Origin of the sequence: Cupriavidus phytohabitans (assembly GCF_000426345.1) — a bacterium.
In the GTDB taxonomy this organism is placed as follows: domain Bacteria; phylum Pseudomonadota; class Gammaproteobacteria; order Burkholderiales; family Burkholderiaceae; genus Cupriavidus.
The window spans coordinates 57,672-227,462 of record NZ_AUFE01000004.1 but is presented as its reverse complement, the minus strand read 5'-3'; the positions used below and the strand labels follow the sequence as shown (position 1 = coordinate 227,462).

Annotated in this window: 165 protein-coding genes and 3 pseudogenes (1 of these 168 cut by a window edge); 103 read left to right on the top strand and 65 right to left on the bottom strand. The window is 68.4% G+C overall.

What is annotated here, in order from left to right; genetic code table 11:
* Positions 1-851 precede the first annotated feature (851 nt).
* The 4 genes from K309_RS0105065 (at position 852) to K309_RS0105050 (ending at position 4,999) form a co-directional block, all read left to right on the top strand.
* On the top strand, positions 852-1,055 hold the full coding sequence (locus tag K309_RS0105065; protein ID WP_029045406.1) for a cold-shock protein: 204 nt from the start codon (positions 852-854) through the stop codon (positions 1,053-1,055).
* A 262-nt stretch (positions 1,056-1,317) separates the two neighbouring features.
* Positions 1,318-2,190 carry a presqualene diphosphate synthase HpnD gene (gene hpnD, locus K309_RS0105060; RefSeq protein WP_029045405.1) on the top strand — a complete coding sequence of 291 codons (873 nt, stop codon included), beginning with the start codon at positions 1,318-1,320 and terminating at the stop codon, positions 2,188-2,190.
* Positions 2,191-2,279: 89 nt separating this feature from the next.
* A complete protein-coding gene (gene shc / locus K309_RS0105055; RefSeq protein WP_029045404.1) occupies positions 2,280-4,313 on the top strand; it encodes a squalene--hopene cyclase in 2,034 nt (677 codons plus the stop codon).
* 23 nt (positions 4,314-4,336) lie between these two features.
* A complete protein-coding gene (locus tag K309_RS0105050) occupies positions 4,337-4,999 on the top strand; it encodes a phosphorylase (protein ID WP_084402356.1) in 663 nt (220 codons plus the stop codon).
* Positions 5,000-5,017: 18 nt separating this feature from the next.
* Here K309_RS0105050 and K309_RS0105045 read toward each other — a convergent pair whose 3' ends face one another.
* Entirely contained in the window at positions 5,018-6,274 is a 1,257-nt protein-coding gene (locus tag K309_RS0105045) for an Hsp70 family protein (RefSeq protein ID WP_029045402.1), read from the bottom strand.
* A gap of 130 nt (positions 6,275-6,404) precedes the next feature.
* Positions 6,405-7,643, bottom strand: a complete 1,239-nt coding sequence (locus tag K309_RS0105040) for a GGDEF domain-containing protein (RefSeq protein WP_029045401.1) — start codon at positions 7,641-7,643, stop codon at positions 6,405-6,407.
* A gap of 498 nt (positions 7,644-8,141) precedes the next feature.
* Here K309_RS0105040 and K309_RS0105035 point away from each other — a divergent pair, with 498 nt between their 5' ends.
* On the top strand, positions 8,142-8,375 hold the full coding sequence (locus K309_RS0105035; RefSeq protein WP_232232311.1) for an IclR family transcriptional regulator: 234 nt from the start codon (positions 8,142-8,144) through the stop codon (positions 8,373-8,375).
* 202 nt (positions 8,376-8,577) lie between these two features.
* Complete coding sequence (locus K309_RS0105030) at positions 8,578-8,940, top strand: helix-turn-helix domain-containing protein (protein ID WP_029045399.1); 363 nt, start codon at positions 8,578-8,580, stop codon at positions 8,938-8,940.
* Positions 8,941-8,951: 11 nt separating this feature from the next.
* Here the strand turns inward: K309_RS0105030 and K309_RS0105025 are convergent, their stop codons facing one another.
* From K309_RS0105025 to K309_RS41565, 3 genes and pseudogenes are all read right to left on the bottom strand, one after another.
* The gene (locus K309_RS0105025) at positions 8,952-9,722 is read right to left on the bottom strand and encodes a class I SAM-dependent methyltransferase (protein WP_029045398.1); all 771 of its coding nucleotides are present in this window, start codon (positions 9,720-9,722) and stop codon (positions 8,952-8,954) included.
* Between the two features lie 59 nt (positions 9,723-9,781).
* Positions 9,782-9,871 (bottom strand): annotated as a pseudogene (locus K309_RS42375) (ABC transporter permease); the annotation flags it as partial.
* A 14-nt stretch (positions 9,872-9,885) separates the two neighbouring features.
* Positions 9,886-9,993: pseudogene (locus K309_RS41565) on the bottom strand (ABC transporter substrate-binding protein); the annotation flags it as partial.
* A 328-nt stretch (positions 9,994-10,321) separates the two neighbouring features.
* Between K309_RS41565 and K309_RS0105010 the strand changes: the two are divergent.
* Complete coding sequence (locus K309_RS0105010) at positions 10,322-11,596, top strand: O-acetylhomoserine aminocarboxypropyltransferase/cysteine synthase family protein (RefSeq protein WP_029045397.1); 1,275 nt, start codon at positions 10,322-10,324, stop codon at positions 11,594-11,596.
* Positions 11,597-11,640: 44 nt separating this feature from the next.
* Here K309_RS0105010 and K309_RS0105005 read toward each other — a convergent pair whose 3' ends face one another.
* The 3 genes from K309_RS0105005 to K309_RS0104995 all read right to left on the bottom strand — a co-directional run bounded on the left by K309_RS0105005 (position 11,641) and on the right by K309_RS0104995 (position 14,253).
* Positions 11,641-12,630, bottom strand: coding sequence for a lysylphosphatidylglycerol synthase domain-containing protein (locus K309_RS0105005; RefSeq protein WP_035876818.1), 990 nt, complete (start codon positions 12,628-12,630; stop codon positions 11,641-11,643).
* Positions 12,630-13,847: a cardiolipin synthase ClsB gene (clsB, locus tag K309_RS0105000; RefSeq protein ID WP_029045395.1), complete on the bottom strand. Its 1,218-nt coding sequence runs from the start codon at positions 13,845-13,847 to the stop codon at positions 12,630-12,632. The genes K309_RS0105005 and clsB overlap by 1 nt, the downstream gene beginning before the upstream one ends.
* A 64-nt stretch (positions 13,848-13,911) precedes the next feature.
* Positions 13,912-14,253 (bottom strand): hypothetical protein, encoded by a 342-nt coding sequence (locus tag K309_RS0104995; protein WP_029045394.1) that lies wholly within the window; start codon positions 14,251-14,253, stop codon positions 13,912-13,914.
* 194 nt (positions 14,254-14,447) lie between these two features.
* Here K309_RS0104995 and K309_RS36000 point away from each other — a divergent pair.
* From K309_RS36000 to K309_RS0104970, 5 genes and pseudogenes are all read left to right on the top strand, one after another.
* Positions 14,448-14,893, top strand: a pseudogene (locus K309_RS36000) (MetQ/NlpA family ABC transporter substrate-binding protein); the annotation flags it as partial.
* 217 nt (positions 14,894-15,110) lie between these two features.
* Positions 15,111-16,196: a pyruvate dehydrogenase (acetyl-transferring) E1 component subunit alpha gene (gene pdhA, locus K309_RS0104985; RefSeq protein ID WP_029045393.1), complete on the top strand. Its 1,086-nt coding sequence runs from the start codon at positions 15,111-15,113 to the stop codon at positions 16,194-16,196.
* A 45-nt stretch (positions 16,197-16,241) separates the two neighbouring features.
* The gene (locus tag K309_RS0104980) at positions 16,242-17,219 is read left to right on the top strand and encodes an alpha-ketoacid dehydrogenase subunit beta (RefSeq protein WP_029045392.1); all 978 of its coding nucleotides are present in this window, start codon (positions 16,242-16,244) and stop codon (positions 17,217-17,219) included.
* Positions 17,220-17,264: 45 nt separating this feature from the next.
* Positions 17,265-18,383: a dihydrolipoamide acetyltransferase family protein gene (locus K309_RS0104975; protein WP_029045391.1), complete on the top strand. Its 1,119-nt coding sequence runs from the start codon at positions 17,265-17,267 to the stop codon at positions 18,381-18,383.
* Between the two features lie 131 nt (positions 18,384-18,514).
* Positions 18,515-18,709, top strand: coding sequence for a ribbon-helix-helix protein (locus K309_RS0104970; RefSeq protein WP_029045390.1), 195 nt, complete (start codon positions 18,515-18,517; stop codon positions 18,707-18,709).
* A 1-nt stretch (position 18,710) separates the two neighbouring features.
* On the opposite strand, the gene K309_RS0104965 is transcribed toward K309_RS0104970, so the two are convergent.
* Positions 18,711-20,420 (bottom strand): SulP family inorganic anion transporter, encoded by a 1,710-nt coding sequence (locus K309_RS0104965; RefSeq protein ID WP_029045389.1) that lies wholly within the window; start codon positions 20,418-20,420, stop codon positions 18,711-18,713.
* A 318-nt stretch (positions 20,421-20,738) separates the two neighbouring features.
* Between K309_RS0104965 and K309_RS0104960 the strand changes: the two genes are divergently transcribed.
* The gene (locus K309_RS0104960) at positions 20,739-21,176 is read left to right on the top strand and encodes a universal stress protein (protein ID WP_029045388.1); all 438 of its coding nucleotides are present in this window, start codon (positions 20,739-20,741) and stop codon (positions 21,174-21,176) included.
* An 82-nt stretch (positions 21,177-21,258) separates the two neighbouring features.
* Positions 21,259-21,915 (top strand): peroxiredoxin, encoded by a 657-nt coding sequence (locus K309_RS0104955; protein ID WP_029045387.1) that lies wholly within the window; start codon positions 21,259-21,261, stop codon positions 21,913-21,915.
* Positions 21,916-22,267: 352 nt separating this feature from the next.
* On the opposite strand, the gene K309_RS0104950 is transcribed toward K309_RS0104955, so the two are convergent.
* The 3 genes from K309_RS0104950 to K309_RS0104940 form a co-directional block, all read right to left on the bottom strand.
* Positions 22,268-23,224, bottom strand: a complete 957-nt coding sequence (locus K309_RS0104950; protein WP_029045386.1) for a chemotaxis protein — start codon at positions 23,222-23,224, stop codon at positions 22,268-22,270.
* Positions 23,225-23,412: 188 nt separating this feature from the next.
* Entirely contained in the window at positions 23,413-23,673 is a 261-nt protein-coding gene (locus K309_RS0104945) for a MoaD/ThiS family protein (protein WP_029045385.1), read from the bottom strand.
* Positions 23,674-23,687: 14 nt separating this feature from the next.
* Positions 23,688-24,833 (bottom strand): beta propeller repeat protein, encoded by a 1,146-nt coding sequence (locus K309_RS0104940; RefSeq protein WP_029045384.1) that lies wholly within the window; start codon positions 24,831-24,833, stop codon positions 23,688-23,690.
* Between the two features lie 222 nt (positions 24,834-25,055).
* On the opposite strand from K309_RS0104940, the gene K309_RS0104935 reads away from it, so the two are divergent.
* Both K309_RS0104935 and K309_RS0104925 read left to right on the top strand, forming a co-directional pair.
* Complete coding sequence (locus K309_RS0104935) at positions 25,056-25,235, top strand: hypothetical protein (RefSeq protein ID WP_029045383.1); 180 nt, start codon at positions 25,056-25,058, stop codon at positions 25,233-25,235.
* A 157-nt stretch (positions 25,236-25,392) separates the two neighbouring features.
* Positions 25,393-26,013, top strand: coding sequence for a hypothetical protein (locus K309_RS0104925; protein WP_035876815.1), 621 nt, complete (start codon positions 25,393-25,395; stop codon positions 26,011-26,013).
* Positions 26,014-26,037: 24 nt separating this feature from the next.
* On the opposite strand, the gene K309_RS0104920 is transcribed toward K309_RS0104925, so the two are convergent.
* Positions 26,038-26,271 (bottom strand): hypothetical protein, encoded by a 234-nt coding sequence (locus tag K309_RS0104920; RefSeq protein WP_029045381.1) that lies wholly within the window; start codon positions 26,269-26,271, stop codon positions 26,038-26,040.
* Positions 26,272-26,750: 479 nt separating this feature from the next.
* Here K309_RS0104920 and K309_RS0104915 point away from each other — a divergent pair, with 479 nt between their 5' ends.
* Positions 26,751-28,145 carry an NCS2 family permease gene (locus K309_RS0104915; protein WP_029045380.1) on the top strand — a complete coding sequence of 465 codons (1,395 nt, stop codon included), beginning with the start codon at positions 26,751-26,753 and terminating at the stop codon, positions 28,143-28,145.
* A 127-nt stretch (positions 28,146-28,272) separates the two neighbouring features.
* Here the strand turns inward: K309_RS0104915 and K309_RS0104910 are convergent, their stop codons facing one another.
* Together K309_RS0104910 and K309_RS41560 are read right to left on the bottom strand one after the other, a co-directional pair.
* Complete coding sequence (locus tag K309_RS0104910) at positions 28,273-28,683, bottom strand: VOC family protein (RefSeq protein WP_029045379.1); 411 nt, start codon at positions 28,681-28,683, stop codon at positions 28,273-28,275.
* On the bottom strand, positions 28,680-28,946 hold the full coding sequence (locus K309_RS41560; protein ID WP_156914300.1) for a hypothetical protein: 267 nt from the start codon (positions 28,944-28,946) through the stop codon (positions 28,680-28,682). The genes K309_RS0104910 and K309_RS41560 overlap by 4 nt, the downstream gene beginning before the upstream one ends.
* Here K309_RS41560 and K309_RS0104905 point away from each other — a divergent pair.
* Positions 28,933-29,247, top strand: coding sequence for an H-NS histone family protein (locus K309_RS0104905; protein WP_029045378.1), 315 nt, complete (start codon positions 28,933-28,935; stop codon positions 29,245-29,247). The genes K309_RS41560 and K309_RS0104905 overlap by 14 nt on opposite strands.
* Positions 29,248-29,312: 65 nt before the next feature.
* Here the strand turns inward: K309_RS0104905 and K309_RS0104900 are convergent, their stop codons facing one another.
* Positions 29,313-29,987 (bottom strand): hypothetical protein, encoded by a 675-nt coding sequence (locus K309_RS0104900; RefSeq protein ID WP_232232310.1) that lies wholly within the window; start codon positions 29,985-29,987, stop codon positions 29,313-29,315.
* 444 nt (positions 29,988-30,431) lie between these two features.
* On the opposite strand from K309_RS0104900, the gene K309_RS0104895 reads away from it, so the two are divergent.
* Positions 30,432-31,442: an AraC family transcriptional regulator gene (locus K309_RS0104895; RefSeq protein WP_051320334.1), complete on the top strand. Its 1,011-nt coding sequence runs from the start codon at positions 30,432-30,434 to the stop codon at positions 31,440-31,442.
* Positions 31,443-31,451: 9 nt separating this feature from the next.
* On the opposite strand, the gene K309_RS0104890 is transcribed toward K309_RS0104895, so the two are convergent.
* A complete protein-coding gene (locus K309_RS0104890) occupies positions 31,452-32,675 on the bottom strand; it encodes an NnrS family protein (protein ID WP_029045375.1) in 1,224 nt (407 codons plus the stop codon).
* A 281-nt stretch (positions 32,676-32,956) separates the two neighbouring features.
* Here K309_RS0104890 and K309_RS0104885 point away from each other — a divergent pair, with 281 nt between their 5' ends.
* The 23 genes from K309_RS0104885 to K309_RS35990 all read left to right on the top strand — a co-directional run bounded on the left by K309_RS0104885 (position 32,957) and on the right by K309_RS35990 (position 59,123).
* Complete coding sequence (locus tag K309_RS0104885) at positions 32,957-34,240, top strand: MFS transporter (protein ID WP_029045374.1); 1,284 nt, start codon at positions 32,957-32,959, stop codon at positions 34,238-34,240.
* A 52-nt stretch (positions 34,241-34,292) separates the two neighbouring features.
* Positions 34,293-35,678 (top strand): NarK family nitrate/nitrite MFS transporter, encoded by a 1,386-nt coding sequence (locus tag K309_RS0104880; RefSeq protein ID WP_029045373.1) that lies wholly within the window; start codon positions 34,293-34,295, stop codon positions 35,676-35,678.
* Positions 35,679-35,865: 187 nt separating this feature from the next.
* The gene (locus K309_RS0104875; protein ID WP_029045372.1) at positions 35,866-39,612 is read left to right on the top strand and encodes a nitrate reductase subunit alpha; all 3,747 of its coding nucleotides are present in this window, start codon (positions 35,866-35,868) and stop codon (positions 39,610-39,612) included.
* Positions 39,609-41,159, top strand: a complete 1,551-nt coding sequence (gene narH / locus K309_RS0104870; protein ID WP_029045371.1) for a nitrate reductase subunit beta — start codon at positions 39,609-39,611, stop codon at positions 41,157-41,159. The genes K309_RS0104875 and narH overlap by 4 nt, the downstream gene beginning before the upstream one ends.
* Positions 41,160-41,186: 27 nt before the next feature.
* Positions 41,187-41,852 (top strand): nitrate reductase molybdenum cofactor assembly chaperone, encoded by a 666-nt coding sequence (gene narJ, locus K309_RS0104865; RefSeq protein WP_029045370.1) that lies wholly within the window; start codon positions 41,187-41,189, stop codon positions 41,850-41,852.
* A gap of 45 nt (positions 41,853-41,897) precedes the next feature.
* Positions 41,898-42,581, top strand: a complete 684-nt coding sequence (gene narI, locus K309_RS0104860; RefSeq protein ID WP_029045369.1) for a respiratory nitrate reductase subunit gamma — start codon at positions 41,898-41,900, stop codon at positions 42,579-42,581.
* Positions 42,582-42,607: 26 nt separating this feature from the next.
* Positions 42,608-43,360, top strand: a complete 753-nt coding sequence (locus tag K309_RS0104855) for a peptidylprolyl isomerase (RefSeq protein ID WP_029045368.1) — start codon at positions 42,608-42,610, stop codon at positions 43,358-43,360.
* Between the two features lie 28 nt (positions 43,361-43,388).
* The gene (locus K309_RS0104850; RefSeq protein ID WP_029045367.1) at positions 43,389-44,096 is read left to right on the top strand and encodes a carbonic anhydrase; all 708 of its coding nucleotides are present in this window, start codon (positions 43,389-43,391) and stop codon (positions 44,094-44,096) included.
* Positions 44,093-44,650, top strand: a complete 558-nt coding sequence (mobB, locus tag K309_RS35995; RefSeq protein ID WP_051320333.1) for a molybdopterin-guanine dinucleotide biosynthesis protein B — start codon at positions 44,093-44,095, stop codon at positions 44,648-44,650. Before K309_RS0104850 ends, mobB begins: the two co-directional genes overlap by 4 nt.
* Before the next feature lie 205 nt (positions 44,651-44,855).
* Complete coding sequence (locus tag K309_RS0104840; RefSeq protein WP_029045366.1) at positions 44,856-47,744, top strand: AMP-binding protein; 2,889 nt, start codon at positions 44,856-44,858, stop codon at positions 47,742-47,744.
* A gap of 51 nt (positions 47,745-47,795) precedes the next feature.
* Positions 47,796-48,812, top strand: coding sequence for a TerC family protein (locus K309_RS0104835; protein WP_029045365.1), 1,017 nt, complete (start codon positions 47,796-47,798; stop codon positions 48,810-48,812).
* 10 nt (positions 48,813-48,822) lie between these two features.
* The gene (locus tag K309_RS0104830) at positions 48,823-49,248 is read left to right on the top strand and encodes a universal stress protein (protein ID WP_029045364.1); all 426 of its coding nucleotides are present in this window, start codon (positions 48,823-48,825) and stop codon (positions 49,246-49,248) included.
* A gap of 272 nt (positions 49,249-49,520) precedes the next feature.
* Complete coding sequence (locus tag K309_RS0104825) at positions 49,521-51,206, top strand: nitrite reductase (protein WP_029045363.1); 1,686 nt, start codon at positions 49,521-49,523, stop codon at positions 51,204-51,206.
* A 68-nt stretch (positions 51,207-51,274) separates the two neighbouring features.
* Positions 51,275-51,616, top strand: coding sequence for a c-type cytochrome (locus K309_RS0104820; RefSeq protein ID WP_035876810.1), 342 nt, complete (start codon positions 51,275-51,277; stop codon positions 51,614-51,616).
* On the top strand, positions 51,598-51,987 hold the full coding sequence (locus tag K309_RS0104815) for a c-type cytochrome (protein WP_035876808.1): 390 nt from the start codon (positions 51,598-51,600) through the stop codon (positions 51,985-51,987). The genes K309_RS0104820 and K309_RS0104815 overlap by 19 nt, the downstream gene beginning before the upstream one ends.
* Positions 51,915-53,156 carry a cytochrome D1 domain-containing protein gene (locus K309_RS0104810; protein ID WP_029045360.1) on the top strand — a complete coding sequence of 414 codons (1,242 nt, stop codon included), beginning with the start codon at positions 51,915-51,917 and terminating at the stop codon, positions 53,154-53,156. The genes K309_RS0104815 and K309_RS0104810 overlap by 73 nt, the downstream gene beginning before the upstream one ends.
* 9 nt (positions 53,157-53,165) lie before the next feature.
* The gene (gene ahbB, locus K309_RS0104805; RefSeq protein ID WP_029045359.1) at positions 53,166-54,143 is read left to right on the top strand and encodes a siroheme decarboxylase subunit beta; all 978 of its coding nucleotides are present in this window, start codon (positions 53,166-53,168) and stop codon (positions 54,141-54,143) included.
* 2 nt (positions 54,144-54,145) lie between these two features.
* Entirely contained in the window at positions 54,146-54,637 is a 492-nt protein-coding gene (locus K309_RS0104800; RefSeq protein WP_232232314.1) for an Lrp/AsnC family transcriptional regulator, read from the top strand.
* Entirely contained in the window at positions 54,637-55,152 is a 516-nt protein-coding gene (gene ahbB / locus K309_RS0104795) for a siroheme decarboxylase subunit beta (RefSeq protein ID WP_029045357.1), read from the top strand. Before K309_RS0104800 ends, ahbB (K309_RS0104795) begins: the two co-directional genes overlap by 1 nt.
* Positions 55,152-56,315 (top strand): heme d1 biosynthesis radical SAM protein NirJ, encoded by a 1,164-nt coding sequence (gene nirJ, locus K309_RS0104790; protein ID WP_029045356.1) that lies wholly within the window; start codon positions 55,152-55,154, stop codon positions 56,313-56,315. Before ahbB (K309_RS0104795) ends, nirJ begins: the two co-directional genes overlap by 1 nt.
* Positions 56,312-57,811 carry a nitrite reductase gene (locus tag K309_RS0104785; RefSeq protein WP_029045355.1) on the top strand — a complete coding sequence of 500 codons (1,500 nt, stop codon included), beginning with the start codon at positions 56,312-56,314 and terminating at the stop codon, positions 57,809-57,811. The genes nirJ and K309_RS0104785 overlap by 4 nt, the downstream gene beginning before the upstream one ends.
* A 32-nt stretch (positions 57,812-57,843) precedes the next feature.
* Positions 57,844-58,611 (top strand): uroporphyrinogen-III C-methyltransferase, encoded by a 768-nt coding sequence (gene cobA, locus K309_RS0104780; protein WP_029045354.1) that lies wholly within the window; start codon positions 57,844-57,846, stop codon positions 58,609-58,611.
* A 50-nt stretch (positions 58,612-58,661) separates the two neighbouring features.
* The gene (locus K309_RS35990) at positions 58,662-59,123 is read left to right on the top strand and encodes a potassium channel family protein (RefSeq protein ID WP_051320331.1); all 462 of its coding nucleotides are present in this window, start codon (positions 58,662-58,664) and stop codon (positions 59,121-59,123) included.
* Between the two features lie 49 nt (positions 59,124-59,172).
* Here K309_RS35990 and K309_RS0104770 read toward each other — a convergent pair whose 3' ends face one another.
* From K309_RS0104770 to K309_RS0104750, 5 genes are all read right to left on the bottom strand, one after another.
* On the bottom strand, positions 59,173-59,937 hold the full coding sequence (locus K309_RS0104770) for a DUF4410 domain-containing protein (RefSeq protein ID WP_029045353.1): 765 nt from the start codon (positions 59,935-59,937) through the stop codon (positions 59,173-59,175).
* 233 nt (positions 59,938-60,170) lie between these two features.
* Positions 60,171-61,502: an ATP-binding protein gene (locus K309_RS0104765; protein ID WP_029045352.1), complete on the bottom strand. Its 1,332-nt coding sequence runs from the start codon at positions 61,500-61,502 to the stop codon at positions 60,171-60,173.
* Positions 61,503-61,516: 14 nt separating this feature from the next.
* Positions 61,517-62,230, bottom strand: a complete 714-nt coding sequence (locus K309_RS0104760; RefSeq protein ID WP_029045351.1) for a response regulator — start codon at positions 62,228-62,230, stop codon at positions 61,517-61,519.
* Between the two features lie 88 nt (positions 62,231-62,318).
* The gene (locus tag K309_RS0104755) at positions 62,319-62,621 is read right to left on the bottom strand and encodes an EF-hand domain-containing protein (protein ID WP_029045350.1); all 303 of its coding nucleotides are present in this window, start codon (positions 62,619-62,621) and stop codon (positions 62,319-62,321) included.
* An 87-nt stretch (positions 62,622-62,708) separates the two neighbouring features.
* Complete coding sequence (locus tag K309_RS0104750; protein WP_084402353.1) at positions 62,709-63,737, bottom strand: hypothetical protein; 1,029 nt, start codon at positions 63,735-63,737, stop codon at positions 62,709-62,711.
* Positions 63,738-63,991: 254 nt separating this feature from the next.
* Here K309_RS0104750 and K309_RS0104745 point away from each other — a divergent pair, with 254 nt between their 5' ends.
* A complete protein-coding gene (locus tag K309_RS0104745) occupies positions 63,992-64,906 on the top strand; it encodes a sterol desaturase family protein (RefSeq protein ID WP_029045348.1) in 915 nt (304 codons plus the stop codon).
* 101 nt (positions 64,907-65,007) lie between these two features.
* On the opposite strand, the gene K309_RS0104740 is transcribed toward K309_RS0104745, so the two are convergent.
* Positions 65,008-66,585, bottom strand: coding sequence for an AMP-binding protein (locus tag K309_RS0104740; protein ID WP_029045347.1), 1,578 nt, complete (start codon positions 66,583-66,585; stop codon positions 65,008-65,010).
* 188 nt (positions 66,586-66,773) lie between these two features.
* On the opposite strand from K309_RS0104740, the gene K309_RS0104735 reads away from it, so the two are divergent.
* The gene (locus tag K309_RS0104735; protein ID WP_029045346.1) at positions 66,774-66,983 is read left to right on the top strand and encodes a DUF2905 domain-containing protein; all 210 of its coding nucleotides are present in this window, start codon (positions 66,774-66,776) and stop codon (positions 66,981-66,983) included.
* A 16-nt stretch (positions 66,984-66,999) separates the two neighbouring features.
* Here K309_RS0104735 and K309_RS42810 read toward each other — a convergent pair whose 3' ends face one another.
* Positions 67,000-67,968, bottom strand: coding sequence for a methyl-accepting chemotaxis protein (locus K309_RS42810; protein WP_232232309.1), 969 nt, complete (start codon positions 67,966-67,968; stop codon positions 67,000-67,002).
* 202 nt (positions 67,969-68,170) lie between these two features.
* Here K309_RS42810 and K309_RS42805 point away from each other — a divergent pair, with 202 nt between their 5' ends.
* Entirely contained in the window at positions 68,171-68,404 is a 234-nt protein-coding gene (locus tag K309_RS42805) for a hypothetical protein (RefSeq protein WP_035876802.1), read from the top strand.
* Positions 68,405-69,132: 728 nt separating this feature from the next.
* Here K309_RS42805 and K309_RS35970 read toward each other — a convergent pair.
* Entirely contained in the window at positions 69,133-70,173 is a 1,041-nt protein-coding gene (locus K309_RS35970) for a LysR family transcriptional regulator (RefSeq protein WP_051320330.1), read from the bottom strand.
* A 151-nt stretch (positions 70,174-70,324) separates the two neighbouring features.
* On the opposite strand from K309_RS35970, the gene K309_RS0104720 reads away from it, so the two are divergent.
* Together K309_RS0104720 and K309_RS0104715 are read left to right on the top strand one after the other, a co-directional pair.
* Positions 70,325-71,563 (top strand): MFS transporter, encoded by a 1,239-nt coding sequence (locus K309_RS0104720; protein WP_035876799.1) that lies wholly within the window; start codon positions 70,325-70,327, stop codon positions 71,561-71,563.
* Positions 71,564-71,690: 127 nt separating this feature from the next.
* The gene (locus tag K309_RS0104715) at positions 71,691-72,302 is read left to right on the top strand and encodes an OB-fold protein (RefSeq protein ID WP_029045344.1); all 612 of its coding nucleotides are present in this window, start codon (positions 71,691-71,693) and stop codon (positions 72,300-72,302) included.
* Positions 72,303-72,388: 86 nt separating this feature from the next.
* Here K309_RS0104715 and K309_RS0104710 read toward each other — a convergent pair whose 3' ends face one another.
* Positions 72,389-74,293 (bottom strand): sensor histidine kinase, encoded by a 1,905-nt coding sequence (locus tag K309_RS0104710; protein ID WP_232232308.1) that lies wholly within the window; start codon positions 74,291-74,293, stop codon positions 72,389-72,391.
* Between the two features lie 26 nt (positions 74,294-74,319).
* Entirely contained in the window at positions 74,320-74,994 is a 675-nt protein-coding gene (locus tag K309_RS0104705; RefSeq protein WP_029045342.1) for a response regulator, read from the bottom strand.
* A 350-nt stretch (positions 74,995-75,344) separates the two neighbouring features.
* On the opposite strand from K309_RS0104705, the gene K309_RS0104700 reads away from it, so the two are divergent.
* From K309_RS0104700 to xth, 4 genes are all read left to right on the top strand, one after another.
* On the top strand, positions 75,345-75,830 hold the full coding sequence (locus K309_RS0104700; RefSeq protein WP_029045341.1) for a hypothetical protein: 486 nt from the start codon (positions 75,345-75,347) through the stop codon (positions 75,828-75,830).
* Positions 75,827-76,222 (top strand): hypothetical protein, encoded by a 396-nt coding sequence (locus K309_RS0104695; RefSeq protein WP_029045340.1) that lies wholly within the window; start codon positions 75,827-75,829, stop codon positions 76,220-76,222. The genes K309_RS0104700 and K309_RS0104695 overlap by 4 nt, the downstream gene beginning before the upstream one ends.
* A 226-nt stretch (positions 76,223-76,448) precedes the next feature.
* Positions 76,449-77,603 carry a BON domain-containing protein gene (locus K309_RS0104690; RefSeq protein WP_029045339.1) on the top strand — a complete coding sequence of 385 codons (1,155 nt, stop codon included), beginning with the start codon at positions 76,449-76,451 and terminating at the stop codon, positions 77,601-77,603.
* 99 nt (positions 77,604-77,702) lie between these two features.
* Positions 77,703-78,512, top strand: a complete 810-nt coding sequence (gene xth, locus K309_RS0104685) for an exodeoxyribonuclease III (RefSeq protein ID WP_029045338.1) — start codon at positions 77,703-77,705, stop codon at positions 78,510-78,512.
* A 13-nt stretch (positions 78,513-78,525) separates the two neighbouring features.
* On the opposite strand, the gene K309_RS0104680 is transcribed toward xth, so the two are convergent.
* Positions 78,526-79,449, bottom strand: a complete 924-nt coding sequence (locus tag K309_RS0104680) for a LysR substrate-binding domain-containing protein (RefSeq protein ID WP_029045337.1) — start codon at positions 79,447-79,449, stop codon at positions 78,526-78,528.
* Positions 79,450-79,602: 153 nt separating this feature from the next.
* Between K309_RS0104680 and K309_RS0104675 the strand changes: the two genes are divergently transcribed.
* Both K309_RS0104675 and K309_RS0104670 read left to right on the top strand, forming a co-directional pair.
* The gene (locus K309_RS0104675; protein WP_029045336.1) at positions 79,603-81,102 is read left to right on the top strand and encodes an amidase; all 1,500 of its coding nucleotides are present in this window, start codon (positions 79,603-79,605) and stop codon (positions 81,100-81,102) included.
* A gap of 103 nt (positions 81,103-81,205) precedes the next feature.
* Complete coding sequence (locus K309_RS0104670; protein ID WP_029045335.1) at positions 81,206-82,192, top strand: Bug family tripartite tricarboxylate transporter substrate binding protein; 987 nt, start codon at positions 81,206-81,208, stop codon at positions 82,190-82,192.
* A gap of 37 nt (positions 82,193-82,229) precedes the next feature.
* On the opposite strand, the gene K309_RS0104665 is transcribed toward K309_RS0104670, so the two are convergent.
* On the bottom strand, positions 82,230-83,006 hold the full coding sequence (locus tag K309_RS0104665) for an NAD(P)H-dependent oxidoreductase (RefSeq protein WP_029045334.1): 777 nt from the start codon (positions 83,004-83,006) through the stop codon (positions 82,230-82,232).
* 98 nt (positions 83,007-83,104) lie between these two features.
* On the opposite strand from K309_RS0104665, the gene K309_RS0104660 reads away from it, so the two are divergent.
* A complete protein-coding gene (locus K309_RS0104660) occupies positions 83,105-83,998 on the top strand; it encodes a LysR family transcriptional regulator (protein ID WP_029045333.1) in 894 nt (297 codons plus the stop codon).
* Positions 83,999-84,118: 120 nt separating this feature from the next.
* A complete protein-coding gene (locus K309_RS0104655; RefSeq protein ID WP_029045332.1) occupies positions 84,119-84,514 on the top strand; it encodes a nuclear transport factor 2 family protein in 396 nt (131 codons plus the stop codon).
* Between the two features lie 25 nt (positions 84,515-84,539).
* Here K309_RS0104655 and K309_RS0104650 read toward each other — a convergent pair whose 3' ends face one another.
* A complete protein-coding gene (locus K309_RS0104650; RefSeq protein WP_051320341.1) occupies positions 84,540-84,968 on the bottom strand; it encodes a RidA family protein in 429 nt (142 codons plus the stop codon).
* A 126-nt stretch (positions 84,969-85,094) separates the two neighbouring features.
* Between K309_RS0104650 and soxR the strand changes: the two genes are divergently transcribed.
* A complete protein-coding gene (gene soxR, locus K309_RS35965) occupies positions 85,095-85,625 on the top strand; it encodes a redox-sensitive transcriptional activator SoxR (RefSeq protein ID WP_035876793.1) in 531 nt (176 codons plus the stop codon).
* A gap of 9 nt (positions 85,626-85,634) precedes the next feature.
* Here the strand turns inward: soxR and K309_RS0104640 are convergent, their stop codons facing one another.
* Positions 85,635-86,036 (bottom strand): c-type cytochrome, encoded by a 402-nt coding sequence (locus tag K309_RS0104640; protein WP_029045330.1) that lies wholly within the window; start codon positions 86,034-86,036, stop codon positions 85,635-85,637.
* A 186-nt stretch (positions 86,037-86,222) separates the two neighbouring features.
* On the opposite strand from K309_RS0104640, the gene K309_RS41555 reads away from it, so the two are divergent.
* Together K309_RS41555 and K309_RS0104630 are read left to right on the top strand one after the other, a co-directional pair.
* Complete coding sequence (locus K309_RS41555; protein WP_029045329.1) at positions 86,223-86,618, top strand: hypothetical protein; 396 nt, start codon at positions 86,223-86,225, stop codon at positions 86,616-86,618.
* Between the two features lie 121 nt (positions 86,619-86,739).
* Complete coding sequence (locus K309_RS0104630; RefSeq protein WP_029045328.1) at positions 86,740-87,402, top strand: DsbA family oxidoreductase; 663 nt, start codon at positions 86,740-86,742, stop codon at positions 87,400-87,402.
* Positions 87,403-87,432: 30 nt separating this feature from the next.
* Here K309_RS0104630 and K309_RS0104625 read toward each other — a convergent pair whose 3' ends face one another.
* Entirely contained in the window at positions 87,433-88,575 is a 1,143-nt protein-coding gene (locus K309_RS0104625) for a 3-deoxy-7-phosphoheptulonate synthase (RefSeq protein WP_029045327.1), read from the bottom strand.
* 520 nt (positions 88,576-89,095) lie between these two features.
* Between K309_RS0104625 and K309_RS0104620 the strand changes: the two genes are divergently transcribed.
* From K309_RS0104620 to K309_RS0104600, 4 genes are all read left to right on the top strand, one after another.
* Positions 89,096-89,827 (top strand): MBL fold metallo-hydrolase, encoded by a 732-nt coding sequence (locus K309_RS0104620; protein ID WP_029045326.1) that lies wholly within the window; start codon positions 89,096-89,098, stop codon positions 89,825-89,827.
* A 70-nt stretch (positions 89,828-89,897) separates the two neighbouring features.
* Positions 89,898-90,746: a class I SAM-dependent methyltransferase gene (locus K309_RS0104615; RefSeq protein ID WP_029045325.1), complete on the top strand. Its 849-nt coding sequence runs from the start codon at positions 89,898-89,900 to the stop codon at positions 90,744-90,746.
* A 278-nt stretch (positions 90,747-91,024) separates the two neighbouring features.
* Entirely contained in the window at positions 91,025-91,954 is a 930-nt protein-coding gene (locus K309_RS35960; RefSeq protein ID WP_051320340.1) for a LysR family transcriptional regulator, read from the top strand.
* Positions 91,955-92,286: 332 nt separating this feature from the next.
* Positions 92,287-93,132 (top strand): cytochrome c, encoded by an 846-nt coding sequence (locus K309_RS0104600; RefSeq protein WP_029045324.1) that lies wholly within the window; start codon positions 92,287-92,289, stop codon positions 93,130-93,132.
* A gap of 33 nt (positions 93,133-93,165) precedes the next feature.
* Here K309_RS0104600 and K309_RS0104595 read toward each other — a convergent pair whose 3' ends face one another.
* The gene (locus K309_RS0104595) at positions 93,166-94,032 is read right to left on the bottom strand and encodes a LysR family transcriptional regulator (protein ID WP_029045323.1); all 867 of its coding nucleotides are present in this window, start codon (positions 94,030-94,032) and stop codon (positions 93,166-93,168) included.
* Between the two features lie 151 nt (positions 94,033-94,183).
* Between K309_RS0104595 and K309_RS0104590 the strand changes: the two genes are divergently transcribed.
* Positions 94,184-95,497, top strand: a complete 1,314-nt coding sequence (locus tag K309_RS0104590) for a DUF3422 family protein (RefSeq protein WP_029045322.1) — start codon at positions 94,184-94,186, stop codon at positions 95,495-95,497.
* Positions 95,498-95,831: 334 nt separating this feature from the next.
* On the opposite strand, the gene K309_RS0104585 is transcribed toward K309_RS0104590, so the two are convergent.
* Together K309_RS0104585 and ytfE are read right to left on the bottom strand one after the other, a co-directional pair.
* Positions 95,832-98,120 (bottom strand): nitric-oxide reductase large subunit, encoded by a 2,289-nt coding sequence (locus K309_RS0104585; RefSeq protein ID WP_029045321.1) that lies wholly within the window; start codon positions 98,118-98,120, stop codon positions 95,832-95,834.
* 37 nt (positions 98,121-98,157) lie between these two features.
* Positions 98,158-98,874, bottom strand: a complete 717-nt coding sequence (ytfE, locus tag K309_RS0104580) for an iron-sulfur cluster repair protein YtfE (protein ID WP_029045320.1) — start codon at positions 98,872-98,874, stop codon at positions 98,158-98,160.
* Between the two features lie 153 nt (positions 98,875-99,027).
* Here ytfE and norR point away from each other — a divergent pair, with 153 nt between their 5' ends.
* The 3 genes from norR (at position 99,028) to K309_RS0104565 (ending at position 102,959) form a co-directional block, all read left to right on the top strand.
* Positions 99,028-100,593 carry a nitric oxide reductase transcriptional regulator NorR gene (gene norR / locus K309_RS0104575; RefSeq protein WP_029045319.1) on the top strand — a complete coding sequence of 522 codons (1,566 nt, stop codon included), beginning with the start codon at positions 99,028-99,030 and terminating at the stop codon, positions 100,591-100,593.
* 141 nt (positions 100,594-100,734) lie between these two features.
* Entirely contained in the window at positions 100,735-101,166 is a 432-nt protein-coding gene (locus K309_RS0104570) for a hypothetical protein (protein WP_029045318.1), read from the top strand.
* Between the two features lie 179 nt (positions 101,167-101,345).
* Positions 101,346-102,959 (top strand): histidine kinase N-terminal 7TM domain-containing protein, encoded by a 1,614-nt coding sequence (locus K309_RS0104565; protein WP_029045317.1) that lies wholly within the window; start codon positions 101,346-101,348, stop codon positions 102,957-102,959.
* A 27-nt stretch (positions 102,960-102,986) separates the two neighbouring features.
* On the opposite strand, the gene ubiT is transcribed toward K309_RS0104565, so the two are convergent.
* From ubiT to ubiU, 3 genes are all read right to left on the bottom strand, one after another.
* Positions 102,987-103,457, bottom strand: coding sequence for a ubiquinone anaerobic biosynthesis accessory factor UbiT (gene ubiT, locus K309_RS0104560; RefSeq protein WP_029045316.1), 471 nt, complete (start codon positions 103,455-103,457; stop codon positions 102,987-102,989).
* Positions 103,454-104,395 carry a U32 family peptidase gene (locus K309_RS0104555; RefSeq protein WP_029045315.1) on the bottom strand — a complete coding sequence of 314 codons (942 nt, stop codon included), beginning with the start codon at positions 104,393-104,395 and terminating at the stop codon, positions 103,454-103,456. Before K309_RS0104555 ends, ubiT begins: the two co-directional genes overlap by 4 nt.
* Positions 104,396-104,466: 71 nt before the next feature.
* The gene (ubiU, locus tag K309_RS0104550; RefSeq protein ID WP_029045314.1) at positions 104,467-105,525 is read right to left on the bottom strand and encodes a ubiquinone anaerobic biosynthesis protein UbiU; all 1,059 of its coding nucleotides are present in this window, start codon (positions 105,523-105,525) and stop codon (positions 104,467-104,469) included.
* Between the two features lie 273 nt (positions 105,526-105,798).
* Between ubiU and K309_RS0104545 the strand changes: the two genes are divergently transcribed.
* The gene (locus tag K309_RS0104545) at positions 105,799-106,974 is read left to right on the top strand and encodes an NAD(P)H-dependent flavin oxidoreductase (RefSeq protein WP_029045313.1); all 1,176 of its coding nucleotides are present in this window, start codon (positions 105,799-105,801) and stop codon (positions 106,972-106,974) included.
* A 57-nt stretch (positions 106,975-107,031) separates the two neighbouring features.
* Here the strand turns inward: K309_RS0104545 and K309_RS35955 are convergent, their stop codons facing one another.
* Genes K309_RS35955 through K309_RS0104530 form a run of 3 tightly spaced genes read right to left on the bottom strand, consistent with a single transcriptional unit; the run spans position 107,032 to position 109,510 of the window.
* Positions 107,032-107,745 (bottom strand): Crp/Fnr family transcriptional regulator, encoded by a 714-nt coding sequence (locus K309_RS35955; protein ID WP_051320328.1) that lies wholly within the window; start codon positions 107,743-107,745, stop codon positions 107,032-107,034.
* Positions 107,717-109,060: a hypothetical protein gene (locus K309_RS35950; RefSeq protein ID WP_051320327.1), complete on the bottom strand. Its 1,344-nt coding sequence runs from the start codon at positions 109,058-109,060 to the stop codon at positions 107,717-107,719. The genes K309_RS35955 and K309_RS35950 overlap by 29 nt, the downstream gene beginning before the upstream one ends.
* 24 nt (positions 109,061-109,084) lie before the next feature.
* Positions 109,085-109,510: a hemerythrin domain-containing protein gene (locus tag K309_RS0104530; protein ID WP_029045312.1), complete on the bottom strand. Its 426-nt coding sequence runs from the start codon at positions 109,508-109,510 to the stop codon at positions 109,085-109,087.
* A 337-nt stretch (positions 109,511-109,847) separates the two neighbouring features.
* Here K309_RS0104530 and K309_RS0104525 point away from each other — a divergent pair, with 337 nt between their 5' ends.
* The 4 genes from K309_RS0104525 (at position 109,848) to K309_RS0104510 (ending at position 113,210) form a co-directional block, all read left to right on the top strand.
* Positions 109,848-111,833: a type IV pili methyl-accepting chemotaxis transducer N-terminal domain-containing protein gene (locus K309_RS0104525; RefSeq protein WP_051320326.1), complete on the top strand. Its 1,986-nt coding sequence runs from the start codon at positions 109,848-109,850 to the stop codon at positions 111,831-111,833.
* On the top strand, positions 111,830-112,486 hold the full coding sequence (locus K309_RS0104520; protein WP_029045310.1) for a response regulator: 657 nt from the start codon (positions 111,830-111,832) through the stop codon (positions 112,484-112,486). Before K309_RS0104525 ends, K309_RS0104520 begins: the two co-directional genes overlap by 4 nt.
* Before the next feature lie 229 nt (positions 112,487-112,715).
* The gene (locus K309_RS39735; protein ID WP_084254457.1) at positions 112,716-112,874 is read left to right on the top strand and encodes a DUF3309 family protein; all 159 of its coding nucleotides are present in this window, start codon (positions 112,716-112,718) and stop codon (positions 112,872-112,874) included.
* A 147-nt stretch (positions 112,875-113,021) separates the two neighbouring features.
* Positions 113,022-113,210: a DUF3008 family protein gene (locus K309_RS0104510; RefSeq protein ID WP_029045309.1), complete on the top strand. Its 189-nt coding sequence runs from the start codon at positions 113,022-113,024 to the stop codon at positions 113,208-113,210.
* Between the two features lie 90 nt (positions 113,211-113,300).
* On the opposite strand, the gene K309_RS0104505 is transcribed toward K309_RS0104510, so the two are convergent.
* The 3 genes from K309_RS0104505 to K309_RS0104495 all read right to left on the bottom strand — a co-directional run bounded on the left by K309_RS0104505 (position 113,301) and on the right by K309_RS0104495 (position 115,479).
* Positions 113,301-113,966, bottom strand: a complete 666-nt coding sequence (locus tag K309_RS0104505) for a ParB-like protein (protein WP_051320325.1) — start codon at positions 113,964-113,966, stop codon at positions 113,301-113,303.
* Positions 113,950-114,423, bottom strand: coding sequence for a hypothetical protein (locus K309_RS0104500; protein WP_029045307.1), 474 nt, complete (start codon positions 114,421-114,423; stop codon positions 113,950-113,952). The genes K309_RS0104505 and K309_RS0104500 overlap by 17 nt, the downstream gene beginning before the upstream one ends.
* A gap of 198 nt (positions 114,424-114,621) precedes the next feature.
* On the bottom strand, positions 114,622-115,479 hold the full coding sequence (locus K309_RS0104495) for an SDR family oxidoreductase (RefSeq protein WP_029045306.1): 858 nt from the start codon (positions 115,477-115,479) through the stop codon (positions 114,622-114,624).
* A gap of 306 nt (positions 115,480-115,785) precedes the next feature.
* On the opposite strand from K309_RS0104495, the gene K309_RS0104490 reads away from it, so the two are divergent.
* Together K309_RS0104490 and K309_RS0104485 are read left to right on the top strand one after the other, a co-directional pair.
* Positions 115,786-116,784 carry a BON domain-containing protein gene (locus tag K309_RS0104490; RefSeq protein WP_029045305.1) on the top strand — a complete coding sequence of 333 codons (999 nt, stop codon included), beginning with the start codon at positions 115,786-115,788 and terminating at the stop codon, positions 116,782-116,784.
* A 55-nt stretch (positions 116,785-116,839) separates the two neighbouring features.
* A complete protein-coding gene (locus K309_RS0104485; protein WP_029045304.1) occupies positions 116,840-117,475 on the top strand; it encodes a ParB-like protein in 636 nt (211 codons plus the stop codon).
* An 83-nt stretch (positions 117,476-117,558) separates the two neighbouring features.
* On the opposite strand, the gene K309_RS0104480 is transcribed toward K309_RS0104485, so the two are convergent.
* The 4 genes from K309_RS0104480 to K309_RS0104465 form a co-directional block, all read right to left on the bottom strand.
* A complete protein-coding gene (locus K309_RS0104480) occupies positions 117,559-118,608 on the bottom strand; it encodes a DNA topoisomerase IB (RefSeq protein WP_051320339.1) in 1,050 nt (349 codons plus the stop codon).
* A 35-nt stretch (positions 118,609-118,643) separates the two neighbouring features.
* Positions 118,644-119,525: an alpha/beta hydrolase family protein gene (locus K309_RS35945; RefSeq protein ID WP_035876786.1), complete on the bottom strand. Its 882-nt coding sequence runs from the start codon at positions 119,523-119,525 to the stop codon at positions 118,644-118,646.
* The gene (locus K309_RS0104470; RefSeq protein ID WP_029045302.1) at positions 119,512-120,693 is read right to left on the bottom strand and encodes a DUF3182 family protein; all 1,182 of its coding nucleotides are present in this window, start codon (positions 120,691-120,693) and stop codon (positions 119,512-119,514) included. Before K309_RS0104470 ends, K309_RS35945 begins: the two co-directional genes overlap by 14 nt.
* Positions 120,694-120,776: 83 nt before the next feature.
* Positions 120,777-121,349 carry a low affinity iron permease family protein gene (locus K309_RS0104465; protein WP_029045301.1) on the bottom strand — a complete coding sequence of 191 codons (573 nt, stop codon included), beginning with the start codon at positions 121,347-121,349 and terminating at the stop codon, positions 120,777-120,779.
* 245 nt (positions 121,350-121,594) lie between these two features.
* On the opposite strand from K309_RS0104465, the gene K309_RS0104460 reads away from it, so the two are divergent.
* Positions 121,595-121,930 carry a BON domain-containing protein gene (locus K309_RS0104460; protein WP_029045300.1) on the top strand — a complete coding sequence of 112 codons (336 nt, stop codon included), beginning with the start codon at positions 121,595-121,597 and terminating at the stop codon, positions 121,928-121,930.
* A gap of 98 nt (positions 121,931-122,028) precedes the next feature.
* Here the strand turns inward: K309_RS0104460 and K309_RS0104455 are convergent, their stop codons facing one another.
* The 5 genes from K309_RS0104455 to K309_RS0104430 form a co-directional block, all read right to left on the bottom strand.
* A complete protein-coding gene (locus K309_RS0104455; protein ID WP_029045299.1) occupies positions 122,029-122,487 on the bottom strand; it encodes a PRC-barrel domain-containing protein in 459 nt (152 codons plus the stop codon).
* 39 nt (positions 122,488-122,526) lie between these two features.
* Positions 122,527-123,132, bottom strand: a complete 606-nt coding sequence (locus K309_RS0104450; protein ID WP_029045298.1) for a hypothetical protein — start codon at positions 123,130-123,132, stop codon at positions 122,527-122,529.
* A 43-nt stretch (positions 123,133-123,175) separates the two neighbouring features.
* Positions 123,176-123,808: a hypothetical protein gene (locus K309_RS42370; protein ID WP_198030785.1), complete on the bottom strand. Its 633-nt coding sequence runs from the start codon at positions 123,806-123,808 to the stop codon at positions 123,176-123,178.
* Positions 123,809-124,007: 199 nt separating this feature from the next.
* Positions 124,008-124,841, bottom strand: a complete 834-nt coding sequence (locus K309_RS35930) for a sensor histidine kinase (protein WP_035876783.1) — start codon at positions 124,839-124,841, stop codon at positions 124,008-124,010.
* A 104-nt stretch (positions 124,842-124,945) separates the two neighbouring features.
* Complete coding sequence (locus tag K309_RS0104430; protein ID WP_029045297.1) at positions 124,946-126,346, bottom strand: sigma-54-dependent transcriptional regulator; 1,401 nt, start codon at positions 126,344-126,346, stop codon at positions 124,946-124,948.
* 356 nt (positions 126,347-126,702) lie between these two features.
* Here K309_RS0104430 and K309_RS0104425 point away from each other — a divergent pair, with 356 nt between their 5' ends.
* Positions 126,703-127,755: a sigma-54 interaction domain-containing protein gene (locus K309_RS0104425; protein ID WP_029045296.1), complete on the top strand. Its 1,053-nt coding sequence runs from the start codon at positions 126,703-126,705 to the stop codon at positions 127,753-127,755.
* Here K309_RS0104425 and K309_RS0104420 read toward each other — a convergent pair.
* Entirely contained in the window at positions 127,740-129,683 is a 1,944-nt protein-coding gene (locus tag K309_RS0104420; RefSeq protein WP_029045295.1) for a hybrid sensor histidine kinase/response regulator, read from the bottom strand. The two genes, K309_RS0104425 and K309_RS0104420, sit on opposite strands and share 16 nt — an antisense overlap.
* 212 nt (positions 129,684-129,895) lie before the next feature.
* Positions 129,896-130,903: an SDR family oxidoreductase gene (locus tag K309_RS0104415; RefSeq protein ID WP_029045294.1), complete on the bottom strand. Its 1,008-nt coding sequence runs from the start codon at positions 130,901-130,903 to the stop codon at positions 129,896-129,898.
* 321 nt (positions 130,904-131,224) lie between these two features.
* Here K309_RS0104415 and ligD point away from each other — a divergent pair, with 321 nt between their 5' ends.
* The 4 genes from ligD to ku all read left to right on the top strand — a co-directional run bounded on the left by ligD (position 131,225) and on the right by ku (position 138,172).
* Entirely contained in the window at positions 131,225-134,005 is a 2,781-nt protein-coding gene (gene ligD, locus K309_RS0104410) for a DNA ligase D (RefSeq protein WP_029045293.1), read from the top strand.
* Positions 134,006-134,098: 93 nt separating this feature from the next.
* A complete protein-coding gene (locus tag K309_RS0104405; protein WP_029045292.1) occupies positions 134,099-134,506 on the top strand; it encodes a hypothetical protein in 408 nt (135 codons plus the stop codon).
* 275 nt (positions 134,507-134,781) lie between these two features.
* Positions 134,782-136,827, top strand: a complete 2,046-nt coding sequence (locus K309_RS0104400) for a hybrid sensor histidine kinase/response regulator (RefSeq protein ID WP_029045291.1) — start codon at positions 134,782-134,784, stop codon at positions 136,825-136,827.
* Positions 136,828-137,050: 223 nt separating this feature from the next.
* On the top strand, positions 137,051-138,172 hold the full coding sequence (ku, locus tag K309_RS0104395; RefSeq protein WP_029045290.1) for a non-homologous end joining protein Ku: 1,122 nt from the start codon (positions 137,051-137,053) through the stop codon (positions 138,170-138,172).
* Between the two features lie 93 nt (positions 138,173-138,265).
* Here the strand turns inward: ku and K309_RS0104390 are convergent, their stop codons facing one another.
* The gene (locus tag K309_RS0104390) at positions 138,266-138,718 is read right to left on the bottom strand and encodes a BON domain-containing protein (protein ID WP_029045289.1); all 453 of its coding nucleotides are present in this window, start codon (positions 138,716-138,718) and stop codon (positions 138,266-138,268) included.
* Between the two features lie 293 nt (positions 138,719-139,011).
* Here K309_RS0104390 and K309_RS41545 point away from each other — a divergent pair, with 293 nt between their 5' ends.
* Both K309_RS41545 and K309_RS0104380 read left to right on the top strand, forming a co-directional pair.
* Positions 139,012-139,311: a hypothetical protein gene (locus K309_RS41545; protein ID WP_156914298.1), complete on the top strand. Its 300-nt coding sequence runs from the start codon at positions 139,012-139,014 to the stop codon at positions 139,309-139,311.
* 233 nt (positions 139,312-139,544) lie between these two features.
* Positions 139,545-140,513, top strand: coding sequence for an oxygenase MpaB family protein (locus tag K309_RS0104380; protein WP_029045288.1), 969 nt, complete (start codon positions 139,545-139,547; stop codon positions 140,511-140,513).
* 27 nt (positions 140,514-140,540) lie between these two features.
* Here the strand turns inward: K309_RS0104380 and K309_RS0104375 are convergent, their stop codons facing one another.
* Positions 140,541-142,136 carry an MFS transporter gene (locus K309_RS0104375; RefSeq protein WP_029045287.1) on the bottom strand — a complete coding sequence of 532 codons (1,596 nt, stop codon included), beginning with the start codon at positions 142,134-142,136 and terminating at the stop codon, positions 140,541-140,543.
* Between the two features lie 442 nt (positions 142,137-142,578).
* Positions 142,579-142,716: a hypothetical protein gene (locus K309_RS41540; RefSeq protein ID WP_156914297.1), complete on the bottom strand. Its 138-nt coding sequence runs from the start codon at positions 142,714-142,716 to the stop codon at positions 142,579-142,581.
* A 352-nt stretch (positions 142,717-143,068) separates the two neighbouring features.
* Here K309_RS41540 and K309_RS0104370 point away from each other — a divergent pair, with 352 nt between their 5' ends.
* The 8 genes from K309_RS0104370 to K309_RS0104335 all read left to right on the top strand — a co-directional run bounded on the left by K309_RS0104370 (position 143,069) and on the right by K309_RS0104335 (position 149,321).
* Positions 143,069-143,386, top strand: coding sequence for an RNA chaperone Hfq (locus K309_RS0104370; RefSeq protein WP_029045286.1), 318 nt, complete (start codon positions 143,069-143,071; stop codon positions 143,384-143,386).
* 224 nt (positions 143,387-143,610) lie between these two features.
* Positions 143,611-144,900: a flagellin FliC gene (locus K309_RS0104365; protein WP_029045285.1), complete on the top strand. Its 1,290-nt coding sequence runs from the start codon at positions 143,611-143,613 to the stop codon at positions 144,898-144,900.
* Positions 144,901-145,060: 160 nt separating this feature from the next.
* Complete coding sequence (locus tag K309_RS0104360) at positions 145,061-145,423, top strand: flagellar protein FlaG (protein ID WP_029045284.1); 363 nt, start codon at positions 145,061-145,063, stop codon at positions 145,421-145,423.
* Positions 145,424-145,456: 33 nt separating this feature from the next.
* Complete coding sequence (gene fliD / locus K309_RS0104355) at positions 145,457-146,863, top strand: flagellar filament capping protein FliD (RefSeq protein ID WP_029045283.1); 1,407 nt, start codon at positions 145,457-145,459, stop codon at positions 146,861-146,863.
* An 18-nt stretch (positions 146,864-146,881) separates the two neighbouring features.
* Positions 146,882-147,289, top strand: coding sequence for a flagellar export chaperone FliS (gene fliS, locus K309_RS0104350; RefSeq protein ID WP_029045282.1), 408 nt, complete (start codon positions 146,882-146,884; stop codon positions 147,287-147,289).
* 1 nt (position 147,290) lies between these two features.
* A complete protein-coding gene (locus K309_RS0104345) occupies positions 147,291-147,623 on the top strand; it encodes a flagellar protein FliT (protein ID WP_029045281.1) in 333 nt (110 codons plus the stop codon).
* A 106-nt stretch (positions 147,624-147,729) separates the two neighbouring features.
* A complete protein-coding gene (gene fliK, locus K309_RS0104340; protein ID WP_029045280.1) occupies positions 147,730-149,037 on the top strand; it encodes a flagellar hook-length control protein FliK in 1,308 nt (435 codons plus the stop codon).
* Entirely contained in the window at positions 149,034-149,321 is a 288-nt protein-coding gene (locus K309_RS0104335) for an EscU/YscU/HrcU family type III secretion system export apparatus switch protein (RefSeq protein WP_029045279.1), read from the top strand. The genes fliK and K309_RS0104335 overlap by 4 nt, the downstream gene beginning before the upstream one ends.
* A gap of 217 nt (positions 149,322-149,538) precedes the next feature.
* On the opposite strand, the gene fliE is transcribed toward K309_RS0104335, so the two are convergent.
* Entirely contained in the window at positions 149,539-149,862 is a 324-nt protein-coding gene (fliE, locus tag K309_RS0104330; RefSeq protein WP_029045278.1) for a flagellar hook-basal body complex protein FliE, read from the bottom strand.
* A 423-nt stretch (positions 149,863-150,285) separates the two neighbouring features.
* Here fliE and fliF point away from each other — a divergent pair, with 423 nt between their 5' ends.
* From fliF to K309_RS0104300, 6 genes are read left to right on the top strand one after another with little or no spacing between them, the layout of a single operon-like run.
* Positions 150,286-152,004, top strand: coding sequence for a flagellar basal-body MS-ring/collar protein FliF (fliF, locus tag K309_RS0104325; RefSeq protein WP_035876826.1), 1,719 nt, complete (start codon positions 150,286-150,288; stop codon positions 152,002-152,004).
* Positions 151,991-153,013: a flagellar motor switch protein FliG gene (gene fliG, locus K309_RS0104320; protein WP_029045276.1), complete on the top strand. Its 1,023-nt coding sequence runs from the start codon at positions 151,991-151,993 to the stop codon at positions 153,011-153,013. Before fliF ends, fliG begins: the two co-directional genes overlap by 14 nt.
* Positions 153,000-153,824 carry a flagellar assembly protein FliH gene (gene fliH / locus K309_RS0104315; protein WP_029045275.1) on the top strand — a complete coding sequence of 275 codons (825 nt, stop codon included), beginning with the start codon at positions 153,000-153,002 and terminating at the stop codon, positions 153,822-153,824. Before fliG ends, fliH begins: the two co-directional genes overlap by 14 nt.
* On the top strand, positions 153,817-155,337 hold the full coding sequence (gene fliI, locus K309_RS35920) for a flagellar protein export ATPase FliI (RefSeq protein ID WP_198030784.1): 1,521 nt from the start codon (positions 153,817-153,819) through the stop codon (positions 155,335-155,337). The genes fliH and fliI overlap by 8 nt, the downstream gene beginning before the upstream one ends.
* On the top strand, positions 155,315-155,767 hold the full coding sequence (gene fliJ, locus K309_RS0104305; RefSeq protein ID WP_029045274.1) for a flagellar export protein FliJ: 453 nt from the start codon (positions 155,315-155,317) through the stop codon (positions 155,765-155,767). The genes fliI and fliJ overlap by 23 nt, the downstream gene beginning before the upstream one ends.
* A 36-nt stretch (positions 155,768-155,803) precedes the next feature.
* Positions 155,804-157,246 (top strand): flagellar hook-length control protein FliK, encoded by a 1,443-nt coding sequence (locus K309_RS0104300; RefSeq protein ID WP_029045273.1) that lies wholly within the window; start codon positions 155,804-155,806, stop codon positions 157,244-157,246.
* A gap of 139 nt (positions 157,247-157,385) precedes the next feature.
* On the opposite strand, the gene K309_RS0104295 is transcribed toward K309_RS0104300, so the two are convergent.
* Positions 157,386-158,042 (bottom strand): GntR family transcriptional regulator, encoded by a 657-nt coding sequence (locus K309_RS0104295; RefSeq protein ID WP_051320324.1) that lies wholly within the window; start codon positions 158,040-158,042, stop codon positions 157,386-157,388.
* A gap of 80 nt (positions 158,043-158,122) precedes the next feature.
* Here K309_RS0104295 and K309_RS0104290 point away from each other — a divergent pair, with 80 nt between their 5' ends.
* The 3 genes from K309_RS0104290 to K309_RS0104280 are packed head-to-tail and all read left to right on the top strand — an operon-like array spanning position 158,123 to position 161,063.
* Positions 158,123-158,884, top strand: a complete 762-nt coding sequence (locus K309_RS0104290) for an enoyl-CoA hydratase/isomerase family protein (RefSeq protein WP_029045271.1) — start codon at positions 158,123-158,125, stop codon at positions 158,882-158,884.
* Between the two features lie 26 nt (positions 158,885-158,910).
* Positions 158,911-159,885 (top strand): tripartite tricarboxylate transporter substrate binding protein, encoded by a 975-nt coding sequence (locus tag K309_RS0104285; protein ID WP_029045270.1) that lies wholly within the window; start codon positions 158,911-158,913, stop codon positions 159,883-159,885.
* Between the two features lie 17 nt (positions 159,886-159,902).
* On the top strand, positions 159,903-161,063 hold the full coding sequence (locus K309_RS0104280) for a CaiB/BaiF CoA transferase family protein (RefSeq protein ID WP_029045269.1): 1,161 nt from the start codon (positions 159,903-159,905) through the stop codon (positions 161,061-161,063).
* Between the two features lie 119 nt (positions 161,064-161,182).
* Here the strand turns inward: K309_RS0104280 and K309_RS0104275 are convergent, their stop codons facing one another.
* Positions 161,183-162,166, bottom strand: coding sequence for a tripartite tricarboxylate transporter substrate binding protein (locus K309_RS0104275; protein WP_029045268.1), 984 nt, complete (start codon positions 162,164-162,166; stop codon positions 161,183-161,185).
* 233 nt (positions 162,167-162,399) lie between these two features.
* Between K309_RS0104275 and alkB the strand changes: the two genes are divergently transcribed.
* Together alkB and K309_RS0104265 are read left to right on the top strand one after the other, a co-directional pair.
* Positions 162,400-163,071: a DNA oxidative demethylase AlkB gene (alkB, locus tag K309_RS0104270; RefSeq protein ID WP_029045267.1), complete on the top strand. Its 672-nt coding sequence runs from the start codon at positions 162,400-162,402 to the stop codon at positions 163,069-163,071.
* A 105-nt stretch (positions 163,072-163,176) separates the two neighbouring features.
* A complete protein-coding gene (locus K309_RS0104265) occupies positions 163,177-163,665 on the top strand; it encodes a GFA family protein (RefSeq protein WP_029045266.1) in 489 nt (162 codons plus the stop codon).
* Positions 163,666-163,716: 51 nt separating this feature from the next.
* Here K309_RS0104265 and cysK read toward each other — a convergent pair whose 3' ends face one another.
* Positions 163,717-164,634 carry a cysteine synthase A gene (cysK, locus tag K309_RS0104260; RefSeq protein ID WP_029045265.1) on the bottom strand — a complete coding sequence of 306 codons (918 nt, stop codon included), beginning with the start codon at positions 164,632-164,634 and terminating at the stop codon, positions 163,717-163,719.
* A 230-nt stretch (positions 164,635-164,864) separates the two neighbouring features.
* Here cysK and K309_RS0104255 point away from each other — a divergent pair, with 230 nt between their 5' ends.
* Positions 164,865-165,629 (top strand): sulfite exporter TauE/SafE family protein, encoded by a 765-nt coding sequence (locus K309_RS0104255; protein WP_029045264.1) that lies wholly within the window; start codon positions 164,865-164,867, stop codon positions 165,627-165,629.
* An 18-nt stretch (positions 165,630-165,647) separates the two neighbouring features.
* Here the strand turns inward: K309_RS0104255 and K309_RS0104250 are convergent, their stop codons facing one another.
* Positions 165,648-166,265, bottom strand: a complete 618-nt coding sequence (locus K309_RS0104250) for a DUF938 domain-containing protein (protein WP_029045263.1) — start codon at positions 166,263-166,265, stop codon at positions 165,648-165,650.
* A gap of 126 nt (positions 166,266-166,391) precedes the next feature.
* Positions 166,392-168,380, bottom strand: a complete 1,989-nt coding sequence (locus tag K309_RS0104245; protein WP_029045262.1) for a PhoX family protein — start codon at positions 168,378-168,380, stop codon at positions 166,392-166,394.
* 263 nt (positions 168,381-168,643) lie between these two features.
* Between K309_RS0104245 and K309_RS0104240 the strand changes: the two genes are divergently transcribed.
* Together K309_RS0104240 and K309_RS0104235 are read left to right on the top strand one after the other, a co-directional pair.
* Positions 168,644-169,261, top strand: a complete 618-nt coding sequence (locus K309_RS0104240) for an IMPACT family protein (protein WP_029045261.1) — start codon at positions 168,644-168,646, stop codon at positions 169,259-169,261.
* The gene (locus tag K309_RS0104235; RefSeq protein ID WP_035876778.1) at positions 169,254-169,568 is read left to right on the top strand and encodes a 2Fe-2S iron-sulfur cluster-binding protein; all 315 of its coding nucleotides are present in this window, start codon (positions 169,254-169,256) and stop codon (positions 169,566-169,568) included. Before K309_RS0104240 ends, K309_RS0104235 begins: the two co-directional genes overlap by 8 nt.
* A gap of 6 nt (positions 169,569-169,574) precedes the next feature.
* Here K309_RS0104235 and K309_RS0104230 read toward each other — a convergent pair whose 3' ends face one another.
* A protein-coding gene (locus tag K309_RS0104230; protein WP_029045259.1) for an extracellular catalytic domain type 1 short-chain-length polyhydroxyalkanoate depolymerase crosses the window boundary here: on the bottom strand, positions 169,575-169,791 show its 3' portion. It continues 884 nt past the right edge of the window; the window shows 217 of its 1,101 coding nt (coding positions 885-1,101); its start codon lies beyond the right edge, outside the window; it ends in the stop codon at positions 169,575-169,577.

Genomic DNA, 169,791 nt, shown 5'->3' with positions numbered 1-169,791 from the left:
GCTTATAAGGCTTGTTGATGCTTACAGTAACTTGGGTGGATTGACGGCGTACCCCCTCCATGCGGCGATCCACGCCATCAAAATTCAGGGGACGGGAAGCTAACGCGCCAATGGGCCTTCCGGACGACAGGAGCCAGGAAATTTCGCCATGCGGAAGGTGGCGAGATCTCAATGGGCTCCAGCGTGGGCATCCAGCGCAATCGGCGGCCCCGGCCGACAATCGGGACTTACCCTGCCGGAACAACCACCCCACGGCTTTCCAGCTCCGCTGCCGAAGCATTATTAGGGGTTCACCCTATATACGTAACGCGAGAATCGTTCCGCGAAATGGAGGGCTGCGGCATTTCTACCCGCCGGATTTGCCCTGAACCGATGCCGGCCGCCCCTGAATGGTTAAAACATCCCCCGAATGCGGTAATGCAGTTTGAAACAAAACGAAACAATGCACCGAAACGCGAGCCTTCTGCACTAGGAACCGGCATTCGCCGCGCATTCAAGGTGCATCCGTCTGAAACTCAGTCGAAACCGCACAGGCAGCCGGACTCAGGGAATTCACTGAATCGAATGCGAAGTAGAAGACGTTAATATCTCCTATCGGAACCTCTCATCATGATTAGGCGCTTCGCCTGATTGACACATCGGGAAAATTCGGCAGAATGATTCCCACTTGTGCAGCGCCCTTTGGGGTGTGTCATTTGGTGTGTTGTTCCGTGATGTTTTCGGTTGTCACGACAGCGACATATCGAGGTGATATGGATGCAGCAGCGGAACTCAAGAAACCGTTGCCTGCGTTGCGCACGGTGTATAACGAGCGTCTTTCGCTCATTTTGAAATCCAAGGTTGAGATAGATATGGAAACCGGTACCGTTAAGTGGTTCAACGACGCCAAGGGCTTCGGCTTCATCACGCCGGATGCAGGCGGCAACGATCTGTTCGCGCACTTCTCCGCAATCGAAGGCTCGGGCTTCAAGTCGTTGAAGGAAGGCCAGAAGGTGCGCTACGTCAAGGCCATGGGCCAGAAGGGCGAGCAAGCCACCAAGATTCAGGCCGTCTGATACCGGTTTGAAGACCGGGCCGGTCCCGCGGCGTCTCGCGACGCTGGGCCGCCCAGCAAGCCCCGCAGCTCCGGCGCGGGGCTTTTCTTTTGCGCGCCGGCAAGGCGCCGCCCCCTCCCCGTTCCCGCCAATTTGCAGCACGCGATGTGCGGAGTGATGTTGCTATAATCGCCCGACCCACAACCACCACCCGCGCGTGGGCGCACATACCATTGCATTGCGTGCGCCGCGCGGGAAGGTACGCAGCGTGTCGAGGAGTTACGTGGCCGTTACTCAGATCGCAACGCAAGACACCACCGCCGCCGTGGCCGGCTCCAGCACAGGAGCTGCGGCCTCGGCCGGCAGTTCCTTCCATGCCGCGCTGCGCATCCTGCCGGCGCACCAACGCCAGGCCATGTTCGAGATCTACGCGTTCTGCCGCGCGGTCGACGACATCGCCGATGGCAACGCCCCGCACGCCGAGCGCCTGGCCGGGCTCGATGCCTGGCGGCGCGATATCGCCGCCTGCTACGCCGGCAGCCCGCCCGCGGCCCTGCAGACGCTGGCCGCGCAGATCCACGCCTTCGACCTGCAGCAGCAGGACTTCCTCTCCGTCATCGACGGCATGACCATGGACGTGGTGCAGGACATCCGCGCCCCCGACGCCGCCACCCTCGACCTGTATTGCGACCGGGTGGCAAGCGCGGTGGGCCGGCTGGCGGTGCGCGTGTTTGGCCTGGAAACGTCGTGCGGCATCGCGCTGGCCCACCACCTGGGGCGCGCGCTGCAGCTGACCAACATCCTTCGCGACATCGACGAGGATGCCGCCATCGGCCGCCTCTACCTGCCCGCCGAGGCGCTGGCAGCCGCCGGCATCGATGCCGCGCGCGCCACGCCGCAGGCGGTGGTCGCGCATGCGGCAATCGGCCAGGCCTGCGCGGCAGTGGCCCAGGAAGCGCAGGCGCACTACGACCAGGCCAACGCCATCATGGCGCGCTGCCCGGCACGGCTGGTGCGCTCGCCGCGCATCATGGCCGACGTCTACCACCGCATCCTCGCGCGCCTGCGCATCCAGGGCTGGCGGGCGCCGCGCCAACGCGTGCGCCTGCCGCGCGCGCAGTTGCTCTGGATCATGCTGCGCCACGCCATTGGCTGAGCGCCGCACGCCATCGCCAGTGATGTAAGCCGATGCAAGCCGAGGCCCGGGCGCGGATCATCCCACCCGCGCCGGCACAAGGAGTCCGCATGTCGATGAACGAGACCGCCTTCGCCACGACAGCCCCGCCTATCCGGACCGCCACCGATCCGTCGTTCACCGCGTTCGGCCAGCAATCTGCCGCCAAGGAACTCGACCACGGCATCGGCGTTGCGGTCGATGCGCTGCTGCACCAGCAGCGCCCTGATGGCCACTGGGTCTATGAGCTGGAAGCCGACGCCACCATCCCGGCCGAATACGTGCTGATGGTCCACTACCTTGGCGAGGTGCCCGACCTGGCGCTCGAAGCGCGCATCGCGCGCTACCTGCGCCGCATCCAGAACACCGACGGCGGCTGGCCGCTGTTCCATGACGGGCGGGCGGACATCAGCGCCAGCGTGAAGGCGTACTTCGCGCTGAAGATGGCGGGCGACGATCCGCAGGCGCCGCACATGGCGCGCGCGCGCCATGCCATTCATGCCATGGGCGGCGCCGAGGCCAGCAATGTGTTCACGCGCACGCTGCTGGCGCTGTACGGCGTGATGCCGTGGTCGGCGGTGCCGATGATGCCGGTGGAGATCATGCTGCTGCCGCGCTGGTTTCCGTTCCACCTGTCCAAGGTCTCTTACTGGGCGCGCACGGTGATCGTGCCGCTGCTGGTGCTGAACAGCCTGCGCCCGCGCGCGCGCAATCCGCGCGGGGTCGGCATCGACGAGCTTTTCTCCAGCCCGCGCCGCAGCGTCGGCCTGGCGCCGCGCGCGCCGCACCAGCATGCGGGCTGGTACAACCTGTTCCGCGGGCTCGATGCGCTGCTGCGCGTGGCCGAGCCGGTGTTCCCGCGCCTGCTGCGCCGGCGCGCCATTGCCGCGGCGCAAAGGTTCGTGCGCGAGCGGCTGAACGGCGAGGACGGGCTCGGCGCGATCTTCCCGGCGATGGCCAACAGCGTGATGATGTTTGACGTGCTGGGCGTGCCGGCCGACGATCCCGCGCGCGCGGTGGCGCGGCGCTCGCTCGAGCGGCTGCTGGTCGAGCATGGCGACGAGGCCTACTGCCAGCCCTGCCTGTCGCCGGTGTGGGACACCGCGCTGGCCGCGCATGCGCTGCTCGAGACTGGCGAGGCGCGCGCGGCCGCGGCGGTGGGGCACGCGCTGGACTGGCTCAAGCCGCTGCAGGTGCTGGACGTGCGCGGCGACTGGAGCGTGCGCCGCCCGCGGGTGCGTCCGGGTGGATGGGCCTTCCAGTACGCCAACGCCCATTACCCGGATGTCGACGACACCGCCGTGGTGGCGGCGGCGATGGACCGCTACATGCGCGAACACGCCGCGCCGGGCCGCTACGACGAAGCGGCGGCGCGCGCGGCCGAATGGATCGTCGGCATGCAGAGCGGCAACGGCGGCTGGGGCGCGTTCGAACCCGAAAACACGCACCTGTACCTGAACAACATCCCCTTCGCCGACCACGGCGCGCTGCTCGACCCGCCCACCGCGGACGTCTCGGCGCGCTGCCTGTCGATGCTGTGCCAGACCGGCGCCACGCCCGCCAGCAGCGAGCCCGCCGCGCGCGCGCTGCGCTATCTGCTGGCCGAGCAGACGCCGGATGGCAGCTGGTTCGGCCGCTGGGGCACCAACTACATCTACGGCACCTGGAGCGCGCTGTGCGCGCTGAACGCCGCCGGGCTGGGGCCCGATGCGCCCGCGGTGCGGCGCGCCGCCGACTGGCTGGCGGGCATCCAGAACGACGACGGCGGCTGGGGCGAAGACGGCGCCAGCTACCGGCTCGACTACCGTGGCTATGAGGCCGCGCCCAGCGTGGCATCGCAGACTGCCTGGGCCTTGCTGGCGCTGATGGCGGCCGGCGCGGTGCAGCACCCGGCGGTCGCGCGCGGCATCGGCTACCTGCTGCGCACGCAGCGCCCGCCGCAGGAAGGCGGGCTCTGGCACGAGCCTCGCTTCACCGCCGTGGGTTTCCCGCGCGTGTTCTACCTGCGCTACCACGGCTACGCGCGCTATTTCCCGCTGTGGGCGCTGGCGCGCTACCGCAACCTGCAGCGCGGCAGTGTCGGCCGTGTGGCGTGGGGCCTGTGAACGCGCCCTTCGCGCCCTTCGTCATGGTCGTCACCGGCATGGATTTCGAGGCCGGCATCGCCGCCGGCCCGCATTGCCGCGTGGTGCACGGGCTGCGCGGCATCGCGCTGGAGCAGGAAGTGTCGGCCATGGCGAGCCGCGAGTGTCGGGGCATCGTCAGCTTCGGCGTCGCCGGCGGGCTGGATCCGGCGCTGGCGCCGGGCGACCTGGTCATTGCCAACGAAATCCGCGCGCCCGGCGAACGCTACGACACCGCTCCGGACTGGACCCACGCGCTGCACGCCGCGCTGCCGCATGCCAGGGTCGGCCCCATCGCCGGCGCGGACGATCCGGTGCTCGACGTCACCGCAAAGCAGGCGCTGCGGCAGGCCAGCGGGGCGCTGTGCGTCGACATGGAATCGCATCTCGCCGCGCGCATGGCCGCGGCCTGCCGGCTGCCGTTCGCGGCTTGCCGCGTGGTCATCGACCCGGCGAGCCGCGCCGTGCCGGCCGCCGCGGCGGCGGGAATGGGGGAAGGCGGCAAGACCGACGTGTCGGCGGTGCTGGGCGGGCTGCTGCGCGCGCCGTGGCAATTGCCGGCGCTGCTGCGGCTGGCGGGCGATGCCTCCGCGGCGCGCGGCGCGCTGCGGGCGGCCAGGCTGGCCGTGGGCGACGGCTTTGCTTTGCGCGACGTGCTGCAACAGTAGGCGCGCTGCCGAACTTCCTTAGCCGAACTTCCTCGCCGCATCCAGCGCCAGCCCGCTGCCGATGCTGCCGAAACGGTCGCCTTCGACGCAGCGCGCCTGCGGCAGCAACGCCGCCAGCCGCTGACGCAGCAACGGCACGCTGCTGGAACCGCCGGTGAAAAAGATGGTGTCGACACCATTGCCGTCCACGCCCGCATCGACAAGCAGTTGCTGCACCGTCTTCTCGGTCCTGGCAACCAGCTTGTCGATCGACGCATCGAACTCGTCGCGCGTGATCGTCAGCGTCAGCCCCTGCTCCAGCCGGTGCAGGTCGAGCTCGGTGCTGGCCGCATCCGACAGTGCGATCTTGGCGCCTTCCACCTGGATCGCCAGCCAGTGGCCGGCGCGCTCGCGGATCAGCCGCACCAGCCGGTCGAGGCTGGCGGTGTCGGCGGCGTCGCGGTAGTTGTCCATCACCACCGACCAGGCCTTGCGGGTATAGACATAGTTGATGGTGTGCCAGCTGGCCAGGTCGAAATACTGGCTCGACGGCATCGCCTTGCCGTTGCGCAGCTGGCTGCCCAGCCCGAGCAGCGGCATGGCGCGCGCCAGGCTGAGCGCGCGGTCGAAGTCAGTGCCACCAATATGCACGCCGCCGTTGGCGAGGATGTCCTCCCTGCGGTCGCTCTTGCGCGCGCGTTCGGGCGACAGGCGCACCAGCGAGAAGTCCGAGGTGCCGCCGCCGATATCGGCCACCAGCACCAGTTCCTCGCGCGCGATGCCGGCTTCGTAGTCGAAGGCCGCGGCGATCGGCTCGTACTGGAACGCAATCTCGGCAAAGCCGGCATCGCGCGCGATCTCGGCCAGCGTCTCTTCGGCAAGCCGGTCGGCGGCCGGGTCTTCGTCGATGAAGAACACCGGGCGGCCCAGCACCGCGTGCGAAAAGGTGGTGCCGCCGGCCTGCTCGGCACGGGCCTTCAGTTCGCGGATGAAATGCGCCAGCAGCTTGCGGAACGGCATCGCCTGCCCCATCACCTCGGTGCTGTCGTCCATCATCGAGGTGCCGAGCAGGCTCTTGAGCGAGCGCATCAGCCGCCCTTCATAGCCGGCCAGGTAGTCGCCGAGCGCGGCACGGCCATAGCTGACCAGCGGATCCTCGGCGTGGAAGAAGATCACCGACGGCAGCGTAGGCTTGCCGTCTTCCAGCGGCAGCAGCGCCGCGGGGCGGTCGGGGCGGCTCCAGCCGACGGTTGAGTTGGACGTGCCGAAGTCCAGGCCGCATGCGTTTGACATCATTGATTCCAAGTTTTCCTGCAAGACACCACATCACACCACATCAGTTCCCGCTGGCCGTGGGTCGCGCTGGTGGGGCGCCAGCCCGGGCGGGGGCGACATTGTATGGCAGTCGCGCGGCGGCCCGCCGATTTCAGGCGACGGAGTCGGCGGCAGCTTCCAGCATCGCCGTGGCGTGGCCCGGCACCGGTGCGGCCATCGACGACGCCAGCACATAGCGGTCGCGCCCGTGCTCCTTGGCGCAGTACAGCGCGCGGTCGGCATCGGCGAACAGCGCGCGCCACAGGCCTTCCTTGCTGCCCGGCCCGCCGCGCAGCTGCGCCACGCCGATGCTGACGCTGGCAAAGCCCTGCGCGCCGGGCAGCCCGATCGCGCGCACCTTGCGCAGGATGCGGTTGGCCAGTGCCGTCGCCTGCTGCTCGTCGGTGTGCGGGCACAGGATGCAGAACTCCTCGCCGCCATAGCGCCCGGCCACGTCGGAGGCGCGGCGCGAGTTGTCCAGCGCATGCGCCACTTCTCGCAGCACCGCATCGCCGGCATGGTGGCCGAAGGTGTCGTTGACCTGCTTGAAGTAGTCGATGTCGATCACCAGGCAAGACAGCGGCAGCCCGTCGCGCTGCCAGCGCGCCACCAGCTGCAGCGCCGACATCTCCAGCGCGCCGCGGTTGAGCAGGCCGGTCAGCGCATCGACGCGCGCGCCGCTCTCGTTGTGCGCGACGATCTGCTCCATTGCCATCACGGTGAAGCCGAACAGGCCCAGCAGCGTCGCGATCAGCGGCGCCAGCATCCAGGCGGAACCGGCGGGGCCGGCGAAGAACAGGATCATGGGCGCGGCATCGGCACCTGCAAGCTGCATGGCATGGTCAAGTCCGGCCAGCTGCGTGGCCAGCTGCACCAGGCTGGCGACCAGCACCAGCGGGGCACCGATGCTGCGCCGCCCGCGCCCGGCGCGCGCCAGCGTGGCAAAGGTGGCCAGCGACACCAGCGCCAGCACGCCGTAGGCCACGCGCAGCACCAGCTGAGGCCCGCCGGGCAGGCCGCCGACGGCCACCAGGGTGGCCAGCACGATGGTGGCGGCACTGGCCAGCGCGCCCGGGTACGCCGGTACGCCGTAATAGACGCGCACGCCGCGGTAGATCAGCAGCCAGCCAATGACGAAGGCACCCGCCCCTGGCGTGCCGAGTTGGGGCGTGCCGGTGGCCGCGCTCAGCGCCAGCGCCAGGCCCGCGCCGGATGCCAGCACGTGCCCCGATGCCCACAGGCGCCCGGCCTCGCTCGCGCGCAGCGCGAACACCAGCCCCGCCGCGATCACCAGCGTGCTGCAGAAAAACACCATCATCACGACCGCAATGGTCTGCTGGTCCAGGTGCACGGGAATCCTCAAGGAGGGGGTCCGCCTTGCCGTCAATCCGATGGGCGGAACTGGGGCCAAGGGACGGTCGCGACACGCCGGGACAGGCCGCCGGCGCTCGGCAAACGCGCATGATAGCCCGCGCGCGCTGGCCGGTGGCACCCCCGTCTAGCCGGGGGCGTGCGGGACGGGCCAGTTGTGGTTCCGACGCCGCTGCCTCACTCTGACGGACTGGCGTTTTTATGCAACACCCGGCTCGCGCTGAAGGATGCCTCTAACGGCAACCGCCCGCGTGCAAGCGGCTTGCGCGCCCCACTAGCCCCAGCATGCGCCACATTGCCACGGCGCAATCGCCACTCGCCGGCATGCAAGCGGAATTGCGGCCAAAGTCGGTCGCATTTTGGTTAAGCAGGCACTGCATCGGCTGGATAGAATCATGCGTTGCTTACCGCGCCGACCGCGCAAGAAACTCGCGCCCATACTGCTTCAATGTCCCGCCCTGCTATTCCCGACCCTGGTATGACCGTTCCCGCCCTTTCGCTTGGCGACATCCTGGATGACCTGCGCAGCGCGCCGCGCCCGCTGACGTCCGCGGAGTATGCATATCTGGCGCACCTGCGGCAGCGCATCGTCACCGGCGCTGCCGACCTGTGGACCACGCTGGAGACTGCAGGCGTGCCGTGCCGCGAACGCCGCCTGTCGCCCGAGGTGATGCAGGCGCTGACAGCGATCGGCCATTTGCCGATGCACTGAGCCGCGCCCGCATCGCCATCTGATCGAGAGCATTCCCCTACATCACTCGGAAGCTTCCTCGCCCTGCCCCCGTGCGCGCGCCGCTACGATCGATTCACTTCGATCCGCCGGCAACAGGCCGCGCACCCGGGGTGCATCGCCTCCCCCGCCGTGCAACGGTGCCCAGCGCACCGCCAGTGTCCGTCCCGGCAAGGGCACACCCATGGCATACCTTGTCAACAACAGGCGCGTCAGCTTCCTGTCGTTGCGCGCCTTCGTCGCACTGATGCAGCACCGCGACACCGCCCGCGCCGCGCATGCGCTGGGCATCCAGCCCCAGAGACTCCATTACCAGATCCGCGGCCTCGAGGCCGTACTCGGCACGCCGCTGTTCAGCGTAGGCGGCCCCAACTGGCTGCCCACGCCTGCTGGCGTCAAGGCCTTGCCCAAGGTCATGGCGATGCTGCGCATCTGGGAACAGATTGCGCCGCGCCCATGCGCCGGCCGCAACGGCCTGCCGCCGCCGGACTTCAGCGACGCCGCGCGTCCCGGCCCGGCGTTCTGGGTCCGGCACGCGACGATGTAGCGCGGCTGGACTCAGTCCAGGCGTTCGCAGCTGTAGGCTTCGGTGCGATAGGGAAAGGAGACTTCCTGCCGTCCGGCGAGCGCCGGATGGCCGTCAATGACGGCCTGCAGCGCGGCGCGCACGCGCTCCTGCTCCGTGCCGGGCAGCGAGGCAATGAAGCTCACCGACATCATCCGGTCGACAATCACCTGCTGCGGCGGGCCCACATGCGTGTATGGCAGGCTGTGCAGCGCCAGGTGGCCGAAACCCTCGGCGGGAAAGACCCGCTTCCAGTCGCCCTTGTAGAAGCGCGGCGCGTCGCCCTCGTACGGCGTCATGATGGCGGTCAGCCGCGCGACCCAGTCCACGCTTTCGTCGCGCACGTTCCAGACCAGCCCTAGCCGGCCGCGCGGCCGCAGCACACGGCGGATCTCGGCGATGGCGCGGTCATTGGCAAACCAGTGGAACGCCTGCGCGCAGACCACGGCGTCTGCGCTGGCATCGGGCAAGGGAATCGATTCGGCGCTGCCCGCGAGCGCCTGCACGGCTGGCAGGGCAACGGCGAGCTGCGCGCGCATCTGCGCCACCGGCTCAACCGCGATCACAGCCGCGCCGGTTCCGGCCAGCCGGCGCGTAAACTTGCCGGTACCGGCGCCCAGGTCGAGCACCGTGCGGCCCGGGCCCAGGCCGAGCGTCGTGCGCAGCCAGGCATCGATGGCTTCGGGATAATCGGGGCGTCCGCGCGCGTAGGTATCGGCCTGGCTGGCGAATCCCTGCGCGGCGGCATGGTGGATGTCGGTCATGGCGGCTCCGGTTGCTTGCCGGTGCCGTAGGCTACGCTTGAAGCCCGCGCGGGGCAAGGCTAGTGCTGCATGCCCCAGCGGCGCACGGTCAGCCGCTCCAGCGTGGTGAAGCCCAGCCCTTCCACCAGCAGGCCGATCAGGATCAGGCTGTGCGTGGCCATGGTCAGGTCCCCTGCGCGGTGACCGGGTCCTGGAAGAAATAATCCTGCCAGGACTTCGGCTGGTTGCGGATCGCGCCGACGCGGTGCATGAACGAGGCCAGCGCAAAGGTAAGCCTGCGCGGCAGCGGATGCCGCATGCGAGCCTGCAATGCAGAGATCCGTCACAAGCACGGTCAACGAATCTGATCGCTGGCGCTTATCCGCTTATCGCATACCCATGCCTGCACATTTCGCGGGGCGTGCGCATTCACGGCATGACGCGGCCGCATATCCAAATGCAACAAGCTTCCTTGCCTCGCTGCGATGCCGTCCGTGACCATAGCCCCCGAAACCGCCTCGGCGGTGCGCCGCCGGCTGGTACCATCGTTCGGCCCGTCGGCGCGCATTTGCATGGCGCCGCGTCGCCAGGCATGTCCGGTACACAACCCAGAGAAAAACATGAGACTCGAAACCCTGGCCGTCCATGGCGGCTACTCGCCCGATCCGACTACCCGCGCGGTGGCGGTGCCCATCTACCAGACGGTGGCCTACGCCTTCGACAATGCGCAGCACGGCGCCGACCTGTTCGACCTGAAGGTTGCGGGCAACATCTACAGCCGCATCATGAACCCGACCAACGATGTGCTCGAGCAGCGCCTGGCCGCGCTCGAGGGCGGCGTTGGCGCGCTGGCGCTGGCATCGGGCATGGCCGCGATTACCTACGCGATCCAGACCATCGCGGAGGCCGGCGACAACATCGTTTCGTCGAGCCAGCTGTATGGCGGCACCTACAACCTGCTGGCGCACACGCTGCCGCAATCCGGCATCGAGACCCGCTTCGCCGATGGCCGCAACCCGTCTGGCTTCGGCGACCTGATCGACGAACGCACCAAGGCCGTGTTCGTCGAGTCGGTGGGCAACCCGCTCGGCAACGTGGTCGACATCGAGGCGATCGCGCGCGTGGCGCACAACCACGGCGTGCCGCTGATCGTCGACAACACCGTGCCCTCGCCCTACCTGTGCCGGCCGTTCGAGCATGGCGCCGACATCGTCGTGCATTCGCTGACCAAGTACCTGGGCGGCCATGGCAACAGCGTCGGCGGCGCCATCATCGACAGCGGCAAGTTCCCGTGGGCGCAGCAAAAGGCCCGCTTCAGGCGCCTGAATGAGCCGGACGTGTCGTACCACGGCGTGGTCTATACCGAGGCGCTGGGACCGGCTGCCTATATCGGCCGCGCGCGCGTGGTGCCGCTGCGCAATACCGGCGCGGCGCTGTCGCCGTTCAACGCGTTCCTGATCCTGCAAGGCATCGAGACGCTGGCGCTGCGGCTGGACCGCATCACCGAGAACGCGCTGGCGATCGCGCGCCACCTGCAGCAGCACCCGAAGGTGGAATGGGTCAACTTTGCCGGCCTGCCCGATCATGCGGACCATGCGCTGGTGCAGAAGTACCTCGGCGGCCGCGGTCCCGGCATCCTGTCGTTCGGCCTGAAGCAAGGCGGCCGCGAAGGCGGGGCGCGTTTCCTGGATGCGTTGCAGCTGTTCACGCGGCTGGTCAATATCGGCGATGCCAAGTCGCTGGCCACGCATCCGGCATCGACCACGCATCGCCAGCTCAATGCCGCGGAACTGAAGGCGGCTGGCGTCAGCGAGGATATGGTGCGGCTGTCGGTGGGCATCGAGCACATCGATGACCTGATCGAGGACCTGGATCGCGCGCTGGCGGCAGCGTAAGCGCAGGTTTGCTCCCCGCTCCTGCCCGCGGGAGAGGGGAGCGTTCACGGCCGGCGTTGCTTTCCTTCCAGCGCCGTTCCCTGCGCCAGCTTCTTCCCCCGCGCCTCCAGCAGGAAGTACCCCACCGTCCCCACCGCCAGCGGTATCAGGTAATACAACGCCCGGTACGCGATCAACGCCGCCAGCAACAACCCGTGCGGCACCTGTCCGCCGAGCATCGTCAGGAACACCGTCTCGACGACTCCCAGCGCGCCCGGCACGCGGATCACCACGCCGGCCAGCCCGGAGGCGAGGTACACGCCCAGCACCGTGTAATAGTCCGCATGCGCATGCAGGAAGGCATGCAGGATGGCCGCCACCGCCGCCCAGTTGCCCGCCGACACCAGGATCTGCAACAGCGCGAAGCGCGGTGACGGCACGTAGATGTCATGGCCGCGCACCGTACGGTGCCGTCCCTGCCATGCCGCGCATGCGGCCAGGTAGCCGGCCGGCGCGGCCAGCATCGCCACGCCGATCAGGCGCATCGCCGCCGGCGGGATACTCCACTCGGGCGGCAGCGCCACCAGGCGCCCGGCCAGGATGATGCCCGCCAGCAGCGCGTAGCCAAGCCAGTTGCTGGTGACCGCCACCGCGAACACGCTCCAGATCTGCGGCGGGCTCAGGCCGGCGTGTGAATACAGCCGGTAACGCACGCCGGCGCCGCCGAGCGTCGCGCCCAGGTTCAGGCTCATCGTGTAGCTGACATAGGCGATCGCCATCACCCGATGCGCCGGCAGCGGGTGGCCGGCATAGCGGCACCCCAGCACGTCGAACTGGCTGTACAGCAAACCCGTCAGCACCGCGAACCCCGCGGCGGGCAACAGCGTGCGGCGGTCGAAGCCGCGCAGCGCGGCCAGCACCGCGTCCCAGTCGATGGTGCCGAGCTTGCGCGCGATCAGCGCAAGCACTGCCGCGATGAAGAGGATCCCGATCGCGCGCCGCCACATCGGCCAGCGCACGTGGTGCCGAATTGCCGAAAGCGCATGGGCGACCATCACTCGGCCTCCCGTTCCAGCACGAATACACGGCGGCGCCCGCGCGAATCGCCGGCCTGCGGCGTCACCAGCCGCGGCGTATGCGCCGGCAGCCAGCCGGCCCATGCCGGGAAGCGGCGCAGGAAGTGGAACATCAGCGTGGCGCCGGCCGCGTCCAGCAGCGAGCGCTCATGCCGGCGCGGCGGGACCTCGCGGCAGCGTTCGGCGATCAATGCCTGCAACCGGCCGCGCAGCCGCTGCGCGAAGGCGGTGTCGCGGATCACCAGGTTGGCTTCGAGATTCAGCGACAGGCTGAGCGGGTCGAGGTTGCTAGAGCCCACCGTGGCCCATTGTTCGTCGATGACGGCGACCTTGCCGTGGAACGGCCGCTCGACGTACTCGAGGATTTGTACCCCGGCATCCTGCAGGTGGCAATACAGCAGGCCACCGGCACGCGCCACCCAAGGCATGTCGGGCTTGCCCTGCAGCAGCAGGCGCACCTGTACGCCGCGCGCGGCGGCTTCGCAGAGCGCGTGCAGCAGCCGGTAGCCCGGCAGGAAATAAGCGTTGGCGATGACCACCTCGTGCCGCGCGGCGCGGATCGCATCGAGGTAGGCAAACTCGATGTCGTTGCGATGGCGATGGTTGTCGCGCGTGACCAGCCGCACCGGGCCCGGCGGCCCCGTGGTGGGGTCCAGCGGCGGTGGCGCCAGCCCGCCCTGCAGGCACGCCCCGGGAATGGCCCGCGCCAGGAAGTCATGTACCTGCCGCGCCGCGGAGCCGGCGATCTCGACGGCGTAGTCCTGCTTGGCCCGTGGCCCGTAGCCGTACAAATGCTGCGCCGAAAAATTGATGCCGCCGGCAAAGGCCACCTCGCCGTCGATCGCGACCAGCTTGCGGTGCATGCGCCGGAAGATATTCGTGCGCACGCCAAGCAGGCGGCGGCGCGGCGAGAATGTGCAGAAGTGCACGCCCGCCTTGACCAGCTCTGTAATGAATGCAGAGGGCAGGTCGTGCGAGCCGAAGCCGTCCACGGTGACGGCCACGCGCACGCCACGCCGCGCTGCGGCCAGCAAGGCGGCGTGCAATTTCTTCCCTGCCTCGTCATCGAACAGGATAAAAGTTTCCAGTAGCACGCTTTCGCGCGCTCGCGCGATCGCCTCGAATACGCGCGGGAAGTACTCTTCTCCGTTCTCCAGCAGGCGGATGCTGTCGGGGGCGGACGGCAACGGTGTCATGGCCCGGGATTGCGCCGCAAACACCATGCCAGCGCCACGGGTTTCGCCAGGGCCCCTGGGCCGCTCAGCCAGGTCCGCGCCGCCGGCGGACCACCAGGGCCGTCAGCAGCACGCCCGCCAGCAGGCCCGCAGTGCCCACGCCGGCCAGTGTCAGCGGCGGCATGCCGGGATTGGGCGGCGGGCCCGCCTGCTGGGCCAGCGCGCGCCAGTCGGCGGCCGTGATCTGCGTCATGGTGACAGCATTGTCCAGTCCGTACACGCAGACTTCGCCGCCGGGCAGCTTGCAGAAGCGCTCGCGCGGGCAGGCCTTGAGGATTTCCTGCGGCGCGCCCTCGCCGCAGCGGGCGCCGGCGCTGCGCAGGACCTGCAGCGTGACATCGGGATGCCGGGTCAGTTGTTCGGGCATGGCGGCCTCCGTGCAAGGATGGGCGTGGCGTCCTTCAGCGTAGTGCACCGCGCTGCGGGCATCCGGTCTATATGCGCTTCGGGCATATCGGCATGATCAAGAACTCGTTCGCCTCATGACTTGGCTTCCACACAATGGGCTCTCCAACGGACGAACAACGAACAACGAACAACAGGGAGCGTTTTGATGCGATACGGGAAAACAAGACACTGGCAGAGGTGAACCCGGGCAACACCGTATCGCTGCCGAACGGCCCCACCAACCTGGCGCGGGCCATTGCCATCCTGCAGCAGGTGGGCTGGGTCACGCTCAAGCCGGGCACCGACCCGATCCGCGCCAGCGAGCGCGACATCGACGCCAACCCGCACAAGCTCAAGCTGATCCAGCTGGAGGCCGCGCAACTGCCGCGTTCGCTCGACGATGTCGACTATGCCTTCGTCAACGGCAACTTCGCGCTGGCCGCCGGGCTGAAGCTGACCACCGCGCTGGCGCTGGAGAAGATTCCCGACTACTGCATGAACCTGTTGGCGGTGAAGACGCCGACGTCAGCAAGCCGTTCGTCAAGGACATCAAAGAAGCCTACCAGTCGGCCGAGTTCAAGTCGGTGACGCAGCAGCGCTTCGCTGGCTTCGTGCCGCCGCGTACCAGCGCTGATCCGTCCGGATCATTGGCGAAGGGGCTCCCGCATGGGAGCTTTTTTTCGCTGGTCGTGCCTGGAACCACTCCCCCCTTGTGCACAGCAAGACAATTGCCGCCGCCATTGCGCCGCAAATACCCTACACTCGACTACACATGCCGCGCGCGCCCACAAAGCACGCCCGGGATCACAACACGACACGCGCATCGAGAGACCTGCCATGTCCATGGTTGCGAGCTTCGAGATCGGCTATACGCGTTATCTCGCCCCGCCGGGCGAACCCCCTTCCCCCACTTCCCCGCCCCCTCCCTTCGCCAGCGACCCTGAGGCGCTGCTGCCGCTGTACCAGGCCATGGTGCTGACGCGCCAGTTTGACCTGAAGGCGATCGCGCTGCAGCGCACCGGCAAGATCGGCACCTTTGCCTCGGCGCTAGGGCAGGAAGCCATCGGCGTCGGCGTGGCCTTCGCGATGCGGCCTGAGGACGTGCTCGTGCCCTCTTACCGCGATCATGCGGCGCAGTTTGTGCGGGGCGTCACGATGACCGAGAGCCTGCTGTACTGGGGCGGCGACGAGCGCGGCAGCGGTTTTGCGGCGGCGCCGCATGATTTTGCCAACTGCGTGCCGATCGGCACGCAGGTGTGCCATGCCGCGGGCGCGGCTTATGCCTTCCAGCTGCGCAGCGAGCCAAGGGTAGCGGTGTGCCTGCTCGGCGACGGCGGCACCTCCAAGGGCGATTTCTATGAAGGCATGAACATGGCCGGCGCGTGGCGCGCGCCGATGGTGATCGTGATCAACAACAACCAGTGGGCGATCTCGATGCCGCGCAGCGGCCAGACCGCGGCGCAGACGCTGGCGCAGAAGGCGATCGCCGCGGGCATACCTGGCGAGCAGGTCGACGGCAACGACGTGGTCGCGGTGCGCCATCGCGTGGGCGAGGCCATCGAGCGGGCCCGCTCGGGCGGCGGCCCCGCGCTGATCGAGGCCATCACCTACCGCTTGGGCGACCACACCACCGCCGACGATGCCTCGCGCTACCGCGACGAGGCCAGCGTCAAGGCGCACTGGCAGGAAGAGCCACTGCTGCGCCTGCGCACGCATCTGCTGTCGCTGAACGCCTGGGACGCCGCGCGCGAAGAGGCGCTGGTCAAGGCTTGCTCGCAGCAGGTGGCGCAGGCAGTGGAAGCCTACCTGGCGCTGCCGCCGCCGGATCCCGCGGCGATGTTCGATTGCCTGTACGCCACCATGCCGCCGGCACTGCAGGCGCAACTGGAGACGGCGCGGCGCTATCCCGCACAGCACGGCTGACGCTTTCATCGTCCCTCGGCCTTCAACGACCAAAGCGAGCGAACCATGGCGGAAATCAATCTGGTCGAAGCAGTCAACCTGGCACTGGGCCATGCGCTGGAGAGCGATCCCGACGTGCTGCTGCTGGGCGAGGACATTGGCGTCAACGGTGGCGTGTTCCGCGCCACCGCGGGACTGCAGGCGCGCTTCGGCGCGGCGCGGGTCATGGATACGCCGCTGGCCGAGGGCGGCATCGTCGGCGCGGCGATCGGCATGGCGGCAATGGGGCTCAAGCCCGTGGCCGAAATCCAGTTCACCGGCTTTATCTACCCGGCCATCGACCACATCATCAATCACGCCGCGCGCATGCGGCACCGCACGCGCGGGCGGTTGAGCTGCCCGCTGGTGGTGCGCTCGCCATGCGGCGCGGGGATCCACGCGCCCGAGCATCATTCGGAAAGCCCGGAAGCGATGTTCGCCCATATGCCGGGGCTGCGCGTGGTGTTGCCGTCTTCGCCCGCGCGCGCGTACGGGCTGCTGCTGGCCGCGATCGCCGATCCCGACCCGGTGATCTTCCTCGAGCCCACGCGGCTGTACCGCCTGTTCCGCCAGGAGGTCGCCGATGACGGCGCGGCGCTGCCGCTCGATACCTGCTTCACGCTGCGCGAAGGCAGCGACATCACGCTGGTGACCTGGGGCGCGATGGTGCAGGAGACGCTGAGTGCCGCCGACGAGCTTGCCGCCGAGGGCGTGAGCGCGACCGTGATCGACGTGGCCACGCTCAAGCCGCTCGACATGCCGACCATCCTCGAAGCGGTGGCGCGCACCGGGCGCTGCGTGATCGTGCACGAGGCGCCGCGCACCGCCGGCTTCGGCGCCGAGATCGCGGCGGAGCTGGCCGATGCCGGGCTGTATTCGCTGGCGGCGCCGGTGCAGCGCGTGGCCGGCTTCGATACCGTGGTGCCGCTGGCCCGGCTGGAATACACCTACCTGCCGAGCGTGGCGCGCATCGCCGACGCGGCACGCAAGGCCATGGCCGCCTGAGCGACACCAAGCGACACCCAGCGACACCAAGCCGAGGAAGCGCCGATGAGAGTCTTCAAGCTGCCCGACCTGGGCGAAGGCCTGCAAGAGGCCGAGATCGTGAGCTGGCATGTCAAGGTGGGCGATGCGGTCGCCGCCGACCAGCCGCTGCTGTCGGTGGAGACCGCCAAGGCCATCGTCGAGATCCCCTCGCCCTATGCGGGCACCATCGCCAAGCTGCATGCGCAGCCAGGCGATATCGTCCACCTGGGTGCGCCGCTGGTCGGCTTCGAGGGCGCGGGCGAGGACGCCGATGCCGGCACGGTGGTCGGGTCCGTGCAGGTCGGCACGCGGGTGGCCAGCGAAGCGGCGCCACCGGGCGCGGCCGCACCGGCCGCCGGCATGGCCGCTCGGGTCAAGGCCACGCCCGCGGTGCGCGCGCTGGCGCGGCGCCTCGGCGTCGACCTGGCAATGGCCACCGCGTCGGGGCCGGAGGGCACCGTCATCGCCGCAGACGTCGAACGCGTGGCCGCCACGCTGGCCGAACTGGGCGCGCCCGAGGAACTGCGCGGCGTACGCCGCGCGATGGCGCAGAACATGGCGCGCGCGCAGAACGAGGTCGCCGCGGCCACGGTGATGGACGATGCCGATATCCACGCCTGGCAGGCGGGCGCCGACGTCACCATCCGCCTGGTGCGCGCGCTGGTGGCCGGCTGCCGCGCGGAGCCGGGCCTGAACGCCTGGTACGAGGGGCAGACCGGGCGCCGCCACGTGCTGAAGAAGATCGACGTCGGCATTGCCGCCGACCTGCCCGAAGGGCTGTTCGTGCCGGTACTGCGCGACGTCGGCAACCGCGACGCGGCCGACCTGCGCCATGGGCTCGACCGCATGCGCGCAGACATCCGGGCGCGCACCATCGCGCCGGAAGAGATGCGCGGCAATACCATCACGCTGTCCAACTTCGGCATGATCGCGGGGCGCTATGCGGCACCGATCGTGGTGCCGCCGACGGTGGCGATCCTTGGCGCGGGACGGGTGCGCGACGAGGTGGTCGCCGCCGGCGGCGTGCCGGCGGTGCATCGGGTGATGCCGCTGAGCCTGACGTTCGACCATCGGGTGGTGACCGGGGGCGAGGCGGCGCGTTTCCTGGCGGCGGTGATTGCGGATCTGGAACAGCCCTCCTAGGGCATCGCCCGGGAAGACGCAAGCAAGCCGTGCCGCCCGTCGTGCCGGGAGAGGGGAGCACCATTGGGTTCGGCGAAGTCCACGCTGTATATAATGCGATCGATTCAGCCGGACCGCCCGACACATCCCTCATGGAATCCAAGACCGCCCGCCTCACCATCCTGATCGACCCGGTCAAGAAGAAGGCCTTCGAAACCCTGTGCGCCGCGCAGGATCTGACGCCGTCGCAGGTGGTGCGCCAGCTGATCCGCGATTACCTGGCCCAGCACGGCGTGGAATACGCCACCAAGGCACGGCCTGCCGGCAGCGGTCGGCAAAAGAAATAGATCAGTGCGGGGTGCGCGTGTCCTCGCGCCCCCGTTCCGCAGCACCTTCTCCCGCCAGCACGCCGCAGCGCCGCACCGACTGCGCCAGCGCATCCGCGTAGTTTTCCTGCCCCAGCGCCGCCAGCACCCCGGCCCGCTCCAGCTTTTGCCGCACGCGCGCATTGGCCTCGGCCAGCACCACCGCCACGCCGCGCCGGCGCAGCGTGCGGATCACGGCTTCCAGCGTCTGCAAGCCGGTCATGTCGATGAACGGCACCCGGCCCAGCCGGATCAGCAGCACGCGCGGCTCGGTATGGGTGTGCACCAGCGCCTGCTCACAGGCTTCGACTGCGCCGAAAAAGAACGGGCCGTCAATGGCGTAGACCAGGACGCCGGGCGGCATCCGCTCCGGCAGGGAATCGGCCGCACGCGGCTCGACGCTTAGCTCGCGCTCGATGCCCGTCACGTCCTGGCGCGTCACTTCCACCGAAGCCGACATGCGCCGCAGGAACTGCAGCATTGCCAGGATCACGCCGACATTGACCGCGACCACGAGGTCGGTCAGCACGGTCAGCGAAAAGGTGATCAGCAGGATTGCCACGTCGGCGCGCGGCGCGCGGCGCACCATGCGCGCAAACTGGCGCGCCTCGCTCATGTTCCATGCCACCACGAACAGGATCGCGGCCAGCGTCGCCAGCGGCACGCTCGCGGCCAGCGGGGCCAGGAACAGCAGCACCAGCACCAGTGTCAGCGCATGGGTGATGCCGGCCAGCGGGCTGCTGCCGCCGTTGCGGATATTGGTGGCGGTGCGGGCAATGGCGCCGGTGGCGGCAAACCCGCCGAACAGCGGCGCCAGGATATTGGCGATGCCTTGCCCCACCAGCTCCTGGTTGGCATCGTGCCGGGTGCCGGCCATGCCGTCGGCCACCACCGCGGACAGCAGCGATTCGATCGCGCCCAGCATGGCGATGGTGAAGGCCGGTCCGGCAAGCTCGATCATGCGCGCCAGCGAGATCTCCGGCAGCGACGGTGCCGGCAGCCCGCGCGGCAGGCCACCGAAGGCGCTGCCGATGGTGGCCACGCCGTCGAAGCGGAACAGCGCCTGCACCGCGGTGGCCACCACCAGCGCCACCAGCGGGCCGGGAACGCGGTGCAGCCAACGGACCCGCGGCGCGCCCAGCACCAGCAGCAGGCTCCCTAGCGCCAGCGCGGTCGTGGCTGCGTGCCACTGCGGCAGCGCCTGCAGCAGGTGCCACAGCTTTTCATGGAAGTAGGTGCCTGCTACCGGCGGCAGCCCGAAGAAGTCGCGCCATTGCCCCACGAAGATGATCACGCCGATGCCGGCGGTAAAGCCCACGATCACCGGGGCGGGAATGTAGCGGATCACGCCGCCCAGCCTCGCCAGGCCCAGCGCCAACAGGATCAGCCCGGCCATCAGCGTGGCCAGCTGCAGCCCGCCGATCCCATGGCGCGCGGTGATGGCGGACAGCACCACGATGAACGCGCCGGTGGGCCCGGCGATCTGCAAGCGGCTGCCGCCGAACATCGACACCGCCAGCCCGGCGACGATGGCCGTGTACAGCCCTTGCTCCGGCTTCGCGCCGGATGCGATCGCGAACGCCATCGCCAGCGGCAGCGCCACCACCCCCACGATCACGCCCGACACCAGGTTGGGCAGCCATTTGGCGCGGCGGAACAGCCCGGCCTGCCATGCTTCGCGCAGCGCGATCATGCGGAGATTCCTTGCGGTGGGTCTACGTTGGTGGGTGGGAGCGGGTGCATGAAATGATAACAACATGCTAATGAACGTGGCATGCGGCGCCGCCATATGCCACTGCTTGCGGCTGCTTGCCGCTGCTTGCCCCTTTCTTCCACCGCGCGACATCGCGTCGGCAAGGGCAGCCCGCAAAGGGCGGTGCCACGGCGTTGCAAAGCCAGCACGCGACCTGTCGCTATCACCGGCCAATTCCTATACTGGAGTGGCTCGTCCGGACGGTTCCGGGCGGAACGGCCCGGCGGACACGGCAACTCACTGCAATCGGAGGCCATCATGTTCAAGCACCTCCTTGTCCCCACCGACGGCTCCGCACGCGCCGAAGCGACAGTGGCCCGCGCCATGACCTTCGCCAGCCGCATCGGGGCCCGCGCGACCGGCCTGCATGTGATTCCCGAGTACCACGTAATGACGTACCGGCTGACCGGCCTGCAGGACACCAAGGACTCGTTCGCGGCCGAGGCTGCGCACCATGCCGATACCTTCCTGGCCGCGGTCACGCGTGCTGCCAGCCAGGCCGGCGTGCCGTGCGACACCGTCACCGCCACCGACGACCACCCGTGGCAGGCCATCATCCAGTGCGCGGAGCAGCGCGGCTGCGACCTGATCGTGATGTCGTCGCACGGGCGGCGCGGGTTGCAGGCGTTGCTGATCGGCAGTGAAACGCAAAAGGTCCTGACACACAGCACGATCCCGGTGCTGGTCCTGCGCTAGGCCAGGCAATCGCGCGCGTTGCCGGCCGGCACGCCGGCAGCGCGCTCTTTCCACCCCCATGCCAACTGCAAGGAGCGCAACCATGGCGATTCGACTGGGCGAACAAGCCCCGGATTTCACCGCAGACACCACGGAAGGCAAGCTCAGCTTCCATGAATGGATCGGCGACAGCTGGGCGATCCTGTTCTCGCACCCCAAGGACTTCACGCCGGTATGCACCACCGAACTGGGTTACATGGCGCGGCTCAAGCCAGAATTCGACAAGCGCAACACCAAGATCATCGGCCTGAGCATCGATCCCGTCAGCGACCACCAGCGCTGGGCCAAGGACATCGAAGAGACGCAGGGCGCCGCCATCAACTATCCGATGATCGGCGATGCCGACCTGACCGTGGCCAAGCTCTACGACATGATCCACCCAGAAGCCAGCGACGCCGGACCGCGCACGGCGGTGGACAACGCCACCATCCGCTCGGTGTTCATCATCGGCCCGGACAAGAAGGTCAAGGCCATGCTGGTGTATCCGATGACCGCGGGGCGCAATTTCGATGAGGTGCTACGCCTGCTGGATTCGCTGCAGCTCAATGCCAAGCACACCGTGGCCACGCCCGTGAACTGGAAGCCGGGCGAGGATGTCATCATCCCGACATCGGTTTCGGACGAAGATGCGAAGAAGAAATACCCGCAAGGATTCAAGACGCTGAAGCCCTACCTGCGCACGGTGGAGCAGCCCAAGTAACGGACCGGGAGCGTCCCGGGAGGGAGCAGGCCAGGCAAAGGAGAGAGCGAGCAAGGGAGCGCGGCAGGGCGTGGAGGTCACGCAGGACCGCCGGCAGGCGTCCCGGCAGTTCCGCCGGGACGCCTGCCTTGTCCACAGGATCTATCCACAGCTTCGGTGGATATCCCCCCTCTTGACAACCGCCAAGGGCGCGCCAGCCTTGGCTCGTACTGGAGTGCCCGTTTTATAGGCAAACCGTAAACATACGGGAATGCTTGCAGCCTGAAGGATTTTGTGCCCTGTGCTGCCTAAGGCCACGCAGGTTGTGGTTTCGGGCACCGAACTCAGCCACCAAAACTCAGGCCGCGCCCGCTCAGCGCGTCAGCACCTCGCGGATGGTATCGGCCAGTTCCTTGGCGACGAACTTCGCCACGTAGGCATCCGCGCCCACCTTGCGCACGTGCTCCTCGCTGGCCTCGCCCGACAGTGACGAATGAATCACCACCGGCAGCTGCTTCAAGCGGCTGTCGGCCTTGATCTTGCGCGTCAGCGTAAAGCCGTCCATCTCCGGCATTTCCAGGTCGGTCAGCACCAGCGCAATTTCGTCCCGCACCGACTTGCCGTGGCTGGCCGCCTCGGCGGCGATGCGGTCGAGCAGTTCCCACGCTTCCTTGCCCGACTTGGTCATCAGCACCGGCGCGCCCAGCGCCTTCAGGCCCTGCTCGATCAGGCCGCGTGCCAGCGCGGAGTCGTCGGCGGCGATCACCTTGAGGCCCGGGCGCAGGTTCAGTTGCGGGCCGACCGAGCCTGGCTCGACGTCCGGCTGCCGCGCCGGCAGCACATGACGCAGGATCTGCTCCACGTCCAGCACCTGCACCAGGCGCGCCTGGTCCGTGCCTGCATCGAGCTTGGCGATGCTGGTGACGTGGCCGGTGCGCACGCTGGCCTCGGCCGAGTGCACCTGGTTCCACTCCAGGCGCACGATTTCCTCCACCGCCTCGACCGCAAAGCCTTGCGTCGAGCGCGCGTACTCGGTCACCAGCAGGATGCCGAGCCCGTTGCGCGGCTTGCATCCCACCAGCCTGGGAAGGTCGATCACGGGAATCACCTGGCCGCGGATATCGGCCATGCCCCGGATCGACGGGTCTGCCCCCACCACGGTCGTCACCGGCGGCATCACCAGGATCTCGCGCACCTTGAACACATTGATGCCGAACAACTCGGACTGCCCGCTGTGCTCGGCATCGCCCAGCCGGAACAGCAGCAGTTCGAACTGGTTGTTGTTGGTGAGGTTAGTCCGTTCGTCGATGTCCCTCATGGAACTGCTCATGCGTCGCTCCCGTGCCGTGCGTTGAATGATCCGTGGCCGCCGTGTGTGCATTGCCCTGCCGCCGCGGCGGCTGGCGGACGGCAGGGGTCATGTCTGGATATCGGCGTGAGGGCTGGAGAGTTAAACGACGCGGCCACGCTCAGGCGCACGGGGAAAAGGGAAGCGGAGCAGCAGCATGCAAATGGCCGTCAGCCGCCCGCCAATGCCTGCAATATATGCACCTCATCCGTTTCCTGAAGCGGCGCATCCAGCCGCATCAACTGCGTCCGATTCACGAACACCCGGATATATGGCCGCAGCTTCCCCTGTTCGTCGACGATGCGAAACCGCATGCCCGGAAACTGCCGGTCGAGGTCGTCCAGCAGCGCGCCGATGTTCGCGCCGTGGGCTTCCACATACTCGCGCTGGCCGGTATAGGAGAACAGCGGCGTGGCAATGCGTACCTGCATGGCTGCCCTCCGACTCAGGCCGGCCGCGCCACGCTGACGGCGTAGACCTGCGGAAGGTGGCTGGCGATGCAGCGCCAGTGCTCGCCTTCGTCGGCACTGGCCCAGATCTCGCCACCGGTGGTGCCGAAGTACACGCCCACCGGCCCATGGCTGTCGGTGGCCATGGCCTGCCGCTTGACCGTGAACCAGCCCTGTTCGGGCGGCAGGCCCCGATCCTGGCGCTGCCAGGTCTCGCCGGCGTCGCGGGTAACATAGGCCGCGGGGTGGCCGCCGGGACTGACGCGCGGCCAGACATCGCTGCCGTCCATCGGGAACACCCACACCGTGCCCGCATCGCGCGGATGCGCCACGATCGGGAAGCCGATGTCGCCCACCTCGGCGGGCATCGCCTCGCCGATGCGCTTCCATACGCCTTCGCGCCGGTCCATGCGATAGATGCCGCAATGGTTCTGCTGGTACAGGATGTCGGGATTGGCCGGGTGCTGCAGCACGCAGTGCGGGTCCTGGCCGTATTCCGGATTCGGATCGGGCAGGAAGAGGGCCAGGCTGCCGCGGTTCAGCGGTTTCCAGTCGGCGCCGGCGTCGGTGCTCTCGAACACGCCGCCGCTGGACATGCCGATGTAGAGATGACGCTTGTCGCGCGGATCGACCAGCACGGAGTGCATTTTGGGCCCGTCGGGAGTGCCATCCTGTTCGCCGCCGGTCCAGTTGCGCCACATCGGGTGGTCATTGAAGCCCGACACGGGCTCCCACGAGGCGCCGTGGTCGGTGCTGCGGAACAGCCCCTGCGGCGAGGTGCCGGCGTACCAGGCGCCGGGTTCGCTGGCGTGTCCGGGAGTGAGCCAGAACACATGGTCGACCACACGGCCGGTCTCGCCTTCGGGCGCCTTGTCGAAGGCGGGCGGGCGCGTGGCCTCGGTCCAGTTGCGGCCGCCGTCGGCCGAGCGGAACACCGTCGGGCCAAGGTGGCCGGTGCGCGCGGCCATCAGCATTCGCGACGGCTCGCGGGGATCTTGGACGATGTGGTGGATAGTGTGGCCAAGGAAGGCGGGACCTGCCACCTGCCAGTGACCGCGGCTGGCGTCGCTGGTCAAAGTCCAGGCACCCTTGGTGGTGGCGACCAGCAGCATGATTGGGCCGGTTTCGGGGGACGTCGTCATCATGGCTCCTGCGGGAAGGCCGTTGAGCGATGCATCCGAGTCTAGTACATGTAGACAGCGTTCACAATTGAGATTGGCGCCGGCACCGTCCCGAAAAACCGCGCCGCCCTCATCCAGCGAGAGGGTAGGCAGCAGATAAAAGCGGATATCGGCATGTTAGCTGGACATCGCCGCACAAATATGGCATAAGCATGGTTCCCCGATTCCGACTCACCACGTCCGATGTCTCGCATCGTCCGCTTCGCCGCATTGAACCGCCCGGCCCTGCCGGCGGCGGCGTTCGCCGTGACCGCGCAGCAACCGGGCTACGCCATTGACCACGCCGCCCACGGCGTGGTCCGCAGCGCCGTGCTTTTCCTGGCCGTGCGGGCAGCTCGGGACACTACCCTCCAGCAGACCTGAGCTTCCCCGCACGGCACATGGCGCGGATTGCCATCCGGCTTCCGCTTGATCATGCAGCCAGGAGAAAGCCAGTCATGCCTCAGCTCTACCGCCAGACCCTTCTTGCCATGGCGGCGCTTGCCGCCCTTTACCTGCTCCTCGAAACCTGAGGCGCGCCATGGTCCCGTTTCCTTCACTGAGCCTGGTGCCGGCCCTGACGCGTCCGCTGGCATTGCGCATCGACGTGGAACTCGCCCCAGGGGAGATCGAGCGCGAACTGGGCTTGCTCCACGATCGCATCCACCGGCCCGGCGACCGCCTGCACGACATGCCGGCGCTGCCGACAGGCACACCGGCGCTGCGGATGCGCTACCGCGAAGCCGACGGCGAGTACTACGTGTATGTGGAAGATGTGATGCAGCGGCGCCTGGCCGGTTATACCGTGTTCAACCGCCTGATCGAGGTAGGCCGGCGCGCGGACCCATGGGTGCGCGCGCCGCATACGAAGTTTGCGCCCGCTTACCAGCGCTGCGGCCTGGCCGGGGCGCTATACCGCTGGGCGCTGGACGGCGGGCTGTGCCTGCTGAGCGGCGCCCGCCAGTCGGCCGGGGCGCATGCGCTATGGCAAGTCCTTGGCGCGGATTACCCCGGCGGCTATGTCGACCTGCGCCAGAAGACGCTGACATGGCTGGGCGAGACGGTGAGCCCCCGGGAGCGCGAAGACCTGCACACGCGCCGGCTGCTGCTGGGTCGTGGCTGGACCCTGCAGGCATTCATGGCGCGTACCGGCATGTACTGAGCACCGGCGCGCCAGGAAGCGGCTTTAGAGGTGGATCAGCGGCGCCGCAGCACGCGCGTTGTCAAGGTAGAGCGTCCAGCCGCGGGCGAAGTACTCACGTACACGGGCCGCCAGTGAGCGGCCGCTGCCCATGCGGGCATAGTAATCGACCTCGCGCGCTGGTTCGGCGGTAGCACGGACGGTGGGCCTGGCGTGGGACTTGGACTGCGATGTGGCTTGGGCGGGTTGACGATAAAGCGTATCAGCGAGCACTTGCATGGCAATGTTTCCTTTTCCGGATCGGAGGAATGTTCAGAGCCTCGCAATGCACAGTTGACCGGATTCCGGCCAGCCGCGCGAGGCAATTAAGGGTTATCCCTAGTATAGCGAAGTACCTTGCTCGGCATCCGGGTCATTCCCTATATGCCGTATATGGCGCGGATGATAATGGCCTGCGCCCCGTGCGCCACCTGGCGATGGTTTGGACCTCGAAGATAACCATCCACCACATCCGGTATTCCCCTCCACGCATGCCGCGCATTCTGCTGCGGTTATGACGAGTCCCTCGCGCTCACCTAGCCTTCAGCCTTGCCCAGATCACGCCCGCACAAGAAGGCAACGACAAGCCGGCACACCGATAAGAGCGGGTTGGCGAGGCTCCAGGCCTGCAGCCCAAAACAGCCAGAACCACGTGAGACAAGCCTGACGACGCACCGCACGACGGACGTTGCAGAGCCCCTGCAAGGAGACAGTTCATCATGATCGAGCAGCCCTATCCGTCGTCGGCGACGGAAGCCGATGCGGCACGCCCCAACGTTCCCGAGGTCCGGAACCGGCTCGACGCCTATTTCGAGATCAGCGCGCGCGGCAGCACCCAGCGCAAGGAAGTGGTGGCGGGCATCACCACCTTCATGGCAATGGTCTATGCGGTCTTCGTCGTGCCCGGCATGCTGGGCAAGGCCGGCTTCGACACCAGCGCGGTCTTTGTCGCGGTGTGCCTGACCACCGCCTTCGGCTCGCTGCTGATGGGCCTGTGGGCCAAGCTGCCGATCGCAATCGGCTGCGCCATTTCGCTGACCGCGTTCATGGCGTTCGGCCTGGTGCTGGGCCAGGGCCTGTCGCCGGCGGTCGCGCTCGGCGCGGTGTTCCTGATGGGCTTGATCTTCACCGCGATCTCGGTGACCGGGGTGCGCTCCTGGATCCTGCGCAACCTGCCGGCGGGCGTGGCACATGGCACGGGCATCGGCATCGGCCTGTTCCTGCTGCTGATCGCCTCCAACGAAGTCGGCCTCGTGGTCAAGAACACCCACCCCGGCCTGCCGGTCGCGCTGGGCAAGATCACCTCGTTCCCGGTGGTGATGTCGGTGCTGGGCCTGGCAGCGATCTTCGGCCTGGAGCGGCGCAAGGTGCCGGGAGGCATCCTGCTGGTGATCATCGCGATCTCTGCACTCGGCCTTGTCTTCGATCCGGCGGTGAAGTTCACCGGCGTGTTCGCGCTGCCGTCGCTGAGCGCACCGGGCCACGCATCGCTGATCGGCGCGATGGATCTGCGCGGCGCGCTGACCGCGGCGGTACTGCCGAGCGTGCTGGCGCTGGTGATGACCGCCGTGTTCGACGCCACCGGCACCATCCGCGCCGTGGCCGGGCAAGCCGGGCAACTCAACGCCGCCGGCCATATCCACAACGGCGGCCGCGCGCTGACGGCGGACTCGGTCAGCTCGATCTTCTCCGGCTTCTTTGGCGGCGCACCGGCCGCGGCCTATATCGAATCGACGGTCGGCGTGGCCGCGGGCGCCAAGACCGGCCTGACCGCCGTGGTGGTGGGCCTGCTGTTCGTGGCGGTGATGTTCTTCTCGCCGCTGGCGGCACTGGTGCCGTCGTACGCCACCGCGCCGGCGCTGATGTACGTGGGCCTGCTGATGCTGTCCAGCGTCAGCCGCCTGCATATGGATGACCTGGTCGATGCGCTGGCCGGCCTGGTCTGTGCGGTGTTTATCGTGCTGACCTGCAATATCGTCACCGGCATCATGCTGGGCTTCTGCACGCTGGTGGTCGGCCGCGTGATCGCCGGCGAATGGCGCAAGCTCAATGTCGGCACCGTCGCCATCGCGGTGGTGCTGGCAGCCTTCTATGCCGGCGGCTGGGCGATCTGATCCTGCCTGACGCATCCCGGGCAACCGGCCCGGGACGTCCACGACAAGTTGTCTCCTCCACCGCGATCCAGGTGGATTTCAAGCCCGGGCTTCCTGCTTTCCCGGGCTGTTTTTTTTGGTGCGCAAGTTACTGCGCCCCCTGCATTGCCGCCGTGTCCATGTACACCAGTTCCCAGACATGGCCATCGAGGTCCTGGAAGCCATGCCCGTACATAAATCCCAGGTCCATCGGCGGCTTGTAGGTATTGCCGCCCGCGGTCACTGCGGCATTCACCATTTCATCGACGCGCGCACGGCTTTCCATCGACAGGCAAACCAGCACTTCGGTGAATTTGCGCGCATCGCAAATGTCATTCGGCGAAAAGCTGCGAAACTTGGCTTCGGTCAGCAGCATCACGAAAATGTTCTCGCCAACGACCATGCAGGTGGCGGTGTCATCGGTAAATTGGGGATTGAAGGTAAATCCAAGACTGGTAAAGAACGAGATCGACTCTTGCAGGTCGCGTACTGGCAAATTGACAAAGATCTGCTGGTTCATGACGTCTCCGCGGAAAGGTTGCGCAATGCAGAGAACCAGTCTAGGTGCAAAAACCGGCAGCTCCAGCTTTTTTCCTTTGGCGGAAATTGGAGCGGCGGCATTGCCATTTGCCGCAGCACGGGCGCCGCAATGGCACTCAACGACCAATCAATCCGTGCAATCCCCGTTATTTTTTGTAAAATTTTTATGTCAACCGCGGCCTGAAGTTCTAGTACCATGCAGCGGCCTAATTGCAGAAAGGGGAAATAAATGGCGACATACAAGCAACTCCTGGCTGAGAAGGAAGCGCTGGAAGCGAAGCTGAATGAAGTGCGCGCGACGGAAGTCGCCGGCGTGACCGACAAAATCCGCGAACTGATGACCGAATATGGCCTGACCGCGGAAGACATCATGCCCCGGCGCAAGCGCGGCCGCCCCGCGGGTTCCGCCGTCAAGAAGACGGCTTCGGGCTCTGCGCTGCCGCCCAAGTACATGGATCCCAAGACCGGCAAGACCTGGTCCGGCCGCGGCCGCGCCCCGGCATGGCTGGGCAAGCGCCCCGAGCGCTTCCTGATCGAGCAGTAATCCCGCCCGCCGGGCAGGCGGGGGCCTGCCTGCGCGCTATCGTTCCGACCCCGCCCAGGGCGCCGTCACAGCGCCTGGCACACATACTCCTTGCGCAGCGCGCGGAATCCCTTCTGCGTCGGCTCCGCCGTCAGGCGCGCGCCGCCACCTTCCAGTGGCTGCATCCGCAATACCTGCGCCGAGCACTGGCTCGCGGCCTCGTCACGCTGATACCGGATTTCATAGAGCGCCCCTGGCGCTGGCACGAACGACACACCGGCCGCGCAACGCTGCTCCGGCAACGGCGGCTCGGCGACGGAGGTCACGGCCACGTAGATGCGCCGGCCTGCCTCGACCAGACGTTCGCGCGTGCGTGCCGGCGGCTCGGGTGAGCGCCCCGGCAGGCCCAACTCGCGATCCCGGCCCATTGCCGACAACTGCTTGCCCGTGCCAGCCAGGACCAGCGGCCGTGCCGGCACCGGGCACCTGGCCGGGTCGACCACCGCGAATGAGGTGATTTCTTCGGTATTGGTCAGCAACCGCACGCTGGCCGTGGGGGCGCCCGACGGCACCCGGTATTGCGCCACGCAGCCACATAGCGTCGCGCTCGCGGCCAAGGTGGCCAGGCATGTCAGGCGAGAGGGCACTGCGGACGACCGTTCATGGCGCATGGCGGCAGGCAGTTTGGCATTGCGGTTATGCCAGTCGAGAAAGCTGGCAGCAGGAAAGCGGCAACTTCCGAGAAGATAGGCCAGGATCATGCGCGATATCGGCACGAACGGAATCCGGTGCGGACACCGTCACCGCTTGCGCAGTGTTACCCTGCCCCCAAAACTGTGCAGCATACCGGTTTCCGGCGGATTCCGGCAGCCGCACAAACCCATGTTGAAAACCCTGCCGTGATATCCACAGAATCTGTGGATATCCTGCCCGCCTCCTCCCCGGAAGCCTTGGTCTGTGCGGAAACGCACCGGACCGCACAAATTTTAGGCAACAGCTGTATTGACCTGCGCATCGACCCTCGTTACCCCCGGTCGACGCCCTCCCGCAGAGCCGCGCCCCGCCCCTTGCCAGCCCGCTGGTTGCGCTGCCTTGACCACACATCTTCCCCCCGCGTGCCCTTGAAGGCGCCGCGACCACCGCGTAATCTCAGTCTTACCGGGGGCTAGCACTGGCGCCTTGCGCCGATTTGCCAGCCAATAACGATGCCACTACAAGAGCCAATCCAGGCCAGGCCGTTCCCTCGTGACCTGCTGCACGCGCTGCGTGAAGGCGGTTACGACGTGTCGGCGCTCGTGCCTGCTCCGGAATCCGATCCCGAAACCTCTTCCACCCCGGACACGTCCGAGGCCGGGCCCCAGCGGGCGAGCCACCTGCTGTGCGCGGTCTACCAGGCCACCGGCGATCCCGCCATCGGCCTGTGGCTGGGCAGCCGGATGCAGCCCGACCTGCTAGGCCTGGCAGGCATGCCGGCCATGGCGGGCCCGTCGCTGGGCACGGCGCTGCGGCGGATCGCACGCTACCAGAAGCTGATGATGGGCGACCGCATCGAACTGCGCCGGCAGGGCGAAGAGGCCTGGGTCTGTATCCGCCCGAGCGAACCGGAGGCGCCTGACACCCGCCCGCGCATCGACATGGAGTTGTGCTCGCTGCTGGCCTTCGGGCGCCAGTTCACGCGCAAGCCGCTGCATCCGCTGCGGGTCTCGCTGCGCATCGGCCAGCCCGACTGGCACCTGCGCTATACCGAGGCCTTCGATTGCCCGGTGCGCTTTGGGGAGCCGGAAGACGCGATCGTGTTCGGCCGGCGCGACCTGGCGCTGCGCCTGGTCGCCCGCGCCCACAGCCGGCCGGCGGCGCCCGCCGCCACGCGCGACGCACGGCACGCGGCGGCATCGCTGGACGACGTGCGCGCCGCCCTGCACCAGCTGGCCGGCGTGCGCGCGCTGAGCCTGGCCGCGGTGGCGCGCCACCTCGACATCAGCGAACGCACGCTGCAACGCCGGCTGATGGCGGCAGGCACGGGCTTCCGCGCGTTGTGCGAGGATGTGCGTCGCGAGCTGGCCGGGCGATACCTGACCGAGGGCAATATGTCACTCGGAGAAATCGCTTTCCGGCTCGGCTTCGACGATGCCAATTCGTTCTTCCGCGCCTTCCGCCGCTGGACCGGCATGACACCGGGCGACTACCGGCGCTCGGCGGCGCACGCTTGCCCCTGATCCTCTGGTTCAACCCGGCTTGCCGTCCACCCGTGGGCGCGCAAGCCGCGGCGCATAGGCCAGTGCATAGAGGCCGAACCCTGCCACCCAGCACGCCCCGGCGCCCCAGATCCAGTGCAGGTAGCCGGCGGGCCACGCCATCGGACCGAATACACGCAATACCGCGGCCATGGCAATCAGCCAGTACGCCACCGTTTCCGTGCGGCCGGCTACCAGCATGCGCCCGGTGTGGCCCAGCGCGGTGCGCGTGATCATGGCGATGATGGCCACGCCGAGCACGCCCACCGTGAACGCATGGGTCGCCAGCCCGGCCATCACCAGGCCCAGCGCACCGAGTGCCTGCAGCAGCAACGCTACCGGCAGCCATGCATAGGCGAGGTGCAGCACCCACAGCAGTGGCCGGTTGCCGACCGCATAGCCGCGCCATCCCGCCACGCGCAGCGCCAGCACGCCGGCGGCGAGCAGGGACAGCGCCGCGGCCAGCCATCCCGGCAGCGGCAGCAATCCCGAGGCCAGCCCCAGCACCGTCGCCGGGATCACCATCCGATCGACCTGCTGGTACTGCCTCAGGCGGAAGCCGGGAATCGCGTTGGTGGTGAACATGGGGATCACGCGGCCGCCGATCACCACCACGAACAGCGTCACCAGCGCCACGCCGGCGCGACAGGCATGCAGCGCCGCAGCGTCATGCCCGCCGGCCTGCAGCCACAGTGCGGCGATGTTGGCCACGGCGAGCAGCCACAGCGCCAGCGCGAGCGGGTAGTTGCGCCGGTTGCCGGCCCTGGCCAGCGTGCGCGTGAAGGCCAGCGCAGCCAGCGGCAGGAATGCGCCTTCAATAGCGAAGGCAATGGTGCCTGGCACCACCCACATGCCAACGCGTCCCGCTAGCCACAGCAGGAACAGCACCGCCAGCGCCGCGCCGGTCGGCGTCGGCTGGCCGGTCCAGGCGCGTCCCGCCGTGAACAGGAAGCCCACCACGATCGCCGCGGCAAAGCCGAACACCATCTCGTGCGCGTGCCAGAACATCGCGGGCAGCACCGGCGCCGGCCCGACCGACTGCATTCCCGCGAGCATTGCCGACCATGCCGCGATCGCCAGCGCGGCAAAGGCCGCGCCGCCAAGGTAGAACGGCCGGAACCCCAGCGCGAACAAGGCGAAGCCGCGTGGCGGCGGTCCGGCAGGTGTCTTGCCCGAGGGCGATGGCCGGGAAGGAAGGATCGGGATGGTTTCCATGGCGGGCGGAACGGGTCGGTATCTCTGGTGAATCCGGCAGTGCCGGGGCGGCATACGTCAGATTCTTGATCTGGCGCAGGATTGCCGCAAGCACGCAAACGGGTGCCATGCGTGCCGCAATCACGATAGCACCAGCGCCGCGCCACCAACCTCCGCCGGTAGAACTAACTCCAACGACAGATCGTTACATGTGGCGCGCTGTGCTGCCGGCGAATAGGCAGCACCAGTGGCGGCCCCTACTCTGGCATCACCCCCGCCAAAGTTGACACAGGAGCATGGCCATGGCCACCCAAACACGCGCGCTGGAACCCGTTCCGGCCGGCGCGGCAATAACGCTGGCGTCCAGTACTTTCGCATTCACCATCTGCTTTGCCGTCTGGATGCTGTTCGCCGTCCTCGGCATCCCGCTCAAGCAGCAACTCGGCCTCAACGACACGGAATTCGGCCTGCTTGCAGCCACGCCGGTGCTGAGCGGCTCGCTGATCCGCGTGCCGCTGGGCATCTGGACCGACCGCTTCGGCGGCCGCATCGTCTTCTTCGCGCTGATGCTGGCGACGGTGATCCCGATCTGGCTGATCTCCTACGCGCACAGCCTGTGGCAACTGCTGGTGCTGGGCCTGTTCGTCGGGCTCGCGGGCGGCTCTTTCTCGGTCGGCACACCCTACGTGGCGCGCTGGTTCCCGCGCTCGCGCCAGGGCCTGGCGATGGGCATCTTCGGCGCCGGCAACTCGGGCGCGGCGCTGACCAAGTTCGTCGCGCCGGCGATGATCCTGGCGGCCGGCACCTGGACCATCGTCCCGCGCGTGTATTCGGTGGCGATGCTCGTCACCGCGCTGCTGTTCTGGGTGTTCTCGCGCAGCAACCCGGCGCACCTGGTCAAGTCCGGCGTGGGCTGGCGCGAGCAGCTGGCGGTCATGCGCGACCCGCGCGTGTGGCGCTATTCGCAGTACTACTCGGTGGTGTTCGGCGGCTATGTCGGCCTGTCGCTGTGGATGACCAAGTACTACATCGGCGAATACGGCTTCGACATCAGGACCGCCGCCTTCCTGGCCGCCTGCTTCTCGCTGCCCGGCGGCGTGCTGCGCGCCATCGGCGGCTGGATCTCCGACCGCTACGGCGCACACCGCACCACCTGGTGGGTGATGTGGCTGAGCTGGGTCGGCTTCTTCCTGCTGAGCTATCCGCAGACCGACTTCATCGTCCAGACCACCAGCGGCCCGCAAGGCTTCCGCATCGCGCTGACGCCCACGGTATTCACCATCCTGCTGTTCGTGGTCGGCATCGCCTTCGCCATCGGCAAGGCCTCGGTATTCAAGTTCATCTCCAACGATTTCACGCACAACATCGGCGCGGTTTCCGGCGTAGTCGGCCTGGCCGGCGGCCTGGGCGGCTTCATCCTGCCGATCCTGTTCGGCATGCTGGCCGACCTGACCGGCGTGCGCAGCAGCTGCTTCATGCTGATGTACGGCACGGTATGCGTGAGCCTGGTGTGGATGCACTACAGCCAGCGCGCTGAACGCCAGCGCAAGGCACAGGCCGTCGGCCTGACACAGGCAGCAGCCTGATTGCTCACCTCCAACCGCGCCTCCGCGCTTTCACCACCAAGGCACACCTATCATGACCTCATCCGTACTCACCCGCTGGGAGCCCGAGAACGTGGCGTTCTGGCAAAGCGAGGGCGAGCGCATCGCCTATCGCAACCTGTGGATCTCGATCCCCGCGCTGATGCTGGCGTTCGTGGTCTGGATGCTGTGGAGCGTGGTCGCCGTCAACCTCGACCGCGCCGGCTTCCAGTTCACCAAGAACCAGCTGTTCTGGCTGACCGCGCTGCCGGCGCTATCCGGCGCCACACTGCGCATCTTCTATTCCTTCCTGGTGCCGGTGTTCGGCGGGCGCCGCTTCACCGCGATCTCCACCGCGCTGCTGCTGATCCCCGCGCTGGGCATGGGCTTCGCGCTGCGCGACCCGTCCACGGGCTATCCCACGCTGCTGGTGCTGGCGCTGCTGTGCGGGCTGGGCGGCGCCAACTTCAGCTCGTCGATGGCCAATATCAGCTTCTTCTTCCCCAAGGCGAAGAAGGGACTGGCCACCGGGCTGAATGCCGGCATCGGCAACCTGGGCGTGTCGGTGGTGCAGTTCGTCACGCCGCTGGTGGTGTCGCTGGTGGTGTTCGGCGCGCTCGGCGGCGAGCCGCAGCAATACCAGGCCAACGGCACCACGCAGAACCTGTGGCTGCAGAACGCCGGCTTTATCTGGGTGCCGTTCATCGTGGTGTCGGCACTGGCCGCGTGGTTCGGCATGCATGACATCGCCGATGCAAAGGCGTCGTTCGCCGAGCAGGCCGTGATCTTCAAGCGCAAGCACAACTGGCTGATGTGCTGGCTGTACGTGGGCACCTTCGGCTCGTTCATCGGCTTCTCGGCCGGGCTGGCGCTGCTGACCAAGTCGCAGTTCCCAGGCGTGAACCCCACCGCCTATGCCTTCCTGGGGCCGCTGGTGGGTGCCCTGACGCGTCCGGTGGGCGGCTGGATCTCCGACAAGCTCGGCGGTGCGCGCGTCACGCTGTGGACCTTCGTCGGCATGATCGCGGCGGTGTTCGCCGTGCTGGCAGCGCTGCCGCATGACGGCGCCGGCGGCAACTTCACCTACTTCCTCGCGGCCTTCATCGCATTGTTCGCGCTGACCGGCATCGGCAACGGTTCGACCTTCCGCATGATCCCGGTGATCTTCCTGACCGAGCGCCAGCGCGCCGCCAGGGGCAAGGGCGACATCGCGCAACGCCAGGCGCTGCAGGATGCCGCCAAGGAATCCGCCGCGGTGCTGGGCTTCTCCGGGGCAATCGGCGCGTACGGCGGATTCTTCATCCCCAAGAGCTTCGGCACCTCGCTGGAGCTGACCGGCGCACCGGATACCGCGCTGTACTGCTTCATCGCCTTCTATGTCAGCTGCGTGCTGGTGACGTGGTGGTACTACGCGCGCCGCAACGCGCCGATGCCCTGCTGACCCCCTTGCCGGCCGGACTAGTTCTTCGGAACTAGTCCCGCGCCCGGCACCTCCCCCGATCGCCATGCGGCGGCAGTTCCACCAGCGAATTGGCTGCCGCCCCGCTCCCCCATAAGCTCAAGGTGTCCCTGCAAACGCTCCCGCATCCTCTGGAGCGCCGCAGAAAAGCCTCGCGGAGAACAAGCAAATGAGTCATTTCCTGGATCGACTGAAGTTCATGTCGCGCGTCAAGTCCACCTATGCGGACGGCCACGGCGCGGTGGTGAACGAAGACCGCAAGTGGGAAGACGGCTACCGCAGCCGCTGGCAGCACGACAAGATCGTGCGCTCCACCCACGGCGTGAACTGCACCGGCTCCTGCTCCTGGAAGGTCTACGTGAAGAACGGCCTGATCACCTGGGAAACGCAGCAGACCGACTACCCGCGCACCCGCCCGGACCTGCCCAACCACGAGCCCCGCGGCTGTCCGCGCGGCGCGTCGTACAGCTGGTACGTCTACTCCGCGCAGCGCGTCAAGTACCCGATGATCCGCGGCCGCCTGATGGAAATGTGGCGCGAGGCCCGCAAGACCATGGATCCGGTCGCCGCCTGGGAATCGATCAGCCAGGACCCGAAGAAGGCGGCGCGCTACAAGAGCGTGCGCGGACAGGGCGGCTTCGTGCGCGCCGACTGGAACACCGCCACCGAGATGATCGCCGCGGCCAACGCCTTCACCGTGAAGAAGTTCGGCCCGGACCGCGTGGTCGGCTTCTCGCCGATCCCGGCCATGTCGATGGTCTCGTACGCCGCCGGCGCGCGCTACCTGAGCCTGCTCGGCGGCGCCTGCCTGTCGTTCTACGACTGGTACTGCGACCTGCCGCCGGCCAGCCCGCAGATCTGGGGCGAACAGACCGACGTGCCCGAATCGGCCGACTGGTACAACTCGACCTACCTGATGGTGTGGGGCTCCAACGTGCCGCAGACGCGCACGCCTGACGCGCACTTCTACACCGAAGTCCGCTACAAGGGCACCAAGACCGTCGCCGTCTCGTCCGACTTCGGCGAGATGGTCAAGTTCGGCGATATCTGGCTGGCGCCGAAGCAAGGCACCGATGCCGCGCTGGCGATGGCCATGGGCCATGTGGTGCTGAAGGAATTCCACGCCAGCGGCAAGTCCGCCTACTTCCGCGACTACATCAGACAGTACACCGACATGCCGATGCTGGTGCTGCTGCGCCAGAACCAGGACAACGGCGATACGCTGGTGCCCGACCACTTCCTGCGCGCCTCGCACCTGGCCGACAACCTCGGCGAAGCCAACCATCCCGAGTGGAAGACGCTGCAAATCGACGAGGCCACCGGCGAGATCGTCGCACCCAACGGCTCGATCGGCTTCCGCTGGGGCGAGGCCGCGCACAACGGCGGCGAGAAGGTGGGCCGCTGGAACCTGGAAATGAAGGACGGCGGCAGCGGCCGCGCGGTCGAGCCGCGCCTGTCGCTGCTCAGCCACCACGATGAGGTGGTGGAAGTCGGCTTCCCCTATTTCGGCGGCGAACACGACGAACTGCTGCGCCGCCGCGTGCCGGCGCGCCGCATCACGCTGGCCGACGGCAGCACCGCGCTGGTGGCGACCGTGTACGACCTGCAGATGGCCAACTACGGTGTCGACCAGGGCCTGGGCGGCCCCAATGTGGCGACCTCGTATGAAGACGACGTGCCCTACACTCCCGCCTGGCAGGAAAAGCACACCTCCGTGCCGGCCCGCCTGGTGATCCAGGTGGCGCGCGAGTTCGCCGACAACGCCGACCGCACGCAAGGCAAGAGCATGGTGATCGTCGGTGCCGCGCTGAACCATTGGTACCACAACGACATGATCTACCGCGGCATCGTCAACCTGCTGATGATGTGCGGCTGCATCGGCAAGAGCGGCGGCGGCTGGGCCCATTATGTCGGACAGGAAAAGCTGCGCCCGCAATTCGGCTGGGCCCCGCTGGCCTTCGGCCTGGACTGGTCGCGCCCGCCGCGCCAGATGAACGGCACCTCGTTCTTCTACAACCACACCAGCCAGTGGCGCCACGAGAAGCTGGCCGTCGACGAGATCCTGTCGCCGACCGCCGACCGCAAGCGTTATGACGGCCTGTCGCTGCTGGACCTGAACGCCAGGTCCGAGCGCATGGGCTGGCTGCCGTCGGCGCCGCAGCTCGGCACCAATCCGCTTGACGTGGTCGACGCCGCCGAACGAGCGGGCAAGGATCCGGTGGCCTATACCGTCGAACAACTGAAGTCGGGCGCACTGCAGTTTGCCTGCGATGATCCGGACAATCCTGCCAACTTCCCGCGCAACATGTTCGTGTGGCGCTCCAACATCCTGGGCAGCTCTGGCAAGGGACATGAGTATTTCCTGAAGTACCTGCTCGGCACCCAGAACGCCGTGTTCGGCGACGAAAACGATGCGATCACGCCGAGCGAAGTCACCGTGCGCCCGGCCGCCGAAGGCAAGCTCGACCTGCTGACCGTGCTGGACTTCCGCATGAGCACCACCTGCCTGTATGGCGACATCGTGCTGCCGACGGCGACCTGGTACGAGAAGGACGACCTCAACACGTCCGACATGCACCCCTTCATCCACCCGCTGTCCGAAGCCGTGCAGCCGCTGTGGGAAAGCAAGACCGACTGGGAGATCTACAAGGCCATCGCGAAGAAGTTCAGCGAGATCGCCGGCCCGTATCTGGGCACGCGCAAGGACCTCGTCTGCACGCCGCTGCTGCACGATACCCCGGGCGAACTGGGCCAGCCGTTCGAGCCGAAGGACTGGAAGGCCGGCGAGTGCGACCTGATCCCGGGCAAGACCGCGCCGTCGATGACGGTGGTCGAGCGTAACTACGCGGACATCTACAAGAAATTCACCTCGATCGGCCCGCTGCTCGACAAGCTTGGCAATGGTGGCAAGGGCATCAACTGGAATACCCAGCATGAGGTGAAGGAAATCGGCGATCTGAGCCACACGGTGACGGAGCCCGGCGTGAGCCACGGCCGGCCGAAGCTCGAAACGGCAATCGACGCCGCCGAGATGATCCTGACCTTCGCGCCCGAAACCAACGGCCACGTTGCCGTCAAGGCTTGGGAAGCGCTGTCGAAGATCACCGGCCGCGACCACACCCACCTGGCCGAAGGGCGCGAGCACGACAAGATCCGCTTCCGCGACGTGCAGGCGCAGCCGCGCAAGATCATCTCAGCGCCGACGTGGTCGGGCCTCGAATCGGAAGAGGTCAGCTACAACGCCGGCTACACCAACGTGCATGAACTGATCCCCTGGCGCACGCTGACCGGCCGCCAGCAGTTCTACCAGGACCACCGCTGGATGCTGGACTTTGGCGAAGGCGCGTGCGTGTACAAGCCGGCCATCGATACCAAGACCGTGGCGCCGATGCTGGGCAAGAAGCCCAACGGCAACCCGGAACTGGTGCTGAACTGGATCACGCCGCACCAGAAGTGGGGCATCCACTCCACCTACTCCGACAACCTGCGCATGCTGACGCTGTCGCGCGGCGGCCCGCACGTATGGATCTCGGAAGCCGAGGCCAAGGCCAACGGTATCCGCGACAACGACTGGGTCGAGGTATTCAACGTCAACGGCACGCTGACGGCTCGCGTGGTGGTGTCGCAGCGCGTACCGAAGGGCATGTGCCTGATGTACCACGCCCAGGAAAAGATCGTGAACGTGCCCGGGGCCGAAACCAGCGGCATGCGCGGTGGGATCCATAACTCGGTCACGCGCGCCGTGACCAAGCCCACGCACATGATCGGCGGCTACGCGCAGCTGGCCTATGGCTTCAACTACTACGGCACCGTGGGCAGCAACCGCGATGAATTCGTGATCCTGCGCAAGATGAAGAAGGTCGACTGGCTCGAAGGGCCGCTCGTGGAATCGAACAAGGAAGGAGCAACGCAATGAAGATCCGCGCCCAGGTGGCCATGGTGCTGAACCTCGACAAGTGCATCGGCTGCCATACCTGCTCCGTGACCTGCAAGAACGTCTGGACCAGCCGCGACGGCGTCGAGTACGCGTGGTTCAACAACGTCGAGACCAAGCCCGGCATCGGCTATCCCAAGGAATGGGAGAACCAGGACAAGTGGCAGGGCGGCTGGAAGCGCAATGCCGACGGCACGCTGGAGCCGCGCCAGGGCGGCAAGCTGAAGATCCTGGCGAACCTGTTCGCCAACCCCAACCTGCCGCAGATCGACGAGTACTACGAGCCCTTCACCTACGACTACGAGCACCTGCAGAAGGCGCCGCTGTCGCAGACTCCGCCAACCGCGCGCCCGGTCTCGGTGCTGACCGGCCGCAAGATGGAAAAGATCGAGTGGGGCCCGAACTGGGAAGACGATCTCGGCGGCGAGTTCAGCTCGCGCGGCCGCGACAAGCTCTTCGACGACGTGCAGAAGGAGATGTACTCGACCTTCGAGAACACCTTCATGATGTACCTGCCGCGCCTGTGCGAGCACTGCCTGAACCCGGCCTGCGTGGCCTCGTGCCCTTCCGGCTCGATCTACAAGCGCGAGGACGACGGCATCGTGCTGGTCGACCAGGACAAGTGCCGCGGCTGGCGCATGTGCATCTCGGGCTGCCCATACAAGAAGATCTATTTCAACTGGCAGAGCGGCAAGGCCGAGAAATGCCTGTTCTGCTATCCGCGCATCGAGGCCGGCCAGCCTACGGTCTGCTCCGAGACCTGCGTCGGCCGCATCCGCTACCTCGGCGTGATGCTGTACGACGCCGACCGCATCGAGCAGGCCGCGTCGGTGGCCGACGAGCGCGACCTGTACCAGTCGCAGCTCGACGTGTTCCTCGACCCGCACGACCCGGCGGTGCAGGCCGAGGCGCTGCGCCAGGGCATTCCGCAAGGCTGGCTCGATGCCGCGCGCAAGTCGCCCGTCTACAAGATGGCGTGCGAGTGGAAGGTCGCCTTCCCGCTGCACCCGGAGTACCGCACGCTGCCGATGGTCTGGTACATCCCGCCGCTGTCGCCGATCCAGTCTGCGGCCGAAGCGGGCCACATGGGCATGAACGGCATCATCCCCGACGTCAAGAGCCTGCGCATCCCCGTCAAGTACCTGGCCAACCTGCTGACCGCGGGCGACGTGATGCCGGTGCTGTCGGCACTGGACCGCATGCTGGCGATGCGCGCCTACAAGCGCTCACAGGTGGTCGACGGTGTGCAGGACCTGGACGTGCTGAAGCAAGTGGGCCTGACGCCCGCGCAGGTCGAGGACATGTACAAGACCATGGCCATCGCCAACTACGAGGACCGTTTCGTGATCCCGTCCTCGCACAAGGAAATGGTCGAGGACAGCTTCAATGACAAGGCCAGCTGCGGCTTCACCTTCGGCAACGGCTGCTCGGGCGGCACCTCGGATGGCGCGCTGTTCGGCAAGAAGCCACAGGGCAGCGTGCATTTTGTCGACATGCCCAAATCGCGCAAGAAGGCCGTGATGAGCTGAGCGCTCGCGAACGAACCGGAGAAGAACATGTCCCTCTATCCCATCCTCAGCGCGCTGCTCGGCTATCCCGAGCAGGACCTGCTTGACGCGCTGCCCGAGATCGACGCCCTCCTGGCCGAATGGCCGCAGGCGCGCGACATGCTGGCGCCGGTGACCGGCATGCTGCGCGGCGAGACACTGATCACGCTGCAGGAAAACTATGTCGCCACCTTCGACCGCAACCCATCGCACTCGCTGCACCTGTTCGAGCATGTACACGGCGAAAGCCGCGACCGCGGGCAGGCCATGGTCGACCTGATCGACGAATACCGGCGCGACGGCTTCGAGCCGGCGGCGTCGGAGCTGCCGGACTACGTGCCGCTGTTCCTGGAGTTCCTCGGCGCGCTGAGCGCCGATGGCAAGGACGAACGCGCCGAGTACCTGCTGGGCGAGGCAATCCACGTGCTGGCCGCGATCGGCGACCGGCTCGCGCGCAACCAGAGCCCGTACGCCGGCGTGTTCGCCGTGCTGCGCACGCTGACCGACGTGCAGCCGCAACCGCAGCAGGAGCCGCCGGTGCGGGACATGGACGAGGCGCTGGAGACTTTCGGTCCGGGCGCCGATGGCGTGGAGCCGCTGCTGGCGCCGCAGGCCGGGCCGCAGGCGGTGAAGTTCTATCCGCGCGGCACGGCGCCGGTTCCCGCGCATTGCTGAAACACCCGGCAAGGCAACCCGAACACCAGACATTGGGCTAACACCATGGCAACGCTTCATCAATTCCTCTACGGCATCTACCCCTACATCGCTGCCGCCATCTTCCTGTTCGGCAGCCTGGCCCGCTTCGAGCGCGAGCAGTACACCTGGAAGACCGACAGCTCGCAGGTGCTCTACCGCGGCAACCTGCGCATGGGCAACATCCTGTTCCACGTCGGCATCCTGGGCCTGTTCTTCGGCCACCTGGTCGGCCTGCTGACTCCGGTGGCGGTATGGGACGCGCTGGGTGTCTCGCACGGCTTCAAGCAAGGCGTGGCGATGGCCGCCGGCGGCGTGATGGGCACCATGTGCCTGGCCGGCCTGCTGATCCTGCTGCACCGCCGCCTGACCAATGCCCGCGTGTCCGCCGTGACCCGCACCGGCGACAAGGTGCTGCTGCTGTGGTTGCTGGTAACGCTGCTGCTGGGCCTGTCCACCATCTTCGAATCGGCCAGCCACATGGACGGCCACATGATGGTGCAGCTGATGACGTGGGCCCAGCACCTCGTCACGCTGCGCGGCGATGCCGCCAGCTACATCGCCGACGCGCCACTGCTGTTCAAGGCGCACCTGTTCATGGGCATCACGCTGTTCGCGATCTTCCCGTTCACGCGGCTGGTGCATGTGTGGAGCGGCTTTGCGTCGGTCGGCTACGTCGGCCGCGCCTGGCAGCTGGTACGCGGCCGCTGACCCACGCCGACCCAAGGAGAACCGACATGCCTGTCACCGTCAACGGCGTGGAACTGCGCGACGCCGATATCGAACGCGAGCTGGACCATCATCACGACGCGGCCAATCCCGCGAAGATGGCGACGATCTCGGCCATCCTGCGCCTGCTGGTGCGCGAAGAGGCCGGCCGCATCGGCCTGAGCGTGCCCGGCCACGACGACGATGCGCTCGCCATGGCGCTGCTGGAACGCGAGGCCGGCATCCCGGAGCCGGACGAAGCCAGCTGCCGCCGCCATTACGACAGCCGTCCGGAGCGCTTCCGCGACGGCGAATGGGTCGAGGCCGACCACATCCTGTTCCAGGTGACGCCGCGCGTGCCGCTGGACGCGCTGCGCGAGATCGCGGCACAAACCCTGGCGCTGGTGCGCGGCGATCCGTCGAGCTTCGCGCAACATGCCCGCGCGTTGTCGAACTGCCCGAGCGGCAACAACGGCGGCCGCCTGGGCCGCGTGTTCCGCGGCGAGACCGCGCCGGAGTTCGAGCGCGCGCTCTTTGCCGCGCAGCATGACGGCGTGCTGCCGCAGCTGGTCGAGACCCGTTTCGGGCTGCATATCGTGCGCGTCCTGGAGCGCTGCACCGGCACCCGCCTGCCCTTCGATGCCGTGCGCGGCGACATCGCCTGCGCGCTGGCCACGGCGGCGCGCGACCGCGCCTGGAAGCAGTACGCCAGCCTGCTGATCGGCCGCGCCCGCATCGAAGGCATCGAACTGGAAGGCGCCGACAGCCCGCTGGTGCAGTAGCGCCGACATCTGACCAACGGAAACCGCCATGCATCAGATCGAACATCTACTGAAGGGCTTCGAGCGGTTCCAGCAACGCTATTTCGACGATGCGCCGAGCCTGTTCGACGCACTGCGTACCGGGCAGCAACCGCCCACGCTGCTGATCGGCTGCTGCGATTCGCGCGTGGACCCGGCCCTGCTGCTGGGTTGCGACCCGGGCGACCTCTTCACCGTACGCAATATCGGCAACCTGGTGCCGCCCTGCACCGGGCGTCATGAGGGCAGCCTGCACGGCGTGTCCGCCGCGATCCAGTTTGCCGTCGAGCAGCTGCGCGTCGACCGCATCATCGTGATGGGCCATGGCGGCTGCGGCGGCATCCGCGCGTTGCTCGCACAGCCTGCCGATGCCGGCGACCATCCGCCGGACGAAGGCGACGAAGCCGACTACCTCGGCGCCTGGGTGCGCATCGCCGCGCCAGCCCGCCGGCAGGTGGAACAAACGCTTGCCGACGCCAGCCCGGCGCAGCGCCAGCGCGCCTGCGAACAGGCGGCGATCCTGGTCTCGCTGCGCAACCTGCAGACCTTCCCGTTCGTGCGGCGCGCACTGGAAGCGGGAAGGCTGACGCTGCACGGCTGGTACTTCGACTTGCAGGCCGGTGCGCTGCTGGCCTACTCGCAACGCGCCGATGCCTTCCTGCCGCTGGTATGCCCTTTGCCCATTACCGCCGCACAAACCGAACCCGTCACGACATGAATCCCTATATCTTCGGCATCACCGGCACCTCCGGCAGCGGCAAGACCACGCTGATTACCGCGCTGCTCCCGTGGTTTCGCGCGCACGGCCTGACCGTCAACGTGATCAAGCACAGCCACCATCCACTGGAACTCGAGCCCCCCGGCAAGGACAGCGCGCGCTTTCGCGCGGCCGGCGCGACGGAGGTGATGGTGGCCTCGCCCTATCGCTACGCCATCGTGCGCGAGCTGGGCGGCGAAGCGGAGCCAACGCTTGCCGAACAGGTGGCGCGGCTGCGCCCGGCGGACCTCACGCTGGTCGAAGGCTTCCGCCGGGAAGATATTCCGCGCATCGAAGTGTATCGGCCGGCGCATGGGCGTGCGCCCTATTATCCCTGCGACCCGTCGATCGTCGCGGTGGCTACCGATGCGCGGCTCGACACCTTGCTGCCATGCCTGCCGCTGGACGATGCCGCGCAGGTGGGGCGGTTCATTCTCGCCATGCGCGGCCGCAACCATCTGGATCCGCTTGACCGTGGCGCATTCCCCGAAGTGGTGGAGATGGTCGCCGCCTGACGGCCCCAGTGGCATGTGCGCGATGCTGCGTCCGGGCATCACCGGAACCTCCACGCTTGTGCCCGCCCCGCCACCCGCCTCGACAATTTCCGCACGCCGCCTATCTTAAGGGTGTCAGTACCGTCGCCGTCGGTGGTGCCGCCTTGCCTTGCACGTACGGGGCAGGCGGCGGTCGCCGATTTGCCCGGACACAAGCAATAAGCGAATGAACGACGACTCGCCCCCGCGGCAGAACTACGAGGATGCCTTGCTCGGCATCGTGGGGGAGATGTCTACCGCTATGCGGCCGCAGACGGAATCCGGCGCGGCGGCCGCGCCCTCGCTGGACAGTGCGCTCGAGGCCGAACTGGGTTTTGATAGCCTGACGCGTGCCGAGCTACTCACCCGCATCGAGCAACGTTTCGGCGTCAGCCTGCCGGAGCAGGTACTGGCCCAGGCCGACACGCCGCGCGCGCTGCTGCGCGCCGTGCTCGCCGCCAGGGACCTGCCACCCGGCGCCGAGGATGCGCCCGCGCGGCTGGCACGCCCGGCACCGGCGGATGCCGCGGCGCAGGCGCCCGAGGGTGCCGCCACGGTCACGGACGTGCTGCGCTGGCACCTGCACCGCCACCCTGACCGTACCCATATCATCCTGCACGGCGACGGCGAAGGCGAAGATGCGCCGATCACCTTTGCGCAACTGCACCGGCGCGCCTGCAGCGTGGCCGCCGGCCTGGCCGCGCGCGGCGTGCGCGCCGGTACCACCGTGGCGCTGATGCTGCCAACCAGCCCGGAGTATTTCTACTGCTTCACCGGCATCCTGCTGGCAGGCGGTATACCCGTGCCGCTCTACCCGCCGGCGCGGCTGGCGCAGATCGGTGACCACTTGCAGCGCCACGCCGGCATCCTGGCCAACGCACAGGCGCCGATCCTTATTACGGTGGCCGAAGCCCGGCCGCTTGCCACCCTGCTCAAGGCCAGCACCGGAACGCTGCAAAGCGTGCTGACGCCGCAAGAGGTCGAGGACACCGCCGCGGCGCCGGTCCATGCGATGCTGCGCGCGCACGACATTGCGCTGCTGCAATACACCTCAGGCAGCACTGGCTCGCCCAAGGGCGTGGTGCTGACGCATGCCAACCTGCTAGCCAATCTGCGCGCCATGGGCACGGCGTTGTCGGTCGACTCGCGCGACGTCTTTGTCAGCTGGCTGCCGCTGTATCACGACATGGGGCTGATCGGCGCCTGGCTGGGCAGCCTGTATTACGCCTTCCCGCTGGTGGTAATGTCGCCGCTCACGTTCCTGGCACGGCCCGAGCGTTGGCTTTGGGCGATCCACAAATACCGCGGCACGCTGTCGGGCGGTCCCAACTTCGCGTATGAACTGTGCCTGCACCGGCTGGCCCAGGCGGACCTGTCGGGGCTGGACCTGTCGAGCTGGCGTTTCGCCTTCAACGGTGCCGAGCCCGTCAGCCTGCAGACCATGCGCAAGTTCACGGCGCGCTTCGCCCGGCATGGACTGCGCGCACAAGCGGCAGCGCCGGTCTACGGGCTGGCGGAAGCATCGGTTGGCCTGACGTTCCCGACGCCCGGACAGAGCCTGACCGCCGACCGCATCGATCGCGCCGCCTTTGTACGCACATCGCGGGCCGTTCCCGCCGGTGCGGACGTGGACCGCGCAGCGGGCGAACGGGACGCCTTGGAGATCCCCTCCTGCGGCCGGCCGCTGCCCGGCCACGATATCCGCATCGTCGATGCCAGCGGCTGCGAGCTGCCCGAGCGGCAGGAGGGCCTGCTGCAGTTCCGCGGGCCGTCGGCCACCAGCGGCTATTTCCGCAACCCGGCACAGACGCGCCAGCTCTTCGACCGCGGCTGGCTCAACACCGGCGACTACGCCTATATCGCCGACGGCGAGCTCTTCATCACCGGGCGCGCCAAGGAAACCATCGTGCGCGGCGGCCGCAATCTCTATCCCTATGAAGTGGAGCAGGCCATCGGCGCAATTCCCGGCATCCGCAAGGGCTGCGTCGCGGTGTTCGGCAGCCCCGATCCGGACAGCGGCACCGAGCACATCGTGGTGATGGCGGAAACCGCTGCAACGGACGAACCGGCGCGGAGCGCGCTGCAACGGCAGGCGCTGAAGACCGCGCTCGATGTACTGGGCATGCCGCCGGACCATGTTGTGCTGGTACCGCCGCACACCATCCTGAAGACGTCGAGCGGCAAGATCCGGCGCGCCGCTTGCCGCGAGCGGTTCGAGCATGGCGGCACCGGCCTGGGCGAAGCCGCGCCATGGCTGCAGATAGCGCGCTTCGGCTGGCAGGCACTGCTGCCGCAGCTGCGGCGCGGCCGGCATGCCGCCGCCGGTCTGTCCTATGCGTTGTACACCTGGCTCTTGTTCGCCGCGATGGCGCCGGTGACGTGCCTGGCATCGGTGGCGATGCACAAGCCTGCCATGGGCTGGGCGCTCAGCCACCACGCCGCCCGGCTGCTGCTGCGGCTGGCCGCGGTGCCATGGCTCGTGCAGGGGCTGGAGCACCTGCCGCGCAATCGCGCCTGCGTGCTGGTATCGAACCATGCCAGCTACCTGGACGGCATCGTGCTGATCGCCGCACTGCCCGGGCCGGTATGCGTGGTGGCCAAGCGCGAGCTGCAAGGACAAGGCATCCCGGGCGCCTACCTGTCCAGCATCGGGGCCGACTTCATCGACCGCTTCGACAATGTGCGCGAATCCGAGGCCATCGAGAGACTGGTCACGGCATTGCGCGCCGGCCGGTCTGCCCTGCTGTTCCCGGAAGGCACCTTCGGCCGCGAGCCGGGGTTGCAACGTTTCCGCTCGGGCGCCTTCGTCGCCGCCGCCCGTTCCGGCACACCGGTGGTTCCCATCGCTCTGCGTGGCACCCGCTCGGTGCTGCGCGACGGCCAGTGGCTGCCGCGCCGGGGCCCGATCAGCGTCGTCATCGGCCGGCCCCTGCCGCCTGACGGGCAGGACTGGCCGGCGGCAATGCGGCTGCGCAACGCGGCCCGCGCCGAGATCCTGCACTACTGCGGCGAACCCGATGCACTGCGCGTGAAGGCCCAGCCTGCGCGGCCCCACCTCGCGCGCCAACTGCCATGATCCCTGCTCGCCGGACCGCGCGCCAGCCTCCGGCCGTCACGCCTTGAGGCAATGGACACCTTTGCCACCGCCCCGATGTGGGCCGGATTTTTCGTCCTGGTGCTGGGCACGCTGCTCGTGGACATCTTTGTCCTTGGCGGGCGGCATGCGCACCGGGTTTCCTCGCGCGAGGCGCTGGGATGGACCCTGACCTGGATGACCCTGGCCGCGCTGTTCGGCCTCGCGCTCTGGTGGGTGGTGGCCGAAGATGCCGGCCACGACGCCGCCTATCGCAAGGTGCTGGAGTTCTACACCGGCTACCTGATCGAGCTGTCGCTGTCGGTCGACAACATGTTCGTGTTCGCGATGATCTTCAGCTATTTCGCCGTGCCGCCTGAGCTGCAGCGCCGGGTGCTGCTGCTCGGGGTGCTCGGCGCGATCCTGATGCGCGCCGCCATGATCCTGGTGGGCGTATGGCTGATCAGCCAGTTTGCCTGGATCCTCTACGTGTTCGGCGTGTTTCTCGTCATCACCGGCATCAAGATGCTGTTCATGTCCAGGCACGCGCCCGACCTCTCGCGCAATCCCATCGTGCGCTTCCTGTGCGCGCATATGCGGATCACCTCGGAGTATCACGGCGAACGCTTCTTCGTGCGCATCGACGGCCTGCGTCATGCCACCCCGATGTTCGTGGTGGTGCTGATGGTCGAGGCCACCGACCTGGTATTCGCGGTCGACAGCATCCCGGCGATCTTCGCCGTGACCACCGATCCGTTCATCGTCTTCACTTCGAACATCTTCGCGATCATGGGCCTGCGGGCCCTGTATTTCCTGCTCGCCAACCTGGCGGCGCATTTCCAGTACCTGAAGTACGGCCTCGCCATCGTGCTCGCCTTCATCGGCGCCAAGATGCTGGTCGAGCCGTGGTTCCACGTACCGGTGCACTGGTCCCTGGGCGCGGTCGCGATGACGCTGTTCGTCTCCGTCCTGCTCAGCCAGGCCAGGACCAGGCGAGCCGCCGCAGCAGGCGATCAGCCGGGCCGCAGCGGCGCACCGCGCGGACGCGGGGCCGGGAACCGGCGCACATGAGGAGCAAGCCATGAATAAAATCCTGCTGGCGACCGACGGGTCGTCCTATAGCGACGCGGCCGCGCGCTACCTGGCGCAAAGCCCGCTGCTTACCCGCGACTTCGTCGTGCACGTAGTGCATTGCGAGCCGGATGTGCCCGGCGACATCAAGTCCTTCATCGACCGCGCCACGCTCGACGACTGGCATCGCGAACAGAACGAGAAGGCGATGGGCTCGGTGGCCACCATCCTCGGCGAAGCAGGGATCGCGTTCGAGCGCCATGGCTTCACAGGCTTCGCGCCGGCCCGCATCGTCGAGTATGCGAGCCAGATCGGCGCCAGCCTGATCGTGATGGGCTCGCATGGCCGGGGCGGCTTCCTCGATGCCATCATCGGGTCGGTGGCAAGACGAGTCCTGGCCCATGCGCACTGCCCTGTGCTGTTGATCAAGGATTAGCAGCGCAATCGCACTACGCTAGGCTCCCTGCCATCAGGGCGGCGCGCGGCTCCGCGAGATCGCGCCGCCCCGGGAACGCGCGCGCCTGCCGCGCAGGCAAACCACGCCTTCTGCCAGGCAAAAAAACCGTTGCGTGACATCCAGCACGGTTTGATGCCAGTCAAGCCCCTTCTCGCAGAGTGTCCGCATCATCACTGCAAGCGCCTGGTGCCAGTTCGCGCCCCACAAGCACCGCGACAACAGCTTTCCACAACCCGCTGAACCACGGCACCATGAAAGCAAGAAAATGGCTTTACCCCGCATTCGCGGCACTGCCGCTCTCGCTCTGGCTGGGACTTCCCCAGGCAGCCACCAACACGGCCAAGGCCGCGCCGAAGCCTGAAGCAAAAGCCGAACAGAAGGCGGCGATCCCCACGCTCACCGCGGCCGAGTTCGACCACGCCAGGCAGATCTACTTCGAGCGCTGTGCCGGCTGCCACGGCGTGCTGCGCAAGGGCGCTACCGGCAAGCCGCTGACACCCGACATCACCCGCGCGCGCGGCTCCGAATACCTGAAGACCTTCATCAAGTACGGCAGCCCGGCCGGCATGCCGAACTGGGGCACTTCCGGCGATCTCTCCGACAAGGAAGTCGACCTGATGGCCCGTTACATCCAGCTCGATCCGCCGACGCCGCCGGAATTTTCGCTGGCCGACATCGAGAAGAGCCGCAAGGACATCCTGCCCGTCGCGCAACGGCCGACGAAGAAGATGAACCAGTACAACCTCGACAACCTCTTCTCGGTCACGCTGCGCGATGCCGGCGAGGTCGCGCTGGTCGATGGCGACAGCAAGCAGATCATCAACATCGTCAAGACCGGCTACGCGGTGCATATCTCGCGCATGTCGGCGTCGGGCCGCTACCTTTACGTGATCGGGCGCGATGCGCGGCTGGACCTGATCGACCTGTGGCTGCCCAAGCCCGACATCGTCGCCGAGGTCAAGATCGGCATGGAAGCGCGCTCGGTCGAGACCTCCAAGTACAAGGGCTATGAAGACAAGTACGCGGTGGCGGGCTCGTACTGGCCGCCGCAGTACGTGATCATGGAAGGCGACACGCTCAAGCCGCTGAAGGTGGTGTCCACGCGCGGCATGACCGTCGACAACGAGTACCACCCCGAGCCGCGCGTCGCCTCGATCGTCGCCAGCCACTACCACCCCGAGTTCGTGATCAACGCCAAGGAGACCGGCAAGATCCTGATGGTCAACTACTCGGACCTGTCCAACCTGAAGACCACCACCATCGATTCGGCCAAGTTCCTGCACGACGGCGGCTTCGATTCCACCGGGCGCTACTTCCTGGTCGCGGCGAATGCTTCCGACAAGATCGCCGTGGTCGATACCAAGGAAGACAAGCTCGCCGCGCTGATCGAGGTGGGCAAGACCCCGCACCCGGGGCGCGGCGCCAACTTCACGCATCCGAAGTTCGGCCCGGTCTGGGCCACCAGCCACCTTGGCGATGAGACCATCAGCCTGATCGGCACCGATCCCGCCGGCCATGCGGCGCAGGCGTGGAAGGTGGTGCAGACGCTCAAGGGCCAGGGCGGTGGCTCGCTGTTCATCAAGACGCATCCCAAGTCCTCGAACCTGTGGGTCGATACGCCGCTGAATCCCGATGCCAAGCTGAACCAGTCGGTGGCGGTGTTTGATACGCGCAACCTGGAAGACGGCTTCAAGGTGCTGCCGGTCGCCGATTGGGCCGGGCTGAAGGGAGCCGGCGCCAAGCGGGTGGTGCAGGCCGAGTACAACAAGGCCGGCGACGAGGTCTGGTTCTCGGTCTGGGGCACCAAGGACGGCGAGTCCGCACTGGTGGTGGTCGATGACAAGACCCGCACGCTCAAGACCGTGATCAGGGACAAGCGCCTGATCACGCCAACCGGCAAGTTCAACGCCTACAACACGCAGCACGACGTTTACTAAAAACCCGCGGCACCGCACCCCTCTCTCGGTGCGGTGTCCGCTTCCATTCCCCCAACGGAGAAATTACGATGAAGCTCCCTATCCACCTGCGTGCGCGCCTGCCCGCGCTCCTGGCAGCCGCGGGCTGTGCCCTTTCGTTCGGCGCTGCCGTCCCCGGCGTAGCCCATGCCAGCCAGCAGCTTGCTTCCAGCAAAGCTTGCCTGTCCTGCCACGGCGTCGACAAGAAGCTGATCGGACCGGCCTTCAAGGACGTCAAGGCGAAGTACACGGGCAAGAAGGACGGGCAGGCGCATATGGTCCAGTCGATCCTGAAGGGCAGCAACGGCCAGTGGGGCGCGATGCCGATGCCGGCCAACGCCGTCAGCGAAGCCGAGGCCAATACGCTGGCCAAATGGATCCTGTCACTCTGACCCGGGCGTGGCGTGGCGCCACGGTGAACATGCTGGCCGCGGCGCTGCTGTCCGCGCCGGCCATGGCGCCGGCGCAGCCCACGCCCACGCACGCCCGGCAGGCGCAACTGGGGCACTGGCTGCGCGATGATTGCGGCGCCTGCCACGGCATGACGCTGCGCGGCGGCCTGGGTCCGCCGCTGACGCGCGAGGCGCTGGCGGGCAAGCCGCCGGAGAGCCTTGTCGCCACCGTGCTGTACGGGCGGCCCGGCACCGCCATGCCGCCCTGGCACCCCTTCATGACGCAGGATGAAGCCCAATGGCTGATCGAACGACTCCGGGCCGGCGACCCGCCGGCCGTCATGCCAGTCAACGCGGCACCGGCACGCTGATGCGCGGCCTTGCCGCCGCGCTCGCCTGCGCCGCCGCGCTGTTGGCCGGCTGTGCCGGGGCGGTGCGCGGCACCGGCGATCTCGGCGTGGTGGTGGAACGTGCCGCCGGCCGGCTGCAGATCGTGGAAACCACCGGCATGACGCGGCTGGCCACGGTCGACGGGCTGGGCGACCTGTCGCACGCCAGCGTGGTGTTCTCGCGCGATGCGCGCTACGCCTACGTGTTCGGCCGCGATGGCGGGCTCACGCGCGTGGACCTGCTGGACGCGCGCATCACGCACCGCATCCTGCAGGCCGGCAACAGCATCGGCGGCGCGATCTCGCAGGATGGCCGCGTGGTGGCCGCGCAGAATTACGCGCCGGGCGGGATCCGGCTGTTCGATGCCCGGACGCTTGAGCCGCTGGCGGACCTGCCGGCCATCGGCCAGGACGGGCGCCGCGCCAAGGTGGTGGGCCTGGCCGACCTGCCGGGCCGGCGCTTTGCCGCAAGCCTGTTCGAGTCCGGCGAGATCTGGATCATCGATGCCGCCGATGCGCGCCATCCGCAAGTGACGCGCCTGCCGGCCGGGCGCGAGCCGTACGACGGCCTGGTCACGCCCGACGGACGCTGGTACCTGGCCGGCCTGTTCGGCGAGGACGGGCTGGCGCTGGTCGACCTGTGGCAGGCGCCGCCGCAGGCGCGCCGTATCCTCTCCGGCTACGGCCGCAGCGGCCAGCCGCTGCCGGTCTACAAGATGCCGCACCTGCGCGGCTGGGCGATGGCGCAGGGCCAGGCATGGCTGCCGGCCATCGGCCGGCACGAAGTACTGGTCGCCGACCCGGCGCGCGGCTGGCAGCAGACCGCGCGCGTGGCGCTGGCCGGCCAGCCGGTCTTTGTCATGGCACGCCCGGACGGCCGGCAGGTCTGGGTCAACTTCGCTTTCCCGCACAACGACACCGTGCAGGTCATCGACACCGCCACGCGCGAGGTGGTACGCACGCTGCGACCTTGCCGCGGCGTGCTGCATATGGAATTCACGCCCAAGGGGGAGGCGCTGTGGCTGTCCTGCCGAGACGACAACCGCGTCGAGGTCTTTGACACCGGCAGCCTCGCGCGCATCGCCACGCTGCCGGCCGATAACCCCAGCGGCATCTTCTTCACCGCGCGGGCGCAGCGCTTCGGCATGTAAGGGGACGCCATGCTCGACGAACGCACCCTGTACAACACGCTGCAGCATGACTTCCCGCTGCAGCCCCGCCCCTACCAGGCGCTCGCGGAAGGACTCGGCCTGTGCGAGCGCACGCTGCTGTCGCTGCTGGCGCGCGACCTGGGCGCGGGCCGGATCAGCCGCGTCGGCGCCGTATTCGCGCCCAACGTGATCGGCGTCAGCACGCTGGCCGCGCTGAGCGTGCCGACGGCGCAGCTGGATCGCATGGCCGCGCGCGTCAGCACCTGCGCCTCGGTCAGCCACAACTACGCGCGCAGCGGCCACGCATACAACCTGTGGTTCGTCGCGGGCGCGCGCGAGCGCCGCACGCTGGACGGCACACTGGCCGCCATTGCCGACATGGCCGGGCAAGTGCCGCTGGACCTGCCGATGGCGCGCGAATACCACATCGACCTGGGTTTTGCGCTCGGTACCGGCGACCGCCGCCGGCGCCGGATCGCCGCACCCGTGCCGCCGGTGACGCTGGACGCGGATGACTGGCGCCTGGTGGCGGCGCTGGAGGCGGGCCTGCCGCTGACGCCGCGCCCGTTCCACGAACTGGCGTTGCGCACGCGGCTGCCGATGCCGCGCGTCCTCGAGCGGATTGCGCAGTGGTCGGCACAGGGCGTCATCCGCCGGCTGGGCGTGGTGCTGCGCCATGGCCGCTTCGGCTACGGGCACAACGCCATGTGCGTGTGGAACGTGCCAGACGCCCGGGTCGACGCGATCGGCCTGCGCCTGGCGCGCCAGGCGCGCGTGACGCTGTGCTACCGGCGCGAGCGGCGTCTGCCGGCCTGGCCCTTCAACCTGTTCGCGATGATCCATGCCCGCGACGCGCGCGACCTGCAGCCGGCGCTCGACCACATCCGCGCCACCGTCGGGCTGGACCAGACGCCCGGCGCGGTGCTGGTCGGCACACGTTGCTACAAGCAGCGCGGCACGCGCTACGCCACGCAGGAGGCGGCATGAACATGGCAGCCGATGCCTGCGGCGGCGCGCTTGCCGACACCGGCGGCACCATCGATGCCACCGACCGCCGCATCATCAACGCACTGCAACGCGGCCTGCCGCTGGTGCCGCGGCCGTATGCCGAGGCTGCCGCCTCGCTCGGCATCGCGGAGGGCGACCTGCTGGCGCGGCTGCGCCGGCTGCTCGACCACGGTGTGCTGACACGATTCGGCCCGCTCTATCAAATCGAACGTGCGGGCGGCCGCTTTGTGCTGTGCGCCTGCCACGCGCCGGAACAGCGTCTCGACGCGGTGGCCGGCGCGATCAACGCCTTCCCGGAAGTCGCGCACCACTACCAGCGCAACCACCACCTGAACCTGTGGTTCGTGCTGGCGGTCGCGCGGGCCGACGAGGTGGCCCCGGCGCTCGCCCGCATCGCCGCCGCGGCGGGCGTCGAGATCCTGCCGTTTCCCAAGGAGCGCGAGTTCTTCGTCAACCTATATCTTCCCGCATGATGTCCGCCGACGCCCACGATGTCATCGATCTTGCCCTGATCCGCGCCACGCAGGCGGGCCTGCCGCTGGAGCCAGCGCCGTTCGCGGCAGTGGCCGCCATGCTGGGACTCGACGAGGCCGAAGTCATCGCCCGGCTGGCGGCGATGCAGGCGCGCGGCATGCTGCGCCGCATCGGCGCGGTGCCCAACCACTACCGGCTGGGCTGGCGCGCCAACGGCATGACGGTGTGGGACGTGGATGATCGCTGCGTCGATGCGCTCGGCGAACGCATCGGTGCGCTGCCCTTCGTCAGCCACTGCTATCTGCGCCCGCGCCGGCTGCCGCACTGGCCCTACAACCTCTTCGCGATGGTCCACGCGCGTACGCGCGCCGACGCGGCGCCGCAGATCGGCCGCATCGCGGCGCTGCTGGGCGACGCCTGCCGCTCGCATGACGTGCTGTGGTCCACCCGCATCCTGAAGAAAACCGGCCTGCGCCTGCCGCCGGCCGGACCTGCCCCACAGGAGCCACGCTGATGTTCCGCCTGTCCCGCTTCATGGAAGCCCTGCGCGACGCCGGGCCGGTGCCGCCGGCCCGCAAGGCCGCCGGTCCGGTCGTGATCTGGAACCTGATCCGCCGCTGCAACCTCAACTGCCGGCATTGCTATGCCACCTCGGCCGATACCGATTTCAAGGGCGAGCTGGATACCGCCGAGGCGCTGCGCGTGCTGGCGCAATTGCGCGATGCGCGCGTGCCCGCGCTGATCCTGTCCGGTGGCGAGCCGCTGCTGCGGCCTGACCTGTATGACATCGCCGCCCATGCGCGCGTGCTTGGCTTCCACCTGTCGCTGTCGTCTAACGGCACGCTGCTCGATGCCGGCCATGCCGCGCGGCTGGCCGCCGCGGGCTTCGACTATGTCGGCGTCAGCCTGGACGGGCTGCCCGCCACGCACGACCGCTTCCGCCGCAGCGACGGCGCCTTCGCGCAGGCGCTGGCGGGCCTGCGCGCCGCGCGCGCCGCCGGCCTGCGCGTCGGCGTGCGCATGACGCTGACCGAAGCCAACGCCGCGCAGCTGCCCGACGTGGTGGCGCTGGCCGAAGGCGAAGGCATCGACAAGTTTTACCTGTCCCACTTCAACTACGCCGGCCGCGCGCGCAGCCATCGCGCCGAGGATGCACGGCATGCGCGCACGCGCGCCGCGCTGGACTGGCTGTTCGACCATGTCTGGGAGCGCACGCGCGCGGGCCATGCCGGCGACTTCGTCACCGGCAACAACGATGCCGACGGGGTCTACCTGCTGTACTGGATCGCTCAGCGCTTCCCGGACCGCGTCGCCGATATGCGCCGGCGGCTGGAACAATGGGGCGGCAACGCGACTGGCGTGGGCGTGGCCAATATCGACAACCTCGGCAACGTGCATCCCGATACGATGTGGTGGCACGTCACGCTGGGCAACGTGCGCGAACGGCCCTTCGGCGAGATCTGGGCGAGCCGCGCCGATCCCCTGATGGCGGGACTGGCCAGCCGGCCGCGTCCGTTGCAGGGGCGCTGCGCGGACTGCGCGCAGCGTGCCATCTGCAACGGCAATACCCGAGTGCGCGCGCTCGCACTGACCGGCAACGCGTGGGCGGAAGATCCGGGCTGCTACCTCAGCGACACCGAAATCGCCAACGCGCCCGGCACGGAGGTGGCGGCATGACGCGCATCGCCCGATGGCTCCTGTCCCTGGCGCTGGCCTGCGGCATGCAATCCGTATCCGCGCTCGATCCTGCCGCACTCTATGGCCAGCACTGCGCCGCCTGCCACGGCGCCGACCGCCTCGGCGGCATGGGCCCCGCGCTGCTGCCGGAAAGCCTGGAGCGGCTGCGCGCCAGCGAACTCGACACCGTGCTGCGCGACGGCCGCGCCGCGACGCAGATGCCGCCCTTCGGCGCCATGCTGGCGGCGCCGGAACTGCAGGCGCTGGCGCGCTGGCTGCGTACGGCACCCGCCGCCGCGCCGCAATGGAGCGTCGAGGCGATCCGTGCCAGCCACGTGGTCACGCATGCGCCCGGCACGCTGCCGGCGCGTCCCGTGTTCAGCGCCGATCCGCAGAACCTGTTCGTGGTGGTCGAGGCAGGCAGCCATCACATGACCGTGCTCGACGGCGACCGGCTGGCACCGATCCATCGCTTTGCCACGCGCTTTGCGCTGCACGGCGGCCCCAAGTTCAGCCGCGATGGCCGCTATGTCTACATGGCCAGCCGCGACGGCTGGGTCAGCAAGTACGACCTGTGGAACCTGGCCTATGTCGCCGAGATCCGCGTCGGCATCAACACACGCAACGTTGCCGTCAGCGACGACGGGCGCTGGGTGCTGGCCGGCAATACACTGCCGCGCACGCTGGTGCTGCTGCGCGCCGACGACCTGTCGCTGGCGCGGGTGCTCGACGTCAGGGGCCGCGGTGGCGACGCCTCGCGGGTATCGGCGGTCTACGACGCGGCGCCGCGCCACAGCTTTATCGCGGCGCTGAAGGACATTGCAGAGGTCTGGGAAATCCCGTATGCCGATGCCGCCGGCAAGCCACTCCCGTCGCCGGCACCGCGTACGATCGTGCTGGACGACGTGCTCGACGACTTCTTCTTCGACCAGTCTTACCGGCACATCCTCGGCGCGTCGCGCAGCGGCGGCGGCCAGGTGATCGACCTCGACCAGGGCCGCAAGGTGGCCGCGCTGGCGCTCGGCGGCATGCCTCACCTCGGCAGCGGCATCACGTGGCAACGGGACGGCCATGAAGTGATGGCGTCGCCCGACCTCGGGCAAGGCCGCATTTCGGTGATCGACATGCAGGACTGGCACACCGTCGCCACCATCCCGACCAACGGCGCGGGCTTCTTCCTGCGCAGCCACGAGAACAGCCGCTATGCGTGGGCCGACGCGATGATGAGCCCGCGGCGCGACACGCTTCAGGTGATCGACAAGCAGACCCTGCAGGTCGCCGGCAGCGTCACACCCAGTCCGGGCCGCACCGCCGCGCACGTGGAATTCACGCGCGACGGGCGCCATGCGCTGGTCAGCCTGATGGAGCGCGACGGCGCGATCGTGGTCTATGACGCCGCCACGCTGCAGGAAGTGAAGCGCATCCCGATGGACAAGCCCATCGGCAAGTACAACGTCTACAACAAGACCACGCGTTCGGCCGGCACCAGTCATTGACGCCATGCCGCGCGCACGCAGGAGTCCCTCGCATGAACTCTCCCCTCAAGCCCGGCAAGGTCTGGCTGGTCGGCGTCGGCCCCGGCAGCCCCGACCTGGTCACCGTGCGTGCGGTACGCGCGCTCGCATCCGCCGACGTATGGCTGGTCGATGACCTGGTCGCGCCGGAGATGTCCTGCTATGCCCGGCCCGGCACGCATGTCGAGTGGGTCGGCAAGCGTGGCGGCCGCTGCTCGGTCACCCAGGCGCGCATCCAGCAGCTGACACTGCAGCACGCGCTGGCCGGGCGCACCGTCGCGCGCGTCAAGGGCGGCGATCCGCTGCTGTTCGGCCGCGGCGGCGAAGAGGCCGCCTTCCTGCGCGCGCACGGCGTGCCGGTGGAAGCGGTCAACGGCATCAGCAGCGGCATGGCGGCGGCGCAAGCCATCGGCGTCGCGCTGACCCACCGCGCCCACTGCCACGGCGTGACCTTCGTCACCGGGCATACCAGCGAACACGGCTCGCCCGACTGGGAGGCACTAGTGCGCGGCGGCACCACGCTGGTCATCTACATGGGCATGAGCCGGCTCGCCGCGATCCGCGACGGGCTGCTGGCGGCCGGCATGCGCGCCGACATGCCGGCGGCGGTGGTGATGCATGCCGGCGGCGCGGAGGAGCGTTCGTGGACTGGCACGGTGCAGGCGCTGGCTGATGCGCTAGCTGCCGGGCTGGCCAGCCCGGCGGTGGTGCTGGTGGGAGGCGTGATGGCAGAGGCGATGCCGCAGGAGATGGCGCTCTCATCCGCCGCGCCGCTGGAGTAGCATGGTGCCGCGCGACCGGCCCGGGCCGCGCCATACCGACAGGCACGACCATGCTCACCAAGGCTCTCACCGCATTCCTCCTGATGGCGCTTTGCGTATCGGTTCACGCGATCGGCATCCTGGCGGCCTTTCACTGGCTCAAGTGGCGGATCCCGCCGGGGCCGCGCTACTTCTGGCGCGCCACGCGCGCGCTGATCAGCCTGGCGGCTTGCACGATCCTGCTGCACCTGCTGCAGATCGTGGCCTGGGGCCTGTTCTACTACTGGCGGGCGGGGCTGCCCGACCTGCATACGGCCCTCTACTTCAGCGCAGTGACCTACACCACCACCGGCTATGGCGACGTGGTGCTGCCGCAGCCATGGCGCCTGGTCGGCGGCGTGGAAGCGCTGACCGGCATCCTGATGTGCGGCCTGTCGACCGGTTTGTACTTTGCTTTCTTCTCCAGGGTGGTGACCAACGCGCTGCACCATCGGGAAAGCGAAGGCCCCGCGCAAGGCGGGGCCGGGGCTTGATGCTCGAGGTCGGGGCGGGGCGAGCCGTCCCGTTCCGCGCGGCAGCCGCTTAGCGCGCCGCCGAAGCAGTCAGCCAGCCTTCTTCGGCGCTCGTGGCCGCGACCTGCCTGGCGATCGAATCACCCAGGCGCGTGGCATCCGCATTGACCGAGTCATGCGTGAGTTCCGTGGCGCCGCGCACACCGGCCCCGCCGGCAGCCGCCATCGCTACATGTCCGGCCGCGGCGCCGATGCCGGCGGTTTCCGCCACGCCCGGGATATGGCCGCTGTCGGCGTCGGCGACGAAGCTCTGCAGCGGGACCGGGGTGCCGTTGGCGGGCTTGTACGAGATGCGCACGTCTGCGCCGACTTCGCTCTTGCCGGCACCCAGGCCGATCAGCAGGCGGCGCCGGCCGCTGCCTTCGTCGATCTTGCGGAAATCGCCCTCGACGATCAGTGCGCTGGCACCAGCCGGCGCCGGCGCATCGGAACGCACGGCATTCAGGCCCATGCCGCGCAGCTGGCGCACGACCTCGTTGGCGACCTGCTCGCGCGCTTCAGCCGCGGTCTGGCCCTGGGCGTCGGCCGACGAGCCGCCGGTGGCCATCATCCTGACCTTCTGCACCAGGCCGCCGTCGAGCTTCACCTGTCCGGCATCGGCCTCGAACGCGTGGACGTAGATCACGTCGGCGTGCACGGCCTGCATCAGGCCCATCTGGTTGATGCCGGTAACACCTGCATTGGCGCAGCCGGCGCCAAGCATGGCAGTGGCGGCGAATGCGGCGATGGTCAGGCGCTTGGTTTGCTTGGCGATGGTCTGGAGAGCGTTGCGCATATCGGTTCCTTTGGGTTGGCGATTCGTGCCGTCAGTGGTCTGGAAGAGCTGTCACCGACTTTGTTGCATCAGGGAATCGCAAACCATCGGGAGCGTCTTGCCGCGCTGCCTGGTTCGGTGTTGCCGTGCGGCATCGCGGTGACGGGAGTATGGGAAAAACCCGCGCTCGGCGCCATGTGGGAATTATTTCGCGCCATGTCACGGCGCGGCGGGCCGGGCAGCAAGGGGGGGCGCTACGCCGCCGGTGACTGCAGCGGCAGCGCCACCACCGCTTCAAGCCCGCCGCCATCGCGCGGGCGGAACTGCAGCGAGCCGCCGTGCAGCCGCGCGATGCGCTCGACGATGGCCAACCCAAGCCCTGTGCCGCCCGCGTGGCCGCGCGCATTGGCGCCGCGGCTAAAGGGCGCCTTGAGCTGCTCCAGCTCATGCGCGGCGATGCCGGTGCCGCGGTCGCCGACCGCCACGTAGGCGCACGCGGCATCGCGCCAGGTGCGCACGCTGAAGCCTGACTTGCCGTAGACGACAGCGTTCTGCATCAGGTTCATCAGCAGCCGCATCAGGCTGACAGGGCGATAGGGAACCGGCGGCAATTCGGCCAGCGACAGCTCGAACTCATGCCCCAGGCCGGCGAAGTCGGCGGCGAGCTGCGACACCAGCGCGTTGACGTCGCCGGGCTGCGGCTGCTCTTTTTCGCCGCTGCCGGCGTAGTCCATGAACTGCTGCAGGATGGTCTCGATGTGGTCCAGGTAGCCCTCGGCCGAGGCCACGAACGCGTCGTCGGCGCCGCGCGGGATGGACATGGCCATGGCCAGGCGCAGCTTGGTCAGTGGCGTGCGGATGTCGTGCGAGACACCCGCCAGCATCAGTGCCCTCGTCTGCTCGGCCTGCTGCAACGCCTGCGTCATCTGGTTGAAGGCGCCGCTGACCTGGGCGATCTCGGTCGGGCCGTCGGTCGGCAGTGGTGGCGGTGTCGATCCGGCGCGAATGTCCTGCGCGGCATGCGCCAGGTCCTGCAGCGGCCGGTTCAGGTGGCGCTGGATCAGGTACCCGGTCAGTGCCGCGAGCAGCGCCAGCGCGGTCGACAGCGCCAGCGCCGTGGCGATGCCGCCGACGCGCACGTCCTCGCTGATCGGCAGGCCGATCCAGCGGGGTTGGCCGCCCACATGCATGCGAATCCAGAGTTGCTCGGCCTCGCCGGCCTGCCATCGCACCGGCATGTCGGCGGGCAGGTGGCGCCGCAGCGCCTCCATGAAGACATCGCGTTGCCAGGTGCGCAACAGGTGCTGCAGGTCGGCCGCGGGTTTCGCGGCGGCATGCTCGGGCTCTTGCGCCTGCGCACCCATGCGCGTGGCCGCGACACCGCTGGGGTCAAGCGGTATTGCCGCCACCACGCGGTCGAGCGTGCGCACGTAATCGGCAAAGACAATGGCGGCGCGCTCGATGCGCGGGCGCTGCACGTAATGCAGCAGCACCGTCAGCGAGCACGCCTGGGTAACGGCCACCAGCGCCACCAGCAGCAGGATATTGCGCGCCAGCAGCGAGCGCGGCAGCAGGCGCCTGAACATGGGCGACGAACGCGTCACGATTCCACACCGGCGACCAGCATGTAGCCAACGCCCCACACGGTCTTGATAAAGCGCGGCTTGGACGGATCGTCTTCGACGATCTGGCGCAGCCGCAGGATCTGCACGTCGATGCTGCGGTCGAGCGCGTCATGGTCGCGCCCGCGCGCCCGCGCCAGCAGGTTCTCGCGGCTGACCGCACGGTTCGGCGACGATCCCAGCGCGTGCAGCAGCAGCATCTGCGCCGAATGCACTTCGACCGGCTCGCCGCCGCGCAGCAGCGTCTGCTTGCCGACATCGAAGGTGAAGTCGCCGAAGCGCAGCCTCTGCGTGGTCACGGTGGGGTCGCCGGCCGACATCTTCTGCCGGCGCAGCAGCGCGCGGATGCGCGCCACCAGTTCGTCCGGCACGAAGGGCTTGGCGAGGTAGTCGTCGGCACCCGTTTCCAGGCCGGCGACACGGTCCATCGGGTCGCCCCTGGCCGTCAGCATCAGGATCGGCAGCGTGTGGCCCTCGGCCCGCAGGCGCTTGCAGATGGTGAGGCCGTCCTCGGGCTCCATCATCAGGTCGAGCACCAGCAGGTCGTGCGGCTCGCGCTGCAGGTACTTGTCGAGCTGCTTGCCGTCGGCCACCGCGCGCACGCGGAAGCCGTGCCCGGTCAGGAAGCGTTGCAGCATGTTGCGCAGCTCGGCTTCATCGTCGAGCACGACAATCCTGTTCACCTGTTCCATCACGGGTCTCCGGCGATGCCGGCGTGCCGGCGGCTTGCTGTCCCGACTTTCAGCGCCAGGCTTCAGCGCATGACATCAGCGCATGACATCAGCGCGATATCTTCTTCTGCTTCATGAACGCCTCGATCTGCGGCAGCGTCACGTAGCCCAGCCGCTGCGTATCGATCTGGTCGAAGTGGCTCGCAACCATCGGCATGCCGGCCTGCGCCTGCTCGCGGGTCAGCTTGCCGTCCCGCGTGGTGTTCGCGCCGGCGAAACGCTCCTGCAGCTGCTGCAACGCACGCTCGGCCCGTACTCCACCGGCGCCTGCCGCTGCGGGCAGTTCGGCACTTTGTGCCCAGGCGCCTGCAGAAACAATACACAACATAAGCACTGCAATCATCTTCTTCATGGTGGACTCCGTGGGACGGCCGGCGCCGCCGGCGATAGTCAGGGCAGTTGGCAAGGGGAAATCGATGGGGGAAGCACGTCGATGCGCTCAGACCACGTGGGCGGGCACCCACACACCGCCGGCCCAGTGGCCGGGAATCATGACGGCCGGGCGGCCGACGTAGACCGCGCGCGGTGCGAAATAGACCGTGCGCGGCACCGGTGCGGCGACCACGACACGGACCGGCGGCGGCGGGGCAAGCACGACCTTCGCGGGCGGCGGCACGTACACCGTGGCGGGCGCCGGGGCCGGCACGTAGACCGGCGCCGGGGGCGGCGGCGTGACCACCACCGGCGGCGTGCCGACCGCCACCGCCATACCCGCCGTACCCGCCGTACCCGCCGTACCCGCCGTGCCGACGGCAGCCACAGTGCTTACCGTTCCGACCGTGGCGACTGTCGTGCCGCCGGTCGCTACCGCCGCGCCGTGGACCACCGTAGTGCCGCCGCCGGTGGTCACGACCCCAGGCGCCACGCTGGTGGCGCTGCCCGAGTGCGTGACGGTACCGCCCTGCGCACCGGTCACGGTACCCGAGCGGTAGCAGGTCGAGCCGGCGCAGCTGGTCGAAGCGGCGTGCCCGTAGCTATTGCCATTTGCGCCAGTGACGGTGCCGGACGATGAGTACTGCCCCATGCCTTCGCGGGTCAGGCTGCCAGAGGCGGTGGCAGTCTGGCCATTGGGGCCGGTCAGGTCGCCGCTGTGCGAGCAGGTGCCGCCTGCGCAACTGGTGCTGCCGTCGTGCTGCACCGAGCGGCCGTCGGGACCGATGGCGGTGCCGCTGTTGCTGAACTGGCCCGGCGCGCTGCGTGTGACGGTGCCGGTGCTGGTGGCCAGGCCGCCACGCGGGCCTTCGATGCCGCCGGCGTGCGAGCAGCTGCCGCCACCACAGGCGCCGATATGCCCGGTGTTGAACGTGCCGCGCGGCGTGCAGGCCGTGCCGTGCCCGCCAAATGCGGCAAAGGCGGGCGTGCTCGACAGGATCACCAGCGCACCGCCGGCAATGCCGAGCAGGCGGGGCAGGCGCAGCTTGCGAGTCGGGCGCAGGGAGCTTTCGGTATGGGCGGGGCGTTTCGTCATGGCAGGTCCTTCTGGTTCGGTTCATGCCGCGCACCGTGTCGCGGCGACGGTCGGACTATAGGCAAGCGACCACGGCTTTTCGCGGTGGAAAAGATGTCGCGGTGTTACACCGCCCGCGGCCCGCTACGCATGACATACGGCGAAATAATTGCTGCATGGCGCCGCAAGGGTCCAGCCACTACCTTTGCCTCACCGACGCAGCAAGCAGCCAACCCCGCAAGCCAAGCGTCCCACTTCACCGCACTGGACCCGACATGCACAACCTCGGAAAATTCACGCTCTACGTCACGGCGTTTATCGTGGCGGTATCGCTGGTCGAAGCCTTCGTTCTGGCACGCAAGGCGAACCGCCAGGGCAAGGCCTACCCCTGGCATGAAGTCGCCCTGTCGCTGGCCGACCTGGCAGGCCGCAAGCTGCTGGCGCTGCTGCCGCTGTCGCTGGCCACGCCGGTGTTCGCGTTTGCCTGGCAGCACCGCATCTTCACGGTCGAGATCAACAGTGCGCTGGCCGTGCTGCTGCTCTTTCTCGGACAAGAGTTCTGCTACTACTGGTACCACCGCGCCTCGCACCGCATCCGCTTCTTCTGGGCCACGCACGCGGTGCACCACTCACCGAACGAGCTGACGCTGGGCACCGCCTATCGCCTGGGCTGGACCGGCAAGATCACCGGCACCGCCATCTTCTTCGCGCCGCTGGTTTTCCTGGGCGTTCGTCCCGACGTGGTGCTGGCCACGGTGAGCCTGAACCTGCTGTACCAGTTCTGGCTGCATACCACCTGGATCCCCAAGCTGGGCTGGCTCGAATACGTGTTCAATACCCCGTCGGCGCACCGCGTGCACCATGCTTCGAACATCGACTACCTCGATGCCAACTTCGGCGGCGTGCTGATCATCTTCGACCGCCTGTTCGGTACCTATGTGGAAGAGCGTGAAGAAGAGCCCTGCCGCTTCGGCCTGGTCCACCCGACCACCACGCACAACCCGCTCGTCAACCAGTTCGAGCACTGGGTCAGCCTGTTCGGCGACATGGCCAGGGCCGGCAGCGTGACCAAGGCAATCGGCTACCTGGTGATGCCCCCGGGCTGGACGCCGGACGGCAGCGGCGACACCACCGAAAGCCTGCGCCAGCAGGCCCAGGCGGAGCGGGCGGTGGCGGTGAACGCAAGCTGAACGGAATCCACGGAAGAAAAGCGCAGCGCGGCCTTGCCGCGCTGCGCTTCGTTGTTGTTTGCGAGGCGTCCCGCCGAAGCCCGCCGCAACGCAGCGTCGGCCTAGCCTTCTGCCAGCAGCGCGCGCAGCCGTGCCTTGGCCACCTTCTCCAGCGTCGAGCGCGGCAGACTGTCCACCAGCCGGATTTCGCGCGGCTGCTTGAAGTCGGCGAGCTGCGCCGCGCACACCTGTGCGATGCGCGCCGGCAGCCCGCCTTCGGGAGCCGGCGCGGCGATGACGAACGCAACCGGCACCTCGTCCAGCATCGGATGCTTGCGGCCGACCACCGCCACCTCGGCCACGCCCGGCACGGCCGCGATCACGCGCTCGATCTCGGACGCGGCGACGTTCTCGCCGCCCACCTTTAGCATGTCCTTGGCGCGGTCGGCAAAGTAGAGGGCGCCGTCGTGTCCCAATCGCACGCGGTCTCCGGTGATAAACAGCCCGTCATCGCGGAAGGCTGCGGCGGTGGCCTCGGGGTCGTTGGCGTATTCCAGGAACAGAGAGACGCCGCGCCGGCCGCGCACGTACAAGTCGCCGGTCTCGCCGGGCGCGACCGGCCTGCCGTCGGCATCGAGCACATGGATCTCGTAGCCCGGCGCGGGCCGCCCCATCGATAGTGGCGGATTGGGACGGTGCACCGAGCCGATGGTGCCGTGCGTGATGGTCTCGGTCATGCCCCACCAGCCGATGGTCTTGACGCGGAAATGCGCGTCGGTCGGCGGCGAGCTCACGCCGCTGCCCCACAGCCGGTAGCTGTGCCGCGGCGGCACCGGGTGCGCCAGCAGCGCGCGCACGCAGAACGGCACCATCGAGGTCCAGGTGCAGCGATGCCGCAGCGACACCGGCCAGAATCGCGAAGCCGAGAAGCGCGGCAGCAGCACCGCCGTGCCGCCGACCCATAGCGAGGCCAGCACCGAGTAGACCTGCGCGTTGGTATGGAACAGCGGCAGGTGGACCAGGTGGACGTCGTCCGGGCGCAGGTCTTCGTGCTGCGCGCACAGCCGCGCGCCCCACAGCGCATTGGCATGGGTCCACAGCACCGCCTTGGGCCGCGAGGTGGTGCCCGAGGTGTACTGGATGCCGAACGGCGCCAACGGGTCGTGCGGGCGCTCGGCCAGGGTGGCCGGGTCCGCTTCGACCTGGTCGAAGCGCAGGAAGCCGTCGCCGGGCGCGACAGCCGGCGCGCCGTTGTCGGTGGCGGTGACCGCGATCCACGCCAGCGCCGGCCCGGCGTCCCGCACCTGCGCGGCGAAGCGCGGCTGCGTGATGCCGGCCACCGCGCCGCTGTGGCGGGCGAAGTAGGCCAGCTCGTCGGCGCTCGAGCGGGTATTGGTGGTGACCGGCACCGCGCCGGCATAGGCGCAGCCCAGCCACGCGATCACCGATTCCGGACAGTTGTCCAGGTGCACCAGCACGCGCTCGCGCGGCTGCACGCCGCGTGCCTGCAGGCCGGCGGCAAAGCGGCGCACGGCCTGGCCGAAGGCGGCATGGGTCCAGGTGCGGCCCTCGCCTTCGAACGGCTCCCACACCAGGAACGGGTGGGCGCCGCGCAGCGCGGCCTGTTCGTCGACCAGGGTGCGGATATCGGCATTCTCAAACGGCGTGAGCGCGGTGAGCGGCGTGGGATTCTGGGTCATGAGGGGGCGGCTTCCGGTTGCGGCGGCGCGGGATGCGCAGGGGCCAGTATCGCGAAGCTGCGCCGCCGCACGACTCGTCGGAAGCGACGATATGGGCCGCCGGCGCCGCATGGCGGAATCCACGGCGCCCGCGCTGGTCGAACTGCTCAGCATCGTCCCGATACCAGACACCCTGTCCTCAACCCGCCATGCAACGCGTGCTCCTCATCCTCGGCTGCCTGCTGATCGCCGCCGCAGCAGCCTGGCCCTGGCTGTCTAAGCTGCCGTTCGAGCGCCTTGGCCGCCTGCCCGGCGACATCCATATCGTCCGCGACGGCTTCAGCTTCTACCTCCCGATCACGACCTGCATCCTGGTGTCGGTGGTGGTCTCGATCGTGATCTGGCTGCTGCGGCGCTGACCCCGCGCCACCGGAATCAGGCCGACCGAGCGTCGGTGCGGAACACCGCCATCGCGCGCTGCATCTGCTGCGCCTGCGCCTGCAGCGACTGCGCCGCGGCGGCCGCCTCCTCCACCAGCGCCGCGTTCTGCTGCGTGACCTGATCCATCTGCGCCACCGCCTGGTTGACCTGCGCGATGCCGCTGCTCTGCTCGCGCGAGGCATGGCTGATTTCGTCCATCATCGCCGTCACGCGCCGGATCGCGGCCACGGTGCTGTCCATGCTGGCGGTGGCATCCACCGCCAGCGACGTGCCAGAGGCCACCCGCTGCGCGGACTGCGAGATCAGCGTGCCGATTTCCCTGGCCGAGTTGCCGGCGCGCTGCGCCAGCCCGCGCACCTCGGACGCCACCACGGCGAAGCCGCGGCCGGCCTCGCCCGCGCGGGCTGCCTCCACCGCCGCGTTCAGTGCCAGGATATTGGTCTGGAAGGCAATGGCATCGATCACCGCGATGATGTCGACAATGCGACGCGAATCGGCCTCGATGTCCTGCATGGTCTGCTGCATGCGCCCTACCGCGGCGCCGCCGGCCAGCGCGATGTCCGATGCTTCGCGCGCGAGCTCGCTGGCCTGTGCGGCACTGCCGGCGTTCTGCTGCACGGTGGCGGTGAGCTGCTCCATGCTGGCCGCGGTCTGCTCCAGCGACGAGGCCTGCTCCTCGGTGCGCTGCGACAGGTCGATATTGCCCTGCGCGATCTCGCCGGCGGCAGCCAGCACGTTGTGTGCGCCGGCCTTGGTATCGCCGATCAGCCCGCGCCAGCTGTCCACCAGCGACAGCAGGTGGCGCTTGACTTCGCTGAACTCGTCGCGGCCGTGCACCGCCATGCGCAGGCTCAGGTCGCCGGCATTGATGCGGTCGACCATGTTCCCCACGGTGCGCACGTCGCCGCGCATGCCGCGGCTGAAGCCGCCGAACAAATAGAAGGCCAGGGCCAGCGCGACCACGCCCAGCGCCGGCGATCGCCGAAAACTCGTTGTTGGCGGCCAGCACGCCGTTGATCGCCGCGCTGGCTTCATCGAAATAGGTCTTGGCGTCGATGCCAATGCCGCTGGCGCCGAGCATCCGCACCTTGAGCGTGCGGTAGAAGTTGTCCATCGCCGCCAGCTGCTGCATGGCCGCGTCGACCTGCGGCTGGTATGCCGGCGCATGCCTGCCCACGCGCGCGACATCGCGCCGGACGGCTTCCAGGCCTTCCTGGATCTGCTCGGCGAGCGCGCCCAGGTCGGCCTGCTGCGCGGCATCGGCATAGCCGCCCTGCGCGATGATGCCAGCGCCGCGCCCGCGCGCCAGCGCGCTGTGCTCAGCCAGGCGCGGCATCGGGCCAACCAGCAGGCTGATCAGGTAGTACGCGCCGGCTTCGCCGTCGAGGGCGAGCTCTGAGCGCTCGGCCACGTCGGCGATGAACAGCTGTGTCTGCCTGACCAGCGCGCTGTGACGCTCGAACAGCGGGCCGGGCGTGGTGTTCAGGCCGAGGCCCCGGAGGTGCTGCCAGTCCTGCTCCAGCTTGCGCGCCGCTGGCTCGAGCGCAAAGCCGGGATTGGCGGTGGTGGCGCGCAGCAGTTCGGCGAGGTTGGCCGCGGCCTTGCCGTCGGCCGCGTCGAAGGTCGGCCGGAAGCCGGCGTTGCCGGCCAGTACGGTGTTCGCGGCACCGCGCCGGACCTGCGTCTCGCGCATGAAGTCGAGCGCGTGGCCGACGATGGCCAGGCCGCGCCGTTCGCTGTCGGTGGCGCGGATCGACTGCGCCGAGCCATGCAGCACGACGTACATGGCCCCGCACAGCGGCACGAGGAACAGCACTGCGATCAGGGTCAGTTTCTGGTTGATGTTCAGGCGCGCCATCAGGCGCTCGGCGGGGCGGAAAAAGGCGGTCATCGGCTCGGCTGGACTGGCAGGAAAGGGCTGGCAAGGGATTGGCTTTCCCCCCGGCTATCGGTTGCGTTTTCCAGGCCTGAAGCAAGAATTCCGATCATTTTGACGATGCGCAAACGGGGTGCAGAAAATGCCCCGCATCAGGGCAAAATGCACGCGCCGGGGGCAGGAAATCGTGCTTGCACGCGCAGCGACGGCGATGCCGCCGGAGCGCTTCGCGCAGTCGCCGCGAGCGTCGCCTATCGCTTTCCGGCCGTGGATTTGCTGGCCGCGGCCTGTGCCTGCCTGCGCCGCGCGCGCGGCGGCTGCACGCCAGCCATGGCAGGCACAGCCTCGCGCATCGCATCGATGAACAACCTGAGCCTCGCGGGGTAGAAGCTGGCGTAGGGATAGACCAGGTAGACCGGCAGCGGCTCGGCCTGCCACTCGGGCAACAGGTGCAGCAGATCGCCGCGCGCGATGTCGTCGGCGAAGATCCACGCCGAGCCCACGCCGACGCCCAGCCCTTGCAGCGCCGCAGCGCGCAACGCGTACAGGCTGTCGGTGCTCAGCCGCGGCCGGAACCGGAGTTCGCGGCAGTCGCCGCTGGCCGCGTGCGACAGCGTCATCGCCTGGCGGTAGAAGGTGTGCAGCGCCAGCCAGGGCAGCGCCTCCAGTTCCTCGGGCTGGCGCGGCAGCCGCCGGCCTTCGAACAGCGCCGGCGCGCCAACCGCCAGGCGCGGCACTTCGGCCAGCCTGACAGCAACCATTCCAGGCTCGCGTACCTCCCCGACATGCACGGCGCAATCGATGGCCTCGGCGATGAAGTCCGGGGTGCGGTCATGCAGCAGCCACTCCACCGCGACCTGGCCGTACTGGTGCATGTAGGCTGCCAGCGGCGGCACCATCAGGTCCTGGCCGAAGGCATGCGGCACCACCACGCGCAGGGTGCCTTCGGGCGCGTAGCCGGCGCCGCGCAGGTCAGCCTCAAGCGTCGCCCAGTCGCCGACCAGCGCCTTGGCGCGCTCGTAGCAGCGCTCGCCGTCTTCGGTCAGCTTCATCGCATGCGTGGAGCGCTGCAGCAGGCGCACGCCCAGTTGCCGCTCCAGCGCCTGCAGGCGGCGGCTGACCGTGGGCTGCGTGGTCCGCAGTTGCGCGGCGGCCTGCGACAGGCTGCCCGCCTCGACGATGCGCACGAAGGTCTGCAGCAGTTCGATGCGGTCGGCGCCGGCGCTGGCCGGAGCAGGGTCCAGGCTGTCGGCCCGTGCCTTGGGCACTGCGATGGTTCGCGGTCTGGTCATGCGCGCCTCGTATAGCCGTTGTTCACCGCACACCTCTACCAGAAAAGGCGGGGGCGGGACAACATCTGCATCCATCGCATCCACTGCACCGATTGCGTCGATTGCGGATCTGCCTTTTTCAACGAAATCACCTGATTCAGGGATACCGACCATGTCCTGCCTTTCCACCTCGCCCGCCACTGCGGCCGCGACGCCATCGCCGGCCCCGGCGCCGGCACTGCCGGCGCGCCTGGTATTGATGCTTGCCACTGCCGCCGGCCTCGCCGTCGCCTCGCTGTACTACAGCCAGCCCATGCTCGGCATCATGGGGCCGGACCTGCACACCTCGGGCACGGCTGTTGGCGCCATCCCGACGCTGACGCAGCTTGGCTATGCGCTGGGCATCCTGCTGCTGGCACCGCTCGGCGACCGCTTCGACCGCCGCCGCATCATCCTGGCCAAGTCGGCGGCACTGGCGGCCGCCCTGCTGCTGGCCGGGCTGGCGCCCGGCATCGGCATGGTGCTGGCGGCGAGCCTGGCCATCGGCCTGTCCGCCACGATGGCGCAGGACATCGTGCCCGCCGCGGCGGCGCTGGCGCCCGACGCGCAGCGTGGCAAGGTGGTGGGCACGGTCATGACCGGGCTGCTGCTCGGCATCCTGCTGTCGCGCGTGGTCAGCGGCTTTATCGCCGCGCATTTCGGCTGGCGCGCGATGCTGATCGCCGCCGCCGGCAGCATCGCCGCGATGGCGCTGGTGGCGCAGCGCAGCCTGCCGCGATTCGCCCCGACCGCGGTGATGCCCTACCGCGCGCTGCTCGGCTCGTTGCTGACGCTGTGGCGCCGGCATGGCGACCTGCGCCGCGCCGCGCTGGCGCAGGCGTTGCTGTCGGTCGGCTTCAGCGCGTTCTGGTCGACGCTGGCGGTAATGCTGCATGGCGCCCCGTTCCACCTTGGCAGCGAAGCCGCCGGCGCGTTCGGGCTGGCCGGTGCGGCAGGCGCGCTGGGCGCCCCGATCGCCGGCCGCATCGCCGACCACCGCGGCCCGCAGGCGGTGACCCGGCTCGGCGCCGCGCTCGCCGCGCTGTCCTTTGCCGCCATGCTGCTGGCGCCATGGCTGTCGCCGCAGGCGCAACTCGGGCTGCTGGTGGCCGCCGCCGTCGGCTTCGACCTGGGCGTGCAGGTGACGCTGGTCGCGCACCAGACCATCGTCTATGGCATCGACCCGGGCGCACGCAGCCGGCTGAACGCGGTGCTGTTCGTCTGCATGTTTGCCGGCATGGCGGCAGGTGCAGCGCTCGGCAGCCTGGCTCTGGCGCATGCCGGCTGGACGGGCGTGGCAGCGCTCGCCACGGCCACGTCCCTGGCCGCGCTGGCGGTGCGGATGCTGCCGTCAGGAAACGGGGGGCGCTGATCCCCCGAACGGGGGTTATTTCCGGGTTTTATCGCCTTTTTGCCACTTCTGTCAGCTCTTGGCGTGCGTACGCTACAATGCGCGGCGTCGGCCGACGGGGCTGACCCGATCGAGGAGAAAAAAAGAAATGAAATCCGGAAAGGTGGTATTGGCACTGGCGCTGGCCAGCCTGCTGGCGGGGTGTGAATCGATGGACGGGGCCATGTCAGGCATCAGCGGCGCGCTGGACAGCACGGGCGACGTGCTCAGCGGAGACTTCCGCATGCTGGCGGATCCGAAGCAGGCATCACTGGGCGATATCTGGACAGACTGGAAGAAGAACGAGATCACGGCCAAGAAGAAGTGGGACCAGCAGGCGATCCTGGTGTCCGGCACGGTTACCCGCATCACCCGGGTCGACGGGCTGGCCGGCGTGTCGAGCGACAAGATCGCGGTCTACTTCAAGGATTCGGTCAACCCGAGCTGCACCGGCAAGGCGCTGATGCGGGACGCGCTGATGGTCAACCAGAAGAAGATCAGCAACCTGTCGACCGGCGACAAGATCAATGTCACCGGCGTGCTGGCCACGAGCGACTCGGAATGGGCGCAGAACAGCAACACCGAGTGCTATTTCGCCTTCAGCAAGTCGAAGATCGAACCGGCACCGGCCACCACCGCGAGCGCCGCAGCGCCGGCCAGGGCGGCGGCGAGCAGCAAGACGGCCAAGACCTCGTCAACGAAGCCTGCCACCAAGAAGTAACAAGCAAGGCTTCCAGCGGGCGGTGACGGAGGGCTGCTCCGCTCATCGCCCGGCCTGCGCCCTGGCATGCAGCCGCCACGGCACGATCATGCCGTGGGTGCCAGCGCCTCCCCTTCCTCGCCGTCCTCCTCTTCCGCCGGCGGCGCGAGCGGCAGCTCGATCGTCAGCGTGGTCTGGCCCGGCAGCGATTGCAGTTGCAGCCGCCCGCTGATCGCTGCCGCACGCACCTGCATATTGCGCAGCCCGCGCCCGCCGCGCGTGGCGCCGGTGTCGAAGCCGCGCCCGTCATCGGCCAGCCTGATGCGGATCACCTGCGCCACCGGGTCGGCATGCGCGGCCAGCGTGATCGCGCTGGCGTTGGCGTGCTGCAGCACGTTGGTGATGCCCTCGAGCAGCAGGTACTGCAGCTCCTGCACCTTGCGCGCGGTGAAGTGGGGCAGCACCGGCAGCCGCTCGACCTGCCAGTGGATGGCGATGCCGGCCTCTTCGATGCGCGGCCCCAGCCGGTAGCGCAGATTGCCCAGCACCGCCGCGAGGTCGCCGCCGGTGTCCTGCATGGCATCGATGGAGAGCTTGAGCGAGTCCAGCGCATGCCGCACCTGCCCGGCGATTTGCGCGCGGCTGGGCTGGCCCGACTCCAGCATCGACAGCGTGGTGACCAGCTGGCTGCCGAGGCCGTCGTGCATGTCGCGCAGGATGCGGCTGCGCTCGCGCAGCGCGGTCTGCTCGGCGGCGATCTTCTGCGCGCGTGCGAATACCGCGCGCAACTCGGCCTCGCGCTGCGCCACGGGTTCGCTCAGCACCTGGTTGGCGCGCTGCAGGCTGCGCACCGCGCTGGTATAGCGCTCCACCAGCATCCACGCCATCACCACGCTGAACGGCACCGAGACGTAGCGGGTCATCGAGCGCACCCAGTAGTAGTCGCCGGTCAGCCACACGCGCAGCCAGTCGCCCAGGAACAGCACCGCCGACACGCCCACGGTGGCGGCCAGCAGCCTGGCCTCGCGGCTCGGATGCCGCAGCGCGGCCCACACCAGCGCAACCGAAACCGTCAGGATGATGCCGACCTTGGCCAGCCAGCTCAGTGGGAACACCAGTGGATGGCTCGACAGCGCGGCCAGCGGCGCCAGCACCGGCAGCGCCAGCCACAGGTAGGCGTTGAGCGTGCGGTGCAGCCAGCGCCAGGGCACGCGGATCACCAGCAGGCAGAATTTGGCGATGGCGCCGAGGAAGACCTCGCGCGCGGCGGCGACGATATAGCCCCGCAGCTCCGGCGGCAGTGCCAGGTCATCGACGAAATAGTCGAGCAGCCGAATGCTCCAGGCGATCTCGGCCAGGCCGTACAGGCCGAACAGCGGATCGCGCTGGCGCCACCAGATCAGCAGCGCGATGGTGCCGAGCACGGCGCCGAGGACGGCAACGATGAAGGGCCCGGCCACGCGCGCCATGAACGCGTCCTGGTAGCGCGCGCGCACCGCCTTGGCCGGCCCCACCGTGACCGGCAGCAGGCCGGCTCGTGAAAACGCGCGCGCCGCCACCGTGATGCGCAGCGTATTGCCGTGCTCGCGCACCAGCTCCGGCGGCAACGGCACATAGTACGGGCGCTTGGCCAGCGCGGATGACGGCGCGGTCAGGCTGCCGCCAGCCGCGACCAATATGCCGTTCAGGCGCACCTCGTAGCTGCCGCCCGCCCACGGCACGAACAGCCCTGCCGCTGCCGCCGCCGGCCAGCCGCGGTCGAAGCGCAGTTCGTAGACCGCCGTGCCGGACTTGCCCGGCAGCGCACGGTCCCAGTAGTCCGGCAGCGTCAGCGGCTGCGCCGGCAGCACGCTGCCGTCGCGCAGCGTGGCGCTGCGCACGGCCCGGGCCAGCTCCACCAGCCCGTCGCTTGCGGCCGGCGCAGCGCCGCGGGCCGGCGACGCCAGCCACGACAGCGGCAGCAGTACGGCAAGCAACGCAAGCACGGCAAGCACGGTCCGGGTGAGTCGCAACCAGGTTGGCGGCATGGCGCGGGACGCTACAGGGACTTGAGCAGGCCGAGCTTGGCGGCCTCGAACACGGCTTCGCCTCGCGAGCGCACCGCCAGCTTGCCGTAGATGTTCTTGATATGCGATTGCACGGTATGCACGCTCAGCCCGACATAGCGCGCGGTCTCGGCATAGGTGTAGCCGCGCGAGATCAGGTCGAGGATCTCGCTCTCGCGCGCGGACAGCGCCACGCTGCGCTGGGCGGCGTTATCGCGGCCTGCGGCCTCGGCGGGCTCGCCGCGCAGGCGGTTGACCACCTGGCGCGCGATCAGCGGGCTCATCGGCGAGCCGCCGGCGCGCAGTTCGCCGATCGAAGCGGCGATGCGGTCGGTGGTCTCGTCCTTGAGCAGGTAGCCGATGGCGCCGGCTTCGATGCTGGCCAGCACGTGCTGGTCGTCGCCGAACACCGTGACCACCATGCATTCGCACGCGGGATAACGTTCGCGCGCCTGGCGTATCACGGCAATGCCGCTGCCGTCCGGCAGGCCCAGGTCGCACAGCAGCACGTCGGGCTGGTGCAGCGCCAGCCAGGCAAGCGCGTCGGCGACGCTGCCGGCGCGGCCGGTCACGGTGCTGAAGGGCGCATGCATCTCGACGGCCTGCACCAGGCGGCTCTGCGCCGCCGGGTCATCTTCGACGATCAGGACTCTGGTTGTGCTTGTCATGCCAGTGTGGTTGCGGGGCCTGGCCGTTGCGCCGGCGCGACGGGTTGCCGGCGGATTCTGACATATCCCCCGGAGTCGCGGGCGTGGCACGGGCCGGTTTTCAGGGTAAACACAAGCGCCGCCGCGGCGTGCCTGCACCAGCCCTATCCATGGCACAGCCGCCGTCGCTTGCCCATCCCATGTTTCAGGGAGGCGCCGCCGCGCACGCGCTCCTATCATCGCCGCAAATGAGCCGCAAATGAGCCGCAAGAGCGGCGCAAACGGACGCGGCAGACATCGGGAAATCGGGGAAGGAACCGTGGACAAGCAAAAAGCCGGCACACCGGCAACACGGGGAGCCGCCAGGGCACATGCCATGGGCGGCAGGGAAGGCGGGGGAACCCGCGGGCACCATCCCGGCAGCCGCCACGACGCGGCGGCTTGCCGGGATGGCCGCTTGCGGGCTGGCACTGATGCTGCCAGCGTTGCTCGCTGGCTGTCTAGCCACGGCGCCTAACGCCGCCGGCGTGGCCGCCACCGACCTGGACGCGGGCCGCAAGGGCCCGGTCTCCGGCGTCGGCCCGGAAGGCCACGACATCGTCTCGATGTCCGACCTGATGATGCGCGACATCCTGGCCCAGGCACGTTTCGCACCGGGACCGGACGGCAAGCGCCCGCGCATCGCGCTGGACAGCGCCTACTTCGTCAGCGACAGCGCCCAGCCGATGGACCGGCAACTGATCGTCGACCGGCTGCGCATCAACCTCGACCGCGCCGCGCAGGCGCGCATCCAGTTCATCAGCGTTCGAGCTGGTGGAAGTCGAGACCGGCGAAGTGGTCTGGAGCGGCATCTATGAATTCCAGCGCGCGGCCGCCGATGACGTCGTCTATCGCTGAAGCGGCTCGGCGCCGCCGCAGTGCCGCCGTCTTGCTGGCCGCGACCGTGCTCGCGCTGGCCGGCTGCGCCGCCACGCCTGCCGCCTATACCGGCTGCATGCCATGGCATCAGCAGCAGGAACACCCGGCGTTGGCGGTGTCGTTCCTGTCGCCAGAACTCGCGGACATGGTCGGCGTGCGGCAGGTCGGCACCGCCCGCACCGGCAGCGGGCTGAGCGCCGTGCACGCCGCCTTCCACAACTGCACCGATACCGACGTGGTGCTGCTGGTGCGAACGCGCTTCGGCAACGCGGTACAGCCGGGGCCGGCCGAGCTGCGCAATGCGTTGCTGGCGCTGCCTTTCGTACGCTAGTCCGCACGCCGCGCTGTTGTGGCCATCGAGGCATTTGTCCCGCTTCCGCACCCTGCATCCCTTACAAGGTCTGCAAGGCTTGCATGGCCCGCGGCGTCACCTGCGCCGCAGGCGCGCGGCTGCCGCACGGTACGAATCTTGCCGTTTCCTGATTACCCGTCAGCGGACCTGCGGGCACCTTTGTGCCTGTCCGTATATGGCGTCATTCACATATCAGGAAACCAGCATGAGCTACTACTACGACGAACGCGAACGCCGCCAGGCGTGGGACGACGACGACTGGCAACCGGAATCCGAACGCGACCGCTGGCAAACGCAGCGCCGTCGCCAGCAGCTGACGCCGGGCCAGACCAGCTACGGTGGCCCGGCGCGCCAGGCCGGCGGCTACAGTGACGAGTACGGCGCCCGCCGGTATCCGGAACGGCCGACGCAAGGTGAGTACGGCGGCGGCGGCGATTACCGCAGTGATTACCGCAGCGGTTACGGCAGCGGTTACCGCAGTGACTACGGCAGCCGCAGCCAGCAGCGCTACCGCGGTGGCCAGGACTATCGAGGCCAACAGGACTATGAGGGCTCTCAGGGCTCTCAGCGCTACCAGGGCGATGAAGGACGCCAGTATGAGCGCGACCAGGACGAAGAGCGCTATCGCCGCCGCGCCGGCAGCAGCCTGCGCTACGGCCTGAACGGTGGCTATGGCTGGGAACGCGCCGGCGAATGGCGCGATCCGCAAGCCTGGCAGCGCGATGACGACCACGCCGAAGGCCAGTGGCGCGAAAGCGTCGAACGCGCGCGCGACCCATATGAGTCGGCGCGCGCGCGCAACCGCGACGCCTACTTCCGCGACCTGCGCAGCGACACCCGCTACTGGACCGAGGACCGCGACGAGCGCGAGGACGAGCAGCGGTACGGCCAGCGCTACAGCCGCGAGGCGGCACGGCAGCGTGGCTGGGAAACCGATGACCGGGAAGACTATCGCGACGATGACCGCGAAGACCGTGGCGTGCTCTACAACCTCGGCCGCCGCATCGGCGAAGCGGTCGGCGACCTGTTCGGCACCGACCAGCGCGAGCACGAGCGCAAGGCTGGCCCGCGCGGCTACCAGCGCAGCGATGACCGCATCCGCGACCAGATCTGCGAGCGGCTCAGCTATGCGCGCGGCGTCGACGTCAGCGATGTCAGCGTCGACGTCAAGGAAGGCGTGGTGTCGCTGACAGGTTCTGTGCGCGAGCGCGGCCAGAAGTACTACATTGAGGACCTGGCCGACGGCACCTACGGCGTGAAGGAAGTCAACAACGACATCCGGGTGCGGCGCGAGGACCACGGCACCAGCGCCGGCAGCACGGGCACGTCCGAGGCGACCGGCAGCACGTGGCGCGCGTGAGGTGCGGCAGCAGCGCGCCGGCGTAGCGCCGGCGCGCGCCGCAGATGCCCCCGGCCGGCACTTGTGCCGGCCGGCCTCGTTCCAACGCGCAAGGTGCCCATGCCCGCCATCAAGATCGCCACGTTCAACATCAACGGCATCCGCAGCCGGATCGGCGCGCTGCGCCACTGGCTGGAGCGCGAGGCGCCCGACGTGGCCTGCCTGCAGGAACTGAAGACCGCCGACGAGAGCTTTCCCGCGCGCGAACTGCGCGAGGCCGGCTACGGCGCCGTCTGGCACGGCCAGAAGTCATGGAACGGCGTTGCCATCCTGGCGCGCGGCGCCGAGCCGGTGGAAGTGCGCCGTGGCCTGCCCGGCGATCCCGACGACAGCCACAGCCGCTACCTGGAGGCAGCCGTGCACGGGATCCTGGTTGGCTGCCTGTACCTGCCCAACGGCAATCCGCAGCCCGGGCCCAGGTTCGACTACAAGCTGGCCTGGTTCGCGCGGCTGATCGACCATGCGCAGACGCTGTTCGACAGCGGCCACCCGGTGGTGCTGGCGGGCGACTACAACGTGGTCCCCACCGACGTAGACATCTACAACCCGCGCTCGTGGCGCAAGGACGCGCTGCTGCAGCCGGAAAGCCGCGAGGCCTACGCACGCCTGCTGGCGCAAGGCTGGACCGATGCGTTACGCACGCACTATGGCGAGGAACGCATCTACACCTTCTGGGACTACTTCCGCCAGCACTGGCAGACCAACTCCGGGCTGCGCATCGACCACCTGCTGCTGAGCGCGGACCTGGCCCCGCGGCTGCGCGATGCGGGCGTCGACACCTGGGTCCGCGGCGAGGATCACCCCAGCGACCATGCACCGGCGTGGGTGGTGCTGAATCGGCCCGCCGCCCGGCGCAAGCGCCCGGCATAGGCCAGCTTAGGATTCAGGCCGCCGCGCCCATCTCGGCCGCAAGGCGCTCCCGGGCGAAGCCCAGGAAGGCGCGCACGCCCTCGGGCAACGTGCGGCCAGCCAGCGTCTGCAATTCGACCGCACGGCTGCGCATGCCGCGCTCGCGGATGGCCGCGGCATGCAGTTCGCCGCGCCGCAGGCGGTCGCCTACGGTCACCGCGCCCGAGATCGACAGCCCGCCGCCGTGCAGCACGAAGCTGGTCAGCGTCTCGAAGTGGTTGGTCACCAGCACCGGCTCGAACACGATGCCGCGCTCGCCGCAGGCAATGTCGAACAGCTGGCGCACGGTGTTGTCGCCTTCCGGCAGCGCCAGCGGGTACGGCTGCATCTGCGCCAGCGTGATGCTGCGAAAGCGCGCCAGCGGGTGGTCGGGCGGCATGATGGCGATGACCGGCGCGGGCTGGCGATGCTCGATGCGGATGCCTTGCTCGGCCGCGCGGCTGTAGGTGATGCCGATGTCCGCGTCGCCATGCAGCACGATGCCGGTCACCTCCGCCGGCGCCGCCACGCGCACATGGAATTGCAGCCCCGGATAGCGCTGGCGGAACTCGGCAATGATGCGCGGCAGGAACTCGATGGCAAACCCGGCGGAACTGGCCACGCGCACGCGGCCACGGCGCAGTCCCTGCAGCGCGGCGATCTCCGCCACCACGCGGTCCGCTTCCAGGGCGCCGCGCAGCGCATAAGCGGCGAGCAGTTCGCCGGCCGCGCTGGCGACCATGCCGCGCGGGCGCCGGTCGAACAGCGGCACGCCCAGCAGCGCCTCCAGTGCCGCCACCTGACGGCTCACCGCCGACACGGTCACGCTCAGGCGCTGCGCCGCCTCGGTCAGCGAGCCGCTGCGCACTACCTCCAGGAAGTAGCGCAGCGAAGTGTCCTGCAGGCGGTGCGACAGCATGGGGCGGCTCCCTGGATTGCGGCGGTGCAGCGCTCCGCTGCTTTGCGTTTTACGCAAGGATATTTGAAAAAATCATCGATTGCGTAAAGCCCCGCCGCGCCCGTATGCTTTTTCCCGACACCACAGGAGACACCGGGAGAACCCATGGCGAATATGCCTTCCACCGCGCCTTCCACAACGCCTTCCACCGTGCTTTCCACCGACCCGATCACCGAACTCGATGCCGTCGCCCTGTCGCGCGCCATCCATGCCCGCGCGGTCTCCTGCGTGGAGGTGCTGGAGGCCTTCCTCGGCCAGGTCGACCGCCACAACCCGCGCGTCAATGCCATCGTCGCGCCGGCCGACCGCGATGCGGTGCGCGCCCAGGCGCAAGCGCTCGACACCGAACTGGCGCGCGGCCACAGCCGCGGCCCGCTGCACGGCTTTCCGCAAGCGCCCAAGGACATCAGCCCGGCGGCGGGCATGGTCACCACCAAGGGCTCGCCGATCTTTGCCGGGCAGGTCAGCCAGAGCGATGCGGCAATCTTCGAGCGCATGCGCGCCGCGGGCTCGGTCTTTATCGGCCGCACCAACTCCCCTGAGTTCGGCCTGGGCGGCCATACCTACAACCCCGTCTACGGCACCACCCGCAATGCCTTCGACCCGGCGCGCTCGGCTGGCGGCAGCTCCGGCGGCGCCGCGGTGGCCGTGGCGCTGCACATGCTGCCGGTGGCGGATGGATCGGACATGATGGGCTCGCTGCGCACGCCCGCGGCGTTCAACCAGGTGTACGGGCTGCGCACCTCGGTCGGCTGCGTGCCGCACGGCCCCGCCGACGAGGTCTTCTTCCAGCAGTTCAGCGTGGCCGGGCCGATGGCGCGCAACGTGCCCGACCTGGCGCTGCTGCTGTCGGTGCAGGCCGGCTTCGATGCGCGCATGCCGCTGACGCGCCGCGCCGAAGCGCCCGGCTCCTTCACGCTGCCGCCCGCGCGCGACTGGAAAGGTGTGCGCGTGGGCTGGCTTGGCGACCTGGGCGGCCACTTGCCGACCGAGCCCGGCGTGCTCGAAACCTGCGAGCAGGCGCTGGACCACTTTCGCGCGCTCGGCTGCGACGTCGACGCCGCACTGCCGGATTTCGAGCTGGAGCGCCTGTGGCATGCGTGGATAGACCTGCGCAGCTTCTCGGTGGCAGGCGCGAATGCCGCGCTGTACCGCGACCCGGCCACGCGCGCATTGCTCAAGCCCGAGGCAGCCTGGGAAATCGAGCGCGGCCTGGCGCTTCCCGGCACGCGCGTCTATGAAGCCCTGTGCGAGCGCAGCGCGTGGTACCAGGCGCTGCGCGTGCTGTTCGAGCGCTTCGACTACCTCGTGCTGCCGGCCGCGCAGGTGTTCCCGTTCGACGCCGGATGGGACTGGCCGCGCACCGTCGGCGGCCGCGACATGGACACCTACCACCGCTGGATGCAGGTCGTGGTGCCGGCCACCATGGCCGGGCTGCCGGCGCTGGCCGCGCCCGCCGGCTTTGGCCCGCAGGGGCTGCAGGGGCTGCCCGCGGGCATCCAGATCATCGGGCCGGCGCAGGCCGACGCGGCGGTGCTGCAGCTGGGCCACGCCTACGACCAGGCCGGCGGCTTCTCGCGCGTGCGCAGCCCGTGGCTGGACCAGGCCACCTGATACGGCACTCACGAGCAACCACAACGACACCACGCGGCCCGATCCGGTTCGGGCCGGCGCCCCACGCTTCGCTTTTCCATAACTGCCGGCAGGAGTGATCCCGATGACCGCAATGCCCCCGAAGCTGTTCCTCGCCTGTGCCGCATTCAGCGCGGCAATGGCCACGGCGCCTGCCATGGCGCAAGCGCCGGCCTGGCCCGAGCGCCCGCTGCGGCTGGTGGTGCCGTTCGCCGCCGGCGGCGCCACCGACCTCCTGGGCCGGCTGCTCGCCGTCGGCCTGGGCGAAAAGCTGGGCCAGCCGGTGGTGGTCGAGAACAAGCCCGGCGCCAGCACGGTGGTCGGCGCCAACCAGGTCGCCAAGGCCGCGCCCGACGGCTACACCCTGCTGCTGGCGGCCAGCACCACGCTGACGCTGAACCCGGCGATCCGGCAGCACCTGGGTTACGACCCGATCAAGAGCTTCACGCCGCTGGGCCTGGTCGCCGACATGAGCCTTGTGCTGGTTGCCAATCCCGATGCGCAGGTCAACTCGCTGAAAGACCTGGTGACGCAGGCCAAAGCCCATCCCGACAAGTTCTCCTATGGCTCGTTCGGCACGGGTTCGTCGGTGCATTTCGGCGGCGAGATGCTCAAGTCCGCCACCGGCATCCGCATGGTCCACGTGCCCTTCAATGGCAGCGCGCCGAGCCTGACCGCGCTCACCGGCGGGCAGGTGCAGGTGGCGGTCGATACCGTGGTGGCCAGCCTGCCGCTGATCAAGGGCGGCAAGATCCGGCCGGTGGCGGTGCTGTCGCCGCAGCGGCTGCCGGCGCTGCCGCAGGTGCCAACGGTGGCGGAAAGCGGCTACCCCGGCTTCCAGATGGGCACGTGGTTCGCGCTGCTGGCGCCGGCGGGACTGCCCGCTCCGGTGCAGCAGAAGCTGGAGAAGGCGCTAGCCGAAGTCGCCAATGCGCCCGCCACGCGCGCGCGCATGGTCGAGCTGGCGCTGACGCCGGCCTACGGCAATGGCGCCGCGGTGCGGGCGCGGGTCGAGAAGGAGCTGCCGGAGATGCGCGCGGTGGCAGCGCGCGCGGATATCCGCGCGGAATGATGGAGGCAGGCGCCTGCCTGCCGTTGCAGCGCGCGGCTTATGCGACGTGCGCGGCAAATCCTGCCAGGCCGGGTGCCACGTCTTCGCGCAGCGTCAGCGCCGGAATCCGATAGTCGCCGGCGTTCTGCGGCCGGAACGCAATCGGCGCCGTGGTCGCCAGCGTATCGAGGCGCTGCCCCAGTTCTTCGCGGATCGCGGCGAAGCGCCCGTCATCGACCCGGCTGGTCCGGTACACCACGTACGGCGGCAGCACGTCGAAGCCGGGGTAGTACAGGATGCCGTGCTGGATCGGGAACAGGACGTCGTCGATCGGCCCGTTGATGCCGCGCGCGCTGTAGTGCGATTCCCAGCCGCCTGTGGTGACGACCAGCATGGCGCGCTTGCCGGCGAGCATGCCCTCTCCGTAGCGGTCGCCCCAGCGTTCGTCCGAGTACTCGCCCACGCCGTAGGCGAAGCCATAGGCGTAGACACGCTCGATCCAGCCTTTCAGGATCGCCGGCATCGAGAACCACCACAGCGGGAATTGCAGGATCACCGTATCGGCCCAGCGCAGCTTGTCCTGCTCGCGCGCAATGTCGTCGCTTTGCAGGCCGTTCTCGAACGCATGCTTTGAATCAAGCGACGGATGGAACGGCGCGTCGCCGCGGCGCGCCTTGCTGTCGGCGGCATCGAGCTGGGCTTTCCATTGCATCGCGTACAGGTCGGACACCTGGACCTGGTGGCCGGCATCGCTCAGCCGCTGCACCGCGTAATCGCGGATGGCGCCGTTGAGCGAAGTGGGTTCGGGGTGGGAATAGACAATCAGAACGTTCATGACAGCGGCTTCCTTGCGTAAGCATTGATCAGGGAGAAGCCAGCTTAGGCCGCCGCACGGTATATTGGAAATGAATATCCAATATCACAGGTATTGTCATGACTAATCTCAGGCGGCTCGACCTCAACCTGCTGGTCACGCTGGACGTGCTGCTGTCCGAGCACAACGTGACCCGCGCCGCGCAACGCCTGCACTTCTCGCAGCCATCAGTGAGCGTCCACCTGGCCAAGCTGCGCGACTACTTCGGCGATCCGTTGCTGCTGCCCGGACCGCGCGGCATGCGGCCGACGGCCAAGGCCGAGTCCCTGCGCGAGCCGCTGCGCGAAGCGCTGTCCGCGCTGGAGCACGCGGTGTCGCCCGACAGCCCGTTCGATCCCGCCGCGTCCACGCATACCTGGCGCGTGGCGGCAACCGACTATGGCGAATCAACCATCGTGCTGCCGGCCATGCAGGCGCTGCGCCGCGCTGCGCCAGGCGCGCGGCTGGCGGTGCTGGAGATGGTGCCGTCGCGCATCGCCCGCCAGTGCGAGCAGGGCGAGCTGGACCTGGCTTTCCACACGACCGAAGGCTCACCGCCCGCGTTGCATCGGCGCGCACTGTTCACCGAGCGCTATGTGCTGGCAGGCCGCGCCGGGCATCCGCGGCTGAAGCGGCGGCCGACGCTGGCGCAGTTCTGCGCGCTGGAGCATGTGATGGTGTCGCCCGACGGCGGCGGCTTCTCCGGCGTCACCGACGAGGCGCTGACGCTGGCCGGCATGCAGCGCCGCGTAGTGCTGTCGGTGCCACACTTCCTCTTTGTCACCGCCGTGCTGGCGAGCACCGACCTGGTGGCGATGGTGCCGGAGCGGCTGGTGCGCGATGCGCCGGCACTGCGCGTGGTTGAGCCGCCCGTTGATGTGCCAGGCTACGAGATGTCGATGTTGTGGCATGAGCGCGTGCATCGCGACCCGGCACATCGCTGGCTGCGGGAGCAGATCGTGGCGTCACTGTGACAGGCGTAACTTGACGACGCGACGCGACGACGCCATTTTGCATACAAAACTGGAATACAATCAACGCTTTCAACGTAGCGGCCGGGTGCTTTCCCCGCCGCCTCAGTCTTGGAGGAGACCATGACTTACAGTGCAACCGGCCTGACGTCCCGCCACACGGCCGCGCTGGCCCCGATCGAGGACTACCTGCAGGGCCACGCGACCGGCAACCCCGAGGTGATGCGCCGCGCCTTCCATGCCGACGCCCGCATCGTCTCGTTCCGCGACGGCAAGCTGCATTCGCTGACGGTGGAAGACTTTGTCGCCGCGCGCTGCCCCGGCCATCCGCCGGCCGACGAAGCGCAGCGCCGGCGCTTCATCACCCAGTTCGACGTGGTCGGCAATGCCGGCGAGGCCAAGGTCGTGCTGGAGCATCCGGACGTGGTCTTTACCGACTACATGACGCTGCTGCAGATCGACGGCGCGTGGAAGATCATCAACAAGACCTTCAGCGCGGCGCCGCGCCCGCAGCAGTAACGCACGCGACGGCTGCCCGCGCGGCTCAGCCGGGCAGCACCGCGGTGGCTTCGATCTCGAACAGCATGTTGTCGAGGGCCAGCCGCGGCACCGGGATCAGCGTGCAGGCCGGCGCCGGCCGGTCGCCCCACATCTCGCGCAGCGCGGCGCCGAAGGTGCGCAGGCGGTCGTGCGAGTGGTCGACCACCAGCACCGTGAGCTTGGCGACATCGCCCACGTCGGCGCCCGCGGCCTGCAGCGCAATGCGCAGGTTCTGCATGGCCCGCGCCACCTGCCGCGGGAAATCCGCCGCCAGGCAGCCGGCGGCATCCTCGCCGCCCTGCCCGGCCACAAAGACGATGCGGGCGGGACCTTCCACCACCGCCACGTGCGAATAGCCGTTGGGACGCGGGTCATACAGCGCGGCGGGATTGATCAGGTTCAGCGAAGCATTGGAGCGGGCAAGCGTCAGCATGGTCATCAACTCTGTGTTGAGCGAAGGCGAACAATGGAGCCGCAAGTATCAAACCTCAAGTTAGGTTAAGGTCAAGCGCGGCCATGGTGGTAGCATGGGCATTCCCGCCGCCGCCCGCTACCAGCCATGCCCAAGACTTCCAGACCTGTTCCCCCCGCGCCTGCCACGGCAGATGCGCCGCGCCGGCGCCGGCCAGGACCTGCCGAAGAACTGCTGTCGGTCGGCCAGGTGGCCGAACGCACCGGCATCGCGGTTTCGGCGCTGCATTTTTATGAATCGCGTGGATTGATCGCCAGCACGCGCAGCGGCGGCAACCAGCGCCGCTATGCGCGCGCCGTGCTGCGGCGGCTGGCGGTGATCCGCGTGGCGCAGCGCATGGGGCTGCCGCTGGCGGTGATCGCGGCGGCGATGCAGAAGCTGCCCGACGGGCGCGCGCCGACGGTGGCGGACTGGCGGCGGCTGTCGGCCAGCTGGCGCGATGACCTGGATGAGCGCATCCGCACGCTGACGCTGCTGCGCGACCAGCTCGATGGCTGCATCGGGTGCGGCTGTTTGTCGCTGAAGGCGTGCCCGCTGCGCAATCCGCAGGATGCGCTGGCCGGAGCAGGGCCGGGGCCGCATTTCCCCGGCGAGCAGGGACAGGCGAACGCCTTGTAAGCGAACGCCTTAGCGGAAGGTCTGCAGGTAGCCGAGCAGGTCTTCGATCTGCTTGTCGTTGCCCAGGCCCCAGAACCGCATCTTCGTGCCCGGTACGACCTTGGCCGGAGCACGCAGGAAGGCGCTCAACGTGTCGTGCGACCACACCACCCTGGATGCGCGCATCGCTTCCGAATACTGGAAATCAGTGGTGGTGCCCGCCTGGCGCCCGAAGATGCCGTTCAACTGCGGCCCGAACGCGCCGCGCGCATTGCGGCCAACGTAGTGGCACGACGCACAGCGCGTGGCAAACAGTGCCTTGCCGGCCTGCAGGTCAGGCTCGGCACGCGCCAGGGCGGGGATTGCGGCGAACATCGCGGCGAGGATGGACAAGGCAAGGGCGGACGCTGCGGGCAGGACGGTACGGCGCATGGGCAACACGGGGCAAAGGACTGCGAGGCTGCATGATACAGGGGCGCGGATTGGTGGGCGGCGGCGGGGCGGCGGGGGGTTCGTGGACAGGTTACACCACGTCACACTTGCAACACTTCGAGCGCCCAATATTACGGACCCTGCCCCTACAGTGAGCCCATGTCCAACGCCCCTTGGGAGGCAGCCATGAAACGAATCCTAGCAATGGCAGTAGCAGGCGGTGCATTGCTGGCGGCGAGCGCCGCGGCCCATGCCGGCGTCAGCGTCGGTATCAATATCGGGGCGCCCGCCGTCGTGGTGGCCGAGCCCGCGCCGGTCTACCGCCCGGCCCCCGTCTACGCGCCGGCGCCGGTTGCGTATGCCCCTGCCCCCGTCGCCTATGCCCCGGCGCGCCCGGTGGTGGTCGCCCCGGTGCCGGTGCGCTATCGTCCCGACTATCGCCCCGACTATCGGGCTGACTACCACCCCGGCTATCACCGCGCAGAATACCGTGAGGCTCGCCGCGAATGGCGCGAGCGCGAATGGGCCCGTCGCCATGACGGGCACCACGATCACCGCGGTCCGGGCCGCCACTGGGACTGACGCGCCGCTGCCGGCCGGGCCCGCCAGCCCGGCCGCTGCGCAAAAGACCCTTCCAGCAAAGATCCGCAAGTCAGGCTACCCTGTCGGCCAACATCCCGTTTGAGCCTGCCAGCAAATCGCCATGACCCAACCCCTCAGAATCGACTTCGTCTCCGACATCGCCTGCCCCTGGTGCGCCATTGGCCTGTCTTCGCTCCAGCTGGCGCTGCAGCGGCTGGGCGACCACGTCGACGCCGAGATCGTGCTGCATCCCTTCGAGCTGAACCCCGACATGGGGCCGGAAGGCCAGGCCATCGTCGACTACCTCGGCAAGAAGTATGGCCGCACGCCCGCGCAGATCGCCGAAACCCAGGCCATGATCCGCGAGCGCGGCGCCGGCGTGGGCTTCAGCTTCGGCGAGCGCGCCTTTGTCTACAACACTTTCGACGCCCACCGGCTGCTGTACTGGGCCGGCCTGGAAGGAAAGCAAGTCCCGCTGAAGCTGGCGCTGCTGCGCGCCTACCATACCGATGGCAAGGATCCGGGCAACCATGCCGTGCTGATTGAGGCAGCGGCGTCGGTTGGCCTGGATGCGGTCGCTGCGCGCCAGGTGCTGGAGAGCGGCCAGTACGCCGACGACGTGCGCGACGAAGAGCGCCAGTACCAGCAGATGGGCATCCAGTCGGTGCCGTCGGTGATCTTCAACAACCGCTACCTGGTAACGGGCGGGCAGCCGGTCGAGGCTTTCGAACAGGCGATCCGGGAAATTGTGGCCGAGGCGCAGCAGGCAGGTACGCCGCGCTAAGGCACGGCGCGCAGGCCGGTAGCTTGCAGGCTAAGTATTGCGCTTGAGGCCGCGGCGTTCGTCGACCGCGTCGCTGAGCATTTCCAGCATGGCCAGGGAATCATCCCAGCCGATGCAGGCATCGGTAATACTCTGCCCGTATGTCAAGGTGGACGGGCTATGCTGCCCTGGCGTGAACTTCTGCGCGCCGGCCACCAGATTGCTTTCGACCATGACCCCGAAGACGGACCGGCTGCCGGTACGAATCTGCTGCGCCACATCTCTCGCCACATCGATCTGCCGCTCATGCTGCTTGCTGCTGTTGGCGTGACTGAAATCCACCATCAGCGCGTCGCCCAGCCCTGCCGCCTGCAGCTCCCTGCAGGCCGCCGCCACGGAATCCGCATCGTAGTTGGGGACCTTGCCGCCGCGGAGGATGACGTGGCAGTCCGGATTGCCCTTGGTGTGCACGGTCGCGACCTGGCCGTTCTTGTGCACGCCCAGGAAGTGGTGCGGACGCGATGCGGCCTGGATCGCGTCGATCGCAATCCGGATGTTGCCGTCGGTGCCATTCTTGAAGCCGATCGGCGCTGAACTCCCCGAAGCCAGCTCGCGATGCACCTGGCTTTCCGTGGTGCGGGCGCCGATCGCGCCCCAGCAGATCAGGTCGCCTATGTACTGTGGCGAGATCACGTCCAGCAACTCGCCGGCCGCAGGCAAGCCGAGTCGGTTGATGTCGACCAGCAGGCTGCGCGCAATGCGCAGGCCCTCGTCGATACGATAGCTCTCATCCAGGTATGGGTCATTGATCAGCCCTTTCCAGCCGACCGTGGTTCGGGGCTTCTCGAAATACACGCGCATCACGATCTCAAGCGTCCCGGCATGGCGCTGCCGCTGCGCCAGCAACAGCCGCGCATATTCAAGTGCCGCCTGCGGGTCGTGGATCGAGCAAGGCCCCATGATCACCAGCAGCCGGTCGTCCTGGCCATGCTGGATACGTGCGATGCGCTGGCGCGTCTGCGTGATCAGCGACTCGACGGCCGTGTTCCGGATCGGGAAAAAGCGGATCAGGTGTTCAGGCGGCGGCAGCGGGATGATGTCTTCGACATGGGCGTCGTCAGTCACGCTGGTCCGGTCCGGCGGTGACTGCCATTCATCGGCGATGGTAGACGAAAGCTTGCGGGGTTCGTTCATGGCGAGGTCGACCAGGTTTTGCTAGCAAACGATGGTGCTACACCAATGGCGGGGGCGTCAAGGCAGCGGAAGGCCGGCCTGACTCTGATCCGTGTTAACGGGCACATTGGCCGCGCACTGGATGGCGGGCGGTCGCGTGCGTGACTACGTTGCGCAGCGATGCATTGGCATATCCCTCCTCCGCAATCACCGATGATGCCGCCCTCAGCAACGCCTTGCGCTTCGCTTCCTGATCGCCGTCCGGACGACCCGGGGTTGAGACCTGCTCGCCGTCGCCATCACTGCGCATTGTCCCGACCTGCCCGTTGAGGGTTTCGCTATTGGATGCAGCCTGCGCTAATGGCTTTCACCTAACTCCATCGGGTATATCGCACGCATCCCCTACCTAAGTGGGGAGCAACGGGTCCTGGATCAGAAGCGGTCGTTGGACATCAGTATCTGGATGGTCGACAATCGCCGAACGGGTACCGCCGGGCTGGCCGAGCCTGGCCCCGTCAATTGCCCAGGAAAGGAGCGCACCATGGCGACCCTGTCCCTTTCGAGCGGTACAAGAATCGACGAGATTGCGAACCGCATCTATCGCATCTCCACGCCGGTCGAGATCCCAGGTGGTGGCGGATTCTCTTTCAACCAGTATCTGATCGACGACGACCAGCCGCTGCTGTTTCATACCGGCCTGCGCAGGCTATTTCCGGTCATCGGGGAAGCGGTCGGGCGGATCATGCCAATCGATCGCTTGCGCTATGTCGGCTTCTCGCATTTCGAGGCCGACGAGTGCGGCGCACTCAATGAGTTTCTCGCGGCCGCGCCGGGTGCGGAACCACTGTGCGGCCAGGTCGCGGCCATGGTCTCGGTTAGCGACTATGCCGACCGGCCGCCACGTGCGCTGGAAGATGGCGAGTCGATCTCGCTCGGGCAGCATAGCGTGCGCTGGCTTTATACGCCGCATCTGCCGCACGCCTGGGAATGCGGATTCCTCATGGAGACCGCGTCGGCAACGCTGCTTTGTGGCGATTTGTTTACCCAGGGCGGTTCTGAGCACCCGCCGCTTACCGAAAGCGACATCCTCGAACCGAGCGAGGCTTTCCGTCGCAAGATGGACTATTTCTCGCACACCCGGAACGCCCGCGCAATGCTGGAACGCCTTGCCGCATTGCAGCCGACAACGCTCGCCTGTATGCACGGCAGCGCCTGGAGGGGCGATGGCGCGGCCTTGTTGCGCGCGCTCGCCGACAGCATCGAACGCGGCTAAGCGCCGCGCTGAAGTGCCACCCGCTCCGGAGTGGCCCAGATGCGGCGGCGGATCCTGAGGGAGTCTCCAGATGACCGACAGCAACGTGAAATCCAGTCTTCGCAATACGTGGGAGTCGGCAGCTCCCGGCTGGGCGAAGTGGGAGCATGTGTTCGCCACCAATCTTTCGGGCGCCACGGACGCGCTCATCGATATGGCCGGTATCCGGCCGGGCATGCGCGTTCTCGATCTGGCCTGCGGTGCCGGCAGCCAGAGTATCCAGACAGCGATGCGAGTGGGCGCCGGCGGCGAAGTGGTCGCCAGTGATATATCGGGCACCATGCTGGAGCATGTCCGCCGAAATGCCGCTCGTGCCGGTCTCCGGAATATCGAAACGCTGGAATGCGCAGCAGACGAACTGGACGAGACGCTGGCCCCGTTCGACGCGGCGATATGCCGATTGGGCTTGATGCTTTTTCCGTCACCTGGCGAGGCACTGAAAGCTGTCCGGCGCGCACTCAAGCCTGGCGCGCGTTTCGCGGCGCTGGTCTTCACGACGCCGGCCAACAATCCCTTTATGGCGGAACCGATGGCGATCCTTCTACGCCACGCGGGCAAGTCTCCTCCCGCGCCCGGACAACCCGGAATCTTCGCACTGGGAGGCGAAGGCGCGATGGAACGCCTGTTGAACGACAGCGGTCTTGGCGATGTGAAAACACAGCACGTTCGAGCGCAGCTCGTCTTGCCGAGCGCGTCCGATGCCCTGCAACTGATGCAGGAAGCCGCCGGGGCATACCGGGCCGTGGTAGCGGACCTCGACGTCGCGGCAAGATTAAAGGCCTGGAACGATGTTCATGAATGCCTGAAGCAGTTCGAAGTCGCTGAAGGCTTCAAGACCGAGCTTGAACTCATCATCGGGTCAGGCGCCGAGCCAAGCTAGTTTTCGTGCCGTTGGGGACTGGAGGTCGCCTGCTGGTGAAATCGTGTCGCCTCATGCTCGACACCGTCCCCAACCGTTTCGCCAGCGCATTCCCTTCGATTACTTCGTACCCGAATCCGGCGTGATCAAGCATGCCGCGGGAGCCGGCATTCCGTCCCGAGGTGTCCTCGCCGGCGCGCAAGGCCTCGGCCGCTGAATCCATGGAAAACGGCGTAGACACAGCCATATTAACCGTCTTATGCTTTTCTACTGGCACCATTAACATCACGTTAATCATCATGAAGATGAACCTCCGCCAGATAGAGGTATTCCGCGCGATCATGCTGACCGGGTCGATCAGTGGCGCATCGACGCTGCTCTTTGTTTCCCAGCCCGCCATCAGCCGACTGATGGCGCACACTGAGCAACGGCTTGGATTGACCTTGTTTGTCCGCGCCAAGGGCCGTCTTCACCCTACGCCCGAGGCCCGTCGACTGTTAGGCGAAGTGAATGCCGTCTACGAAGGCGTAGAACGCGTGAACGAGGTGGCAGAGGATCTGGTGGCCAATCGCACCGGCAGCGTAAGGATCTCATGCAGTCCGAACATGGGACAGACGTTGTTGCCAAACGCCATTGCCAAATTCCGCAAGGCTCATCCCGCCGTGCGCGTGGTGGTTCGCACCCAGATCGCGAGCAACATGTTGCGCAGCCTTCTGTCAGGGCAGGTGGATCTGGCGGTGTCGAGCATGCCGCTGACCCACCCGAATCTGGAGTCCCGGCTGCTGGTAAAGAATCCCATTGTGGCGCTGATTCCGACGGGTCATCGGCTCAGCACGCGCACCTGGGTACGCCCTCAGGATCTCGTGAACGAAGACCTGATCGGCTATGGCTCGGACGTACCATTCAGCCTGCTGGTGCACCACGTTTTCGGCAAGGAAAGCGAGCAACCCGATGTCAAGGTGCAGGTCGAACAAGCGCATGTGGCACGCGCCCTGGCCCAGGCTGGGGCGGGCATCGCGCTTGTCGATGCCATGACGGTTTTCGGCCAGGCCTGGCGGGACATTGTCGCGGTGCCTGTGCGCACGGAAGTCAATGCCTCGGTTCAAATCTACAACGTCAACATCGAACCACTGTCGAGGCTTTCGCTGGCTTTCGTCGACACGCTGAATGCGATTGTGAAGCGGCAGGCCGCTTCCGATATGAGGGAAACCAGGAAAAACGCTTCGTAAGCGCGCCGGAGGTAGCCCCATCCGCTTCCCGCTCTCACCGCACCAGGTAGACAGGGCGAGATGCAAGCAAGGCGTCACCCCTCTCCAGAATGCGATCGGTTACCTGGTGATGCCCCCGGGCTGGGCACCGGACGGGCAGGGCCAGACGACAGAAGTCCTGCGGCAGCAGCAAGCCATGGAGCGTGCGGTGGCGGTGAGCGCGAGGTAACAGGCAAGACAGGCGGAAAAGAAGCGGGCAGCGCAGGCTGTCCGTTTTTCTTTATTACACTGAGCCTTCAACACGCATTTCAACACGCATTTCAACACGTTACGCCGCTTCCGGAGAGACACCCATGAAGGCCTGGATTGCAAAGGCAGTTGGAGCGCTTGCCTGTGCCATGGTATGCCTTGCAGGTCCGGCGAGCGGCGCCGAACCCGCCACGCTGGTCGTTGCGGCTGGTACGCAACAACGCAGCTGGACGGCCGAGGCGCTGCTAAAGGACCGCCGACTGGCTGACGTGACGGTCGACGATGACAACCTGAAACGCCGCCTGACGTTCAAGGCGATCCCAATGGCTTCCCTGTTGCGCGGCATGCCGGCGGAGGCCGGCGCGACTGCCACGACAGCAGCCAGCGATGGCTATGTCTCTCACCTGCCGCTGCGCATGCTGCTGGCCGATAGCGCCGACGAGCCGCGGGCCTGGCTGGCGGTAGAGAATCCTGCGAGGCCGTGGCCGAAGCTCAAAGGCCAGGGCATCGGCCCGTTTCGCCTGATCTGGACATTGCCGTCGGGGCGCGCCGCATCCGTGGTCAACGAAAGCCATTGGACCTACAGCATCGTGCGCATCGATATCACCGCATCGCCCGCGGAGCGCTTCGCGGCCATCCGGCCTGCCTCCGACCAGCCAGCCGACGGCCCGGTCATGCGCGGCTTCGCCACCTTCCAGCGCGTCTGCTTCTCGTGCCACTCGCTGAACAAGGTCGGCGATGCCCACCTCGGTCCGGACCTCAATGTGCCGCACAGCGCGGTGGAATATATGGGCGACGACAAGCTGGCCAAGTTGATCCGCGACCCGCAGTCACTGCGTTGGTGGCCCGGCGCGCGCATGCCGGCAATCGACGACAAGGCGCTCTCCGATGCTGACCTGAAGGACCTCCTGGCGTACCTGCATCATATGGCGGGACGCAAGGGCTCCTGAAGCCAGGTGCCGCATTCATACTGGCTGCGGATGTCAGACCTGGCCCGTGCCTGGCCGAAGATCCGTCATGATCTGCTCGGCAAGGAAATCACAAGGCGGCCGCTTCGACTTCGCGCTTCGGGCAAGGATCAGCTCGAGCGGAGGCAGGTCGGGCAGTCCGTGGGCCTGGCCAAGCACGGTCAGTTGTGGCGGGATCGCGCAGCGGGCCAGCGCCGCGACGGCCAGGCCTGCCTCGACCATGCTGAGCAAACCCAGCAGGCTCGGACTCTCGTACGACGTTCGATGCGGAATCCCTGCGCGGTCCAGGCTGCGGATCGCGTTCTCGCGCGCCACGCTTCCCGGCATGAACACGGCGATAGGCAACGGCCTGTCCTCCCAGACTTGCGGCCCGTTCGCCATGGCGGCCCACGCCATCGGCTCGTGCCGGATGAAGTCGCCGGACAAGCCCTTCACGCGCGTGCCGCAGACCAGGTCGACCGTGCCGTCCTTGACCAGTGGTGCGAGCGCGCTGCTGGGCAGGCCCACGACCTGGATCTGCACTTTCGGATACGTCGTCGAGAACTTCTTCAGCACGGATGGCAGCAGCGATGACGCGTAGTCGTCGGGCACCCCGATCGCTACCTTCCCCGTCACTTCCGGCCGTACCACGGCAGCCCAGGCTTCGTCGTGCAGGGCCAGCATCCGCCGTGCGAAGCCCAGCAGCACTTCACCCTCATGCGTCAGCACGATGCTGCGCGGCCGCCGCACGAACAGGGGCCGGCCCAGTGCCTCCTCGAGTGCCTTGATTTGCATGCTGACAGCGGACTGCGAGCGGTTCACCGCCTCGGCCGCCCGCGTCATGTTGCCGCTCTCGGCGACGGCGATGACCGTCGCCAGGACATCGTGGTCGAGCATCTTCATAGGTATCAGGAAAACTGAACACAATAATCAATATTATGCGTTTTCCTTCTTGAAAGCGGCATGCGATATTTCGTCAACAACAAACCGGAGACGTGGACCGCAATCTCGCGCCATGTCTCGACCGCGGGATTCCGGTATCCGCCATCCGAGCATGGACAACAAAGCCGCTTCGTCACTCGTCGACCACCCGCTGCGCGCCTCCCTGGTCGCTGAATTGCACGCCCGCCCCTTTCTTCGGTTCAGCGGCAGCGTGTCACTGACCCACTACGCGATCTACTCGGATGAGGATCCGGCGATCCACGAGTATCTCGTGCGCACCTTGTGCGAACAGACCGGCATGGCGCTGCCGGTGGACGGGGTCACGCACTACGCCGTGCAATCTCCCTTCGGCTGGCATTTGAAGTGGGAGCGGCACACCGAGTTCTCCACCTTCACATTCGTCAGTCCGCGCAACGACACCGACTACTTCAACGACCTCGCCATCCATCGTGTTCCGGCGGATTGGCTGGGCCTGCTGGCGGGCAAACGATTTCATGCGGTCCGGATGGAATTGCTGTCAGGAAACGCCGCGGCTGAGGTGAGCGCGAACCTGCGCCATTGGCTCGACGGGCCGATTCTCGTCGGCAGCGATGTCCTGGGCGGCGGCAAGGTCTACTGCGACTGGAATGTGCGGGCCGACGGCTACATGCGCATCCTCGCGATCGACGAGGACTTCCGCGAGGAACAGGGCGGCAGGCTGCTTCAGCGGCTCTATGAGATCGAGACATATCGCATGATGGCGTTGCTGGCGCTGCCGGTCGCACGCAGCCTGGGCCGCGAGCTCGACGGCATTCACGGCTCGCTCCAGGAACTGATGCGGGCCATGGATGCCCGTCGCGCCGGCGAGGACGATGCGGAACTGCTGGACAAGCTCACCGAACTGGCCGTGCGCGTGGAATCGCTGTCCGGCCACAGCGGGCGCTTCAGCGCTTCGCGTGCGTATGAGCGAATCGTCCTGGCGCGAATCCAGGAGTTGCGGGAACAACGAATCGAGGGAATGCCGACGATAGCGGAATTCATGGAGCGGCGCTTCGCGCCTGCCATGGAGACGTGCCGGAGCGTCTGGTCACGCCACGAGCAAATCGCGGCACGGGTCGCACGGGCCGTCGACCTGCTCCGCACCCGCGTCAACCTGGCCCAGGAACGCGATGTCACAAGGCTGCTCGCCGGACTGGATCGTACGGCACGCAACCAGTTGCATCTGCAGCATGCCGTCGAGGGGCTGTCTGTCGCCGCGATCTCGTACTACGTGCTGTCCATCGCGGCAGCGGGGCTGAAGGCGCTGCATGTCGTCAAGCTGCCTGTCGATCCCGAGCTGGCGGAAGGCCTGTTGATCCTTCCTGTGGTGATGATCGTGTTCGGGATCATCAAACGCAGCCGGACGCAGAAATCCCGCGATGGCCACGTCCAGGCGGGCTCCGCCTGACGAGGCGATGATCTGAAGAGCTACTTACCGGGAAACGCATATGAACGCCACGACAAGCATAGCCTCCGTTCACTTATCTTTGCCTGGCGCTAGCCGGCAGGCCGCGCAGACCAGGCCGCATTGGGCGAGCCAGGCTCGACCCGAGTCTCGCGCCCTCGGGCAACGGACCCCTACGGAAGTGCTGACGGACAACTCGAACGATCGGCCAGACGTCGCGACGATCGCGGTGCTGGGCTACAACTGACGCAAAAAAACGCCCGCCCGGAAACCGGGCGGGCAAGTACTGCCTCTCCTTACCTCTTGCTGCTTCAATACTGCCTCGTAGCCGCGCGCTTCAGCGCGCCGCCGCCTTCATCCTCACGGCCGCCGCGTCCGCCGCGGCCGGGGTGCGGTTCGCCAGCCCCAGCACCACCTGCCAGGCAAACGACACCGCGCCGACGATAAACACCACGTCGCCGAACGTGCGCACCCAGCGCAGCGTCTGCAGGATCGGCTGCTGCATGAACTCCTCGCTGCGCGAATACCACGTGCCATGCTCGACGCTGGCCAGGAACTGGATGATGCCGACGGGCAGCAGGCTGGTGCCGATCATCAGCACCAGGCCGGCGTTCAGGCCCCAGAAAGCCGTCTTCATCAGCGCCGGGCTCAGCCGGTAGGCCGGCCGCACATAGCGCAGCACCAGCAGCGTGAAGCCCAGCGCCAGGAAGCCGTAGACCCCGAACAGCGCCGCATGCGCATGGACCGGCGTGGTGTTCTGGCCCTGGATGTAGTACAGCGCGATCGGCGGGTTGATCATGAAGCCGAACACGCCGGCGCCCAGCATGTTCCAGAACGCCACCGCGACGAAGCACATCAGCGGCCACTTCAGGTCTGCCATCCACGGCGCGCGCTGCTTCAGGCTCCAGTTCTCCCAGGCCTCATGGCCCAGCACGATCAGCGGCACCACTTCCAGCGCGCTGAACGCGGCGCCGACCGCCATCACCGGCGTGGTGGTGCCGGCAAAGTACAGGTGGTGGAAGGTGCCGGGGATGCCGCCGAGCATGAACAGCGACGCCGAGGCCAGGCTGGCCGCGGTCGCCATCGGGCGCGACACCAGCCCCAGCGTGGCGAAGATAAAGGCCAGGGCGGTGGTGGCGAAGACCTCGAAGAAGCCTTCCACCCACAGGTGCACCACCCACCAGCGCCAGTACTCCATCACCGTCAGGCTGGTGCGCTCGCCGTAGGCCAGGCCCGCGCCGTAGAACAGGCCGATCGCCACCACCGACGAGGTCAGCAGCGCCAGCAGGTTGCGGTCGGTGCCGCGCGCGCGCAGCGCCGGCAGGATGCCGCGCATCATCAGCACGAGCCAGATCAGGATGCCGGCGAACTTGCCGATCTGCCACAGCCGGCCCAGGTCGACGTATTCATAGCCCTGGTGGCCCAGCCAGAAGTTCAGGTGCGGCGGCAGCTTCTGCGCGATCGCCAGGTAGTTGCCGGCGAACGAGCCCACCACCACGACCACCAGTGCCCAGAACAGGACATCAACGCCGAGCCGCTGGAACTTCGGGTCCTTGCCGCCGTTGATCAGCGGCGCCAGGAACAGGCCCGCGGCCAGGAAGCCCGTGGCGATCCAGAACAGCGCGCTCTGGATATGCCAGGTGCGCACCAGCGCGTAGGGGAACCACTGCGATACGTCGATGCCGTAGAACTTCTGCCCCTCGACGGTGTAGTGCGCGGTAAAGCCGCCCAGGAACACCTGGAACACGAACAGCGCCACCACCAGGAACAGGTACTTGCCGAGCGCGCGCTGCGACGGGGTCAGCGCCACCGATAGCAGCGGGTCGCGCGCGGGCGCCTGCGGCGGCGTCTCTTCCTTGCCGCGCAGGAAAGCCCACGCCCACACCAGGAAGCCCACGCCAGCCAGCAACACCACCACGCTGATCACCGACCACACCACGTTTTCGCTGGTCGGCTTGTTGCCGATCAGCGGCTCATGCGGCCAGTTGTTAGTGTAGGTGGCTTCCTGCCCCGGGCGCGCGGTCGAGGCGACCCATGCAGTCCAGAAGAAGAACTGCGTCAGCTGCTGGCGCCGCTCGGCGCTGGGCAGCGTGTTCTCCTTCATGGCGAAGTGATCGCGCGTGGTGTGCAGCGCCGGCGCGTCGGAGAAGAGCTGGTCGTAGTAGGCCGCGGTGTTGGCGATGGCCTGTGCGCGGCGCTTCGACACGGTCAGCACATTGGTGGCCGGGTCGGTGGCGTTGCCGCGGTATTCCGTGCGCAACTGCTCGCGCAGCGCGGCCTGTTCGGGCGCGGCCAGTTTGGCGTACGGACGGCCGTACGTATCCTGCGCCGCCAGTTCGAGCCACGCGGTCAGTTCGCGGTGCAGCCAGTCGGCGGTCCAGTCCGGCGCCTGGTAGGCGCCATGGCCCCAGATCGAGCCGAGCTGCATGCCGCCCACCGACTGCCAGGCCGTCTGGCCGTCCAGGATCTCTTCGCCGGTGAACAGGGTGCGGCCTTCGGCCGTGACCACCTTGTCCGGCATTGGCGGGGCCTGCCGGTACACCTCGACGCCGTAGTAGCCGAGCAGGGAGAAAGTGACCGCCAGCACGGCGATCAACAAGAACCAGAGTCTGCGGTAGGAACCCATGATGCGATTTCGTTGGTTGTGATGGGTGGTGCGCGGTTCAGGCGTGGCTCGCGCAGCCGCAACCGGTGGCGGGCACGGTGGCGGCCACTGCGGCGTTCTCGAACAGCACGTTGTTTTCCAGGTGGATGTGTTCCATCAGGTCTTCGCGCAGCGCGCGCAGGCCCAGGTAAAGCGCGCGCCAGGTATTGCAGGCCGCGCGCGGCAGCGTGATGTCGTTGGTCAGCGCGGCCATCCGCTGCAGCGCCACGCCGTGGTCGTCATGCTCCATGCGCATCACCGCGATGGGGCGGCCGGCGGCGGCCTGCAGGCCGCGCGTCAGCATCGGGAACAGCACCTGCTCTTCCTTCTGCATATGGGTTTCCAGCTCGCCGAGCATGGCGGTCAGGTGGTCGGCCAGGCCGACCGGGCAATCGGGCCGGTCGCCATGGACCTGCTCGACCCGGCTTGCGAGCCGGATCAGTTCGGGGAGCTGCTCGCGGTGACGGGCGTGAAAGCGCGTCAGGATATGGTCGATCAGCGCGGCCGGCGTGGCGGTGTTCCAGTCCTGTCCGGCGGGTGCGGCATCGTCGTGCAGGGCATGCAGCCGCGCTTCGATGCTGTCGATGGCGGCGGCATCAAGGCCCTTTTCGAGCGCGGCATCGCGCAGGGTCTGCTTGCCTCCGCAGCAGAAGTCGAGCGCGTAATCATGGAAGATGCGCGTCGCGCCGGGGATGCGGCGGGCCAGTTGGCCGAGCGATTGGTCCTGGAAGGTCATGAGGTGCTCCTGTGTGGGAAGTTGCGTCTGCCTGACATAACGCGAGGAGCGTGCCTGAAAAAAACCATTCCAGATCAATGGGTTGCTATACGAATGGTTATAAATACCTTACACTTCCCATGGTACTAATTACCTTATCAGGTGTTTTTCACCATGACGAATTCAGCGATCGTTCCCGAATTGCTGGCTGACCTGGTGGCCGACCTGCCCCACGCCGTGCGCCTGCAGCGCCTGGTCAGCGGGCTGCGCGGGCATTTCCGCTGCGGCGCCGTGGCGCTGCTGCGGCTGGAGGAAGACCACCTGCGTCCCATGGCAGTGGACGGCCTGGTCCGCGACGCGCTGGGCCGGCGCTTTGCCGTAGCCCTGCATCCGCGCCTCGCGGCAATCCTGGCGCGGCGCGGCGTGACCTGCTTCCACCATGAAAGCGTGCTGCCCGACCCGTACGACGGCCTGATCGACGAGCACGTGGGCGAGCCGCTGCCCGTGCATGACTGCATGGGCACCAGCCTGGAGGTCGAAGGGCAGCCATGGGGCGTGCTGACCCTCGATGCGCTCGCCGTGGGCACCTTCGACGCCGCCGCACAGGCCGAGCTGCAGCGGCTCACCGTGGTGGTCGAGGCAGCGATCCGCACCACCCGGCTCGAGGCCGAGATCCTGGCGCTGCAGGTGGCACGGGGCAAGCCCGTTGCCGACGAAGGCACGGCGGGCGCCGGCGACATCACCGGCGAGATCGTCGGCCAGAGCGAGGCCATCGCCAACCTGCTGCACGAGCTGGAAGTGGTTGCCGATACCGAACTGCCGGTGCTGCTGCTGGGCGAGACCGGCGTCGGCAAGGAGCTGTTCGCGCACCGGCTGCACCGCCAGTCACGCCGGCGCGCGCAGCCGCTGGTACACGTCAACTGCGCGGCGCTGCCCGAGTCCCTGGCCGAGAGCGAGCTGTTCGGCCACGCCCGCGGCGCGTTCTCCGGCGCCACCGGCGAACGCCCGGGACGCTTCGAGGCCGCCGACGGCGGCACGCTGTTCCTCGATGAAGTCGGCGAGCTGCCGCTGTCGATCCAGGCCAAGCTGCTGCGCACGCTGCAGAACGGCGAGATCCAGCGGCTGGGCTCGGACCGGCCACGCCGCGTCAACGTGCGCGTGATCGCCGCCACCAACCGCAACCTGCGCGAACATGTGCGCGATGGCTCGTTCCGCGCCGACCTGTACCACCGCCTGTCGGTCTACCCGATCCCGATCCCGCCGCTGCGCGAGCGCGGCAACGACGTGCTGCTGCTGGCCGGGCGCTTCCTGGAGCTGAACCGCGCCCGCCTGGGCCTGCGCAGCCTGCGCCTGTCGCCGGCGGCACAGGATGCGCTGCGGCGCTACCGCTGGCCCGGCAACGTGCGCGAACTCGAGCACGTGCTCAGCCGCGCCGCGCTGCGCGCGGTCAGCCGGGGCGCCGGCCGCAACGACATCGTCACGCTGGAGACGGAGCTGCTTGACCTGGACGGACTCGATGCGCCGCCTTCGGGGCTGGCGCAAGCCGCGCATGCCGCCCATGCAGCGCTGCCAGCGATCGTCCCCGGCATGAGCCTGCGCGACGCCGTCGACCAGACCCAGCGCGCCTGCATCGAGCAGGCGCTGCAGGCCCACGGCGGCAACTGGGCGCAGACGGCGCGGCAACTCGGCGTGGACGCCAGCAACCTGCACAAGCTGGCCAGGCGCCTGGGCTGCAAGTGAGGGCGTGCGCGGCATCGGCGATGGCAAAGATCGTCTGATCTGCTTAAGCTAGTCAGGCGTCGTTTGCAGTGCAACATGCATGTGCTGTCATCAGCACCCTGCGGCCGGCGCAACCTGTGGATCCAACCGGAGATGCCCAAGATGATGACCGCAACGCAAGCCTTCTGGCCATTCCCTGCCGTTTTCACGGCAGGCTTTGGCAGCCTGCAACAGTTCCAGTCCATGCAGGCAGACCTGGCCGACACGTGGCGCCGCATGGCCGAGCTGAACCTGGAATTTGCACGCAGCATGGCGGACGAACTGCGCTTCGACGCCGTGGGCCTGCTGATGGAACAGGATCCCGAGAGTCTCTACGCGCGCGAGATCGCCAGCGAGCTGCCGCTGCTGGGCGGGCCGCTGCACTATGCGTCGGCCATGCTGGAGCTGCTGGCGCGCGCCCACCAGAAATGGATCGATGGCTGGGGCCACCTGCTCATGCAGGGCCCGCTGACCGACTGGACCACGGGCGCCAAGGCCGTCACGGACATTCCCGCCTGGCTGGTCCGCGAGACACCGCGTCCGCGCGCGAACTGACCCGGCTCGAGCGCCGTGGCGTTGCGTGCCGGCACGCCGCGGCCAATTTTTCCTGCGTGCCTTGCCATGGCAACCCGCGCGCCCCGGTATCATGCAAATCATGACACCCCGATCCGCCTGCGCCGCCGTCCCGGCTGGCGGATCTCCGCACAGGACTGGTACAGGACGCGCCCCGGTACATGCCCTCATATCCACTGGTCCTGCTGCTCACCGTCGCCGTCGTCTGCTGCATCGGCATGGCCATCGCCACCTGGCCCCGGCGCGACGACCCCACCGTCCAGGCGTTCCTGGTGCTGGCCTTCGGCGCGGTGGTCTGGAGCGGCGGACGCTTGCTTGAGATCAGCTCGACCGACCTGCCCGGGCGCATCCTGTGGGCCAAGATCCAGTACATCGGCATTGTCGCGGTGCCGATCGGCTGGCTGGTGGCGATGGTGCACCTGAGCCGCCCGCGCTACGTGGTGCCATGGTCGCGGCTGTGGCTGCCAGTGCTGGCCGCAGTGGTGACGGTGGTGCTGGTCTTCACCAACGAGCGCCACCACCTGGTCTGGACACGCATCACGCTGATGCCGCCCGGGGTCGCGCCCGGCGCGGTGTTCGAGCATGGCGCGGGCTACGCCGTCGCGGCCTTCTGGTCTTACTCGCTGCTGGCGCTAAGCTGGTATTTCCTGGTAACGGCCGAGGTGCCCAACGACGCCCTGTCGCGCCGCGGCCGCGCCATCCTGGCCGGCGGCCTGGCGCTGCCGCTGATTGCCCATGTCGCGTACCTGTACCGCTGGACCGGCCCGCTGGGCGGCGACCTGACCCCGGCCACGTTTTCGCTGATGGCGGTACTGGTGTGGTTCTGCGCGCTGCGCACGCACCTCGACGATATCGGCCACTACGCCCGGCTGCGCGTGTTCGATGCGCTGCGCGAGGGCTGCGTGATCGTCGACGCCAAGGGCACGGTCGTGGAATTCAATCCCGCCGCGACCCAGTTGTGGCCGGCGCTGCACCGCGGCGGGCCGGTGCCGGCGGGATGGGAGACGGCGCTGGGATCGGCGCTGGGATCGGCTCAGGGTTCGGCGTCTGAATCCGCGCAGGCCGCGCCCGGCCTCGCACCGGCCACGCCGTTCGTGCCGCCGGGCGCCCCGTTCGAGCTGGCTGTCGAAAGCGTCGCGCGCCTGGACGGCAGGCAGATCGGCAGCCTGGTGTTCATGCGCGACATCAGCCGCTTCCAGTCGCGCGAGCTGGCCTTGACCGCGCGCCTTGGCCAGACCGAGGAGCAGCTGTGGCAGGTGCAGGCCGACCTCGACGTCGATGCGCTCACCGGCATCTTCAACCGGCGCTACTTCCAGCGCGAGTCGCTCGCCGCCGTGACGCGCGCGCACGAGCGCGGCCAGCCTCTGGGACTGCTGATCCTGGATGTCGACCTGTTCAAGCAATACAACGACCTGCATGGCCACCTGGCGGGCGACGACTGCCTGCGCCAGATCGCCTGCACGCTGGCGGGCACGGTAGCGGGCGAGCAGTTCTGCGCGCGGCTGGGCGGCGAGGAATTCGCGGCGGTGCTGCCCGGCGCATCGCGCGAAGAAACCCGCGAGGTGGCGCGCCGCATGGTCGCCGCGGTACGCGAGCTTGGCATCGCGCACCGCGGCACCCCGGTGCAGCCCGTGGTAACGATCAGCGTCGGCGCGGTCTGCGCCGTGCCCGAGTCGCCGCGGCTGGAGCCGCTGCTGCACCGAGCCGACAGCGCGATGTACCGCGCCAAGCGCGCGGGCCGCAACCGGTACATGCTGGATGGCGAAGCGGCCTGAACGGCCGTGGCCTGGCCATGCCGCCGGCTAGCCCGCGCGTACCGTCAGCGCGCCCTGCAGCGCCACCAGCCGCGCCGCCGCCTGGCTGACCCACGCCGGGCGCGGCGCCGCATCGAGCCAGTACTTGACCTCGAGCCCGAGCGCGGTGTCGCCGCTGATCACCAGCTTGCGCTGGAAAAACAGCGTGTCGGTGTCGGCCTCGCCACCGAGCAGCCGCAGGTAGTCCACCGCGGCGGCGCGCAGCGTCAGCGCTGGTTCGCCGCTGCCGGCACTGGCGGTACGGAAGCGCCCGCCTTCGCAGCGGAACGGCACTTCCAGCCCCAGGTCCTGCACCGTCAGCAGGAACACATGGCCTTCCAGCGCGGCCGGCGGCTCCAGCCAGCCGGCGCGGCGCGCCAGCTCCAGCGCCGCCACCAGCGGCAGCGCGCGCGCCCGCGCCGGCATGCGCCGGTGCACGCCGGTCATCAGCTTGTGCAATGGGCTCGTGTTCGCATTCATGCCCGTGCCTCCCACGCGATGCCGGCGCCGCCGTGCCAGTAGCCATTGCAGGGCTGCGCCCCCGCCGGCGTGATGCCGCTGGGCGCCGGTGCGCGCTCACCCGCGCGGATCGCCGCCAGTTGTTGCACCACCTCCAATGTGCCGGTCGAATGCGGGCTGACGCGCAGCATGTCCACGCCCATCGCGGCCATGGCGAGCGCCTCGCCGCACAGGTCCAGGCAGGTCGCGCTCTGCGTCTGCACGCCGTTGAGCGTGAAGAACGCCTGGCCTTCGCCGGTGGCGGCGACCAGGCCGTCCGGGTAGTCCATGCAGCGGAATTCGCAGCTGTCCTTGCGCAGCCGATGGTGGCGCGCGGTGAAGCAGCGCGCCGAGAACGCCAGCGGCATGCGGCCCCAGACAAAGGCTTCGACGCCGACACCGCCCGGTCGCGCCGCGGCCAGCGCGGCCAGCGTGCGGCCGTCCATTTCCACCGGCACGACGCAGCCGGCCGCGCCCAGTCCGGACAGCCAGGCCAGCGTGTCGGCATGGTAGACGTTCAGGTGCGGGCCGGCGATGAAAGGCCGCCCGCCCATGCAGCGCACCGCGCCAAGGTCGTTGGCCTCGACCAGGTAGCCGTGCTGCTCGCAGGCGCGGCGCATCCAGGCGATGTCGGTATCGGACTCCACCAGCACCGGCGTGGACAGCACCACCTCCTTGCCGGCATCGCGCAGCATCCGGGCGATCTCAAGCCATTGCGCGTGGCGCAGCTCGTGGCGCCGCGTGCAGACGGTCTCGCCGAGGTAGACGCGGTCGACCGGAGCATCGGCGACCGCGGCGTAGAACTGCAGCACGCGCTCGCGCGGCCAGTAGTACAGCAGCGGGCCGAGGGCGATGCCGAATTGCGGCGCAGTATGTCGTGAAACAGCTTGCGGCGCTGTCGCCGCGGCGGTGTCGGGCATGGCGGGCTCCATCATGGCAAGGGTGGCGGCGGAATCGACGGGGGGATCAAGACGGGTCGCATCCATCCGCATCACCGCCATGGCCGGTCGTAGGCGCCCTGGGTCACCTGGTCGCCCTCGGCATGGCGGCCCAGCGTGGCCTGCCATTCCTGGCGCGGCGCGAAGCGGGCGGGATCGCCGCAGGCGTCGTCGATGGCGGCGCGCAGCACGCCGACCACGTCGGCGACATAGCGCGGGCTGCGCTGCCGGCCCTCGATCTTGATCGCGGCGATGCCCATGCCGACCAGCGCCGGCAGCAGCGACAGCGCGTTGAGGCTGGTGGGTTCTTCGAGCACGTAGCCGCGCTCGCCTTCCACTTCAAAGCGGCCCTTGCACAGCGTCGGATACCCGGCCGGCTCGCCCGGCGCGTAGCTGTCGATCAGGATGCCGGACAGGCGCGCCTGCATGGTGCCGTCCTGCTCGGTCCAGCGCACCGCATGCGCGGGGGAGCAGACCCCCTTGTTATTGGGCGAATCGCCGGTCGCGTACGACGACAGCAGGCAGCGCCCCTCGGCCATCACACACAGGCTGCCGAAGCCGAACACTTCCAGTTCGACGCTGGTCTGCCGCGCCAGCTTGCCGATCTGCGCCAGCGACAACACGCGCGGCAGCACCACGCGGCGGATATTGAAGCGCTCGCGCATCAGTTCGATGGCATCGGCATGCGTGGCCGAGCCCTGCACCGACAGGTGCAGCCGCAGCCCGGGATGGCGTTCGCAGGCATAGCCCATCAGCCCGGCGTCGGCCATGATGACCGCGTCGGCGCCCAGTTCCGCGGCGGCGTCGACGGCGCGGTGCCACTGCGCCACCGCGCCCATCTGCGCAAAGGTGTTGATCGCGAACAGCACTTCGGCGCCGCGGGCGTGGGCTTCGGCGACGCCGGTGCGGATGTCGGCCTCGGTGAAGTTCAGGCCGCCGAAGTTGCGGGCATTGGTGGCATCGCGCAGGCCCAGGTAGACCGCGTCGGCGCCGTGCTGCAGCGCCATGCGCAGCGCCGCCAGCGAGCCGGCGGGCGCGACCAGCTGGGGCCGGCGTGGCGCGCAGGCAGGCGCTACGGTGGCCGCATCCGGGCCAGTACAGGCAGTTGTCATGGTGTGGGAAACAAGACAAGGAAAACAGGACAGGAACAGCGGCTGATGCTAGCCACGCGCTGGCGATATGGGCTTGATCGCGCGCAAACCGGCACCAACCGCACATGGCTGGCGCCGGCGTATGCCAGTTGGCGTAGGCCGATGGCAGGCAGCCCTCGTGGCCTTGACCTGCGGCAAACGCAGGGTCTTTCCGCTGTGCCACGCTTCGCCAGTCACCCCCCGCGCCAGGCCGGCTGCCGGCCACACGCGACTTACCTTCCGGAGATCCCATTTATGAACGAACACTGGCTGAAGCTGGCCGGCCGCCGCCTGTTGCCCATCGTGCAGGGCGGCATGGGCATCGGCATCTCGGCGCACCGGCTTGCCGGCGCAGTGGCACGCGAGAACGGCGTGGGCACCATCGCCAGCATCGACCTGCGCCACCACCACCCCGACCTGATGGCGCGCACCCGCGGCGGGCGCGACAAGGCGGCCATCGAAGCCGCCAACCTGGAGGCGCTCGACCGCGAGATCCGCGCCGCGCGCACGCTGTCGGAAGGCCGCGGGCTGATCGCGGTCAACGTGATGAAGGCGGTGGGCTCGCACGCCTCGCTGGTGCGCCAGGCATGCGAAAGCGGTGCCGATGCCATCGTGATGGGCGCCGGACTGCCGCTGGACCTGCCCGAGCTGGCCGCCGGCCACCCCAGCGTGGCGCTGATCCCGATCCTGTCCGAGTCGCGCGGCATCGGCCTGGTGCTGCGCCGCTGGATGAAGAAGGGCCGGCTGCCCGATGCCATCGTGGTCGAGCACCCCGCCCATGCCGGCGGCCACCTTGGCGCCGCCACGATCCAGGACCTGTCCGAGCCGCGCTTCTCGTTCTCGCGCGTGCTGGCCGAATGCCGCGAGCTGTTCCAGTCGCTGGGGCTGGCATGGGACAGCATCCCGCTGATCCTCGCCGGGGGCATCGACAGCCATGCCAAGGTGCGCCACTGGCTCAACGAGGGCGCCGCGGCGGTGCAGCTCGGCACCGCCTTTGCCGTCACCGAGGAGTGCGACGCGCATCCGGCCTTCAAGCAGGTGCTGGCCACGGCGCGGCCCGAGACGCTGCGCGAGTTCACCAGCGTGGCCGGGCTGCCGGCGCGCGCAGTGCTGACGCCATGGCTGTCGCGCTACCTGTCGAGCGAGGCCAGGCTGCAGCGCCGCGCCAAGGTGCGCGAGTGCCTGGAAGGGTTCGATTGCCTGCAATCGTGCGGCCTGCGCGACGGCATCGGGCGCATTGGCCAGTTCTGCATCGACCTCAAGCTGGCGCAGGCGGTGCGTGGCGACGTGGAACGCGGGCTGTTCTTCCGCGGCAAGGGCGCGCTGCCGTTCGGCGAGGCGATCCGCCCGGTGGCCGAGCTGATCCACTACCTGATGACAGGGGAAAAGCCAGCGGCGCTGGTCCCTGCCAAGGTGGCCGCTACGGCCTGAACCTGCCTGCCGCGTGCCGGTTCGCCGGCACGCGGCGCCTGACTCCCCGACCGGGCGTCAGGCCACCGCCAGTTCGCCCGCGCCGGCCTGGCGCGCCAACCCATCCGGATCGATCAGGTAGATCTTGCCGCGCTCGATCCGCACCAGCCGCTCGGCGCAGAACCTGTGCATCACGCGCGACAGGGTCTCGGGCGTAATCCCCAGCTTGGACGCGATCACGCGCTGCGTGCAGGCCAGCCAGGTGCGCCGCGTGGCAAACGCCTGCTCGCGCAGGAAGCCCGCCACGCGCTGCAGCGCGCTCTGCAGGCTGATCGCCTCGATATCGCGCATCAGCCCATGCAGCCGGCCCGACAGGTTGCGCAGCAACTGCGCCGCAAGCAGCGGCTCCTGCATGACGGCCTGCCACAGCGCCGCCTTGCCGATCTGCAGCACCAGCGTGCGCGTCTGCGCCTGGCAGGCCATGCGGCCCGGCACGTCCAGGCAGAGCAGGTCTTCGCCGAAGGCCGCGCCCGGGCCGAAGACCTCGATGGCGCGCTCGCCGGTGGACTCGTCGCCGGCCGGCGGCTGCAGCGCCAGCTTGAGCAGGCCTTCCACCACGATATAGAGGCCGGCGCACGCCTCGCCGCCGCGGAACAGGTATTCGCCCTTGCGCAGGCAGCGCAGCGTTGCCGCCGCGCGCAGTTGCGCCACCACGGCTGCGTCGACGCCGCGGAACAAAGACAGGGCTTCCAGGTTGATGGCTTCACCCATGGTGATGACCTCCTTCGGCATGACTGCCTTCAGCATTCCAGGCCGCATGGCGCGGCGGCAGGCCGCCACGGCGGCGCATCTGCCGCGTGCAGCGCAACGCGGACAACAATTGCCAGCCCAGCCAGGCATTGGCCGCGGCGAGCACCAGGCCGGCGGCGCGCGCCAGTGCCACCGGCGCCAGCGGCAGCGCCAGCAGCAGCAGGTAGGCCGCCAGCAGCAGCCACGCCTGGCGGCGCTGCCGGTCGGGCACGATGATGGCCTGCATGGCCGGCACGCGCGCGCGCGGCGGCAGCAGCCGGCGCAAATGCAGCCAGACCAGGAACGGCACGATCTTGCCGAGCATCGCCGTGACCGGCAGCACGCCGGTGCCAATGAGCGCCATGGTGCCGGCCCACCACGCCAGCGGCGCATCCGCTGCGGGCCACACGATCGCCGCCGCCCCCACCACGGCAGCGCCCAGCATGCTGGCGCAGGCCACCGGCCACAGCGGCCACAGCGGGTCCTGGCGGCGCCGCGCGCGCAGCGTGCCAGCCAGGCCAACGGCGGCCACCACGGCGACGAACGCCAGCCACGCCAGCAGCACCGCCTGGCCCAGGGCAGGCTGCCCGGGCCAGAGCAGGGTTACGCCGCTGAACAGCGCCAGCGGCACCCAGTGCGCCATCGGCAGCCCGCGCGCCAATGCCGCCGGCAGGCGCCGCGTCTGCCAGAACATCGGCAATACGGTCGTGGCCACTCCGGTCACCAGTGCCGCCAGCCAGCCGCCCAGCGCCCAGGCCATATGGATGCCGAGCACCGGCGCCACCGGCACCTGCCACCAGCCGCCGAAGGTGCCGGCCAGCGCGATGCCGCACAGCACCGCGGCCAGCAGAGGCGCGCCGATGCCGGCCAGCGTGCGCGTGGTGGCGTCGACTGCGGCCACACGCCACCCGGCCGCCAGCAGCAACGCACCGGCCAGCAACAGCAGCACGCCTGCCCCCGCCGCTGCATGCATGCCGCCCGGGCTGCCGCCGAGCAGCCCGAAGCCCAGCCCGGCGGCCACGCCGGCACCGGCCACGGCGACAAACGGTGCCAGCACGCCGGCACCCGGCACGGCCACGCCCGCCACCACCGGCATCATCTGGAACAACGCGCCCACCATCACCGGCATCAGCATGCCCAGCGCGAGCACATGGACCGCGACCAGCGCCAGCGGCGCAAAGCGGTCAGGCAAGCCATCGGCGGGCCCTGCCGCGAGCAGCAGCCCTGCCACGGCGCCCAGCCATGGCGCCGGGACCAGGCAACCGAACACCACCGCGGGACGCGGCGCGCGCTCGTAGTCGAGGTTGGCGGCCTTCATCTCGGTTGCCCTGCCTCGCCAGCGCTAGGCAATGCCGTCGAGCACGGCATCAAGACCCGGCACATGCGCGCGGCACATCGGGAACAGCACGTTCTCTTCCTTGATGTTGTGCTGCTGCAGCAGCACCATCAGCGTGTCGGTCTCGGCCGCGAGCGCATTGGCGTCGCGCAGCGACAGCCATTCGCGCACGTTGTCCACCAGCGCGCGCACTTCGTCGTGTTCGTGGCGCATCACGGCGGTCGGGCCGCCGGCCATGCCGGTGGCCTGCTCGAAGGCGGGGAACAGCCGTGCCTCTTCCGCGCCGAAGTTGCCGGCCAGTGCGGCCTCCAGCTCGGCGAAGGCCGCCGCTGCCTCTGTCCAGTCGGCCTCGCGCAGCGCGCCTTCCAGGCGTGCCAGCGCGGCGTCGCAACTGCGGTGCTGCTGCACAAGGGTGTCGATGCCATCAGACATGGTGTGGATTCTCCGGACCGGTATTGACCGGATGCTAGGGCGCAGCCCGGCGTGGGGATTTGATCGGGGATAAGTCGGGCGCCAATAGCCGGTGTAAGAGCGCCAGCGTGTCGATCTATCACAACGTGATATGTCAATAGCGCCGTATTCATCACCATCCCCCTGACGGCGGACGCGCAATGCGGCCCCGGGCGCACATGCGAACTGGCCGGCCTCGCGTTTTGTTGATCTGGCGCAGGTAGTGCGGCGCCTGTCACGCGGAGAATAGCCTTCCAGACGCGCGCGCGGCTGACAGCACGCCGGCGTTCCCCTGACAGGTAGCCCCCGATACCGAACCATGCCTTACACCGATCCACCGGCCGATCCCCCGGCCGAAGCGCAGGCCGCCACCCCGCTGCGCCATCGCCTGTCCACGCGCATCATCTCGCTGTCACTGGCCGTGCTGCTGGTGGTGCTCGGCATGATCTCCGGCACGCTGTGGCTGTCCTGGAAGCTCGAAGGCGCGGGCGCGGCGATCAATGACGCCGGCAGCCTGCGCATGCGCGCCAACCGGGTCGCGATCGAGCTGACGCTGGCGCACGCGCAGCGTGGCAACGCGCTGGCGATGCAGGTGCAGGCGCTGGACGGCACGCTGGCGCAGCTGCGCCGCGGCAACCCGTCGCGCCCGCTGTTCCTGCCCGACGAACCCGCCATCCACGCCCAGCTCGCGCGCGTGACGCAGGACTGGCACACCCGGCTGCGCCCGATCGCCATGGCCGGCACCGACAGCACCGCGCCGGCGCGCTATATCGCCGCGCTGCCTGGCTTCGTGGCGCAGGCCGACACGCTGGTCGGCATGATCGAGCACGACAGCGCGAGCAAGACCGACCTGCTGCGCCTGTCGCAGACGGCGTTGGCGCTGATGGCCTGCGTGGGCACAGTGGCCGTGATCTACCTGCTCTACCTGTGGATCATCCTGCCGGTGCTGCGGCTGCAGGACGGCCTGCGGCGCATGGCCGCGCGCGAGTTCTCGCTGCGCCTGCCGGTGGAGACCCGCGACGAGTTCGGCACCCTCAGCGAAGGCTTCAACCGCATGGCCGGCGAGCTGCAGGGCCTGTACCGCGACCTGGAGGCGCGCGTGGCACAGAAGACCGCCGAGCTGGAACGGCAGAACCGCGACCTGGAAACGCTGTACGACATCGCGGCGTTCCTGAACCAGGCCAGCGACGCCGACACCATGGCGCGCGGCTTCCTGGCGCGCGTGATGCGCCAGTTCGACGCGGAAGGTGGCAGCGTGCGCGTGCTCGACCCGCGCCACGGCCGCATGCACCTGCTGGCCAGCGCTGGCCTGCCCGCGGCGCTGGCCGAAGCCGCGTCCTGCGCCGCCACTGACGCCTGCCACTGCGGCGAGGCCACGCGCGAAGCGGTGGTCACGATCGCCGACCTGCGCGGCTTGCATCGCGCCGGGGACCCGGACGGCGCGCCGTGCGCGCGCAACGGCTTCCGGGCGCTGGCGGCGTTCCGCATCGAAAGCCAGCGCGGCGCCACCGGGGTGTTCGCGCTGCATTTCCGCAGCCCGCGTGCGCTGCCCGCCTCCGACCGGCAACTGCTCGAAACGCTGGGCCAGCACCTGGGCACGGCGCTGGAGCACTTGCGGCTGTCGGCGACGGCGCGCCAGCTGGCGGTGGTGGAGGAACGCAACCTGGTGGCGCAGGGCCTGCACGACAGCATCGCGCAGGGCCTGAACTACCTGAACCTGCAGGTGCAGCTGCTTGACGCCGCGGTCGCGCGCGACGACCTGGCCGAGAGCCGCGAGATTGTGCCGATGCTGCGCCACGGCGTGGAGGAGAGCTACCAGGACGTGCGCGAACTGCTCAATAATTTCCGCTCGCGCCTGGGCGGCGGCGAGCTGCGCCCGGCAGTGGAAGACACCGTGGCGCGCTTCCGCCGCCAGTGCCGCACCGAAGCCACGCTCACCATCGACGAGCACGCTGACGGCATCGGCGCGGGTGGCCGGCCGCTGGCGCCGGAACAACAGCTGCAGGTGCTCTTCATCCTGCAGGAAGCGCTCTCCAACGTGCGCAAGCACGCGCTGGCCGCGCACGTGACGGTGGCGCTCAGCCACGGCCGCGACTTCCGCCTGGTGGTGGAAGACGACGGCGAAGGCTTCGATCCCGCAGAACTCGCCACGCGCGCCGACGCGCATATCGGCCTGAACATCATGCGCGAGCGCGCCGCGCGCCTTGACGCGCAGCTGCACGTACAGGCGGCCCCCGGCCGCGGCGTGCGCATCGAGCTGGTGCTGCCGCGCCACGCCCCACAGACCACCGAGACCCAGCCATGACCATCCGCATCCTGCTGATCGACGACCACACCTTGTTCCGCTCCGGCATCCGCGCGCTGCTGCAGCGCCAGTCCGATTTCGAGATCGTCGACGAAGCCGCCGATGGCGTGGAGGGCATCAAGCGCGCCAAGCAGCATCGGCCCGACGTGATTCTGCTGGACCTCAACATGCCCGGCCTGTCGGGGCTGGAGGCGCTGCAGCTGCTGGTGGAAGACCTGCCGCAGACCGCGGTGATCGTGCTGACGGTGTCCGAGGAAGCCGAGGAGCTGGCCGCCGCGCTGCGCAGCGGTGCGCGCGGCTACCTGATCAAGAACATCGAGACCGAGGCGCTGATCGCTGGCATCCGCCGCGCCGCGGCGGGCGAGCCGGTGATTTCCGACAGCATGACGGCCAAGCTGGTGGCGCAGTTCCGCACGCCGGCGCCTGCCGCCGCACCGCGCCACGACGACGCGCCGCGCCTGACCGCGCGCGAGCGCGAGATCGTGCAGGGGCTGGCGCGCGGCGAAAGCAACAAGGAAATCGCGCGCGATCTCGGCGTGGCCGAAAGCACGGTGAAGATCCACGTGCAGAACATCCTGAAGAAGCTCAACCTCGCCAGCCGCGTGCAGGTGGCGGTCTACGCGGTCGAACATGGCCTGACCGAGGCGGGCTGAGCGCGCGGCCACGCCTGCGCCAATGTGCTGCGCGAGCCGTTGTGCAGGGCGCCAAAGCCACTCGCAGCGCACCGAGAGTCGTCCGATTCCTACACCGATATCAGCCCCTGCCCGGAAGGATGCGGGCGAGGCTTGGCATAGGCTGAACCTTGAGCAGTGGCCTTTCAGATGCGCGGCCGCTTCGGTACGGAAGCCCCGGCGTCCCCGATCCACGAACAAGGAGCACACCATGGGAATCGGCACTATCCTTCTGATCATTCTTGTCCTGCTGCTACTGGGTGCCCTGCCGGCCTGGCCGTACAGTTCCGGCTGGGGCTACTGGCCAAGCGGCGGCCTGGGCCTGATCGTCCTGATCGTGCTGCTGCTCGTGGTTCTCGGCCGGATATAGCGTTCCGGCCGGCCAGCAGGCGGTAGCGGCCAGCAGGCCCCGGCATGGGCGGCATCGCTGCGGCGTTGCCGCCCATGCCGGGGCCGCGGCCGCGTTGCCCGTTTTTCCGCCACCCCATCTTTTCTGCCACCCTCCAAGGAGACTGACATGCCAGCCAGATCAAAGGCGCAACAGCAGGCCGCGGGAGCGGCGCTCTCCGCCAAGCGCGGGGATACGAAGGTCGGATCGCTGAAGGGCGCCTCGCGCTCGATGTACAAGTCGATGAGCGAAAAAGAACTCGACAAGATGGCATCGACCAAGACCAGGAAACTGCCGAAGCACAAATCGGAGCGCTGAGGCGTTCCCCCCTCCTCCCGTCGTTCCCGCTGGCGCGGGAACGGCGCGCCGTTCGTTTAGTCGTTCGTTTAGTCTCCTTCAGTCCTTCCCTTACTCGTTGTTTGCCGGCCCGCCGCAAAATCCCGGCAGCCGCCTGGCCTTGCTGCTGCGCGCCAGCTTGATCGATTCCGACAGCGCCAGCCCGAAGCCCGCGATGCTGTCGAGGTCCTGCCGCACCCGATCGCGCAGGAAGCCGGCCCAGCAGAAATCCCCATACGCCCCGGCCGGCTTGCGGTAGGCGCCGGCCGCGCGCGCAAACGCTGCCAGGCTGCGGTACGGATCGTCGCGCATGCCCATCACGGTGGGCGGCAGCGCCTTGGGACCGTGGAGCTTGCCGTGCTCGTCGTACGGGTGGACGTGGCCGAGCCGGCGCATGCGCTTCCAGAACGCGGACGGGCTCAGTGCGCTCAGGTCGTGCAGGATGCGCACCGGCCCCCACTGGTATCCCAGCGCCAGCCAGGCCCGCGCCCAGTGATGATGGTCGACGATATAGAGGCTGCCGCCGGGGCCCGCCACGGTCTTGATGCGATGCCTGCGCATGAAGCGCCGCAGCGCCGCGCGGTCGTTGGGGTCCGCGTGGCGCTGCGTGACTTCCATCTTGTCCCTGACATGGGCATAGCCCAGCGTGAGCTGCGTAGGACGCAGCCGCGCCAGTTCCGCAATGGCATTGCCGTTCCTGGCGCTGGCGCGGCCGCGCCGTTCAGTCGTGTTCGACACGCTTCTGGTTGACGAAATGCTCGAGTTCGCTGCCAGGATCCTCGTTGCCCGTGGATTGCTCGGCTACCGATTCCCGTGCCAGTGGCCGCGGCCAGTACTCGCCCTCGCCCCCCTGCACCGGCTCGCCGTGCACGTTCGCGTCGAAGTCGGTCCACTGGCCGCATTCCCAGCGGCCCTGCGCGCGCTCCAGGTGGCTCGCGCCGGCTTCGCGCAGCACGTCGATCGCGACCGACGACAGGCCATTGCCGACGCAGGCAGCCAGCATCACGTTGGCGGCGCTGTCATCGGCGCTGTCATCGGCGCGGGCATCGTCATTTGTCCCGGCCTCCGCCTCGCGTGGCGGCCGTACCGACATGATGGAAACGTCCCATACCGAAAAACCCCGCGCGAACAAGATCCGCGCCGCGTCTTCGGCGCTGGCGATGGAGTCGAAGCGACCCGCTACGATCGGTGACATGGTGGCTCCCTGGTATCGATGAATGGATGCGGTACTTTCCAAGGCCGCTTGCAAGAGCCACGCCCGCGCCGGACCTGCACGATGGCGTCCGTGGCAGCGCGCGGCACGTGCAATTTTTGCAAGCGCGGCGCCCGAACTACATGCGCGGCTTGTGCGGCAGGTGCAGCTTGTGCGGCAGGTGCGCGCGGCGCCGCCCGCTCAGCCGTTGACGACCTCGCCGCCGTTGATGTGCAGGATCTGCCCCGTGATATAGCTGGCCGCATCCGAGGCCAGGAATACGAAGCCCGCTGCCACTTCGAACGGCTGCCCCGGCCGGCCCATTGGCGTCTTCTTGCCGAACTCTGCAACTTCCTCCGCCGTAAAGGTGGACGGGATCAACGGCGTCCAGATCGGGCCCGGCGCTACACCATTGACGCGGATGCCGCGTTCGACCACCTGCAGCGCGAGCGAACGCGTGAACGACACGATCGCGCCCTTGGTCGCCGAATAGTCGAGCAGGTGCTTGCTGCCACGGTACGCCGTCACCGACGTGGTGTTCAGGATCGACGCGCCCGGCTTCATGTGGGGCAGCACCGCGCGTGTGAGGTGGAACATGGCAAAGACATTGGTGCGGAAGGTGGCCTCGACCTGGCTTTCGTCGACGTCTTCCAGGGATTTCTCGGGATGCTGCTCGGCAGCGTTGTTGACCAGGATATCGAGCTTGCCGTATTGGTGCAGCGTCTGGCGGGCAACCCCTTCGGCATGGCTGCAGTCGGCCAGATCGCCCGCGACCGCGAGGCACTTGCGTCCGGAGGCTTCGACCAGTTCGACGGTTTCGCGGGCGTCGGCATGCTCGTCGAGGTAGGCGATGGCAATGTCGGCGCCTTCGCGCGCGAAGGCCACCGCGATGGCGCGGCCGATGCCGCTGTCGCCGCCGGTGATCAGCGCCACGCGCCCTTGCAGGCGGCCGCTGCCGACGTAGTCGTCCGCGCCGCTGTCCGGCTGCGGCCGCATGGGTGCTTCCAGCCCGGGTTGGCGATCCTGGTGCTGGGGTGGAACGCTCTTCGGTGTGGACATGGCTGACTCCTGTCTGTGGAGGGCACGCCGGCCCCTGCGCGTGCCGCGCAAGTTCCATGCCGCTGGGATGCGCCCGGCATGCTGCCGCGGCGGCGCGCCCCGCCAACTGCGGTGACGTGGCAGCCGCCCGTAACCGTTACATCGCCCGGCAATCCTTACAGCGCCGCAGCGCGCGCCGCGGCGTGCCGGCGCGGTAGCGAAGGGGCACGGATTTTGCGGCTTTCCGGTTGCGGCTTTTCCACTGCGGAAGCCGCTGCACTTCAACGGCCCGGCGCCCAGCCGGACCATTCAGCCAGGAGGCAAGCAATGTTCAACTTCCGCAACGACCGCGGCAGCCGCCGGGGCAATCAGGGCCAGGCCCGGCGCGACGAGGGCCGGGGCAGCGGCTCGGAAGACTGGGGCCAGGAATGGGGCGAAGACTGGCGCGGTGATGAGCGCGCAGAGCAGCGCGAGGCCCGCGGCGGCGAATCCGCGCGCCACGGCGGTCCGTGGTACCAGCAGGACACGCCCGCCGGCCAAGGCCGCGGCCGCTGGGGCCAGCCGGGCTATGGCGCTTCGGATGCTGGCGGTACTGGCCATCCCTATAGCAGCAGCTACGGCGGCTACCGTCCGTCGGCGCAAGACAGCGGCTATCGCAGCCAAGAGCGGGAATCGGGCTATGGTTACCGCGACGAAGACCGCTTCGGGCCGCGCGGCCGCGGCGGCGAGCGCGACGACCGGGGCGGCGGTGGCGAGCGTGGCGGCCGCGCCATGCACTGGCGCGAAGGCATGGAGCGCGACCGCAGCCAGCGCGGCGGCGAGCCGAGCTATGGCAGCGGCTACTATGGCGATTCCGCCAGCGGCGGCCAGTCGTTCAGCGGAGGGCAGCGGGTCTATCCGGACGATTACGGCTACCGCCGCAGCCGGGCCTTCGGCCAGCAAGCGGCCGCGCAGCATGCTGGCCGGCGCATGACCGGACCCAAAGGCTACCGCCGCTCGGATGAGCGCGTGCGCGAGGATGTCTGCGAGCGCCTCGCCATGAATCCGTATATCGATGTCGGCGACGTCAGCGTGGAAGTCGCCAACGGCGTGGTCACGCTGGACGGCACCGTGCGCGAGCGCCGCGAGAAGTATGTCATCGAGGAAATCGCTGACGCGGTGTTCGGCGTGACCGAGGTCGACAACCGGTTGCGCGTGGCACGCGGGCAAGGTGACCAGGGCGCGCGGGGCTCGGCCTGGGCCGCCGGCTCGGAAGTCGGTGGCGAAGACATCGGCATGGCGGGCGACACCGGCACATCGCCGGAACGCACGCTGAACAAGAGCTGAACCAGCCATCCGGCGCGGCGCGGCGCGACCAAGCGTCGGGCCGCGCCGCGCCGACATGCCGCGCCAGCCACGCAAATTCCGTCCCGGCAGCAAGCTGATGGTGCCCCTGGACGCGCTGCACCCGACCCAGATTACTGTCGGCGGCTACCACGTGGCCCAGAAAGTCCACGTGACACGCCGCGTGCCACCCGAGCACCGTGCTGCGTTCCTGGACCGGCACCGCGTCCACCTGGTGGTCGGGCCGGAACAAGGCCTCTACGTGGTCGACCACCATCACTGGGTGCGTGCCTGGCACGACCTTGGCCTGACCCAGGTGCCCGGCGTCGTCCGCGCCGATGTCAGCGATCTCGACGTGCCGGCGTTCTGGCGCTACATGGTGGCCAACCACCTGGTCCACCCGTATGACGAGCACGGCCGCCGCCGGCCGCTGACCGAGCTGCCCGAGGCCATCCACGACATGCTCGACGATCCCTACCGCAGCCTGGAGGCGTTCGTGCAGCTGGCCGGCGGCTATCGCAAGGTCAAGACCGCCTACCCGGATTTCCGCTGGGCTGACTATTTCCGCCGCAACGTGCCGGGCCCGTTCGACACGGCGCATCACTTTGCCGCCGCACTGGCGCGCGCGTTCCGCCTGGCGCATGCCGATGGCGCGCGCGAGCTGCCCGGCTATCTCGGCCCGCTGCCTCGCTGACGCGCGTGCCGGATGGCCACCCGCACGAACTGGCGCCCACCGAATACCCGCTCAGCTATCAGCTATCAGCTATCAGCTATCAGCTATCGCGCCGCGGCCAGCAGGCGCAGCAAGCGGGCTTCGTCCGCACGCAGCCTGGCCACCGATGGGGCCCTTCCGCGCGCTTCGAGCACACCGCACAGGTAAGCCTCGATGACGCCGGGGTGCACATAGCACTTGCGGCAAACCGCCATGGTGTTGCGCAGCTGGTGCGCCACCTCGCGGATTGCGTCGGCCACGGCCTTCTTGCGTGCGGTGTCGCTGGCTGCCGGCGGCAGCTTGCGCAGGATCGACAGCGCATGCACGCTGCCGGCCCAGGTGCGGAAATCCTTGGCGGTAAATTCGCCCCCCGTCGCCTCCTTCAGGTAGGCATTGACGTCGGCCGAGCCGATCTCGCGGATCTCGCCGTCGCTGTCGCGATACTTGAACAGCCGCTGGCCCGGCAGGTCGGCGCAGTTGCGCACGATGCGCGCCAGGCGCGGGTCGTTGACCGAGACGTCGTGGGTGATGCCGCTCTTGCCGGTGAACTGGAAGCGCAGCCGGCTGCCGCGCACGGTCACGTGCCGGCGCCGCAGCGTGGTCAGGCCGTAGGTACGGTTCTGCTGCGCGTAGCGCGGCGAGCCCACGCGCACCAGCGTGGCATCGAGCAGCACCACCACCGCCGCCACGACTTTTTCACGCGGCATGCCGTTGCGGCCCAGGTCGCGCGCGGCGCGGGCGCGCAGCCGCGGCAGCACCGTGCCGAAAGCGGGCAGGCGCGCGTACTTGTCTGAATCGCGCAGTGCCGCCCATTCGGGGTGGTAGACGTACTGCTTGCGCCCGCGCGCGTCGCGCCCCGTGGCCTGCAGGTGGCCGCGCGCATCCGGGCAGATCCACACCGACTCGTAGGCCGGCGGGATGGCCAGCGCGGCGATGCGCGCCAGCGTGGCTTCGTCGCGCACGCGCTGGCCATCGGGGCCGATATAGCTGAAGCCGCTGCCCTGGCGGCGCCGTGTGATACCCGCGCTGCGGTCATCGACGTAGCGCAGGCCGGCATCGCGCAGCACGGCGTCAAGCGCCGCGGCCGGCTCGGTGGCGGGCAGGGTGCTGTCCATGCAGGCGGCGTGCTGGCAGCGGGCGCCACTCAGCACTATTCGGCGCTGGCCGGCGGAGCGCCGGCGGAACCGGCAGCCGGCGGCGGCACCGCTCCGCCCATGGCGACGAGCTCGTCGTCGGGCTCCGGTGCCGCCGGCCGCGGCTTCGGCTCCACGGCACTGTCGGCGCTGACCGGGCCGGCGCGCGCCACGGTGACCATCTCGCGCAGCCAGTTGACCAGCAGGCTGCTGTAGGCGCGCTGGCTTTCCTCGTCGGTCAGCCCGTGGTCGGCGCCCTTGATCACGCGGTAGGTCATCGAGTTGGCATGCACGCATGCGTCGACATAGCTCATCACCGCGGCATGCGGGACTACCTGGTCGTGCTCGGATTCGATCACCAGCACGTCGCCGCCGAATTCCGCGCAGGCGCGCACCGCGCGGTTGTCTTCCGGCGGGACCACGCTGCGCCGGTACGCCACCAGGTCCTGTTCACGGTGCAGCTGGCGCTTGGGCAGCTCCCAGCCGGAATCCATGTACAGCGCCGGCGCGCGAAAGCCCATCCAGCGCACCGGGCGCATCGCGCTCAGCAGCGCCGCCAGGTAGCCGCCGTAGCTGCTGCCCACCACCGCGATGGCATTGCGATCGACTTCCGGCTGCCGCACCAGCGTGTCATACGCGGCGACCACGTCGGCCAGGTTGCGCATGCGGGTGACGGTCTCGTACTGCGACCTGGTGCCGGCGTGGCCGGTCAGGTCGAAGGTCAGGCAGACGCAGCCCAGCCCCGCAACCTTGCGCGCGCGCGCCAGGTATTGCTGCTGGCTGCCGCCCCAGCCGTGCACGAACAGCACGCCGGGCAATCTCGTCTGCGGACTGATCAGGGTGCCGGCAATGGTGCCGCCCTCGCTTTGAATCTGCAGCAGTTCTTCATGGGTTGCCATGGGAATCGGGCTCCAGTCTTGCGTACTTGGTCAGGGGACCGACGTGGCGGTCCTCTCCCTGGAAATAGATCACGGCGCCGGCGGGCACGTGCACGTTGGCGCCGTACACCTCGCGCGTGGACGCCACCACCCGGGTGCGGCCTGGATCATCCTGCAGCGCCGCCAGTGCCGCCAGCTCGGCACCGGTGGCGCCGCCTACGCGCCACGACTGCTCGAGCACACCGCCAAGCACCTGCTCGCGGTCGGCGCCGGGACCCGCGGCCGGGCCGAAGGCCACGTCGTAGTTGCAGCGCGTCAGCAACATGCCGTCATAGCAGGCCAGCGCGGCGTCGTGATACACCATCGCCGCGCGCACCGCAGCCAGCGTGCGCGCCTCGAACGGCTGCCGCAGCAGCGTGTCGAAGCCGCCGCGCACCACCGTCAGCGTCGAGCCGCCATAGACCTGCCGGCCACTGTTGTTCTGCGTCAGTCCCTGCGTGCCGCAATAGCTGGCGCGCAGTCCGGCCAGTTCCACCTGGCCAACGCTATAGGTCTGCGGCGCGTCCAGGTCCCGCTCGACCACGATGCCATGCGCTTCGACCACGGCATCGGGCATGGCTGCAAGCGCTTCGTCCAGCGCGCGCTCGCAGTCGACCACGGACTGGCCCAGCCCGCCGATGCCGCATGGCTCCTTCAGCCGCACCGGGCCCAGTGCCAGCAGGCGCATGCCGGCGGTGCGCGCATCGGCGAGGGTGAACGCAGTGAAGCCCGGCAGCGTCGCGCCGACCACGCGCTGCACGAAGGCCTCGTTCCATCCTTCTGGCGCGGCCGCGCCCGGCTCGACCAGCCCGTGCGTGATCGCCTTGGTGGCAACGAACGCGTACGGCACCACGCCGCCGAACAGGTCGCCCTCCCCGTGCACGCCGAGGCGCGCGGCAAGATCCTGCCCGACCAGCGTCTGCGCGGGCACCAGGTACGGCCGCGGCTGTCCCGGCGCGGCATCATCGTAGGCACCGGCGTACCCGATCCCTGCGATCTCGGCCACCTTGCGCGCGATATTGGCCATGGTGGTGCCAAGGTGGCTGTCCGGTTGCCCCAGTGCGTCGCAGCCGTACACCATGACCGCGCGTGATGCGGCGGCGGCCGGGCTCATCTGCCTGCGCTTGCTTGCCTTGTTCGGATCGGACACGGGGTGGCTCCTTGCTCGATGACCTGGTTGGCGCGACAAGTTGACGCTACCGCGGCATGCGTGCCGCGGCCCGGTGCTGCGGCTTATGGACTGGCGTCGGCAATGGCATGCGCATCGGCACCGCTGCCGCCGTCCTTCGGGCGGTACTGCCGCGAGGCGCGGGCCTTCTGCTTGGCCGCGTGGTTTTCGCGCGCCTCGTCCAGCGAATGGCTCATCTTGAGCCCGTTTTCCTTGTCGGCCAGCTCGGCCAGCTGGCGGTAGAAGGTAGCCAGCTGCAGCAACTCTTCCTCGTCGAGGTCTTCGATCGAGACCAGCATGTTGCTGGCTTCGCGGTGCGAGGCCAGCAGCTCGTTGAGCTTGAGGTGAACCGCGACGGCGTCCTTGTTCTGGCTCTGCTGGATCAGGAACACCATCAGGAAGGTGACGATGGTGGTGCCGGTGTTGATGACCAGTTGCCAGGTCTCGGAGAACGCGAACATAGGCCCGGTGATGGCCCAGGCGGCCACCACGCCGAGCGCGAGCACAAATGCAGTGGGAGAGCCGGCCTGGCGCGTGGCACCACCCGCGAAGCGGTCAAATGCGTGCAATATGCTGGCACGCCTGCCAGACGCTGGCGGATGATTGACGCGCGGCAGGTTCGGGCTGGACTTGCTCATCGTTGCGCTCCTCGATTGCGCCTTGCTCGTTCGCGCCGTGCGCCGGCACGGTGGCATGCTGATTTCATCGTATGGAGGGCATGGGGCCGAGGTGCAGCGGGCGCAGTCCTACAACGCGCGCAGCACTTGCGTGGCAGCCCGCGGCACACGACTCGCGTTCCTGCAGCGTGCGGCGCGCATGCCGGTGGCCGCTTGCGCGGGAATGGTTCTTGCACCGGACAGGGTTTTTCTGTCGAGGAGCCGAAATGAACCAGAACGCCCCTTCCCCATCCGACGACGACGAAGCGCTGCGCGTGGCAGTGCGCGCCGAGATCGCCGCGGCATTCGACGGCCGCTTTCCCGAGGGCGTGACGCTCGAAGTCGCGGATCGCCGGGTCACCGTGCGGGGCTGCGTGGAGGATGCCGACACCGCGCAGCGCATCGAGAAAGCCGCGGCCGTCAGCGCCGGCGTGCTCGGCGTGCACAACGCGCTGTCGCTGCGCCATGAAGGGCCACAGGCGGCACCGGCGCAGCCCGAAGACAGCGGCATGCAAGCCGACCCATCGCAGCGCCCGTACGGACAGATCAACCACAAGGTCTGACTCCCAAAAAATGGAAGCGCCGGATCGGATCCGGCGCCTCGTTCATCGCTCACTGGCTCACGGCGCTGTCTCCCTCGCTCAGTCCGCTTCAGCCCGCCTCAGCCCCACGGATCGTAGCGGTCCGCTTCCCAATACGGCGAAATGCCGTAGTACTGGTGAATGCTGGTAGCCCACTGCGAATCGGCCATGCTCGGCCAGTGGTCCTTGTCAAACCCGGGCGCGGCCTTGAGCCGGTCTTTCTCGACGCCGAGCACGAAGCACTTGCGGCGCGTGTCGAGCGTGAGCGCGGACCACGGCAATGCAAAGAGCTTCTCGCCGATGCCGAGGAAGCCGCCCATGGCCAGCACCGCATACGCAACGCGGCCGCCAAGGACATCGATCATGATGTGGTCGATGGTTCCGATGTCGTCGCCCGCCGGGTCGACCACCTTGTTGCCCTCGAGCGTATCGGCGGCCATCACGAACGGGCCGGGGCCCGGGGAATCGCGGTCGATGCCGCCGACGATCGATGCGCCGCGCGGCTGTTCGCCGGGGGATTCAGGTTGGACTGGGGTCATGGACACCTCCGTTTTGGGTTAACAAGTCGCTGCAGGAAGTCATTCGGTGCGGGGCCGGATGCCCCGTGCCTGGCGGCGCGCGTCCGCCGGCACCGGCGGCACCAGCGGGTCGAAATCCATCCAGCGGCCGTCGAGCCATTGCCCGTCGGCGCGCTCCACGTCCTTGGCGCCTTCCTGGCGCAGCAGGTCCGCCACCGCGGCGGTATCGCCGCTGGGAACGCGCGCGGCCAGCAGCACGCCGGCATTGCGCACCGGCGGCTGGCCGGTCACCGGATCGCGGCGCCCATCGCGCGCCAGCGCCAGCGCGCCCGCGAGCGAGCCGAGGTACGCGCCCAGGCCCACGGCAAAGACCAGCACAAGGATCGACAACGGCGGCACGGCTGAGAGCGCCGACACCAGCATCGCGCCCACGGCAGCGCCCGCCGCGGCGCCGATCACCACGCCGGCAATGGCACCGGCGCCGGACTTGCGCGCGCCGGCATCGGCTGCGTGGTCTCCACCCACCGCGTAAGCGGCGTGCTGCCCGGGCGGATTGACGTAGAACAAGCTGAGGTCCTGGTCCGCGAAACCGCGTGCCTTGAGGCGGCTGGCGACGGATTCGGCGGTACTGAAACTATCGAATCGACCTGCGACGATAGCGGTCATGCTGGCTCCATTTCTTGTTGATCGGAATCGCGCATCGGCTACGCTAGCGGCCGCGCACGCTGCCCTTGCGCTGGCCCGCCGGCTTGGCCCCCACGGGCTGCTGCTCGCTGCCGCGCTTGAGCTTCCAGTCGACGTCGTCGCGCGCGGTCTGCGTCTTCCTTTCGGCGTGCATGGCGGCGCTTGGCGAGATCGGGTCGCTGGCCGGGAAGGTCATCTCCAGGGAGTCGTCGACGGCGGCCTGGTAAGTCCTGGCTTCCTTGCCGCGCTGGGGCTTGTCGGAGGCGGCGCTGGCGCGCATCGCCTGCGGCTTGTCAGCCTTCGCGGCGGTCTTGGCTGCGGGGCGGGCCGTGGTCTTTGTGGCGGTCTTTGCAGCAGGCTTGGCGGCTGGCTTTGCAGCAGGCTTGGCGGCTGGCTTGGCGGCTGGCTTGGCGGCTGGCTTGGCGGCCTTGGCAGCAGGCTTGGCCGCGGGCTTCGCTGCCGGCTTGGCCGCTGGTTTTGCCGCGGCCCTGGTCGCAGTCTTTGCAGCAGGCTTCGCGGCCGGCTTGGCGGCTGGCTTGGTGGCCGATCGCGCGCCAGGCTTGGCCGAGGACCTTGCGGTGGATGCCGAGGATTTCGCGCCGGACGGCTTGTGGGCAACCTGCGCGGCCTTGTCGGACTTGCGGCTGGCTTTAGGCATGGTTGTTCCCTCCTTGGTTGAGTGACTTACCCATGCAAAGGCCGGGCCAGACTGGCCGGGCCGAACCGCCGCGCGCTACCTGCCCGCCGAGCGCCACGCTGGGCGCGCCGCCGGCGCCCGGCCAATGCGCGCCGCGCCGGACATGCCGGTAAAAACTACATCGTCAAGCAAAGGATGGAAGGCGCGCGCAATCGCGCTGTCACGCCATTCGTGGCTGGCGCGGGAACCTGACGGCGATGCAGACGCTGACCTTGTCCGTTTGGCAGCCGTCGCTTTCGGCGCTGAGCATGGCGCCATGCATCTCGACCATGCGCCGCGTGAGCAGCAGCGCGGTGCTCTGCCGCGCCTGTGTGGCACCATCGGCCGCGGCGCGGCGGCCGAAGAAGTCGGTCAGCGCCGCCAGCCGGCTCGCGCTGCGCTGCTGGTCCAGCGGCGGGCTCTCGGTGATGCGCAGCTTCACGTGGGCGGGCTCGCCGAACAGATGCAATGCCACCGAGCCCCCCGCGGGCGCGCGCCAGATGCAGTGCACCAGCAGGTGCCGCAGCAACGGGCTGAGGCGGGTCGCATCGGCGTCGATGCCATACGCGCCATCACCCGCGCCGTCGGTGGTGACGGGGGCCAGCAGCACCCCTCGCGCCTCGGCGGCCGGGCGGCGGTCGGCAATGGCCTGCGTCGCGGCATCGAGCAGGTCGACGCGCTGCCAGCTCGGCGCGCGCTCGTCGGCCAGCAGGCGCACCGATTCCTCCATTTCCTCGATCAGCGCCAGCTGCTGCTGGGTGCCGGCGCGAATCCCGTCGAGCGCCCGCTGCGCCGGCGCCGGCGCCGTATCGAAAGCGCGGTCCAGCACGTAGGCCCAGCTCTGGATGGCATTGAGCGATGAGCGCAGGTCATGAGCAGACTGCTCGATCAGCGTACTGACTTCCTGCACCGCGCGCACCACGGCCGCGTCGGCGGAATCCGCGCCGGCGGCCACGTCCGCGGAATGATCGTCAGGAACGTCCGGCTGGCTGGACGGCGGCTGCGGTTGCATCATGGTCGGATTGGCGTCTGGTCGGCCAGGTTGGCTGCTTGGCCTGGAAGCAAGAAACGTGCTGCACGCAGCGCTGGGAGGCCGGCCCGCATGGCATCCCCGGCCAGTCAACCGGTCGCGGACGATCCCGTGTCGTTGCGCGAGGCGCGCAGCCACTCGGGCAGCTCCCCGCGGGCGGCATAATCTTCCAGCCGGTTGTACAAAGTCTTCAAGCTGATACCAAGGATCTCGGCGGCATGCTTCTTGACGCCGGCGCACTGCTCCAGCGTGGCGAAGATCAGCTGGCGGTCGGCGTCGGCCAGCGACATGCCCACCGGCACCGATACCACCGCCGCGCCGGGGGCCTGCGTGGCCGCCACCTGCAGCGGCACCTGCACCTCGGTGATGAGGTCCTCGTCGGCCATGATAAAAGCGCGCTGCACGAAATTGCGCAGCTCGCGCACATTGCCCGGCCAGGCATGCAGGCGCAGGCTGTCGAGCACGCTGGGGGCGAAGCGCCGCTGTGTGCCCTGCTCGCCATTGAGCTGGTCCAGCATCAGGTTGGCGATCTGGATCACGTCGTCGCCGCGCGCACGCAGCGGCGGCAGTTCCACCGGGAACACATTGAGGCGGTGGAACAGGTCGGCGCGCAGCTTGCCGTCGGCCACGGCCTCTTCCGGGTTGCGGTTGGTGGCGGCCAGCACGCGCACGTCGGCATGGCATTCGCGGTTGGTGCCCACGCGCATGAAGGTGCCGGTTTCCAGCACGCGCAGCAGCTTGACCTGCAACTCGGCCGGCATCTCGGTGATTTCGTCGAGGAACAGCGTGCCGCCGTCGGCGCGCTCGAAGTAGCCCTTGTGCTGGCGGTCGGCGCCGGTAAAGCTGCCGCGCTCGTGGCCGAACATCTCGCTCTCGATCAGCGTGGGTGAGATCGCGCCGCAATTGACCGCGAGGAAGGGCTGGCGGCGCCGCGATGACAGCTCATGCACGGTCTGCGCGGCCAGCTCCTTGCCGGTGCCGCTTTCGCCGATCAGCAGCACCGTGGCCTCGGTGGGCGCCACGCGCGCGAGCTGGTCATAGACCGCCTGCATCACTTCCGAACTGCCCATCAGCCGGCCAAAGCGGCCGTAGCGGCGCAGTTCGCCGCGCAGCGAATGGATTTCGGCGCGCAGCTCGCCGGTGGTGGCCAGGCGCTTGAGCACGGTCTGCAGCCGCGCCACGTTGATCGGCTTGACCAGGTAGTCGGTAGCGCCGGCGCGCAGCGCCTCGACCGCGCTTTCGACGCTGGCATAGCCGGTGGTCAGGATCACTTCCACGCCGGAGGCGCCGACCTCGTCGAACAGCTCCATGCCGTTGCCGTCGGGCAGGCGCAGGTCGGCGACAATCGCGTCAGGCATGTGCCAGCCGAACTGCAGCCGGGCTTCGCGCAGGCTGCCGGCGGTGGCGGAAGTGAAACCTTCCATGGCGACGATCTCCGCCAGCGCGGCACATGCGTTCTCATCGTCATCAACAATCAGGATGTGGGGCATACGATCCGTCAGTGAGACTTAATGGAAACTCCTGCGGAACCGGCAAAGACGCCTGCCCCGATTGCCCGCCCGGCGCCAGGTACCGCAGCCGCCGCCGCGCGCCATGCGAAGCGCGGCCAGGCAGGCATGCCGGGCAGTTCAGGACAGGGGCGGCACGGTTCCGGCTGCGTACTGCCAGTCCACTGCGTAATGCAAGTCTAAGCGGGGCCTGGCGCCGTGGTTGCCGGTGTCTGTCTGACACAGGTGTCGGAACTTTCCGCGCAGGACCGCGCGGCTATGGCAAGGCCCCGTGGCAAAGGCTAGCATAGGAACTTCCCACCCTCACACGACAAGCTCGCCAAGCCCTGCCTTCGATCGTGCCAGTGACCACCACGCCTCCCCGGCGCAGCGCCGCCGTCACCGCCTCACCCCGCCAGGCCCCGTTTTCCCCTGCGCCCGGTGAAGGCGCGCCGCGCCGTGCCGTGCCCTCGCAGGTCTCGCTGCTGTGGGAAAGCACCGCGCCGGCCATGCAGCGCCTGATGGCCCAGGTGGAGCGGGTGGCGCCGACCGATGTCACCATGCTGGCAGTGGGGGAAAGCGGCTCGGGCAAGGAAGTGGTGGCGCGCGCCGTGCATGAGCGCAGCGCGCGGCGCAACGGCCCCTTCATCGCCGTCAATTGCGGCGCGATCCAGCCGACGCTGATCGAGTCGGAGCTGTTCGGGCACGAGAAAGGCGGTTTTACCGGCGCGATCGAGCAGAAGGCGGGGTACTTCGAGCAGGCGCAGGGCGGCACCCTGTTCCTGGACGAAGTCACCGAAATGCCACTCGAGATGCAGATCAAATTGTTGCGGGTTCTGGAAAGCCGCACCTTCCACCGCGTCGGCGGCGATACGCTGATCGTCACCGACGTGCGCATCCTGGCCGCGACCAACCGCGACCCGGTCGACGCTGTGCGCACCGGCCAGCTGCGCGAAGACCTGCTGTACCGGCTGGCCGTGTTTCCGCTGCATATCCCGCCGCTGCGCGAGCGCCCGGACGATATCGTGCCGCTGGCGCGGCACTTCCTCGCCGAATACAATGCGATGGAACACAGCGACAAGGCCTTCTCGGCCGCGTCCCTCGACCGGCTGGTGCGCTATGACTGGCCGGGCAACGTGCGCGAACTGAAGAACGCGGTCTACCGCGCCTTTATCCTCGCCGACAAGGTGGTGGAGATCGGCAATCCCAACCTGGCCACGCAGCCGCCGCGGCCCACCACGGTGGATGGCGTGGTCAACGTGCGCGTGGGCACCACGCTGGCCGATACCCAGCGCGAGATCATCATGGCCACGCTGGCGCGCTTCGACGGCGACAAGCGCCAGGCGGCGCGCGCCCTCGGCATCAGCCTGAAAACGCTGTACAACCGGCTGGACGCTTACCGCTCGCTCTGAGACCGCGGCGCGCCGGTCGGATCGGCCAGCGCGCGCAACAGCGCATCGATCGCCAGCGGCTTGGTCAGGTGCCCATGGAAGCCGGCCATCTCGCTGCGCCGATGGTCCTCCGGGGTGCCGCGCCCGGTCAGCGCCAGGAAGCGCACCTCCGCGGCGCAGGTCTGGCGCAGCGCCTGCAGGACTTCATAGCCCGACATGTCGGGCATCTCCAGATCCAGCAGCACGCAGTCCGGGCGGAAGCTGCCGGCAAGCGCCAGCGCCTGATGGCCGCCATAGGCCGCGCGCGCGTCGTGGCCTAGCATGTTCAGCAGTTCGGCCATGCTGTCGGCGGAATCTGCATTGTCGTCGACCACCAGCACGCGCCGCCGCGGGGGCGTTCCCGATGCCGGCGCGGCTGCTTCGCGGCGCGGCGCGCCGGCGCGCGGCAGGATCACGGTGAAGGTACTGCCCTGGCCGGGCCCGGCGCTGTCGGCCTGGATCGCGCCGCCGTGCGCTTCGACCACGGCCTTGGCCAGCGCCAGCCCGACGCCGAGCCCGCTGCGGCTGCCGGCCTCGGCTTCCTGCGAGAACAGGTTGAAGATCCGGTCCAGCGCCGCCGGCGGCAGGCCACGGCCGGTATCGGAGATGAGTGTCACCACGCGTGCCGGCTCGACGTGGACCCGCACGCTGACAGTGCCGCCGCGCGGAGTGTACTTGGTGGCATTGCTGAGCAGGTTCAGCAGCACCTGTCCGAGCCGGTTGGCGTCAGCGCGCACGTAGGGCGACGCCGCGGGCAGCTCCGCCACCAGTTGCTGGCCGGCGGCATCGAGCACCGGGCGGATTGCCTCCAGGCTGGTGCTGACCACGTCGTTGTAGGAGGTCGGCGTCAGCTCCATCCTCATCTTGCCCGCGGTCACGCGGCCGACATCGAGCAGGTCGTTGACCAGCCGCTCGAGCTGGCGCAGCTGCCGCTCGATGATCGCGGCGCAATGCCGGATGCGGGCACCGGCGTCCGGCGTCAGCGCGATCACCTCGACCGCATTGCGCACCGGCGCCAGCGGGTTGCGCAGTTCGTGCCCGAGGATGCCAAGGAAGGACTGCAGGCGCCGGTTGCCCGATTCGAGCAGCTCCAGGCGCAGTGCGTCGCTGATGTCGCGCGCGGTCCAGAGCAGCCCGGCCGGGCAGCCCGCGGCATCGCGCACCAGCACCATGCGGGTCTGGCAGCGCACGATCGCGCCATCCTGGCGTGCCAGGCGCTCGTCGCCGGCCCACTGTCCGCAGGCGCGCGCGGCTTCGAGCGCCGCGCGGTCGCGCCCCGCCGCGGCATCCGGCCCGGTGTACAGCAACGCCAGCGGCTTGCCGATCGCGTCGGCCGGCTCGTATCCGGTCACGGCCTGCGCGCCGGCGTTCCAGCTGCGGATGGTGCCATCCAGGTCCAGTTCGCAGACCGCGGTGCCGGGCAGGTTGTCGGCCAGCAGCTGCAGGCGCGACTCGGCCAGGCGGGCGTGCTCGGACGCGGCTTCCTGCACGGTGATATCGCGGCAAGCCACCACGAAGCCACCGGCGCTCGCATGCATGACACAGGCGGCCTGCAACTGGCTGCCGTCGCGGCGCACGCGCCAGCCCCGGTCGCGCGCGCTGCCGGCCCGCGCCGCGGCCTGCTGCCACTGCAGCGGCAAGCCGGCGGCGACATCGTCGGCGCGGTGCAGGCAGGAGAAATGGCGGCCGGCGATGTCTTCGGCGCGGTAGCCGAATACGCGCTGCGCGGCGTCGGGCCATGCCACGATGAGGCCCTCTGCATCGGTTTCGAACACCGCCGCGTCCTCGAGCGCGTCCAGCATGCGCCGGTATTGCTCAGCGATGGGCTGGCCGGCTTGCCTGACGAGGACGCCTCCCGCCTCTGCCAGATGTGGCGCGCGGGCACTTTTTGCCGCTTGCGGCTCCGACATGGACAAACCCTATGTGGTAGTGGACGAACATGGCAAGCCGTTAGTACGACGGATGCGGCGTCCGGCATGCGGTACGCGTACTGCACGGCCAAATGCCCGCCAGTGGGCGGGCATCCAAACCATGATAGGTCTTCGTGGCATCCATCGCGACCGCAGCGCACGTCACGCGCGTCTGCTTGCCGGTGTGGCCGTGACAGGCCGCAGAGCTAGCGTCAGCGCCCCCGGCGCATCTGCACCACCGCCGCCAACGCGGCGGACGCGCCGACCACCAGTGCGGTGGCCAGTACCGGATGCCGTGCCGTGGTCGTATAGGGGCACGACCGGAGCGCGGTCCGCGTGCCGCTGCGCTCCTGGAGCCCGCTGCCGCTGCCGTACAGCGTGTTGTCCTCGAGCGGGCCCGCCGGGTGGCGCGTCTGCTGCGCACGGCCCATGAAGCGGCGCATGAACCGGTCAAAGGCATGCGGCGTGTGGTACGCCGCGGCGGAGAAGGCCTTGGCCGCGCCGCCGACGAAGAGATCGCGGCGCGGGTTCTCGGCGGCGAACAGGATCGCATCGGCGGCCAGCGCCGGATCGTACAGCGGCGGCGGCAGGCGCGGCTCGACGTCGAGGAAGTTCTTGGCATGCATGGCCAGCGGCGTTTCCAGGCCGGCGGGCTTGATCAGCGTGATGCTGACCGGCGCCTGTTCCTGTTCCAGTTCCAGCCGCAGCGAATCGGTAAAGCCCTTGATCGCATGCTGCGAAGCCACGTACGCGCTCTGCAGCGGCAGCGGTCCGTCGCAGGCCTCGCTGCCCATGTTGATGATGGCGCCGCCGCATTCGCGCAGGTGCGCGGCTGCCGCCAGCGAGCCGTGGACCGTGCCCCAGTAGTTGGTGTCGAACAGGCGCCGCTGGTCTTCCAGCGGCACGTCGCCGTGGCGGCCGAAGATCGTCACGCCGGCGTTATTGATCCATGTGTCGAAGCCGCCGAAGCGCTCGATCGCGGCATGCGCGACCTTGGCGACGTCTTCGTGCCGGCCCACATCGGCGGTGACAGTGATGACTTCGGCGCCCTGCTCGCGCAGCTCTTCGGCCAGCTTGTGCAGCGAATCATCGCTGCGCGCCACAAGCACCAGCCGCGCACCCCGCGCGGCGGCCTTGCGCGCGGTGACCAGTCCCACGCCGCTGGTGGCGCCGGTCAGAACGATCACCTGCGAGCCGATCTTCTTCAGGGTTGGTTTCATCTGCCGCTTCCTCCTCGGGATGGTCCCGGCACTGCGCCGGACGTAGCAATGGTTCATCGCCAGTCAAGCATCGCAAATGAGCCCTCGCAAATTGGAGGCTCGCAAATTGCGTTCCCATGCGCTTCGGCCCGCGCGCGCGCGCGGGCCGAAGCGGTCGCGCGGCAGAATTACAACGTCCGGTAAGAACCACATGCCGGCCAGCGCACGCTGCCGTGCGTGAGCCGTCACGGCGCCATCCTGTCCCGCTGTAGGACTGGCGCCGATTTCGGCAGCGCCATGTGCTGCCTAAGCTGGATGCATCTTCCCCAACCGCCGACAGCCATGGCCAAGACGACGCGACAGGATTCCGGCGACAGCCGCACGGCGGCAAAGCGTACGACCGCGCGCAGCGGCAGGCCTGCCCGCAAGGGCTCTCCGCCGGCGGCGCGCAAGAGCGGAGCAGCGGCGCGCAAGCGCAGCACGGCCAGCGCCGCGCTGGACAAATACCGCCGCATGCGCGACTTCGGCGCCACGCCCGAGCCCAGCGGTGCCGCCGCCCGCAAGCGCGGCGCACCGCGCAAGCGCGCCGGCGAGCTGTCGTTCGTGATCCAGAAGCACGCGGCGCGGCGGCTGCACTACGACTTCCGGCTCGAACTCGGCGGCACGCTGAAAAGCTGGGCGGTACCCAAGGGCCCAAGCCTGGATCCGGACGACAAGCGCATGGCGGTCCACGTCGAAGACCATCCGATGGACTACGCCGGCTTCGAAGGGGTCATCCCCGCCGGGCACTACGGCGCGGGCACGGTGATCGTATGGGACCGCGGCACCTGGGTGCCGGTCGGCGACGCCGAGGCGGGCTACCGCGCCGGGAAGCTCAAGTTCGAGCTGCGCGGCGAGAAGCTGCATGGCCACTGGACGCTGGTGCGGATGCACGGCAGCCGGCAAAAGGAGCAGGACGCCTGGCTGTTGATCAAGGAGCGCGACGACGCCGCGATGCCGGCTGCAGAGTTCGACGTGGTCGAGGCGCTGCCCGACAGCGTGCTGGGCGGCACGGCGCGCAAGGCTAAAGGTGCCAACCGTTCCGCCAAGCCGGCGGCAAAGCGTGCCGGCAAGGCTGACTCCGGTGGGAAATCGCACGGAAAAGCCAACGCCACATCCCCTGCCAAAGCACTGAAGCCACCGACCGGTGCGCCGCGCGCGGCATTGCCGCTGGCGCTGGCGCCGCAGCTGGCCACGCTGGTCGACAAGCCTCCCGCGGACACCGCGGCCTGGCGCTATGAGATCAAGTTCGACGGCTACCGGGTGCTGGCGCGCATCGACGGCAAGGACGTGCGGCTGTTCACGCGCCAGGGCCATGACTGGACCGCGAAACTGCGCGCGCTGGCGCGCGACGTCGGCACGCTGGGCCTGCCCGACGGCTGGCTCGACGGCGAGATCGTCGTGCTCGGCAAGCATGGCGAGACCGATTTCCAGGCCTTGCAAAACGCATTCGATACGGCGCGCGTCGAGGCGATCCAGTACTTCGTGTTCGACCTGCCCTTCTATGCCGGCCATGACCTGCGCAAGGTGCCGCTGGCCGAGCGCCGCGCGCTGCTGCGGCATATCTTTGCCGGCAACACATCGCCGCGGCTGCAGTTCAGCGAGGACTTCGAAGCCAGCCCCGACGAAATGCTCGATGCCGCCTGCCGCATGAAGCTCGAAGGCGTGATCGGCAAGCGCGCCGATTCCAGCTACGTCAGCACGCGCAGCAACACCTGGATCAAGCTCAAATGCACCTTGCGCCAGGAGTTCGTGGTGGCGGGCTTTACCGATCCCAGGGGCAGCCGCACCGGCATCGGCTCGCTGCTGCTGGGCGTGCACGACAGCGGGGGCGGCCGGCTGCGCTATGCCGGCAATGTCGGCACCGGCTTCGACACGCGCACGCTCGGCGAACTGCGCGCGCAGCTTGAGGCGCTGCGTGCCGATAAGTCGCCGTTCGCAACCGTGCCGGCTGGCGTGAAGGGGCACTGGGTACGGCCGAAGCTGGTGGCCGAGGTTTCGTTCGGCAGCTGGACCCGCGAAGGCCGCGTGCGCCATGCCGTGTTCCACGGGCTGCGCACCGACAAGCCGGCCGGCGCGGTGTCGGTCGAGACGCCGGCGGCACCGGCCGGCAAGGGAAAAAAGGCCACAGCGAAGACTGCGAAGAAGGCGGCAGCGAAGCCCCCCGCAAAGCGCGCAGCCAGGACCACCGCGCTCGACGGCAAGGTCCGGATCAGCCATGCCGAACGCGTGATCGACACCGCCTCCGGCCTGACCAAGGGCGACCTGGTGCGCTACTACGAGCAGGCCGCGCCGCTGATGCTGCCGCACCTGCGCGGCCGCCCGATCGCGATGGTGCGCGCCCCTGCCGGCGTGGGCGGGGAACAGTTCTTCCAGCGCCATGGCGACACGCTGCGCGTCGACGGCATCAACATCCTGGACCCGTCGCTGTGGCCGGGACATCCCGCGCTGCTGGAGATCGTGTCGGCCGAGGCGCTGGTCTCGGCGGGCCAGCTCAACGTGGTCGAGTTCCACACCTGGAACGCCAGCAAGCGCAGCATCGACCGGCCCAACCGCATCATCTTCGACCTTGACCCCGGCGAAGGCGTGCCCTGGGAGCAGATGCAGGAGGCCGCCGCGCTGATGAAGGCACTGCTCGACGAGCTTGGCCTGGCCAGCTTCCTGAAGACCAGCGGCGGCAAGGGCCTGCACGTGGCGGTGCCGGTCACGCCGAGCGCCGGCTGGGACGAGGTCAAGGACTTCGCGCAAGACGTGGTGCGCCATGTCGCCGCCACCATCCCGCAGCGCTTCGTCGCCAAGAGTGGCGCGCGCAACCGCGTAGGGAAGATTTTCATCGATTACCTGCGCAATGGTTTCGGGGCGACCACCGTCGCTGCGTTCTCGGCACGCGCGCGGCCAGGGCTGGGCGTATCGATCCCGGTCTCATGGGAAGAACTCGATACGCTGGAGAGCGCGGCGCAATGGACCGTCGCCAACGTGGGCCCGCGGCTCGAGGCCTTGCAGGCCGACGATCCGTGGGCCGGCTATGCCGGCGTGCGGCAGGCCATCACCCGCGCCGCGGCACGGCTCGGGCGCGCCGGCTGAGCCACATCGCAACACACTCGCGGCACATTTCTTGCCCCGCCTTCCATAGACAGCCGGCGTGAGCGCCGGGCCGCGACCTATGGAGAGACTGCCATGATCCACCTCAGCATTCCCGGTACGATCCGCGCTGCCGGTGGTGGCGCCAGGACCGGCGCGCCGCGCAACCGGCGCGCGCTGCACAGCCTGCTGGTGTCCTGCGCGATGCTGTCGTTCGCAGCCGCGCCGGTGCAGGCGCGCCTGCCCGCACCCACGCCCGAGCAGCAGCAGGCCGCCGAAGCCAAGAAGGCCAAGGAGGCGGAAGCGGCCAAGCAACAGGCCGAAGCCCTGGCTCGCGTGCAAGACCAGCTGGCCACGCGCTTCGGCAAGGGCGCCACCGCAGCGGGCGCCACCGAGCCGGGCAAGGTTTCGCAAAAATCTGCCGAAGCCCCTCGTTCGACCGGCCCGCACGGCGGCACCTCGCCGAGCGCCGAGGCCCACAGCGGCGAGGCCGAGCGCCGCTGAAGCCCGGCCGCGCCCCGGGTGCCGGCATGCCTCTTGCCACTGCGAAGCGAAAAGGCCTCATCGAGAGCCCGTGGATAAAGCCGCTACAAGGGGGAAGGCAATGGATCACTTCCGCGCACATGTAATAACTGCAACCGAGGCGTCACCGGGCGTGGCAAGATTTACACCCGAGGGCACGCCGCCGGTGCGCTTTTACCTGTTTCCGAACCCGCCGCGCGCCTGCGCGAGCGTGATCGGCTGCGGACGTGCGCGAAAGCGCCCGTCAGCGTGACGCCATGCGCCCGCAAGCCGAGCGCGCCCCGCTGATCCTCAACGTCGAGGATCGCGAAGGCCCGCGCTACGTCAAGAGCCGCATCCTGCATCGCGGCGAGTTCTCCGTGATCGAGGCGGCCACCGGCCAGTCGGCACTGGCGTTGGTGCGCCAGCATGCGCCCGCGCTGGTGCTGCTGTCGTCGCGCCTGCCCGATATCAGTGGACTGGAGGTGTGCCGGCTGATCAAGGACGATCCCCAGATCGCACGCACCCTGGTGCTGCTGACCTCGCCGGGCGTGGCCCAGGCGCGCCAGCGGGTCGAGGCGCTGAATTGCGGCGCCGACGGCTACCTGGTCGAACCAGCCGAGCCCGAGGAAGTCCTGTCGAGCATCCAGGCGCTGCTGCGGCTGCGCGGGGCGGAAGATGCCTACCACCGCACCACGCAGGCACTGCACGACAACGAGGACCTGTTCCGCCAGCTGGCGGAGTCGCTGGCCGACGTGGTCTGGATCTTCGATCCCGCCGCGCGGCGGCTGCTGTTCGTCAGCCCTTCGTTCGAAGCGCTGTGGGGCCATTCCGCAGAAGACCTGATGGAAGACCCGCGCCACTGCCTGGACCGCCTCGCCCCGGCCGACCGCCCGCGCGTCGAGGCCGCTCTCGCCAGCATGCTGAGCGACGGCCGCATGGATATCGAATTCCAGATGACGCGGCCGGACGGGCAGCTGCGCGAGATCCGCGCGCGCGCCTTCCCCGTGCACGGCAAGGGTCAGGCCGCGCGCGACGAGACCGGCAATGCCCGGCCGCTGCGCATTGCCGGCATCTTCCAGGACGTCACACTGCAGAACCGCGCGGGACGCACGCTGCACGACGAGGAGCGGCGCAAGGACCAGTTCCTGGCCATGCTGGCGCATGAGTTGCGCAACCCGCTTGCACCGCTGCGCAGCGCGGCCGACATGCTGCAGCAGCTGTCGCCTTCGCGCGAGGACATGTTCCGGGCGCGCGACATCATCGGCCGCCAGCTGCACCACCTGACCCGGCTGGTCGACGAGCTGCTCGATATTTCGCGCTTCAACCAGGGCCGCATCACGCTGCGCCAGGATCTGGTAGAGCTGCGTGCCGCGCTCAATACCGCGGTCGAAGCCGTGCGGCCGGAGCTCGATGCCTACGGCCACACGCTGCGCCTGTCGCTGCCCGAGCAACCGCTGCCGGTGCGCGGCGACCTGGTGCGGCTGACGCAGATCTTCTGCAACCTGCTGCACAACGCCGCCGCCTACACGCCCCCGGGCGGCCAGATCGCGCTCGACGCCACGCTCGACCAGGATCCGGCCGGCCAGTCCGCCAGTGATTCCGCCGGCGGCTACGTCACGGTGCGTGTGCGCGACAACGGCACCGGACTGTCCGAGTCGCTGCAGCGGCTCCTGTTCGACCCGCTGGCCCCTCACGATCCCACCGGTGAACATGCAGGCAAAGACAACGGCTACGTCGACGATGGCACGGCGCCGCGCAACGCGTTCCCCCACGATGGACCAGGCATCGGCCTGACGCTGGTGCAGAAGCTGGTCGTGCTGCATGGCGGCACGATCCGCGCCGACAGTCCCGGCCCCGGCCAGGGCAGCACTTTCACTGTCACGCTGCCGGTTGAGCCGTGGCACAAGTGGCATCCCGGCACCGGCAAGTCCTCGGCGTACAGCGGCGTGCCGCGGCGGATCATGGTGGTGGACGACAACGCCGACGCGCTCGAAGCCATGACCATGACGCTGCAGACCATGGGCCACACCGTGGTGACCGCGCCGGACGGGCCCACCGCTGTCGCGCGCGCCAGCGCCGCACGCCCGGAAGTAGTGCTGCTGGATCTCGGCATGCCGGCCATGGACGGCTTCGAAACCGCGCGCCGGCTGCGCGCGCTGCCCGAGATGCGCGGCGCCACGCTGGTCGCCTTGACCGGCTTCGGCCAGCCCGAGGACCGTCGCCGCGCAATGGAAGCGGGCTTCGACCAGCACCTGGTCAAGCCCGCCGATCTTGACGCGCTGACGCGCCTGCTCGATACGCTCGGCGAGAACCGCGCTTAGCCGCTCAGCCATGCCGCTCAGCCATGCCGGTCCGCCATCAACCCTGACAAGGAGCCTACGTGCATACCACGCCCGACCCCGACATCCCCCCGCGAGAGCCGGAAGTCCCACCGCCCGAGCCGCCGCCGGGCCCTCCGGAACCCGTCTCCGACCCGCCACCGGGCGACCAGCCGCCACCGCCGCCGCAACGCGCACGCGATAAATGCGGTAAAGGAGCCGTCACGTGTCCCGCATCATCTGGAAAGGCGCCATTACCTTTGGCCTCGTCAACATCCCGGTCGTCCTGCGGCCGGCCTCGCGCAGCCAGACGCTCGACCTGGACCTGCTAGACGTGCGCGACATGGCCCCGGTGGGCTACCAGCGCATCAACAAGAGCACCGGCAAGCCGGTCGACAAGGAGCACATCGTCAAGGGCTACCAGTACGCCAAGGACGAGTACGTGCTGCTGAACGACGAGGATTTCCGCCAGGCCAATGTTGAAGCCACGCAGACGGTCGACATCGTGGGCTTCGTCGACGCGGAGAGCATTCCGCCCTATTACTTCGACACGCCTTACTATCTCGAGCCGGACAAGCGCGGCGACCGCGGCTATGCGCTGCTGCGTGCGACGATGCGGCGCACCGGCCGCGCCGCGCTGGCGCTGGTGGTGCTGCGCAATCGCCAGCACCTGGCGGCGATGCTGGTCCACGACGACGCGCTGGTGCTCAACACCATGCGCTTCGCCGACGAGGTGCTGCCGATCTCCGAGCTGCGCCTGCCGAAGGCGTCGAGCGCCAAGGGCAGCGGCGCCCATGCGCGCGAGATCGAGATGGCAACCAGGCTGGTCGACGACATGACCGAGGACTGGAATCCGGAGCAGTACCGGGACACCTATCGCGACGACATGATGGCGCGCATCGAAGCGAAGATCGAGTCCGGGAAGACACACCAGCTGACCCAGCCCACCGAGGACGAGGAAGCGCCGCGCCGGGGCGCCAAGGTCATCGACATGGTGGCGCTGCTGCGCAAGAGCCTGGGCGAGCGCGGCAAGGATGATGGTGGCAAGAGCGGCGGCAAGAGAGGCGACAAGAGCGACGACAAGAGCCGGCGCCGCGCGAAGCCGGCGGAGGAATCGGAAGCGGTGCAGGATACCGAGGCCGAAGACGACCGCGCCGGCGAAGGCCGCAGCCGCCGCAAGACGCCTGCACGCCATGCCGCGACGAAGAAAACGCCCTCAAAGCGGACTGCGGCCAAGCGCACTGCCGCGGCAAAGCATGCGCCGGCCAAGTCGCGCACAGGATCGCGCGCGAAGCCTCATGCCACGGCGCGCAAGAGCGCGGGCACGACGCGCCGCAAGGCCGCCTAGCCAATCCGTAAAACCGGCGCTGGCGCCGGGGCCCTGCGTCCCGCACAAGCACGGACGCGGGCATCGGCGTGCCGGGCATGGCGCTGCAACCGGTCAGCGCGAAGAAACCTTGAGGTTGTCGTTCACCGAAGTCACGCCTTCGACACTGCGGATCATGTCCAGCGCGAGGTCACGCTGTTGCTGGCTTGGCACCGTGCCGCCCACTTCAACCGTGCCGTTCTTCGTCTTCACGCGGATGCCGGTCGACTTGAGGTCCTTGGTGGTCAGCAACCTGGTCTTGATCCTGGTGGTGATGGCGCCATCCTCGACGGCCTGCTTGGCCTTGTCGGCGCTCATGTCGGCGCTCATGTCGGCGCTTGCGCCGCGATCAGGATCGGGCCGGCCCGGCATGCCTGGCGCGGAGTTGACCGGCGCCGCTGGCGTGTTGTCGGCCGCGATGAATATCAGGCCACTCTTGTCGAGCGCCTGTGCGCTGCCGGCAGCCGCCAGCGCCGCGGCCACGCAGGCCATCTTGAGGCCGCGCGCGGATAGTCGGGAAATTCGCATGGCTTTGTCTCCTGTACAGGTTTCCAGCGCATCCGCCGCATGCGCTGCCTGGCACGCGGAGCTGGCACCTGTCAGTCCGCAAGGTCCATACCCGCGTGTTCGCCCAACGCCACGCTGGAGCGGCGGCGGCAAGGGTGTGTAAATCGGGCCACCTGTTGTAAAAGCGGGCACCTCCTGCGGGTGCAGCATGGGGCGCTGCCCGCAATGGCAAGCCCGCTGGCAGCGCGGGCGTGCTTGGCATGGCGATTGCGAATACCGGAATGCGGCAGTCCGCCGCGTCAAGGAGACTAGCAATGGGACAGCAGCAACAGCCGGGTCAATCGCAGTCGGGCCAAAAGCAGGACCAAAAGCAACAAGAACAGCAATCTGGCCAACGCGGCAGCCAACAATCAGGCGGCATGGGACAACAACAAGGCGGCGGTCAAATGGGTAACCAGGACCGCGGTCAAGGCCAACAGCAACAGCAGGATCGCGGCAGCTCGCAACCGGGCCAGCAGAGCGGTCAACGCAGTGGTCAGCAAAGCGGCCAGGGCGGCCAACAGGGCGGTCAGGGCGGCCAGGGCGGCCAGCAAGGCGGACAACGCCAGCAGTAACTTCAGCAGTCAGGCTCGCCTGCTGAGATAGGGGCAGCTATCCGGGTATGTGCGGCAGCAACATGCGGTGCGGCCGCAGGGGCATACGCCGGAACTTGACCGGCCGGATCTTCCGAAGGGAAGGTCCGGCCCTTTTTCGCTGAGCTTGCCGGTGCTGCCGCGGGCAGCGCGTGCGCGCTTGCGCGGCTTACCGTGTATGCTGGCCGTGACGTCTTCCTGATTGCCACACGGTCTTGTCCAGCCACACCGATCCCGCCGATCCTGCGGTTTCCCGCCGCGCCCAGCGCGAACGCAGCGCGCCTGGACCGATGGCCAGGGTGCGCGCGCACGCCGGCGCGCAGGTGCGCGCGCTGACCCGCAGCAACTCGGGCCTCACCCTCGACTATGACAACCCGCCCGGCGACCCCGGCCTGTTCGGCCCCGACGCGGTCTGCTGGCGCGTGCATGCGGACTTCCCGGCAATGCTGGCCGGCGGCGTCAGCGCGCTGCTGCTGCAGACGCTGCATCCGCTGGCGCTGGCCGGCGTGTGGGACCACTCCAGCTTTCGCACCGACATGCAGGGCCGGCTCGGCCGCACCGCGCAGTTTATTGCCGGCACCACCTACGGCAGCCGCGACGATGCCATGGCGCTGATCGGGCGCGTGCGGCGCATCCATGCCGGCGTCACCGGCGTGGCGCCGGACGGGCGGCCCTATGCGGCGACGGATCCGGCGCTGCTGACGTGGGTGCATGTGGCCGAAGTGTCGAGCTTCATGGCGGGCTACCTGCATTATGTCGGGCCGCTGGGCGATGCCGATCAGGACCGCTATTACGACGAAGTCGCGCGCATCGCGCTGCTGCTCGGCGCTGCCGATGTGCCGCGCTCGCGCGCCGCGGTGGCGGCCTACCTGGAAGCGATGCGGCCCCAGCTGCAGGCCAGCGAGCGCACCCGTGAAGTGGTGCGGCTGGTGCGGAGGATGCCCGTGGCCAACCCGTTGCTGCAACCCGCGGTGCGGATCATGGCCGATGCCGGCATTGCCTTGCTGCCACCGTGGGCGCGGCAGCAGCTCGACCTCGACGGGCCTTCGCTGCGGCGCTCGGCCACGCGGGCCGGCATGCGCGTGCTTGCGCCGGCGCTGCGCTGGGCGCTGGGCGCGGGGCTGGCGGCACGGGCTCGGCGGCGCGTGGCACGCGGCGGCGATGCCGACGCGGCTGCCGGCTAGAACATCCCGGGGCAGCCTTCAGTACATTTACTCCGCAGCCACCGGCGCGCTGCCGGCGCTGCCGCGCAGCACCTTCTCCGGCAGCCGCGCCACCAGGAACGGCGCCAGCAGCGACACCCCCGCGCTCATCAGGAACAGCAGCCGGAAGGCATGCTCGGCACCGTGGCGCACCGCCGCGGCATCGCCGCCAGCCTGCGTGTCCGCCATCACGCGCCCGAACAACTGCATCAGCACGTCTTCGCCGCCGCCCAGGTCGCTGACCGCCACGCCGCCGTGCCGCAGCAACGCGATCAGCACCGTGGTCAGCACCGCCACGCCGACCGCGCCGCCAAGCATGCGCGAGAACGCCGTCAGCGCGGTGGCGATCCCGACGTGCTGCAGCGGCACGGCGTTCTGCGTCGCCACCAGCCCGCTGGGCAGCTGCAGGCCGATCGCAAGCCCGAGCACCACCATCACCAGCGCGCACGGCCACGCCGCGCGCGGATCGACAAACGCCAGCGCCACGATCGCCAGCGGCGCCACCAGCGCGCCGGCCATCTGCAGCGGCTTGTAGCGGCCGCTCCACGACATCAGCCGGCCCGCCGCAAACGCGCCGAAGGGGATCGCCAGCGTCAGCGGCACCAGTCGCAACGCCGCCGCATCGGCCTGCGCGCCGGCCACCACCTGGAAGCGCAGCGGCAGCAGCACCGACATGGCGATCAGCTGGAAGAAGCACAGGAACAGCGTGATGCAGCAGATCGCCACGGTGGGCACGCGCAGCATCGCCAGCGGAATGACGGGATCGGCCGCGCGACGCTCCTGCCAGATGAAGAGCCCCAGGCAAGCGAGGCCGGCCAGCAGCAGCGCCAGCGTATCGGGCCGCGACGGCGGCTGGCCCTGGCCCAGCCGCGTCAGGAACACCAGCACGCCGCTCCGCCCCGCGCCGAACAGCAGCGCGCCCAGGTAATCGATGCGATGGCGGCGCCCGCCCGCGGGCAGGTGGCGCAGCGCGCGCCGCACGGTCACCAGCGCCAGCAGCGCCAGCGGCAGGTTGATCCAGAAGATCCAGCGCCACGAGAGAAAGTGCGCCAGGTAGCCGCCAATCACCGGGCCAGCCATGCTGGCCACCGCCCAAACGCCGCTGACATAACCCTGGTAGCGGCCGCGCTCGCGCAGCGGCACCACGTCGGCAATGGTCGCCTGCGACACCGACAGCAGCCCGCCGCCGCCCAGGCCTTGCAGGATGCGCGCAAGGATCAGCTGCGGCATCGTCTGCGCCAGCGCGCAGGCGGCGGAAGCCAGCAGGAACAGCACGATGGCGAAGGACAGCACGGAGCGCCGGCCGAGCAGGTCGGACAGCTTGCCGTAGATCGGCGTGGTGACGGTCGATGCCACCAGATACGCGGAGATCACCCACGCCATGTTGTCGAAGCCGTTGAGCTGCAGCGCGATCTCGGGCAGCACCACGGCGACGATCGATTGCTCCAGCGCGCCCAGCAGCATCGCCAGCATCAGCCCGAAGATCACCTGCATGACCGGCACCGGGGGCATTGGCGCGCCGGTGTCGTGCCGGGCAGGAGCGACGCAGGCAGCGGAAGGGGGAGCGGCCTCGGGCGAGGGCGGCTGGGAGGAGACGGCGGTCATGTGCACCTGCGAACGGCCGGATCGCGGCAAGCCGTGCTGCGTCGCCGCGCGGTGACCGGTCCTGCTCTTGTTGCGGAGTCAAGGAGAGCGCCCATTGTAGGCGCTTCCCGCCGCTGGGTGCTTGGCAGCCCCAGCCGCGCTATCGGCGGCCAGCGAACAGGTCTTGAAGGGAAATGAGAATTAGAGGCAAAAACCCCCGCAGTTCGGTGGATTGCCTGTCTGAAAGTTGGCTTTTAATCACGCTGGGCATCCCGAACGGTCGGATTACTCACGACCACAGCGCCACAGAGCGCGACCCAAACGACGTAGGCACCAAAAAAAGAAGCCCACGCGCGGGGTGCTCGTAGGCTTTCCAGGACTGCTCGAGCTCAACACAAGCTCTTGCCACGAATATAAACGCGCTTACATGAGGTGTAAATCCCGCTTCTATCAGGGGAATCCCTTATGTGCTTTGCGGCAATTCGGACACTTTTAACGATTTTGGCCCTGAGATCACTTCAGGCCAAATTTCGGCTCTTCCTTCGGTTTTTTCTGCAGGCTCGATCACATCAGGCTGGTGACCGCGGCGGGTGAACATCATTGCGCACTCGCACAAAGTTGCTACAATAGAACAGCCCCGAGCGCAACAAATTTTATAGAGCAAACACTCTAGGCCCAGCGCGGCACTCCGCCCGTCAACCCTTGTAAAACTTTGTTACTCTCGGCGCTGAAGTATCCCCCTTCTCTTCTGGCAGCGCCCCTCGCCGGCATGCGCGCGACGCCCCGGGCCCCGCACACGAGACCCGCAGGCACCGCGGAGCCGACGTCCCGACCCGAGGCCGGTTCCGAGAGCGGATCTTTCCCCTGCCGCCCTGGCCGCGTCGCCCACCCGGCCGCCGGCCAACGGACCGTCATCAGCCGCCAGAACCCTTGCGGGCTCTTCCGGAGTCGTTGTGAAGAAGAAGGAAATCCGGCCCAAGCGCGCCAGCCGAAAAGAGCTGCAATACCAGCACCTCGCCTCCCATTCGGCCGACCGCGCGCCGGTGGTCGTCTATTTGTCCAACGGCACGCGTCTGCAGGGGATCGTGCTGGCGACGGACAGCTATATGGTGCTGCTCGGGCGGCGGCTGGACGATCCGCAGCCCACGATCGTCTACAAGCAGGCGATCTGCCTGGTGACGCCGCTGGACACACCGGCGGTGGGGATCGATCCGGCGATCGCGGCGGAATTCTTGCCTATCTATATACCGCGGACGCGCAAGCGGCGCTGAAGCCGGCATCGCAACGCCGCACTCCCAGGGCCTGTTGGCAGGCCCGCGCACACCCGTGCGCTCCCGGGCGATACCCCCCGAAACTCTTGCAGAGATCACTCTAAACCTTTGCCGGGGGCGGTCGATAACCCTTGCAACGGAGGCACTCTACGCCCTGCAAAGCAGGCTGCCAACGTTACGGCTAGCAGCCGGAATGCCAAAAACTTTGCAAACAGGAGTCGTAAATGGCGCAAGTCATTAACACCAATTCGTTGTCTCTGATGACTCAGAACAACATGAACGCTTCGCAATCGTCGCTGAACACAGCGATCCAGCGCCTGTCGTCGGGCCTGCGCATCAACAGCGCCAAGGACGACGCAGCTGGCCAGGCGATTGCGAACCGTTTCACCGCAAACATCAAGGGCCTGACGCAAGCCCAGCGCAATGCCAACGACGGCATCTCGCTGGCGCAGACGACCGAAGGCGCGCTGACTGAAGTCAACAACAACCTGCAGCGTATCCGTGAACTGAGCGTGCAGGCCGCCAACGGCTCGAACTCGGCTTCGGACCTGAAGTCGATCCAGGACGAAATCTCGCAGCGCCTGTCGGAAATCGACCGCACCTCGCAACAAACCGATTTCAACGGCGTGAAGGTGCTGTCCTCCAGCGCCAAGCCGCTGACGGTCCAGGTCGGCGCCAATGACGGTGAGACCATCACCATCGACCTGAAGCAGATCGACTCGTCGACGCTGGGCCTGAAGGGCTTCAGCCTGAGCAGCAATGCCCTGAATGTCAGCGAAGCCATCACCCAGACCAACACCGACGGTACGCCGGAAGCTGTGGATCTTTCGGCCGCGGCCACCTCGCTGGGCGTTTCGGCCAGCAGCCTGAGCCTGCACAACGTGAAAGACGCGAACGGCGCTGCCACCGCCACGTTCGTGGTGAAGTCGGGCGATGACTACTACGCAGCATCGGTTGACGATGCTACCGGCAACGTGACGCTGAACGTCGCTGACCTGGAGTTCACCGACCCGAGCAACGGCGTGACGACCGCCACCGCGCTGGCCAACCAGCTGGTCAAGGTCGGCGCCGACAGCGCCGGCGCTGTGACCGCCTACGCCACTGTGCAAGGCCGCAACTTCGCCATCGGCGCCGGCGCGCTGGCCAATGGTGGCGCCGCGACGACCGACTTCGACTACACCGGTACCGACATCGTGCTGAGCGGCGCCGGCGCCACGGCTGAATTCGCCGGTGCTTCCACTGTCGACCCGCTGAAGAAGCTCGACGCAGCCCTGAAGATCGTCGACGACCTGCGCAGCTCACTGGGTGCGGTGCAGAACCGCTTTGACTCCACGATCTCGAACCTGGGCACCACGATCACCAACCTGTCGTCCTCGCGCTCGCGCATCCAGGACGCCGACTACGCCACGGAAGTGTCGAACATGACCCGCGCGCAGATCCTGCAGCAGGCTGGTACCTCGGTGCTGTCGCAAGCCAACCAGACCACGCAGAACGTGCTGTCGCTGCTGCGTTAATCGCATCCGCGCAAGGCACGAAAGGCTGGGCCGCAAGGCCCGGCCTTTTTGCGCGAGAAGCCGAGGAGCTTTTTGCAGGCAGGCAGACTGCGTGCAAAGCGTTTCTCCCCTTAGTAAATCACTCAACCAATCAACCGGACCGCCCCGGACGGCGCAGAAGATGGCCCATCCACCGACAGTGAACTCGATAGCCCTGCGGCTGCCCGTCGACAGCCTTGCCGCCGGCGCTGCGACGACGACAGGCACGGCAGCGCCCAGGTGGCACGAAGTCGCAGGCATGGCCGACATGGTCACTGCCGGCGAGCCCGAAGCCAGCGCCGCCATCGGCGAGCTGGTCGACGCGCTCAGGACGACATCCATCGGCCTGCGCTTCGAGATCGACGAGACGACCCACCGCATCATCACCAAGGTCGTCGACAAGGGAACCGGCGAGTTGATCCGGCAGATGCCGACGGAAGCGGTGCTGCGCATCGCGCACGCCATCGACAAGCTGCAGGGGCTGTTCGTCAGCCAGGCAGCCTGAGACCCGATCACCAGTTGAAGACGAGACAAGAACATGGCCACGATCTCCTCCATCGGCATCGGCTCCAACCTGGATCTGAGCTCCCTGCTGGACCAGCTCAAGACGGCGGAACAAGCACCGCTTACCGCGATCAACAACCAGGCCAAAAGCTACCAGACCAAGCTGTCGGCCTTCAGCCAGCTGCAGAGCGTGCTGTCGGCCTACCAGGCCGCGGCCAAGAAGCTGTCCAACGCCGACACGTTCGGCGCGGTCAAGGCCACCGTCGGCTCCACCGATGTGATGACGGTGACCACTGCCGCCAATGCCGTACCGGGCAACTACAGCATCACCGTCAACACGCTGGCCACCGCGCAGTCCCTGGTAAGCGGCAATATCGCGGACCAGAAGGCGGCGATCGGCGGGGGCGAGATCACCTTCGACTTTGGCGAAGCGCTGGCTACCGGCGGCGCCGCCACCAGCACCAAGAAGGTCACGATCCCGGCCAACGCATCGCTGGAAGGCGTGCGCGATGCCATCAACAAGGCCGGCATCGGCGTGACCGCGAGCATCGTCAACGATGGCAGCGCCACGCCTTACCGCCTGGTGCTGACTTCCGACAAGACCGGCACGCAAGCCACGATGCGCGTGTCGTCGGCCGATGCCGCGTTGAACAACCTGGTCGCCTTTGACCCCGCCGCCGCGCCTGCCGCGAACAAGATGGAGCAGAAGGTCCCGCCGGCCAATGCCACGCTGAAGATCAATGGCATCGACGTGGTCAGCCAAAGCAACTCGGTGGTGGACGCGGCGCAGGGCGTGACCATGAACCTGAACAAGACCGGCACCACGTCGCTGGTTGTGACGCGCGACAACGACGCGATCAAGTCGTCGGTCCAGGCCTTCGTCACCGCGTACAACAATATCCAGAGCACGGCAAAGTCCCTGACGGCCTTCGACACCGACGCCGGCACTTCCGCGGCGCTGACCGGCGATAACACGTTGCGGTCGATCCAGTCGCGCCTGCGCGGCATGCTCGGCGGCGCGATGGACAACGGCAATGGCGGCACGATGACGCTGATCGACGTCGGCATCTCGTTCAACAAGGACGGCACGATGGCGCTGGACGACTCCAAGCTGACCAAGGCCCTGAACAATGACCTTGCCGGTGTCACGGCGATGTTTTCCAGCACCACCGGCAGCGGCGGCATCGGCAAGCAGGTCACCGACTACGTCGACGGCCTGACCAAGACCGATGGCGCACTGAAATCGGCCCAGGACGGCATCACCAAGACGCTGAAGGACCTGGAAGACGACTATGACCGCGTCGAAGAGCGCGTCAACGCAACCATCGACCGCTACAAGGCCCAGTTCACGCAGCTGGACCTGGTCGTGGCGCAGATGAACCGCACCAGCAGCTACCTGACGCAGCAGTTCAACGCGCTGACCAACAGCAGTTCCAAGTAACCTACGGGGATAACGCACATGTTCGCCCGCCAAGCCGCAAACGCCTACGCCCAGGTCGGTGTCCACACCGGTGCCATGAGCGCAAGCCCGCACAAGCTGATCGCCATGCTATATGACGGCGCCCGCGCCGCCATCGCGCGGGCCAAGTTCCACCTGGAAGGCGGTAACATCGCCGAACGCGGCAACGCCATCTCCAAGGCCATCGACATCATCGACAACGGCCTGCGCGCCGTACTCGACCACAACGCCGGCGGCGAAATCTCCGCCAACCTCGAGGCCCTGTACGAATACATGGTGCGCCGGCTGATGCTGGCCAACCTGCGCAGCGACGCAGCCTTGCTGGCCGAGGTCGATACGCTGCTGGAAAGCCTGGCATCAGCATGGGCGCAGATCGATGAGCCGCAACCTGCCTTACAGGACAACTGAAATGGCATCCTTCTCCCCCATCGTCACCTGCTACGAAGGCATCCTGGCCCTGTCGTCCCGCATGTACGACGCCGCCCAGGCCGCCGATTGGGACACCGTCGCCGAGCTGCAGCGCAGCTACCTGGAACAGGTCGAGCACCTGCGCCAGCTCGACCATGACACCCCGTTCTCCGATGCCGAGCGCATGCGCCGCTACCAGCTGCTGGACCGCATCCTCACGTACGATGCCCGCATCCGCGACCTGGCCGTGCCGCAACTGAAGAAGCTCGGCGACATGCTGACCAGTTCGCGCCGCCAGGTGGAGCTGGCGTCGGCCTACGGCGCAATGGCCTGAGCGGCACGCAGACAGATACCGCGCCGGCACCGGCGCGCCTTCCTCGCCTGACCACACACGCGTACGCGGCCCCGCTCCGCGCCGCCTTTCCCCTCCTTCCTGAAAAATGACCGGCATCCTCCTGCCGCCAGGCCTGGCACCCGGTCAGGCCCCGGACCCGCAATCGCTGCGCACGGCGATCGCCGTCGACAAACTGGCGGCACTGCAGCCCGTGCCCGAGGCCACGGCATCGAATGTCCAGAATTCCACAGGCCAGGCGATCCGCCACAGCCAGCAGGCCGCCGGCGTCAATGGCATGCCGGCGCAGGCCGCGCTGCTGCCGGGCACCTCTACGCGTGAATCGCTGAGCGCGACCGCGCGCGCGATCCTGGCGGTGATGGAGAGCGCCGGGCCGCAGCCGGTCAAGCCGGGCACGCCGTTGTTGCCCGCACCGCCGGCAGCCGGGTCGATGCAGGCCGCCGCAGCGGCGCTGGCGAATGCGGTGGGGCAAAGCGGGCTGTTCTATGAATCGCACCTGGCGCAGTGGGTGAGCGGTGCGCGCCCTCTGTCGACCATCCTGCAGGAGCCGCAGGCCGGCGTGCCGCGTGCGGCAGCGCAAGCGGCACCTGGACAACCATCCGCCGCGCAGCCGCAGGCTTCCGCCTCCGCCATGTTGACCTACACGGGGCCGGCCAGCGGTGACGTGCCTCACATCAGCACATCCCCCCTGCTGCCGGCCTCGCAGGTCCTGGCCGAAGCGCTGGCCTCGCCGCGCAATCCGCGCGTGGCGCACAGCCACGCGCCTTCCGAGCAGCGAGTGCGCCAGGGGACCGGCTCCGCTGCCGTGTATAGCCGCGATGCCGACACGCCGCCGCCACGCCCGTCCACCGGCATGCTGGCGACGCAGGCCTACCAGGCCACCGCGGATGCCACGCGCCCGCCGACTGCCGAGCCGATGGCGGCCCATGCGGCGCGCACCGGCGAAACCGATAGCATCGCCAGCGAAGCCGCCCGGCAGCCGGCGCCAGCCGGACCGGCGATCCATCCGGCGACCGAAGGCGTGGTTCGCCAGCAGCTCGAACTGCTCGCCACGCAACAGTTCCGCTTTGCGGGCCAAGCATGGCCTGGCGCAGCCATGGAGTGGGACATCCAGCGTGCGGATCCCGAAGCGAATGGCCAAGGGCCTGACGACACAAGCCGGCCGTGGTCGAGCCGGATCCGGCTGCAGTTGCCCAGCCTTGGCACCGTGGAAGCCCTGCTGACGCTGGGCCCGTCCGGACTGGAAGCGCGTGTCGCCACTGGCGAGACCGATATCGCCGCGCGCCTGATCGCGGCGCGGCCGCTGCTGCGCAGCCGGCTGGAAGCACAAGGGATCCCCCTGCAGCGGCTCAATATCCAGACCCAGGACGACCTGGCTGCCGGAGCCGCGTCATGAGCGAAAGCGCGGCAGACCGCGGCGCGGCCATCGCACTCAGCTACCAGCACAACAACCAGGCCCCGCGCGTGGTTGCCAAGGGCTATGGCGTGGTGGCCGAGGCCATCATCGCGCGAGCCAGGGAAGCTGGCGTCTATATCCACGACTCGCCCACGCTGGTCAACCTGCTGATGCAGGTGGACCTGGACAGCCAGATCCCGCCGCAGCTGTACGTGGCGGTGGCGGAGCTGCTGGCGTGGATCTACCACCTGGAATCAGGGATGGATGTAGCGGCTGAAAGGTGAGCCGGCGCAGGCCATCGGTACGCGCCAGGTTTGCTCCCCTCTCCCGCCTGCGGGAGAGGGGAGCGATCGCCACCGCTGGCGGCTTGCGTTCACGCTTCGGTTCATAAGCGCCGCACGAACGTCGCGCACGCTGCAGGTTTGTGAAAAGCAAAAAGGCCGCTGCCGCGCGCACAGCCAGGAGCCTTTTTACTTGCAAGCGGCACCACCGCCGCCCCACTCAGATCGGCATGCTCATCATCTCCTGATACGCCTGCACCAGCCGGTTCCGCACCTGCACCCCGGTCTGGAACGAGATATTCGCCTTCTGCAGATCAATCATCACATCATTGAGCGCCACCCCCGGCTTGCCCAGTTCGAAGGCCTCGGCCTGGCCATAGGCGCGCTCCTGCGCCGCATTGATCTTGCCCAGCGAGCGTTGCAGCTCGCTGGCGAAGCCGCCGCCGGCAACCGTTGCCGACTGGGTGGCGCTGTTGCCCGAGGCAACCTGTGACAGGCCGCGCAGTTGCTGCAGCATGCCCTCGATGGAAGAGATGGTGGTCATGGCGTCGTCATGGGCCGGCCGGTGGCCGGGTCAGTCGATGGCGCGTCTCGTCGATCACATCCATGCAGGCAGGCCGGACGGGTCGCACCGATTTTCAGCGGTTTGCAGAGTACCCGCCGCCACGCACCCGCCATGACCCGAAATCGGGCGGAAAACCGGGTCTGTTTGCGGGATTGTCCCACTCAAGTCTGGCCGATCATTGCCACCGTGCCGGACAAGCGCGGGCAGCCGCCCAGCGTCGCTTGCCGGAACTTGCCTGACAACCATCGATCCGGGAGTACGCGTGTTTTCTCTGCAGCGTAATGTGAGCCGCACCGTCAGCCGCGCCATGAGCCGTGCCGACGACCATGGCCGCCATCACCGACCGGGCTGTCGCGGGCATCGCGACGCCGGCGCAGGAGCACGCGCGTGACCGCGGTTGCCATGCCGGGACGCCCGGCCGAGGTGATCGAGCGCCTGAAGGCCAATCCCAAGCTGCCGCTGATGCTCGGCGGCGCGGCGCTTGCCGCCGCCATTGCGGTGGGCGTGCTGTGGTCGCGCGCGCCGGACTACAAGGTGCTGTACAGCAACCTGTCCGAGCGCGACGGCGGCGCGGTGCTGCAGTCGCTGCAGCAGATGAACGTGCCGTACAAGTTCGCCGAAGGCGGCGGCGCGGTGATGGTGCCGGCCGAGAAAGTCCATGAAACCCGGCTGCGGCTGGCCTCGCAGGGCCTGCCCAAGAGCGGCACCGCGGGCATGGAACTGATGGACAACCAGAAGTTCGGCATCAGCCAGTTTGCCGAACAGGTCAATTACCAGCGCGGGCTGGAAGGCGAGCTGGCGCGCTCGATCGAATCGATCGCGGCGGTGCAGTCGGCCCGCGTGCACCTGGCGATCCCCAAGCCGACGCTGTTCGTGCGCGAACGCCAGAAGCCGACCGCCTCGATCGTGCTGCAGCTGTACCCGGGGCGCGCCATCGACGAAGGCCAGGTCGCGGCGATCAGCCACCTGGTCTCGTCGAGCGTGCCGGAGCTGACGCCGAAGTCGATCTCGATCGTCGACCAGCACGGCAACCTGCTGTCGAACTCCGGCAACGAGCGCATGCTCGACGCCACCCAGCTCAAGTACGTGCAGGCGCTGGAGCAGAACTACCTGAAGCGCATCGAGGCGATCCTGGCGCCGATCGTCGGCAAGGACAACGTGCGTGCGCAGGTGACGGCCGACGTGGACTTCTCCATCGTCGAGCATACTGACGAGAGCTACAAACCCAACCAGGATCCCACCCGCTCGGCCATCCGCAGCCAGCAGGTCAGCGAGTCGAGCCAGCAGGGCGCGACGCCGCCGGGCGGCGTGCCCGGTGCGCTGTCCAACCAGCCGCCGGCTGCCGCGGTCGCGCCGGTGACCACGCCGCAGACGCCGCGCGCGGGCCAGGCGCCTGGACAGGCCGGCGCACCCGCTGCCGGCCAGCCGGGGCAAGCCGGCCAGCAAGGGCAAGCCGCGCAAGGCGCGCAGGCCGGCAGCGCCAATGGCCAGGCCGGCCCCGGCGGCCCGAGCAGCAACCGCCGCGACTCCACCGTCAACTACGAGCTGGACCGCACCGTGCGCCACGTGCAGCAGGCGCCGGGCGGCGTGCGCCGGCTGTCGGTGGCGGTGGTGGTGAACTACCGCCAGGTGGCCGATGCCAAGGGCAAGATGGTGGCGCAGCCGCTGCCGCCGGCATTGCTGGCGCAGATCCAGAACCTGACCCGGGAGGCGATGGGCTTCTCGTCCGACCGCGGCGACTCGATCAACGTGGTCAACAGCCCGTTCACCGTGGACCGCGAGGTCACGCCGGAAGTCCCGCTGTGGAAGCAACCTGAAATGATCGACCTGGGCAAGACCGGCGCGGGCTACCTGCTGCTGGCACTGCTGGCGCTGTTCGCGTGGTTCAAGGTGGCGCGCCCGCTCCTGCGCCGCTACACCACGCCGCCGCTGCCGGCACCGGAAGCCAGGGACGAGACCGAGGCCGTGCTGCTGCCGCCGGAAGAACCCGCCAATCCGGAAGTCCTGCGGCTTGCCGCCAAGTATGAAAGCGACCTTGCGCTGGTGCGCGACGCCGCACAGCGCGACCCGCGCCTGGTCGCCAGCGTGATCAAGAACTGGATTGCCAATGACAACCGCTAAGGCCATCTCCAAGGAAGTCTCCGCCAGCGGCCTGCAGAAGAGCGCCGTCCTGATGATGGCGATCGGCGAGGATGCCGCGGCCGAGGTGTTCAAGCACCTGTCGCAGCGCGAAGTGCAGGAACTGGGCGCTGCCATGGCCTCGCTCAGTTCGGTCACGCGCGAGGAAATGGCCGGCGTGCTGGGCGAGTTCCGCGCCGAGACCGAGCAGTACCTGGCACTGAACGTCGATTCCAGCGCCTTTATCCGCAGCGTGCTGAACAAGGCGCTGGGCGAGGAACGCGCGCAGTCGGTGATCGAGGACATCCTGGAATCGCGCGACCCGGGCAGCGGCATCGACTCGCTCAACTGGATGGACGCGACCTCGATCGCCGAGCTGATCCGCGACGAGCACCCGCAGATCATCGCCACCATCCTGATCCACCTGGACCGCCAGAAGTCGTCGGAGGTGCTGGGCCTGTTCACCGACCGCCTGCGCAACGACGTGATCCTGCGGATCGCCACCTTCGGCGGCGTGCAGCCGGGTGCGCTGCAGGAACTGACCGACGTGCTGACCAAGCTGCTGGCAGGCCAGAGCCTGAAGCGCAGCCGCATGGGCGGCGTGCGCACCGCGGCGGAAATCATCAACCTGATGAGCACCGCGCACGAAGAGGCGGTCATCGACGGCGTGCGCCTGCACGACGGCGACCTGGCGCAGAAGATCATCGACGAGATGTTCCTGTTCGAGAACCTGCTGGAGGTCGACGACCGCGGCATCCAGCGCGTGCTCAAGGAAATCGCCACCGAGTCGCTCATCGTCGCGCTCAAGGGCGCGCCGTCGGAACTGCGCGACAAATTCATCCGCAACATGTCCACCCGCGCCGGCGAAATGCTGCGCGAGGACCTGGATGCGCTCGGCCCGGTGCGCGTGTCGCAGGTCGAAGCCGAGCAGAAGGCCATCCTGCAGGTGGTGAGACGCCTGGCGGATGCAGGCGAAGTCCAGATCGGCGGAGGCGACGATGCCTATGTCTGATGCATTACCCGAGCGCGGCCTGAACCCACAGAACGCGCCGAACGCACTGACCGCACGCCGCGCGGTGCGGGACGATCCGCCTGACAGCGCGTCCGGCGGCGGCTTCGCGCCGTTCGAGCCGCCGCGGCGGGCGCGCGGCGGTGGCGCCGGCTGGCAGCGCTGGCAGATGGGCTCGCTCGACCCGCGCGATACCGCGCCCGAGGCGCCGGCCAGCCTCTTGCCGGCCGAGCCCGCGCCGCCGCCGATCGATTTTGCGGCGCTGGATGCGATGCGCGAGGGCGCGCGCAAGGAAGGCTATGCGCAGGGCTACACGCAGGGACAGACCCAGGGCTATGGCGACGGCCACCGCGAAGGCTATTCGCGCGGGCTGGAAGCGGCGCGCAACGAGGCTGCGCAGCTGCAGGCGCTGGCCACGAATTTCCGGGGCGCGCTGGCGAGCGTCGACGACCAGGTCGCGCGCGCGCTGGTGACGCTGGCGCTGGACGTGGCGCGCCAGCTGGTGCGCACCACGGTTGCCGCGGATCCCTCGGTGCTGCTGCCCGCCGTGCGCGAGCTGCTGGCCAGCGAGCCCGCGCTGCAGGGCTCGCCCAGCGTGCTGCTGCATCCTGACGACGTGGCGCTGGTCGAGACGCACCTGCGAGGCGAACTCGAAGCCGCGGGATGGGCCGTGCGCCCGGATCCGGCAGTGGCGCGCGGCGGCTGCATCGCCAGCGCCGCCAGCGGCGAGCGCGACGCCACGCTGGCCACGCGCTGGACGCGCGTGGTCAAGGCGCTGGGCCGCGACGATCCGTGGGAGCCGCCGCATGACTGAGGCCGTCGCTCAAGGTGTCGCGCCATCCGTCGCACCATCTGTCGCACCATCTGTCGCACCAGCTGCGCCGGTTGGCGCAGCGGGCCAGCATACGCAACGCTGGATCGGCGCGCTCGAAACGGCATCGGCCGGTATTGCCGGACTCGACAGCAAGCGCAGCTGCGGCCGCCTGACGCGCGCCGCGGGCCTCGTGCTCGAGGCCGTGGGCCTGCGCCTGCCGGTAGGCAGCGACTGCCTGATCGAGCTGCCTGCCGGGCAGTTCAGCGCCGACAGCAACGCTCCCCGCACCGCCGAAGCGGAAGTGGTGGGCTTCGGTGCCGACCGCCTTTACCTGATGCCGCAATCCGACGTGGTAGGCCTGCTGCCGGGCGCGCGCGTCTATCCGCTGGAGCCGTCGCCGCAGCCGGCCGACGCCACCGCACCGCGCGAGCCGGGCTCCAAGCGGCTGCCGGTCGGCGCGGGCCTGCTCGGCCGCGTGCTCGATGCCGCGGGCCGTCCGCTCGATGGCCTCGGCCCGCTGACCGCGGCAATGGAGGTGCCGCTGGGCGGCGAGCAGATCAACCCGCTGATGCGGGCTCCGATCGAAACCGTGCTCGATACCGGCGTGCGCGCCATCAACGGCATGCTGACGGTGGGGCGCGGCCAGCGCATGGGCCTGTTCGCGGGTTCGGGCGTGGGCAAGAGCGTGCTGCTCGGCATGATGGCGCGCTACACCAGCGCCGACGTGATCGTGGTCGGCCTGATCGGCGAGCGCGGCCGCGAGGTGAAAGAGTTCATCGAGAACATCCTGGGGCCTGAGGGCCGCCGTCGCTCAGTGGTGGTGGCGGCGCCCGCCGATTGCTCGCCGCTGCTGCGCATGCAGGGCGCCGCCTATGCGACCCGGCTGGCGGAGTATTTCCGCGACCAGGGCCAGCATGTGCTGCTGATCATGGATTCGCTCACGCGCTACGCCATGGCGCAGCGCGAGATCGCGCTGGCGATCGGCGAACCGCCCGCGACCAAGGGCTATCCGCCATCGGTCTTCGCCAAGCTGCCGACGCTGGTCGAGCGCACCGGCAACGGCCCCGAGGGCGGCGGCTCGATCACCGCGTTCTACACCGTGCTGACCGAAGGCGACGACCAGCAGGACCCGATCGCCGATTCGGCGCGCGCGATCCTGGACGGCCATATCGTGCTGTCGCGCAGCCTGGCTGAGTCGGGGCACTACCCCGCCATCGATGTCGAGGCTTCCATCAGCCGCGCCATGACCGCGCTGATTTCGCATGAGCAGTTCGCCTCGGTGCGCCGCTTCAAGCAGTTGATGTCGCGCTACCAGCGCAACCGCGACCTGATCAGCGTGGGCGCCTACGTGCCGGGCAACGATCCCGAGCTGGATCTCGCGATCCGCCTGCATCCGCGCATGGAAGCCTTCCTGCAGCAGGACATCCACCAGCGCGCCGGCTACGACGACGCCATCTCCCAGCTGCACAGCCTCTTCGACAGGAGTGAACATGGCCAAGCCTTCACCGCTTAGTACCCTGGCGGACCTCGCCCAGAACGATACCGACGCCGCCGCGCGCGAACTCGGCCGGCTGCAGGGCTTGCGCACGCAGGCGGAGCAGCAGCTGAACCAGCTGACGCAATACCGCCACGAGTACCGCGGCCGCATGCAGGCCGTGGCGGCGGAGGGCATGACATCGAGCCGCTGGCAGGATTTCTCGCGCTTCCTCGACTCGCTCGACCAGGCCATCCGCCAGCAGACCGCGGCGCTGGCCAAGGCCGAAGCCGACCTGCTGGCCGGGCGCAGCCGCTGGCAGCACCAGAAGCGCCGCCTGAATTCCTTCGACACGCTGATCGCGCGTGCCGAGGCCAGGGAAGACCAGATCGCGGCGCGCCGCGAGCAGCGCGCCAATGACGAATACGCGGCCCGGCTGGCACGCACCGCCGCCAGCCGGCTCGGCTAAGCCCGGACCGCAACCGGAAATCCGCAGCAGGAAGACATGATCGATATCAGCCAGATTGTCAGCAACACGGCCAATGCCGCCAGGGCGGCTGCCGGTGCGGCCGAAAGCGCCAGGCGAGCCGCCGGCGGCACCAACGGCTTCGGCGACGCAATGACGCGCGCCCGCGAAAGCAGCCCCCAGCAAGCTCCGGCAACCACGGCCAGGGATGCAGGCGCCGGGCAGGACAAGTCCGCGAGCGACAAGCAGGCTGCGCCGGAGCCGTCGCGCGCCGACACCGGCAAGCCGCAGGCGCCGGGGGGCAAGCCAGCCACCGCCGACAAGGCGAAGGAAGACGACGACAGCACTAGTACCACCGGTTCCGCCGATGCCGCCGCAGCAGCGGCAGCCGCGGCGCTGGCGTTGCTGCTGCCGGCAACGAGCCCGGCCACGGCAGCAGCGACCGGTGCTGCCGCCGCAGCGGTCGGTTCGGCCGCCGACGCAGGCAGCAGCGCTGCCCTGCAATCCGCGCTGGCGGGCGCCGCGCAACCGGCAGCTGCCGACACAGCCGACGTTGCCAGCACCCCGGCACCGGCGCAGCGGGGCGACGCCGCATTACCCGGCATGCTGCAGGTCGCGGTTGCCGAGGCCGGGCCGGCCCAGCCCTCAGTCGCCGACACGCTCGCAACCATTGCCTCCCAACGCGCCGCGATGCAGGGCAGCACGCCGGCCGCCACCGACGCCAGGCCGGCCGCGGCCCTCGCGCAATCCGCGCCGGCTACCGGCATGCCGGCGCAGCAAGACAGCGCCGGCCAGCAGCCTGACAGCGGCATCGGCCAGCATCGCACCGATCCGCTTGCCGCCGCCAATGGCACCGGCGAAGCGCGCCCGGGGCCTGCATCGTTCGCCGCCGCGCAGGCTGCCGCGCGCGCCAGCGAGGCCAGCACTGCCACGACCAGCGCAGACGACTCGCCGGCCCTGGCCGCCACACTCGCCAGCCAGCACTCGGCCCAGGCCCCGGCGGCTGCCGCGGCCGCTGCCGCTCGCCCGGTGGTCGCCCCCGCGCTGTACGACAGCCAGTGGCCGCAGGCGCTCGGCCAGCAGATGATCCGCCTCAGCACCCAGGGCACGCAGAGCGCCGAGCTGCAACTGAACCCGCCCGACCTCGGCCCGCTGAAGGTCGTGCTCAACGTGGTCAACGACCAGGCCCAGGCCCAGTTCGTCTCGCCGCACCAGGCGGTCCGCGCCGCGGTGGAGGCGGCGCTGCCGCACCTGCGCACCGCGCTGTCCGAGAACGGCATCCAGCTGGGCCAGACTTCCATCGGTGCGGACGGCTTTGCCGGCCAGGCCGGCAATGGGCAGCAACAGCAACAGGCGCCCGGCAACGGGCGCGGGCAACCGGCCTTCGGTACGGGCACGCTGGCTGAGACCGCCGCACCGGAGGAACCGGTGGTACGGTCTGCGCGAATGCTGGCGCGCGGCGAGGTCGATACGTTCGCCTGACGCCCAGGAGAGGCGCCGGGAAATCGGCGCTTCCATGACACAAAGGCCGCCTTTTCAGGCGGCCTATGCGTTGATGCTGCAGGAAACCGGAATTTTACGGTCTACATACGAAGAGCTTTGCCAGAAGCGCCCCCTTTCGTTATATCGTCTCAACTCCCGCCAGCAGCACGAGATCGGCAATCGCCTTCCCGCCTGCGGAGACATGCATGCGCATCGCCTCCCCCGCAGCGTCCGGATTGCCACCCAGCACGGCCTCCACGACCTGTCCATGCTCGCGGTGCGAGCTCGGCACCCGCGCATCGTTGATCAGACCCTTCTGCTGCCAGTAGATCGCGAGCCGGCGCCGAAGCTGCACGATCTGCTCCCTCAGAAACGGGTTGGCCGCGGCCTGGTACAGCACCTCGTGGAGCCGGCGGTTGGCCTCGATATAGCCGGACGTATCGCCTTCCTCCACGAACCGGCCCGCGGCTGCGTGCGCCTGCGCGAGGACTTTCTTTCCCGCCTCGGTGATCCGCTGCGTGGCAAGCCTCGCCACCACGCCCTCCATTTCCGCCAGCGTTTCAAACATGGCGACCAGTTCGGCCGCGTTCGGCTTGTACACGAACATGCCGGCGCGCGGAACGATGGTGACGAGACCCTGCGCCGCGAGCATCAGCAAGGCTTCGCGTACCGGCGTGCGGGAACTCTCGAATCTATCGGCCAGGACCTTTTCGTCGATCTGGGCGCCCGGGCGCAAGGCGCCGGACTGGATATCGGAAACGACACGTTCCCGGATTTGATCTTGTAGCGACTGCACGGGAATACCCTCATTGGTATCAGAGTAAAAATATCTGTAGCCTTTATAGATATATCAACTAACCACAGAGATATTGTTGCATGGATGATAACGTGCCCGTACTGGCTGTGGAGGGTTCCGTGGCGACGATCTGCCTGCGCCGCCCCGACGTCGCCAACCGCCTCGCCCCGGGCGACCTCCGGGTGCTGCGCGACCATCTCGACGCTGTCAACGAGATGGAACGCGTGCTCGTGCTGCGCTTCGTCAGTTCCGGCAAGTATTTCTGCAGCGGCTATGACATTGGCTCGCTGGCGGGCAAGGCGGACGAGGGCGCGCTGAATTTCGGCGAAGTCATGGACGCGATCGAGGCCGCGCGCCCCGTCACGATCGCCGCCATCAATGGCGGGGTATACGGCGGCGCCACCGACCTGTGCCTGGCCTGCGACTTCCGCATAGGCGTACCCGGCTGCGACATGTTCATGCCGGCCGCCCGCCTGGGCCTGCACTTCTATCGCGGCGGCATGGAACGGTACGTGTCGCGGCTGGGGCTGAATGCCGCCAAGCGCCTGTTCCTGACGGCGGACAAAATCGACGCGCAGGAAATGCTGCGCATCGGCTTCCTGACGGAAATCGTCGACGCGCCGGCGCTGCAGTCCCGCGTCGACGAACTCTCGCACCAACTGGCCGGCATGGCACCTATCGCGCTGCTCGGCATGAAGGCCCACCTGAACGCCATCGCTCGTGGCGTGCTGGATGAAAAGAGGCTGGAGCGGGACATGCATCGCTCGGAGACCTCCGCGGATCTCCGGGAAGGGGCGGCTGCGTGGAAGGAGAAGCGAAGGCCGCAATTCACAGGCAAGTAGCGAGACAGCTACGAGGAGACACCGCAATGAAGCAGGCTGCATTCAGATTGGCGGCGCTTGCCGCATCGGTACTGGCGTGGTCAGCCCATGCCGCGCCAACCGATTACCCCACCAAGCCGATCCGGCTGGTGATCGGCTTTCCCGCCGGCGGCGGGGCCGACAATACCGCACGCTTGTACGGCGACGCATTGAGCCAGGAACTAGGGCAACCGGTGATCGTCGATAACCGGCCCGGCGCCGGCACCACCATCGCAGCGGAATTCGTGGCGAAGGCGCCGGCTGATGGCTATACGCTCTATATCGCGACTGCCAGCCTGATGGGCGGCGATAAGGTGCTCTACAGGAACATCAAATACCAGCCCGGCGACTTCGTGCCGATTACCCGGCTGGTGGCCGCGCCGATGATTCTGGCGGTCAACAAGGAGACCGGCATCAGAAGCGTGGCCGATCTGGTAGCGAAGGCCAGGACACACCCGGGCGCACTCAACTATTCGTCCTCTGGCAACGGCGTGATCACGCACCTGGCCGGCGTCCATTTCACCAAGCTCGCGGGCGTGCAGATGACGCACGTCCCCTTCAAGGGTGGCGCGCCATCGGCGCAGGCAGTGGCCGCCGGCGATGTCCAGCTCACCTTCGGCACGGCCCCGTCGGTCAAGCCAATGATCGACACCGGCAAGATCGTTCCCATCGCGGTCACGTCCGGGCAGCGCTCGGCGGCGCATCCGCAACTGCCGACCATCGCCGAAGGCGGCGTCAAGGGCTATGACCTGTCGGCGTGGTATGGGCTGTTCGCCCCGGCCAGAACGCCGCCGGAAATCATCGACAGGCTGTACGCGGCCACGGCGAAGGTGATGGCCAACCCGGAACTGAAGAAGAAGTTCCTGTTGCAGGGCGACGAGGTTTCGGTGTCGGGCTCGGTGGCCGAGTTCCAGGAGTACGCGGCGCGTGAAGGCAAGATCGGCGTCGACCTGGCGGTCACGAGCGGCGCAAGAATCGACTGAGTGGAGCGAAGAACGTCATGAGCAAGGAATGCGCGCAATTGCCGCTGGCAGGCATCACGGTGGTAGACCTGACACGGGTGCTCTCGGGACCGTATTGCACGATGATGCTTGCCGACATGGGCGCCCGGGTGATCAAGATCGAGAATCCGGCCGGCGGCGACGACTCGCGCCAGGTCGGTCCGTTTGTGGATGGTGAATCTGCTTACTTCGCGTCCATCAACCGCAACAAGGAATCGATCGCGCTGGACCTCAAGGATGCCGGTGACCGCCAGGTGCTGGAGCGCATGCTCGCGACCGCCGACGTGCTGGTGGAAAACTTCCGCGCGGGCGTCATGGAGAAGCTGGGCTTCACCTGGGAGGACCTGCATGCCCGCTACCCAAGGCTGGTGTATGCGTCGATCTCCGGCTTCGGCCAGACCGGCCCGTATCGCGCCCGCCCGGCCTACGATATGGTGGTCCAGGCGATGGGCGGGCTGATGAGCGTGACCGGCGAGCTGGGCGGCAATCCGGCGCGGGTCGGGGTGTCGATCGGCGATATCGGCGCGGGCCTGTACGCGACCATCGGCATCCAGTCGGCGCTGCTCAGGCGCGCGCAGACTGGGTTGGGAGAACGCGTCGACATTGCCATGCTCGATTGCCAGGTGGCGTTGCTGGAGAACCCGATCGCCCGCTACTCGGCGACCGGTGGCGTGCCCCAGCCGCTCGGCACCCGCCATCCGTCGATCACGCCGTTCGACATGTTCGCCACCCGGGACGGCTTCATTGTCATCGCGGTCGGCAACGATGCCTTGTTCGGCAAGCTCTGCGTTGCGCTAGGCCGCAGCGAATGGGCACAGGAGGAGCGCTTCGCCACCGTGCCCGCGCGCAACGAACACCATGCCGCGCTGAAGACGTGCCTGGAGTCGCGGCTGGCGGATGCCACGACGGCCGAATGGGAGGCGATCCTCGAGGCAGCGGGTGTTCCGCATGGGCCGATGAACACCGTTCCACAGTTGGTGAGCAATCCCCATGTGCGGGCGCGCGGGATGATCCTCGAAATCGGGATTGGCGACGGCAAGTCGCTGCAGGTGGCGGGCAACCCGGTCAAGTTCGGAAGCACTGAAGCGCTGTCGGGGGTCCGCAATCCTCCTGTGCTGGATCAGGACCGTGAGAGGCTGCTGGCCGAATTCGGCGGCTGATAGCAAACGCAAACGGTATCCAGCACTTGGACGTGCGCGGCGGACTCCGCTCCGCCGCGCGCTGCTGATCGGCCCAACGCGCCAAGCGCCATAGCCGGCACGCCGCAGCGCGCTACCGCTTACTGGTTCTTCATCGCCTCGGCCAGCCGCGCAATGATCTCGCCTTCGCTCTTGAAGGCCTTTTGCGCATAGGCGGCGTATTGCTCGGGATTCATGTAGTTGGTGACCATGCCGTACTGGCGCGTCACGGCCAGGAACTTCGGATCCTTGAGCGCATTGCGGAAGGCCTCGTCAAGCCGCTTCACTACCGCTGGCTTCATGTTCGCCGGGCCGATGATGCCGAACGGCGAGTTCGACCACACCGGATAGCCGATCTCCTTCAGCGTCGGCGCGTTAGGGAAATCCGCGGCACGCTTTTCCGACAGCGTCGCCAGTACGCGCATCTGCCCGTTCTGCACGTAGGGCAGCAACGTGTTCGACAACACGGCCACATCGGACGAGCCGCTCAGCAGCGCGGTAATGGCCTCGGCGTCGCCCTTGTACGGCACGTGGGTCCAGTTCGATTGCGATACCCGCGCCAGTTCCGAGATGGTCAGGTGCTGGCTGCCATAGATGCCGGTGGTGCCATAGCTGATGCCTTTCTTGTCTGCCTTCGCATCGGCGATCAACTCCTGCATGGTCTGCCACTTGGCATCTTTTTTCACCGCCACCGCGAAGTTGTAGTCCGCGATCATCGAGATATAAGTCAGATCCTTGAGCGGGTCATAGCGCATCTTCTGCACGTGCGGCAGGCGGAAGATCACCACGGGCGCCATGCTGAGCGTGTAGCCGTCCGGCTCGGCGGTCCCCATCTGCGTGGCGCCAAGCGTGCCACTGACACCGGGCTTGTTCTCCACCACGATCGCCTGCCCGAGTTCACGGCTGGCCGCGTCGGCCAGTGCGCGCGTCACCTGGTCGGTAACGCCACCAACGCCATAAGGGACGATGAGCCGGATCGGGCGGGTCGGGAAGTCATCGGCAGCCAGCGCCTGGGTACCAAGGGGTGCCGTCAGCGCGACGCTGGCGGCAGCCAGCGCGACGCGGAAGAAGCGACGTCGTTGCATGAGGGTTGTCTCCTTATGTGTTCGCCGGATCTGTCATGTCCGGTCTGCGACATTGTCCGCATAGTATGACAATGCCGCCCAGGGCGCGGCTATCGGGAATCGGTGGGTAGCGCTGGCTTATCCACCGATTTCATCGCCGGCATGCGCAGGCTGCATGCGTGGGCTGACGCGCCCTTCAGTGCTAAGTTATTGATTGTCAGCCACGCGCGGTCCGACGCATCCCCCCTCAAGCCATGACCTTCGACCTCTTCGACAACCTCGACAACCTCGACGACCCCGCCCCGGCCAACCCTGCGTCCGAGCCCCTGGCAGACGGCGCAGTGGTGCTGCGCGGCCTGGCCCGCGCGGACGCCGGGGCCTTGCTGGCCGACGTGCAGGCGGTCATTGCCGCCGCCCCGCTGCGCCACATGGTGACGCCCGGCGGCCTGACGATGTCGGTGGCGATGACGAACTGCGGCGATGCGGGCTGGGTCTCGGATGCCCGCGGCTACCGCTATGACCGCACCGATCCGCTGAGCGGCCAGCCATGGCCGGCGATGCCGCCGCGGTTGCGCGCGCTGGCGGCTGAAGCGGCCGCTCTGGCCGGTTTCGCGGGATTCGCGCCTGATGCCTGCCTGGTCAACCGCTATGTGCCCGGCACGCACCTGTCGCTGCACCAGGACCGCGATGAACGCGACTTCAGCGCGCCGATCGTATCGGTCTCGCTGGGGTTGCCGGCGGTATTCCTGTTCGGCGGCATGCGCCGCGCGGACCGGCCGCAGCGCGTGCGGCTGGCGCATGGCGACGTGGTGGTGTGGGGCGGCCCTTCGCGGCTGGCCTTCCACGGCGTGGCGCCGCTGGCCGATGGGGACCATCCGCTGCTGGGACGCGCGCGCGTCAACCTGACTTTCCGCAAGGCGCTGTAACCACGGCGGGGTAAGGCGAGCCAGGCGCGACTGGTTTTGCACTTTGTGCAGGGTTTTCTACAGTCAAGGAACTGCAGAAACCGCCAATGCGCAAAGGACTCCACCATGCATCTCGAAGGCTCCTGCCATTGCGGCGCTGTCCATTTCTCGCTCGAATCGGACTCGCCGTATCCATACATGCACTGCTATTGCTCGATCTGCCGCAAGACGGCCGGCGGCGGTGGCTATGCGATCAATATCGGCGGCGATGCCGCCACGCTGCACGTGCGCGGACGCAAGTACCTGGGCATCTACCACGCGGTGCTGCGCGAGCCAGGCAAGCGCGCGCGGCGCTCGCCGGCGCAGCGGCATTTCTGCGTGAAATGCGGCAGCGCGCTGTGGCTGTGGGATCCGCGCTGGCCGGAGCTGGTGCATCCGCACGCGTCGGCCATCGACACGCCGCTGCCGCGCCCGCCCGAGGTGGTGGAGGCCTCGCTGGAATCCGCCGCGCCCTGGGTCGATGTGCCCAAGGGCAAGGGCCACGTGCACTGCGACACCTGGCCGGAGGAGTCGCTGGCCGACTGGCACAAGCGCCACCGCCTGTCCTCGCGCTGACGGCGCGCATCCGCCGACCGCCTGGCCCGGCGTCGCCGCCAGCCAGCGGCCTCAGGCCGGCAGGAAGCCTTCCACCGTCAGGTAGCGTTCGCCGGTGTCGTAGTTGAAGCCCAGCACGCGCGCATTCGCCGGCAGCTCCGGCAGTTTCTGCGCGATCGCGGCCAGTGTCGCGCCGGACGAGATGCCGACCAGGATGCCTTCTTCGCGCGCGCAGCGGCGGGCCATCTCGCGCGCGGGTTCGGCATCGACCTGGATCACGCCGTCGAGCAGCGCGGTGTCGAGGTTGCCGGGGATAAAGCCGGCGCCGATGCCCTGGATCGGGTGCGGTGCCGGCGCGCCGCCGGAGATCACCGGCGAGGCCACCGGCTCGACGCCGAACACCTTGAGCTGCGGCCACTTTTCCTTCAGCACCCGGGCGCAGCCGGTCAGGTGGCCGCCGGTGCCGACGCCGGTGATCAGCACGTCGAGCCCTTCGGGGAAGTCGCTCAGGATCTCCTGCGCGGTGGTGCGCATATGCACATCGACGTTGGCGGGGTTGTCGAACTGCTGCGGCATCCAGGCGCCGGGCGTGGCGGCGACCAGTTCCTCGGCACGCGCGATCGCGCCCTTCATGCCCTTCTCGCGCGGGGTCAGGTCGAAGCTGGCGCCGTAGGCCAGCATCAGCCGGCGGCGCTCGATCGACATGCTGTCCGGCATCACCAGCACCAGCTTGTAGCCCTTGACCGCGGCCACCATGGCCAGGCCGATGCCGGTGTTGCCGGAGGTCGGCTCGATGATGGTGCCGCCCGGCTTCAGCACGCCGCGGCGCTCGGCGTCTTCGACCATCGACAGCGCGATGCGGTCCTTGATCGAGGCGCCCGGATTGCTGCGCTCGGACTTGATCCAGACTTCGTGCCCGCTGCCGAACAGGCGGTTGATGCGGATATGCGGGGTATTGCCGATCGTCTGCAGGATGTTCTGGACCTTCATCGTTTTCTCCGTGGCGGGGCGCGGCGCGGCAGCGCCCTGGCGGGCAGCCGGCGCCGCTGGATCGAAATGCACGACGATTTTAGTGCAAAGCAGCTGCGGGGCCCTGTCGCGTATGATGGTGCCCGCTGCGCATCCGGCTTTCCGCTTCGCGCTTCCGGTTTTTCGCGCGCCGCCGCTTTCACGTCCCGCATTGCCCCTGCCCTGCCTTGCCCTGCCTCACCCCTCCTCCGATGCCTGACCATTCCCTGCTGTCCTCGCTCCTGATTTTTGGCCTTGGCGGCATGCTCGGCGCGGTGGGCGGGCTGTTCGGCATCGGCGGCGGGCTGATCGCGATCCCGGCATTGGGCCTGATCTACGGCATGGACCAGCAGCTGGCGCAAGGCACCGCACTCGTGATGATCGCGCCCAATGTGCTGATCGGCTTCTGGCAGTACCGCAGGCGCGCGGATATTGCCCTGCGCACCGCGCTGGTGCTGGGCCTGTCGGCGGTGCTGGCTACCTGGCTGTCGGCACGCGCGGCCACCGCGATGGACGCGCAGGCGCTGCGGCGCATCTTCGCGGTCTTCATGATCGGGCTGGCGCTGTACTTCCTGTGGCGGCTGCTGCCGGGGCGCGCGGCCACGGCGCAGCAGGCGCGCGTGTCGCCGCACTGGATCCCGCTGGTCGGCGCGGTCGGCGGCGTCTTTTCCGGCTTCTTCAGCGTGGGCGGCGGCGTGGTCGCGGCGCCGGCGCTGGTGGGGCTGTTCGGGCTGCGCCAGGCCGCGGCTCAGGGGCTGGCGCTGGCCCTGGTGACGCCCGGCGCGGTGGTGGCGCTGGGCACGTATGCCCACGCCGGGCATGTCGACTGGGCCAGCGGCATTCCGCTTTCGCTGGGCGGCATGCTGACGATCTCCTGGGGCGTGGCGCTGGCGCACCGGCTGCCCGAGCGGCGCCTGCGCGAACTGTTTGCCGCGTGCCTGATCGCCACGGCCATCGTGATGCTGGTGCGCGGCTGAAAGCGCCGCGCAACGCGGCTATTTGCGGAACACCAGGCTGAAGTTGTTCGCCGGCATCGGCACCGGCTCGTCGCAGCGCAATCCCTGCGCTGCGCCCAGCGCAGCCACGTCTTCCATGTCGCGCACGCCCCATTCAGCGTCCGTGGCGCGCAACTGTGCGTCGAAGGCGGCATTGCTCGGCGCGGTATGCGCGCCGCCGCGGCGATAGGGACCATACAGGTAGAGCACGCCGCCAGGCTTCAGTAGCTTGCCCGCGCCGGCGAACAGTGCCTCGGCCGCGGCCCACGGCGAGATATGGAGCATGTTGATGCAGACAATGGCATCGGCGACATCGATGCCCCAGGGCTGGCGGCACACGTCAAGGTCCAGCGGCGCGCGCACATTGGCCAACCCCGCATGCGCGGTCCATGCGGCAATCGATTCGCGCGCGGCACTGTCGGGATCGCTCGGCTGCCAGGTCAGGCCTGGAAACGCCGCGGCAAAGTGCACCGCATGCTGGCCGGTGCCGCTGGCGATTTCCAGGACCGTGCCGCTGGCGGGCAGCACATTGCGCAGCACCGCGAGGATGGGCGCGCGATTGCGCTCGGTGGCGGGCGCCATGCGGCGCGCGTCGGGGTCGTGGGTCTGGTCGGTCATGGCGACTGGCTCGTTTGCCGGCTCGTTTGCCGGATTAGCGGCTAGCGTAGCAGACTCCGCGCGGACCCGGGATGCACCGGCGGCGGCGAATCGCCGCCGCCTTCATGCCACGGCGACCGCCTGGCGTCAGGCCTTCGACAGCTTCACGCCCGTCGGATCCCCGGTCAGGTAGCCCACCGCCGCGCCGAAGCGGTCCTTGTAATTGGCACGCACCAGCGGGTCGAGCGTGGGCTTGACCGTGTCATGCAGCGGCGATTCCCAGTCGCCCACGTGCTGGAAGTTGCTCATCACATAGGTCCAGCCGTTGATCTCGTCCACCGCATGCAAGCCGGTCGATTCGGCGCCGGCCGGGCACGACAGTACGCGGCTCAGCACTTTCGTATCGACGTTGTAGGCCCACAGGAAGTTGTTGACGTGGGTGTTGCTGTCCTCGCCGACGAACAGCGTGCGCAGCTTCTCCGAGAACTTGAGGTTATCGGGCGTGGCAACCTTGTCCGGGTTGGCGAAGTTGCCGAGCACGTCCTGCTGCTTCATCTTGCCGCCACCGAGGTCTTCGCTGACCAGCGCCGGCACCGCGGCCATGTCGACCGGCACCCATTCGCTGTCGATGGCGCTTCCGCCCTTGTCGGTCTGGCCGCCCTTCAGGTTCAGCTCATAGACGGCGCCGGAGTACGGGCCTTCGACCTGGATGTCGCCCGCGTTGGCGGCATTGCCGGCGAGCATGCTCGACTCGATGCGCGACATTGCCGAGTAGGCCTTCTTGTCCTTGATGTTGACCGTGGTGCCTTCCATCTTGGTGAAGCCCAGGCTGCCGCCGACCAGCGCGGCGTAGCGGTGGGTTTCCAGGTAGGCCGCGGCCTTTTCCATGCCCGGCACCAGCTTGATCCAGTTGGCCTTGCCGTTGTACAGGATGCGGGTGTAGCTGCTGTCGTTCGGGTTGGCGGTCTGCACGTCCATGATGTCGGCCAGCCGGATGCCGCCATCGACCAGCGCGCGGATCTCGGCGCTGGTGGCGCTGCCCAGCTTGATCCACGACAGCGTGGCGCTGCCCGGGCCGACGCCCGAGGTCTGCTGCCACTTGCCCACGTACAGCGAGCCGCTGGAGAGGTCGCGCGCCTTGTCGGCGATGAACATGAACAGGCCACCGTTGGTGGCATCGTCGCCCATCAGCACGGTGCGCTCGTCGGGCATGACCTGCACCAGCTCGTGCGAGATGCGGCCGAGGCAGTAGTGCTTCTTGATGGTGCCGGTGCCGTCTGGGTTGACCGTCACTTCGGGCAGGTGGCCGTAGTTGTAGGCGTTGGCCTTGGTGGCGTCGCCATACAGGTTCTGGCTGTAGCCCTGCAGCTGCGTGACAGCCGCGGCGTCCTTCAGGTCGGTTTCGTACTCTTCGCTCGACAGGTGGGTGTTCCACGGCGACAGGCTCGCGCCGCAGGTGATCCACAGGCCGTTGACGCCGGAGGTATCGACGTTGTGGTACTTCACCGGGGTCAGCTTGCCGGTGGCGGGGTCCTGGTCCAGCGTCACCACGGCGATCGGCGACGGCAGCAGGCCGTACATGCTGGTGTTGTTCTGGTTGCGCGAGGTGTACTCGAACTGCACCACCGCGAACACGGTGTTGCCCTTGACGCCGGGCACGGCCGGGTTGGCCAGCGTCAGCAGCGAGCTGCCGTCCGGTGCGTCGGAGAAGAACTGGCGTTCCTTGCCGGCCACGGAGTTGTCCAGGATCGGCTGGTTGTTGATGTTGTAGTAGCCGCCAGCCACGACAGTGCCGCCCTTGCCGTCCGGCAGCATGTCGCCGGTGATGAAGAACGGCTGGTATGCAAGCTTGTAGGTGGTGCTGCTGCCGTCGCTGAACGACACTTTCAGGCTCGAGCCCACGGTGGTGGTCGCCATCGCCGCGGGCTCCGCCAGCGTGGGCGCGTTCATGGGGATGAACTCGGCCGTGGTGAAGGTGGCGCCAGGCGCCGTGGCGGGTGAAGGTGCCGCCACGGCATCGTCGCCGCCGCCGCAGCCGGCCAGCAGGCCGGCGGAAGCCAGGCCAAGCGGAAGCATCGGCGCGCCCGCCAGCAGTTTCAGGGCCTTGCGGCGGCCAGCATCAGGTTGTTGTTGCATGGTTTTATCCGGGGAAAGGGATGGATCTGGTTTTTTGACTGCTTGATCGCGCCGGCACCACGCGGGCGGCCGGGCACCTGTTGGCACAGGCGGGCGGCGGACGGCATTGCGCCCGACCGCCGCAGATCGTAGGGCGTCTTTGTGACAGAAAGTTGACGATGCAACACTTGAGGCGGGGCGCGGCCGGGATGGGTAATCCGCTGCGGTACACTTGCGGGTTCTGTCCGCGACCGCACCGCGCAGCTTTTTTCCATCTGTCCCGCTTGCCGACCTACACGCTAGCCCGCCCCGTCCAGGCCGAAATCGAAATCCGCAAGAGCCGTTTCCTGGCCCTGGCCTTGCCGGTGGCCGACCGCGACGCGGCCATGGCCGTGCTGCAGGCGCTGCGCGCGGAACACCCGACCGCTACCCATGTGTGCTGGGCGCTGCTCGCCGGCGGCGCGTCGGGCATGTCCGACGACGGCGAGCCTTCCGGCACGGCCGGCCGGCCGATCCTGGAAGTACTGCGCCACCACGATCTCGACGGCGTACTGGCCGCGGTGGTGCGCTACTACGGCGGTGTCAAGCTGGGTGCTGGCGGGTTGGTGCGCGCTTACACCGATGCCATCGCCGCCGCGCTGAAGTCGGCCGAACGCATCGAGCGCATCGCCTACGCCACGCTGACGATATCGGTCGACTATGCCGACGAGCCGCGCGTGCGCCGCTGGATCGAGCAGGCCGCCCAGCACGGCTGCACGCTGGCCGATACCGCCTACGGCGCGCTGGCAACGCTGGTGCTGCGCCTTCCAGCCACGCAAGTGGATGCGGCCCGCGATGCCCTGCGCGACGCCACCCATGGGCGCGCGCAGTTTCCGCAGGCACAGGACGAATCCCATGGATGAACCCTCAGCGTCCGTCGCTGACATCGACGGGGAATTCACCGCACAGGTGCTGCCGGGTGGCCAGACCTTTGCCGCGTCGCCCGAACTGAGCTTGCTGGAAGCCGCGTTGCTCGACGGCGTGCCGCTGCCCAACTCCTGCCGCAACGGCACCTGCCGCGCCTGTGCCAGCCGGCTGCTTGCCGGATCCATCCGCTACCGGATCGAATGGCCTGGGCTGAGCCTGGATGAGAAAGAGGAAGGGCTGATCCTGCCGTGCGTGGCTTGCGCGGTCAGTGATGTGGTGATTGAGCCGGTGTCACTGGGGTGAGGCGGCTTATCCCCCGACCTCCAGAAAAAACCGCAACGCCAGCTTCAACCCATCGGGCCCCGCCGGATCCGAGAACGCATGCCCTCCCGCCCCGCCGCTCCAGGCGTGGCCCAGCCCTTCGATCCGCACCAGCCGCAGGTAGGGCGCCTTGCCCTCGGTCCAGTCGAACACATCGACCGCACGCCGCATGCCGCGCTGGACGCGCCGCGCCGGCACGGCAGCG

What these genes read in the sequence shown, in the direction of transcription:
- K309_RS0105065 (WP_029045406.1), top strand. Translation starts at nt 852, where the DNA reads ATGGAAACCGGTACCGTTAAGTGGTTCAACGACGCCAAGGGCTTCGGC.
- shc (WP_029045404.1), top strand. Translation starts at nt 2,280, where the DNA reads ATGTCGATGAACGAGACCGCCTTCGCCACGACAGCCCCGCCTATCCGG.
- K309_RS0105050 (WP_084402356.1), top strand. Translation starts at nt 4,337, where the DNA reads ATGGTCGTCACCGGCATGGATTTCGAGGCCGGCATCGCCGCCGGCCCG.
- K309_RS0105045 (WP_029045402.1), bottom strand. Translation starts at nt 6,274, where the DNA reads ATGATGTCAAACGCATGCGGCCTGGACTTCGGCACGTCCAACTCAACC.
- K309_RS0105035 (WP_232232311.1), top strand. Translation starts at nt 8,142, where the DNA reads ATGACCGTTCCCGCCCTTTCGCTTGGCGACATCCTGGATGACCTGCGC.
- K309_RS0105030 (WP_029045399.1), top strand. Translation starts at nt 8,578, where the DNA reads ATGGCATACCTTGTCAACAACAGGCGCGTCAGCTTCCTGTCGTTGCGC.
- K309_RS0105025 (WP_029045398.1), bottom strand. Translation starts at nt 9,722, where the DNA reads ATGACCGACATCCACCATGCCGCCGCGCAGGGATTCGCCAGCCAGGCC.
- K309_RS0105010 (WP_029045397.1), top strand. Translation starts at nt 10,322, where the DNA reads ATGAGACTCGAAACCCTGGCCGTCCATGGCGGCTACTCGCCCGATCCG.
- K309_RS0105005 (WP_035876818.1), bottom strand. Translation starts at nt 12,630, where the DNA reads ATGGTCGCCCATGCGCTTTCGGCAATTCGGCACCACGTGCGCTGGCCG.
- clsB (WP_029045395.1), bottom strand. Translation starts at nt 13,847, where the DNA reads ATGACACCGTTGCCGTCCGCCCCCGACAGCATCCGCCTGCTGGAGAAC.
- K309_RS0104995 (WP_029045394.1), bottom strand. Translation starts at nt 14,253, where the DNA reads ATGCCCGAACAACTGACCCGGCATCCCGATGTCACGCTGCAGGTCCTG.
- pdhA (WP_029045393.1), top strand. Translation starts at nt 15,111, where the DNA reads ATGTCCATGGTTGCGAGCTTCGAGATCGGCTATACGCGTTATCTCGCC.
- K309_RS0104980 (WP_029045392.1), top strand. Translation starts at nt 16,242, where the DNA reads ATGGCGGAAATCAATCTGGTCGAAGCAGTCAACCTGGCACTGGGCCAT.
- K309_RS0104975 (WP_029045391.1), top strand. Translation starts at nt 17,265, where the DNA reads ATGAGAGTCTTCAAGCTGCCCGACCTGGGCGAAGGCCTGCAAGAGGCC.
- K309_RS0104970 (WP_029045390.1), top strand. Translation starts at nt 18,515, where the DNA reads ATGGAATCCAAGACCGCCCGCCTCACCATCCTGATCGACCCGGTCAAG.
- K309_RS0104965 (WP_029045389.1), bottom strand. Translation starts at nt 20,420, where the DNA reads ATGATCGCGCTGCGCGAAGCATGGCAGGCCGGGCTGTTCCGCCGCGCC.
- K309_RS0104960 (WP_029045388.1), top strand. Translation starts at nt 20,739, where the DNA reads ATGTTCAAGCACCTCCTTGTCCCCACCGACGGCTCCGCACGCGCCGAA.
- K309_RS0104955 (WP_029045387.1), top strand. Translation starts at nt 21,259, where the DNA reads ATGGCGATTCGACTGGGCGAACAAGCCCCGGATTTCACCGCAGACACC.
- K309_RS0104950 (WP_029045386.1), bottom strand. Translation starts at nt 23,224, where the DNA reads ATGAGCAGTTCCATGAGGGACATCGACGAACGGACTAACCTCACCAAC.
- K309_RS0104945 (WP_029045385.1), bottom strand. Translation starts at nt 23,673, where the DNA reads ATGCAGGTACGCATTGCCACGCCGCTGTTCTCCTATACCGGCCAGCGC.
- K309_RS0104940 (WP_029045384.1), bottom strand. Translation starts at nt 24,833, where the DNA reads ATGACGACGTCCCCCGAAACCGGCCCAATCATGCTGCTGGTCGCCACC.
- K309_RS0104935 (WP_029045383.1), top strand. Translation starts at nt 25,056, where the DNA reads ATGTCTCGCATCGTCCGCTTCGCCGCATTGAACCGCCCGGCCCTGCCG.
- K309_RS0104925 (WP_035876815.1), top strand. Translation starts at nt 25,393, where the DNA reads ATGGTCCCGTTTCCTTCACTGAGCCTGGTGCCGGCCCTGACGCGTCCG.
- K309_RS0104920 (WP_029045381.1), bottom strand. Translation starts at nt 26,271, where the DNA reads ATGCAAGTGCTCGCTGATACGCTTTATCGTCAACCCGCCCAAGCCACA.
- K309_RS0104915 (WP_029045380.1), top strand. Translation starts at nt 26,751, where the DNA reads ATGATCGAGCAGCCCTATCCGTCGTCGGCGACGGAAGCCGATGCGGCA.
- K309_RS0104910 (WP_029045379.1), bottom strand. Translation starts at nt 28,683, where the DNA reads ATGAACCAGCAGATCTTTGTCAATTTGCCAGTACGCGACCTGCAAGAG.
- K309_RS0104905 (WP_029045378.1), top strand. Translation starts at nt 28,933, where the DNA reads ATGGCGACATACAAGCAACTCCTGGCTGAGAAGGAAGCGCTGGAAGCG.
- K309_RS0104900 (WP_232232310.1), bottom strand. Translation starts at nt 29,987, where the DNA reads ATGATCCTGGCCTATCTTCTCGGAAGTTGCCGCTTTCCTGCTGCCAGC.
- K309_RS0104895 (WP_051320334.1), top strand. Translation starts at nt 30,432, where the DNA reads ATGCCACTACAAGAGCCAATCCAGGCCAGGCCGTTCCCTCGTGACCTG.
- K309_RS0104890 (WP_029045375.1), bottom strand. Translation starts at nt 32,675, where the DNA reads ATGGAAACCATCCCGATCCTTCCTTCCCGGCCATCGCCCTCGGGCAAG.
- K309_RS0104885 (WP_029045374.1), top strand. Translation starts at nt 32,957, where the DNA reads ATGGCCACCCAAACACGCGCGCTGGAACCCGTTCCGGCCGGCGCGGCA.
- K309_RS0104880 (WP_029045373.1), top strand. Translation starts at nt 34,293, where the DNA reads ATGACCTCATCCGTACTCACCCGCTGGGAGCCCGAGAACGTGGCGTTC.
- K309_RS0104875 (WP_029045372.1), top strand. Translation starts at nt 35,866, where the DNA reads ATGAGTCATTTCCTGGATCGACTGAAGTTCATGTCGCGCGTCAAGTCC.
- narH (WP_029045371.1), top strand. Translation starts at nt 39,609, where the DNA reads ATGAAGATCCGCGCCCAGGTGGCCATGGTGCTGAACCTCGACAAGTGC.
- narJ (WP_029045370.1), top strand. Translation starts at nt 41,187, where the DNA reads ATGTCCCTCTATCCCATCCTCAGCGCGCTGCTCGGCTATCCCGAGCAG.
- narI (WP_029045369.1), top strand. Translation starts at nt 41,898, where the DNA reads ATGGCAACGCTTCATCAATTCCTCTACGGCATCTACCCCTACATCGCT.
- K309_RS0104855 (WP_029045368.1), top strand. Translation starts at nt 42,608, where the DNA reads ATGCCTGTCACCGTCAACGGCGTGGAACTGCGCGACGCCGATATCGAA.
- K309_RS0104850 (WP_029045367.1), top strand. Translation starts at nt 43,389, where the DNA reads ATGCATCAGATCGAACATCTACTGAAGGGCTTCGAGCGGTTCCAGCAA.
- mobB (WP_051320333.1), top strand. Translation starts at nt 44,093, where the DNA reads ATGAATCCCTATATCTTCGGCATCACCGGCACCTCCGGCAGCGGCAAG.
- K309_RS0104840 (WP_029045366.1), top strand. Translation starts at nt 44,856, where the DNA reads ATGAACGACGACTCGCCCCCGCGGCAGAACTACGAGGATGCCTTGCTC.
- K309_RS0104835 (WP_029045365.1), top strand. Translation starts at nt 47,796, where the DNA reads ATGGACACCTTTGCCACCGCCCCGATGTGGGCCGGATTTTTCGTCCTG.
- K309_RS0104830 (WP_029045364.1), top strand. Translation starts at nt 48,823, where the DNA reads ATGAATAAAATCCTGCTGGCGACCGACGGGTCGTCCTATAGCGACGCG.
- K309_RS0104825 (WP_029045363.1), top strand. Translation starts at nt 49,521, where the DNA reads ATGAAAGCAAGAAAATGGCTTTACCCCGCATTCGCGGCACTGCCGCTC.
- K309_RS0104820 (WP_035876810.1), top strand. Translation starts at nt 51,275, where the DNA reads ATGAAGCTCCCTATCCACCTGCGTGCGCGCCTGCCCGCGCTCCTGGCA.
- K309_RS0104815 (WP_035876808.1), top strand. Translation starts at nt 51,598, where the DNA reads ATGGATCCTGTCACTCTGACCCGGGCGTGGCGTGGCGCCACGGTGAAC.
- K309_RS0104810 (WP_029045360.1), top strand. Translation starts at nt 51,915, where the DNA reads ATGGCTGATCGAACGACTCCGGGCCGGCGACCCGCCGGCCGTCATGCC.
- ahbB (WP_029045359.1), top strand. Translation starts at nt 53,166, where the DNA reads ATGCTCGACGAACGCACCCTGTACAACACGCTGCAGCATGACTTCCCG.
- K309_RS0104800 (WP_232232314.1), top strand. Translation starts at nt 54,146, where the DNA reads ATGGCAGCCGATGCCTGCGGCGGCGCGCTTGCCGACACCGGCGGCACC.
- ahbB (WP_029045357.1), top strand. Translation starts at nt 54,637, where the DNA reads ATGTCCGCCGACGCCCACGATGTCATCGATCTTGCCCTGATCCGCGCC.
- nirJ (WP_029045356.1), top strand. Translation starts at nt 55,152, where the DNA reads ATGTTCCGCCTGTCCCGCTTCATGGAAGCCCTGCGCGACGCCGGGCCG.
- K309_RS0104785 (WP_029045355.1), top strand. Translation starts at nt 56,312, where the DNA reads ATGACGCGCATCGCCCGATGGCTCCTGTCCCTGGCGCTGGCCTGCGGC.
- cobA (WP_029045354.1), top strand. Translation starts at nt 57,844, where the DNA reads ATGAACTCTCCCCTCAAGCCCGGCAAGGTCTGGCTGGTCGGCGTCGGC.
- K309_RS35990 (WP_051320331.1), top strand. Translation starts at nt 58,662, where the DNA reads ATGCTCACCAAGGCTCTCACCGCATTCCTCCTGATGGCGCTTTGCGTA.
- K309_RS0104770 (WP_029045353.1), bottom strand. Translation starts at nt 59,937, where the DNA reads ATGCGCAACGCTCTCCAGACCATCGCCAAGCAAACCAAGCGCCTGACC.
- K309_RS0104765 (WP_029045352.1), bottom strand. Translation starts at nt 61,502, where the DNA reads ATGTTCAGGCGCCTGCTGCCGCGCTCGCTGCTGGCGCGCAATATCCTG.
- K309_RS0104760 (WP_029045351.1), bottom strand. Translation starts at nt 62,230, where the DNA reads ATGGAACAGGTGAACAGGATTGTCGTGCTCGACGATGAAGCCGAGCTG.
- K309_RS0104755 (WP_029045350.1), bottom strand. Translation starts at nt 62,621, where the DNA reads ATGAAGAAGATGATTGCAGTGCTTATGTTGTGTATTGTTTCTGCAGGC.
- K309_RS0104750 (WP_084402353.1), bottom strand. Translation starts at nt 63,737, where the DNA reads ATGACGAAACGCCCCGCCCATACCGAAAGCTCCCTGCGCCCGACTCGC.
- K309_RS0104745 (WP_029045348.1), top strand. Translation starts at nt 63,992, where the DNA reads ATGCACAACCTCGGAAAATTCACGCTCTACGTCACGGCGTTTATCGTG.
- K309_RS0104740 (WP_029045347.1), bottom strand. Translation starts at nt 66,585, where the DNA reads ATGACCCAGAATCCCACGCCGCTCACCGCGCTCACGCCGTTTGAGAAT.
- K309_RS0104735 (WP_029045346.1), top strand. Translation starts at nt 66,774, where the DNA reads ATGCAACGCGTGCTCCTCATCCTCGGCTGCCTGCTGATCGCCGCCGCA.
- K309_RS42805 (WP_035876802.1), top strand. Translation starts at nt 68,171, where the DNA reads ATGCCTGCCCACGCGCGCGACATCGCGCCGGACGGCTTCCAGGCCTTC.
- K309_RS35970 (WP_051320330.1), bottom strand. Translation starts at nt 70,173, where the DNA reads ATGACCAGACCGCGAACCATCGCAGTGCCCAAGGCACGGGCCGACAGC.
- K309_RS0104720 (WP_035876799.1), top strand. Translation starts at nt 70,325, where the DNA reads ATGTCCTGCCTTTCCACCTCGCCCGCCACTGCGGCCGCGACGCCATCG.
- K309_RS0104715 (WP_029045344.1), top strand. Translation starts at nt 71,691, where the DNA reads ATGAAATCCGGAAAGGTGGTATTGGCACTGGCGCTGGCCAGCCTGCTG.
- K309_RS0104705 (WP_029045342.1), bottom strand. Translation starts at nt 74,994, where the DNA reads ATGACAAGCACAACCAGAGTCCTGATCGTCGAAGATGACCCGGCGGCG.
- K309_RS0104700 (WP_029045341.1), top strand. Translation starts at nt 75,345, where the DNA reads ATGCCATGGGCGGCAGGGAAGGCGGGGGAACCCGCGGGCACCATCCCG.
- K309_RS0104695 (WP_029045340.1), top strand. Translation starts at nt 75,827, where the DNA reads ATGAATTCCAGCGCGCGGCCGCCGATGACGTCGTCTATCGCTGAAGCG.
- K309_RS0104690 (WP_029045339.1), top strand. Translation starts at nt 76,449, where the DNA reads ATGAGCTACTACTACGACGAACGCGAACGCCGCCAGGCGTGGGACGAC.
- xth (WP_029045338.1), top strand. Translation starts at nt 77,703, where the DNA reads ATGCCCGCCATCAAGATCGCCACGTTCAACATCAACGGCATCCGCAGC.
- K309_RS0104680 (WP_029045337.1), bottom strand. Translation starts at nt 79,449, where the DNA reads ATGCTGTCGCACCGCCTGCAGGACACTTCGCTGCGCTACTTCCTGGAG.
- K309_RS0104675 (WP_029045336.1), top strand. Translation starts at nt 79,603, where the DNA reads ATGCCTTCCACCGCGCCTTCCACAACGCCTTCCACCGTGCTTTCCACC.
- K309_RS0104670 (WP_029045335.1), top strand. Translation starts at nt 81,206, where the DNA reads ATGACCGCAATGCCCCCGAAGCTGTTCCTCGCCTGTGCCGCATTCAGC.
- K309_RS0104665 (WP_029045334.1), bottom strand. Translation starts at nt 83,006, where the DNA reads ATGAACGTTCTGATTGTCTATTCCCACCCCGAACCCACTTCGCTCAAC.
- K309_RS0104660 (WP_029045333.1), top strand. Translation starts at nt 83,105, where the DNA reads ATGACTAATCTCAGGCGGCTCGACCTCAACCTGCTGGTCACGCTGGAC.
- K309_RS0104655 (WP_029045332.1), top strand. Translation starts at nt 84,119, where the DNA reads ATGACTTACAGTGCAACCGGCCTGACGTCCCGCCACACGGCCGCGCTG.
- K309_RS0104650 (WP_051320341.1), bottom strand. Translation starts at nt 84,968, where the DNA reads ATGCTGACGCTTGCCCGCTCCAATGCTTCGCTGAACCTGATCAATCCC.
- soxR (WP_035876793.1), top strand. Translation starts at nt 85,095, where the DNA reads ATGCCCAAGACTTCCAGACCTGTTCCCCCCGCGCCTGCCACGGCAGAT.
- K309_RS0104640 (WP_029045330.1), bottom strand. Translation starts at nt 86,036, where the DNA reads ATGCGCCGTACCGTCCTGCCCGCAGCGTCCGCCCTTGCCTTGTCCATC.
- K309_RS41555 (WP_029045329.1), top strand. Translation starts at nt 86,223, where the DNA reads ATGAAACGAATCCTAGCAATGGCAGTAGCAGGCGGTGCATTGCTGGCG.
- K309_RS0104630 (WP_029045328.1), top strand. Translation starts at nt 86,740, where the DNA reads ATGACCCAACCCCTCAGAATCGACTTCGTCTCCGACATCGCCTGCCCC.
- K309_RS0104625 (WP_029045327.1), bottom strand. Translation starts at nt 88,575, where the DNA reads ATGAACGAACCCCGCAAGCTTTCGTCTACCATCGCCGATGAATGGCAG.
- K309_RS0104620 (WP_029045326.1), top strand. Translation starts at nt 89,096, where the DNA reads ATGGCGACCCTGTCCCTTTCGAGCGGTACAAGAATCGACGAGATTGCG.
- K309_RS0104615 (WP_029045325.1), top strand. Translation starts at nt 89,898, where the DNA reads ATGACCGACAGCAACGTGAAATCCAGTCTTCGCAATACGTGGGAGTCG.
- K309_RS35960 (WP_051320340.1), top strand. Translation starts at nt 91,025, where the DNA reads ATGAAGATGAACCTCCGCCAGATAGAGGTATTCCGCGCGATCATGCTG.
- K309_RS0104600 (WP_029045324.1), top strand. Translation starts at nt 92,287, where the DNA reads ATGAAGGCCTGGATTGCAAAGGCAGTTGGAGCGCTTGCCTGTGCCATG.
- K309_RS0104595 (WP_029045323.1), bottom strand. Translation starts at nt 94,032, where the DNA reads ATGAAGATGCTCGACCACGATGTCCTGGCGACGGTCATCGCCGTCGCC.
- K309_RS0104590 (WP_029045322.1), top strand. Translation starts at nt 94,184, where the DNA reads ATGGACAACAAAGCCGCTTCGTCACTCGTCGACCACCCGCTGCGCGCC.
- K309_RS0104585 (WP_029045321.1), bottom strand. Translation starts at nt 98,120, where the DNA reads ATGGGTTCCTACCGCAGACTCTGGTTCTTGTTGATCGCCGTGCTGGCG.
- ytfE (WP_029045320.1), bottom strand. Translation starts at nt 98,874, where the DNA reads ATGACCTTCCAGGACCAATCGCTCGGCCAACTGGCCCGCCGCATCCCC.
- norR (WP_029045319.1), top strand. Translation starts at nt 99,028, where the DNA reads ATGACGAATTCAGCGATCGTTCCCGAATTGCTGGCTGACCTGGTGGCC.
- K309_RS0104570 (WP_029045318.1), top strand. Translation starts at nt 100,735, where the DNA reads ATGATGACCGCAACGCAAGCCTTCTGGCCATTCCCTGCCGTTTTCACG.
- K309_RS0104565 (WP_029045317.1), top strand. Translation starts at nt 101,346, where the DNA reads ATGCCCTCATATCCACTGGTCCTGCTGCTCACCGTCGCCGTCGTCTGC.
- ubiT (WP_029045316.1), bottom strand. Translation starts at nt 103,457, where the DNA reads ATGAATGCGAACACGAGCCCATTGCACAAGCTGATGACCGGCGTGCAC.
- K309_RS0104555 (WP_029045315.1), bottom strand. Translation starts at nt 104,395, where the DNA reads ATGCCCGACACCGCCGCGGCGACAGCGCCGCAAGCTGTTTCACGACAT.
- ubiU (WP_029045314.1), bottom strand. Translation starts at nt 105,525, where the DNA reads ATGACAACTGCCTGTACTGGCCCGGATGCGGCCACCGTAGCGCCTGCC.
- K309_RS0104545 (WP_029045313.1), top strand. Translation starts at nt 105,799, where the DNA reads ATGAACGAACACTGGCTGAAGCTGGCCGGCCGCCGCCTGTTGCCCATC.
- K309_RS35955 (WP_051320328.1), bottom strand. Translation starts at nt 107,745, where the DNA reads ATGCCGAAGGAGGTCATCACCATGGGTGAAGCCATCAACCTGGAAGCC.
- K309_RS35950 (WP_051320327.1), bottom strand. Translation starts at nt 109,060, where the DNA reads ATGAAGGCCGCCAACCTCGACTACGAGCGCGCGCCGCGTCCCGCGGTG.
- K309_RS0104530 (WP_029045312.1), bottom strand. Translation starts at nt 109,510, where the DNA reads ATGTCTGATGGCATCGACACCCTTGTGCAGCAGCACCGCAGTTGCGAC.
- K309_RS0104525 (WP_051320326.1), top strand. Translation starts at nt 109,848, where the DNA reads ATGCCTTACACCGATCCACCGGCCGATCCCCCGGCCGAAGCGCAGGCC.
- K309_RS0104520 (WP_029045310.1), top strand. Translation starts at nt 111,830, where the DNA reads ATGACCATCCGCATCCTGCTGATCGACGACCACACCTTGTTCCGCTCC.
- K309_RS39735 (WP_084254457.1), top strand. Translation starts at nt 112,716, where the DNA reads ATGGGAATCGGCACTATCCTTCTGATCATTCTTGTCCTGCTGCTACTG.
- K309_RS0104510 (WP_029045309.1), top strand. Translation starts at nt 113,022, where the DNA reads ATGCCAGCCAGATCAAAGGCGCAACAGCAGGCCGCGGGAGCGGCGCTC.
- K309_RS0104500 (WP_029045307.1), bottom strand. Translation starts at nt 114,423, where the DNA reads ATGTCACCGATCGTAGCGGGTCGCTTCGACTCCATCGCCAGCGCCGAA.
- K309_RS0104495 (WP_029045306.1), bottom strand. Translation starts at nt 115,479, where the DNA reads ATGTCCACACCGAAGAGCGTTCCACCCCAGCACCAGGATCGCCAACCC.
- K309_RS0104490 (WP_029045305.1), top strand. Translation starts at nt 115,786, where the DNA reads ATGTTCAACTTCCGCAACGACCGCGGCAGCCGCCGGGGCAATCAGGGC.
- K309_RS0104485 (WP_029045304.1), top strand. Translation starts at nt 116,840, where the DNA reads ATGCCGCGCCAGCCACGCAAATTCCGTCCCGGCAGCAAGCTGATGGTG.
- K309_RS0104480 (WP_051320339.1), bottom strand. Translation starts at nt 118,608, where the DNA reads ATGGACAGCACCCTGCCCGCCACCGAGCCGGCCGCGGCGCTTGACGCC.
- K309_RS35945 (WP_035876786.1), bottom strand. Translation starts at nt 119,525, where the DNA reads ATGGCAACCCATGAAGAACTGCTGCAGATTCAAAGCGAGGGCGGCACC.
- K309_RS0104465 (WP_029045301.1), bottom strand. Translation starts at nt 121,349, where the DNA reads ATGAGCAAGTCCAGCCCGAACCTGCCGCGCGTCAATCATCCGCCAGCG.
- K309_RS0104460 (WP_029045300.1), top strand. Translation starts at nt 121,595, where the DNA reads ATGAACCAGAACGCCCCTTCCCCATCCGACGACGACGAAGCGCTGCGC.
- K309_RS0104455 (WP_029045299.1), bottom strand. Translation starts at nt 122,487, where the DNA reads ATGACCCCAGTCCAACCTGAATCCCCCGGCGAACAGCCGCGCGGCGCA.
- K309_RS0104450 (WP_029045298.1), bottom strand. Translation starts at nt 123,132, where the DNA reads ATGACCGCTATCGTCGCAGGTCGATTCGATAGTTTCAGTACCGCCGAA.
- K309_RS42370 (WP_198030785.1), bottom strand. Translation starts at nt 123,808, where the DNA reads ATGCCTAAAGCCAGCCGCAAGTCCGACAAGGCCGCGCAGGTTGCCCAC.
- K309_RS35930 (WP_035876783.1), bottom strand. Translation starts at nt 124,841, where the DNA reads ATGATGCAACCGCAGCCGCCGTCCAGCCAGCCGGACGTTCCTGACGAT.
- K309_RS0104430 (WP_029045297.1), bottom strand. Translation starts at nt 126,346, where the DNA reads ATGCCCCACATCCTGATTGTTGATGACGATGAGAACGCATGTGCCGCG.
- K309_RS0104420 (WP_029045295.1), bottom strand. Translation starts at nt 129,683, where the DNA reads ATGTCGGAGCCGCAAGCGGCAAAAAGTGCCCGCGCGCCACATCTGGCA.
- K309_RS0104415 (WP_029045294.1), bottom strand. Translation starts at nt 130,903, where the DNA reads ATGAAACCAACCCTGAAGAAGATCGGCTCGCAGGTGATCGTTCTGACC.
- ligD (WP_029045293.1), top strand. Translation starts at nt 131,225, where the DNA reads ATGGCCAAGACGACGCGACAGGATTCCGGCGACAGCCGCACGGCGGCA.
- K309_RS0104405 (WP_029045292.1), top strand. Translation starts at nt 134,099, where the DNA reads ATGATCCACCTCAGCATTCCCGGTACGATCCGCGCTGCCGGTGGTGGC.
- K309_RS0104400 (WP_029045291.1), top strand. Translation starts at nt 134,782, where the DNA reads ATGCGCCCGCAAGCCGAGCGCGCCCCGCTGATCCTCAACGTCGAGGAT.
- K309_RS0104390 (WP_029045289.1), bottom strand. Translation starts at nt 138,718, where the DNA reads ATGCGAATTTCCCGACTATCCGCGCGCGGCCTCAAGATGGCCTGCGTG.
- K309_RS41545 (WP_156914298.1), top strand. Translation starts at nt 139,012, where the DNA reads ATGGGACAGCAGCAACAGCCGGGTCAATCGCAGTCGGGCCAAAAGCAG.
- K309_RS0104375 (WP_029045287.1), bottom strand. Translation starts at nt 142,136, where the DNA reads ATGACCGCCGTCTCCTCCCAGCCGCCCTCGCCCGAGGCCGCTCCCCCT.
- K309_RS41540 (WP_156914297.1), bottom strand. Translation starts at nt 142,716, where the DNA reads ATGATGTTCACCCGCCGCGGTCACCAGCCTGATGTGATCGAGCCTGCA.
- K309_RS0104365 (WP_029045285.1), top strand. Translation starts at nt 143,611, where the DNA reads ATGGCGCAAGTCATTAACACCAATTCGTTGTCTCTGATGACTCAGAAC.
- K309_RS0104360 (WP_029045284.1), top strand. Translation starts at nt 145,061, where the DNA reads ATGGCCCATCCACCGACAGTGAACTCGATAGCCCTGCGGCTGCCCGTC.
- fliD (WP_029045283.1), top strand. Translation starts at nt 145,457, where the DNA reads ATGGCCACGATCTCCTCCATCGGCATCGGCTCCAACCTGGATCTGAGC.
- fliS (WP_029045282.1), top strand. Translation starts at nt 146,882, where the DNA reads ATGTTCGCCCGCCAAGCCGCAAACGCCTACGCCCAGGTCGGTGTCCAC.
- K309_RS0104345 (WP_029045281.1), top strand. Translation starts at nt 147,291, where the DNA reads ATGGCATCCTTCTCCCCCATCGTCACCTGCTACGAAGGCATCCTGGCC.
- fliK (WP_029045280.1), top strand. Translation starts at nt 147,730, where the DNA reads ATGACCGGCATCCTCCTGCCGCCAGGCCTGGCACCCGGTCAGGCCCCG.
- K309_RS0104335 (WP_029045279.1), top strand. Translation starts at nt 149,034, where the DNA reads ATGAGCGAAAGCGCGGCAGACCGCGGCGCGGCCATCGCACTCAGCTAC.
- fliE (WP_029045278.1), bottom strand. Translation starts at nt 149,862, where the DNA reads ATGACCACCATCTCTTCCATCGAGGGCATGCTGCAGCAACTGCGCGGC.
- fliF (WP_035876826.1), top strand. Translation starts at nt 150,286, where the DNA reads ATGCCGGGACGCCCGGCCGAGGTGATCGAGCGCCTGAAGGCCAATCCC.
- fliG (WP_029045276.1), top strand. Translation starts at nt 151,991, where the DNA reads ATGACAACCGCTAAGGCCATCTCCAAGGAAGTCTCCGCCAGCGGCCTG.
- fliH (WP_029045275.1), top strand. Translation starts at nt 153,000, where the DNA reads ATGCCTATGTCTGATGCATTACCCGAGCGCGGCCTGAACCCACAGAAC.
- fliI (WP_198030784.1), top strand. Translation starts at nt 153,817, where the DNA reads ATGACTGAGGCCGTCGCTCAAGGTGTCGCGCCATCCGTCGCACCATCT.
- fliJ (WP_029045274.1), top strand. Translation starts at nt 155,315, where the DNA reads ATGGCCAAGCCTTCACCGCTTAGTACCCTGGCGGACCTCGCCCAGAAC.
- K309_RS0104300 (WP_029045273.1), top strand. Translation starts at nt 155,804, where the DNA reads ATGATCGATATCAGCCAGATTGTCAGCAACACGGCCAATGCCGCCAGG.
- K309_RS0104290 (WP_029045271.1), top strand. Translation starts at nt 158,123, where the DNA reads ATGGATGATAACGTGCCCGTACTGGCTGTGGAGGGTTCCGTGGCGACG.
- K309_RS0104285 (WP_029045270.1), top strand. Translation starts at nt 158,911, where the DNA reads ATGAAGCAGGCTGCATTCAGATTGGCGGCGCTTGCCGCATCGGTACTG.
- K309_RS0104280 (WP_029045269.1), top strand. Translation starts at nt 159,903, where the DNA reads ATGAGCAAGGAATGCGCGCAATTGCCGCTGGCAGGCATCACGGTGGTA.
- K309_RS0104275 (WP_029045268.1), bottom strand. Translation starts at nt 162,166, where the DNA reads ATGCAACGACGTCGCTTCTTCCGCGTCGCGCTGGCTGCCGCCAGCGTC.
- alkB (WP_029045267.1), top strand. Translation starts at nt 162,400, where the DNA reads ATGACCTTCGACCTCTTCGACAACCTCGACAACCTCGACGACCCCGCC.
- K309_RS0104265 (WP_029045266.1), top strand. Translation starts at nt 163,177, where the DNA reads ATGCATCTCGAAGGCTCCTGCCATTGCGGCGCTGTCCATTTCTCGCTC.
- cysK (WP_029045265.1), bottom strand. Translation starts at nt 164,634, where the DNA reads ATGAAGGTCCAGAACATCCTGCAGACGATCGGCAATACCCCGCATATC.
- K309_RS0104255 (WP_029045264.1), top strand. Translation starts at nt 164,865, where the DNA reads ATGCCTGACCATTCCCTGCTGTCCTCGCTCCTGATTTTTGGCCTTGGC.
- K309_RS0104250 (WP_029045263.1), bottom strand. Translation starts at nt 166,265, where the DNA reads ATGACCGACCAGACCCACGACCCCGACGCGCGCCGCATGGCGCCCGCC.
- K309_RS0104245 (WP_029045262.1), bottom strand. Translation starts at nt 168,380, where the DNA reads ATGCAACAACAACCTGATGCTGGCCGCCGCAAGGCCCTGAAACTGCTG.
- K309_RS0104235 (WP_035876778.1), top strand. Translation starts at nt 169,254, where the DNA reads ATGGATGAACCCTCAGCGTCCGTCGCTGACATCGACGGGGAATTCACC.